The 225259-nt window shown below is 63.1% G+C and carries 232 protein-coding genes, 5 tRNA genes and 1 pseudogene (2 of these 238 only partly in view); 117 read left to right on the top strand and 121 right to left on the bottom strand.

Features of this window, described 5'->3' with window-relative positions:
- Positions 1-696: the 5' portion of a lipoyl synthase gene (lipA, locus tag U3648_RS08710; RefSeq protein WP_420858842.1), read on the bottom strand. 255 nt of this gene lie to the left of the window's left edge; only the first 696 of its 951 coding nucleotides appear in the window; it begins with the start codon at positions 694-696; its stop codon lies beyond the left edge, outside the window.
- A gap of 105 nt (positions 697-801) precedes the next feature.
- Positions 802-1932: a DUF6456 domain-containing protein gene (locus U3648_RS08705; protein ID WP_420858841.1), complete on the bottom strand. Its 1131-nt coding sequence runs from the start codon at positions 1930-1932 to the stop codon at positions 802-804.
- Between the two features lie 226 nt (positions 1933-2158).
- Here U3648_RS08705 and U3648_RS08700 point away from each other — a divergent pair, with 226 nt between their 5' ends.
- Complete coding sequence (locus tag U3648_RS08700; RefSeq protein WP_420858840.1) at positions 2159-2449, top strand: DUF6477 family protein; 291 nt, start codon at positions 2159-2161, stop codon at positions 2447-2449.
- 49 nt (positions 2450-2498) lie between these two features.
- On the opposite strand, the gene U3648_RS08695 is transcribed toward U3648_RS08700, so the two are convergent.
- Positions 2499-4052 carry a trimethylamine methyltransferase family protein gene (locus U3648_RS08695; RefSeq protein ID WP_420858839.1) on the bottom strand — a complete coding sequence of 518 codons (1554 nt, stop codon included), beginning with the start codon at positions 4050-4052 and terminating at the stop codon, positions 2499-2501.
- A gap of 180 nt (positions 4053-4232) precedes the next feature.
- Here U3648_RS08695 and guaA point away from each other — a divergent pair, with 180 nt between their 5' ends.
- The 10 genes from guaA (at position 4233) to U3648_RS08645 (ending at position 13813) form a co-directional block, all read left to right on the top strand.
- A complete protein-coding gene (gene guaA / locus U3648_RS08690; RefSeq protein WP_420858911.1) occupies positions 4233-5786 on the top strand; it encodes a glutamine-hydrolyzing GMP synthase in 1554 nt (517 codons plus the stop codon).
- Positions 5783-6061, top strand: a complete 279-nt coding sequence (locus tag U3648_RS08685; RefSeq protein ID WP_420858838.1) for a putative quinol monooxygenase — start codon at positions 5783-5785, stop codon at positions 6059-6061. The genes guaA and U3648_RS08685 overlap by 4 nt, the downstream gene beginning before the upstream one ends.
- Positions 6062-6063: 2 nt before the next feature.
- Positions 6064-6918 carry a DMT family transporter gene (locus tag U3648_RS08680; protein ID WP_420858837.1) on the top strand — a complete coding sequence of 285 codons (855 nt, stop codon included), beginning with the start codon at positions 6064-6066 and terminating at the stop codon, positions 6916-6918.
- 144 nt (positions 6919-7062) lie between these two features.
- The gene (locus U3648_RS08675) at positions 7063-8088 is read left to right on the top strand and encodes an OmpP1/FadL family transporter (protein WP_420858836.1); all 1026 of its coding nucleotides are present in this window, start codon (positions 7063-7065) and stop codon (positions 8086-8088) included.
- 103 nt (positions 8089-8191) lie between these two features.
- Entirely contained in the window at positions 8192-9055 is an 864-nt protein-coding gene (locus U3648_RS08670) for an ATPase (RefSeq protein WP_420858835.1), read from the top strand.
- A gap of 46 nt (positions 9056-9101) precedes the next feature.
- Positions 9102-10046, top strand: coding sequence for a homoserine O-succinyltransferase (locus U3648_RS08665; RefSeq protein ID WP_420858834.1), 945 nt, complete (start codon positions 9102-9104; stop codon positions 10044-10046).
- A 48-nt stretch (positions 10047-10094) separates the two neighbouring features.
- Positions 10095-11066, top strand: a complete 972-nt coding sequence (locus tag U3648_RS08660; protein ID WP_420858833.1) for an alpha/beta fold hydrolase — start codon at positions 10095-10097, stop codon at positions 11064-11066.
- A gap of 55 nt (positions 11067-11121) precedes the next feature.
- A complete protein-coding gene (ppk2, locus tag U3648_RS08655; protein ID WP_420858832.1) occupies positions 11122-11991 on the top strand; it encodes a polyphosphate kinase 2 in 870 nt (289 codons plus the stop codon).
- Positions 11984-12601, top strand: coding sequence for a TetR/AcrR family transcriptional regulator (locus U3648_RS08650; RefSeq protein ID WP_420858831.1), 618 nt, complete (start codon positions 11984-11986; stop codon positions 12599-12601). Before ppk2 ends, U3648_RS08650 begins: the two co-directional genes overlap by 8 nt.
- Positions 12602-12604: 3 nt before the next feature.
- Entirely contained in the window at positions 12605-13813 is a 1209-nt protein-coding gene (locus U3648_RS08645; protein WP_420858830.1) for an acyltransferase family protein, read from the top strand.
- Positions 13814-13867: 54 nt separating this feature from the next.
- Here U3648_RS08645 and rpsI read toward each other — a convergent pair whose 3' ends face one another.
- From rpsI to U3648_RS08630, 3 genes are all read right to left on the bottom strand, one after another.
- Positions 13868-14350, bottom strand: coding sequence for a 30S ribosomal protein S9 (gene rpsI / locus U3648_RS08640; protein WP_129680969.1), 483 nt, complete (start codon positions 14348-14350; stop codon positions 13868-13870).
- Positions 14351-14353: 3 nt separating this feature from the next.
- Positions 14354-14815: a 50S ribosomal protein L13 gene (rplM, locus tag U3648_RS08635; protein WP_420858829.1), complete on the bottom strand. Its 462-nt coding sequence runs from the start codon at positions 14813-14815 to the stop codon at positions 14354-14356.
- Positions 14816-14962: 147 nt separating this feature from the next.
- Entirely contained in the window at positions 14963-15382 is a 420-nt protein-coding gene (locus tag U3648_RS08630; RefSeq protein WP_420858828.1) for a PaaI family thioesterase, read from the bottom strand.
- A gap of 63 nt (positions 15383-15445) precedes the next feature.
- Here U3648_RS08630 and U3648_RS08625 point away from each other — a divergent pair, with 63 nt between their 5' ends.
- Complete coding sequence (locus U3648_RS08625; protein WP_420858827.1) at positions 15446-16228, top strand: enoyl-CoA hydratase; 783 nt, start codon at positions 15446-15448, stop codon at positions 16226-16228.
- Between the two features lie 107 nt (positions 16229-16335).
- Here the strand turns inward: U3648_RS08625 and U3648_RS08620 are convergent, their stop codons facing one another.
- Entirely contained in the window at positions 16336-17076 is a 741-nt protein-coding gene (locus U3648_RS08620; RefSeq protein ID WP_420858826.1) for an RNA methyltransferase, read from the bottom strand.
- Between the two features lie 204 nt (positions 17077-17280).
- On the opposite strand from U3648_RS08620, the gene U3648_RS08615 reads away from it, so the two are divergent.
- The gene (locus U3648_RS08615; protein ID WP_420858825.1) at positions 17281-17907 is read left to right on the top strand and encodes a thiamine phosphate synthase; all 627 of its coding nucleotides are present in this window, start codon (positions 17281-17283) and stop codon (positions 17905-17907) included.
- Here U3648_RS08615 and U3648_RS08610 read toward each other — a convergent pair.
- Positions 17885-19954, bottom strand: coding sequence for a ComEC/Rec2 family competence protein (locus U3648_RS08610; protein WP_420858824.1), 2070 nt, complete (start codon positions 19952-19954; stop codon positions 17885-17887). The genes U3648_RS08615 and U3648_RS08610 overlap by 23 nt on opposite strands.
- Before the next feature lie 100 nt (positions 19955-20054).
- Between U3648_RS08610 and gltX the strand changes: the two genes are divergently transcribed.
- The 3 genes from gltX (at position 20055) to U3648_RS08595 (ending at position 23618) form a co-directional block, all read left to right on the top strand.
- Positions 20055-21458, top strand: coding sequence for a glutamate--tRNA ligase (gltX, locus tag U3648_RS08605; RefSeq protein ID WP_420858823.1), 1404 nt, complete (start codon positions 20055-20057; stop codon positions 21456-21458).
- A gap of 98 nt (positions 21459-21556) precedes the next feature.
- Positions 21557-22852, top strand: coding sequence for a citrate synthase (locus U3648_RS08600; protein ID WP_420858822.1), 1296 nt, complete (start codon positions 21557-21559; stop codon positions 22850-22852).
- Between the two features lie 241 nt (positions 22853-23093).
- Positions 23094-23618: a DUF2087 domain-containing protein gene (locus U3648_RS08595; RefSeq protein WP_420858821.1), complete on the top strand. Its 525-nt coding sequence runs from the start codon at positions 23094-23096 to the stop codon at positions 23616-23618.
- On the opposite strand, the gene U3648_RS08590 is transcribed toward U3648_RS08595, so the two are convergent.
- The 11 genes from U3648_RS08590 to U3648_RS08540 all read right to left on the bottom strand — a co-directional run bounded on the left by U3648_RS08590 (position 23615) and on the right by U3648_RS08540 (position 35183).
- Positions 23615-24391, bottom strand: a complete 777-nt coding sequence (locus tag U3648_RS08590; RefSeq protein WP_420858820.1) for an enoyl-CoA hydratase-related protein — start codon at positions 24389-24391, stop codon at positions 23615-23617. The genes U3648_RS08595 and U3648_RS08590 overlap by 4 nt on opposite strands.
- A gap of 72 nt (positions 24392-24463) precedes the next feature.
- Complete coding sequence (locus U3648_RS08585; RefSeq protein ID WP_420858819.1) at positions 24464-24907, bottom strand: cytochrome c-type biogenesis protein; 444 nt, start codon at positions 24905-24907, stop codon at positions 24464-24466.
- Positions 24904-26886, bottom strand: coding sequence for a heme lyase CcmF/NrfE family subunit (locus U3648_RS08580; protein ID WP_420858818.1), 1983 nt, complete (start codon positions 26884-26886; stop codon positions 24904-24906). Before U3648_RS08580 ends, U3648_RS08585 begins: the two co-directional genes overlap by 4 nt.
- 72 nt (positions 26887-26958) lie before the next feature.
- Positions 26959-27171: a hemolysin XhlA family protein gene (locus U3648_RS08575; protein WP_129680945.1), complete on the bottom strand. Its 213-nt coding sequence runs from the start codon at positions 27169-27171 to the stop codon at positions 26959-26961.
- Complete coding sequence (locus U3648_RS08570; protein WP_420858817.1) at positions 27161-27739, bottom strand: holin family protein; 579 nt, start codon at positions 27737-27739, stop codon at positions 27161-27163. The genes U3648_RS08575 and U3648_RS08570 overlap by 11 nt, the downstream gene beginning before the upstream one ends.
- Complete coding sequence (locus U3648_RS08565; protein WP_420858816.1) at positions 27730-28341, bottom strand: holin-associated N-acetylmuramidase; 612 nt, start codon at positions 28339-28341, stop codon at positions 27730-27732. The genes U3648_RS08570 and U3648_RS08565 overlap by 10 nt, the downstream gene beginning before the upstream one ends.
- An 83-nt stretch (positions 28342-28424) precedes the next feature.
- Positions 28425-28868, bottom strand: a complete 444-nt coding sequence (gene ccmE / locus U3648_RS08560; protein ID WP_420858910.1) for a cytochrome c maturation protein CcmE — start codon at positions 28866-28868, stop codon at positions 28425-28427.
- Positions 28869-28886: 18 nt separating this feature from the next.
- Positions 28887-29915, bottom strand: coding sequence for an N-acetyl-gamma-glutamyl-phosphate reductase (argC, locus tag U3648_RS08555; protein ID WP_420858815.1), 1029 nt, complete (start codon positions 29913-29915; stop codon positions 28887-28889).
- Positions 29916-29983: 68 nt separating this feature from the next.
- The gene (gene murI, locus U3648_RS08550; RefSeq protein ID WP_420858814.1) at positions 29984-30796 is read right to left on the bottom strand and encodes a glutamate racemase; all 813 of its coding nucleotides are present in this window, start codon (positions 30794-30796) and stop codon (positions 29984-29986) included.
- Positions 30777-31709, bottom strand: a complete 933-nt coding sequence (locus U3648_RS08545; RefSeq protein WP_420858813.1) for a lysophospholipid acyltransferase family protein — start codon at positions 31707-31709, stop codon at positions 30777-30779. Before U3648_RS08545 ends, murI begins: the two co-directional genes overlap by 20 nt.
- Before the next feature lie 54 nt (positions 31710-31763).
- Complete coding sequence (locus tag U3648_RS08540; protein WP_420858812.1) at positions 31764-35183, bottom strand: indolepyruvate ferredoxin oxidoreductase family protein; 3420 nt, start codon at positions 35181-35183, stop codon at positions 31764-31766.
- A gap of 180 nt (positions 35184-35363) precedes the next feature.
- On the opposite strand from U3648_RS08540, the gene U3648_RS08535 reads away from it, so the two are divergent.
- The 5 genes from U3648_RS08535 to grxD all read left to right on the top strand — a co-directional run bounded on the left by U3648_RS08535 (position 35364) and on the right by grxD (position 39750).
- Positions 35364-36272: a LysR family transcriptional regulator gene (locus U3648_RS08535; protein WP_420858811.1), complete on the top strand. Its 909-nt coding sequence runs from the start codon at positions 35364-35366 to the stop codon at positions 36270-36272.
- Between the two features lie 289 nt (positions 36273-36561).
- Complete coding sequence (gene purL / locus U3648_RS08530) at positions 36562-38721, top strand: phosphoribosylformylglycinamidine synthase subunit PurL (protein ID WP_420858810.1); 2160 nt, start codon at positions 36562-36564, stop codon at positions 38719-38721.
- Between the two features lie 74 nt (positions 38722-38795).
- On the top strand, positions 38796-39032 hold the full coding sequence (locus U3648_RS08525) for a BolA family protein (protein WP_420858809.1): 237 nt from the start codon (positions 38796-38798) through the stop codon (positions 39030-39032).
- Complete coding sequence (locus U3648_RS08520) at positions 39029-39388, top strand: hypothetical protein (protein WP_420858808.1); 360 nt, start codon at positions 39029-39031, stop codon at positions 39386-39388. Before U3648_RS08525 ends, U3648_RS08520 begins: the two co-directional genes overlap by 4 nt.
- A 2-nt stretch (positions 39389-39390) precedes the next feature.
- On the top strand, positions 39391-39750 hold the full coding sequence (grxD, locus tag U3648_RS08515; RefSeq protein WP_420858807.1) for a Grx4 family monothiol glutaredoxin: 360 nt from the start codon (positions 39391-39393) through the stop codon (positions 39748-39750).
- Positions 39751-39826: 76 nt separating this feature from the next.
- On the opposite strand, the gene U3648_RS08510 is transcribed toward grxD, so the two are convergent.
- Entirely contained in the window at positions 39827-40210 is a 384-nt protein-coding gene (locus U3648_RS08510; protein ID WP_420858806.1) for a cell division protein ZapA, read from the bottom strand.
- Complete coding sequence (locus U3648_RS08505) at positions 40210-40761, bottom strand: hypothetical protein (RefSeq protein ID WP_420858805.1); 552 nt, start codon at positions 40759-40761, stop codon at positions 40210-40212. Before U3648_RS08505 ends, U3648_RS08510 begins: the two co-directional genes overlap by 1 nt.
- Before the next feature lie 221 nt (positions 40762-40982).
- Between U3648_RS08505 and tkt the strand changes: the two genes are divergently transcribed.
- Entirely contained in the window at positions 40983-43001 is a 2019-nt protein-coding gene (gene tkt / locus U3648_RS08500; RefSeq protein ID WP_420858804.1) for a transketolase, read from the top strand.
- Positions 43002-43022: 21 nt separating this feature from the next.
- Entirely contained in the window at positions 43023-43646 is a 624-nt protein-coding gene (locus tag U3648_RS08495; protein WP_420858803.1) for a DUF4329 domain-containing protein, read from the top strand.
- Positions 43647-43744: 98 nt separating this feature from the next.
- On the opposite strand, the gene U3648_RS08490 is transcribed toward U3648_RS08495, so the two are convergent.
- The gene (locus tag U3648_RS08490; RefSeq protein ID WP_420858802.1) at positions 43745-44719 is read right to left on the bottom strand and encodes a DUF808 domain-containing protein; all 975 of its coding nucleotides are present in this window, start codon (positions 44717-44719) and stop codon (positions 43745-43747) included.
- A 225-nt stretch (positions 44720-44944) separates the two neighbouring features.
- Here U3648_RS08490 and gap (U3648_RS08485) point away from each other — a divergent pair, with 225 nt between their 5' ends.
- The 6 genes from gap (U3648_RS08485) (at position 44945) to gap (U3648_RS08460) (ending at position 48922) form a co-directional block, all read left to right on the top strand.
- Positions 44945-45949, top strand: a complete 1005-nt coding sequence (gap, locus tag U3648_RS08485) for a type I glyceraldehyde-3-phosphate dehydrogenase (RefSeq protein ID WP_420858801.1) — start codon at positions 44945-44947, stop codon at positions 45947-45949.
- Between the two features lie 325 nt (positions 45950-46274).
- Positions 46275-46526: a PepSY domain-containing protein gene (locus U3648_RS08480; protein ID WP_420858800.1), complete on the top strand. Its 252-nt coding sequence runs from the start codon at positions 46275-46277 to the stop codon at positions 46524-46526.
- A gap of 59 nt (positions 46527-46585) precedes the next feature.
- Complete coding sequence (locus U3648_RS08475) at positions 46586-47125, top strand: cytochrome b/b6 domain-containing protein (RefSeq protein WP_420858799.1); 540 nt, start codon at positions 46586-46588, stop codon at positions 47123-47125.
- Complete coding sequence (locus U3648_RS08470; RefSeq protein ID WP_420858798.1) at positions 47122-47664, top strand: helix-turn-helix transcriptional regulator; 543 nt, start codon at positions 47122-47124, stop codon at positions 47662-47664. The genes U3648_RS08475 and U3648_RS08470 overlap by 4 nt, the downstream gene beginning before the upstream one ends.
- 9 nt (positions 47665-47673) lie before the next feature.
- The gene (locus U3648_RS08465; protein ID WP_420858797.1) at positions 47674-47814 is read left to right on the top strand and encodes a hypothetical protein; all 141 of its coding nucleotides are present in this window, start codon (positions 47674-47676) and stop codon (positions 47812-47814) included.
- A 106-nt stretch (positions 47815-47920) separates the two neighbouring features.
- Positions 47921-48922 (top strand): type I glyceraldehyde-3-phosphate dehydrogenase, encoded by a 1002-nt coding sequence (gene gap, locus U3648_RS08460; protein ID WP_420858796.1) that lies wholly within the window; start codon positions 47921-47923, stop codon positions 48920-48922.
- Positions 48923-48991: 69 nt separating this feature from the next.
- Here gap (U3648_RS08460) and coaD read toward each other — a convergent pair whose 3' ends face one another.
- From coaD to U3648_RS08445, 3 genes are all read right to left on the bottom strand, one after another.
- Complete coding sequence (coaD, locus tag U3648_RS08455; RefSeq protein WP_420858795.1) at positions 48992-49483, bottom strand: pantetheine-phosphate adenylyltransferase; 492 nt, start codon at positions 49481-49483, stop codon at positions 48992-48994.
- A 91-nt stretch (positions 49484-49574) separates the two neighbouring features.
- Positions 49575-50009, bottom strand: coding sequence for a CBS domain-containing protein (locus U3648_RS08450; RefSeq protein ID WP_420858794.1), 435 nt, complete (start codon positions 50007-50009; stop codon positions 49575-49577).
- Positions 50010-50066: 57 nt separating this feature from the next.
- Entirely contained in the window at positions 50067-50984 is a 918-nt protein-coding gene (locus U3648_RS08445; RefSeq protein WP_420858793.1) for a LysR family transcriptional regulator, read from the bottom strand.
- Between the two features lie 133 nt (positions 50985-51117).
- Between U3648_RS08445 and U3648_RS08440 the strand changes: the two genes are divergently transcribed.
- From U3648_RS08440 to U3648_RS08405, 8 genes are all read left to right on the top strand, one after another.
- The gene (locus U3648_RS08440) at positions 51118-52617 is read left to right on the top strand and encodes a CoA-acylating methylmalonate-semialdehyde dehydrogenase (RefSeq protein WP_420858792.1); all 1500 of its coding nucleotides are present in this window, start codon (positions 51118-51120) and stop codon (positions 52615-52617) included.
- Positions 52618-52713: 96 nt separating this feature from the next.
- Entirely contained in the window at positions 52714-53133 is a 420-nt protein-coding gene (locus tag U3648_RS08435) for a hypothetical protein (protein WP_420858791.1), read from the top strand.
- Positions 53134-53195: 62 nt separating this feature from the next.
- A complete protein-coding gene (locus U3648_RS08430; RefSeq protein WP_420858790.1) occupies positions 53196-54323 on the top strand; it encodes a carboxylate-amine ligase in 1128 nt (375 codons plus the stop codon).
- A 71-nt stretch (positions 54324-54394) separates the two neighbouring features.
- Positions 54395-54736: a cupredoxin domain-containing protein gene (locus U3648_RS08425; protein WP_420858789.1), complete on the top strand. Its 342-nt coding sequence runs from the start codon at positions 54395-54397 to the stop codon at positions 54734-54736.
- Between the two features lie 77 nt (positions 54737-54813).
- Positions 54814-55953, top strand: coding sequence for an acyl-CoA dehydrogenase family protein (locus U3648_RS08420; RefSeq protein WP_420858788.1), 1140 nt, complete (start codon positions 54814-54816; stop codon positions 55951-55953).
- Positions 55950-57011, top strand: coding sequence for an enoyl-CoA hydratase/isomerase family protein (locus U3648_RS08415; protein WP_420858787.1), 1062 nt, complete (start codon positions 55950-55952; stop codon positions 57009-57011). The genes U3648_RS08420 and U3648_RS08415 overlap by 4 nt, the downstream gene beginning before the upstream one ends.
- Positions 57008-57877, top strand: a complete 870-nt coding sequence (gene mmsB / locus U3648_RS08410; protein ID WP_420858786.1) for a 3-hydroxyisobutyrate dehydrogenase — start codon at positions 57008-57010, stop codon at positions 57875-57877. The genes U3648_RS08415 and mmsB overlap by 4 nt, the downstream gene beginning before the upstream one ends.
- Positions 57878-57954: 77 nt before the next feature.
- The gene (locus U3648_RS08405) at positions 57955-58161 is read left to right on the top strand and encodes a YgaP family membrane protein (protein ID WP_420858785.1); all 207 of its coding nucleotides are present in this window, start codon (positions 57955-57957) and stop codon (positions 58159-58161) included.
- A gap of 160 nt (positions 58162-58321) precedes the next feature.
- Here the strand turns inward: U3648_RS08405 and uvrA are convergent, their stop codons facing one another.
- Positions 58322-61180: an excinuclease ABC subunit UvrA gene (gene uvrA / locus U3648_RS08400; RefSeq protein ID WP_420858784.1), complete on the bottom strand. Its 2859-nt coding sequence runs from the start codon at positions 61178-61180 to the stop codon at positions 58322-58324.
- 192 nt (positions 61181-61372) lie between these two features.
- Here uvrA and U3648_RS08395 point away from each other — a divergent pair, with 192 nt between their 5' ends.
- Together U3648_RS08395 and U3648_RS08390 are read left to right on the top strand one after the other, a co-directional pair.
- Complete coding sequence (locus U3648_RS08395; protein WP_420858783.1) at positions 61373-62161, top strand: hypothetical protein; 789 nt, start codon at positions 61373-61375, stop codon at positions 62159-62161.
- A gap of 83 nt (positions 62162-62244) precedes the next feature.
- The gene (locus U3648_RS08390) at positions 62245-62616 is read left to right on the top strand and encodes a rhodanese-like domain-containing protein (protein WP_420858782.1); all 372 of its coding nucleotides are present in this window, start codon (positions 62245-62247) and stop codon (positions 62614-62616) included.
- Between the two features lie 326 nt (positions 62617-62942).
- On the opposite strand, the gene lpdA is transcribed toward U3648_RS08390, so the two are convergent.
- The 3 genes from lpdA to U3648_RS08375 form a co-directional block, all read right to left on the bottom strand.
- Positions 62943-64340, bottom strand: coding sequence for a dihydrolipoyl dehydrogenase (gene lpdA, locus U3648_RS08385; RefSeq protein ID WP_420858781.1), 1398 nt, complete (start codon positions 64338-64340; stop codon positions 62943-62945).
- Positions 64341-64442: 102 nt separating this feature from the next.
- Positions 64443-65498, bottom strand: a complete 1056-nt coding sequence (gene queA / locus U3648_RS08380; RefSeq protein WP_420858780.1) for a tRNA preQ1(34) S-adenosylmethionine ribosyltransferase-isomerase QueA — start codon at positions 65496-65498, stop codon at positions 64443-64445.
- 10 nt (positions 65499-65508) lie between these two features.
- Positions 65509-68814 carry a DUF3971 domain-containing protein gene (locus U3648_RS08375; RefSeq protein ID WP_420858779.1) on the bottom strand — a complete coding sequence of 1102 codons (3306 nt, stop codon included), beginning with the start codon at positions 68812-68814 and terminating at the stop codon, positions 65509-65511.
- A gap of 128 nt (positions 68815-68942) precedes the next feature.
- On the opposite strand from U3648_RS08375, the gene bcp reads away from it, so the two are divergent.
- The 4 genes from bcp (at position 68943) to U3648_RS08355 (ending at position 72702) form a co-directional block, all read left to right on the top strand.
- Positions 68943-69404 carry a thioredoxin-dependent thiol peroxidase gene (gene bcp, locus U3648_RS08370; protein ID WP_420858909.1) on the top strand — a complete coding sequence of 154 codons (462 nt, stop codon included), beginning with the start codon at positions 68943-68945 and terminating at the stop codon, positions 69402-69404.
- A gap of 499 nt (positions 69405-69903) precedes the next feature.
- Entirely contained in the window at positions 69904-70737 is an 834-nt protein-coding gene (locus U3648_RS08365) for a ferritin-like domain-containing protein (RefSeq protein ID WP_420858778.1), read from the top strand.
- Between the two features lie 161 nt (positions 70738-70898).
- Positions 70899-72218, top strand: a complete 1320-nt coding sequence (locus tag U3648_RS08360; RefSeq protein WP_420858777.1) for a DUF5930 domain-containing protein — start codon at positions 70899-70901, stop codon at positions 72216-72218.
- Complete coding sequence (locus U3648_RS08355) at positions 72208-72702, top strand: bactofilin family protein (protein WP_420858776.1); 495 nt, start codon at positions 72208-72210, stop codon at positions 72700-72702. Before U3648_RS08360 ends, U3648_RS08355 begins: the two co-directional genes overlap by 11 nt.
- 157 nt (positions 72703-72859) lie before the next feature.
- Here the strand turns inward: U3648_RS08355 and U3648_RS08350 are convergent, their stop codons facing one another.
- From U3648_RS08350 to U3648_RS08340, 3 genes are all read right to left on the bottom strand, one after another.
- The gene (locus U3648_RS08350) at positions 72860-73648 is read right to left on the bottom strand and encodes a DUF2189 domain-containing protein (RefSeq protein WP_420858775.1); all 789 of its coding nucleotides are present in this window, start codon (positions 73646-73648) and stop codon (positions 72860-72862) included.
- A 72-nt stretch (positions 73649-73720) separates the two neighbouring features.
- On the bottom strand, positions 73721-74845 hold the full coding sequence (gene prfB, locus U3648_RS08345) for a peptide chain release factor 2 (protein WP_420858774.1): 1125 nt from the start codon (positions 74843-74845) through the stop codon (positions 73721-73723).
- Between the two features lie 66 nt (positions 74846-74911).
- On the bottom strand, positions 74912-77422 hold the full coding sequence (locus U3648_RS08340) for a penicillin-binding protein 1A (RefSeq protein ID WP_420858773.1): 2511 nt from the start codon (positions 77420-77422) through the stop codon (positions 74912-74914).
- A gap of 153 nt (positions 77423-77575) precedes the next feature.
- On the opposite strand from U3648_RS08340, the gene U3648_RS08335 reads away from it, so the two are divergent.
- On the top strand, positions 77576-78190 hold the full coding sequence (locus tag U3648_RS08335; RefSeq protein ID WP_420858772.1) for a class I SAM-dependent methyltransferase: 615 nt from the start codon (positions 77576-77578) through the stop codon (positions 78188-78190).
- On the opposite strand, the gene U3648_RS08330 is transcribed toward U3648_RS08335, so the two are convergent.
- Positions 78177-79400, bottom strand: coding sequence for an N-acetylmuramoyl-L-alanine amidase (locus U3648_RS08330; protein WP_420858771.1), 1224 nt, complete (start codon positions 79398-79400; stop codon positions 78177-78179). The two genes, U3648_RS08335 and U3648_RS08330, sit on opposite strands and share 14 nt — an antisense overlap.
- Positions 79397-80539 (bottom strand): pyridoxal phosphate-dependent aminotransferase, encoded by a 1143-nt coding sequence (locus tag U3648_RS08325; RefSeq protein ID WP_420858770.1) that lies wholly within the window; start codon positions 80537-80539, stop codon positions 79397-79399. Before U3648_RS08325 ends, U3648_RS08330 begins: the two co-directional genes overlap by 4 nt.
- 66 nt (positions 80540-80605) lie before the next feature.
- Between U3648_RS08325 and U3648_RS08320 the strand changes: the two genes are divergently transcribed.
- A complete protein-coding gene (locus U3648_RS08320; RefSeq protein WP_420858769.1) occupies positions 80606-81937 on the top strand; it encodes a M48 family metalloprotease in 1332 nt (443 codons plus the stop codon).
- 1 nt (position 81938) lies between these two features.
- Positions 81939-82694 carry a DsbA family protein gene (locus U3648_RS08315; protein ID WP_420858768.1) on the top strand — a complete coding sequence of 252 codons (756 nt, stop codon included), beginning with the start codon at positions 81939-81941 and terminating at the stop codon, positions 82692-82694.
- 172 nt (positions 82695-82866) lie between these two features.
- On the opposite strand, the gene U3648_RS08310 is transcribed toward U3648_RS08315, so the two are convergent.
- The 4 genes from U3648_RS08310 to hemA form a co-directional block, all read right to left on the bottom strand.
- Entirely contained in the window at positions 82867-83562 is a 696-nt protein-coding gene (locus U3648_RS08310) for a hypothetical protein (RefSeq protein ID WP_420858767.1), read from the bottom strand.
- Complete coding sequence (gene ispG / locus U3648_RS08305; protein ID WP_420858766.1) at positions 83559-84683, bottom strand: flavodoxin-dependent (E)-4-hydroxy-3-methylbut-2-enyl-diphosphate synthase; 1125 nt, start codon at positions 84681-84683, stop codon at positions 83559-83561. Before ispG ends, U3648_RS08310 begins: the two co-directional genes overlap by 4 nt.
- Before the next feature lie 92 nt (positions 84684-84775).
- On the bottom strand, positions 84776-85954 hold the full coding sequence (locus tag U3648_RS08300) for a helix-turn-helix domain-containing protein (RefSeq protein ID WP_420858765.1): 1179 nt from the start codon (positions 85952-85954) through the stop codon (positions 84776-84778).
- A gap of 116 nt (positions 85955-86070) precedes the next feature.
- Positions 86071-87294, bottom strand: coding sequence for a 5-aminolevulinate synthase (hemA, locus tag U3648_RS08295; RefSeq protein WP_420858764.1), 1224 nt, complete (start codon positions 87292-87294; stop codon positions 86071-86073).
- A gap of 192 nt (positions 87295-87486) precedes the next feature.
- On the opposite strand from hemA, the gene U3648_RS08290 reads away from it, so the two are divergent.
- Positions 87487-88863, top strand: coding sequence for a M20/M25/M40 family metallo-hydrolase (locus U3648_RS08290; RefSeq protein WP_420858763.1), 1377 nt, complete (start codon positions 87487-87489; stop codon positions 88861-88863).
- A gap of 169 nt (positions 88864-89032) precedes the next feature.
- Here U3648_RS08290 and U3648_RS08285 read toward each other — a convergent pair whose 3' ends face one another.
- The 3 genes from U3648_RS08285 to U3648_RS08275 all read right to left on the bottom strand — a co-directional run bounded on the left by U3648_RS08285 (position 89033) and on the right by U3648_RS08275 (position 89550).
- The gene (locus U3648_RS08285) at positions 89033-89260 is read right to left on the bottom strand and encodes an RND transporter (RefSeq protein ID WP_129680836.1); all 228 of its coding nucleotides are present in this window, start codon (positions 89258-89260) and stop codon (positions 89033-89035) included.
- 106 nt (positions 89261-89366) lie between these two features.
- Positions 89367-89443, bottom strand: a tRNA-Asp gene (locus tag U3648_RS08280).
- A 30-nt stretch (positions 89444-89473) separates the two neighbouring features.
- Positions 89474-89550 (bottom strand) — tRNA-Asp (locus U3648_RS08275).
- 516 nt (positions 89551-90066) lie between these two features.
- Between U3648_RS08275 and U3648_RS08270 the strand changes: the two genes are divergently transcribed.
- On the top strand, positions 90067-90831 hold the full coding sequence (locus U3648_RS08270) for a LytTR family DNA-binding domain-containing protein (RefSeq protein ID WP_420858762.1): 765 nt from the start codon (positions 90067-90069) through the stop codon (positions 90829-90831).
- Between the two features lie 8 nt (positions 90832-90839).
- Here the strand turns inward: U3648_RS08270 and U3648_RS08265 are convergent.
- The 4 genes from U3648_RS08265 to U3648_RS08250 form a co-directional block, all read right to left on the bottom strand.
- Positions 90840-90915 (bottom strand) — tRNA-Val (locus U3648_RS08265).
- A 49-nt stretch (positions 90916-90964) separates the two neighbouring features.
- Entirely contained in the window at positions 90965-91543 is a 579-nt protein-coding gene (locus U3648_RS08260) for a histidine phosphatase family protein (protein WP_420858761.1), read from the bottom strand.
- Between the two features lie 75 nt (positions 91544-91618).
- Positions 91619-91693 (bottom strand) — tRNA-Val (locus U3648_RS08255).
- A gap of 12 nt (positions 91694-91705) precedes the next feature.
- A complete protein-coding gene (locus tag U3648_RS08250) occupies positions 91706-92056 on the bottom strand; it encodes an HU family DNA-binding protein (protein ID WP_420858760.1) in 351 nt (116 codons plus the stop codon).
- A 221-nt stretch (positions 92057-92277) separates the two neighbouring features.
- Between U3648_RS08250 and U3648_RS08245 the strand changes: the two genes are divergently transcribed.
- The 4 genes from U3648_RS08245 (at position 92278) to U3648_RS08230 (ending at position 93246) form a co-directional block, all read left to right on the top strand.
- Complete coding sequence (locus tag U3648_RS08245) at positions 92278-92493, top strand: hypothetical protein (RefSeq protein WP_420858759.1); 216 nt, start codon at positions 92278-92280, stop codon at positions 92491-92493.
- Between the two features lie 38 nt (positions 92494-92531).
- A complete protein-coding gene (locus U3648_RS08240; RefSeq protein WP_420858758.1) occupies positions 92532-92747 on the top strand; it encodes a hypothetical protein in 216 nt (71 codons plus the stop codon).
- Between the two features lie 103 nt (positions 92748-92850).
- Positions 92851-92997 (top strand): hypothetical protein, encoded by a 147-nt coding sequence (locus tag U3648_RS08235; protein WP_420858757.1) that lies wholly within the window; start codon positions 92851-92853, stop codon positions 92995-92997.
- A gap of 36 nt (positions 92998-93033) precedes the next feature.
- The gene (locus tag U3648_RS08230) at positions 93034-93246 is read left to right on the top strand and encodes a hypothetical protein (RefSeq protein ID WP_420858756.1); all 213 of its coding nucleotides are present in this window, start codon (positions 93034-93036) and stop codon (positions 93244-93246) included.
- 74 nt (positions 93247-93320) lie between these two features.
- On the opposite strand, the gene lon is transcribed toward U3648_RS08230, so the two are convergent.
- Positions 93321-95735, bottom strand: coding sequence for an endopeptidase La (gene lon / locus U3648_RS08225; protein WP_420858755.1), 2415 nt, complete (start codon positions 95733-95735; stop codon positions 93321-93323).
- A 279-nt stretch (positions 95736-96014) separates the two neighbouring features.
- Between lon and U3648_RS08220 the strand changes: the two genes are divergently transcribed.
- Positions 96015-96812: a hypothetical protein gene (locus U3648_RS08220; protein ID WP_420858754.1), complete on the top strand. Its 798-nt coding sequence runs from the start codon at positions 96015-96017 to the stop codon at positions 96810-96812.
- A 39-nt stretch (positions 96813-96851) separates the two neighbouring features.
- Here U3648_RS08220 and tgt read toward each other — a convergent pair whose 3' ends face one another.
- Positions 96852-97979: a tRNA guanosine(34) transglycosylase Tgt gene (tgt, locus tag U3648_RS08215; protein WP_420858753.1), complete on the bottom strand. Its 1128-nt coding sequence runs from the start codon at positions 97977-97979 to the stop codon at positions 96852-96854.
- A 138-nt stretch (positions 97980-98117) separates the two neighbouring features.
- Here tgt and U3648_RS08210 point away from each other — a divergent pair, with 138 nt between their 5' ends.
- From U3648_RS08210 to tpiA, 9 genes are all read left to right on the top strand, one after another.
- Complete coding sequence (locus U3648_RS08210) at positions 98118-99077, top strand: sugar-binding transcriptional regulator (RefSeq protein ID WP_420858752.1); 960 nt, start codon at positions 98118-98120, stop codon at positions 99075-99077.
- A complete protein-coding gene (deoC, locus tag U3648_RS08205) occupies positions 99074-100045 on the top strand; it encodes a deoxyribose-phosphate aldolase (protein WP_420858751.1) in 972 nt (323 codons plus the stop codon). The genes U3648_RS08210 and deoC overlap by 4 nt, the downstream gene beginning before the upstream one ends.
- A 12-nt stretch (positions 100046-100057) precedes the next feature.
- A complete protein-coding gene (locus U3648_RS08200) occupies positions 100058-102421 on the top strand; it encodes an aldehyde dehydrogenase family protein (protein WP_420858750.1) in 2364 nt (787 codons plus the stop codon).
- A gap of 95 nt (positions 102422-102516) precedes the next feature.
- Positions 102517-102879 carry an SUF system Fe-S cluster assembly protein gene (locus U3648_RS08195; protein ID WP_129680810.1) on the top strand — a complete coding sequence of 121 codons (363 nt, stop codon included), beginning with the start codon at positions 102517-102519 and terminating at the stop codon, positions 102877-102879.
- 81 nt (positions 102880-102960) lie between these two features.
- Entirely contained in the window at positions 102961-103602 is a 642-nt protein-coding gene (locus U3648_RS08190; RefSeq protein ID WP_420858749.1) for a hypothetical protein, read from the top strand.
- Positions 103599-104339: a DUF3307 domain-containing protein gene (locus tag U3648_RS08185; RefSeq protein WP_420858748.1), complete on the top strand. Its 741-nt coding sequence runs from the start codon at positions 103599-103601 to the stop codon at positions 104337-104339. Before U3648_RS08190 ends, U3648_RS08185 begins: the two co-directional genes overlap by 4 nt.
- Positions 104340-104361: 22 nt before the next feature.
- Entirely contained in the window at positions 104362-104727 is a 366-nt protein-coding gene (locus U3648_RS08180; RefSeq protein ID WP_420858747.1) for a HesB/IscA family protein, read from the top strand.
- Positions 104724-105047, top strand: coding sequence for a TfoX/Sxy family protein (locus U3648_RS08175; RefSeq protein ID WP_420858746.1), 324 nt, complete (start codon positions 104724-104726; stop codon positions 105045-105047). The genes U3648_RS08180 and U3648_RS08175 overlap by 4 nt, the downstream gene beginning before the upstream one ends.
- A gap of 55 nt (positions 105048-105102) precedes the next feature.
- A complete protein-coding gene (gene tpiA, locus U3648_RS08170; protein ID WP_420858745.1) occupies positions 105103-105843 on the top strand; it encodes a triose-phosphate isomerase in 741 nt (246 codons plus the stop codon).
- 175 nt (positions 105844-106018) lie between these two features.
- On the opposite strand, the gene U3648_RS08165 is transcribed toward tpiA, so the two are convergent.
- From U3648_RS08165 to U3648_RS08155, 3 genes are all read right to left on the bottom strand, one after another.
- Positions 106019-107830 (bottom strand): TRAP transporter large permease, encoded by a 1812-nt coding sequence (locus tag U3648_RS08165; RefSeq protein WP_420858744.1) that lies wholly within the window; start codon positions 107828-107830, stop codon positions 106019-106021.
- Positions 107830-108519: a TRAP transporter small permease gene (locus U3648_RS08160; RefSeq protein WP_420858743.1), complete on the bottom strand. Its 690-nt coding sequence runs from the start codon at positions 108517-108519 to the stop codon at positions 107830-107832. Before U3648_RS08160 ends, U3648_RS08165 begins: the two co-directional genes overlap by 1 nt.
- A 116-nt stretch (positions 108520-108635) precedes the next feature.
- A complete protein-coding gene (locus U3648_RS08155; protein ID WP_420858742.1) occupies positions 108636-109646 on the bottom strand; it encodes a DctP family TRAP transporter solute-binding subunit in 1011 nt (336 codons plus the stop codon).
- Positions 109647-109954: 308 nt separating this feature from the next.
- On the opposite strand from U3648_RS08155, the gene U3648_RS08150 reads away from it, so the two are divergent.
- The gene (locus tag U3648_RS08150; RefSeq protein WP_420858741.1) at positions 109955-110872 is read left to right on the top strand and encodes a DMT family transporter; all 918 of its coding nucleotides are present in this window, start codon (positions 109955-109957) and stop codon (positions 110870-110872) included.
- Here the strand turns inward: U3648_RS08150 and U3648_RS08145 are convergent.
- From U3648_RS08145 to U3648_RS08135, 3 genes are read right to left on the bottom strand one after another with little or no spacing between them, the layout of a single operon-like run.
- Positions 110869-112095 (bottom strand): sigma-54-dependent transcriptional regulator, encoded by a 1227-nt coding sequence (locus U3648_RS08145; protein ID WP_420858740.1) that lies wholly within the window; start codon positions 112093-112095, stop codon positions 110869-110871. The genes U3648_RS08150 and U3648_RS08145 overlap by 4 nt on opposite strands.
- Positions 112092-113894, bottom strand: a complete 1803-nt coding sequence (locus U3648_RS08140) for a sensor histidine kinase (RefSeq protein WP_420858739.1) — start codon at positions 113892-113894, stop codon at positions 112092-112094. Before U3648_RS08140 ends, U3648_RS08145 begins: the two co-directional genes overlap by 4 nt.
- Positions 113895-113941: 47 nt before the next feature.
- On the bottom strand, positions 113942-114403 hold the full coding sequence (locus U3648_RS08135; protein WP_420858738.1) for an Lrp/AsnC family transcriptional regulator: 462 nt from the start codon (positions 114401-114403) through the stop codon (positions 113942-113944).
- Between the two features lie 142 nt (positions 114404-114545).
- On the opposite strand from U3648_RS08135, the gene cysG reads away from it, so the two are divergent.
- From cysG to U3648_RS08105, 6 genes are all read left to right on the top strand, one after another.
- Positions 114546-115946 (top strand): siroheme synthase CysG, encoded by a 1401-nt coding sequence (cysG, locus tag U3648_RS08130; RefSeq protein WP_420858737.1) that lies wholly within the window; start codon positions 114546-114548, stop codon positions 115944-115946.
- Entirely contained in the window at positions 115943-116242 is a 300-nt protein-coding gene (locus U3648_RS08125) for a DUF2849 domain-containing protein (protein WP_420858736.1), read from the top strand. Before cysG ends, U3648_RS08125 begins: the two co-directional genes overlap by 4 nt.
- Position 116243: 1 nt before the next feature.
- Positions 116244-117914 carry a nitrite/sulfite reductase gene (locus U3648_RS08120; RefSeq protein WP_420858735.1) on the top strand — a complete coding sequence of 557 codons (1671 nt, stop codon included), beginning with the start codon at positions 116244-116246 and terminating at the stop codon, positions 117912-117914.
- Positions 117904-118644 carry a phosphoadenylyl-sulfate reductase gene (locus U3648_RS08115; protein ID WP_420858734.1) on the top strand — a complete coding sequence of 247 codons (741 nt, stop codon included), beginning with the start codon at positions 117904-117906 and terminating at the stop codon, positions 118642-118644. The genes U3648_RS08120 and U3648_RS08115 overlap by 11 nt, the downstream gene beginning before the upstream one ends.
- A gap of 12 nt (positions 118645-118656) precedes the next feature.
- Positions 118657-119073, top strand: a complete 417-nt coding sequence (locus tag U3648_RS08110) for a DUF934 domain-containing protein (RefSeq protein ID WP_420858733.1) — start codon at positions 118657-118659, stop codon at positions 119071-119073.
- 68 nt (positions 119074-119141) lie between these two features.
- Complete coding sequence (locus tag U3648_RS08105; RefSeq protein ID WP_420858732.1) at positions 119142-119975, top strand: ferredoxin--NADP reductase; 834 nt, start codon at positions 119142-119144, stop codon at positions 119973-119975.
- A gap of 70 nt (positions 119976-120045) precedes the next feature.
- On the opposite strand, the gene U3648_RS08100 is transcribed toward U3648_RS08105, so the two are convergent.
- On the bottom strand, positions 120046-121095 hold the full coding sequence (locus tag U3648_RS08100; RefSeq protein ID WP_420858731.1) for a hypothetical protein: 1050 nt from the start codon (positions 121093-121095) through the stop codon (positions 120046-120048).
- Between the two features lie 236 nt (positions 121096-121331).
- Here U3648_RS08100 and infC point away from each other — a divergent pair, with 236 nt between their 5' ends.
- The gene (gene infC / locus U3648_RS08095; RefSeq protein ID WP_420858730.1) at positions 121332-121844 is read left to right on the top strand and encodes a translation initiation factor IF-3; all 513 of its coding nucleotides are present in this window, start codon (positions 121332-121334) and stop codon (positions 121842-121844) included.
- Between the two features lie 59 nt (positions 121845-121903).
- Here the strand turns inward: infC and U3648_RS08090 are convergent, their stop codons facing one another.
- Positions 121904-122926 (bottom strand): LacI family DNA-binding transcriptional regulator, encoded by a 1023-nt coding sequence (locus U3648_RS08090; RefSeq protein ID WP_420858729.1) that lies wholly within the window; start codon positions 122924-122926, stop codon positions 121904-121906.
- Between the two features lie 86 nt (positions 122927-123012).
- Here U3648_RS08090 and U3648_RS08085 point away from each other — a divergent pair, with 86 nt between their 5' ends.
- A complete protein-coding gene (locus U3648_RS08085; RefSeq protein ID WP_420858728.1) occupies positions 123013-124185 on the top strand; it encodes a phytanoyl-CoA dioxygenase family protein in 1173 nt (390 codons plus the stop codon).
- A 294-nt stretch (positions 124186-124479) separates the two neighbouring features.
- Here U3648_RS08085 and U3648_RS08080 read toward each other — a convergent pair whose 3' ends face one another.
- The gene (locus U3648_RS08080; RefSeq protein ID WP_420858727.1) at positions 124480-125124 is read right to left on the bottom strand and encodes a DUF2161 domain-containing phosphodiesterase; all 645 of its coding nucleotides are present in this window, start codon (positions 125122-125124) and stop codon (positions 124480-124482) included.
- Between the two features lie 155 nt (positions 125125-125279).
- On the opposite strand from U3648_RS08080, the gene U3648_RS08075 reads away from it, so the two are divergent.
- A complete protein-coding gene (locus U3648_RS08075; RefSeq protein WP_420858726.1) occupies positions 125280-126197 on the top strand; it encodes a manganese-dependent inorganic pyrophosphatase in 918 nt (305 codons plus the stop codon).
- 46 nt (positions 126198-126243) lie between these two features.
- Complete coding sequence (locus U3648_RS08070; RefSeq protein ID WP_420858725.1) at positions 126244-126609, top strand: hypothetical protein; 366 nt, start codon at positions 126244-126246, stop codon at positions 126607-126609.
- 58 nt (positions 126610-126667) lie between these two features.
- On the opposite strand, the gene U3648_RS08065 is transcribed toward U3648_RS08070, so the two are convergent.
- Together U3648_RS08065 and U3648_RS08060 are read right to left on the bottom strand one after the other, a co-directional pair.
- The gene (locus U3648_RS08065) at positions 126668-127183 is read right to left on the bottom strand and encodes an alkylphosphonate utilization protein (RefSeq protein ID WP_420858724.1); all 516 of its coding nucleotides are present in this window, start codon (positions 127181-127183) and stop codon (positions 126668-126670) included.
- 63 nt (positions 127184-127246) lie between these two features.
- Positions 127247-128494: an aminopeptidase gene (locus U3648_RS08060; protein ID WP_420858723.1), complete on the bottom strand. Its 1248-nt coding sequence runs from the start codon at positions 128492-128494 to the stop codon at positions 127247-127249.
- 118 nt (positions 128495-128612) lie between these two features.
- Here U3648_RS08060 and U3648_RS08055 point away from each other — a divergent pair, with 118 nt between their 5' ends.
- The 5 genes from U3648_RS08055 to U3648_RS08035 all read left to right on the top strand — a co-directional run bounded on the left by U3648_RS08055 (position 128613) and on the right by U3648_RS08035 (position 132589).
- Positions 128613-129485 (top strand): TIGR01459 family HAD-type hydrolase, encoded by an 873-nt coding sequence (locus U3648_RS08055; RefSeq protein ID WP_420858722.1) that lies wholly within the window; start codon positions 128613-128615, stop codon positions 129483-129485.
- Between the two features lie 154 nt (positions 129486-129639).
- Positions 129640-130083 (top strand): MaoC family dehydratase, encoded by a 444-nt coding sequence (locus U3648_RS08050; protein ID WP_129680758.1) that lies wholly within the window; start codon positions 129640-129642, stop codon positions 130081-130083.
- Positions 130084-130121: 38 nt separating this feature from the next.
- Entirely contained in the window at positions 130122-131072 is a 951-nt protein-coding gene (locus U3648_RS08045) for a bifunctional riboflavin kinase/FAD synthetase (RefSeq protein WP_420858721.1), read from the top strand.
- The gene (locus U3648_RS08040) at positions 131065-131535 is read left to right on the top strand and encodes a YcgN family cysteine cluster protein (RefSeq protein ID WP_420858720.1); all 471 of its coding nucleotides are present in this window, start codon (positions 131065-131067) and stop codon (positions 131533-131535) included. The genes U3648_RS08045 and U3648_RS08040 overlap by 8 nt, the downstream gene beginning before the upstream one ends.
- A 1-nt stretch (position 131536) precedes the next feature.
- Entirely contained in the window at positions 131537-132589 is a 1053-nt protein-coding gene (locus U3648_RS08035) for a threonine aldolase family protein (protein WP_420858719.1), read from the top strand.
- 30 nt (positions 132590-132619) lie between these two features.
- Here U3648_RS08035 and U3648_RS08030 read toward each other — a convergent pair whose 3' ends face one another.
- Positions 132620-133219 (bottom strand): 2-hydroxychromene-2-carboxylate isomerase, encoded by a 600-nt coding sequence (locus U3648_RS08030; protein ID WP_420858718.1) that lies wholly within the window; start codon positions 133217-133219, stop codon positions 132620-132622.
- Positions 133220-133337: 118 nt separating this feature from the next.
- On the opposite strand from U3648_RS08030, the gene U3648_RS08025 reads away from it, so the two are divergent.
- Positions 133338-134357 (top strand): ribose-phosphate pyrophosphokinase, encoded by a 1020-nt coding sequence (locus tag U3648_RS08025; protein ID WP_129680743.1) that lies wholly within the window; start codon positions 133338-133340, stop codon positions 134355-134357.
- A 53-nt stretch (positions 134358-134410) separates the two neighbouring features.
- On the opposite strand, the gene U3648_RS08020 is transcribed toward U3648_RS08025, so the two are convergent.
- From U3648_RS08020 to U3648_RS07985, 8 genes are all read right to left on the bottom strand, one after another.
- A complete protein-coding gene (locus U3648_RS08020) occupies positions 134411-134761 on the bottom strand; it encodes an H-type lectin domain-containing protein (protein WP_420858717.1) in 351 nt (116 codons plus the stop codon).
- Between the two features lie 150 nt (positions 134762-134911).
- Positions 134912-135310 (bottom strand): F0F1 ATP synthase subunit epsilon, encoded by a 399-nt coding sequence (locus U3648_RS08015; RefSeq protein WP_420858716.1) that lies wholly within the window; start codon positions 135308-135310, stop codon positions 134912-134914.
- Positions 135311-135322: 12 nt separating this feature from the next.
- The gene (gene atpD / locus U3648_RS08010) at positions 135323-136747 is read right to left on the bottom strand and encodes a F0F1 ATP synthase subunit beta (RefSeq protein ID WP_420858715.1); all 1425 of its coding nucleotides are present in this window, start codon (positions 136745-136747) and stop codon (positions 135323-135325) included.
- A gap of 19 nt (positions 136748-136766) precedes the next feature.
- The gene (locus U3648_RS08005; protein WP_420858714.1) at positions 136767-137639 is read right to left on the bottom strand and encodes a F0F1 ATP synthase subunit gamma; all 873 of its coding nucleotides are present in this window, start codon (positions 137637-137639) and stop codon (positions 136767-136769) included.
- A gap of 29 nt (positions 137640-137668) precedes the next feature.
- A complete protein-coding gene (gene atpA, locus U3648_RS08000; protein WP_420858713.1) occupies positions 137669-139207 on the bottom strand; it encodes a F0F1 ATP synthase subunit alpha in 1539 nt (512 codons plus the stop codon).
- Positions 139207-139767 (bottom strand): F0F1 ATP synthase subunit delta, encoded by a 561-nt coding sequence (locus tag U3648_RS07995; protein WP_420858712.1) that lies wholly within the window; start codon positions 139765-139767, stop codon positions 139207-139209. The genes atpA and U3648_RS07995 overlap by 1 nt, the downstream gene beginning before the upstream one ends.
- Positions 139768-140053: 286 nt before the next feature.
- Positions 140054-141043: a molybdopterin-binding protein gene (locus U3648_RS07990; RefSeq protein ID WP_420858711.1), complete on the bottom strand. Its 990-nt coding sequence runs from the start codon at positions 141041-141043 to the stop codon at positions 140054-140056.
- A gap of 4 nt (positions 141044-141047) precedes the next feature.
- On the bottom strand, positions 141048-142025 hold the full coding sequence (locus U3648_RS07985) for an XdhC family protein (RefSeq protein ID WP_420858710.1): 978 nt from the start codon (positions 142023-142025) through the stop codon (positions 141048-141050).
- Between the two features lie 113 nt (positions 142026-142138).
- On the opposite strand from U3648_RS07985, the gene U3648_RS07980 reads away from it, so the two are divergent.
- A complete protein-coding gene (locus tag U3648_RS07980) occupies positions 142139-143002 on the top strand; it encodes a Stf0 family sulfotransferase (RefSeq protein ID WP_420858709.1) in 864 nt (287 codons plus the stop codon).
- 57 nt (positions 143003-143059) lie between these two features.
- Here U3648_RS07980 and U3648_RS07975 read toward each other — a convergent pair whose 3' ends face one another.
- The 3 genes from U3648_RS07975 to U3648_RS07965 form a co-directional block, all read right to left on the bottom strand.
- A complete protein-coding gene (locus tag U3648_RS07975; RefSeq protein WP_420858708.1) occupies positions 143060-145408 on the bottom strand; it encodes a TRAP transporter large permease in 2349 nt (782 codons plus the stop codon).
- A 20-nt stretch (positions 145409-145428) separates the two neighbouring features.
- On the bottom strand, positions 145429-146364 hold the full coding sequence (locus U3648_RS07970; RefSeq protein ID WP_420858707.1) for a TRAP transporter small permease subunit: 936 nt from the start codon (positions 146362-146364) through the stop codon (positions 145429-145431).
- A gap of 111 nt (positions 146365-146475) precedes the next feature.
- Positions 146476-147543 carry a TRAP transporter substrate-binding protein gene (locus U3648_RS07965; RefSeq protein WP_420858706.1) on the bottom strand — a complete coding sequence of 356 codons (1068 nt, stop codon included), beginning with the start codon at positions 147541-147543 and terminating at the stop codon, positions 146476-146478.
- 619 nt (positions 147544-148162) lie between these two features.
- Between U3648_RS07965 and U3648_RS07960 the strand changes: the two genes are divergently transcribed.
- The 7 genes from U3648_RS07960 to U3648_RS07930 all read left to right on the top strand — a co-directional run bounded on the left by U3648_RS07960 (position 148163) and on the right by U3648_RS07930 (position 153864).
- On the top strand, positions 148163-149914 hold the full coding sequence (locus U3648_RS07960) for an acetolactate synthase 3 large subunit (protein ID WP_420858705.1): 1752 nt from the start codon (positions 148163-148165) through the stop codon (positions 149912-149914).
- Complete coding sequence (locus U3648_RS07955; RefSeq protein ID WP_420858704.1) at positions 149914-150213, top strand: hypothetical protein; 300 nt, start codon at positions 149914-149916, stop codon at positions 150211-150213. Before U3648_RS07960 ends, U3648_RS07955 begins: the two co-directional genes overlap by 1 nt.
- Positions 150214-150228: 15 nt before the next feature.
- Positions 150229-150789, top strand: a complete 561-nt coding sequence (ilvN, locus tag U3648_RS07950) for an acetolactate synthase small subunit (RefSeq protein ID WP_129680714.1) — start codon at positions 150229-150231, stop codon at positions 150787-150789.
- A 129-nt stretch (positions 150790-150918) separates the two neighbouring features.
- Positions 150919-152076: an aromatic ring-hydroxylating oxygenase subunit alpha gene (locus U3648_RS07945; RefSeq protein ID WP_420858703.1), complete on the top strand. Its 1158-nt coding sequence runs from the start codon at positions 150919-150921 to the stop codon at positions 152074-152076.
- Entirely contained in the window at positions 152073-152282 is a 210-nt protein-coding gene (locus tag U3648_RS07940) for a hypothetical protein (RefSeq protein WP_420858702.1), read from the top strand. Before U3648_RS07945 ends, U3648_RS07940 begins: the two co-directional genes overlap by 4 nt.
- Before the next feature lie 206 nt (positions 152283-152488).
- Positions 152489-153430, top strand: coding sequence for a nucleoside hydrolase (locus tag U3648_RS07935; RefSeq protein WP_420858701.1), 942 nt, complete (start codon positions 152489-152491; stop codon positions 153428-153430).
- Positions 153427-153864 carry a GNAT family N-acetyltransferase gene (locus tag U3648_RS07930; RefSeq protein ID WP_420858700.1) on the top strand — a complete coding sequence of 146 codons (438 nt, stop codon included), beginning with the start codon at positions 153427-153429 and terminating at the stop codon, positions 153862-153864. Before U3648_RS07935 ends, U3648_RS07930 begins: the two co-directional genes overlap by 4 nt.
- On the opposite strand, the gene U3648_RS07925 is transcribed toward U3648_RS07930, so the two are convergent.
- The 4 genes from U3648_RS07925 to U3648_RS07910 form a co-directional block, all read right to left on the bottom strand.
- A complete protein-coding gene (locus tag U3648_RS07925; protein WP_420858699.1) occupies positions 153839-154747 on the bottom strand; it encodes a DMT family transporter in 909 nt (302 codons plus the stop codon). The two genes, U3648_RS07930 and U3648_RS07925, sit on opposite strands and share 26 nt — an antisense overlap.
- Before the next feature lie 54 nt (positions 154748-154801).
- On the bottom strand, positions 154802-155770 hold the full coding sequence (locus U3648_RS07920; RefSeq protein WP_420858698.1) for a DUF3179 domain-containing protein: 969 nt from the start codon (positions 155768-155770) through the stop codon (positions 154802-154804).
- A gap of 115 nt (positions 155771-155885) precedes the next feature.
- Complete coding sequence (locus U3648_RS07915; protein WP_420858697.1) at positions 155886-156440, bottom strand: peptidylprolyl isomerase; 555 nt, start codon at positions 156438-156440, stop codon at positions 155886-155888.
- On the bottom strand, positions 156433-156939 hold the full coding sequence (locus U3648_RS07910) for a peptidylprolyl isomerase (protein WP_129680697.1): 507 nt from the start codon (positions 156937-156939) through the stop codon (positions 156433-156435). Before U3648_RS07910 ends, U3648_RS07915 begins: the two co-directional genes overlap by 8 nt.
- Before the next feature lie 215 nt (positions 156940-157154).
- On the opposite strand from U3648_RS07910, the gene U3648_RS07905 reads away from it, so the two are divergent.
- The 6 genes from U3648_RS07905 to U3648_RS07880 all read left to right on the top strand — a co-directional run bounded on the left by U3648_RS07905 (position 157155) and on the right by U3648_RS07880 (position 161194).
- Positions 157155-157427: a hypothetical protein gene (locus tag U3648_RS07905; RefSeq protein ID WP_129680695.1), complete on the top strand. Its 273-nt coding sequence runs from the start codon at positions 157155-157157 to the stop codon at positions 157425-157427.
- A 17-nt stretch (positions 157428-157444) separates the two neighbouring features.
- Entirely contained in the window at positions 157445-157828 is a 384-nt protein-coding gene (locus tag U3648_RS07900) for an iron chaperone (RefSeq protein ID WP_420858696.1), read from the top strand.
- Between the two features lie 27 nt (positions 157829-157855).
- Positions 157856-158515, top strand: coding sequence for an SDR family NAD(P)-dependent oxidoreductase (locus tag U3648_RS07895; protein WP_420858695.1), 660 nt, complete (start codon positions 157856-157858; stop codon positions 158513-158515).
- A gap of 72 nt (positions 158516-158587) precedes the next feature.
- Positions 158588-159763, top strand: a complete 1176-nt coding sequence (locus U3648_RS07890; RefSeq protein ID WP_420858694.1) for a phosphoglycerate kinase — start codon at positions 158588-158590, stop codon at positions 159761-159763.
- A gap of 91 nt (positions 159764-159854) precedes the next feature.
- Positions 159855-160745 carry a fructose bisphosphate aldolase gene (locus U3648_RS07885; RefSeq protein ID WP_420858693.1) on the top strand — a complete coding sequence of 297 codons (891 nt, stop codon included), beginning with the start codon at positions 159855-159857 and terminating at the stop codon, positions 160743-160745.
- Positions 160746-160894: 149 nt separating this feature from the next.
- On the top strand, positions 160895-161194 hold the full coding sequence (locus U3648_RS07880) for an FtsB family cell division protein (RefSeq protein ID WP_129680685.1): 300 nt from the start codon (positions 160895-160897) through the stop codon (positions 161192-161194).
- On the opposite strand, the gene U3648_RS07875 is transcribed toward U3648_RS07880, so the two are convergent.
- Positions 161191-161568, bottom strand: a complete 378-nt coding sequence (locus tag U3648_RS07875) for a GFA family protein (RefSeq protein ID WP_420858692.1) — start codon at positions 161566-161568, stop codon at positions 161191-161193. The genes U3648_RS07880 and U3648_RS07875 overlap by 4 nt on opposite strands.
- Before the next feature lie 163 nt (positions 161569-161731).
- Here U3648_RS07875 and pdhA point away from each other — a divergent pair, with 163 nt between their 5' ends.
- The 5 genes from pdhA to U3648_RS07850 all read left to right on the top strand — a co-directional run bounded on the left by pdhA (position 161732) and on the right by U3648_RS07850 (position 166856).
- The gene (gene pdhA, locus U3648_RS07870; protein ID WP_420858691.1) at positions 161732-162733 is read left to right on the top strand and encodes a pyruvate dehydrogenase (acetyl-transferring) E1 component subunit alpha; all 1002 of its coding nucleotides are present in this window, start codon (positions 161732-161734) and stop codon (positions 162731-162733) included.
- Between the two features lie 21 nt (positions 162734-162754).
- Positions 162755-164125 carry a pyruvate dehydrogenase complex E1 component subunit beta gene (locus U3648_RS07865; RefSeq protein WP_420858690.1) on the top strand — a complete coding sequence of 457 codons (1371 nt, stop codon included), beginning with the start codon at positions 162755-162757 and terminating at the stop codon, positions 164123-164125.
- 12 nt (positions 164126-164137) lie between these two features.
- Positions 164138-165457: a pyruvate dehydrogenase complex dihydrolipoamide acetyltransferase gene (locus tag U3648_RS07860; protein ID WP_420858689.1), complete on the top strand. Its 1320-nt coding sequence runs from the start codon at positions 164138-164140 to the stop codon at positions 165455-165457.
- Positions 165458-165796: 339 nt separating this feature from the next.
- Positions 165797-166438, top strand: a complete 642-nt coding sequence (locus U3648_RS07855; RefSeq protein WP_420858688.1) for a hypothetical protein — start codon at positions 165797-165799, stop codon at positions 166436-166438.
- An 85-nt stretch (positions 166439-166523) separates the two neighbouring features.
- On the top strand, positions 166524-166856 hold the full coding sequence (locus tag U3648_RS07850; protein ID WP_420858687.1) for a carboxymuconolactone decarboxylase family protein: 333 nt from the start codon (positions 166524-166526) through the stop codon (positions 166854-166856).
- 53 nt (positions 166857-166909) lie between these two features.
- Here the strand turns inward: U3648_RS07850 and cysE are convergent, their stop codons facing one another.
- A complete protein-coding gene (gene cysE / locus U3648_RS07845) occupies positions 166910-167725 on the bottom strand; it encodes a serine O-acetyltransferase (protein ID WP_420858686.1) in 816 nt (271 codons plus the stop codon).
- A 48-nt stretch (positions 167726-167773) separates the two neighbouring features.
- On the opposite strand from cysE, the gene U3648_RS07840 reads away from it, so the two are divergent.
- Entirely contained in the window at positions 167774-168151 is a 378-nt protein-coding gene (locus U3648_RS07840; RefSeq protein ID WP_420858685.1) for a TraR/DksA family transcriptional regulator, read from the top strand.
- On the opposite strand, the gene U3648_RS07835 is transcribed toward U3648_RS07840, so the two are convergent.
- From U3648_RS07835 to U3648_RS07755, 17 genes are all read right to left on the bottom strand, one after another.
- The gene (locus U3648_RS07835) at positions 168148-168432 is read right to left on the bottom strand and encodes a DUF7742 family protein (RefSeq protein WP_420858684.1); all 285 of its coding nucleotides are present in this window, start codon (positions 168430-168432) and stop codon (positions 168148-168150) included. The two genes, U3648_RS07840 and U3648_RS07835, sit on opposite strands and share 4 nt — an antisense overlap.
- Before the next feature lie 3 nt (positions 168433-168435).
- On the bottom strand, positions 168436-172332 hold the full coding sequence (locus U3648_RS07830; RefSeq protein ID WP_420858683.1) for a baseplate multidomain protein megatron: 3897 nt from the start codon (positions 172330-172332) through the stop codon (positions 168436-168438).
- Positions 172332-172769, bottom strand: a complete 438-nt coding sequence (locus U3648_RS07825) for a C40 family peptidase (RefSeq protein ID WP_420858908.1) — start codon at positions 172767-172769, stop codon at positions 172332-172334. The genes U3648_RS07830 and U3648_RS07825 overlap by 1 nt, the downstream gene beginning before the upstream one ends.
- A complete protein-coding gene (locus U3648_RS07820; protein WP_420858682.1) occupies positions 172769-173647 on the bottom strand; it encodes a DUF2163 domain-containing protein in 879 nt (292 codons plus the stop codon). Before U3648_RS07820 ends, U3648_RS07825 begins: the two co-directional genes overlap by 1 nt.
- Positions 173644-174276, bottom strand: a complete 633-nt coding sequence (locus tag U3648_RS07815) for a phage distal tail protein, Rcc01695 family (RefSeq protein ID WP_420858681.1) — start codon at positions 174274-174276, stop codon at positions 173644-173646. Before U3648_RS07815 ends, U3648_RS07820 begins: the two co-directional genes overlap by 4 nt.
- Before the next feature lie 12 nt (positions 174277-174288).
- Complete coding sequence (locus U3648_RS07810) at positions 174289-174948, bottom strand: phage tail tape measure protein (protein ID WP_420858680.1); 660 nt, start codon at positions 174946-174948, stop codon at positions 174289-174291.
- The gene (locus U3648_RS07805) at positions 174935-175150 is read right to left on the bottom strand and encodes a rcc01693 family protein (RefSeq protein ID WP_420858679.1); all 216 of its coding nucleotides are present in this window, start codon (positions 175148-175150) and stop codon (positions 174935-174937) included. The genes U3648_RS07810 and U3648_RS07805 overlap by 14 nt, the downstream gene beginning before the upstream one ends.
- On the bottom strand, positions 175147-175464 hold the full coding sequence (locus tag U3648_RS07800; protein ID WP_420858678.1) for a gene transfer agent family protein: 318 nt from the start codon (positions 175462-175464) through the stop codon (positions 175147-175149). Before U3648_RS07800 ends, U3648_RS07805 begins: the two co-directional genes overlap by 4 nt.
- On the bottom strand, positions 175464-175880 hold the full coding sequence (locus tag U3648_RS07795; RefSeq protein WP_129681578.1) for a phage major tail protein, TP901-1 family: 417 nt from the start codon (positions 175878-175880) through the stop codon (positions 175464-175466). The genes U3648_RS07800 and U3648_RS07795 overlap by 1 nt, the downstream gene beginning before the upstream one ends.
- Before the next feature lie 49 nt (positions 175881-175929).
- Entirely contained in the window at positions 175930-176340 is a 411-nt protein-coding gene (locus tag U3648_RS07790; protein WP_420858677.1) for a DUF3168 domain-containing protein, read from the bottom strand.
- Positions 176337-176675: a head-tail adaptor protein gene (locus tag U3648_RS07785; protein WP_420858676.1), complete on the bottom strand. Its 339-nt coding sequence runs from the start codon at positions 176673-176675 to the stop codon at positions 176337-176339. Before U3648_RS07785 ends, U3648_RS07790 begins: the two co-directional genes overlap by 4 nt.
- Positions 176672-177271, bottom strand: coding sequence for a head-tail connector protein (locus U3648_RS07780; protein ID WP_420858675.1), 600 nt, complete (start codon positions 177269-177271; stop codon positions 176672-176674). Before U3648_RS07780 ends, U3648_RS07785 begins: the two co-directional genes overlap by 4 nt.
- A 166-nt stretch (positions 177272-177437) precedes the next feature.
- Entirely contained in the window at positions 177438-178619 is a 1182-nt protein-coding gene (locus tag U3648_RS07775; RefSeq protein WP_420858674.1) for a phage major capsid protein, read from the bottom strand.
- 35 nt (positions 178620-178654) lie between these two features.
- Positions 178655-179200, bottom strand: coding sequence for an HK97 family phage prohead protease (locus U3648_RS07770; protein ID WP_129680644.1), 546 nt, complete (start codon positions 179198-179200; stop codon positions 178655-178657).
- A gap of 11 nt (positions 179201-179211) precedes the next feature.
- Positions 179212-179418: a hypothetical protein gene (locus tag U3648_RS07765; protein WP_420858673.1), complete on the bottom strand. Its 207-nt coding sequence runs from the start codon at positions 179416-179418 to the stop codon at positions 179212-179214.
- A complete protein-coding gene (locus U3648_RS07760) occupies positions 179408-180589 on the bottom strand; it encodes a phage portal protein (RefSeq protein ID WP_420858672.1) in 1182 nt (393 codons plus the stop codon). Before U3648_RS07760 ends, U3648_RS07765 begins: the two co-directional genes overlap by 11 nt.
- A 138-nt stretch (positions 180590-180727) precedes the next feature.
- Positions 180728-181378 (bottom strand): GntR family transcriptional regulator, encoded by a 651-nt coding sequence (locus U3648_RS07755; RefSeq protein ID WP_420858671.1) that lies wholly within the window; start codon positions 181376-181378, stop codon positions 180728-180730.
- A gap of 156 nt (positions 181379-181534) precedes the next feature.
- On the opposite strand from U3648_RS07755, the gene U3648_RS07750 reads away from it, so the two are divergent.
- Positions 181535-183019, top strand: coding sequence for an NAD-dependent succinate-semialdehyde dehydrogenase (locus tag U3648_RS07750; RefSeq protein ID WP_420858670.1), 1485 nt, complete (start codon positions 181535-181537; stop codon positions 183017-183019).
- A 136-nt stretch (positions 183020-183155) separates the two neighbouring features.
- Here U3648_RS07750 and U3648_RS07745 read toward each other — a convergent pair whose 3' ends face one another.
- From U3648_RS07745 to U3648_RS07705, 9 genes are all read right to left on the bottom strand, one after another.
- On the bottom strand, positions 183156-184457 hold the full coding sequence (locus U3648_RS07745; RefSeq protein ID WP_420858669.1) for a DNA-packaging protein: 1302 nt from the start codon (positions 184455-184457) through the stop codon (positions 183156-183158).
- Positions 184420-184773 (bottom strand): hypothetical protein, encoded by a 354-nt coding sequence (locus tag U3648_RS07740; RefSeq protein ID WP_420858668.1) that lies wholly within the window; start codon positions 184771-184773, stop codon positions 184420-184422. The genes U3648_RS07745 and U3648_RS07740 overlap by 38 nt, the downstream gene beginning before the upstream one ends.
- 172 nt (positions 184774-184945) lie before the next feature.
- Positions 184946-186112, bottom strand: a complete 1167-nt coding sequence (gene mltG / locus U3648_RS07735) for an endolytic transglycosylase MltG (RefSeq protein WP_420858667.1) — start codon at positions 186110-186112, stop codon at positions 184946-184948.
- Complete coding sequence (gene fabF, locus U3648_RS07730) at positions 186112-187371, bottom strand: beta-ketoacyl-ACP synthase II (RefSeq protein ID WP_420858666.1); 1260 nt, start codon at positions 187369-187371, stop codon at positions 186112-186114. Before fabF ends, mltG begins: the two co-directional genes overlap by 1 nt.
- 82 nt (positions 187372-187453) lie before the next feature.
- Positions 187454-187822, bottom strand: coding sequence for a hypothetical protein (locus tag U3648_RS07725; protein WP_420858665.1), 369 nt, complete (start codon positions 187820-187822; stop codon positions 187454-187456).
- Positions 187823-187966: 144 nt separating this feature from the next.
- Positions 187967-188200, bottom strand: coding sequence for an acyl carrier protein (locus U3648_RS07720; protein WP_129680628.1), 234 nt, complete (start codon positions 188198-188200; stop codon positions 187967-187969).
- 250 nt (positions 188201-188450) lie between these two features.
- Positions 188451-189188 (bottom strand): 3-oxoacyl-[acyl-carrier-protein] reductase, encoded by a 738-nt coding sequence (gene fabG / locus U3648_RS07715; RefSeq protein ID WP_129680626.1) that lies wholly within the window; start codon positions 189186-189188, stop codon positions 188451-188453.
- Between the two features lie 32 nt (positions 189189-189220).
- Positions 189221-190159, bottom strand: a complete 939-nt coding sequence (fabD, locus tag U3648_RS07710; RefSeq protein WP_420858664.1) for an ACP S-malonyltransferase — start codon at positions 190157-190159, stop codon at positions 189221-189223.
- A 116-nt stretch (positions 190160-190275) separates the two neighbouring features.
- Positions 190276-190926, bottom strand: a complete 651-nt coding sequence (locus U3648_RS07705) for a hypothetical protein (RefSeq protein ID WP_420858663.1) — start codon at positions 190924-190926, stop codon at positions 190276-190278.
- 286 nt (positions 190927-191212) lie between these two features.
- Between U3648_RS07705 and rpsF the strand changes: the two genes are divergently transcribed.
- From rpsF to rplI, 3 genes are read left to right on the top strand one after another with little or no spacing between them, the layout of a single operon-like run.
- A complete protein-coding gene (gene rpsF / locus U3648_RS07700) occupies positions 191213-191566 on the top strand; it encodes a 30S ribosomal protein S6 (RefSeq protein ID WP_129680620.1) in 354 nt (117 codons plus the stop codon).
- A 25-nt stretch (positions 191567-191591) separates the two neighbouring features.
- The gene (rpsR, locus tag U3648_RS07695; protein WP_129680618.1) at positions 191592-191819 is read left to right on the top strand and encodes a 30S ribosomal protein S18; all 228 of its coding nucleotides are present in this window, start codon (positions 191592-191594) and stop codon (positions 191817-191819) included.
- Between the two features lie 12 nt (positions 191820-191831).
- On the top strand, positions 191832-192437 hold the full coding sequence (gene rplI, locus U3648_RS07690) for a 50S ribosomal protein L9 (protein WP_420858662.1): 606 nt from the start codon (positions 191832-191834) through the stop codon (positions 192435-192437).
- Between the two features lie 76 nt (positions 192438-192513).
- Here rplI and U3648_RS07685 read toward each other — a convergent pair whose 3' ends face one another.
- From U3648_RS07685 to U3648_RS07675, 3 genes are all read right to left on the bottom strand, one after another.
- Positions 192514-192987 carry a hypothetical protein gene (locus U3648_RS07685; protein ID WP_420858661.1) on the bottom strand — a complete coding sequence of 158 codons (474 nt, stop codon included), beginning with the start codon at positions 192985-192987 and terminating at the stop codon, positions 192514-192516.
- A 210-nt stretch (positions 192988-193197) separates the two neighbouring features.
- A complete protein-coding gene (gene tig, locus U3648_RS07680) occupies positions 193198-194532 on the bottom strand; it encodes a trigger factor (RefSeq protein ID WP_420858660.1) in 1335 nt (444 codons plus the stop codon).
- A 147-nt stretch (positions 194533-194679) separates the two neighbouring features.
- Positions 194680-194764 (bottom strand) — tRNA-Leu (locus U3648_RS07675).
- A gap of 169 nt (positions 194765-194933) precedes the next feature.
- Here U3648_RS07675 and U3648_RS07670 point away from each other — a divergent pair.
- Positions 194934-195407, top strand: a complete 474-nt coding sequence (locus U3648_RS07670) for a Hint domain-containing protein (protein ID WP_420858659.1) — start codon at positions 194934-194936, stop codon at positions 195405-195407.
- A 159-nt stretch (positions 195408-195566) separates the two neighbouring features.
- Here U3648_RS07670 and U3648_RS07665 read toward each other — a convergent pair whose 3' ends face one another.
- Entirely contained in the window at positions 195567-197183 is a 1617-nt protein-coding gene (locus tag U3648_RS07665) for an NAD(P)H-hydrate dehydratase (protein WP_420858658.1), read from the bottom strand.
- Positions 197184-197357: 174 nt separating this feature from the next.
- Between U3648_RS07665 and U3648_RS07660 the strand changes: the two genes are divergently transcribed.
- From U3648_RS07660 to U3648_RS07640, 5 genes are all read left to right on the top strand, one after another.
- Positions 197358-197696 (top strand): P-II family nitrogen regulator, encoded by a 339-nt coding sequence (locus U3648_RS07660; protein ID WP_420858657.1) that lies wholly within the window; start codon positions 197358-197360, stop codon positions 197694-197696.
- A gap of 34 nt (positions 197697-197730) precedes the next feature.
- Positions 197731-199137 (top strand): type I glutamate--ammonia ligase, encoded by a 1407-nt coding sequence (gene glnA, locus U3648_RS07655; protein ID WP_129680603.1) that lies wholly within the window; start codon positions 197731-197733, stop codon positions 199135-199137.
- A gap of 216 nt (positions 199138-199353) precedes the next feature.
- Positions 199354-200235 carry a hypothetical protein gene (locus U3648_RS07650; protein ID WP_420858656.1) on the top strand — a complete coding sequence of 294 codons (882 nt, stop codon included), beginning with the start codon at positions 199354-199356 and terminating at the stop codon, positions 200233-200235.
- Between the two features lie 293 nt (positions 200236-200528).
- Positions 200529-200735 carry a hypothetical protein gene (locus U3648_RS07645; protein ID WP_420858655.1) on the top strand — a complete coding sequence of 69 codons (207 nt, stop codon included), beginning with the start codon at positions 200529-200531 and terminating at the stop codon, positions 200733-200735.
- 2 nt (positions 200736-200737) lie between these two features.
- On the top strand, positions 200738-201091 hold the full coding sequence (locus U3648_RS07640; protein WP_420858654.1) for a hypothetical protein: 354 nt from the start codon (positions 200738-200740) through the stop codon (positions 201089-201091).
- On the opposite strand, the gene U3648_RS07635 is transcribed toward U3648_RS07640, so the two are convergent.
- Positions 201078-201836, bottom strand: coding sequence for a heme-dependent oxidative N-demethylase family protein (locus U3648_RS07635; protein WP_420858653.1), 759 nt, complete (start codon positions 201834-201836; stop codon positions 201078-201080). The two genes, U3648_RS07640 and U3648_RS07635, sit on opposite strands and share 14 nt — an antisense overlap.
- 112 nt (positions 201837-201948) lie before the next feature.
- Between U3648_RS07635 and dddP the strand changes: the two genes are divergently transcribed.
- Together dddP and U3648_RS07625 are read left to right on the top strand one after the other, a co-directional pair.
- Entirely contained in the window at positions 201949-203289 is a 1341-nt protein-coding gene (gene dddP / locus U3648_RS07630; protein ID WP_420858652.1) for a dimethylsulfonioproprionate lyase DddP, read from the top strand.
- 106 nt (positions 203290-203395) lie between these two features.
- Entirely contained in the window at positions 203396-204622 is a 1227-nt protein-coding gene (locus U3648_RS07625) for a bifunctional alpha/beta hydrolase/OsmC family protein (protein ID WP_420858651.1), read from the top strand.
- On the opposite strand, the gene U3648_RS07620 is transcribed toward U3648_RS07625, so the two are convergent.
- A complete protein-coding gene (locus tag U3648_RS07620) occupies positions 204585-205496 on the bottom strand; it encodes an endonuclease/exonuclease/phosphatase family protein (protein WP_420858650.1) in 912 nt (303 codons plus the stop codon). The genes U3648_RS07625 and U3648_RS07620 overlap by 38 nt on opposite strands.
- Before the next feature lie 215 nt (positions 205497-205711).
- On the opposite strand from U3648_RS07620, the gene purB reads away from it, so the two are divergent.
- A complete protein-coding gene (gene purB / locus U3648_RS07615; RefSeq protein WP_420858649.1) occupies positions 205712-207016 on the top strand; it encodes an adenylosuccinate lyase in 1305 nt (434 codons plus the stop codon).
- A 44-nt stretch (positions 207017-207060) separates the two neighbouring features.
- Here the strand turns inward: purB and U3648_RS07610 are convergent, their stop codons facing one another.
- Positions 207061-207732, bottom strand: a complete 672-nt coding sequence (locus U3648_RS07610; protein ID WP_420858648.1) for an acyl-homoserine-lactone synthase — start codon at positions 207730-207732, stop codon at positions 207061-207063.
- 293 nt (positions 207733-208025) lie between these two features.
- Positions 208026-208649, bottom strand: coding sequence for a helix-turn-helix transcriptional regulator (locus U3648_RS07605; RefSeq protein ID WP_420858647.1), 624 nt, complete (start codon positions 208647-208649; stop codon positions 208026-208028).
- Between the two features lie 125 nt (positions 208650-208774).
- On the opposite strand from U3648_RS07605, the gene U3648_RS07600 reads away from it, so the two are divergent.
- Together U3648_RS07600 and U3648_RS07595 are read left to right on the top strand one after the other, a co-directional pair.
- A complete protein-coding gene (locus tag U3648_RS07600; RefSeq protein ID WP_420858646.1) occupies positions 208775-209260 on the top strand; it encodes an autoinducer binding domain-containing protein in 486 nt (161 codons plus the stop codon).
- 203 nt (positions 209261-209463) lie between these two features.
- Entirely contained in the window at positions 209464-210522 is a 1059-nt protein-coding gene (locus tag U3648_RS07595; protein ID WP_420858645.1) for a flagellar motor switch protein FliG, read from the top strand.
- 107 nt (positions 210523-210629) lie between these two features.
- Here the strand turns inward: U3648_RS07595 and U3648_RS07590 are convergent, their stop codons facing one another.
- From U3648_RS07590 to U3648_RS07560, 7 genes are all read right to left on the bottom strand, one after another.
- Positions 210630-211349 (bottom strand): alanyl-tRNA editing protein, encoded by a 720-nt coding sequence (locus U3648_RS07590; protein ID WP_420858644.1) that lies wholly within the window; start codon positions 211347-211349, stop codon positions 210630-210632.
- Positions 211346-213781, bottom strand: coding sequence for a DUF3772 domain-containing protein (locus U3648_RS07585; RefSeq protein ID WP_420858643.1), 2436 nt, complete (start codon positions 213779-213781; stop codon positions 211346-211348). Before U3648_RS07585 ends, U3648_RS07590 begins: the two co-directional genes overlap by 4 nt.
- The gene (locus tag U3648_RS07580; RefSeq protein WP_420858907.1) at positions 213778-214812 is read right to left on the bottom strand and encodes a cysteine synthase A; all 1035 of its coding nucleotides are present in this window, start codon (positions 214810-214812) and stop codon (positions 213778-213780) included. Before U3648_RS07580 ends, U3648_RS07585 begins: the two co-directional genes overlap by 4 nt.
- Positions 214813-214890: 78 nt before the next feature.
- On the bottom strand, positions 214891-216015 hold the full coding sequence (locus U3648_RS07575; RefSeq protein WP_420858642.1) for a gamma-glutamylcyclotransferase: 1125 nt from the start codon (positions 216013-216015) through the stop codon (positions 214891-214893).
- A gap of 2 nt (positions 216016-216017) precedes the next feature.
- Positions 216018-216458 (bottom strand): TrgA family protein, encoded by a 441-nt coding sequence (locus tag U3648_RS07570; protein ID WP_420858641.1) that lies wholly within the window; start codon positions 216456-216458, stop codon positions 216018-216020.
- A gap of 44 nt (positions 216459-216502) precedes the next feature.
- The gene (locus U3648_RS07565; RefSeq protein ID WP_420858640.1) at positions 216503-217711 is read right to left on the bottom strand and encodes a class I SAM-dependent methyltransferase; all 1209 of its coding nucleotides are present in this window, start codon (positions 217709-217711) and stop codon (positions 216503-216505) included.
- A gap of 73 nt (positions 217712-217784) precedes the next feature.
- Complete coding sequence (locus U3648_RS07560) at positions 217785-219221, bottom strand: cryptochrome/photolyase family protein (protein ID WP_420858639.1); 1437 nt, start codon at positions 219219-219221, stop codon at positions 217785-217787.
- Positions 219222-219459: 238 nt separating this feature from the next.
- Between U3648_RS07560 and U3648_RS07555 the strand changes: the two are divergent.
- A pseudogene (locus U3648_RS07555) lies at positions 219460-219705 on the top strand (BCCT family transporter); the annotation flags it as partial.
- A 43-nt stretch (positions 219706-219748) separates the two neighbouring features.
- Positions 219749-221287: a BCCT family transporter gene (locus tag U3648_RS07550; RefSeq protein ID WP_420858638.1), complete on the top strand. Its 1539-nt coding sequence runs from the start codon at positions 219749-219751 to the stop codon at positions 221285-221287.
- A 71-nt stretch (positions 221288-221358) separates the two neighbouring features.
- On the opposite strand, the gene U3648_RS07545 is transcribed toward U3648_RS07550, so the two are convergent.
- The 4 genes from U3648_RS07545 to U3648_RS07530 all read right to left on the bottom strand — a co-directional run bounded on the left by U3648_RS07545 (position 221359) and on the right by U3648_RS07530 (position 225003).
- Positions 221359-222348, bottom strand: coding sequence for an oxidoreductase (locus tag U3648_RS07545; RefSeq protein WP_420858906.1), 990 nt, complete (start codon positions 222346-222348; stop codon positions 221359-221361).
- Positions 222349-222414: 66 nt separating this feature from the next.
- Complete coding sequence (locus tag U3648_RS07540; protein WP_420858637.1) at positions 222415-223503, bottom strand: dimethylsulfoniopropionate demethylase; 1089 nt, start codon at positions 223501-223503, stop codon at positions 222415-222417.
- 21 nt (positions 223504-223524) lie between these two features.
- Positions 223525-224208: a DUF1326 domain-containing protein gene (locus tag U3648_RS07535; RefSeq protein WP_129680563.1), complete on the bottom strand. Its 684-nt coding sequence runs from the start codon at positions 224206-224208 to the stop codon at positions 223525-223527.
- A gap of 15 nt (positions 224209-224223) precedes the next feature.
- A complete protein-coding gene (locus U3648_RS07530) occupies positions 224224-225003 on the bottom strand; it encodes a DUF2182 domain-containing protein (protein ID WP_420858636.1) in 780 nt (259 codons plus the stop codon).
- 111 nt (positions 225004-225114) lie between these two features.
- Here U3648_RS07530 and U3648_RS07525 point away from each other — a divergent pair, with 111 nt between their 5' ends.
- Positions 225115-225259 carry the 5' end (the start) of a FadR/GntR family transcriptional regulator gene (locus tag U3648_RS07525; protein ID WP_420858635.1) on the top strand. Its footprint extends 599 nt past the window's final position, so the window shows 145 of its 744 coding nt (coding positions 1-145); its start codon is at positions 225115-225117; the stop codon falls past the right edge of the window.

The raw sequence follows: 225259 nt of genomic DNA, 5'->3' as shown, positions 1-225259 counted from the left end.
AACGGCCTGCCTGTCTTCGCCCAGCCCCACCATGATCCCCGACTTGGTGAACATGATCGGGTCCAGTTCCTTGACCCGCTGCAACAGGCGCAGCGAATGGAAATAGCGGGCACCGGGGCGCACCTCGGGGTAAAGGCCCGGGACGGTTTCAAGGTTGTGGTTGAACACGTCCGGTTTCGCCGCGACCACGGTTTCCAGAACCGATGGATCGCATTTCAGGAAATCGGGCGTCAGGATTTCGATGGTGGTGTTCGGGCTGCGATGCCGGACCGCGCGGATCGTCTGGGCGAAATGTTCAGCCCCGCCGTCGGCCAGATCGTCCCGGTCGACCGAGGTGATCACCACATGGTTCAGCCCCAGCTTCTGCACCGCATCGGCCACGCGTCCCGGCTCGAACTGGTCCAGTGCGTCGGGGCGGCCCGTGGCGATATTGCAGAAGGTGCAGCCACGGGTGCAGATCTCGCCCATGATCATCATGGTGGCGTGACCCTGGCTCCAGCATTCGCCGGCATTGGGACAGCCCGCCTCTTCGCAGACCGTCACCAGCTTATGCTCGCGCATGATGCGGTGGGTTTCCTTATACCCCTGACTGGTCGGGGCCTTGACCCTGATCCACTCCGGCTTACGCGGTTGCGGATTGTCCGGGCGATGCGCCTTTTCGGGGTGGCGCTGCTCTGGGATTTTCAGGTCACGCATGGGGGCTCCTCCGGCCGGCGTTTCCCCCCACATAATCCCAAGCGCGGCCCATGGCAACGCGGCCCGGTGCAAGGCCGGGCTGCGCTGGGATCAAACCGGGTGCGCCTAGCCGATCTTCGGCCCGTATTTTCCCTGGGTTTCCTCGTAATGGCGACGCAAGCGTTGCAGCGCGATGCGCAACACGATCTTGCCAGATCGCGCCGCCCAGCCAAGTTTCTTCTCGGCCTGTTCCAGCCCTTCAAGAAAGCAGCAACAGCGCAGCACGACATCGCCCAGCCCCGGGCCCAGATCGGCCAGCGCCGCGGCGACGCGCCCATGGGCAGCCTCTGCCCCGCCCTGCCCGCCACCACCGACACCGCGGGACGGTCCGGTCAGAAATCCGGTCCAGTCGGTTGTCACCTTCGGCCCCATGTTCGCCAACTCGAAATCCTCGCGCAGCCGCTCTCCCGCCGCCACCAAATCCCGCGTCAGAAACGGTTGCCCATCCTTGTCGCGGCGGCGGGACAGGCCGATCAACGGGCTTTCCCCAAGGGCATAGCGCATTCCGCGCCCATCAAAACCATCGTCCCCGGCAAGATCCTCGATCTCGGCGGCGCGGCCACGAAATTCGGCGCGCGCCTCAGAAAACCCCTGCACCGCGCGGTTTTCGTCCGCCGCCATCAGTTTCTTCAATTCGGCGCGCCCAGTGTTGGTGATGCGGTATCGGACCACCCGTGCGCCCGGTTCGGCACAGGAAATCCATTCCCGCAGCGCCATGGCCTGCGCCACGTCGCAGCCTACTGTTGCGGTTCGGGTCGTTTCACCGCCCGGCACGTCGCGGACCACAACGGCGGTATCCATGTCGCGGGCTACGGCAAGAACCGCGCCCGCCTCGCACAGGCGGCGCAGAATGCGCAGACCTTCCGCTGCGATCCGGGCCTCCGACGGTTTGTCATCCGCGCCAACCGCTGATCGGCGAATATCAATCGTCATGGGCTGCGCCGCCTCCTCGTCCTGAACTGTGGGTCGTGGAACATGCCGGGACAACCGCCGCAGCGCATCGTCTACCAGCGGATCATCCCGCCGGTTTTCATAGCGCCGCACCTGCCTGAGAATGGTCGAGGCATGGCAATCCGATGCCCGCGCAAGCGCGCGGATCGACATGCCCATTTCCGTATGGACAAGGTAGTTCAGGGCCGCAGGCGGAACCCAGTCGGGCATGCGCACCACGATAGAACGCCGATTCTCGGCAGCCATCCGTTACCCCCTTGGTCGGACCCAGCATCCGGCAGCACCTTTCTGGTACCGATAACAACCTAAAGTTGATTTTCTTACCTAAACCTTAACAGGGCAGCCATGGATCAGCATGGTTTAGAAAGTCTAAACGCCCGTAACGATTGCGTTCGCTGGAATCGTCGATGGCGCAACACACGCCATAGTTGTGTCACTTTTCGAACAAACTCGTTAAGCCAAAGGGGGCACCATGCTTGATATTCTCGGACTCGTCGGCCAGCTGAACCGGCCCAAACTCCTTGTTCAGTCGGCCCGGATCGGGGTGGATGACTATAGCCGGGATCAGCATCTGGGCCGAATCCTGCGCCGCCCGGCACCGCCCCGGCCGGGCGAGGCGATTCTTCATCTTCTCGAGCTTGAGCGCGACCTGGACACAAAACGGCGCGAGGATCGCGCCGATTATTCCATCGCCCGCCATGTCGAGGTGCTGATCGCGATCATGGGCGAGGCCCGCATTCTTCGCGCGGTCACCCGCGCCTGACCCGCAACATGAAAGGGGCGCCCGAAGGCGCCCCGATTGTCAGTCTGGATCACATGAAGGCGTCGGGCATCGACGCTTTCTTTTCCGCCACATAGGCGTTCAGCGCCTCTTCGATGCCTGCGTCCAGCGCCGGCTTCTGGTATTGCTCCAGCAGCTTCTTCACGCGCAGGTTGGCAAGGGTCATCGTGTCGCGCGCGCCCTCTTCGTCCCATTGTTCGAAGGGTTTGTAGTCCAGCAGGTCCGAACGCCAGAAGGAGGTCTTGAAGTTGGCCTGCGTATGGGCGCAGCCAAGGTAGTGGCCGCCGGGGCCCACTTCGCGGATCGCGTCCATCGCCTGCGCATTCTCGTCGAATTTCACACCCTCGGCCATCTTGTGCAGGGTGCCCAGCTGGTCGGCGTCCATCACGAATTTCTCGAAGCTCGAGACCAGCCCGCCTTCGAGCCAGCCGCAAGAGTGCAACATAAAGTTCACACCAGACAGAAGGCCCATATTCAGGCTGTTGGCGGTTTCATAAGCAGCCTGCGCGTCGGGCAGTTTCGACCCGGTGAACGACCCGGCCGACCGGTAAGGCAGCCCAAGGCGGCGCACGATCTGACCCATGCCATAGGTGATCTGGCTGGCTTCCGGGGTGCCGAAGGTCGGCGCGCCAGAGTTCATGTCGATCGAAGTGACGAAGGTTCCGGCAATCACCGGCGCGCCCTTGCGGATCAGCTGGCTATAGGCGACCCCGGCCAGAACCTCGGCCAGCGTCTGGGTCAGGGTGCCAGTCACCGAGACGGGCGCCATCGCGCCGCCGACGATGAACGGCGAAATGATCGACGCCTGATTGTTCGCGGCAAAGACTTCCAGCGCGCCCATCATGATCCCGTCAAAGGTCATGGGAGAGTTGATGTTGATCAGCGAGGTCATCACCGTGTTGTTCTGGACGAAATCCGCCCCGAACAGGATCGACGCCATATCGACCGAATCCTGAGCCCGGCTGGGCTCGGTCACAGACCCCATGAAGGGTTTGTCGGACAGGGTCATGTGCGCCAGCAGCATATCAAGGTGGCGCTTGTTCACTGGCACATCGGTCGGTTCGCACACCGTGCCGCCCGAATGGTGCAGCCACTTGGACATATAGCCCAGTTTCACGAACTTCTGGAAATCCTCGATGGTGGCATATCGGCGGCCACCGTCCATGTCGCGGACGAAGGGCGGGCCATAAACGGGGGCAAGGACAAGGTTCCGGCCGCCAATGACCACGTTCCGCTCCGGGTTGCGGGCGTATTGGGTAAACTCCGACGGGGCGGTCTTGATCAGCTCGCGGGCAAGCCCCTTGGGCAGGCGGACGCGTTCGCCATCCACATCGGCCCCGGCCTCGCGCCAACGCTCCAGCGCGGCGGGGTTTTCGACGAAGTTGACGCCGATCTCTTCCAGAACCTGTTCGGCGTTGGCTTCGATGATCTCGACCGCTTCGGGGTGGAGGATATCAAGGTTGGGAATGTTGCGTTCGATATATTTCGCGGTTTCGACACTGACCGCGGACCGTTCGGCCCGGCGGGCTGCGCCACCGCCACCCCGTGTGCGACGACCACCACCAGCAGCTGCAACATCCGACATCTTGATTCCCTCCGTAAGGTATGTGGGATGCTGATACGCCGCACAGCCAAGCCCCTGTGCTTGAATTGCGTCCTGCTAGGGGCAAAAGCGACATTGGCGTGTCAGACCGCGCCGCGCGGCCCCGTCACGCGAAGGGCTTGCGCAAATCGCGGGTCAAGCCTATCAGGCGGCATGTCCAGCATGTCCCACGAAAAACTGCTTATCATCGACTTCGGCAGCCAGGTCACGCAGCTGATTGCGCGGCGCCTGCGCGAGCTGAACGTCTATTGCGAAATCCACCCCTACCAGAACGTCACCGACGCCTTCCTTGCTGATTTTGCACCAAAGGCTGTGATCTTCTCGGGCGGGCCCGACAGCGTCACCCGCGAGGGGTCGCCCCGGCCACCGGAGACGGTGTTCGACCTTGGGGTTCCGATCCTGGGCATCTGCTATGGCCAGCAGGTCATGATGCAATGCCTTGGCGGCCTTGTGGAATCGGGCCATGGCACCGCCGAATTCGGCCGCGCCTATGTCACCCCCACCGATGCCAAGCTGCCGCTTCTGGACGGATGGTTTGACGGCGGGCGCGAACAGGTCTGGATGAGCCACGGCGACCACGTGTCGAAAATCGCCCCCGGGTTCGAGGTCTTCGGCACCTCGCCCGGCGCGCCCTTTGCCATCACGGCCGACCCCGCACGCAACTTCTTTGCGGTGCAATTCCACCCCGAGGTGCACCACACCCCGAACGGCGCAAAGCTTTATGAAAACTTCGTGCGTCTGGCGGGCTTCTCGGGCGACTGGACCATGGGCGCCTACCGCGAGGAAATGATCGAAACGATCCGCGCACAGGTTGGCGACAAGCAGGTGATCTGTGCCCTGTCCGGTGGCGTCGACAGTTCCGTCACCGGCATCCTGCTGCACGAGGCGATCGGCGATCAGCTGACCTGCGTTTTCGTGGACCACGGCCTGCTGCGCCTGAACGAGGCCGAACAGGTCGTTCAGATGTTCCGTGAAAACTACAACCTGAACCTCATCCACGCCGATGAATCCGACCTGTTCCTGGGTGAACTGGAAGGCGTCAGCGACCCCGAGGTGAAGCGCAAGACCATCGGCAAGCTGTTCATCGACGTGTTCCAGAAATACGCCGATACGATCGAAGGCGCCGAATTCCTCGCGCAGGGGACCCTTTACCCCGATGTCATTGAATCGGTGTCTTTTTCTGGTGGTCCCTCCGTCACGATCAAATCGCACCACAACGTCGGCGGGTTGCCGGAAAAGATGGGTCTGAAACTGGTCGAGCCGCTGCGTGGGCTGTTCAAGGACGAGGTGCGCGCATTAGGCCGCGAACTGGGCCTGCCCGACCATTTCATCGGGCGCCACCCTTTCCCCGGCCCCGGCCTCGCCATCCGCTGCCCCGGCGAGATTACCCGCGAAAAGCTGGACATCCTGCGGCAGGCCGATGCGGTCTATATCGATCAGATCCGCAAGCACGGCCTGTATGACGAGATCTGGCAGGCCTTCGCCGCGATCCTGCCGATGCGGACCGTGGGCGTGATGGGCGATGGGCGGACCTATGACTACGCCATCGGGCTGCGGGCCGTGACCTCGGTCGATGGGATGACCGCCGATTATTACCCGTTCACCCATGATTTCCTTGGCGAAACCTCCACCCGGATCATTAACGAGGTGAAAGGCGTGAACCGTGTGTTCTACGATTGCACCTCGAAACCGCCGGGGACGATCGAACTCGAATGATCCGGCTGGCGGGACATATCGACGTACCGGCAGAGCGGTTGGATGACATCCGTGCCGCCCTGCCCACGCATATCTCCCTGACACGGGCCGAGCCGGGCTGTGTCGAATTCAACGTCGTCGAAAGCGACAGCATCGCTGGCCGGTTCATGGTGTCCGAACTGTTCACCGACCGGGCCGCCTTTGACGCGCATCAGGCCCGCGCCGGGGCCTCCGACTGGGCGAAAGTCAGCGCCGGTATCCCCCGCGACTACCAGATCACCGAAGTCGACGGCTGACCATGGCGCCGCACGTCTGCGCAGCCTTCTGGATGATCGGGGCCATCGTCTCTTTCACTTCAATGGCCGTGGCCGGGCGGGCAGTCTCGTTCGAGCTCGATACCTTCGAGATCATGTTCTACCGGTCCTGCGTCGGGATCGTGATCGTCTTTTCGGTCGCGGGCTATGCGGGTACTCTGGGACAGGTAAGCCGCGCGAAGTTCGGGTTGCATCTTATTAGAAACCTTGCACATTTCTCGGGTCAAAACCTTTGGTTCTATGCCCTGACCGCGATCCCCCTGGCCCAGGTTTTCGCACTGGAATTCACCACGCCAATCTGGGCGATCCTTCTGGCGCCGCTGGTTCTGGGCGAACGGATAACCCGAACCGGCGCCATGGCGGCAGCGCTCGGGTTCATCGGCATCTTGATCGTGGCACGGCCCAGCCCCGACGCGCTGTCCTGGGGATTGGGGGCGGCGGCCCTTTCGGCGGTCGGGTTCGGGCTGACGGCTGTGCTGACGCGCCGCTTGACCCGCACCGAAACCATCACCGGTATCCTTGTTTACCTCACGGTCCTGCAAGCCATTTTCGGCGCCATTGCAGCGGGTTACGATGGAGATTTCATGTTGCCGTCCCCCGCGACTACGCCGTGGTTGTTCCTGATCGGGTGCGCCGGTTTGCTTGCGCATTTCTGCCTGACAACCGCGTTGCGCCTTGCCCCGGCGTCCTTTGTCATGCCCATCGACTTTGCTCGCCTGCCGCTGATCGCGATCATCGGAATGCTGGTCTACGCCGAACCAATCGACGCGCTGGTCTTTGTCGGCGCGGCCGTCATCTTTGCCGCCAACTGGATCAACGTCCGGGCGGCAAAAGGTTAACGCGCGGGACATTTTTGTGACGCTGCGGCGCAAACGATTTGCTGACGTAGCGTAAATAATTGACCGTTTTTTGACCGCTTCCGTATTTTCCTGCGCAGGAAGAGGAACAGCATGGCAAGTCCCATGCGACGGGAGGATAACAAAATGAAGAAGTTTGTCGCAGGTGGCGCTGCCCTGTTGATGTCGACCACTTTGGCACATGCGGGCGGCCTTGACCGGTCCGGCCAGGGGATCGGCGCGATTTTCGAAGACGGCAATTATGCCGAATTCAGCTTTGGCTATGTGATGCCCAGCGTTACCGCCAGCAGCGCGCCCTACGCGGGCGAAGGCTCTGTCGCACAGCCCTATTCGTCGATCGGGTTCGCCATGCGGACCCAGGTGAACGACAATGTGGCTTTTGCCTTGATCGTCGATCAACCGTTCGGCGCTGCCATCGAATACCCCGACATCGGCGGTGGCGCGGTTCCGATGGCATCGGTCGAAACAATGTCGATCACCGCCCTCGGCCAATACCAGATCAACGAACGGGTCTCGGCCCATGCAGGTGTCCGGATGCTGAACGGCAGCGGATCAATCGACCTAGGTGCGTTTGCGAACGACTATAGCTCCGGCAGCGGTGTCGGTTATGTTGTCGGGGGCGCCTATGAAATCCCGGACATCGCCCTGCGCGTGGCCCTGACCTATTCTAGCGCGATCAGCCTCGAACTTGACGGGATCACCGTTCCCACCACCCTGACCGCGGATTTCCCGCAGTCCGTCAATCTGGATTTCCAGACCGGTATCGCGGCCGATACGCTTCTGTTCGGGTCGATCCGCTGGGCGGATTGGTCCGCCGTAACCGTGACCGACAGCGGCCCGGCAGGCGAACTCTACGCCCCCGACAGCGATTCCATCACCTATAACATCGGCGTTGGCCGCCGGTTCTCGGACAGCTTCGCGGGATCGGTCAGCCTTGGCTATGAAAAGGCGCAGGGCGGTCTGGCCTCGGCCCTCGCCCCGACCGATGGCTACTTCAGCATCCAGGTTGGTGGCGCCTACACCATGGACAATGGCGTCGAGATCTCGGGCGGTATTCGCTACATCAACGTCGGCGACGCAACCGCCCCGACCGGCGTGTTCGAGGATAACTCGGCCATCGGCGTCGGCGTGAAGGTCGGCATGAGCTTCTGATCCGCGCGACAGAAACCTGAGATTGGCCCCGCCCCCTTCGGGCGGGGTTTTTCGTTGCACAATCCATCTTCACAGGGCGGGCCCGACCGTCTAGGCAGGGCGCATGATTTACTACACCGCCTCTGAGTGGCTCAACGCCCCGCGCAAGCGCGTCCTTCTGTTCGGTATGTCCGGGCTCGGCAAGACCCATGTGTCCAACGTGCTGCGGGCGCAAGGCGACTGGTTCCACTATTCCGTCGATTACCGGATCGGCACCCGATACATGGGTGAATTCATCGCCGACAACGCCAAGCGCGAGGCGATGAAAGTGCCGTTCCTGCGCGATCTCTTGATGTCGGATTCGATCTACATCGGGTCCAACATCACCTTCAACAACCTGACCCCGGTGTCGACCTATCTGGGCAAACCGGGCAACCCGGCGCAGGGTGGCACCCCGATTGCCGAATACCGCCGCAGGCAGGACCAGTTTCGCCGCGCCGAGATCAACGCGCTGATGGACACCGGTTACTTCATCGACCGGGCCGAGGGGCTGTATGGCTACCCGCATTTCGTCTGCGATACGGGCGGGTCGATCTGCGAATGGGTGGACCCCGACAATCCCGACGATCCGATCATGGCGGAGCTGTCGGCCCAGACCCTGATGGTCTGGATCGAAGGGTCCGACGCCCATACCGCCGAACTGGTCCGCCGGTTCGACCGCGCGCCGAAACCCATGGCCTATCAGCCTGAATTCCTGACCCAATGCTGGGCGGACTACCTGGCTGAGCAGGGCTGCGCCGAAGACGCGGTGGACCCCGACGCCTTTATCCGCTGGACCTATGCCCGTGCGCTGGCCCACCGCCAGCCCCGCTACCGCGCCATGGCAGACCGCTGGGGCCTGACCGTCTGCGCCGAAAAGATGGGCGCGGTCCAGACCGCCGCCGACTTTGAAAAGGTGATCGCAGACGCCCTTGAGATGCGGGGCTGAACCGCCTATCTACCTGACCTTCCAGAGATTCAACCGGAGCTGACTGATGCCGATCAAGCTGCCATCCACCCTGCCCGCCCATGCCGTGCTCAAGCGCGAAGGCGTGATGGTGATGGACGTGGACGCGGCCGACCATCAGGACATCCGGCCCATTCGGATCGGGCTTTTGAACCTGATGCCGAAGAAGATCCAGACCGAGAACCAGTTCGCCCGGCTGATCGGCGCCACGCCGCTTCAGATCGAGTTCGTCCTGATCCGCATGTCCGAACATCAGACCAAGACCACAGCCGCCGAACATATGGAGGAATTCTATCGCCCGTTTTCGGAAATCGAAGCTTCGGGCGAGAAACTGGACGGGCTGATCATCACCGGTGCCCCCATCGAACACCTGCCGTTTGAAGAGGTGACCTATTGGGAGGAGCTGACCCGCGTATTCGAATGGACGCGGACCCATGTGCATTCCACCTTTGGTGTCTGCTGGGGTGGGATGGCGATGATCAACCATTTCCACGGGGTCCAGAAACACATGCTGGACCACAAGGCCTTTGGCTGCATCCGGCACCGCAACTGCGTGCCGTCCTCGCCCTACCTGCGCGGGTTCTCGGACGACATGGTCATGCCGGTCAGCCGCTGGACCGAGATGAAGCGCGACGAGATCCTGTCGAAACCCGGGTTGAACATCCTGATCGACAGCGAGGAGACGGGACCGGCGCTGGTCGAAGATCCGGCCCATCGCGCACTCTATATCTTCAACCACCTCGAATATGATAGCGATACGCTGAAGCAGGAATACGACCGCGACATTGCCAACGGCACGCCGATCAACGTCCCCGCCAACTACTACCCGGACGATGATCCGTCGCAGGCACCGCAGAACCGCTGGCGCAGCCACGCCCATCTTCTGTATGGCAACTGGATTTCCGAAGTCTATCTGACCACGCCCTATGACATGGCGGAGATTGGCAGCAAATCCACCGACTGGCGCAGCTGACGCCGGGTCGGTCTGGCATTTCCGGCGTCGCGACCTAGGCTCTGGCCCATGCGTATTGTTGTTATCGTCCTTGTTCTGTCCCTAATCTTCGTCGCGCTGGTGCACTGGCGTGCGGCGCGGCACGAACGGCTTGCCCGGGCCGAGTTTCCACCGACCGGCCAGCTGGTGGATGTGAACGGCCGCACCGTCCACGCCGTCGTCATGGGATCGGGGCCGGACCTCGTGCTGATCCACGGGGCCAGCGGCAGCACGCGGGACATGACATTTTCCTTCGCCCCGATACTGGCGGACCGCTACCGGGTGATCGTCTTTGACCGGCCCGGCCTTGGTTATTCCGACCGGGTCAATGACAGGTTCAGCGCGGCCTTCGCCCCGCGCGGCGAAAGCCCGGCGGAACAGGCGGAACTGTTGCAGGCGGCCGCGGCAAAGCTGGGGGCGGATCGTCCGCTGGTGCTGGGCCATTCCTATGGCGGGGCGGTGGCGCTGGCCTGGGCGTTGAACCACCCCGACAATATCGCGGGGCTGGTCAGCGTGGGCGGGGTCGCCCTGCCTTGGCCCGGCGATTTGGGCCCTCTTTATCGCTATGTAGGCACGCCCTTCGGCGGCGCGGTTCTGGCCCCGCTGCTGACAGCCTTCGTGCCGGACAGCTATGTCGAAAACACGATCTCGGAAATCTTCGCTCCGGCCCCGGCGCCCGAAGGTTATGGCCACTACGTTGCCCCCGCCCTGACCCTGCGGCGCGACACGATCCGCGCCAATGCCCGTCAGGTGAACCACCTGAGGCCCTTCGTCGTCGCGATGTCGGCGCAATACCCGGATTTGAACCTACCTGTTGAACTCGTGCACGGGGACGCCGACACCATCGTGCCAATCGACATCCACGCGCGGCCCGTGTCGCGGATCATCCCCGGCGCGACCCTGACCGAGATCCCCGCCGCGGGGCACATGCCGCACCATACCCACCCCGAGGTGGTCATCGCGGCCATTGACCGCGCCGCCGACCGGGCCGGATTGCGTTAACCCGCCCCCCGGCCCATAGTGGCGCAAAGCAGTAAGAGACAAGGCGACGACGGGCATGGAACTTCCTTTCGACGGCGCAATCAGCGCCTTCGCGCGTGACGAGGCCCCGGAACAGGTCCGCGCGGCGATCAGGGACGGTGGCAAGAAGGATATCCTTGATCCCGGCTACCCCTATGACAGGCTGTGGAACAAGGGCGCCTACGAAGAGGCGCTGGAGGCGCTTCAGGTCGAGCTGGTCCGAATGCAGCGTTGGGTCAAAGACACCGGCCAGCGGATCGCCGTGGTCTTCGAAGGCCGCGATGCGGCCGGCAAGGGTGGCACGATCAAGCGGTTCCGCGAAAACCTGAACCCGCGCGGCGCCCGCGTGGTGGCCCTGTCGAAACCCACCGAAACCGAAGCCGCCCAATGGTATTTCCAGCGCTACATCGCGCATCTGCCCGCCGCCGGGGAAATCACGTTCTTCGACCGAAGCTGGTACAATCGGGGCGTGGTGGAACATGTCTTTGGCTTTTGCACCCCCGAACAGCGCGAAGCCTGGTTCGCGCAGGTGCCCGACTTTGAAAAGATGCTGGTCGACGACGGGATCAGGCTGTTCAAGATCTGGCTGAACGTGGGCCGGGCGGAACAGCTGCGCCGTTTTCTCGACCGGGAACAGGACCCGCTCAAACAATGGAAACTGTCGTCGATTGACGTTAAGGGCTTGTCGCGCTGGGACGCCTATACCGACGCCATCGGCGAAACACTGACACGCACCCATACCGACCATGCGCCCTGGACTGTGGTCCGGTCGGACGACAAGCGCCGCGCGCGGGTCAACGCGATCCGGTCGGTACTGTGCCAGCTGGACTACGCCCGCAAGGACAGCGCCGCCCTTGGCACGGTCGATCCGAAGATCGCCGGCGGCCCGGACATCTGGCATGGCTAAGCGCGGGTATCATCACGGCAACCTGCGCGAAGCGCTGATCGCCGGTTGCCTGCGCCTGATCGAAGAGAAGGGCCCGACCGGGTTTACCCTGTCCGAGGCCGCGCGCGAGGCGGGCGTCACCCCGGCGGCGGTCTATCGCCATTTCGAAGGGCGCGAGGACATGATCGCCGAAGCCGCCCGGCAGGGATACGAGATTTTCGCCGACCTGATGGAACACGCCTACGACAACGGCAAACCCACCCCGCTGTCCGCGTTCGAGGCGACAGGACGCGCCTATCTTGCCTTTGCCCGCCGGTTTCCGGGGCATTACGTGGCGATGTTCGAAAGCGGCATTTCGATCCAGCGCACACCAGAACTGCACGCCGTCGCGACCCGCGCCATGGGGGTGCTGGAAAAGGCCGCCGTGGAACTGTCCATGCAGATCCCGCCGGAAAAACGGCCGCCGCCACAAATGTTTTCCGCCCATATCTGGGCGCTGAGCCACGGGGTGGTCGAACTGTTCGCACGCGGCAGCCCCGGCACCAAATCGCCCTTCCCGCCCGAAGACCTGCTGGAATCCGGCATCGGCGTCTATCTGCGCGGGCTGGGCCTGATCCCACCGGACAGATAAGCCATGACACCCATTCTTGATGACAAGGCCGCCCGCAACTGGATCGACCTGTTCCGCGCCGTGGCGATTCTGCAGGTGGTGCTGTTCCACGTGCTGTTCGGCATCATCCGATTTGCCCCGCCCGAGGACCTGCCCGGCGTGGTCGCCCGCCTGCCCGGCGTCCTGGATTTCGCGTGGCAGGCCTTTGGCGTGGACCTTGTGTTTTTGGTCTCGGCTTTCCTCTTGGGGGTCGGTCTGATTTCCGAACGGCACGCGGCGGGCCGGATCGACCTGCGCAACTACTACGTCCGCAGGGTTAGCCGCATCCTGCCGCTCTACTGGTTCGCGGTTCTGTTCTTCGGGCTGGCCGGGGGGGCGACAGCATTGCAAATCCTGCAATCGGCGGCCTTCGTGGGCTATATCGTCGATGACATGAACGTGGTCCCCGTCGGCTGGACCATGGAAGTGATGATGATCGTCTATATCCTCCTGCCCTTCGCTGTGGCCGGGTTGTTTCGGACCAAGCGACCGCTGTTCTGGATCGGTGTTGCCTTTGTCGCCAGCGCATTGGCCCGGCTTGGGTTCATCTGGGCCAGCGACAATCCCTTCGCATGGATGCTGCACGACCTCTACGCCACCCGACAACCCACCGATGCGGGGTTCGAACTGTATTTCCGGCTCTGGTTCCGGCTGCCGCCCTTCATCGCGGGGCTGGGACTGGCCTGGGGTCTCGTGCGGCATCGGGAATGGGCAATGACCTTCGCCGATCGCAACGCCCTGCTGCTGGGTCTGGTCGGCGCCGTTCTGTGCTGGGTCACGGCAGGCATCCCGGCGCATGATCCAACCTCGTGGCTCGGGGTGGTAATGCCGGATGCGGAAACCCCGTGGAGGCTCTATTTCGGGCTGGCGATCCCTGTGTTTTCCATCGGCGCGGCGCTGCTGCTGTGGGTTGGGCTGGCGCGGGGTTGGGGTGCGTCCGACCGGCTTGCGCGGATCGCGCGGCCGTTTTCGGTGAATATCTTCGGGATCTACCTGTTTCACATGCCGCTTCTGGCGGTGGGCGCGATCCTTGTGTTCCGGGGGACGGATCACGAGCTTTTGGGACAGGCGACCACGGGCCATGTGATGGCCACTTGGATCGTCACCGCAATTATCAGCCTTGGGGTCGCCGCCCTTCTGATGCGATTGATCGAACGGCCCGCCCTGCGGTTGATCCGCCGCAAGTTCGGATAACGAAAAAGGCCCGCGCATCGCACGGGCCTTTTCCAATTTATATCCTGTGAAGGATCAGCGCTTGGAGAACTGGAAGGACCGGCGGGCTTTGCGCTTGCCGTACTTCTTACGTTCAACGACGCGGCTGTCGCGGGTCAGGAAGCCAGCGGCCTTCAGGGCACCGCGCAGCGACGGATCGTACAGCTGCAGCGCCTTGGAGATGCCGTGCTTGACCGCACCGGCCTGACCGGAGAGGCCGCCGCCCTTGACGGTAGCGTAGACGTCGAACTGTCCGTCGACGCCGGCAACCTGGAACGGCTGGCGCAGGATCATCTGCAGCACGGGACGGGCGAAGTATTCCTTCTGCTCCTTGCCGTTGACGGTGACCTTGCCGGAACCCGGCTTGATCCAGACGCGGGCAACCGCGTCTTTCCGCTTGCCAGTGGCATAGGACCGGCCCAGTTCGTCACGAACCGGCTCGCGGGGGGCGGAAACTTCAACCACGGCTTCACCAGTGGCGGCGCCCAGCTCTTCGAGCGAATTGATCTGATCAGCCATGTCTTAGACCCTCGTGTTCTTCTTGTTCATGGACTTGACGTCCAGAACTTCGGGCTTCTGAGCTTCCATGCCGTGCTCGGCACCGGCGAAGACGCGCAGGTTGGTCATCTGCTTGCGGCTCAGGCGGTTGCCCGGCAGCATGCGCTTGACAGCCAGCGTGACCAGACGCTCGGGGTGTTCCCCTTCGAGGATCTGACCGGCCGAACGGTTCTTGATGCCGCCCGGGTGCCCGGTGTGCCAGTAATGGATCTTGTCCGACCGCTTGTTGCCGGTCAGCTGAACCTTGTCGGCGTTGATGACGATAACGTTGTCACCCATGTCCATGTGGGGGGTGAAGGACGGCTTGTGCTTGCCGCGCAGCCGCATGGCGACGATCGAGGCAAGACGGCCCAGAACAACGCCTTCAGCGTCGATCAGGATCCATTTCTTGTCGATGTCTGCCGGAGTAGCAGAAAAGGTTTTCATTGTTCACCAGATGCGTTGTGGGGGCAGAAACCTGCCCGTCATTGGGATGGGCGGGTTATATAGGGCCCGATTGCGCAGTCAAGCGGGAGTTATCCGAATAAATCAAGCAATTACAATGGCTTGCAAAATAGGTATTATTTTACCCCATCATTTCGGAGGGATCGAATAGGTCATCGAGGCCCGCGCAACAGGCTCCCCTTCCCCGTTCGACCGCATCAGGACATCCCCGACCGCCAGGACCCGACCCAGCTTGAGCAGGCGCACATCGGCCACAAGGTCGGCGCCAGCCACCGGTTTGCGCATGAAATCAATGGAACAATTCGTTGTCACCGCAAGTGCCTTTGGCCCGATCCGGCTGAGGATGGCAAGGTAGACCCCCACATCGGCCAGCGCGAACATCGACGGGCCGGAAATGGTGCCACCGGGACGCAGGTGTTTGTCATCGGTTAGCAACCGGACCCGGATACCCTCCTCGGTCACGGCGTCGATCGCAAACTCCGGCCCGACCTGCGGGAAATGTTCAATCAGGAACGCCTCCAGCGACCCTTTGTCCATCACGATCTGCATCGGCTTCCCCTGCCCCATTGACTGGCCTAAGGTTGCCCGGAAACCGGCAGGAGGAACAAGGCCATGACCCATATCGAACGCAACGTCAGCGGCGGCGTGGCCCATTTGCACATGGCGATGCCCGACCGGCTGAACGCCCTGTCCGACGGGATGCTTGCCGCGCTGCAGGAGGAACTCGACGACATCGGCGCGTCGCCCGACATCCGCGCGGTGATCCTGTCCGGCGCGGGCAAGGCCTTCTGCGCCGGGCACGACCTGAAGGAAATGCAGGCCGGGCGGCAGGCTGAAGACGCCGGTGCCGCCTATTTCGCCGATCTGTTCGCGCGCTGTTCAAAGGTCATGCAGACGATCCAGACGATCCCGCAGCCGGTCATCGCGCAGGTGCATGGGGTCGCGGTCGCCGCGGGCTGCCAGCTTGTCGCCACCTGTGACATGGCGGTGGCGGCCGAGGGCACGCGGTTTGGGGTCAACGGGGTCAACATCGGGTTGTTCTGTTCAACGCCCATGGTGGCGCTGACCCGCAACGTGCCACGCAAGGCCGCGTTCGAAATGCTGACAACGGGGCGGCTGATCGACACGGACGAGGCCAGGGAGATCGGCCTGATCAACAAGGCGGTCCCGGCGGAGCAACTGGCCGCCGCCACACGCGATCTGGCTGAAACCGTGGCCACGAAACTGGCCAGCGCGGTGCGCGTGGGCAAACGGGCCTTCTACGAACAGTCCACACTGACCACCGCCGAGGCCTATGCCTATTCCGGCGCGGTGATGGTGGAAAACATGCTGAACCGGGACACCGACGAAGGGATCACGGCCTTTCTGGAAAAACGGAAACCGGACTGGGCGTAGGAACGGGTTGGGAAGGCCCCCGTCTGAGTGATCTGGATCCACGCCCGCCCCGTTGGAGCGGTTCGGGCGCCAAACCGCCGGACATGGGCCTCAAGTCCTGGGGTTGTTTACCCTCGCTCCTTCCACCGCACCATCTGCCGCATCACACCGTGCAACATCTGCACGTCATGCCGGGTCAGCGGCATCCGGGACCAAAGGTTGCGCAGGTTCAGCTTCATCGAGGGCGCCTTGTGCTCGGGGTAGAAGAACCCGGCCTCGTCCAGCCGCTCCTCGTAATGTTCCGCCAGCTTTTCGACCTCGTGCTGCTCGGCCCATTCGCCAGCCATTTCCATGCGCGACGCCACGACCTCGGTGCTGGCACGCCGCCATTCGTAGCCACAGAGCAGGACACATTGCGCAAGGTTGAGCGAGGAGAACTCGGGGTTCACCGGCACGTTGATGATCGCATTTGCCAGCGCGATGTCATCGTTTTCCATCCCAGCCCGTTCCGGCCCGAACATCACCGCAACCTTCTGGCCCTCGCGGGTCCGGGCGGCGGCATCGCGCAACGCTTCTTCGGGGCTGAGAACCGGTTTGGTCAGCCCGCGGGGGCGCGCGGTGGTAGCGTAGACATAGGTGCAATCGGCCACCGCCTCGGCCGTGGTATCGAACAGCTGTGCCTCGTCCAGAAGCCGCCCCGCGCCCGAGGCCATGGCCACCGCCCGCGAATTGGGCCAACCGTCGCGCGGGCTGGTGATCCGCATCCGGTCCAGCCCGAAATTCCACATGCCCCGGGCGGCCGCGCCTATGTTTTCGCCCATCTGCGGTCGGATCAGGACAAAGGCGGGTTGCGGGGTCGGGCTGGTCATGGCGGGCTCCTTGCACGTCGTGCCGCCTGATAGGCCGGGGCGGCGCGGCTGACAAGGGACAGGCAGGCATAGGTAGGTCAAGACCCACCTTACGAAATCGGCGCCACCTGTAAGGTGGGTCCTGACCCACCATCCCCCTTCCGCCCTCACGTTCCTTGGGCTATAGCGGCGCGGAACCGGACAAAGGCCAAAGGGGGCAAGGACATGAGCGACGACACCGACCTGCCACAGATCTACCTCATCACCCCGCCCGAGTTTGACCTGTCGGGCTATCCCGACCGTCTGGCCGCCTGCCTTGACGCGACCGAGGTCGCCTGTGTCCGGCTCGCCCTTGCCACCCGTGACGAAGACCGCCTGTCACGCGCCGCCGACGCCCTGCGCGAAGTGACCCATGCCCGCGACGTGGCACTGGTGATCGACAGCCATGTGCTGATGGTCGAACGGCTGGGCCTTGACGGGGTCCACCTGACCGATGGGTCGCGCTCGGTCCGCAAGACCCGCAAGGATCTGGGCGCGGATGCTATCGTCGGCACCTTCTGCGGCAATTCCCGCCACGACGGGATGACCGCCGGGGAACTGGGCGCGGATTATGTGTCTTTCGGACCGGTCGGCAACAGCCCGCTTGGCACCGGCACCCGGGCCGAGGTTGAACTCTTCGAATGGTGGAGCCAGATGATCGAAGTTCCGGTCGTGGCCGAGGGCGCGCTGGACGAGGATCTGATCCGCGCCATCGCCCCGCATACGGATTTCTTTGGCATCGGCGATGAAATCTGGGGCACCGACGATCCGGCTGCAACGCTGCTGCGGTTCAGGGCCGCCATGGCAGGCTAAGGGGCGCGGCCCCGCCGTTCCACAGACGCTCGCCCACCACCTCGTGGGCGGTGGCGATCTCCAGCCCCTCCGCGCCCTCTCGGATCGACAGCGCGCCGGTCGCCCGCAATCGGTTTGCGTCATAGGTGATACAGGGACGATCGCCCGCCAGCCGCTGATCGGTGATCAACACCTCGGCCCCGCCACACCCCACCAGCGCCTCCAGCGCGGTCTTGCCACGCACCAGTAAAACGGTTCCCGCCCCCAGCCGGACCCGCCATTCCCGCCCCGACGCCTCGATCCCGGGCCGTGCCGCCGCGACCTCCTGCGCAACGGGCGCCCCATCATTTTCCAGCCAGGCCGTCGCCGCGAACCCGTCACCCGTGGGCCGAGACAGCGCCCGCCCCTCCGCCGTCATCAGCCCCATCAACCCGCCCGTGTCCGTGACCAGCAGTTCAGGCCTGTCTACCCCAGACCAGAGCCAGAACCCCCAGCCAATCACCAGCGGCCCAGCCCAACGCCAGCGCCCCTGCCAGAGGATCAGCCACAGCCCCCCCAGCGCGATCAGCGGCAGCACCCAGCCGCCCGGGCTGGGCACATGGCCAAGCGCCCCGTCCCAATCGGCTATCCGGTGCGAAACCCCCAGAATCCAGCGCAGGCCCAGATCCATCAGCCATAGCCCGACGCCTTCCAATCCGATCAGCGACAGGCAGGCGGTCAGCACGGCGGCAGGCATCACCAGCACCCCCATCAGCGGCACGGACAGCAGGTTCGCGATCAGGCCAAAATGGGAAATCTGGTTGAAATGCGCCGCCGAAATGGGCGCAGTCGCCAGCCCCGCCACGGCGGACGACACGACCACCGCAAACACCGGGCGCAGCCAGCGCGGCAGCCAGTCGGTCCGCCCCCGCAGCGCCCCGAACACCGCCACCAGCGCCGTGGTTGCGGCGAATGACATCTGGAACCCCGGGCCGGTCAATTCCTCTGGATGCAGCGCAAGCACGATCAGCGCGGCAATCGCCACCGCCCGCAGGGTCAGGGCCCGCCGGTCGAGCAGAACCGCGACGAACATCACCCCCACCATGACAAAGGCCCGCATGGTCGCCACGTTCCCGCCCGAGAGGGCCAGATAGAAGGCGCCGGCCAGCAACCCGGCCACTGCGGCGTATTTCTTGACCGGCCTGCGCAGGGCCAACCCCGGCACCAGAACCAGCCCCAGCCGGACCGCGCCAAAGACAAATCCGGTCAGCAACCCCATATGCAGCCCAGAGATGGCCAGAAGATGCGCAAGGTTCGTGGCGCGCAGATCGTCCAGCGTGTCGCGCCCCATGCCGGATCGGTCGCCGGTCAGGATCGCCGCCGCGAAGGCTCCGGTTTCCCCCGGCAACCGCGCCTGAACCCCGGCAGAGATGGACATGCGCAACCGGTAGAGCCACAGCTCTGCCCCGCCTTCCGGTGGCGCAAGCGCCAGAACCGGCGTGCGGGTGTATCCCACAGCGCCTAGTCGGTCGAACCAGGCCATGCGCTGGAAATCAAATCCCCCCGGCTCGACCGGGCCGGAAGGGGGCGACAGATGCCCGGTCATCATCACCCGCATCCCCGGCACCGGGTCGATGAACCCCTGTTGCCCGTGCAGCGACACCCGCACCCGGTCTGGCCGCCGGTCCGGATCCATCCGGTCCAGAACCACACGGTCCAGCGTCAGGCGCACCGCGTCCGATTGCGACCTGTCCACGACGACGATCCGCCCTTCGATCGTGCCATAATACCGAAAGCCCAAGACCGGGGCCGCGACCGACTGCGCCCGAATTCCCGCCCAGACCAGCCCGAAGCACAACAGAAGGACCGCCACCGCCAAGGGCCGCGCCAGAAAGGGCAGCCAGCGCGACAGGCCGAGTGCTACAGCGATCACGCCGCCAAGGATGATGTAGAGTGGCAGGGACGGCTCGACCGGAAGTGTGAAATAGGCCCCGATTCCGATCGACAAGACCACCGGTGCCCAGCCGAAGAGCGACCCGCGCTGCCTGATCCAGATCTCGGCCATCCGCTGTCCCGGCGCGATGCCCACGGGTAATCCCCTTCCAACTGCGGACAGACTTGCCCTTGCCCCCCGGCCTTAGTATCCCGCAAGCCTAAATCCGCCTTGGTTAGCGAAAGGTTAATACCCCATGTCCGAACAGCAGGTCGTCACCCGCATCGCCCCGTCGCCCACGGGATACATGCACATCGGCACGGCCCGCACCGCGCTGTTCAACTGGCTTTACGCGCGCGGCCGCGGCGGCAAGTTCCTGTTGCGGATCGAAGACACGGACCGGGAACGGTCCACCCCCGAGGCGACCGAGGCGATCCTGCGGGGCATGGAGTGGCTTGGGCTGGACTACGATGGTGAGGCGGTCAGCCAGTTCGCCCGTGTCGACCGGCACGCCGAAGTGGCACATGCGTTGCTGGCGGCAGGCAAGGCCTACAAATGCTTTGCCTCGCAGGACGAGATTCAGGCCTTCCGCGAGGCCGCGCGGGCCGAGGGCAAATCGACGCTCTATCGCAGCCCCTGGCGCGACGCCGACCCCGCCAGCCACCCCGATGCGCCCTATGTTGTGCGGATCAAGGCGCCCCTGGACGGGGAAACCGTGATCCGCGATCAAGTGCAGGGCGATGTGACGATCCGCAACTCCGAACTGGACGACATGATCCTGCTGCGGTCGGATGGCACGCCGACCTATATGCTGGCCGTGGTGGTCGACGACCACGACATGGGCGTGACCCACGTGATCCGGGGCGACGACCACCTGAACAACGCTGCCCGGCAGATGCTGATCTATGCGGGCATGGGCTGGCCCCTGCCCGTCTATGCCCATATCCCACTGATTTTCGGGCCCGACGGCAAGAAACTGTCAAAGCGGCACGGGGCGACCGGTGTCGCCGAATACCAGCAGATGGGCTACCCGGCGGCGGGCATGCGCAATTACCTCGCCCGGCTGGGATGGAGCCACGGCGACGACGAATTCTTTACCGATGCACAGGCGATGGAGTGGTTCGACCTGCCGGGAATCGGGCGCTCGCCCGCGCGGTTCGACTTCAAGAAACTGGAAAATCTCTGTGGCCAGCACATCGCCGCGGGTGACGATGCTGCACTGCTGCACGAATTAGAGGCATTTATTGCAGCCACCGGTGAAAATGCACTGACCGGAGAGCAGCGTGACGGCATGTCGCGCGGAATGTACTGCCTGAAGGAACGGGCCAAGACATTCCCGGAACTCCTTGAAAAGGCGCACTTTATCCTGACGAAACGGCCCATTGACCGGGACGAAAAGGCCGACAAGGCGCTCGACTCTGTATCCCGTGGTATACTGAGTGAATTGACGCCGCAGTTGCAAAATGCTAGCTGGGATCGCGAAAGCCTAGAAGGGCTTGTGGCTGCCGTCGCAGAGGCGCATGACACGAAGCTCGGAAAGCTTGCAGGCCCCTTGCGGGCCGCACTCGCCGGGCGGGCTGTTTCGCCCAGCGTCTTTGACATGATGCTGGTCCTCGGGCGGGACGAAACGATCGCCCGGTTGACCGATATCGGCGCCTAAGACTTTCGTCACACTTTGACGATAATGCTTCGGGCGGCGACCAAGAAACCGCCCGGACGCAATCCTTGCGTGCCGGTTCCTGAGACGAGGGGATATACATGGCCGACACGACCAAAACCGCCACGCTGACGATTGACGGGCAAGCCTTCGAATTGCCGATCCATTCGCCAACCGCGGGGCCGGACGTCATTGATATCCGCAAGCTTTATGGTCAAGCCGGGGTGTTCACCTATGACCCGGGCTTTACCTCGACCGCATCCTGCGACTCGACCATCACCTTTATCGACGGGGACAAGGGCGAACTGCTGCACCGGGGCTACCCGATCGACCAGCTGGCCTCGAAATCCCACTATCTTGAGGTCTGTTTCCTGCTGCTCTACGGCTATCTGCCTGCGGCGGACGAGCTGGAGAAGTTCGAGAACCTCGTGACCCGCCACACGATGATCCACGAGCAGATGCATTACTTCTTCCGTGGGTTCCGGCGTGACGCGCACCCGATGGCCACCATGGTCGGCGTGGTCGGCGCGATGTCGGCTTTCTATCACGACTCCACCGACATCAACGACGAACACCAGCGCGAGGTCGCCTCGATCCGGCTGATCGCCAAGATGCCGACCATCGCGGCGATGGCCTATAAATACCACATCGGCCAGCCCTTCGTGTATCCGCGCAACGATCTCGACTATGCGTCGAACTTCCTGCACATGTGCTTTGCGGTCCCGGCCGAGGAATATCAGGTCAACCCGATCCTTGCCCGCGCGATGGACCGGATCTTTACCCTGCACGCCGACCACGAGCAGAACGCCTCGACCTCGACGGTGCGTCTGGCTTCCTCCTCGGGCGCGAACCCCTTTGCCTGTATCGCCGCTGGCATCGCCTGCCTGTGGGGCCCCGCCCACGGCGGCGCCAACCAGGCCTGTCTTGAGATGCTGCGCGAGATTGGGACGGTCGACCGCATCCCCGAATACATCGCCCGCGCCAAGGACAAGAACGACCCCTTCCGCCTGATGGGCTTTGGCCACCGGGTCTACAAGAACTTCGACCCGCGTGCGAAGGTGATGAAGGAAAGCGCCGACGAGGTGCTGGCGCTTCTGGGGATCGAAAACAACCCGACGCTTCAGGTCGCCAAGGAGCTGGAGCGGATCGCGCTGGAAGACCCCTATTTCGTCGAGAAGAAGCTCTATCCCAACGTGGATTTCTACTCCGGCATTATCCTAGACGCGATGGGCTTCCCCACCTCGATGTTCACCCCGATCTTCGCACTGGCGCGGACCGTGGGCTGGATTTCGCAGTGGAAAGAGCAGCTTGCCGATCCGCAGCTCAAGATTGGCCGCCCCCGGCAGCTGTATCTGGGCGAAGCGAGCCGCGACTACGTCGACATCGAAAAGCGCTGAACCAGACGCTGAACCAGACAAGGCCGCCCCACCCGGGCGGCCTTCTTCTTGTAATCTGCAGCGGTATTTCCTATTTGGGCGTCAGGGTCCGCAGTTCACCCAGGCGCCGCCATCCGTCACAGGACACGCTAAACCTGCTACAACCAACCGATCGCACCCCTTCTTCGGTGCCATCGACAAGGGCGGCCATCGACCCTGGACCCTGTCCGGGCGGCACTGACCAACGCAGGAGTGCTCTCTCATGTCGCAGACCGCGATACCCGTCGTCATTGACGACCTTTCGACCTTTGCAAAGATGCTGCGAAGGGAACTTGCCCTACCGCCGGACGCCACCCCCGGACACAGCGCCATGCTGGGCGCGATTGCCCGCGCAGCCGGGTTCCGCAACCATCAGCACCTGCGCGCCCATGCCCGCGACACCGGCGTGCAAAGCGACCCGGCCCTGCGGGGCCGCGCGATGGAACGCGCGCTGCGGTGTTTTGACGACGGCGGGGTTCTTGTCCGCTGGCCCAAGCAGGCCTCGGCCCGGACCCTTGCCCTTTGGGCGCTATGGGCCACCCTGCCCGCCCGGCACCCCATGACCGAGCGCGAGGTAAACGAGGTCATCAAGGCCCGTAGCGACATTGGCGACCATGTCATGCTGCGCCGCACCTTGATCGACCTCGGGCTTGCGACGCGGACCGCCGATGGGTCCGTCTATCGGCGGGTCGAAACGACCCCGCCCGCCGAGGCCGAGGCCATCATCCGCAGCCTGCGGCGGCGCTAGCGCCCTTCGTAGTGCGGTGGCCGTTTTTCCAGGAAGGCCAAAACGCCCTCCTGGAAATCGCGGGTCTTGCCACAGCGGCCCTGCAACTTCGCCTCGACCGACAACTGCTGCTCCAGTGTGTGTTCGAAAGTATCGGCCAAGGCCTTTTTCAACTGTCGATAGGCCACAGTCGGCCCCATGGCCAACTGCGTGGCGCGCGCCTGCCAATGGGCCTCGAACGCATCCGGGGCGATGGCTTCGTAGATCATGCCCCAATCCCGCGCCTGCGTGGCCGGGATCCGGTCAGCAAACAGCATCGCCCCCATCGCACGGGCAAGTCCAACCTGACGCGGCATATACCATGTTCCGCCGGCATCGGGGATCAGCCCGATCTTGGTAAAGGCCTGCTGGAAAAACGCATCTTCCGACGCGATGACCACATCCGCCGCCAGCGCAAGGTTCGCCCCGGCCCCGGCCGCCGCCCCATTGACCGCCGCAATCGTCGGCACGCGGCAATTGTAGATCGCGTTCAGCATCGGCACGTATTCGTCGCGCAGCACCCGCTCCAAATCCATATTCGCGGCGTTGGTATTGTCGCCCAGATCCTGCCCCGAACAAAAGGCCCGGCCCTCGCCGGTGATCACAACGACACGTGCGGACTTTTCGGCCTCGCGGACCGCATGGGTGATCTCGGCCCGCATCTGGGTATTCAGCGCGTTCATCACCTCGGGCCGGTTCAGCGTGATGGTAGCGATATCGTCCTTCAGGACAGAGCGGATGGCCTGATATTCCATTGGAATCCCTTTGCGGTCTTGTCTGCCGCCTAACCTAGTGAACTTGTCGGTTCAGAAAAGCCAAACCCGGCGTCACGACCGCAGGATTTCGTCCAGCCGGGCCTTTTCATCCTCGGTCAGGGCCTCGGCCTCTTTGCCGCCGCGCCGCCGGATCGTCGCCCAGCCGATCCCAAGCGCGATAATCAGCATCGCGGGTGCCGCATACCACAGGATCAGGTTGGCCCCGTCCCGCGTGGGGTTCAGCAGCACGAACTCGCCATAGCGGGTGACGATGAAATCTACCGCCTCGGCGTCGCTGTCCCCTGCCACCAGACGTTCACGCAACAGGATGCGCAATTCCCGGCTAAGTGCCGCATTGGATTCGTCGATGCTTTCATTCTGGCAGACCGGGCACCGCAATCCCTTGGAAATCTCCCGCGCACGGCTTTCAAGCGCCGGATCGTCTAGGATCTCGTCGGGCTGGACCGCCCAAAGCGGCGAGGCCAGAAGCGTGAGGATCAGGATCAGGCGTTTCATTCGGCCGGCACCCCGCCACTGGCAACCCGCGTCTTGGCCGCCCCCGCCGCAACCCGCAACCGCCGGTCGGTGAGGGACACCATGCCGCCAAGCGCCATGAGGATCGCGCCGCCCCAGATCCAATTGGCGAAGGGCTTGATATAGGTGCGCACCGCATAGCCGCCGCCATCCTGCGGATCGCCGATCACAAGGTAGATGTCGCGCAGGATACCGTTGCGGATCGCCGCCTCGGTCGTGGGCATTCCGGCCACCGGGTAGAAGCGTTTTTCGGGGTGAAGCGTGGCCACCTCGGCCCCGTCGCGCCAGACGACCATTTCTGCCATGGTCGAGATATAGTTCGGCCCCTCGACCCGTTCGCGCACCTCGCGCAATTCAATATCCCATTGGCCGACAGTAAAGGTTTGGCCCACCTGCGCGGTACGGATATCTTCCTGTTCCCAGGCCATCAGGGTGGCAATCCCGAAGATGGTGATGCCAAGGCCCGCATGGGCCAAGAGCTTGCCCCAATCCGCGCGCGGCAGGCGGGTCAGACGACCCAGCCGGTCGGCCAGCGCCCCGCGTCCGGTCCGCATCCAGATGTCCGCGATGGCCCCGAGCACAACCCATGCCCCCAGTGCCACCCCTACTGGACCAAGCGCCGTGCGCCCGGTCTGCATCGCAAAGACCAGCCCGCCAAGGGCCACGGCCAGCACAACCACGGGCCATAGCGGCCGCATCGCCTTGGCCAACGACCCGCGCTTCCACGCAAGGATGCCGCCAATCGGCAGGATCGCCGCAAGCGCCACCATGAAGGGGGTGAAGGCCGCGTTGAAGAACGGCGGCCCGACCGACAGGGTGCGGCCGAGGACGACCTCGGCCACCAGCGGCCAGAGCGTGCCGATGAAGACGACAAAGGTCGCGACAGCCAGAAGGATGTTGTTGGCCACCAGCGCGCTTTCGCGGCTGACCACCGAGAAGACGCCCTTCGCCTCCATCGACGCGGCCCGCGCGGCGTAAAGGGTCAGCGCGCCGCCGGTGAACACCGCAAGGATGATCAGGATAAAGACGCCCCGCTCGGGATCATTGGCGAAGGCATGGACCGACGTGATGACGCCGGAGCGGACGATGAATGTCCCCAAAAGCGAGAACCCGAAGGCAAGGATCGCCAAAAGGATCGTCCAGCTTTTCAAGCTTTCACGTTTCTCCACCACGATGGCCGAATGCAGCAGTGCGGCGGCGATCAGCCAGGGCATGAACGATGCGTTTTCCACCGGGTCCCAGAACCAGAAGCCGCCCCAGCCCAATTCGTAATAGGCCCACCAGGACCCCAGCGCGATCCCCACGGTCAGGAACAACCACGCTGCCAGCGTCCAGGGCCGCACCCAGCGCGCCCAGGCCGCATCGACCCGGCCCTCGATCAGGGCGGCAACGGCAAAGGAGAACGACATCGAAAGCCCGACATAGCCGAGGTAGAGGAACGGCGGATGGAAGGCGAGCCCGGGGTCCTGCAGCAACGGGTTCAGGTCGCGCCCGTCGAAGGGCACCACCGACAACCGGGTAAACGGGTTCGAGGTGAACAGGATGAAAGCGTAGAAGGCCACCCCGATCGACGCCTGAACCGACAATACCCGCGCCTTCAGCGTGGCCGGCAGATTGCCGCCAAACCAGCTGGCACAGGCCCCGAACAGGGTAAGGATCAGAAGCCATAGCAGCATCGACCCTTCGTGGTTCCCCCAGACGCCCGACACCTTGTACAGCATCGGCTTCAGTGAATTGGAGTTCTGGAACACGAGGTTCAGCGAGAAATCCGAGATCACGAAACTATAGGTCAGCGCCGCAAAGGATGTGCCGACCAGCAGAAACTGGGTCGAGGCGGCGGGGTCCCCGAAGGCCATCCAGCCGCGCCAGCCCTTGCTGGCCCCGACCATGGGGACGATCATTTGGGCTACCCCCACAAGGGCCGCCAGAATCAGGGTGAAATGTCCAAGCTCTGCTATCATGCCCCCGTTCTAGCGCAGGGGCGGGGAAAGCCCAATCAAATCGGGGCGAGACATTTTGTCTGAGGCATATAGTCAGCCCCCCAGCGACAGCCCGCCCCGCAGTACATAGGCCAGCGCGCCCATGATGATCGCCCCCATCACCAGCCGGACCAGCCATTTCAACGTGTCCTCGATCGCCGACAGACGGGTTTCCACGTTGATCCGGTGCACCTCGTCCACCGCATTGCGGGTTTCAAGCGAAGCAAGCCGCCGTTCGATGGTCCGGCCCCAGTCTTCATTTGTCATCGCGGGCGGTCCTCCAATCTGTCAGCGCGGGATTGGGCGCGATTGCCATCGCCTCTTCGGCCTGATCCTCGGGGCTGCCCGGCGCGGTCAGGGCGGCGCCGGCCCCCAAGGCTTCGATCGCGCGGACCCGGCGACTGACCTCGCCCGCCTGCGCGGCGGTGATCGCGACGGATTGCTGGAATTCCTGCGCCTTGGCCTGATGCCGCGCCCCGAAATAGAAGCTGACAATCGCCCCCATCAGCCACCACAGCGGTTCGGGCACCAGCGCGATCCCCTGCATCCGGCTGGCAAACCAGATCGGGTCAACCATCGCCATCACAAACAGGCCCAGCGTTCCGAAGGCCAGCAGGGGACGCGGCAGGCGGTTCAGCCCGTCGATGAACCGGTCGAAGATGCCTTTTCGCGGATGGGCAAATTCCGCCGCGAATTGCGACAGGCTTTCGGATTTAGCGCGGGCATCCCGCGCGGCCCCGGCCTCGGCGTTTTCGCGGAAGGCGCCCATGGTTTCAACGACCACATTGCGCCCGTCCCCGAACAGGAAACCCAGGATGTTCGACATCAGCCCCATGCCGCCACCCGCGCCCGGTGTTCGGCGTCCGTCAGGTGATACTTGGGCGAGATGAATTCCTCGGCCCGCAGGATCCAGCCGCCCTTGCCCCCGTCGCGGCGACGGGCGTATTTGCGGCTGGCCGGGCGGGCATCGGCCAAGGCGTAGTAATAGTTGCGCCGCGCGATCCCATAGGCATCGGCGAAATGGCCCGGCGCGGCGGCTTCGGCGGCAAAGGCCGCCTGCACGGTCTGCGGCCCGATCACCCCATCAACCGCAATCTCGATCCGCATGTCCCGGATCAACCGTTGCAGGATTTTCACCGCATGGCTGCCCGCATTGACATACATGTCAAAGACCGAGGCCTGAATCGCTTGCGGCAGACGGTCGATCCCCGGCGCGCGGTAATAGTGGTCGATAAAGATGCGAGTCGCCTCTTCCCGGCCAAGGGCCTGAACATCGCGGGCGTCGATCAAACCGTCATGGGTCAGATCGCGGCCCAGACGGCGCATCGTATGAATGGTCACCCCGTATTTCGTGGCCCCGCCGGGATCGTCGGGATCGTTCACATAGCCGCCCTCGCGGGCGACGATGGCCTCTGCTATCTGCCGGACTGTCTGCATTTCCGCGCCTCGCCTGTTGATCGGGCACAGGCTGCGGAAAATCGGTTAAATCCGGGCTTGGGGACCGCGCGTTGCGCGCCCCGTCAGCTCTCGGGTTCGACGTAGGTGCCCTGTTCCTTCAGCGCGTCGATGACTTCCTTGGGCATGTAGGTTTCATCGTGGCGGGCCAGAATCTCGACCGCCTCGAAGGTGCCGTTCACATAGCGGCCCTGCCCGACCATCCCCTGCCCTTCGTTGAACAGGTCCGGCAGAATCCCGGTATAGCTGACAGGGATCGACGCGCCGCCATCCGTGACGTTGAAGGTCACGGTTTCGCCCTGCCCACGGATCAGGCTGCCTTCCTCGACCAGCCCGCCGATACGGAACACCTCTGTCTCGGACGGGGGTTCCGCGATCACTTCAGATGGGGAGCGGAAGAAATTGATCCCGTCCTTGAACCCATAGCCGATCAGAACGGCCGAGATTGCCAGCGCCACGAAGGCCAGCGCGATCACCTGCACCCGCCGCCGTTTCTTGAGGTTCTTCAATCCCGCCATCTGTCGCCCCTATGGGAATACCGGGGCCAACATCAGCCCGGATGTTTCGTCAAAGCCCAGCATCAGGTTCGCGTTCTGCACCGCCTGTCCCGACGACCCTTTGCACAGGTTATCAAGGGTCGACACCACCAGCGCCCGGCCCGGTTTCCGGTCACCCACCACGCCGATATGGCAGAAGTTCGACCCGGCCACATGGCCCATCTGCGGCGCCTGCCCGAAAGGCAGAACCACGACAAAGGGTTCATCCGCGTAGCGCGCCGCAAGGGCCGCATGGATCGCCTGCGGGTCCCCCTTGACGTAGCAGGACGCGTGAATGCCCCGGTTGATCGGCACAAGGTTCGGGGTGAACTGAATCTCGACCTTCTGGCCCGCGATCATGGTAAATTCCTGATCGAACTCGCCCAGATGCCGGTGCTTGCCGCCCTGACTATAGCCCGCCACATCGGTGGACCGTTCGGCAAACAGCATGTTTTCCTTCAGGCTGCGGCCCGCGCCGGAAATGCCGTTCTTCAGATCGCAGATGATGTCATCCAGATCAATCAGCGCCCCTTCGATCAGCGGTCGCAGGGCAAACTGCACCGTGGCCGCGTTGCAGCCCGTGCCCGCGACCAGCCGCGCGCCCTTGATCTCATCCCGGTAGAACTCGGTCAGGCCATAGACCGCCTCGGGCTGAAGCTCGGGCGCGTCATGGGGTTTACCATACCATTTTTCGTAGTCCGCCGGATCGCGCAGCCGGAAATCGGCGCCCAGATCGACGATCTTGACGCTGCGCGGCAGGTCCTTGACCAGCGCCTGCGACAACCCGTGGGGCAGCGCCGCAAAGGCAAGGTCAATCCCGGACCAGTCGATCTGGTCGATGGTCACAAGGGTCGGCAGGTCCAAATGGCGCAGATGCGGGAACACATCCGCCATCTTCATCCCGGCCTTGCGGTCGGCCGAAAGGGCCCCGATCCGCAGCGAGGGGTGGGTTGCGATGATCCGCACGAGTTCGGCGCCGGTATATCCCGAGGCGCCCAGAATGGCGACGGTCTTGGTCATGTCATGCTCCGTTACAGGAGGGTATTTAGGGGCTGTGATGGCTTTGGGCAATGTGCGCCCGCGCCGCATCAGGCGGCGGTGAATGTCACCTGTCGTCGCAGGAACTGGGTTGCCCGGTCCGACACCTTGCGCGGATCGCCCGTGGTCAGGAAGCCGCCTTCGGTCCCCGGCCCGATCATCGCCGGGTGCCGCCCAAGGTAATCGGCAAGGCTTTCGGCCACCAGATTGGCCTGGCTGTACACCCTTACCCCCTGCCCCAGCGCGTCCTGAAACGTTTCTTCCATCAGCGGATAATGGGTGCAGCCAAGGATCGCGGCATCGGGCTCCGGCATCTTGCGCAAGAGCGCGTCCACGTGCGACCGCACCAGCGCCTCTGCCAAGATCGTGTCGCCCTCTTCAATCGCGTCGACCACACCGCCACAGGCCTGCGCCTCGACATCGACGCCGATCGCGCGGAAGGCCAGTTCACGCTGAAACGCGCGGCTGCGCACGGTGGCGGGCGTGGCAAACAGGGCCACATGCTTGACCGCAACCTCGCGCGGCGGGGAATTGTCACCCCAGTTCCGTTCGGTCAGCGCCTCGATCAGTGGCACGAAGACGCCCAGAACCCGCTTGTCACGCGGAATGAAATTTTCCTGCATCCGGCGCAGGGCGGCGGCGCTTGCGGTGTTGCAGGCGAGGATCACCAGATCACAGCCCGCGTCCCACAGCCGCTGCACGGCAGCGGTCGTCAGCTCGTAGATGTCGTCGGCATCCCGCACCCCATAGGGCGCATGGGCGCTGTCGGCGAAGTAGACAAACGGCACATCCGGCAAGCGCTTTTGCACCGCGTCCAGAACCGTCAGCCCGCCCAAACCACTGTCAAAGACTCCGACCGCCATTGCTGCGCCCTTTGTATTTCGCCTCGAATTCATAGCCGACGCGGTTGGGATCAACCGGATCAGGACTCAGCTCATACGTCGCTTTGCGCAGGAAATCCATGCAGGCTTTTGAATCGCCTTTGAATTCGGCCAGCCGTTCGGCGGGGATCGGCGCACCGATCACCACCCGGACAGGGGTGCCGACACGGGCACGGAATTCGCGGATCAGCATCCCCAAACGCAGGGTGCTGTGTAGGCGACTGGCCAATTGGAACAACCGGCTGTTGCGGCCTTCGAAGAAAATCGGGACGACGACGGCCCCTGACCGCTGCACCATCTTGGCGGTGAAATTGCGCCAGCTTGGGTCCATCGGTGGCGCGAACATCCGCGCAGCGGTGGATACCGTGCCACCGGGAAACACGCCGACCGCCCCGCCCGCCGCCAGATAGCGCTGCGCCTCTGCCCGGGTTTCAAGATTGGTCTTTGCTGCCTCTTTCGTTTCATCGAACGAAATCGGCAGGATCACCCGCTCCAGATCGGGCGACCGACAAAAGACGCTGTTTGCGAGGATCTTGAAATCGCCCCCGCGGCGTTCGGACAGGATGCGCCCCATCGTCAGCCCGTCCAAGATGCCATAGGGGTGGTTCGCCACCACCACCAGAGGTCCGGTTTCGGGGATGTGATCAAGGCTGCCGCCCACGATCTCAAGGCTCAGCCCATAGCGATCGAACAGCACCGACCAGAAATCCCGACCCCGCGCCACCTCCTCCTGATAGCCCCGCGCCTTGCGGATCAGGCGCAACCGGCCCGTGGCGTTTTCCATGACCCGGACAACGGCCCGTGCCGGACGTGTCCGGACCGCACTTGCATAGCTGATGTCACGGGCAATCTGGCGGTCGTTCATCGGGCAACCCAAGGCTGAATCGTCGCGCATGTTCTAGTGCGGTTGACGCTGGGTTAGCTAGCCAAAGTTTCAGCCCTGTGACAGCTACTCCGCCGCGAGTTTTTCCGGGCCGGATTCCAGCGCGGCCAGCAAACTGTCGCGCTGTTTCGCGGCCTTTTCGACGTTTGCGGCCTTGACCGGACCAAATCCACGGATCGTCTGCGGAAGCGCGGCAAGCGCCAGCGCGGCATCGGCATTCGCCCGATCGCCAAGCGCCAAAACCCGATCCATATCCGCCTCGAACTCGGCAATCAGGGCGCGTTCCATCCGCCGCTCCGCCGTATAGCCGAAGATGTCCAATGGCGTGCCGCGCAGCCCCTTCATCCGGGCCAGCAGTTTGAACAGCATCCGCGTGGACGGGCCGAATTGCCGCTTCTTCGGGCGTCCGTCTGCCCCCGTCCCGCCAAGGATCGGCGGGGCAAGGTGATAGGACAGGCGCAGGTCGCCATCAAAGGCCTCTCGCGCCTTCGCTTCGGTGTCCAGATGCATCCGGGCGACCTCGTATTCATCCTTGTAGGCCAACAACTTGTGATAGGATTTGGCCACGGCCTCTTTCATCGCGGGGCTGTCGAACCGGGCTACGAAATCACGATACTTGCGGGCCAGTGCCGGACCTTGGTAGGCCGTCAGCGCCTCTGCCCTGAAGTCGATTCTTTCCTGCAATGTCAACGGTTTCTCGACAGGTCCTTCACCAATCAGTCTGGCCGCATCTTCGGGATGAAGAAGCGCCCAACGCCCCATCTCGAAGGCGCGGATATTGGCCTCCACGCCGGCCCCGTTCAACTCGATCGCCCGGTGGATCGAATTGCGTGACAGCGGGATCGCCCCCGATTGCCAAGCGGCGCCAAAGACCATCATGTTGGAATAGATTGAATCCCCCAACAGGGCGGCGGCAAGGGCCGAGGCATCGAACAGCGCCAACCGGTCCTGAAGCCGGGCCTGCAAGGACAGGGTCAGGTCTTCGGTCGGGATGCGGAAATCCGGATTGCGGGTGAACTCCCCGGTGGTGATGTCATGGCTGTTGACCACGGCGCGGGCGGTGCCCGGACGCAGCAGGCCCAGCGTCTTGGCCCCCGCGCTGACCACCAGATCGCCGCCGATCAGGGCATCGCATTCCCCCGTTGCAACCCGGATTGCACTGATATCGCTTGGATTTTCCGCCAAACGGCAATGAATGTGAACCGCGCCGCCCTTTTGCGCCAGCCCGGCCATTTCCATCATGCCCGCGCCTTTGCCATCCACATGGGCGGCCATCGCAAGGATCGCGCCAATGGTGACAACGCCGGTGCCGCCGACCCCGGTGATGACCACGTTATGGGTACCGTTGATCGGCCCGAAATCCGCCTCGGGCATATCCGGCAGGTCAAGCTGGGCGGTGGCTGCCTTTTTCGGCTTTGCCCCTTCGATCGTCACGAAAGAGGGGCAGAACCCCTTGAGACAACTAAGATCCTTGTTGCAGGCGGATTGGTCCACCGCGCGCTTGCGGCCCAGTTCGGTTTCGACCGGAACGATGGCCACGCAGTTCGACTGCACGCCGCAGTCGCCACAGCCTTCACAGATATCGGTGTTGATGAACACTCGCTTGTCCGGATCGGGAAACTTGCCCCGCTTGCGGCGGCGGCGTTTTTCGGCGGCACAGGTCTGCACGTAAACAATGGCCGATACACCTTTGATATTGCGCAACTTCTCCATGACAGCGGGCAACTCATCGCGTTCATGGATCATCAGCCCCGATGGGAAAGTCGAAAGGTCAATTTCCTCTTTCGGATCATGCACAAGTGCGACGTTCTTTACGCCCATCGCCTGAAGCTCGCGGCAGATCTGGTCGGCGCTCAGGTCACCTTCGTTCTGCTGCCCGCCGGTCATGGCGACCGCATCGTTATACAGGATCTTGTATGTGATATTCGTGCCCGCCGCGACGGCAAAGCGGATCGCCATCAGACCCGAGTGGTTGTAGGTGCCATCGCCAAGGTTCTGGAACACGTGGTCACGGGTGGAAAACGGCGCCTCGCCCACCCAATTGGCCCCTTCGCCGCCCATATGGGTATAGCCGCTGGTTTCGCGGTCCATCCAAAGCGCCATGATATGACAGCCGATCCCGGCATAGGCCCGCGACCCATCCGGCAGCCGCGTCGAGGTGTTATGCGGACAGCCGGCACAGAAATACGGCGTCCGGCTGGCGATCTCGGGGGCGTTGTCGGCTGTTTTGGCGGTCTGTAGCGCCTCCAGCGCGGATTTCACCCCATCGGTGCCGCGCCCTTCCTCGATCAGGATATCCCCGATCCGTTCGGCAATAAGCACCGGGTCCAGCGACATGCGGGTCGGGAACAGTTCCACCTGCCGCCCGTGTTCCCAGGTGTCGCCCTTGTGCCAGCCATAGACACGCCGCCCGCGCCGGTCGTCAAAGATCGCTTCCTTGACCTGCACCTCGATCAGCTTGCGTTTTTCTTCGACCACCACGATCAGGTCCAGCCCTTCGGCCCATTCGTGGAAGCTGGTCATATCCAGCGGGAAGGTTTGCCCGACTTTATAGGTGGTGATCCCCAGCCGCTCGGCCTCGGCCTCATCCAGACCCAGCATTTGCAGCGCATGCACAAGATCAAGCCAGTTCTTGCCTGCCGCGACAAACCCGATTTTCGCCCCCGGCTTGCCCCAAACACGTCGGTCAATTTTATTTGCGCGAGCAAAGGCTTCGGCGGCAAACCTCTTGTGGTCGATCATCCGGGCCTCTTGCGCGATCCAGTGATCGCCAAGGCGGATGTTCAACCCGTCCGCAGGCATCGGGAAATCGTCCGGCGTCACAAAGGACAGGCGATGCGGGTCGCCAGCCACGACCGAGGTCACCTCGACCGTGTCTTTCATCGTCTTCAGCCCGACCCATACCCCGGAATAGCGCGACAAGGCATAGCCATAGAGGCCGTAATCAAGGATTTCCTGAACCCCGGCGGGGGACAGAACCGGCATATAGGCATCGACCATGGCCCAATCGGACTGATGGCAGACGGTCGAGCTTTCGCCGGTGTGGTCGTCCCCCATCGCCATGATGACCCCGCCCAACGGCGAGGTGCCCGCCATATTGGCGTGTTTCATCACGTCGCCCGACCGGTCAACGCCCGGCCCCTTGCCATACCACAGGCCGAACACGCCGTCGTATTTGCCCTCGCCCCGCAATTCCGCCTGCTGCGTCCCCCAGAGCGCGGTTGCGGCAAGGTCTTCGTTCAAACCCGGCTGAAAGGTGATCTGAGCGGCATCGAGATCGGCCTTCGCCTTGGCCATCTGCAAATCCACCGCCCCAAGGGGCGAGCCGCGATAGCCCGTCACATAGCCCGCCGTATTCGCCCCGGCCCGCGCATCCCGCGCCTTCTGCATCAGCATCAGCCGGACCAGCGCCTGCGTCCCGTTCAGCAGCACCTGCCGCTTTTCCAGATCGTATTTGTCGTGAAGACTGATTTCAGCCCGGGTCATGGCGTCCTCCCTGACGGTCTGTGGTCCTGCCCCATTATAGGTCAAAATTGCTGACCTACCAAGGGGATTTTCCGCCCTCTTTTCCCGATAAACACCTGACACATATAGTTGCATGAGGCATGTTAGCCAAAGTAACAGATGAAACTTCGCGAGCGGTAACGGCGACAACAGGGAAACGTCATGGACTGGGACAAGCTAAGAATATTTCACGCGGTGGCCGATGCGGGCAGTCTGACCCATGCGGGCGATACGCTGCACCTGAGCCAATCCGCCGTGTCCCGTCAAATCCGCGCGTTGGAAGAGTCGCTGAACACCACTCTGTTTCACCGCCATGCGCGGGGCCTGATTCTGACGGAACAGGGCGAACTTCTGTTCGACGCGACGAAATCCATGCTGAAACGGCTGGACGCCGCAGCGGCCCGCATCCGCGACAGCGAAGAAGAAGTTTTCGGCGAATTGAAGGTTACCACGACGACGGGCTTCGGCACGCTCTGGCTCGCCCCGCGTCTGCACAAGCTGTATGAAATGTATCCCGACCTGAAGATCGACCTGATGCTGGAAGAACGGGTGCTGGATCTGCCCATGCGCGAGGCGGACGTGGCAATCCGTATGAAAGAGCCCAGCCAGGCCGACCTGATCCGCAAAAAACTGATGAGCGTTCGGATGCGCCTTTACGCGTCGCAGGACTATCTCGATACCCACAAACCCATTGAGTCCCTGTCGGACATGCCGAACCACCGGCTGATTTGCCAGTCACCCAATTCGTTCCAGGTGTCTGCCGGGTCGACCTTGGTCCAGCACCTTCTGACCTTCGAACCGCAAAGCCTGCTGACCGTGAACAACTACTTCGGCGCGCTACAGGCCATTCTGGCGAATGTCGGTGTCGGCGTGCTGCCCGATTACCTGACCGAGGATTTCCCGAACCTGATCCGGGTCCTGCCTGACGTGGAATCCGGCGAGGTCCCCGTGTTTCTTGCCTACCCCGAAGAGCTGCGCCAGTCGAAGCGGGTCTCGGCCTTCCGCGACTTCGTGCAGGATGAAATTTTCGCCCATCGCCGCCGGATGCGGGTCCTGGCCGAAGAGACCTGACGCCGAGCTATGCAATCGGTGCATATCGGGCATGTCGTTTTGTGGCCGTTTTTTCCTTGATTGCCTACCGAAGCGACCCTATCTGCAATCTCGAAGCCGATGATGCTGAAACGCTCATCAACTTCATACCTCCCTGTTGGACTTGCCGGGCCTTGTGCCCGGCAATTTTTTTTGTGCCAAAGCCTTGTGCACGGTGAAAAAACGCGCTGGTGCGGCGCCACGGCTCTTCCCCCCTTGGCCCGCTTGCCCTATTAGGGCGCCAATTCCAGCACAGCCCCGGGGGACCATCATGCAGGAACCGCAGATCACCGCTGATCTTATCGCCGCACACGGGCTCAAGCCCGACGAATACGACGAGATCCTGCGCATCCTGAACCGGGAACCGACCTTTACCGAGCTTGGCATCTTTTCGGCGATGTGGAACGAACATTGTTCCTACAAGTCATCCAAGAAATGGTTGCGCACCCTGCCCACCGAAGGCCCGCAGGTCATCTGCGGCCCCGGCGAAAACGCGGGCGTCGTGGATATCGGTGACGGGCAGGCCGTGGTCTTCAAGATGGAAAGCCACAACCACCCCTCCTACATCGAACCCTATCAGGGCGCGGCGACGGGCGTTGGCGGTATCCTACGCGACGTGTTCACCATGGGCGCGCGGCCGATTGCGGCGATGAACTCTCTCTCGTTCGGGGAAAAGGACCACCCCAAGACCCGCCAGTTGGTGCATGGCGTCGTCGAAGGCGTGGGCGGCTATGGCAACTGCTTTGGCGTCCCGACCATCGGGGGCGAGGTCCGGTTCCACCCGGCCTATAACGGCAACTGCCTTGTGAACGCCTTTGCCGCCGGTCTGGCCGACGCCGACAAGATCTTCTACTCCGCCGCCTCTGGCGTGGGGATGCCCGTGGTCTACCTTGGCGCCAAGACCGGGCGCGACGGGGTTGGCGGCGCAACCATGGCCAGCGCCGAATTTGACGACACAATCGAAGAAAAGCGCCCCACCGTTCAGGTCGGCGACCCCTTCACCGAAAAGCGCCTGATGGAGGCGACGCTGGAACTGATGCAGACCGGTGCCGTGATCTCGATTCAGGACATGGGCGCGGCGGGGCTGACCTGCTCTGCCGTTGAAATGGGCGACAAGGGGGGCTTGGGCATCCGGCTCGACCTCGACAACGTGCCGCAGCGCGAAGAGGGCATGACCGCCTATGAAATGATGCTTTCGGAATCCCAAGAACGGATGCTGATGGTGCTGCGCCCGGAAAAAGAGGCCGAGGCGCGCGCGGTGTTCGAAAAATGGGACCTCGATTTTGCCATCGTCGGCGAAACCATCCCCGAAGACCGGTTCCTTATCATTCACAAGGGTGAATGCATGGCCGACCTGCCGCTGGCCCGTCTGGCCGGCTCAGCCCCGGAATACGACCGGCCGTGGAACGAACCCGTGGTCAACGCCGACATGGACGACGTGCCGGGTGTCGACCCGATCGACGGGCTGAAGGCGCTGATCGCCTCGCCCAACTATGCGTCGAAGCAGTGGGTCTATGAACAATACGACAGCCGCGTGATGGGTGACACCACGCAGGCGCCGGGCCTTGGCGCGGGCGTCGTGCGGGTGCACGGCACCCAGAAATCGCTCGCCTTCACGTCGGACGTGACCCCGCGCTATGTCAAGGCAAACCCGGTCGAGGGCGGGAAACAGGCCGTGGCCGAAGCCTTCCGCAACCTTTGCGCGGTCGGGGCCAAACCCTTGGCCACCACCGACAACCTGAACTTCGGCAACCCCGAAAAGCCCGAGATCATGGGCCAGTTCGTCGGCGCGCTGCGCGGCATTGGCGAGGCCTGCCTTGCGCTGGACACCCCGATCGTGTCGGGCAACGTGTCGCTGTACAACGAAACCGACGGGCAAGGCATCCTGCCGACCCCGACGATTTGTGCCGTCGGCCTGATCTCCTCCCCCGAGGAACTGATCGCCGGGACCGCGCGGGACGGGCATGTTCTGTTGATGATCGGTGAAACCAAGGGTCACCTTGGCCAATCCGCCCTTCTGGCAGAGGTCTTCAACCGCGAAGACGGTGACGCGCCCCATGTGGACCTGAACGCCGAACGCAAGCATGGGGATTTCATCCGCGCCAACCACGCGCTGATCGACGCCTGTTCCGATATCGCCGACGGCGGGCTGGCGCTGGCCGCCTTCGAAATGGCAGAGGCCGCAGGTGTCGGCGTGACGGTGGACGCCGATGACACCCCGACCCTGTTTGGCGAGGATCAGGCCCGCTACCTGATCGCCTGTTCCTTCGACAAGGCCGAAGCCCTGATGACCGAGGCCGGCGCCGCGGGCGTGACAATTGCCACGGTTGGCAGCTTTGGCGGCGATAGGGTGCGTTTCGGCAGCAGCGAGGCCACGTTGGACGAGTTGTCCGCCATCTTCCGCGGCAGTTTTGAAGCCGCCTTCGGCTAGGCAACCGGGGCCGCCCCCTTGCGGCCCCTCCTGCCCCGCTCTACATCTGGGAAGAAGACGAGGAGAGCACCACGATGGCCATTACCGCCGAAGAGATCGAACACCTGATCCGCGAAAGTTTCCCCGATGCACAGATCACCGTGCAGGGCGACGACGGGGCGCATTTCGCGGCACTTGTGGTCGACGAGGGCTTTCGCGGGATGAACCGGGTGCAGCAGCAACGCGCGGTCTATGCCGCGCTCAAGGGCAAGATGGACGGGTCCAACGGCGAATTGCACGCGCTGGCCTTGACCACCAAAGCCCCCGAATGACATCAATCTCGCCTCTCTTGCCGGTGGCATTTGTCGGTATTGCTATCATTGTCATCCTCGTGCTGAAAACAGGCTTGGGGCCGTTTGCTTTGTTGAGCCGCGTCCTGAACGGTTCGCCTATTCACGATGAAGAAATCAAGAAAGAGCTGGGCATGGAAGCCACTGATCTTCAGAGCGTCAATCAGGAATTGAGACATGCCAGAAGGCTGGAAGAGCTCAATGGGGCGCGCCGTTCAGATATGGGCAAGAATGCCACAAGACATAACAGCTCTGCATTCACCCCGAAACGCCATCCGTCTTGGTCGGACTCCGTTCTGGATCGAGTAAATGGCCAAACTCGAAAGTCACAGGAATAGTCATGAGCGCTGAAGACCAGATCAAGGAAACCGTGACCGGCAACGATGTTGTGCTGTTCATGAAGGGCACCGCCTCCATGCCGCAATGCGGGTTCTCGTCCCGCGTGGCGGGCGTGCTGAATTTCATGGGGGTCGAATATAAGGACGTGAACGTTCTGGCCGACGAAGGCATCCGTCAGGGGATCAAGGATTATTCCGACTGGCCGACGATCCCGCAGCTTTACGTAAAGGGCGAATTCGTCGGCGGCTGCGATATTGTCACCGAAATGACCCTCTCGGGCGAGCTAGACCAACTGTTCGAACAGAACGGCGTCGCCTTCGACAAGGAAAAGGCCGACCAGATCCGCGCGGCCAACCAGTAAATCAAGCGCTGAAACGGTAAGTTATTCGGGGGGCTTTGGCCCCCCGTTTTCGTTTATGGACAGTCGATCCGGGCCCTCAGCCTTCGACCCGTTCCTCGATCTCGTCCGCAAGGGATTCCGCCCGCGCGGCCAGTTCGGCCAGCGTTTCGGTTAGAGACGCGGGCACCACTGGCACCTCGACCTTCTGCGGATTGTCACGGAGCCGGGTCGCCTCGGCCATGGCCTCCGCCGCGCGGGCCTCTGCCTCGCGCAGTTTGTCTTCCAACCCGGCGGTCTTGTCGGCCAGCATCAGCCCCGCCATCAGCAGCATCCGCGATTCCGGCATCCGCCCAATTTGCGAAGACAGGGCGGCGGCCTCGGTGTCCAGCATGGCGGCGGCGGCGTGCAGGAATTGCTCTTCGCCCTCTTGGCAGGCCACCTCGAAACTGCGGCCCCCGATCCTGATTTCCACGTGCGGCATCAGCTTGCCCCCTCTATCAGCGGCCGAAGTTCATCCAGCACGGCGTCCACTTCGGTGGCGTCTGCCTGCCGAAGCGCGCGCAGCGCCTCCAGTTCGGCGGCCATGGCGCGGTTGATCAACTCCGGCTCGGTGATCCCGTCCTCCAGCGCCTCGCGCAGGCGGCCATTGTTGGCGCGCAACTCTGCGTTCACCTCGCGCAGGCGGTTGATGTCCTTTTCGAACCGGGCCAGCTTGGCAAGGTTGCCTTCGGCCGCGGCCTCAAGTTCGGCCACCCGCCCGTCCTGCCGCGCTTTCAGGGCCTGAACCCGTTCTTCCAGCTGCGCATTGGCAAGCCTCTCTTCCTCCAGCTTCTTCTCAAGCTCGGCCACGCGTGGGTCCGGCCCGGCCGCGACGGGCGCGGCGACGGGGTCCGCGTCTTGCGGGTCTTGGGGCCAGTGATCGGCGGGCTCCGCATGCTCCGTCTGGACTGGCCGCGTCAGCCGCTCTGCACTGTATCGGATCCGGTCAAGCGCCGCGGCAATCCTGCTTTCGAAATCTGAAATCTCGCTCATCTGCCTGTCCTTGATGCCCGTTTATCGTCGGCCCACATCGCCCAGCGTCGACAGGGCCGAATCGAACCGCTTTTGAAAAGCCTATGCGATCCCCCCCAGCCCCGCAAATATCCCGGCATATTCGCCCATTGCGGCATCAGGGCAGCCCTCTGCGGCTTGATCTTGCGCCCTTGCCTGCTATGACGCTTTCGACATTTTGCGATCCAGCAGAGGAACAGCCCGTGGATATTGCCACCCTGCGCACCGCGCACCCCGATCATTGGATGAAAGCCGCCGCCATCCGGACGCTCACGCTTGATGCCGTGGCCGCCGCAAACTCTGGCCACTCCGGCATGCCGATGGGCATGGCCGATGTGGCGACGGTTCTGTTCGAAAAGCACCTGCGCTTTGATCCCAAGGCCCCGAACTGGCCGGATCGTGACCGGTTCATCCTGTCCGCCGGCCACGGGTCCATGCTGCTCTATTCGCTGCTCTATCTGACCGGCTACGAAGACATCACGCTCGACGAGATCAAGAACTTCCGCCAGTGGGGCGCCAAGACGGCCGGCCATCCGGAATACGGCCACGCCCGCGGCATCGAAACCACCACCGGCCCGCTGGGTCAGGGCATCGCCAATTCGGTCGGTTTCGCCATCGCCGAGGCCAACCAGCGCGCCCGCTACGGCAAGAAGATCGTCGATCACTACACCTATGTCATGGCCGGGGACGGCTGTCTGATGGAAGGCGTGAGCCAGGAAGCCATCGGCCTTGCCGGGATGCAGGAACTCGACCACCTGATCGTCTTCTGGGACAACAACAACATTACCATCGACGGCACCGTCGACATTTCCGACAAGACCGATCAGGTCGCCCGCTTCAAGGCGTCCGGCTGGCATGTTCAGGAAATCGACGGCCACGACCCCGAAGATATTGACGCCGCGATCACCGCCGCCAAGGCCGATCCGCGTCCGTCGATGATTGCCTGCAAGACCCACATCGCCCTTGGCCACGCCGCTCAGGACACATCCAAGGGGCACGGCGCCCTGACCGATGCGGCCCAGCTGAAGGCCGCGAAAGAGGCCTATGGCTGGCCCTACGGCCCGTTCGAGATCCCGGCAGAGGTCAAGGCCGGCTGGGAAGCCATGGGTGCCCGTGGCGCCGGTGCCCGCGCCGCATGGGAAGCGGAATTCCAGACCCTGTCGCTTAGCCGTCAGGCAGAATTCAACCGCGCCTACGCCGCTGAGGCCCCGAAGAAGCTGGCCTCGGTCGTGCGCAGCCTGAAAAAACAGGTCGCCGAGGAGCAGCCCAAGGTCGCGACCCGCAAGTCGTCGGAAATGGCGCTGGCGGTGATCAACCCGGTGATGAAGGAAACCATTGGCGGGTCGGCGGACCTGACCGGGTCCAACAACACCAAGACCGCGGATATGGGCGTCTTCCACCCGACCGACCGCAAGGGCCGCTATGTCTATTACGGCATCCGCGAACACGGGATGGCCGCGGCGATGAACGGCATGGCGCTGCACGGCGGCACCCGTCCCTACGGCGGGACGTTCATGTGCTTCACCGACTACGCCCGTGGCTCGATGCGCCTGTCGGCCCTGATGGGGGTTCCTGTCACCTATGTCATGACCCATGACAGCATCGGCCTTGGTGAAGACGGCCCGACCCACCAGCCGGTGGAACATCTGGCCATGCTGCGCGCCACGCCGAACACGCTGGTGATCCGGCCCGCCGATACGGCTGAGACCGCCGAAGCCTGGGAAATCGCGATGACCCAGACCTCGACCCCGACGGTTCTGGCCCTGTCGCGGCAAAACCTGCCGACCGTGCGGACCGAATACAAGTCGCAGAACCTCGTGTCGCGCGGTGCCTATGTTCTGGCCGAAGCCACCGGCAAGCGTCAGGTGATCCTGATGGCCACCGGCTCCGAGGTCAGCATCGCGCTCAAGGCACGCGAGGCGCTCGAGGCCCATGGCATCGGCACCCGTGTTGTCTCTGTCCCCTGCATGGAACTCTTCGCCGCGCAGGACGAAGCATATCGCCGCAAGGTGCTGCCCGCCGGGCCGGTCCGCGTCGCCATCGAGGCGGGCGTGCGTCAGGGCTGGGATGCGCTCTTGCTCGGGGAACGCGGGCGCGAGGCCAAGGCCGGTTTCATCGGGATGGAGGGCTTTGGCGCCTCTGCCCCCGATACCGTTCTTTATGAAAAGTTCGGCATCACCGCCGATGCGACCGTCAACAAGGCCAAGGCCCTGCTGGGCTGAACCTGAACAAAGGAAAGCGCGATGATCCGGACCTTAGCCCTAACCGCGCTTTCCGCCTTTGCCCTTGCGGCATGCGATGCCAACACAGTTGGCGGACCAGCACCGATTTCCCCGAAAGGCGAAATCGTTGAGAACCGCCCGACCGGCGGACAGTTTCAGCCACAACGCCGTATCCCCGTTCCGAACCCGCCCGAAGCGGCCGCCGCCGCCTTTGCCCGGTCGTTTCTTGACGAATTGCAGTGGGTGTCGATCCGCGACCAGCGGGAATATTGCGGCTACTTCATCGTGAACCCCGACGGCAGCTTTGCCGCGTCCCCGCCGGTGCGCGGCACCTTCGCCAGCTGCGACTATTCCATCCCGGACGATCCGCGCATCTTTGCCAGCTACCACACACATGGGTCATTCTCGATCGCCTATGATAATGAAGTTCCGTCTGTCGCGGACCTTGAAAGCGATTTCGATTTCGGGATGGATGGCTATATCTCGACCCCCGGCGGGCGGATCTGGCACGTCGACTATGCCACAAGGACAGCCCGGCAGGTCTGCGGGCTGGGCTGCGTCTACCGCGACCCGATCTGGCGCCCCGTGGAAGAGGGCAATGTCGCGCAGGTCTATACCGTCAATTCGTTGATGGCGCGGAACTAGGACGTCCTAGGAAAACCTGAATCACCTAGATCTGCCTGAAATGATAGATTTCATTGCGTTGCATCATGCCTGTTCCATCAGGTCCTTCGTCACGCGCTCTAATGCGCGGCGGGTTTCCCGCTGAACCGCGCCATGACGGGCCCGATCACACGGGTCACCACCGGGATCAGCAAAAGGCCTAGCGCCAATCCGATCACCCCGTCGCTGAAGGCTGTCACCGCCCATGAGGCGAACCCCTGCCAGGATGCGGACACGCCATGCGCCGCCACCTCGGCCCAATGGTGGATCGTTTCATAGGGCCACGCCCAGAGGTGGGTCACTTCCAGCCCATGCACGATGATCGACCCACCGACCCACAGCATCGCCACCGTGCCGACGATGGACAGGACCTTCATCAGGCGCGGCATCGCCTTGACCAGCCCCCGGCCAAGGTTCTGGCCGAACCGGGTGCGGGCGGTCGCGGCGGTATAAAGGCCGATGTCGTCCATCTTCACGATCAGCGCGACCGACCCGTAAACGACCAACGTGATCGCCACGGCCACGACAGCCAGCGTCGCCGCCTCCATCCAGAAGCCATCCGCCTCGATTGCCGACAGGGTGATGGTCATGATCTCGGCCGAGAGGATGAAATCGGTCTTGATCGCGCCCTTTACCCGTTCTTCTTCCAGATGGGCCGGGTCCTTGACGTCAAGGTCCGCCTCAACATGGGCGTCGCCATGGGGGAACAGCCAATGAAACACCTTCTCGGCGCCTTCGAAACACAGGTAGGCCCCGCCCAACATCAACAGCGGCATCACCATCCAAGGCGCGAAGGCGTTCAGGATCAGAGCCAGCGGCAACAGAATCACCAGTTTGTTGAACAGCGACCCCTTGGTGATGCGCCAGATGATCGGCAGTTCACGCTTGGCATCGAAGCCGTGGACATATTTCGGGGTCACGGCAGCATCATCAATGACGACACCAGCCACCTTGGACCCCGCCTTGGCCGCCATTCCGGCCACGTCATCCACGCTCGCCGCCGCAACCTTTGCAATTGCCGCCACATCGTCCAGAAGCGCCAGAAGTCCGCTCATGTCCTGCCCCTCATACCTCTACCGTCACCTTTCCTAACGCGACTCACCCCTGACGCAAGCCCAAACTCTTTGTGCGCATGTTCGCGCTAACCGTTAGCGCACACCTGTGACCGATTGGACCTGTTACCGTTAACATATTGGCAGGATTGAATTTTATTCTTTGCACATGCGGCATGACCGACTAACGAGGCCCCAACCTAAGGCATGCTCGAAAGGACGCCCCCAATGACCGTCACCGTCGGCATCAATGGCTTCGGCCGCATCGGACGCTGCACCCTCGCCCATATTGCGGAAAGCGCCCGCAATGATGTGCAAGTGGTCAAGATCAACGCCACCGGCCCGATCGAGACCAACGCCCACCTGCTGCGCTACGACAGCGTGCACGGCCGGTTCGGCGGCGATGTCCGGGTCAACGGCAACACGATGGACCTTGGCCGCGGCCCGATCGAGGTGATGTCCACCTACAACCCCGAGGAACTGGACTGGTCCGGGGTCGACGTGGTTCTGGAATGCACCGGCAAATTCAACGACGGTAACAAATCGAAGGTCCACCTGGATCGCGGCGCGAAAAAGGTGCTGATCTCGGCCCCGGCCAAGAACGTGGGCCGCACCGTCGTCTACGGCGTCAACCACCGTGATCTCCTGCCCGAAGACGGGATGGTGTCGAACGGGTCCTGCACCACCAACTGCCTTGCCCCGCTGGCGAAGGTGCTGAACGACGCCATCGGCATCGAAAGCGGGCTGATGACCACCATTCACAGCTACACCGGCGACCAGCCGACGCTGGACCGCCGCCACAGCGACCTGTACCGCGCCCGCGCCGCCGCCATGGCGATGATCCCCACCTCCACCGGGGCCGCAAAGGCCCTGGGCGAGGTTCTGCCGGAACTTGCGGGCAAACTGGACGGCACCGCCATGCGCGTCCCCACCCCGAACGTCAGCGCCGTGGACCTGACCTTTGTCGCGGGCAAGGACGTGACCGTGAATGACGTGAACGAAATCGTGCGCGAGGCCGCATCGGGCTACATGGGCATGGTCATGGCCTATGACCCGGAGCCGAAAGTGTCGATCGACTTCAACCACACCACCCAATCTTCCATCTTCGCCCCCGACCAGACCAAAGTCTCGGGCAAGCGGCTGGTCCGGGTGCTGGCATGGTACGATAACGAATGGGGCTTCTCGGCCCGGATGGCCGACGTCGCCGCCCATATGGGACGTCTTGGCGCGTAATATCTCGCGACTTTCGCCTAAACCTATGCAATAGGCTCCTGCCCCGGTTCCCCGCGGCAGGAGTTTTCATTTTGACGGCGTCACACTGTGCGGCGCTGCCAGCGGCACAATGCCGCCGAAACAACGCACGCCGAGCCGAGCCATACCAGAAGGTCAGCTGCTTCGGCGGTTTTTCTCTGAACCTGGGTTTGAGGCCCCTAAACCGTCGTGATGCCCCGCCCGGCCTAAACCTTGGACGAATGGTCTGTCGGTGTGACGACGCAAATCCTTGGTCCCGACGGTGCACCAATCCGGTGCCCGCACATCGTGAAAAAGGACCAACGCAATGAAGAAACTTATCCTCGCCCTCGCCCTGATCGTGCCTGCCAACTTTGCCCTTGCCTCGGGCGCTGAGCCGGTTCTGACCGACGAAATCCGCACCCAGATCACCGAACTGATGGTCGCCGACGGCTATGAAGTCCGCCAGATCAAGACCGAAGATGGTTACTTCGAGGTCTATGCCCTCAAGGATGGTGAACAGTTCGAACTGTTCCTCGATGCCGACTTCAACATCGTCGACCGCGCGGACAACGATTGATCGGGGAAACCGGGTCGGGCCCGCCCCGGCCCGGCCTGCCATCTGAAAGGACAGAAGTCATGACCAAATACCGCATCTGGGATCCGTTCGTCCGGGTCTTTCACTGGACCGTTGTCGTGTGTTTCGCGGCCAACGCCCTGTTCACGAATCCCGAAAAGGACCTTCACGAAACCCTTGGATACATCGTCGTGGGGCTGGTCGGCGCCCGGATCCTGTGGGGATTGGTCGGACCTCGCTTTGCCCGCTTCTCGAGCTTCTGGCCAACCCGCGCCGGGGTTGTCGGGCAAATGGGGGACATGGCGACAGGGCGCACCCGGGTTCACCTTGGGCATACGCCCCTTGGTGCGTTGATGATCCTGAACCTTCTGGCTGCCATGCTGGTGATCGGAGCGACCGGCTATATGATGACCACCAACGCGTATTTCGGGATCGAATGGGTCGAAGAAACCCACGAGGTCTTTGTCACCTGGGCCGAAATCTCGGTCGTGGCGCATGTCGTCGCCGTCATCTGGGAAAGCCGCCGCACCGGTGTCAATTTGCCTCAGGCGATGATAACAGGTGTCAAGTCCGTTCCGGCCAATGCTACGATTGCGGAATGAAAACCCCGATTTTCGACAGGCCCCTGTTTGTTTCGCTCCTGATCGTGGCGCAGGCCCTTTGCGCCGCTTTCTTCCTGTTCGACGTGGTCGCGGATGGGTTTGAAATGGGGCTGGCTGGGTTCTTCACCAGCCACTTCGGCATCGAATTCATCGCAGTGGTTGCCCTGATCGCAGGCATCCTGTTCGAAATTCGGGTTCTGTCAGGGATGCTGCAACGCACGGCCCATCTTGAACGGCAGGTGTCGCAGGCCTCCAAGGCGCTGCACGAGGTGATCGAGGCGCATCTTGACCGCTGGGGGCTGACGCCGTCGGAACGGGATGTGGCCCATTTCACGATCAAGGGCCTGTCGATTGCCGATATCGCCCGTCTGCGCGGATCGGCCGAGGGCACGATCAAATCGCACCTCAATGCGATCTATCGCAAGGCCGGGGCCAGCAATCGCGGCGAACTGCTGGCGCTGTTGCTGGACGATCTGATGGACTATCGCTCTGACCCCGACCCAACTGTAGGGCTATCGGCGCAGACATCACCGCGCTAGAACCGACGCATGACCACTCGTCTTGCCCTGATCCTTTTCGTCTTGCTGATTGTGGCGATCTTTATCGACCACCGCAGCGGGGCCGAAATCGGCCTGCAATTTGCCCGTTGGGGCGTTTCCCTGATCGAATATCTGAAATTCTGGCGCTGATCCCCGCCGATCTGGCCCGTATGCCCGATAAAGGCGGTTGACCTTTCCGCTTAAATCGCAATGTTAGCGCCAACATCCGACATCACCTCCCGGAAAGGAGACCGACATGGCCGTCAAGGTTGCCATCAATGGATTTGGACGCATCGGGCGGAACGTGCTGCGCGCTATCATTGAATCGGGCCGCACCGATATCGAAGTGGTCGCGATCAACGATCTGGGTCCGGTCGAGACCAACGCCCACCTGCTGCGCTACGACAGCGTGCACGGGAAATTTCCGGCGAAGGTCACGACAACTGAAACCACCATCGACGTGGGCCGTGGTCCGATCGCGGTGACGGCCATCCGCAACCCCGCCGACCTGCCCTGGGCCCATGTCGACATCGTCATGGAATGCACCGGAATCTTTACCTCCAAGGAAGCCTGTCAGGCGCACCTTGAAAACGGCGCCAGCCGGGTTCTGATCTCTGCCCCCGGCAAGGACGCGGACAAGACCATCGTCTACGGCGTGAACCACGACACGCTGACGAGCGACGATGTCGTCGTGTCGAACGCCTCCTGCACCACCAACTGCCTGTCGCCGGTGGCCAAGGTGCTGAACGATGCCATCGGCATCACCAAGGGCTTCATGACCACGATCCACAGCTACACCGGCGACCAGCCGACGCTGGACACGATGCACAAGGATCTGTACCGCGCCCGCGCCGCCGCCCTGTCGATGATCCCGACCTCGACCGGTGCGGCCAAGGCCGTGGGTCTGGTGCTGCCGGAACTTAACGGCAAACTGGACGGCGTGGCGATCCGCGTCCCCACCCCGAACGTGTCGGTCGTCGACCTGACGTTCGAAGCCGCCCGCGCCACAACCGTGGAAGAGGTGAACGCCGCGATCATCGCCGCCGCCGACGGCCCGCTGAAGGGCATTCTTGGCTATACCGATGAACCGCTGGTCAGCTCGGATTTCAACCACGACCCGCATTCCTCGGTCTTCCATCTGGATCAAACCAAGGTTCTGGACGGCAACATGGTCCGCATCCTGACGTGGTATGACAACGAATGGGGCTTCTCCAACCGGATGAGCGACACCGCCGTCGCCATGGGAAAGCTGATCTGACCTGATCACGAAACATGAAGAAAGGCCGCCAAGCGATTGGTGGCCTTCTTTCTTTTCAAGATCCCACTTTCACCGAAGGCGGGAAATCAACGCCTCGCGCACGGCCGGGGTGACGAATTTCGACACGTCCCCGCCAAGCCGGGCGATCTCCTTGACCAGTTTCGAGGCAATCGCCTGATGCCGGGCTTCGGCCATCAGGAACACGGTTTCGATGGATGAATCGAGCGCCCGGTTCATGCCAACCATCTGATATTCATATTCGAAATCGGCCACGGCCCGCAGACCGCGGATAATGACCGACGCACCAACATCATTGGCGCAGTCAATCAGCAGGTTTTCGAAAGGGTGCACGACGATCTCGCATCCAACTTCGGCCCCGATGGGCACGACCTCTTGCTCGATGAAGGCCACCCTTTCTTCCAGATTGAACAACGGCCCCTTGTCGCGGTTGATCGCCACGCCGATCACCAGCCGATCCACCAGCGAACAGGCCCGCCGGACGATGTCGATATGGCCCAGCGTGATCGGGTCGAATGTGCCGGGGTACAGGCCAATACGCATGATCTTCCTTTCAGCGACGCGGTGCTGATGCGCACGCAACATTATTGCGCGCTCTTTTGCAAGTGCGGCATTGGCCTGCGCTGACGCGCGGTCAGTGACCCATGATCATTCCTTCAAGGGCATTGCGCTCCATCGCCAGCTCTTCCAGCCGTCCCTTGACCACGTCACCGATGGAAATCAGGCCGACCATTTCGCCGTCGCGCATCACCGGCATATGGCGGAACCGCTTCTCGGTCATGACCCGCAGAATCGCCAGCGCGGTCTGGTCTTCCGTCGCGGTGATGATCTTGGCGGTCATGATACCGCTGACAGGCTCCTCCAGAACCGGGGCGCCGCGCTTGCCCACCTCGCGCACCACGTCACGTTCCGACAGGATGCCATCAAGGCTCTTGCCGTCCTTGGACACCACCACGGTCCCGACCCGGTTGTCCGACATCACCTTCAGCGCGTCCTGCACCGAACTGTCGGGGGTGACAGACAAAATTCCGGCATTGGCTTTCGCTTTCAGGATTTGCTGAACAAGCATGATGGGGCTCCTTGACCTTCGTTATGGGTCCAGCGTCCCCCCGTCCGGCCCATCCTGTCAAGCATTCAAATGATCACGGCCCTCTGGGTCGAAGGCGTGGGCCTCCAGCCGGGCGACCTCGGCCCGGACGCCGGTGGCCAGTGCGGTCGCGAACCGGTTCAGCCGGTCGTTGCGCCGGTCGGCGGCATGCCGGACAAGGTAGAAGGACCGCGTCAGGGCAACATCCTCCGTCAGGACAAAGCGCAATTCCGTCGCCACCGGCATGATGAAATCATGGATGAACCCGACACCGCCGCCTGCCCGCAACATCATCGCCTGCACCGCAACCGAATTCGATGCCATCTGCACGCCCCCTGCCCCAAGGTCGCCCAGATAGTCGAGTTCCCGGTCAAAAATCATGTCGGGGATATAGCCGACCGTCGGCACGCCCTTCAGGTCCGCCATGGTCCGGATATTGACGGCAATATCGGCGTGGGCGGCCAGATGCAGGTGATAGTCGGTCAGTTTCTGCACGGTCAGCCGCCCGGCCTCGGGCGGGCTGACGGTGATGGCCATGTCCGCCTCGCGCCGGGACAGGTTGATGACGCGCGGCAGGGCAAGGATCTGGATTTCCAGCCCCGGATTGTCTTTCTGGATCGCGGCGCAGACCTGCGGCAGGATGTAATTCGCGCTGCCATCCGGGGCGCCGATGCGGATCTGGCCGGTCAGGCCCTCGGTCGTCTTCTGACCTTCATCGAAGGCCAGTTTCATGGTTTCCTCGGCCTCGGCCGCGCGGTCCCGCATCCGTTCGCCCAAATCGGTCAATGCGTAGCCCTGCGGCGATTTCAGGAACAGCGCCGCGCCAAGGTCATCCTCCAGCCGGGCGATCCGGCGGCTGACCGTGGCCGGGTCCATCTTCAGAACCGGCGCTGCCGACGACAGGCTTTCGGCCCGCGCAACCGCAAGAAACACCTTCAGATCGTCCCAATTCGGCATGCACCCTCATTTTGCAATAACGCAAGACCGTTTTGAAAACCTAGCGCTTCTACCGGGAAATTTGCAAGGCTATAAAGAGCGCAGTTTTCATCGCCCGCCATCCCGCGCGGGCGCACCCAATGGGAGGATACCGATGCGTGAGATCGGACATTTCATCGACGGTAAGGTCGTCAGCGGCACCTCGGGCCGGACGGCGGACGTCTTCAACCCGGCCACGGGCGAAGTGCAGGCGCAATGCGCCATGGCCAGCGCCGCCGAAACCAATGACATCATCGCCCGCGCGGCGGCGGCTCAGGTCGCCTGGGGCGCGACCAACCCGCAGAAACGCGCCCGCGTGATGATGAAGATGGTCGCGCTGATGAACCGCGACATGGACAAGCTGGCCGAAGTTCTGTCCAGCGAACATGGCAAGACCATCCCCGACGCCAAGGGCGACCTTCAGCGCGGGCTGGAAGTGATCGAATATTGCATCGGCGCGCCGCAGATGCTGAAAGGCGAGTTCACCGACAGCGCCGGCCCCGGCATCGACATGTATTCCATGCGCCAGCCGCTGGGCGTGGTCGGGTCGATCATGCCCTTCAACTTCCCGGCCATGATGCCGCTGTGGCACGTCGGCCCGGCGCTGGCCTGCGGCAATGCCGTGGTCCTGAAACCGTCCGAGCGTGACCCTTCGGTCCCGATGATGCTGGCCGAACTGTTTGTCGAGGCCGGGCTGCCCGAAGGCTGCTTCCAGGTCGTCAACGGCGACAAGGAAGCGGTGGACACCATCCTTGACAGCGACATCATTCAGGGAGTGTCCTTCGTCGGCTCCACCCCGATCGCACAATATATCTACAGCCGCGCAACCGCGACCGGCAAACGCGCCCAGTGCTTTGGCGGCGCCAAGAACCACATGATCGTCATGCCCGACGCGGACATGGATCAGGCCGCCGACGCGCTGATCGGCGCGGGCTATGGCGCGGCGGGCGAACGCTGCATGGCCATTTCGGTCGCTGTGCCCGTGGGCGATGAAACCGCTGACCGGCTGATCGAAAAACTGGTGCCCCGGATCGAGGCGCTGAAGGTCGGCCCCTATACCGCAGGAAACGATGTGGACATGGGTCCGGTCGTGACCGCCGCGTCGAAGGAACGTATCCTTGGACTGATCAATTCGGGCGTGGAACAGGGTGCAACCCTTGTTGTCGACAATCGCGACTTCAAACTTCAGGGCTACGAAGACGGGTTCTTTGTCGGGCCGCACCTGTTCGACCATGTCACCACCGACATGGACATCTACAAACAGGAAATCTTTGGGCCGGTCCTGTCGACCGTCCGCGCCAAGACCTATGAAGACGCGCTGAAGATGGCGATGGACCACGAATACGGCAACGGCACCGCGATCTTTACCCGCGATGGCGACACCGCCCGCGATTTCGCGTCCCGCGTCAACATCGGCATGGTCGGGATCAACGTTCCGATCCCGGTCCCGCTGGCCTATCACACCTTCGGCGGCTGGAAGAAATCCATGTTCGGCGACCTGAACCAGCATGGGCCAGACAGCTTCAAATTCTACACCCGGACCAAGACGGTCACCTCGCGCTGGCCGTCGGGGATCAAGGAAGGCGGAGAGTTCAACTTCAAAGCCATGGACTGATCTTCCATCGCAAAACGTGGAGCGGCCGCAACCTTACGTTGCGGCCGCTTTCGCTTTTAGGTTGATTATGGCGGCAAATACTGGAACCCCTAGGGTATGGCTGTCACCTATAAGATTCACCCCGATCTACATCTGGTTTGCGTCACCTACAGTGGAGAGGTGACGCCGGATCAATACCTTGCGTCCTTCGATGCCTACCTGAAGGACCCGGATTTTGCGCCCGATCTGCGCATCCTGATGAACATGACCGCCGCTACCGGTTTCGACATAGATTTCAAATCAATGTTCAACCTTGTGCTGCACCAGATCCCCTATTACGCGGATCGCCCCCAAGGCACCCGTGCCGCCATTATCGCCCCCGACGATCTGTCTTTTGGCATCGGGCGGATGTATCAAAGCGTCTCGGACGGACAATTGCCGTCCGACCTTGCCGTGTTCCGCACCACGCAGGAGGCGTTTGATTTCCTTGGGCTGGCCCCGGATGAATCCCTGTTGCAGCCTTCGACAGTCGACTGACCTTGCTTGCCCGATCCGGGCGCATCTGCTCAACTGTCTGAAAGCCACGACAGGAGCGCCCCATGCAGGAACCGGATTTCACCCTTGGGATCGAAGAGGAATACCTGCTGGTGGACCTCGACAGCCTGCAACTGGCCCAGGCGCCCGAAGGTCTGATGGAGGCCTGCGTGGCCGAGTTGGAAGGACAGGTCAGCCCCGAATTCCTGCAATGCCAGATCGAGATCGGAACCCGGGTTTGCGGCACCATCGGGGATGCCCGCGAAGACCTGCGGCGGCTTCGGTCGACTGTGGCGCGGGTGGCGAAGACCTACAACCTTGCCCCCATCGCCGTGTCCTGCCACCCCTCTGCCGATTGGAAGGACCAGCACCATACCCGCAAGGACCGCTATGACAGCCTGCAACGCGATCTTGGCGGGGTCGTGCGGCGGATGCTGATCTGCGGGATGCATGTGCATGTGGGGTTGGGGGACAATGACCTGCGGGCCGACCTGATGCGGCAATTGTCTTATTTCCTGCCGCACCTTCTGGCCCTGTCCACCTCCTCCCCCTATTGGCAGGGGCGCGATACCGGGCTGGCCAGCTACCGGATTTCGGTCTTCGACAACCTGCCCCGCACCGGCCTGCCGCCGCAGTTCGAAAGCTGGGGGGAATATGACCGGTCGGTTTCGGCCCTTGTCGATCTGGGCATCATCGAAGACAGCTCCAAGATCTGGTGGGACCTGCGCCCCTCGGCACGCTTCCCCACGCTGGAGGCGCGGATTTGCGATGTTCAGCCCCGTTTGGAACATACCCTGTCCCTTGCCGCCGTGATCCAGTCGCTGACCCGGATGCTGTGGCGCCTGCGGATGAAGAACCAGCGCTGGCGCATCTATGACCGATTCCTGATCGGCGAAAACCGCTGGCGGGCGCAACGCTATGGCGTGACCGAGGGGTTGATCGACTTTGGCCGCGCTGAGATCGTCCCTTTCCGCGAATTGATGTCCGAGCTGATCGAACTGGTGGCCGAAGACGCAGGCGTCCTGCGCTGCGCGACCGAGTTGGAACAGGTCATGGGCATCGTCGAAGGCGGCACCAGCGCCGAGCGCCAGCGGGCCGTCTGCGCGGCTGCAGAGGCACGGGGCGCGGATCATGACGGGCAGATGCGATCGGTGGTGTCCCACCTGATCAAGGAATTCCACGCCGACCTGTGACCCTCACGAAAAGGTTCCGGTGCGCGCGATACGATCTGTGCTAGGCTGGCAGGATCAACAGGAGGATCATCATGCCACGCCTGACCAGACGCACTACACTTGCCCTTTTGTCCGCCGCCCCGATTGCCGCCCTGTCCGGCACCGCCCGCGCTGCATCGCACGCCATGACCCACGAGGTGATGATCGAGGGCTTTGCCTTTGCCCCCGACGACCTGACCATCGGCCTCGGCGATACGGTCGTCTTCACCAATCGTGATGGCGCCCCACATACCGCGACCGCCAGTGATGGCAGTTTCGACACCGGCCGCCTGAATCGCGGCGACAGCGTCAGCCTCACCTTCGAGGCCGAGGGAACATTCGACTACATCTGCCAGTTCCACCGTTCGATGAAGGGCAAGATCACAGTCAGTTAGCGCTGCCACCCCCTTGCAAGGATGGCGGGCCTCCGGCATAAATTGAACAAGCGTTCATTTGCTGACGGGAGGCCGCAATGGATTTCGCCCTGACCGAGGAACAGGAAGCCATCGTTGACATGGCCCGCGCGTTCGGTGCTGACCGGATCGCGCCAAACGCGCGAGACTGGGAGGCCGAGGGCACGATCCCGAAAGAGCTTTGGCCCGAAATCGGGGAACTGGGCTTTGGCGGACTTTACGTCTCCGAAACGTCCGGCGGCTCTGGCCTGTCGCGGCTGGACGCCACGCTGGTGTTCGAGGCCCTGTCGATGTCCTGCGCCAGCGTCGCGGCCTTTCTGTCGATCCACAACATGTGCGCCAAGATGCTCGACGATTTCGGCTCGGACGAGATCAAGGCGCGGTTCCTGCCCAAGGCCCTGACGATGGAGAACGTGTTTTCCTACTGCCTGACCGAACCGGGCAGCGGGTCAGATGCCGCTGCACTGCGCAGCCGCGCCGAAAAGGACGATCAGGGCTACCGCCTGACCGGAACCAAGGCCTTCATCTCGGGCGGGGGCTATTCCGACGCCTATATCGTCATGGCCCGTACCGGTGCGGACGGCCCCAAGGGCATCAGCGCGCTGGTCATCGAAGACGGCACGCCGGGCCTGTCCTTTGGCGGGCTGGAACAAAAGATGGGCTGGAAATCGCAACCCACCCGACAGGTCCAGATGGATGACTGCCCCGTCCCCGCAGGCAACCTGCTGGGCGAAGAGGGCAAGGGCTTTGCCTATGCCATGAAGGGGCTGGACGGCGGCCGCCTGAACATCTCGGCCTGCAGCCTTGGGGCGGCACAGGCGGCGCTGGACGCCACGCTGGCCTATATGGCCGAGCGCAAGGCCTTTGGCCAAAGCATCGACCAGTTTCAGGCCCTGCAGTTCCGGCTGGCCGATATGGAGATCGAGCTTCAGGCCGCCCGCACCTTCCTGCGGCAGGCCGCATGGAAACTTGACATGGGCGCGCCGGATGCGACGAAATTCTGTGCCATGGCCAAGAAATTCGTGACCGAGGCCGGAAGCCGCATCGCAGACCAATGCCTTCAGCTGCACGGCGGCTATGGCTATCTTGCTGACTATGGCATTGAAAAGATCGTCCGCGACCTGCGGGTCCACCAGATCCTGGAAGGCACGAATGAAATCATGCGGATGATCGTCGCCCGCCAAATGGTGGCCAGATGAGTGAAGACATCCTGATCCGAAAAGACGGGCGCGCGGGCCGGATCACCCTGAACCGACCCAAGGCGCTGAACGCGCTGACCTATGACATGTGCATGGCCATCGACGCCGCGCTGAAGGACTGGGCGTCGGACGACGATGTCGCGCTTCTGGTGATTGACGGGGCCGGGGACAAGGCGTTCTGCGCGGGCGGTGACATTGCCGAAATGTATGCCACCGGCACGGCGGGCGACTATTCCTACGGGCGACAGTTCTGGCGCGATGAATACCGGATGAACGCGCAGCTGTTCGAATTCCCGAAGCCCGTGGTCAGCTTTCTGCAAGGGTTCACGATGGGCGGCGGCGTCGGCGTCGGCTGCCACGGATCGCACCGGATCGTCGGGGAAACATCCAAGATTGCCATGCCCGAATGCGGCATTGGCCTGTTGCCGGACGTGGGCGGCACGCTTCTTCTGGCCCGCGCACCGGGACGGATCGGCGAATACCTTGGCACCACCGGCGACCGGATGGATGCGGGCGACGCGATCTTTGCCGGCTTTGCGGATTACTTCATCCCCGAGGTGGACTGGGACGCCCTCAAGACCGACCTCTGCCAAACCGGCGACTGGGAGGCGGTGGACCGTGCCGCGCGCCCTGCCCCCGCCGCGCGGCTGGCCGAGTGGCAACCGCTGATCGACGACTATTTCGGCGGCGAAACGCTGGGCGATATCTGGCGCGGGCTGCCCGCCGAAGACGACTGGCCCGAACCCATCCGGCACGCGATGAAACTGATGGACCGCAACGCGCCCTTGGCCATGGCCGCGGCGGTCGAATGCGTCCATCGGGCCCGGATCAGGGACGACATGCGCACGGCACTGCGGCAGGAATACCGTTTCACCCACCGGTCGATGGCACAGGGCGACTTCCTTGAAGGGATCCGCGCCGCCATCATCGACAAGGACCGCAGCCCCAAATGGGCCCACGCAGATTGGCGGGCCGTGCCCGGTGGGGACGTACACGCCATGACCGGCCCGTTGGGACCGGACGAATTGACGTTTGACGATGAAAGGAACGGCGCATGAAAATCGGCTTCATCGGACTTGGAAACATGGGCGCGCCGATGGCGCAAAATCTGATTGCCGCTGGTCACGAGGTGACGGGGTTTGACCTGGCAGCCCGCCCCGAAGGGATGCCCATGGCCGCCCGTGCGGCAGAGGCCGCCAAGGGGGCCGATGTTGTCATCACCATGTTGCCCAATGGCGCGATCCTGCAATCTGTCGCCGCCGAAATCCATCCGGAGATGGCGGCAGGCGCCGTGCACCTTGATTGTTCAACCGTGGATGTGGACAGCGCTCGTGCTGTGGCCCGCGCCGCCGAAACGGCCGGGTTGATGGCGGTCGACGCGCCGGTCTCGGGCGGGGTCGGCGGCGCTGCGGCGGGCACACTGACCTTCATGGCAGGCGGCCCGGCCGCTGCCTTCGACAAGGTCAAGCCGCTGTTCGACATCATGGGGCAAAAGGCCGTGCATTGCGGCGATGCCGGCGCCGGTCAGGCTGCAAAGATCTGCAACAACATGATCCTCGGCGTCACCATGATCGCCACCTGCGAGGCCTTCGCGCTGGCTGACAAGCTGGGCCTCGACCGGCAAAAGATGTTCGATGTGGTCTCGACCTCCTCGGGCTACAGCTGGACCATGAACGCCTATTGCCCGGCCCCGGGCGTCGGCCCCACCTCGCCCGCCGACAACGGTTACAAACCGGGCTTCGCGGCAGAGCTGATGCTGAAGGACCTCGGGCTATCGCAAATGGCCGCCGAGGCGGTGGACGCAGACACGCCAATGGGGGCCGCTGCGCTGACGCTCTACCGGCAATTCGTCGAAGACGAAGACGGGCGCGGCATGGATTTCTCAGCCATGCTGCCCCGGTTCGAAAAACGCGGTCGCGGTTAGGTTTGGTGACCTAGTCACTGACAGGCACACAGCAAAGATTTAGGATGTATCCATAATCTGAACTGGAGGATGGGCACATGCTCAAGAAGAACGAAGGCAACATCGACCGCATTCTGCGGGTCGTCCTTGGGGCGGCACTGATCGCGGGCTATTTCATGAATTCCGACGGGGCCTACAGCTGGCTCTATCTGCTTGGGATCATTCCGCTGGTGACCGGGCTGATCGGGTCCTGCCCGCTCTACACGGTCCTCGGGATCTCCACCTGCCCGATGAAGAAGGGCTGATAACCTCTTCTTTGGGTTGATAAATATCCTCGGGGGTGAGTTGGCCCCACGGGCCAAGAGGGGGCAGACAGCCCCCTCTTTTCATGTGGCGTATTGGATGGGTCAGCGTGACGCCTCGCCGATTTCGGAAAAGGAATGCGGCGGCAGCCGCGCCTTTGGATTACTCCGCCGCCACCCGCCCCGGCTTCAGCATCGGTCCAAGATAGCGGCCAGTATGGCTTTCAGTGACCTTGGCCACGTCCTCCGGCGTTCCAAGGGCTACGATCCGGCCCCCGCCATCACCGCCTTCCGGGCCGATGTCGATCAGCCAGTCGGCGGTCTTGATCACATCCAGATTGTGCTCAATCACCACCACCGTATTGCCCTGATCCACCAATTCATGCAGCACTTCCAACAGCTTGCGCACGTCTTCGAAGTGCAGCCCCGTGGTCGGCTCGTCCAGAATATAGAGGGTCCGGCCCGTTGACCGCTTCGCCAGTTCCTTGGACAGCTTGACCCGCTGCGCCTCACCCCCTGACAGGGTCGTCGCCTGCTGGCCGACCTTGATATAACCAAGGCCCACCCGCATCAGCGCATCCATCTTCTCGCGGATGCTCGGCACCGCCTTGAAGAACTCCTGCGCCTCTTCAACAGTCATATCAAGAACGTCAGCTATGCTCTTGCCTTTGAAGTGAATTTCCAAAGTTTCGCGATTGTATCTCTTGCCCTTGCAGGTCTCGCATTCGACATAGACGTCGGGCAGGAAATGCATCTCGATCTTGATGACACCGTCGCCTTGACAGGCCTCACAACGCCCGCCCTTGACGTTGAACGAAAACCGACCGGGCTTGTAGCCCCGCGCCTTCGCCTCGGGCAGGCCCGCAAACCAGTCGCGGATCGGCGTGAAGGCCCCGGTATAGGTCGCCGGGTTCGACCGCGGCGTGCGTCCGATGGGCCTCTGGTCGATGTCGATCACCTTGTCCAGATGCTCCAGCCCCTTGATCGTCTCGCAGGGCGCAGGCGTCTGCCGTGCGCCGTTCAGCTTCATGCTGGCGGTCTTGAACAGGGTTTCAATCGTCAGGGTGGATTTGCCCCCGCCCGAGACCCCGGTCACACAGACGAATTTGCCCAGCGGAAACTCTGCGGTCACCTCTTGCAGGTTGTTTCCCGTCGCCTTGACCACAGTGACGGATTTGCCGTTTCCGTCCCGCCGCAGCTTCGGCACCTCGATGGCGCGCCGTCCGGCAAGGTAGTCGCCGGTGACGCTCGCGTCATTCGCGATAATCTCGGCTGGCGTGCCGCAGGCTACTACCTGCCCCCCATGAACCCCGGCCCCCGGGCCGATGTCAAAGACGTAGTCCGCTTCGCGGATCGCTTCTTCGTCATGTTCGACAACGATGACGGTATTGCCCTGATCGCGCAGGTTCTTCAGCGTGGTCAGCAGACGGTCATTGTCGCGCTGGTGCAGACCGATCGAGGGTTCGTCCAGCACATAAAGTACCCCGGTCAACCCCGACCCGATCTGCGACGCCAGCCGGATCCTCTGCGATTCCCCGCCTGACAGCGTGCCCGCATTCCGCGACAGCGTCAGGTAATCAAGGCCGACGTTGTTCAGAAACCCGAGCCGTTCGCGGATTTCCTTCAGGATCGCCTTGGCGATCTCGTTCTTCTGTGCAGTCAGGCTCTCCGGGGCCGCCTCGACCCAGGCCAGCGCCTCCTTGATCGACATCTGCACCACCTGCCCCACGTGCAGGCCGCCGATCTTCACGGCCAGCGCCTCGGGCCGCAGGCGAAAGCCGCCGCAAGAGCCGCAGGGGCGGTTATTCTGGTATTGCTCAAACTCTTCGCGGATCCAGTTGCTATCGGTCTCGCGATAGCGGCGTTCCATGTTGGGGATCACCCCTTCGAACGCGCGGGTCACCTGGTAGACGCGGCCGCCTTCGTCATAGCGGAACGGGATTTCCTCTTTGCCGGACCCGCGCAGGAACACCTCCTGCACATTCTCGGGCAGGTCCTTCCAGCGGGCGTTCTTGTCGAACCCGTAGTGTTTCGCAATCGCCTCGATCGTTTGCAGGAAATAGGGCGATTTCCCTTTGCGCCACGGCGCCAGTGCCCCGTCGGCGATCCGCAGGGTCACGTCCGGCACCACCAGCCGTTCGTCAAAGAACAGTTCGACCCCCAACCCGTCGCAGGACGGGCAGGCCCCGAAAGGCGCGTTGAAGGAAAACAGGCGCGGTTCGATTTCGGGGATGGTGAATCCGCTCACCGGACAGGCGAAATTTTCACTGAAGGTGATCCGCTCCGGTTCGCCCTCGCTTGGGGCGGTTTCCAGAATGGCGATCCCGTCGGCAAGGTCCAGCGCGGTGCGGAAACTGTCGGCCAGCCGGGTTTCCAACCCTGCGCGCACGACGATCCGGTCCACCACCACGTCGATGTCATGGCGGAATTTCTTGTCCAGCGTGGGCGGTTCATCCAATTCGTAGAACTGCCCATCCACCTTGACCCGCTGGAACCCCTGCTTGCGCAGTTCAAGGAATTCCTTGCGGTATTCGCCCTTGCGGTCCCGCACGATGGGGGCGAGCAGGTAGCCGCGCGTGCCTTCCTCCATCCCCATGACCCGGTCGACCATGTCCTGCACCTGCTGCGCCTCGATCGGCAGGCCGGTTGCTGGGCTGTAGGGGGTGCCGACGCGGGCGAACAGAAGCCGCATATAGTCGTAGATTTCCGTGACGGTGCCGACCGTCGACCGGGGGTTCTTCGACGTGGTCTTTTGTTCGATGGAAATCGCGGGGCTGAGCCCGCTGATATGGTCCACATCCGGCTTTTCCATCATGTCAAGGAACTGCCGCGCATAGGCCGACAGGCTTTCGACATAACGGCGCTGCCCCTCGGCATAGATCGTGTCGAAGGCAAGCGATGACTTGCCCGACCCGGACAGCCCGGTGATCACCACAAGCTGGTCGCGCGGGATGTCCACGTCGATGTTCTTGAGGTTATGTTCGCGCGCACCGCGCACCTCGATATGCTTCAGTTCCGGCATCTAATCCCCCGGGGCCACTCAGCGTTAACAGATAGTAGACCGGGCGCGAGTCTCCAACCAAAAAAGCAGAACATTGCGCGAACAATTGGGTGATTGGGACGGATTCGGTCAGGTTCTCCGGACCTGCGGCACGAGGCAGTCGGCGCTAACCTCGGGTCATTCTCTCTCATTTCATCGCGAAAGGATAAATTCATGGCACTCCATTTCGAAGTCACCAACACCGGGCCATTTCCCTATCTTGGCAATGACAATGCGGTTGCGCTGACCGTTGCGTTGGTCAGTGGCGACCCGATGGTCCTTTACCTGAACCAGACATCGTATGAAGACCCGATCACCTATCTGTCTCTTGCCCTTGATCATACCTACAAGGAACATGACAGCCCGGCTGGGTGGGAGGTCATCTCGGGCTTTGCCTATGATCCGATCCGACGCATCGTCGGCTGTTCGAACATGACCTCGAACATGCACCAGGTGATGGCCTTCGACCCCATCACGGAACAGGCGGTCGCCGACCTTGATCTTACCATCGACGATGACATCCCGCCCTATGCCGAAGGGATCGGAACAAATGGTCTGTTCTTCATCCGCGGCGGTGGCAGCAGGGTCGAGCTACGGACCATGACCGGGGTAAAGCTCGGCCAGAAGGACTATCCGGGGCGCAACATCTCGGGCGCATCCGCGGCGGGGATCGGCTGGCTTCTGGCGGACAAGAGCGCGGATGAGATCGTCATCCTCGACCCCTTCGGCAACGAACGGGGGACGGTCCCTGCCCCCGGCGCGCCCGGAGGGTTGGATGCCGTGGCCTTCGACTATGTGGTCAATCACGAATACATGCCGCAGGTCATCCCGCCCTCCGACGGGTCAGCCCCCGGTGACGCGTCAATCCCGTGGAACCCGGCACCGTGGATTCAGCGGCACCGGATCTATGTCGCCAACTCGGTCGATCACACGATCTATGCCGGATACATCTACGAAACCTGAGCGATGTGTATCGGAGGGTCTTTACATTTCATTTTTCTAATGTATATACCTTCCGTAACACAGCCACACCAAGGATGCCCAAAATGTTTCGCATGTTTTCGTCTCAGCCCGCGACGCCGGGCATGACCGCCGCAGAGGCGATCCAGAAATCCGCCGCGGGCGAAATTGTCGTTCTCGACATTCGCGACGGGGGCGAGGTCGCCATGTCCGGCAAGGCCAAGGGGGCGCTGCACGTGCCACTGGCCGCGCTGCGGATGAAGGCGGACCCGTCCAGCCCTGAATGCCTTGCCGAACTCAAAAGCGGCAAGCCCATCGCGGTTTACTGTGCTTCTGGCGCACGGTCGTCGATGGCCGCGCAGGCGCTGGGGCAGATGGGCCACAAGGATGTGCACAACATCGGCGGACTGGCACATTGGGCGCAGGCGGGCGGCGAGATCATTCGGTCAGAACAATAGTCCCGCCAGCTTCTTCAGGTTGGAATCTTAGAAAGGTGCCCCGTCCAGAAAACGGGGCACCCCAGATCCAAACGGCAAAAACAAAGAACACAGCAGCCCAGAACGACAGGCCGCGATGTGTTGCAGGCCGCAAAACCCCAAGCGCGGCGTTTGCCTGAGAAGCGCGAACCACGATTCGCGCCCCTCCCATCGCCGTTGCCCAATGCGGTGCTACATCTAACGTGAATTGATCCCAGATACGGTGATCAATACCCTCAGCCCCGAGCGCAGCACGACAAAGCGCAACGTCTACACCACCATAAAGCCACCCAACCGTGACCCATGGATCAGAAGTGGATCGCGCGACCGTAGGCATCCAGAACCGCCTCGTGCATCATTTCCGACAGGGTCGGGTGCGGGAAGACGGTTTGCATCAGGTCTTCTTCGGTCGTCTCCAACTGGCGGCCCACCACATAGCCCTGGATCAGCTCGGTCACTTCCGCGCCAACCATATGCGCGCCCAGAAGTTCGCCGGTTTTGGCGTCGAACACGGTCTTGATCATGCCCTCGGGTTCGCCAAGAGCGATGGCCTTGCCGTTGCCGATGAATGGGAAACGGCCAACCTTGATCTCGAACCCCTGCTCTTTGGCCTTCGCCTCGGTCAGGCCGACGCTGGCCACCTGCGGGTGGCAATAGGTGCAGCCTGCGATCGAATTCGGCTTGATCGCATGGGGTTTCTGGCCCGCGATCAGTTCGGCCACCATGACACCTTCGTGGCTAGCCTTATGCGCCAACCAGGGCGCGCCGGCGATATCGCCGATGGCGTAAACGCCCTCGACCCCGGTGCGGCAATATTCATCGGTCACCACATGGGTACGGTCGATTTTCACACCGGCTTCTTCAAGGCCCAGACCTTCGACATTGCCGACGATGCCCACGGCGGAAATGACGGTGTCAAACTCCATCTTCTCGATCTTGCCGGCGACCTCGACATGGGCGACGACGCCTTTGCCGGGGGTGCGATCCAGTTGCTTGACCATGGCTTTTTCCATGATCTTCATGCCCTGCTTGACGAATTGCTTCTTGGCGAAGGCGCTGATCTCGGCATCTTCCACGGGCAGGACCCGGTCCATCACCTCGACCACGGTCGTATCGGCGCCAAGGGTGTTGTAGAAGCTGGCGAATTCGATGCCGATTGCGCCGGACCCGATCACCAGCAGCTTCTTCGGCATCCGGGGCGGGGTCAGCGCGTGTTTGTAGGTCCAGACCAGATCGCCATCGGCCTCTAGCCCCGGAAGTTCGCGGGCGCGGGCGCCGGTGGCGACGATGATCGACTTCGCGGTCAGGTCCTCGGTGCCCTTGTCGGTCTTGACCGAAACCTTGCCCTTCCCGGCCAGTTTCGCCTCGCCCATGACCACGGTCACCTTGTTCTTCTTGAACAGATGGCCAATGCCGCCCGACAGCTGCTTAGCCACGCCGCGCGACCGCTGCACGACGGCGTTCAGGTCATAGCCGATCCCATCGGCCTTCAGGCCGAATTCCTTGGCCCGGTGCATCAGGTGGAACACCTCAGACGACCGCAGCATCGCCTTGGTCGGGATACAGCCCCAGTTCAGGCAGATACCGCCAAGGTGTTCCCGCTCGACGCAGGCAACCTTCAGCCCAAGCTGCGCGCCCCGGATCGCGGCCACATAGCCGCCGGGACCAGCGCCGATCACGATAAGGTCGAATTCTTTCGCGGCCATCAGAGCCTCCTCCATCTGAAATTAGTTTGACGTTAAACTATTTTCGCATCCAGCTAAAGGGGGCTGGTGGCATGGCAGGTATTTGCTGAGCGCAAATCGACCCTATTGCCCGCCCGGCAAAAGTAGCGAGGCATCCCCATAGCTGAAGAACCGGTATTTCGCGGCCACGGCATGGTCGTAGATCCGGCGAATCCGGTCCACCCCCATGAAGGCGGACACAAGCATCATCAGGGTCGATTTGGGCAGGTGGAAGTTGGTCATCAACCCGTCCGCCACGTTGAAGGTGAACCCCGGCGTGATGAAAATATCCGTCTCGCCCCGCCACGGGGTCAGCGTGCCGCCCACCGCCGCACTTTCGATCAGGCGCAGCGCCGTGGTGCCCACCGGGATCACCCGGCCGCCCGCCGCCTTGGTCGCGGCAATCTCGGCCACTGCGGCCTCGGTCACCTCGCCCCATTCGGCGTGCATCTTGTGGTCGCGGATGTCATCGACCTTGACCGGCAGAAAGGTCCCTGCCCCCACATGCAGGGTAACATGGGTCACATCCACCCCTCGCGCGGCCAGCGCCGCCATCAGCGGTTCATCGAAATGCAGCGACGCGGTAGGCGCGGCCACCGCTCCGGAGTTCCTTGCCCAGACAGTCTGGTAATCCTGCTTGTCCTGTTCATCGGGCGCCCGCAACGCCGCGATATAGGGCGGCAATGGCATTGCCCCTGCCTCGGCCAGGGCCGCATCGAAATCCTCGCCGGTCAGGTTGAACCGCAGATGCCCCTGCCCCTCGGCCCGGCCTTCTGCGGTTGCGGACAGGTCCGGAGAAAACACGATCACCTCCCCGTCACGGACCTTTTTCAGGGGCTTGAGCAGCGCGCCCCATGTGCCATCGGCGCGGGGCTCAAGCAGTGTCGCCTCGATCCGGGCCTCGGTTTCACCTTCGGGGCCGCTACGCCGCCGGACCCCGGACAGACGGGCTGGGATCACCTTGGTATCGTTCAGCACCAACCGGTCGCCGGGCCGCAGGATATCGGGCAGGTCGAACACATGCCGGTCTTCGATCCCGTCACCAGCGGCCAGCAGCAGCCGGGCCGACGACCGGGGCCGCGCGGGCCGGGTCGCGATCAGGGTCTCGGGCAGGTCAAAGTCAAAATCGCTCAGCTTCACGGCGTTGGTCCTATTGGTTCGCGTCAGGTGGCGGACGGCGGAATATTTCCCGGAACATGCCGGGGGTCAGGGCCGACAACGGATCGACCGACACCCGCAGGTTCCCGACCACCCCATCCAGCCGATAGGTGAACCCGAAAAGCCCCTCTCCCGGCCGGGTCAGTACAGATCCGATTCCGTTCAGAAGATAGATGGGCGAAATGACCCCCTGAAATTCCATCCGCTTCGTGCCCAGCATGTAGATCCCATCCATCGAGATGCCAAGGCCGGGCCCGACAGCAGAACCTTCAGTGACGGTGATCCGGTCAGGGGTAATCCGGAAACTTGCATCAACATTGGTGAACGACAGCCCCTGCCCGTCCAATTGCCCCAAGAGCCCCACAACGCTGATCGCATCCAGAAGCGCGGCCAGCGCCGGGGCATCGCGCACCCGAAGGTCCGTGGCGGCCATTGTTCCGTCATAGGTGCCCTCGGCCCCGGTGGGCAGAAGGACCATTTCAAAGGCCCCGTCCTGCGCATTCTCCAGCAGCCCCGCCGACCGGAACACACCGCCCGCATCGTCGCTGAGAATGCGCACGGCCGACCGGCCCTGATAAGGAACGATTGACCCACGCAGCGGCGTCCCGCCATTCAGACGCGCGGTGAACTGCCCCGAAAACCCGCCGCCGCTGTCGAACTCTCCGGCAAATCCCGTCAGGGCGATGCCATCGGAGATTTGCAACCGGTCCAGTTGGATCGCCATCGGCCCGCCCTGCCCCGCGCTGTCGCCGAACTGCGCGCGCCGCAGATCAAAAGTACCGCCCGATATTTCGACCCCGACCGGCGCGCCGGGCCCACGCCCACGCAGGACAACTGGCCCGTCCAGCCAGCCGCCTGCAATGACCCGGTCAAACCGCGCGACGTCCAGCCCGCCACCGTCACGCAAGGCAACGTCGCCTGTCGCCCGCAGCCCCCCCGCATCAAGGGTCAGCCGGTCAATACTGGGCACCGGTCCCAGCGTGCCTGTCACCTCCAGTACGCCTGGTTCGCTATCGGGTTTGGACCATCCGATTGCCGGCAGTCCAAGACGAAGCCCGACAAGGTCCGACCGCAAGACAAACTCTGGTGCTGCATTCGGGCGCAATTCCAGGTCAAGCATCCCGGTCCCCGAACCGCCAACGCTTCCATCGGGCAATCCAATGTTGAATTCGGACAGAAAAGCAGGGTCGAGTGTTACTGACGCCGACACCCGGCTTAGCCCGCCGTTGTCCGGGTTAAAGGCCCGCGTCCAGTCCCCAACCAACTGGGCCTGCCCAACGCGGAGTGCTCCTCCGATCGACAGCATTGCATCGTCCGCCGTCACGCCTAGCCTGCTTGCAGCCAGCGTCCTGCCGGGAACCAACCTGTCCGTGCGGACGTCGCGCAGATCACCGGACAAGTTGAACGCGACGTCACCCGGCTTGATCCCGGGCCGCAGCGGCAGAGATATAGTCCCGCCCCCGGAAAACCGGCCATCGGCAAGGTCGACCGGCAGTCCGGCCTTTGTCAGGAATTCGAAGGGCGGCAGATCAAGGATCGACAAGGCGGCGGTAATCGTGCTGTCCAGCGTCAGATCCACCTCGGACTGTGCGCCGGGCCGGGTGATGTCCGCGATGGAAAAGACCGATCCGGCAAGGTCGATTGTCCCGCCTTGCGGGGCCATGACGTACCCCTCTTCCACCGAGGCGACAAATCGGCTGCCATCGATCGTCAGAAATCCAGCGCCCGCTTCCAGAACTGGCAGGGTTTTCATGTAGCGCAAAGTTGTATCCGCGAAATTCGCGCTTCCTGCCATGCGGGCGGCCTCGTTCGGGGTGAACCGGAACCCAAGCGACAGATCGCTTATCGTGGCCGCGATCAGGTTTTCGGCAAACCATGTGCGGGCCCGCGGTTTGACCACCTCCGGCCAGAACGACATGACCGCCTCGGGCCGCAGCACATCCGCCCGCAGGTCGGCGGCCACGTGCCAGCCTTCGTCAGTTGCCCGAACGCGCCCGGCGCCGACGATTTCCTGCCCTTCCGCCGCGATCAGGAACTGCCCGACCTCGATTAGGAACGGATCCAGCCGAAGCCGGAAGTCCAGCGCCGCGCGGTCGATCTGCCGGGCCTCGGGGTAGACCCCGTCGGGGTTGAGCCAGACATCCCCAAGGTCGAACTGTGCGATCAGCGCACCGGGCAGCCCATCCTGCAAGTCCCGGAGATAGCTGACACCTTCGGCCGCGAACCCTCCCCAGTCGGACTGCACTTCCAGCCGGTCGAACCGAACCTCGGCCTCCGCTGGATCGAAGGTCAGATAGGCCTTTGCCGTCTCAAACGGGATTGGCCGGGTCGCGGCTGTGGGTTGCACCGCACCGGGGCCAATTTCCAGCGTGGCGCTGACCGGGCCAAGCGCGCCCGCGCTGTCAAGTTCCGCCCTCAGGTTGCCCGTCAATGGCGCGTCCAGCGCCCCAAGCCACCCCAACGCAGGCACCTGGCTGCCCAGATCCGCCGCCGCGCCATCGGTGATCGACAGGCCCATCCGGGCGGCACGGCTGCCCCGCGGGCTGGCATAGCTGATGGTGATGCCCGTCGCGAACGACCGCCCCGACAAGAGCGACAGGTCCGCCCGCAGGGCGTTTTCCCCGCCCCGAAGGTCAAGGTCGATCTGCCCCCCGTCCAGCGTCCAGCTGCGCCCCGCCCGCGCATCGGCAAAGTTCACGATGACACCATCGGCCGTGACCTGTTCCAGCGCCTCCAGTGTCGGACCTTCCAGGGCACGGTCCACCTCGTCCATCAGGGCAAGAAGGCCGGGTGCTTCACGCAATGGGCCAGCGCCGGGACCAAAGGACAGGGCCACAGACCCGTCAGCGGCGCGGCGCAGCGAGATCTCGGCGCCGCTGACCCGCACTTCCTGAACCAGAACTTCCTGCCGCAGGATCAGGCCGCGCGGCGACACAAGGGTTTCGATCCGGGGCACCCGCGCCAGCGGCGCGCCCTCCGCATCCCGCAGGCTGACCTGCTCCAGGACCACGGTCGGATGCAGATCGCGCCCGACAGTCACGGTCATCCGGTCGAAGTCCACGCTGCCGCCGCCCAGAACCGCGCTGGCCTCGGCCTCGATTCGCGACACGACCCAGCTGGGCGCGTCCACCTCGCGCCCGATGATCAGGAAAAGGGCGACAATCGCGAACAGAACCGGCGCCAGAATTGCGACCAGGATGCCCGCGCGAATGTAGAACCATGGCCCGTGATGGGGCGGACGGGGGGCGGGCCGGACCGGCCCCTCCGTCGTCTTCTCCACCTCTGGGTCTTCGCTCATCGACATTGCGCTCCGACGGCGCGCGTTGCGCCCTTTATCTTTTCTTTCTCCGCTCTAAAACAAAACGGGACCGAAAACAGCCCCGCCCGACTACGGGTCGGGCAAATGCGAAGGAACCTGCCATGACGATGCCCGCCGTTGGCGCTGCCGCCCCCGATTTCACCCTGCCCCGCGACGGTGGCGGCACCGTCGCGCTATCGGACCTCAAGGGCAAACCGGTTGTGCTGTATTTCTACCCCAAGGACGACACCCCCGGCTGCACGAAAGAGGCGATTGCCTTCACCGATCACGCCTCCGCGTTCGAGGCCGCAGGCGCGGTGGTGATCGGGGTCTCCAAGGACAGCGTCAAGAAACACGACAAGTTCCGCGACAAACACGGGCTGTCGGTGATCCTTGCCTCGGACGAGGACAGCGACACCTGCGAACGCTATGGCACATGGGTCGAAAAGAACATGTACGGCAAGACCTATATGGGCATCCAGCGGGCCACCTTTTTGATCGGCGCGGATGGGCAAATCGTCCGGGTCTGGCCCAAGGTCAAAGTCCCCGGCCACGCCGAGGAGGTGCTGGAGGCGGTGCAAGCGCTATAGCGAGCACCGCTCCACACACCGAGCCCGATCCGACATGCGCACAGCAGGTCTGGGCGAAACAGTCAGATGGCTGCATTGAGCCCAAGTCCGTCGTTTGGCTGGTGGCCCATCGGCAGACCGCGGGATGGCGATCAACGGCTTTGCTGTGCGCTTTATCTTGGCCACATCCGCGCTCCATAGGGGCGATGCACACAGTCCCGCCAAATCGCCAGCCCCGTGGGCGGTCTGGCGATGGGCCGGCACCTGCGGTGCTATTCGGCCCGGGCCTGGGAATGACCGTTAGGTCCCGCAAACCTGCCATCCGCAGTCGATCTGCAGTTGAGGCCGAACCCGATGAAGGGGTTGTGACCTTTATCGGATACTGGCCCTTTCGCCGTCTTGCAGGGTGGGTTGAAACCCACCTTACGGGGCCACGGTTCTGCTGGCCTATGTCGGAACGAGGCAATGCCCATAAGGTGGGCCTTGACCCGCCGCCCCCCGACTGGGCAGAAGGCGGGTCATGACCCAGACCCTTGCCCAGATGGCCGAAGAGGTGCTGCGCACCGCCGATGGCCGCGAAAAGACCGCCCTGTCGCGCCGCCATGCCGACCGCTGGTTTGCGGCGCGCGATGCGGGCACCCCGATTCCGGTGGGCACGGCGACCCCGCCCGACCAACCGGCCCGTCCCGACCGGCCAGAATTGCTGCCGCCCCGCGATGTGCCCAGACGCCGCCCCGGCAGCCCGCAGGGCCGGATCGCCCTGTTGCACGCCGTCGCCCATATCGAACTGAACGCGGTGGACCTGCATTGGGACATCATCGCGCGGTTTTCGCAGACGCCCCTGCCGATTGGGTTCTATGATGATTGGGTCAAGGCTGCGGACGAGGAATCCAAACATTTCAACCTGATCTGCGATTGTCTTGACCGGTTGGACAGCCACTATGGCGCCTTGCCCGCCCATGCGGGTATGTGGCGTGCGGCCGAGGACACGGCAACCGACCTCATGGGCCGTCTGGCCGTCGTCCCCATGGTGCTCGAGGCCCGGGGCCTTGATGTCACCCCCGGCATGATCGACATATTCCGCAAGGCGGGTGACGCGGCGGCGGTCGAGGCGCTTGAAATCATCTATGCCGAAGAGGTGCACCACGTCGCCTATGGGTCGAAGTGGTTCCACTTCCTGTGCGGCCGTCACGACCTTGACCCCAAGGTGGCGTTCCATGATCTGGTCCGCACCTATTTCCACTCGACGCTCAAGCCACCGTTCAACGAAGAAAAGCGGGCCGAGGCCGGGCTGCCGCCTGATTTCTACTGGCCACTGTCCGAGGAAACACCGCCGCGGACGGAAAACCCATAAGAGGTTCGGCATAAATTCGCCCAAGCCCCGGTGCGACACCGCGTATCTGTGCAAATTTGCTCAAAATTCTTGCAGGGCGGCATGGTGGAGGCTAACACCCTTCCGGACGGGCCCGGCGGGATGGTCGGCGCGTCGCTACGGGGATGGACGGGACCAGACAGTTGAAGTCACGACTGATCAAGAAAATTCATGACGCGCTGGAACGCCGGTTCCCTGAAAAGCGCCTGTTCTTGCGGTCTGACTCCGAAACCCGGTTCATTCGGCTGAAGCCTGAAACCCAGCTTGTGATCTGGACCGGGGGCACCCTGCTGGTCGCCTGGACCATCATCGCCACAGCGATCCTTTTGATGGATTCGATTGGCGCGGGGAATTTCCGGGCGCAGGCGCAACGCGATCAGATGGTGTATGAGGACCGGCTGAACGCGCTGAGCGAGGAACGCGACATGCGCGCCGAAGAAGCGGCCGCCGCACAGGCCCGGTTCAGTTCGGCCCTTGAACAGATTTCGGCGATGCAGTCGGAACTTCTGGCCTCGGAAGACCGGCGGCGCGAGTTGGAGACCGGGATCGAGGTGATTCAGGCGACCCTGCGGCGCACGATGCAGGACCGGCAGGCGCTTGAATCCGAGCTGGAAGAAATCACGCTGGCAATCGAAAGCGGCGAAGGTGCGGTGCCCGGCGTCGTGGGCGACAGCGAACTGACCTCGACCGTCGATATCCTTGCCGACGCGCTGTCCAAAACCGCCGCCGAACGCGACCAGATCGAAGCCGACGCGCAGGAAGCCCTGCAAACCGCCGCCGACATGCAGCTTGAATTGCGCCTGCTTCAGGACCGCAACGACGAGATTTTCCGGCAGCTGGAAGAGGCGATGCTGGTCTCGGTCGAACCGCTGGACAACATGTTCCGTGCCGCCGGGATGGACCCGGAGCGGCTGATCGACCAGGTCCGTCGCGGCTATTCGGGTCAGGGTGGCCCGTTGATGCCGATCCAGTTCTCGACCCGGGGCGAAGAACCGGATGCCGATACGCTGCGCGCCAATCAGATCCTTGGGGCGATGGACCGGATCAACCTCTACCGGATTGCCGCCGAACAGCTTCCTTTCGATATCCCGGTGCGGTCCAACTATCGCTTTACCTCTGGCTTCGGCCAGCGTTGGGGCCGCCTGCATGCAGGCACCGATATGGCCGGTCCGGTGGGCACACCCGTCTATGCCACAGCCGATGGCGTGGTGGTCCATGCGGGGTGGTCGTCGGGCTATGGCCGCCTGATCAAGATCCGCCACGAATTCGGCATCGAAACCCGCTATGCGCATCTTAACGCCATTCGGGTCGAGGAAGGCCAAAGGGTCTCGCGCGGGGACCGGATCGGTGATATGGGGAATTCCGGACGTTCGACCGGGCCTCATCTACATTACGAAGTTCGCGTCGATGGTGAACCTGTCAATCCCATGATCTATATAAGAGCTGGACGAGATGTTTTCTAAGAGCAAAATCAACGAGCCGGGGCCGAAGGCATCCGAAACCGAAACCCCTGCCGCTCCGGTGACGTCTTCCGCGACGATCCCGCCGGCAGACTTCAAATCCTCTGCGCCGAAGTCGAAGCCGGCGCCGTCGATCTTGTCGTCGGACCTGACGATCAAGGGCAACCTGAAGACCACCGGCGACATCCAGATCGAAGGTCAGGTCGAAGGCGACATTCGCGCCCACCTGCTGACCGTCGGTGAAACCGCCACCGTCAAGGGCGAGGTGATGGCCGATGACGTCGTCGTCAACGGCCGCATCGTGGGCCGCGTGCGTGGGCTGAAGGTGCGCCTGACCTCGACCGCGCGGGTCGAAGGCGACATCATCCACAAGACCATCGCGATCGAAAGCGGCGCACATTTCGAAGGTTCCGTGCAGCGGCAGGACAACCCACTGGACGTGAACGGCGGCAAGTCCAAAGCAGCGGCGGCCGACAAGGCCGACTGATCCGATCAGGATCGCGAAATGTTTCGGGCGCCCATCGGGCGCCCGTTTTCGTTTTCAAAGCGTCTGACGAAATACCCAAAGCATCACGCATCACCCAACGCGTTGAAATCTTGGATTTCAGGCAGCGTTAGGTGATGCAGGTTTTTCGCATGACGCTTTATTCCGGGTGTTCCAGCGCCCGACGATACAGGTGCCATGTGGCATGTCCCAGGATCGGCAGAACGATCATCAACCCCAGAAACCACGGCACCAGCGCGACCAGAGACAAAACCGCGATGATGACCGCCCAGACCAGCATGACCGGCAGGTTTTCGGATACTACCCGGATCGAAAGCAGCATGGCCGAGATGAAATCGACCTCTTTTTCCAAGAGCAGCGGCAGGCTGGTCAGAGTCATGGCGAACAGAAGGAAGGCCAGCACCGCGCCGACCCCGAGTTCAACCGCGATCATGGTCAGCCCGTTCGGCGTCAGGAACACCTCATAGCTTGACGAGATATTGGTCATCGTAGACAGCCCCATGAAGACCGCGAACAGCATGTGGGCAAGGAACGTCCAGAACAGGAAGTAGATCACGATGATCGCCCCCATCCAGGGGATTTGCCGCGTGCGTTCCTGCCAGACCACGCCCAGAACTGCCGACCAACTCAGCGGCAACCCCGCCTCTAGTCTGCGCGACACCTCGTAAAGACCCACGGCGGCAAAGGGCGCGGCCAGTGGGAAGCCGAGCGAGGTGGCCAGAACCCACGTCACGTGGCCAGCCGACAGCCACAGCATCCCGAACCCACCCAGAACATAGACGGCCGAAAAGAACAGCCCGAACTGCGGTGCGGTTCGGAAATCGCGCCATCCGGCCTTCAGGCAGTCAAGGATATCCTTCAGCCAGACCTTGCGGGTCGCAGGCAAGGGGCTTGGCGGTGGTGCGCCTTCGGTCAGGGTGTCGGTCATGTATTCCTCCGTTGGAATATATGACCACCTGTCAGGGGGTGTCTGTCAAGACTGACGGGCCATTGAGCCGGATCAATCCTCGGCCGTGGCCTCGGCCCGGCTTTTGCCCGACACACCATGCGCCAGCGTGGCGGCCATGAACGGGTCCAGCGCCCCATCCAGCACGCCTTGGGTGTCGCTGGTTTCATGCCCGGTGCGCAGGTCTTTGACCATCTGATAGGGCTGCAACACATAGGACCGGATCTGGTTGCCCCAACCGGCCGACCCCTTGGCTTCGTGCGCGGCGTTGATATCCGCGGTCCGCCGATCCAGTTCCATCTGGTACAGGCGCGATTTCAGGGCCTTCATCGCGATGTCGCGGTTCTGGTGCTGCGACTTTTCTGAACTGGTCACGACGATCCCGGTGGGTAGGTGGGTGATCCGCACCGCGGAATCGGTGGTGTTGACGTGCTGCCCGCCCGCGCCTGACGACCGGTAGGTGTCGATGCGGATGTCGGACGGGTTCACTTCGATCTCGATATTGTCGTCCACGACCGGATAGACCCAGACCGACGCGAAAGAGGTTTCGCGCGTGCCCTTGCCGAACGGCGAAATGCGCACCAGACGGTGCACGCCGCTTTCGGATTTCAGCCAGCCATAAGCATTGGGCCCCGAAATCTTGTAGGCGCAGGATTTGATCCCGGCCTCGGCGCCCGCTTCTTCGGACTGAAGTTCCACCTTGTAGCCGCGCTTTTCGGCCCAACGAACATACATCCGCTGCAACATCTGCGCCCAGTCGCAGGCCTCGGTCCCACCTGCGCCAGCGTTGATTTCAAGGAAGGTGTCGTTGCCGTCCGCCTCGCCGTCCAGAAGCGCCTCCAGCTCCTTTTCGGCGGCCTTGGCCTGAAGCGCTTTCAGCGCGGCCTCGGCTTCTGACACAACCTCTGCATCGTCTTCCATCTCGCCCAGTTCGATCAGGTCGATATTGTCCTGAAGCTCTTGCTTGATGGATTTGTAGCCGGTGATGGAATCGACCAGCATCTGCCGGTCCCGCATCAGCTTTTGCGCGGCGTCCGGATCGTTCCACAGGTTCGGGTCCTCGACGCGGGCGTTGAATTCTTCCAGCCGGTATTCTGCCGTTTCCCAATCCATCCGCTGGGCCAGCAGGTTAAGCGACTTTTCAATGGCCGTGACGATATTCTGGGTTTCAGCGCGCATGGGTCTTCCGGGTGTTGGTTCGAAGGGGGTGATAGCCCGCCCCGCCCGGACGGGCAAGCGGCGGCGTCAGTAAAGCCCGCCCGACGACAGCGTGCCAAAGCTGGCCTTCGGCCCCACGGTCGCGGTGCCGCCGTCCGAAGTGGTGACCTGACGGCCAGCCTGCGGCACCTCGTCGAACAGCGGCAGGTCGGCGGCCATGGCAAAGCCCCCGTCGAACATGATGCCGAACACCGGTTCCTCGCCCGCGCGGAAACATTCGCTGACGACATTCGGGCCACCAGCATCGTTGGGCAGGCGCGCGCCGGTGTAGCGGTCGATCTTGATGAACTGGCAATCCTCGGGAACGTTGAACGGGCCACCGCCGAACCGGGCCACCGCCTCGGTCATGAAGTCCTGGAATACCGGGCCGCACATGCCGCCGCCCGAGGCACCGGGCATCCGCCGGGGCGTGTCATAGCCGATGTAGCAGCCCGCCACGATGTTCGACGTGAAACCGACGAACCAGACGTCCTTGGAATCGTTGGTGGTCCCGGTCTTGCCCGCCGTCGGCACCGGCAGGTTTACCGACCCGCTTGCCGTGCCGCGCTGCACCACCCCCTGCATCATCGAGGTCAGCTGATAGGCGGTCACCGCGTTCATGATCCTGTCGCGGTTCGACACGACCGCCGGGGCCTGACCTTCGGGCAGGTTCAACAGGGAACAGTCCGGGCAGTCGCGCTGGTCATGCCGATAGACCGTGTTGCCCAGACGGTCTTGCACCCGGTCAACCAGTGTCGGCTCGACCCGCTCGCCGCCGTTGGCAAACATCGCATAGGCCGCGACCATCTTGAACAAGGTGGTCTCCTCGGACCCGAGAGAGGCCGAGAGGAACGCATTCATGTTGTCGTAGACGCCGAACCGTTCGGCATATTCCGCAACGACATCCATCCCCACCTCTTGCGCCAGACGCACGGTCATCAGGTTTCGCGACTGTTCGATCCCGGTCCGCAGCGGGGTCGGCCCATAGAACTGGTTCGATGCGTTGGTCGGCCGCCAGATGCCCGCGCCGGTCTGAATTTCGATCGGGGCATCTACCACGATCGTCGCGGGGGAATAGCCGCTGTCCAGCGCGGCGGCATAGACGAAGGGCTTGAAGCTGGACCCGGGCTGCCGCTGCGCCTGCGTGGCGCGGTTGAACACCGAATGCTGATAGGAGAAGCCCCCCTGCATCGCCAGAACCCGGCCCGTGTTCACGTCCATCGCCATGAACCCGCCCTGCACCTCGGGCACCTGCCGCAGGGTCCAGTGGTCGAAGGCCCCGCCCGATGTTGCCTCGCTCACGTGGATCACGTCGCCGACGCTGAAATTGTCGAACAGATTTCCCGAGAACCAGCCGGTATCAGAACGGGGCACGGTGTTTCCGCGCGGATCGTCCAGCGCGATATCCTCGATCCCGATGACAAGCTGTTGGTCCTGCACCTCCAGCACCACCGCCGGATGCCACTGGCCGTCCAGCGTCACGTCACGGGGCACTTGCGTGGAGGCAAGCGCGGCGCGCCAGCCTTCTTCGGTCGCAAGGGCCTCGGCCTCGATCGACTTGCCGGTGCCGGTCCAGCGCCCCTGCCCCCGGTCGAACCGTTCCAGCGCCCGTTGCAGCGCGTGGGCGGCTGTCACCTGAAGATCGGGGTCAATGGTGGCACGGATCGACAGGCCACCGGTAAAGAACTCTTCTTCGCCGAAGTTGCGGCTTAGCTGGCGGCGGATTTCGTCGGTGAAATAGTCGCGCGGCGGCAGGGCCGACCGGAAACTTTCGATATCGCCCGACTGCACGGTCAGAAGCGGCAGGGCCTGCTGTTCGGCAGCGACCGCCTCGGTGATATAGCCATCTTCCGCCAGACGCCGCAGAACGTAATTCCGGCGCGACACCGCATCGTCATACTGGCGCACGGGGTGCAGGTTGCCGGGCCGCTGCGCAAGGGCGGCAAGATAGGCCGCCTCTGCCGGGATCAGCTCTGACAGCGGTTTGTTGAAATAGGTCTGCGCGGCGGCGGCGACCCCATAGGAATTCTGGCCGAGGAAGATTTCGTTGAGGTAAAGTTCAAGGATCTGATCCTTGTCCATCGCCCGTTCGATCCGCACTGCAAGAATCAATTCCTTGATCTTGCGTTCCACGGTCCGGTCCGCCGACAGAAGGAAGTTCTTCATCACCTGCTGGGTAATCGTAGACGCGCCGCGCAGGTCTTCGCCCCGGCTTTGCACCGCTTCGACAAAGGCCGCCGCGATGCCGCGAATGTCATAGCCCGGGTGGCTGTAGAAATTCTGATCTTCCGCCGAGACGAAGGCGAATTTCACGATATCGGGAATCTCTTCCGCCGGGGTGAACAGGCGGCGTTCGACGGCGAATTCGTCGATAATCTGGCCCTCGCCGGAATAAATCCGGCTGATGGTCTTGGGGGTGTATTGCGACAGCACTTCGTGGCTGGGCAAGTCCCGGCCATACATATAGAAAATGGCGCCCAGCGTCAGGGCGGCCATGCCAAGGCCAAGGGTTGCCATCGAAAAGATGGCCCCGAAGAAGGACAGGATGAAACGCAGCACCGATATCGCCTTGCTCTGATCTGGTCCGCTTATATGGGGACCGGCGGGCAAGGTCAAAAGGCGATGGGCCCGGATCGGCTGGTTTGCGCCAGTTTTCGCACGGCCCCGTCACACCCCATTGCACCCATCCCCGGCGCCGGTGCAGATGCCCGCATGAGCACCCCCGACCTGATCCTACCGACCTACGAATCTCACGGCCCCGATTGGGCGAAAAGCCGGGATCGCAGTCTTGTGGAAAAGCGCTGGCTGGATCGGATGATTGCCCATACGCCGCTGCATTCCTCGCGGCGGCGGGTGCTGGACCTGGGCTGCGGGTCGGGCCGACCGATCGCGCAATACCTGTCGGAACGCGGGTTGACCGTCACCGGGGTCGATGGGGCCGCGGCCATGATTGCGCTGTTCCGTCAGGCGCTGCCGCGGGCGCGGGCGATTCATGCGGATATGCGCGGGCTTGCCCTTGGCGAACCTTTCGATGCGATCCTTGCATGGGACAGCTTTTTCCACCTGTCCGCGCGGGACCAGCGGGCGATGTTTTCCACCTTTGCCAGCCACGCCGCCCCCCGGGCCGCGTTGATGTTCACCTCTGGCCCCGATGCGGGCGAAGAGATTGGCAGCATCGCGGGCGAACCGGTCTATCACGCCTCGCTGTCGCCCGATGACTACCGGACGCTTTTGGCAAAGGCCGGGTTTGAAGTGATTGATTTCAAACCTGAAGACCCCGATTGCGGCGGCCGCAGCGTCTGGCTGGCGCGCTTTATTGACGAATAAGGGCCGCGCGCGCCTGTTCTTCTGCCGCCCAGCTTTGCAGGGCCGCCACAATCCCCGACACGATCCTGGCCCGGCCTTCGGGCAGGGTCAGCGCCGCGCGGTCATCAACGTTCGACAGGAACCCCGCCTCGATCAGGACCGATGGGAAATCCGCCGCCGTCAGCACCGCCAGCATTGCCTCGCGCCGGGGACGGCTGTTCAGCGTCGCGCCGGATTGGCGCAGGCCGGACACCAGCGCCGTGGCCAGCCTGTCGGTCCGCGGCGCGGTTTCCAACCGGGCAAGGTCCATCAGCACCGTGGCAACCGTGTCATCCTGCCCTGACAGGTCCAGACCGGCCAGAAGATCGCCCCGGTCATGCCGCTCCGCCATCCGGGCCGAGGCACGGTCCAGCGCCTCTTCGGTCAGGGTATAGACAGAGGCCCCCTGCGCCGCATCGGTTTCCAGCGCATCCGCATGCAGCGAGATCAGAACATCCGCCCGCGCCTGACGGGCCACGGTCATCCGCGCTTCAAGCGGGACAAAGCTGTCATCCGTCCGGGTCAGGATCGCCCGCATCGTGCCAGACCGGTTGATCGCCTCGGCCAAATCCAGACCAAGGCGCAGCATCAGGTCCGCCTCTTGCAGACCGTCGCGTTCGGCGCCTGGGTCAATGCCGCCATGGCCGGGGTCCACCACCACGGTCAGAATGCCGGGTTCGGCGGGGTCTGGGGCTGGAAGGGTCGGGTCCGCAAGGGTCAGCGCCGCCCACTCCGGCCCTTCGGGCGGGGCACCGCTGGCCGCTGCGAATTCTGCGTCGTTGACCCGCTGCAGGGCCACGGTCAGATGGGCGGTTCCGTCCACCTCGGACACGCGCATCCCGGCGGTGTCGATGGCATAGGGGCCGGTCAGGTCCAGCACCAGCCGCGACCAGCCGGGGCGCAGGGTGCCAAACCTCAGATCACTGGCCCCTGCCCTGCCCTGAAGCAAGGTCTCTGCCGATGCCCCCCGCCAATCGACCTCGCGGAAATCAAGGACCAGCCGGGCCGGATCGGTCAGGGTAAAGGCCCGCCACGGAACCGGCTGCGACAGGAACAGGTCCACCTCGGGGCCAGACCGGGTGTCGCGCACCGCGCTTTGACCCACGTCCAGACGCGCCAGCGCCGTCAGGTCCTGCGCCTGACCGACGCCGGGCAACGCCAGTGCAAGCATCAGGGCCAGTGCGCGGATCATGTCCGCCCTTTCATGAAGGCCTGCAACCGGTCCAGACCTTCGACGATATCCGCCGTGGCCCGCGCATAGGAGAACCGCAGCCAGCGGTGGCCCCGGTGCGGATCGAAATCCAGCCCTGGCGTGACCGCGACCCCGGCCTCGTCAAGGATCTCCGTGGCAAACCCCAACGCGTCGTCGGTATAGTCGGACACATCCGCATAGACATAGAACGCCCCATCCGGCGGCGCGATCCGGGTGAACCCGGCATTCGGCAATCCGTCCAGCATCAACCGGCGGTTTTCGCGGTAGACGGCGGCATTGGCCTCCAGCTCTGCCGTGCAATCCATCGCGTGCAGCGCCAACCGCTGCGCCGCGTGCGAGGGGCAGATAAACAGGTTTTGCGCCAGCCGTTCGATGGTGCGGACATGCGCCTCGGGGACCACCATCCAGCCGACCCGCCAACCGGTCATCGAGAAGTACTTGGAAAAGGAGTTGATGACATAAACGTCGTCGGTGACTTCCAGCGCGGTCACCGGGCTGGCCTCTCCGACGCCGTGATAGATCTCGTCCGAGATGAAGGCGGTCCCATGCGCCGAACAGGCCGCCGCCAGCGCGGCAAGGTCATCGCGGCCCAGCATGGTGCCCGTGGGATTGGCCGGCGAGGCGACGATCAGCCCATCCAGATCATGGGTTGCCACATCCGCCGGGACCGGCTGAAACCGCGTGTCCATATGGGTCGGGATGCCGACGGGCAGCATATCCATGGATTTCAGGATCTGCCGGTAGGAGGGGTAGCAGGGTTCGCCCAGACCCACCCGCGCGCCGGTGTCGAACAGCGCGGTGAAGGCAAGGATGAACGCGCCCGAGGCCCCGGCGGTGATGACCACCCGCTCCGGGTTCAGGTCCACACCATACCAGTCGCGATAATGGCGGGCGATGCGGGCGCGCAGCTCTGGCAGGCCAAGGGCCACGGTATATCCCAGCGGCCCGTGGGCCATGTCGGCGGAAAGCCGCTGTAACGCTTCGGACGGGGCGCCGGTGCCCGGCTGGCCCACTTCCATATGGATAATATGGCGTCCTGCGGCCTCGGCCTGCCGCGCCTGTTCCATCACATCCATGACGATGAAGGGATCGACCTCGCCGCGCCTTGAGTTCCGCACCTGACCGCCTCATTCTGGTTTCTTGTAACTTACCCCTGTCTTGCCCGTAGGAGGCTTGGCCCGTCAATGCACCTTTCCCCCTTCAAGCTGATCCTTGCCGCGTTTTTCTGGGCGGTGACGGTGGCGCAGCCTGTCCGCGCCGCCTCGCTTCTGCGCGACCCCGATATCGAACACGCGCTGTCTGAACTCGCCCGGCCGATCCTTCTGGCCGCCGGGCTGTCACCTTCGAACACGCGGATACTTGTCGTTGACGACCGGTCCCTGAACGCCTTTGTCGTGGATGGCCGGGCAATTTTCATCCACTCGGGCCTGATCCTGAAACTGGAAACCGCTGGCCAATTGCAGTCCGTGATCGCGCATGAGGCCGCCCATATCGCCAACGGGCATATCGCGCGGCGCGGGGCCAATATTCGAAACGCGCAGACGGCCGCCGGTCTGGGCGTCGCGCTGGCCATCGCCGCCGCGGCATCTGGCAATTCCGAAGCGGCCGCGGGGATCGCTGCGGGCACCGCCGGGTCCGCGCAGCGGGTCCTGTTTTCGCACACAAGGGCGGAAGAGGCCGCAGCCGACCAGTCCGGCCTTCGGTTCCTGCTGTCGGCGGGCGTGGACGGCAGCGCCGCGATCGAAGTGCTGGAGATTTTTCGGGGCCAAGAGGCGCTTTCGGTCGGGCGGCAAGACCCCTATGTGCGGACCCACCCGCTGACCGCGGACCGGATGCGTCAGCTACGCGGGTTGGTGGCCGCGAACGAAGGCCGTGCCGCCGACAGTGCCACCGCCGATTACTGGTTTGCGCGGGCACAGGGCAAGCTGTCGGCCTTCACGCATAATTCGAACTGGACCCTGCGCCGGGTGCGCGGCAATACCGATCAGATCAGCCTGATGCGGGCCGCCATCGCGCTGCATCGCAAGCCCGACCGGGACGGCGCGATCCGGGCGATCAACCAGCTTGCGGCCGCCTATCCAAATGATCCGTACTTCGCGGAATTGCAGGGGCAGATCCTGCTCGAAAACCGGCAGTTCGCGGCGGCGGTCAATGCCTACGGGCGGGGGGTGAACCTTGCGCCTGACAATGCGCTGATCCTTGGCGGCTACGGGCGGGCGCTGCTGACGCTGGACACCGCCGATGGGAACGCGCGCGCCCTCCAAGCCCTGCAACGGGCGCGCGACCGGGATGGGCAGGACGCGCGGGTGCTGCGGGATCTGGCGCAGGCCCATGCCCGCGCCGGTCAACCGGGGCTGGCCTCGCTGGCCATCGCCGAACGCTATGCGCTCATGGGCCGGATGTCCGATGCGGCACTCCACGCGGGACGTGCGGCGGATCAGCTTCCTCGCGGAAGTGTGGGTTGGCAGCGGGCGCAGGATGTGCTTGTTGCTGCGGAACAATTGACACGGAGATGACATGCTGAAACGCCTTTTCGCCCCCGCTGCCCTTGCCCTTGGTCTTCTGGCCGGGTCGGCCAGTGCCTTTGACATGGCCACGATGACCGACGAGGAACGCGCAGCCTTCCGCGACGAGGTCCGGGCCTATCTTCTGGAAAACCCCGAGGTGTTGATGGAAGCGATCGCAGTTCTCGAAGATCGTCAGGCCGTGGCCGAGGCGCAGGCCGATCAGGACCTTGCGCGCACCAATGCGGATGCGCTGTTCAACGACGGGTTCTCCTGGGTCGGCGGCAACCCCGAGGGCGACATCACCCTAGTCGAATTCATGGATTACCGCTGTGGCTATTGCAAACGCGCCTTTGAAGAGGTCGAGGCGCTGGTCGCGCAGGATGGCAACATCCGCTTCATCCTGAAGGAATTCCCGATCCTTGGCGAACAGTCGGTCCTGTCGTCGCGGTTCGCGGTCGCGGTGCACCAGCTGCATGGCGATGATGTCTACAAGGACGTGCACGATGCGCTGATGCAGGTGCGGGGCGATATCACCGCCGAAAGCCTCGTGCGGCTGGCCGAAGCGTTTGGGCTGGACGCCGACCCGATCCTGGACCGGATGACCAGTGAGGAAGTCACGCGGGTGCTGGAAGAAAACCGGCTGCTGGCGCAGCGGCTGAATATCACCGGCACGCCGACCTTCGTGATGGAAGACCAGATGCTGCGCGGCTACGTGCCGCTGAACGTGATGCAGCAATACGCCGCCTCGTTGCGGGCCGATGGCTGACCATCCGATGCCCTGAAACGCAGAAAGGCGGGCCTCGGCCCGCCCTTTTTGTCTTTAAGTGACCGATCAGTAGTTGAACTGGAATTGCGCCCCGTCGCCGATTTCTAGGACGCCCTTCGGTTTGACCGTTCTGGGGAAGAAGGTTAGGCACAAATGTCCAACAGCTGCGGCGCTATGCCCTGAGGTCAAAACCCGATGCCGCCAACAGGTCTTGGCCGGAAACTGGGTCCAGCCTCGGTCGGCGCTCGCCGCGTTCATAGGCCGGCCTATCGAAATCCGCCTTCCCATCCCGATCCAACGCCCAAAAGTCGCAATGGCGGTTGAACTGCGTGACCAGATCCGCGAATTCCGCCTTGTCGATCCGGCTCGATCCGTCTTCCGCGAAGCTCCAGACACCCGCATTCAGGGCCGCGATGTAGGTTTCGATCATTGAGCCAAGAGTATCGAATGCTGGATAGCGAACATCGCTACTTGGAGAATGATTTACATTCAAAACATAGCCACCATCCAAGATAGTGATGTCCAAGAACGGCAGGCCCACTTTGCGAGTAAATGGAATTTCTCTTGTCATCGGGAACGGTGATCTTGTGCGGCAAAAGTCGGTTTTTTGCACGACAGCCTCTGCTGACGGCCAAAAGAACGGACCAAAGAAATTACCCAGTCCCTGCCACATGGTCTGGGGCGGTTCGGCACCATCATACCGTTCGTAGAGCAAGAAAAGGTCCTCCGGCACCCAATCCGCAAGGGACTCGATCATCGCCCTCCGGCGTGGGTCGGGGCGCTTTCGCTTGGCATATTTCGCGATCGGGCGTCCCCGTTCCCGGTGCATCGCGATGAGGGTTTCAAGCTGATCGATCAAACCACTCATTTCGCCTCGGAACTCGCGGCGGCCTCCAGCTCGGCGGCCTTCTTTTCGACCTCTTCGACGATGTGGTCGATCATCCGGTCGTTGGACATCTTGTGGCTTTGCTTGCCCGCCAGATAGACCATGCCCGACCCTGCCCCGCCACCGGTAAAGCCCACGTCGGTCATCAGTGCCTCTCCGGGCCCATTCACGACGCAGCCGATGATCGACAGGCTCATCGGGGTCTTGATATGGGCCAGCCGGTCTTCCAGCGCCTCGACCGTCTTGATCACGTCGAACCCCTGACGGGCACAAGAGGGGCAGGAAATGATATTCACCCCCCGGTGCCGCAGACCCAGCGATTTCAGTATCTCATAGCCGACCTTCACCTCTTCGACCGGATCGGCGGAGAGGCTGACGCGGATCGTGTCACCGATCCCCATCCACAACAGGTTGCCCAGACCGATGGCCGACTTGATGGTGCCTGTCATCAGCCCCCCGGCCTCGGTAATCCCAAGGTGGATGGGGGCGTCCGTCGCCTCGGCCAGTTCCTGATAGGCGGCGGCGGCAAGGAAGACGTCAGACGCCTTCACACTGATCTTGAATTCGTGAAAATCGTTGTCCTGCAGGATCCTGATGTGGTCCAGCCCGCTTTCGACCATGGCCGCTGGACAGGGTTCGCCGTATTTGTCCAGAAGGTGCTTTTCCAGACTGCCTGCGTTCACCCCGATCCGGATCGAACAGTTGTGGTCGCGGGCGGCCTTGATCACCTCGCGCACGCGGTCCGGGCTGCCAATATTGCCGGGGTTGATCCGCAGGCAGGCCGCGCCCGCCTCTGCCGCCTCGATCCCCCGGCGATAATGGAAATGGATATCCGCCACGATCGGCACCGGGCTTTCCGCGACGATCTCTTTCAATGCCTTGGACGATGCTTCGTCAGGAACCGAAACACGCACGATATCCGCCCCGGCCTCGGCCGCCGCCTGCACCTGCGCGATGGTCGCCTTTACATCCGTGGTCAGCGTGTTGGTCATCGTCTGCACGGAAATCGGCGCATCCCCCCCGACCGGCACGTTGCCGACCATGATCTGGCGGCTTTTGCGGCGGTCGATGTTGCGCCAGGGGCGGACGGGGTTATGGGTCATCGGGGCGTCCTGAATGGTGGCCGAAACTGTCCGCGCATAGGTAAGCCGCCCCGTGGCCAAGGGCAACAGGCGCGGGCGCGGATTGTCAGGGATCAGTCGGTAGTGACTTCGGCCACATTGACCACGGCGGCAAGGTCGGCGTCGCCGCTCAGGTCCGCCACCTGGTAGGACGTGGTCAGATTGTCGACCGACAGCGCCAGGTTCGAGGTGATCGTGCCAGTGTCCCCGGCGGGGCCGTAGTGGACCCCGTTGACCGCGAAATAGATCGCCCCGGATTCGCCGACGCGCAGGGTCGCGGGTTCCTCGGTCTGGGCAAGATCATAGGTGGCGCCGGCCTCCATGATCCCTTCGTAGATCACGGTGCCATCGGCGGACCGGACCCGGACCCAGGCCGGGCGGACGGCGACGATCTGCACCTCGGGGACCGGCCCGTCGGTCACGCGCACCGGGCTGCCTTCGGTCACATCCGCGGGCGCGGCGGCCAGATCGGTAGCGAACTCGGCCGCCTCGGGGGCGAAACTGCCGATCGAGGCCGGATCTAGGGTCGAGATCGGACCATCGCGGCTGACCAGAACCGGCACGTCCAGCGCCTGCGGACGGTACAGCCGATCCAGCGCCTCGGTCGAGGGCGGGGTAAAGACGGCGACCGCGTCGCCAGCCCCCGCGCCACCGGCCAGCGGGTCCACATCGGCCACCACCACGGGGGCCTGTTCCACCGGGGCGAACTGAACCTTCTGCACTTCCTGCAACACGGTCCAGGCGCCGAAGCCCAGCCCGCCGATCAGCAGGACCAGCACGAGAACGGACCCGACTGCGCCGGGTTCCACATGGGACAGAAAGGCGTCCTTGCCGGGGGCAAAGGGCGTGGCGGGGGTCGCGAAAATATCCGCGTCACCGCGGTTTCCCAGCCGTTCTTCGCGCGTCGGCCGAACCGACGAGGCCGCCGCCGACATGCCATGCGCGGTGGAAAATCCGCTTTCCTTGCAGAAGGTCGCAAAGGCCTGATCCGGATCCATGCCCAGATAGCGGGCGTAAGACCGCACATAACCCGCGATGAACCCGGGGGTATCAAAGGCCGACGGGTCGGCGTTTTCGATCGCTGCGATGTAGGCGGCCTTGATCTTCAGCTCGCGTTGAACGTCCAGAAGGCTTTTGCCCATCGTGGCCCGTTCACCGCGCATCAGGTCCCCAAGACGCAGCTCGTAGGCATCGAACCCTTTGGGTTCAACTTCCTCGACGGCTTGCTTGCGCTTGAAGCCCTTCAAAATCATCCGGCTGTCCCAAACTGCCCAATTTGCCCCCGCGTCATGGGAATCGATTCGAGTTCTCCCAAGCGCTTTAATTGCGCCTAGCATACACCAAAACCGGGCGCACCCGTGGAAAAATCTCAGCCCGCCATTTCGGCGCGATTCAGCGCACAATGGGACCAAAGGGCGTCCATGGCCTTGACCAGCTTGTCGATCTCGCCCGGCCCGTGGACCGGCGAGGGGGTGAAGCGCAGCCGCTCTGTCCCGCGCGGGACGGTCGGGAAATTGATCGGCTGAACGTAGATGCCGAACTGATCCAGCAGCATGTCGGACAGCTTCTTGGTGTGCACTGGATCGCCGACGATCACCGGAACGATATGGCTGCCGTGGTCGATGATCGGCAGGCCAAGGCCCTTCAACCGCAGCTTCAGAACCGCTGCCGCCTCTTGGTGCCGGTCCCGGATGGACTGGTCTTCCTTCAGAACCCGGATCGACGCCGCCGCCCCCGCCGCCACAACCGGCGGAAGCGAGGTTGTGAAGATGAAGCCCGGCGCGTAAGACCGCACCGCGTCACACATTTTCGCGCTCGCCGCGATATAGCCGCCGTGCACACCAAAGGCCTTGCCCAGCGTGCCGTTGATGATGTCGATCCGGTCCAGAAGACCATCGCGTTCGGCAACGCCACCGCCGCGCGGGCCATACATGCCGACCGCGTGCACCTCGTCCAGATAGGTCAGCGCGCCGAATTCGTCGGCCAGATCGCACAGCGCCTCGATCGGGCCGAAATCGCCATCCATCGAATAGACGCTTTCAAAGGCGATCAGCTTGGGCGCGGCCGGATCGTCGGCTTCCAGCTTGGCGCGGAGGTCGGCCAAATCGTTATGCTTGAAGATGCGCTTGGCCCCGCCATTGCGGCGGATGCCTTCGATCATCGAGGCGTGGTTCAGTTCATCGGAATAGATGATCAGCCCCGGAAACAGCTTGGGAAGGGTGCTCAGCGTCGCGTCATTGGCGATATAGGCCGAGGTGAACAGCAGCGCCGCTTCCTTCTGGTGAAGGTCGGCAAGCTCTGCCTCAAGCCGCTTGTGATAGACGGTGGTGCCGGAGATATTCCGGGTGCCGCCCGACCCGGCGCCGGTTGCGTCCAGCGCCTCTGCCATGGCCGACAGGACCGCCGGGTGCTGGCCCATGCCAAGGTAATCGTTGCCACACCAGACGGTGATATCCTGCTTGGACCCGTCAGGTTTGTTCCAGACCGCATGGGGGAAATGCCCGCGTTTCCGCTCGATATCAATGAACGTGCGATAGCGGCCTTCCGAATGCAGCCGGTCCAGCGCGGCGTCAAGCTGGGCGTTGTAGTCCATGGGTCGTCCTTGCAGCAGCCTCTTTGGCGCGAGGGGCCAAAGGTATTTCAAGGGTCATATAACCCCATGCCCCCTGTCGCAATACGCTACAATTTGCCGCCCCTTCCGCATATTCGCACAGGGTTTGCCATGGACAGTGGCCACAAGGGGCGTAACCTGCGCCCAAATTCAAACAAACACGGAGCCCCTGACATGAGCCTCGATCAGGTATTGTCGCGTATCGACACCGATCTGGACGCCGCCATCGACCGGTTGATGACCCTTCTGCGGATCGAATCCATTTCAACCGACCCCGCCTTTAAGGCAGAGTGCGACAAGGCCGCCGATTGGTTGGTGGCCGACCTGCAATCCATGGGCGTCGATGCGCAAAAGCGTGCCACGCCCGGCCACCCGATGGTGGTGGGCCACGTCCGGGGCGACGGGCCACATCTTCTGTTCTACGGCCATTATGACGTGCAGCCGGTGGACCCGCTGAACCTGTGGAAGACCCCGCCCTTCGATCCCCGGATCGAGGACACCCCGAACGGCAAGGTCATCCGGGGGCGCGGATCGTCCGATGACAAGGGCCAGTTGATGACCTTCGTCGAAGCCTGCCGCGCCTGGACCGCCGTGAATGGCACCCTGCCCTGCTCCATCACCTTCTTCTTTGAAGGCGAGGAAGAATCGGGCTCGCCCTCGCTCATCCCCTTCATGAAGGACAACGCTGCAGAGCTGACCAGTGATATCGCCCTGATCTGCGACACTTCCATGGTCTCGCCCGGCGTGCCCTCCATCGCCTCGCAACTGCGGGGGATGCTGAAGGACGAATTCACAATCCACGGCCCCCGGATCGACCTGCATTCGGGCCATTACGGCGGCCCCGGCCTGAACCCGCTGAAGGAAATCGCCCGGATCGTCGCGTCCTTCCACGATGACACCGGCCGGGTTGCGGTCGACGGGTTCTATGACGGCGTTCACGAGGTCCCGGCCGAGATCCTGCGCCAGTGGGAAAATTCGGGCTTTGACGAAGCAACCTATCTCAGCTCAGTCGGCTACAGCCGCCCCCATGGCGAGGCGGGCTACTCAACGCTGGAACAGCAATGGTCGCGCCCCACGCTCGAGGTGAACGGGCTCTGGGGCGGCTATCAGGGGGCCGGGTCGAAGACCGTGATCCCGGCAGAGGCCCATTGCAAAATCACCTGCCGCCTTGTGGGCGACATGGACCCCGACGACCTGCGGATCAAGGTCCGCAAACATGTCGAGGACCGGCTATCGCCTGATGCCCGCGTGACCTGGGACAACGATCTGGAAGGGGCGCCCGCCTCGGTCATGAACACCGACCGGCCCGAGTTTGAACTGGCCCGGCAGGCCCTGTCGGACGAATGGAACCGCGAGGCGGTGCTGGTCGGCATGGGCGGCTCGATCCCGATCGCCGGCTACTTCAAGACGATCCTCGGAATGGACGCGATGCTGATCGGCTTCGCCAATGACGACGACGCCATCCACAGCCCGAACGAAAAATACGATGTGCAGAGTTTCCACAAAGGCATACGCAGCTGGGCTCGGGTCCTCGACGCGCTGTCGCGCTAAGCAGAAATCGCCCGACGGTGGAAACTCTGTCGGGCTCCGCCCGTGACCCGCTGAAACGCTCCACCGGAGCGTTTCCGGGACGTGGGTCACTCCACAAGGGTATCCGCAGCTGGGCGCGAGTGCTGGACGCCCTGTCGCGCTAATCGTCACCGGCAAATGAACTGCGCGGTCAGGCCCCCTGACCGCGCAACACTTCTCGCAGCCCCTTGGCAATCAACAAAAGCCACGGTGCGCCATGCATCAGCAGGTCAAAGATATCGACCGGGCGCGACAACGTTCCGGCCACCAGCATCTTCAGCTTCTCCCAGATATGCGGTTCCGGAAAGAACGGCGCCAGCCCAAGCGTCAGGGCGGCGATGATGACGATATTCCACGGGATTTGATCAAGAAACTGCACGGGACCCTCCTATCGGCAGTCCCTACATATGTCATTTTGCAAATATAACAAGCCCGAGACCAAGCAGAGGTGTTCTGGTCTTTCATCGTCCAGCAAGAGGGGAAAGTGGCGCGGTTGACGGGGCTCGAACCCGCGACCCCCGGCGTGACAGGCCGGTACTCTAACCAACTGAGCTACAACCGCGCATACGTCTGCGTCGGGCAAGAAAGACAGTGGCGCGGTTGACGGGGCTCGAACCCGCGACCCCCGGCGTGACAGGCCGGTACTCTAACCAACTGAGCTACAACCGCGTATCTGTCTTTCGGCCATTCGACCGAACGTGAGGCGCCTTCTACGGGCAGGCCCGCCCCCCGTCAAGCGCCGTTCGGCGCAATTTTCGGATTTTCGACACGACGCGGATTTCATCTCCGACGGACCCGAACAGAACGATCCAAATCCTGCGAAAAAACCGTCCCGCAAAGCGATGCGATTGTTGAACCGAACCGGTCGTCCGGCTAGCGTGGCGGGAAGGATTTGATCAGACGCACCAAGCAAGCGGCACAGGGGCGCGGTCGTCCGTTCCGCGACCGCGCCAAGGGGCGTACTCTTCAACCTCGATGCACTGGAAAACGGTTACAGACTACTCGATGAACGAAAACGGACCCCAGCCCATGCTCAGGAACCGATCTGATCAAAATCGGGGCTTTTCTCCATTGTTTTGTCATGAAATGCGTTTGGTTGACATGTTTGGCAGGGCGCACCGGCTGTCCTTCGTTCAGATTTGGACCCTGCTTTCCAACTGGCGCGCAATCGGTTTGGTCTGTCTCGTGGCCGTCGCGATCTTTGGCACCAACCCGCACGGCTACAGGGGTCACATGCCCCTTCTGTACGAAGTGCTAATCTGGCAATTCGGTGCAGGCCTGCTGATCCTTCTCAAACTCCTGGCGTTTGCCTGCCTGTCGATGCTCACCTTCAAACGTCCTACTCGACGGATATACCTGCCCCTCCTGTCGTCGGCCGAATTCACAATTGTCTTTCTGGCCATGCTCTGGGTGCAGGGCCGACTGGTCGATGACACCTATCAATTCGATCATCTTGCCGCCTTCCCTTTTCTTCTGGTCACGCTCCTGATCGTCGAAGTGCTGTTCATGCGGTTTCTTTTGTCGACCTACGGGATTGCCGGCCTGCAGGAAGAGACGGACGCGGCAAACGGCCAACAGGCCCCCGCCCCCCTCTCCAACCCGCCCACCGGGCCCCGGTTGATCGAGATTGGCGATCGCCGCATCCGGGTCGACAACCTGCGCTACATCGCGTCCGAGGAGCATTACCTGCGTGTCGTGACGAAACAGGAAACCATCGTCCAACGCGCCAAACTGGGCGATGTGATCGACCAGCTGCACGACAGCGATGGCGTCCGCCCGCACCGGTCCTGGTGGGTGTGCCGCCACGCCTGTCCCCGGCTGACTCGCGACGGCGCACGTGGGACCATTCACCTGCCCGATTTCGACCTGTCCGACCTGCCGACGATTCCCGTCGCCCGCAGCCGCCTTCAACAGGTTCAGGACTGGTTCGATTTCCACATGGACTGGTAGCTGGGAAATGGTGGGTGGTGAGGGACTCGAACCCCCGACATCTTCGGTGTAAACGAAGCGCTCTACCAACTGAGCTAACCACCCGACCCGCGCCGTTTAGCCGCTTCGGCCCGGCCCCGCAAGGGCCTGCGTGTCAGGGCCAAAGAACGTCGTGATGTTGGCCCTGAATGCGGAACAGGCACCCCTGCCCGCCCGGCAGCTCCATCAGATCGGCAAGCGTCCAACCCAGCGCGCGGGTTCGCAGGAATCGCGACGTGATCCCATGGGTGAAAATGACGGTCGGCCCGGTCAGCCCGGCCAGTACCATTCCCACGCGATGCCAAAGCGCATCGAAGGATTCGCCGCCGGGTGCGCGGGAATATCGTTCGATGAACGGCTCATCTTCTGCGCCCGGCCATCCGTCTTCGATCTCCTCGGTCGTCAGACCGGCCCAGTCGCCGACCCCGATTTCGCGCAGCGCATCATCGGCGCGAGCTTCAGCCCCAATGAACGCAAGGGCAATCCGGGCGGTTTCCACCGATCGTCCTTGCGGGCTGGTCAGGAAGGACCAGTTGCCGGGCCCGACCCCTTCCCGAAGCAATATCTGCCCCAGCCCACAGGCCTGATCCCGGCCCTTGTCGGTCAGGGGCGAATCGAGTTGCCCCTGCCAGCGGCCCGCGCGGTTCCATTCGGTTTGTCCGTGGCGGGCGATGATGATCTCGGGCAGGCTCATGCGCTTGGGATAGCCCGCCCGCCTGACCCCCGAAAGCAAAAACGCGCCAGGTTGGGACGCGTTTCAAAGGAAGAATGGTGGGTGATAAGAGATTCGAACTCCTGACATCTTCGATGTGAACGAAGCGCTCTACCACTGAGCTAATCACCCGTTGGCGGGTCTTTAGCCTTCCTCGCCCATCTCTGCAAGGGGGTCTGATCCGGCTTTTTTGACGCCCTGTTCCGGGATGCGAACCCGGACCGTCGCGACCTTTGCGCCGCCAATGTCCTTGGACTTCACATGCTTGATCTTGCCCAGCGGCGGCAGGTTCATTTCCTGCCCGTCGCGGAGCGCCGCAGCCAATGCAGACAGCACCGCATCGACGGCAACGCGGGCATCCTTGGGTTTCAGCCCGCTGTCAGAGCTGACCCGCGCGATAAACTCCTTGCGCCCGATTGTCTGAACCACCTCCGGCGTCGTTTCGGCCTCCGGTGCCTTGACGTCCAACACCACTGGTTTTGTCTTTCTCGCCATATCGACGCCCTGCCTTTCCGCTTCAACACCATAACCCGACTTGCGCGATGCTGATCGCTCGACCCGGCAAATGCCAGCGGAAACAACGCAAAACCATGCATTTTCGGCGGAAAAGGCATGGAAACCCATGCTTGACCCAACGTCCCCGACAGGCCAGAGTTGGAGGACATGGGGAACCGGCGTGCTGCCAGATGCGCCAAATGAAACAAATGAGGTCTGCTATGAAGAACATCATTCTATCAAGCTGTGCGCTTGCCCTGTCGGCAGGGGCCGCTCTTGCTGGGGGTATGGCCGAGCCTGTCATGGAAATGGCCCCCGTCATCGTCGAAGAACAGGCCGGGTCGTCGTCCTCCGCCGGGTTGATCATCCCGCTGATCCTGATTGCGCTGATCGCGGCGGCAATGTCGTCCTCGTCGGGATCGTCTGAAATCAACTGACCCGTCTGAACCCCTTTATTGAAACGTAGGAGTATTTCATGAAGAAAATCCTCGCATCCGCCGCCGCCCTTCTGGGCACCGCCGGCGCCGCCCTTGCCGGTGGCATGGCTGAACCCGTGATGGAGATGGCCCCCGTCATCGTGGAAGAGCAGGCTGGCTCCTCCTCTTCCGCCGGGTTGATCATCCCTCTGATCCTGATCGCTCTGATCGCGGCGGCGATGTCGTCCAGCACTTCCGAAGTCAATCCGGACTAATCGGCGCGACGCGCCCTTTTCAAGGTTGGGAGACCCAATGAAAACCACCCTAGCAACTGCCACCGCTTTCTTGGCTTCCGCCGGTGCTGCCCTTGCTGGCGGCATGGCCGAACCCGTAATGGAAATGGCCCCGGTGATCGTCGAAGAGCAGGCCGGTTCGTCCTCTTCCGCCGGCCTGATCATCCCGCTGATCCTGATCGCACTGATCGCGGCGGCGATGTCCAGTTCGACCGGGTCCGAAGACCTCTGATCCGCGAAACAACATCTGAACGACCAGGAGACCAAGATGAAGAAAATCCTCGCATCCGCCACCGCCCTTCTGGGCACCGCCGGTGCCGCCCTTGCCGGTGGCATGGCTGAACCGGTCATGGAAATGGCCCCGGTGATCGTCGAAGAGCAGGCCGGTTCGTCCTCTTCCGCCGGCCTGATCATCCCGCTGATCCTGATCGCACTGATCGCGGCGGCGATGTCCAGCTCGACAGGTGTGGAAGAATCCTGATAGGGACATCGCATTGACCTGAACGACAAAAGGCGCGGTTTTCACCGCGCCTTTTGCTTTCGCTCCAAGGGTCCCTAGTGGGTGGTGGCCGTCGCGCTATCCTCTGGCGATCCGGACAAGGCCCGTTCCGCCGCTGCGGCTTCCTCGGCCTCCTCGTCCCAGTCGATCGGCTCCGGCTTGCGCACAAGCGCATGTTCCAGAACCTCGGACACATGGCTGACCGGGATAATTTCCAGCCCTTCCTTCACGTTATCCGGGATTTCCGGCAGGTCCTTTTCGTTCTCGGTCGGGATCAGCACGGTTTTCACTCCGGCGCGCAGGGCCGCCAGCAGCTTTTCCTTCAACCCGCCAATGGCGCTGGCATTGCCGCGCAGCGTCACCTCGCCGGTCATGGCAATGTCCTTGCGGACCGGGATCTGGGTCAGCACCGACACGATGGCCGTCACCATCGCCAGACCTGCCGACGGCCCGTCCTTGGGCGTCGCCCCATCCGGCACGTGGACGTGGATGTCCAAGCGGTCGAACTTGGGCGGCTTCACCCCGATCTGCGGCGCGATGGACCGAACATAGGAACTGGCCGCGTCGATAGATTCCTTCATCACATCGCCCAGTTTCCCGGTGGTCTTCATCCGGCCCTTGCCCGGCAGGCGCAGCGCCTCGATCGACAGGATCTCGCCCCCGACAGAGGTATAGGCCAGCCCGGTGACCACGCCGATCTGATCTTCCTTTTCGGCCAGACCGTAACGGTACTTCGGCACCCCGAGAAAATCGTCGATATTGGCGTCGGTGACTTCCACCAGCTTGGTTTCGCCCTTGACGATCCGGGTTACCGCCTTGCGGGCGACCTTGGCCACTTCGCGCTCAAGGTTCCGCACCCCGGCTTCGCGCGTATAGGTGCGGATCATCGCTGTCAGGGCGCTGTCATCCAGCGTGAACTCCTTGGGTTTAAGCCCATGGTTTTTCATCACTTTCGGAAGCAGGTGCTGACGTGCGATCTCGCGCTTTTCATCCTCAGTGTAGCCGGCCAGCGAAATGATCTCCATCCGGTCCAGAAGCGGGCCGGGCATGTTGTAGGAGTTCGCCGTGGTCAGGAACATGACGTTCGACAGGTCGTATTCCACTTCCATGTAGTGGTCCACGAAGGTCGAGTTCTGTTCCGGGTCCAGCACTTCCAACATGGCGCTCGCCGGGTCGCCCCGGAAATCCTGCCCCATCTTGTCGATCTCATCGAGAAGGATCAGCGGGTTGGTGGTCTTCGCCTTCTTCAGCGCCTGGATGATCTTGCCGGGCATCGACCCGATATAGGTCCGGCGGTGGCCGCGAATCTCGCTTTCATCACGCACCCCGCCCAGCGAAATACGGATGAATTCGCGTCCCGTGGCCTTGGCCACGGATTTGCCAAGGCTGGTCTTGCCGACGCCCGGAGGGCCGACAAGGCACATGATCGGCCCCTTCAGCTTCTTCGACCGCTGCTGCACCGCAAGGTATTCGACGATGCGTTCCTTAACCTTTTCAAGACCATAGTGGTCGGCGTTAAGAACCTTTTCGGCATGGCCAAGGTCTTTCTTGGTGCGCGATTTCACGCCCCACGGGATGGACAACATCCAGTCAAGGTAGTTGCGAACGACAGTCGCCTCGGCCGACATCGGCGACATCGACTTGAGCTTTTTCAGCTCCGCCTCGGCCTTGTCGCGGGCTTCCTTGGATAGCTTGGTTTCGGCGATCCGGGATTCCAGCTCGGCGATCTCGTTCGCGCCTTCCTCGCCGTCGCCCAGTTCCTTCTGAATGGCCTTCATCTGCTCATTCAGATAGTACTCGCGCTGGGTGCGCTCCATCTGGCTCTTGACGCGGGTCTTGATCTTCTTCTCGACCTGCAGGACCGACATTTCGCCCTGCATCAGGCCATAGACCTTTTCCAGCCGCTCACTGATCGACAGGGTTTCCAGAAGCTCCTGCTTCTGGTCGACCTCGATCCCAAGGTGGCCAGCCACAAGATCGGCCAGCCGCGCCGGTTCAGAGGTTTCAGAAACCGCTGCAAGTGCTTCTTCTGGAATGTTTTTCTTGATTTTCGAGTAGCGTTCGAATTCTTCAGAAACCGACCGGACAAGGGCGATCAGCTCGCTTTCCTCGCCGGGAAATTCCGTCAGATATTCGGCGCTTGCCTCGAAGAACCGGTCGTTCTCGTGGAATTCGGTGATCCGCACCCGCGCCTTGCCTTCGACCAGCACTTTCACGGTGCCATCGGGCAGCTTCAGCAGTTGCAGGACATTGGCCAGCACGCCGGCCTTGTAAATCCCGTCCTGATCGGGGTCGTCCTGACCCGGGTCGATCTGGCTGGACAGCAGGATCTGCTTGTCATCGGCCATGACCTCTTCCAGCGCCCGCACCGATTTCTCGCGGCCGACAAACAGCGGCACGATCATGTGCGGGAACACCACGATGTCGCGCAGCGGCAGCACCGGGTAGGACGTGGCGAGGGGTTCTTGCATGCTCGTTTCCTTGTTCTGGCAAGACGCGACCGGGCCCCGTTTGGTGGCAGCCACCGGCGTCTCCTCTTCTCGGTTTTAACAAATGGGGCCGGTGTGCCGCCAAATCAACCGTGTCTGGGTCGGCGCAGAATGCCTTTGGCATCGACCCGCTGCAAGGGACCATCGTCGGGAAATCTGTTCGATTGGCAGGGTTCGCGCGAAAATGACCCGCTCTGTGCCGCTGTCTTGCCAGATTTCGCGGTCAGGGTGGCGCGAAACAAGACCGTCAGGATCGTGCCTATGCTCACCTATCTCCTTCGCCAGAAGCGTCGGATCATCTTTGCCGGGGTCGCAGGAATGCTTGCCCACGCCCTGCTGTTCGGGCCGGGACTGGGGGCGATCGGAACTGGCGTCCTAATGGCCGTCATCGGGCTCTTCATCATCGCGCTAGCGCCAAACTATCGTGGCATGGCCGAAAGCCTGTCGCTGGGTCTTGTGATTGCGGCGCTTCTTCCCCTGCCCGCCCAAATTTTTCCCGGCACCGCGATTGTCTGTATCCTTGCCGCCCATGCCGCGCTGCACGGGTCATGGACCGATCGGTTGCCGCTGCGCCTCGGTCTTGTCAGCACCCGCAAGTCGCTGGTCAATCTGCCCGCCGTTCAGGTCTGGAACGCGGTAATCCCCGGCGAGTCCCACCCCGAAGATCACTGGACCGGCCGTCTTGTCGATTTCGACAAGGATGCCGACGATGCCGAAACCATCTATCTGCGTTTCGCTCGCCCCGATGACACGCCCGAGGAAATGACCCTGACCTTCCTTGAACGGGTGCCGCACAAGCGGGCGCGCTACCTTCTGGAACGGGTGGACCCAACCGGCGCCGACGACGTGATGATGACCATCTGCCTGAACGAACCCGAACTTGGCCGCTGCGAGGTCGACACCCGGCTGGAACAGGAAGCCATGCCGATTCGGCTGGCCTTTGAGCATTGGTTCGACGATTGTTTCGGGGATGAGCTGCACAATTTCGCCACGCAATTGCAGCGCAACCACCGCTGGACCGTGGTCCCCACGCAGGCCCTGACAGGCAAACCTGCCTGACTGTTGGGGTCTAGCGCCAGTCCCCCCGGTCCGCGGCTATCAGACCGGCTCGATATCGCCCTCGGCCCGCTGAGCGTGAAACGCCGCTTCCCAAGCGGCAAACCGCCCTTCGGCAATCGCCTCGCGCATGCCCTGCATAATCTCCTGAAAATAATGCAGATTATGCCAGGTCAGCAGCATTCCCGAAATCATTTCCTGCGACCGGAACACATGGTGCAGGTAGGCCCGCGAATAATTGGTGCAGGCCGGACAGGTGCAATGTTCGTCCAATGGCCGCGGGTCGTCCGCGTGCCGCGCGTTCTTGATGTTGACCTGCCCGCGCCGGGTCCAGGCTTGCCCGGTGCGGCCTGACCGGCTGGGCAGCACGCAATCCATCATGTCGACACCGCGCTTTACCGCGCCGACGATATCATCGGGCTTGCCCACCCCCATCAGATAGCGGGGCTTGTCCACGGGCAGTTGGTCGGGCGCATAGTCCAGCGCCGCGAACATCGCGTCCTGCCCCTCGCCCACCGCCAGCCCGCCAATGGCATAGCCGTCGAACCCGATCCGCGTCAGGGCCTCGGCGCTTTCGGCGCGAAAATCCTCTTCCAGCCCGCCCTGCTGAATACCGAACAGCGCATGACCGGGCCGGTCGCCAAAGGCATCGCGGGACCGCTGTGCCCACCGCATCGACAGACGCATGCTGGACGCGATCCTGTCGCGGTCGGCAGGCAGCGCCGGGCATTCGTCAAAGGCCATGACGATGTCGGACCCCAGCAGCTTCTGGATTTCCATCGACCGTTCCGGGGTGATCTCGTGCCGCGATCCGTCGATATGGCTGCGGAAGGTCACGCCCTTCTCGGTCAGCTTGCGCAACTCCGCGAGGCTCATCACCTGAAACCCGCCGCTGTCGGTCAGGATCGGCTTGTTCCAGTTCATGAACTTGTGCAGCCCGCCCAGCCGGTCGATCCGTTCCGCCGTCGGACGCAACATCAGGTGATAGGTATTGCCCAGCAGGATGTCGGCCCCGGTCGCCGCCACGCTTTCCGGCATCATCGCCTTGACCGTGGCCGCGGTGCCCACGGGCATGAAGGCAGGGGTGCGGATATCCCCGCGCGGCGTGTGGATCACGCCGGTCCGGGCCTTCCCGTCGGTGGTTTTCAGGGCAAAGGAGAACTTGGTCATGGGTTCGGTCCGCATTTGGGTCGGGCGGGTGATAGCCGAAATCGTGCCGAAAGAAAGCCCCTGCCGACCGTCCAATCACAAATGTTGAACTTCATCACAGTTGTGATATACTGACCGTGCTGCACCAAAGGATTCCCCATGTCTGCCGAAGCTCAACGCCTGCCCCAAGACGACACCCGCACCCATCTGATGGTGCAGGTCGCGCGCATGGCCTGGGCCGAGGACCGCACCCAGACCGAGATCGCCTCGGAAACCGGATTGAACCGCTGGCAAGTGGCCCGCCTTTTGCAAGAGGCCCGTGATCAGGGTATTGTCCGGATCGAGATCCTCCCCCCAGACCTGCGCCAACCCGCGTTGGAGGCCGCGCTGGTCGCCCGGTTTGGGCTGCGCGATGCCGTGGTCATCGGGACCGAGGCCGGGCCCGAGGCGGTGACACAGGCCGCCGGCCGCTATCTGGCCGCCCTGCGCCCCTCGCCCGAGTTGATCGGGGTCAGCTGGGGCCGGACCATGGCACAGGTGGCCCATTGGTTGCCGATGGGCTGGGCCGATGGAGTCCGTGTTGTGCAGATCAACGGCACCGTCGCCCCGAAACCGCAGGCCAGCGGCCATGACGACGTGGCCGCCACTTTCGCCCGCAAGGGTCAGGGCCGGTTCACCCCCCTGCCCGTCCCCGCCATTCTTGGCCGGGCCGAAACCGCCCGCGTGCTGGAGGATGACAAGATCGTCGCGGATGTCCTGTCGCTTGCCCGCTCCGCCCCGGTCCTGTGCTTTTCCATGGGCGCGATGACCGACGACAGCGCCCACCTGCACTCCGGCAACCTGACGGGCGAGGAGATTGCACGCCTGCGCGTCGCGGGCGCGGTGGGCGACATCCTTGGCCGCTTTGTCACCGCCGATGGCCAGATTGCATCCGCCGGGATCGACGCCCGCACCATCGGGCTGAAACTGGACCAGCTGGACAGTCACGACCGCCGGATCGGCGTTGTCACCGGCACCGACAAACATGCCATCGCCCGCGCCGCCCTGCGCGCGGGTTTCGTCAATACACTCATCACCGACGCGGCCACCGCCGCCCATGCATTGGAGACTTCCCAATGACCGACACCCCTACCCACGGGGCCAACCACGCCCGCAACCCCGGCATGGCGCTGGATACAGCCATGTTCGAAGGCCACGGCGTGAACCGCACCGCCGCCGAACGCCGCGCTGCCCAACTGACCACCCGCCGCACCGTCAAGAAGACGTATCAGGCGGCCTGGCTGGTGAACGCGATCCGCTGCATCGACCTGACCACATTGGCGGGCGACGATACCGAAGGCCGGGTCCGGCGCCTCTGCGCCAAGGCCCGCCAGCCGCTTGCCCCGCATATCATGGCGGGCCTCGGGCTGGACCGGCTGCACACCGGCGCGGTCTGCGTTTACCCGACCATGGTCGGCCACGCGGTCCGGGCGCTGAAAGGTACCGGCATCCCCGTCGCCTCGGTCGCGACCGGGTTTCCAGCGGGGCTGATGCCGCTGAACCTGCGGCTGGCCGAAATCCGCTATGCGGTCGAGGAAGGCGCGGAAGAAATCGACATCGTCATCACCCGCGAACATGTGCTGAACCGGGACTGGTCCGCGCTCTATGACGAGGTCGCCGCCATGCGCGAGGCCTGCGGCGACGCCCATCTGAAGGCCATTCTTGCCACGGGTGACCTGCAAACCCTGCGCAACGTCTATGCCGCCTCGATGGTGGCGATGCAGGCCGGGTCGGACTTCATCAAGACCTCCACCGGCAAGGAAGGGGTCAACGCCACCCTGCCCGTGTCGCTGACCATGGTGCGTGCCCTGCGCGATTACCGGGACGCCACCGGGCACGACGTTGGGTTCAAGCCCGCGGGCGGCATGAAATCCGCCAAGGACGCCATCGCCTGGCAGATCCTGATGAAAGAGGAAATGGGCAACCGCTGGCTGCAACCGGACCTGTTCCGGCTCGGCGCCTCTTCCATGCTGGGCGACATCGAACGCCAGCTTGAACACCATGTTACGGGCCGCTACGCCGCCGCCCACCGCCACGCGATCGCGTAAAGGAGCCACCCCATGCCCACCCTGACAGAGATCCTTGAGACCATGGACTACGGCCCGGCCCCCGAAGACGCCAAGATCGCGCAAAGCTGGCTGGACAAGCATTCCGGCGGCTTCGGCCATTTCATCAACGGCCAGTTCACCAAACCCGGCCAGTGCTTTGCCGTGTCGAACCCCGCCACCGGGGCCGAGATCGCGCAAGTGACCCAAGGCACGGCCGAGGATGTGGAGATGGCCGTCAAGGCCGCCCGCGCCGCCCAGCCGAAATGGGCCGCCCTGCCCGGCCATGCCCGCGCCAAGCACCTTTATGCGCTGGCCCGTCATGTGCAGCAGCACGCCCGCTTTCTTGCGGTGCTGGAAACCATCGACAACGGCAAGCCGATCCGCGAAACCCGCGACATCGACGTGCCGCTGGTGGCCCGCCATTTCTATCACCACGCGGGCTGGGCCGAGATCATGGCCGATGAATTCCCCGGCGCCACGCCGCAGGGTGTCTGCGGTCAGGTGATCCCGTGGAACTTCCCCCTGCTGATGCTGGCGTGGAAGGTGGCCCCGGCGCTGGCCGCGGGCAACACCGTTGTCCTGAAACCCGCTGAATATACCCCCCTGACCGCGCTGGCGCTGGCCGAGATCGCCGCCGAGGCTGGTCTGCCCAAGGGCGTGCTGAACATCGTCACCGGCGACGGGGCCACGGGGGCCGCAATCGTCGGCCACGGAGACATCGACAAACTCGCCTTTACCGGCTCGACCGATGTGGGTCGGATCATCCGTCGCCAGACCGCCGGATCGGGCAAGGGGCTGACGCTGGAACTGGGCGGAAAATCCCCCTTCATCGTCTTTGCAGATGCCGATATCGACGCCGCCGTCGAAGGCGTGGTCGATGCGATCTGGTTCAATCAAGGGCAGGTCTGCTGCGCCGGGTCGCGAATCCTTGTCGCCGAAAGCATCGCGCCCCGCTTCACCCAACTGCTGAAACAGCGGATGACGAAACTGCGCGTCGGCGACCCGCTGGACAAAAGCATCGACATGGGGGCGATCGTGCATCCGGTGCAGCTTGACCGGATTGCAAGCCTTGTGGATCAGGGCAAGGCATCCGGCGCGGCGATCACGCAAGGCACCGCGCCGCAGGGCTGTTTCTACCCGCCGACATTGGCCGAGAACGTGGAACCGGCCAATATCCTCGCCACCGAAGAAATCTTTGGCCCCGTGGTCACCCTGACCACCTTCCGCACCCCCGAAGACGCGCTGGCGCTGGCCAATGCGACCAACTACGGGCTGGCAGCCTCGGTCTGGTCGGAAAACGTGAACCTTGCGCTGGACGTGGCGGCCAAGGTTAAGGCGGGCGTGGTCTGGATCAACGCCACCAACCTGTTCGACGCCGCCGCCGGGTTCGGCGGCTACCGCGAAAGCGGATTTGGCCGTGAAGGTGGGCGCGAAGGGATGATGGCCTATCTGCGCCCGGCCCGCCCCGGCAAACCGGGCAAGCCCGAAGCCAGCCCCGCCACGCCCGACCCGCTGCCCGCACTGTCCGGCCCGGCGCAGCCGATCGACCGCACCGCCAAGATGTATATCGGCGGCAAGCAGGCCCGGCCCGACAGCGGCTATGTCTATCAGGTGACCGGGCCGAAGGGGCCTGTCGGCATGGCCGGTCTTGGCAACCGCAAAGACATCCGCAACGCGGTCGAGGCCGCGCATAAGGCCGCGGGCTGGGGCAAGGCGACCGGTCACAACCGGGCGCAGGTCCTATACTACCTCGCCGAGAACCTGTCGGCCCGAGCAGGCGAATTCGCCGACCGGCTGCACAGCTTTGGCCAGTCGAAAAAGTCCGCAGAGGCTGAGGTGGACGCCACGTTGCGCCGGGCCTTCTGGTATGCCGCGCAGGCGGATAAATTCGACGGGGCGGTGCATTCCACGTCGAACCCCTATGTCACGCTGGCGATGAATGAACCCCTTGGCGTGGTGGGCGTGGCCTGCCCGGACAGCCTGCCGCTCCTGGGGTTGATGTCGCTGGTCCTGCCCGCCATCGCGATGGGTAATGCCGTCGTGGCCCTGCCCAGCCAGTCGCACCCGCTGGCCGCGACTGACCTCTATCAGGTCTTCGACACTTCGGACCTTCCGGGCGGTGTGGTGAACCTTGTCACCGGCCCGCGCGATGAACTGGCCAAAACGCTGGCCGACCACGACGACGTCGCCGCCATGTGGTATTTCGGCAGCGCCGAAGGGTGCGCGATGGTCGAAACCGCCTCGGCCGGGAACCTGAAACAGACCTGGACCGAGGTGGCGGGCACCCGTGATTTCACCGGCCCCGCCGGGCAGGGGCGCGAATTTCTGCACCGGGCCACGCAGGTGAAAAACATCTGGGTGCCCTACGGCGAATGATCCAAGGGGCGCGAAGGATATTGGCTTCTTTCGCGCCCTTTACGCCCCCGGCCCAAAACCCTATATGAACGGTCAGGAATTATGGGACCTGCATCATGACCGAAGCCACCGGCCACCTCGAAGGCGCACCGCTGATCCAGCCGTCATCGACGGATCATCCGCTTTACGATAGCATCGTAGAGGCCTGCCGCACGGTCTATGACCCTGAAATCCCGGTCAATATTTACGACCTTGGCCTTGTTTACACCATTGATATCAATGATGAAAACGAGGTGAAGATCATCATGACCCTAACCGCCCCCGGCTGCCCCGTGGCCGGTGAAATGCCCGGCTGGATTTCCGACGCCATCGGCCCGGTTGCCGGGGTCAAGGATGTCGAGGTTGAACTGACCTGGGAACCGCAATGGGGCATGGACATGATGTCCGACGAAGCGCGGCTTGAACTGGGATTTATGTAAAGCGCACCCTTTTTTGGGTGCACACCGAGAAACGCACCCAAAATGGGTTGCATTTCGCCATATGCACCCTATTTTGGATGCATGACTGAGACCAAGCATCAAATCGCTGTCCTGACCGGTGATCTCGTGAATTCTACCGAGTTGCCGCCGGAAAGCATTGACCGGGCGATGGCGGCCCTTGCGGACGCATCCGAAAGACTCGGCGCACTTCAAGAGAGGTCCTTGCGGTTCACCCGACACAGAGGTGACGGCTGGCAAGTCGTACTGTCCGAACCGGGACTCTACCTCCGCGCGGCGCTGGGCTTTCGCGCGGCAGTCAAGACGTTGGGACAAAACTTTGACACCTACATCGGAATCGCTGATGGGCAGGTGGACGGTGAGCTTCCCAGCAACCTGAATTCAGCCACGCAGGACGTTTTCGTAAATTCTGGGCTTGCACTAGAAACTTTGAAAGCCTCGCGCCGACTTGGCTGGCGGTTCCTGCACGACGATTTCAAAGACAAGGCTGCCACCTTAACCCTTGCAGACCAAATCTCTCAAGGCTGGACCGCTGCACAATCCGCCGCTGTGAAACAAGTAATATTCAACTATGAGTCGCGAACGATGACGGATGTCGCCGAGGCACTCGGCATTTCCCGGCAGGCGGCAACAAAATCTTTGGACGCTGCGGGCTACAACTTCCTTCAACAAGCACTGTATTTCGCTGAAAAGGTCGACCCATGATCGAAACCGTTCTCGCCCTGCTTCTGGCCCATGCTGTCGCGGATTTCGTGCTGCAAAACCGCTGGATCGTTCAGAACAAGGGGCGGGCCGGGGCTTTGCTGTTGCATGGGGCGCTGGTGCTTCTGACCGCGCAGGTCGCGACCGGGCAGTGGGCCGCGCCTGCCCTTCTGGTCCTTGCCGCCGTCCATGTGCTGATCGACCTTGCCAAGGCGCGGCTGACACGCGGTGGCATCGGCCCCTTCCTTGCCGATCAGGCCGCCCATATGGCCACCATCGGCGCGGTGGCGGTCTTCGCGCCGGACCTTTGGGCGACCGGTCTTTGGCCGGGCCTGATCGCCCCAGACCAGCTCGACCTTGTCCTGCATGGCATCCTTGTCGTCATCACCCTCATCTTCGCCCTGCGCGGCGGCGAATTTGCGGTGGGTCTTCTCATGCGCCGCTATGCCGCCCGCATGGGCAACAGCGGGCTGCCGCAGGCGGGGCGCACTATCGGCTGGCTGGAACGGGGCCTTGTCTGCCTGTTCATCGGCACCGGCATTCCGGCGGGCATCGGGTTTCTGGTCGCGGCCAAATCCATCCTGCGCTTTGGCACGGCGTCAAAGGATCAGAAACATTCGGAATATGTGATCATTGGCACGCTGGCCTCTTTCGGCTGGGCGCTCACGATTGCGTTGATCGCCGATTGGACCGGCGCAAACCTTCTGCCCCCGCTTGAGATCGGACCCGCACGGCCCTAGATTGGGATCAAAGGAGACCCCCATGTTCGGCATTCCCGGCAAATCGCCTGTCACCATCACCCCGCGCGCCGCGGCCCAGATCGCCAAGCTGATGCAAAAGGGCGACCATGCGGGCCTGCGCATCGGCGTGAAGAAAGGCGGCTGTGCGGGCATGGAATACACCATGGATTACGTCGATGCCGTCGAAGCCCATGATGAGGTAGTCGAACAGGACGGCGCCAAGGTGATCATCGCGCCCATGGCCCAGATGTTCCTGTTCGGGACCGAGATCGACTATGAGACCTCGCTTCTCGAATCCGGGTTCAAGTTCAAGAACCCCAATGTGGTGGATGCTTGCGGCTGCGGCGAGTCGATCAAGTTCGACGAGTCGCTGGGCGCCGGGCGGTGAGCGTTTCCGCCGCCGATATAGGTTTTGCACTGGAACTGTTTGACGGGCTTGGCCCGCTGACCCATCGCAAGATGATGGGGGGCCTGTGCCTTTATTCCGATGGAACCATCTTTGCGATCCTGCATTCGGACGCTTCCCTATGGCTCAAGGGCGCAGGCGACTGGGCCGATCACATGACCGCGGAAGGCTGGGAACGCTGGACCTATTCCCGCGATGGCCAGAAGACCACGGCGATGCCCTATTGGCGGCTGCCTGACGCCGCGCTGGACGACCCCGACGAGGCCTGCCGACTGGCCCGCGCCGCGCTCGCCTGCCTCTAGAACTCCGCCCGTCTGCTTGCTACAGACGCTGTGAGCGATAACAGGAGGGTCCCCCATGCGCCGCAAGCTTGCCGCCGGAAACTGGAAAATGAACGGCACCGCCGCCGATCTGGCAGAGGTCGCCGCATTGGCCGCCGCCCACCCTGCCCCCGGTGTTGACTTGCTGCTCTGCCCCCCTGCCACGCTGATCCACCGAATGGCGCAGGTCGCCGGGCCCGTCGCGGTTGGCGGGCAGGATTGCCACGCCGCCGCCAAGGGCGCGCATACCGGCGATATCTCGACCGCGATGCTGCGGGACGCGGGCGCGACCCATGTGATCCTTGGCCATTCCGAACGGCGCACCGACCACGGCGAGACCGATGCGCAGGTCCGTGCCAAGGCCGAGGCCGCGCTGGCTGACGGGCTGGTCGCGGTGATCTGCATTGGCGAGACGCTGGAGGAACGCGAGGGCGGCCAGACGCTGGGCGTTGTGGGCACACAGCTTGCCGGGTCCACCCCCGATGCGGCCACCGCCGCCAACACCGTGATCGCCTATGAACCGGTCTGGGCCATCGGCACCGGCAAGGTCCCCACCCTCGACCAGATCGCAGAGGTGCATGGGTTCATCCGCGCCGAACTGGTGAAGCGGTTTGGCGAGGACGGAAACGGGTTCCGCATCCTTTATGGCGGGTCAGTGAAACCCTCGAACGCGGCCGAGATCTTTGCGGTGTCCGATGTGGACGGGGCGCTGGTGGGCGGTGCGAGCCTGAAGGCCGCTGATTTCAGCCCGATCATCGAAGCACTCGAGGCGAGCTGAACCCAGGGACGCGCCCGTCCCGGGGTGGGCGCTTGGGCCGCTGGCCGTTTTGTCGATTTATCGTCCAACACCATGCCGACGGCTGAGCCATTTGTGTCGGTAGAATGCGCCCGCCCATGGGTCGGGACGGGCGCGGCCCGGGCTGGTCGCCCGGGCCAGTAGGCACAAGTGCCCTCTATCTCACGATGATCTCGGGGCCCATCAGGCTGGTCGGCAGGAAAGTCGACAGCCATGGGATGTAGGTCACCATGATCAGGAAGACGAAGAGGACCATCAGGAACGGCAGCGCCGCCCGGACCACCCGCATGATCGGCATCCCCGCCACGCCCGAGGTAACGAAAAGGTTCAGACCGACCGGCGGGGTAATCATCCCGATCTCCATGTTGACCACCATGATGATGCCCAGGTGGATCGGGTCGATCCCCAGTTCCAGCGCAATCGGGAACACCAGCGGCGCCACGATCACGATCAGCCCCGAGGGTTCCATGAACTGACCCCCGATCAACAGGATCACGTTCACCACGATCAGGAAGGTGATCGGACCAAGACCCGCGGCCAGCATCGCCTCGGTGATGTGTTGGGGCACCTGTTCGTCGGTCAACACGTGCTTCAGGATCAGCGCGTTGGCGATGATGAACATCAGCATGATGGTCAGCTTGCCTGCCTCCAGCAGCGTATGCTTGGTGTCCTTGTGCACCAGCGCGGGCACGAACATGGCAAGGTTCTGAAGGTTGGCGCGGACAAGATGGCCGACACCGGTCATCAGGCTGTCTTCATAGCTGGCACCAGAGGCCACCAGCCGTTCCGCCGACCGCAGCAGCGCGAAGGCAAAGACAGCAGGCGGCAGAACCAGGACAATCACCGAAAGAACGGTCAGGATGATGTCCATCGCGACCGAATTCTCGCTGCCCCAGATGCCGCGCAGGACGAACAGAAGCGGCAGCACACCGAAGATCACCACCACGGCGGCCGAGAGTTTCTGCCCCCAGCCCGCGGCAACCGCCTTGTGCATGGTTCCACCAAGGATCACTGCGACGACGAGGAAGGCCAGACCGCCCCAGACCCCGTTCATGATCGGTGCGCCCAGCATGAAGGCGGCCACGACGTAGATGATGGTCGAGACAAGGGTAAAGCCCCAGACCCGCAGCCCCAGAAGCGCCCGGTCCTTGTCCTCTTCGGGAATCCACGGCTTGCCCTTCAGCGGCCCCATGTCCCGATAGACGAAGACCGCGACAAGGAAGGCATAGACAGAGGCAATCGCCGCGGCCTCGGTCGGGGTAAAGACCCCGCCATAGATCCCGCCGAGGATCACCACCATCAGGAACAGGCCCCAGGAGGCATCAAGGATGGTCGAGAAGACCTCGGGCCAGCCCAGCCATTCGCCCTTGGGCAGGTTCTTGACCCGGGCGATGACATAGATTGCGGCCATCAGCATAAAGCCCGCCAGAAGGCCCGGAATAACGCCCGCGAGGAACATCCGCCCGACCGATACATCGGTGGCCGAAGCATAGACGACCATCACAATTGAGGGCGGGATCAGGATGCCCAGTGTCCCGGCGTTGCAGATCACCCCGGCGGCGAAGTCCTTGGAGTACCCAACCTTCTGCATCCCGGCGATGACGATCGACCCAACCGCGACCACCGTCGCCGGCGACGACCCGGACAGCGCCGCGAACAGCATGCAGGCCAGAACCCCGGCAATCGCCAGACCACCCCGCACATGGCCGATCACCGCGATGGCAAAGCTGATGATCCGCTGCGCCACACCGCCCGTCGACATGAAGCTCGACGCAAGGATGAAGAAGGGAATGGCGAGAAGCGTATAGTGCCCCGCCATCGCCTGATACAGCGACTGGGCGATAGACCCCAGAGAGCTGTCCGAGAACATCAGCAGGAAGACGGTGGACGACAGGCCAAGCGCCACAGCAATCGGAACCCCGACCGCTAGAAGGGCGATGACCATTGCAAAAAGGATGACGACGTCCATCAGCGGGCTTCCTTATTCAATTCGCGACCGGCTTCTTCCACCGCGTCTTCGGCCTCATGGCTGACGATCAGGCAGTCGATATCGCCCCGGATCAGCCGCACGGTTGCCTGCGCGATGCGGAACAGCATCAGCGCCATGCCGAATGGCAGGATCACGTAGGGGATGAAACGGGGCATCTTTTCGTATTCTTCGCCAAGGTTGAAATTCGCCTCGAGCCAGTCCTTGGCAAAGGGGATCGGAACCTGTTCGGTCTCATACCAGGCCTGATCGCGGGAGTTTTCAAAGCCCGTCGGGAACCAGCGGCCCGATGTGGCGTCAAGCCCCGCAAAGGGCGCCCAATAGTCCCACGCCCCCTTCAGCAGCAGGAACGCGTAGGCAAGGCAGGCAACCGCCGCGATAATCCCCATGGCCTTGCGGACTGGTTTGGGCACGATGTTGATCAGCGCATCCACCCCAAGGTGCGACACCACTTTGAACCCATAGCTGATCCCGAACAGGACCAGCCATGCAAACAGGATCAGCGTGACCTCAAGCCCCCAGATCAGCTGGCTGTTGAACCCGTAGCGCATGACCACGTTGACGAAGGTCACCACGGTCATCAACCCCAGTAGCAGGGCGATCATGCTTTCTTCCAACTCGTGGACGATGCGGCCGACCGGGCCGCGCGGTGTTGTGCCTGACGATGACATGGATATCCCCACCCTGTGCAAGTCGGGGGCGGCGGCAGAACCGGCGCCCCCGTTTTCGGTGTCGGAAGTGGCCCGGCGCCGTCCCGTTCGGGCGCGCCGGGCCGGGGGTTCAGCCCTTAGAGAGAGGCGTTGATCGCCTGGGCGGCGTCGATGTTTTCCTGGCCGACATCATCCAGGAACTGATCCCAGACCGGCTTCATCACGTCGACCCATTCCTGACGCTGTTCGGCGCTCAGTTCGCGGATCACGCCACCGGCGTCCAGAACCGACTGACGGGCGGCCGCGTCCACGGCGCCGACGGCAGCATTCCGTTCAATGGTCACCTCGTTGAGGATGGTCAGGAACTGGTCACGGGTCGCCGGTTCAAGGCTGTCCAGCCAGTCGACCGAGGCCACGACCAGATAGTCGATCACGCCGTGGTTGGTTTCGGTGATCCCGTCCTGCACCTCAAAGAACTTCTGACCATAGATGTTCGACCAGGTGTTTTCCTGCCCGTCCACAACGCCGGTTTGCAGCGCGCCGTAAACTTCCGAGAAGGCCATTGGCTGCGGGCTGGCGCCAAGGGCTTCCATCTGGGCAACCAGCACGTCCGAGGTCTGCACCCGGAACTTCAGCCCTTCGGCATCAGACGGCGAGATCAGCGGCACGTTGGCCGAGAACTGCTTCATCCCGTTGTGCCAGAATTCAAGGCCCTGAAGACCGCGGCGCTGCATGCTGTCCTTCATTGCCTGACCGGTTTCTGAATTCTGGAAAGCGTCGACCGCGTCAATGTTGGTGAACATGAAGGGAAGGTCGAAGATCCGGAACTGCTTGGTGAACTGTTCGAACTTCGACAGCGAGGGCGCGGCAAGCTGCACATCACCCTGAAGCATGGCTTCAAGCACCTGGTCATCGTTATACAGCGTGGAGTTCGGGAAGACCTCCATGCACATCACGCCGTCCATCTCGGCGTTGATACGTTCCATCAACAGGGTGGCGGCGATGCCCTTGGGGTGGCGGTCGGTGTTGGTGACGTGGCTGAACTTGGCAACGATTTCACCATCGTCACAGCCCATCGGGTCGGCCTGTGCCAGACCGGCGGTCAGGGCGATAGCGGCGACAGAGGTAGCGAGTTTCGCGAATTTCATGTGGTCTCCTCCCATGAGACATGTGTGTTCCCCGTCGTTGACGGGCGCGTGATCAGACTGTGCACCGACACCCCGATCCCGTGTAAGAAATGATGCATTTCTTCGCAGCAGGATGATTTTTCGTTCGATTTCAAATCGGTAAGCCTTCGACCTTCCCCGGAACCGACACCTGTAGCCTGCGAAATGGCGGAAACCCGCACAGGCGTTATCGGTAACTGTGCGGATTTCCGCACAGTGCTTGCGGCGACTCACCCTTCTTGCCTCTGACCCAGCGGCTGGCCAAGGTTCGGCCGAAAGGAACCGCCAAGATGCCCGCAGACCGCCCCCTGTTCGGGATCGCGCTTGTCACGATCTCGGTTCTGTTTTTCGCCGTCGCGGACGTGCAGACCAAACACCTTGCCATGGCGCACCCGGTGCCCGTGGTCGTCGCGGTGCGCTATCTGGCCAGTCTCGCACTGCTTCTGGTCCTTGCCGGGCCGCGGATCGGCGCGCGGCTGTGGCGGACTGATCGGACCGGGCTTGTCCTGCCGCGTGGCGGGGTTCTGACGCTGGCCTCGCTGACCATAGGCTATGCGCTGAAACTGATGCCGGTCGGGGAAACGATTTCGATCATGTATCTGTCGCCGATCGCAGTGATGCTGCTGGCGATACCAATCCTAGGGGAACGTGTCAGCGCGGCGGGCTGGGCACTTGCCATGCTTGGGTTCATCGGGGTTCTTCTGATCTTGCGGCCGGGGGCCGGGCTGAACCCGGCGGGGGGTGCCTTTGCGCTGACCAATGCGGCCTGCGCAACGGTCTACCACCTGATGACCCGAATGCTGAGCCGGACGGAAACCGCCATGGCCATGCTGTTCCAAGTGACCCTGACCGGGGCGGTCTTCTTCAGCCTTGCCGCGATCCCCAGCCTGTCGGGTCCCTTGCCCGGCCTAGGCGACCTGTCGCTGATGGCGCTACTCGGGGTGCTGGCAACGGCCGGGCATTTCCTGTTCACCCTCGCCTATCGGCAGGCGCCCGCTTCGTTGATTGCACCAGTCAACTACATGCACCTTGTCTGGGCCGGGCTGTTGGGCTGGCTGGTCTTCGATCACCTTCCCGACGGAATCAGCCTGATCGGCATGGGCCTAGTCCTGATCTCCGGCGTGGCGATCGCGCTGCGCAGCCATATGGACGGGCGGCGCAAACGGGCGGCCCGCGCCGACGCTTTGCCGGACACGCCGGGGGCCTAGGCCCGGTAGTCCTCGGCCCGGATGTCGTGCCGGGCCAGCTTGTCGTAGAAGGTTTTGCGCGGCAGTTTCAGGGCGCGAGCGGCTTCGGTTGCATTGCCCTGCACCCGGCGCAGCGCAGCGATCAGCAGGGATTTCTCGACCCGAGCCATTTGTTCGGCCAGTCCCAATCCTTCGGCCTCTTCGACCTCTCCCAACCCCATGGCAAAGCGCATGGCGGCGTTCATCAGGGCCCGCGCGTTGCCCGGCCAGTCCTGCGCCATCAGACGGGCCAGAACATCCGGCTGGATTGCGGGCACCGGCAAGTTCGCCTGCTCGCAGGCTTGGGCGACATAGTGGCGGAACAGCACCGGGATATCCTCCGTCCGCTCTCGGATCGCTGGAATGCGGACCCGCATCAGGTCCAGCCGATAGAACAGGTCGGCGTTAAACCGCCCTGCCCCGACATCGCGGGCCAGATCGCCCGTGGTGCCCGCGATGACACGGCATTGCACCCCGTTCTCCAACCGGTCGAGCAGGTCGAACTGCACCGCAGGTGGCAGCGCCCCGACTTCGTCGATATAAAGCGATCCGGCCTGCGCGGCCTCGATCGCCTGCGCCAGTCCTTCGACACTCAGCCCGGCCCCGGCCCGTTTGACAAAGGGATGGCGGGCGGCGGCGGACAGAAGGTGGATTACCTCGGCCACCTTGGGGGTGCCGCTGCCCGGCTCTCCGGTTACCAGCACCTCGGCGCTGGCGCGGGCCACTGCACGAACCCGCCCCCGCAGATCGCGGGCAAGGTCGGAGGTGCCGAACAGCATCCGCGACGCCGCATCGCCGCTTTCCATTTCCAGCTTGTGGCGACGGTCCTCCAGCACCGCGCGCCGCTGGTCGAGCGCCTTTTCGACGACAGCGATCAGGTCGGACGGGGCGCAGGGTTTTTCCAGAAACGAATGGGCGCCCGCATCCATCGCGCGCACCGCCATTGGAATGTCGCCTTCGCCGGTCAGCAGGATCACCGGCAGGTCCGGGTCCTGCTTGCGCGCGTGATCCAGAAGGTGAAACCCGTCGCGGCCCGGCATCCGGATATCGGTGACGATCACCCCGTCAAACCCCGGTTCGATCCGGTCCTTCGCCTCGACAAAGCTGCCGGCAAGGATCGGGTCCAGATCCGCCAGTTCCAGCGTCTGGCCAAGCGCCTCGCGCACCGCGCGGTCGTCGTCCACCAAAAGAACCCTGCGGATCATGTCGCCCCCTTTCCGGCCACCCCTGCCAGTTCCACGGTAAAGGCCGCACCGCCGTCCGGGTGGTTGCGGCCCCGGATATTGCCGCCGAAACTTTGCACCAACCCGTAGGAGATCGACAGGCCAAGCCCCATGCCGTCACCGCTGCCAACCGTCTTCGTCGAATAGAACGGATCAAATATCTTTTCCGGCTCGTCAATGCCTGGCCCTGTGTCCCGCACGGTCAGGAATACCTTTGGCCATTCGGCAGAGAGCCCGATCTCCAGCCGCTTTTCATCTGCCCCCTCCATCGCGTCGACCGCATTGGTGACAAGGTTCAGGATCACCTGTTGCAGGCGCACCTCTCCACCGCGAACCATGACCGGGCCGGACGGGCGATCCCAGATCACGGTGACGGTCGATTGGGTCAACCTTGCGCTGGCCATTTCAAGGACCACATCGACGACGGCGATGATATCCACGTCCGACAGGGCCTCGCTTTCCTGCCGTGCGAAGGCGCGCAGGTTGCGGATGATCCGGCCCATGCGCCGGGCAAGGTCGGAGATCCGCGTCAGGTTCTGGGCAGCAACATCCTGTTTTCCCTTGGCAAGAAAGGCTTCGGCGTTTTCAGCGAAAGACCGGATCGCCATTAGCGGCTGGTTGAGTTCATGGCTGATCCCGGCCGACATCTGTCCCAAGGCCGACAGCTTGCCCGCCTGCACAAGATCGGCCTGCGCCTTCTTCAGCCGCGCCTCGGCGGCGGTCCGTTCCGCCACCTCGCGCCGCAGGTCGGTGTTCAGGTCCGACAGTTCCGCCGTCCGCTGCGCCACCCGTGCCTCAAGCCGCTGGTTCGCTTCCGCCAAGGTACGGCGCCGTTCGGTCGCCAGAAACAACAGCGCGCCGAAAGCAAGGCACAGCGCCGCCGTGACCGTTGCCTGCAGCAGGGCCAGTTGCCGCGCCGGGGCCACGTCCAAAAGCGCCTCTCCCACAAGACCGATCACCGGAAGGTCCAGTTCCAGATGCAGCGCGCGTTCCGGCACATAGCGGCCCGCATCGACCCGCCACAGGTCCATCCCCTGCCACAGACGAGATTCGTAATGGACAAAGGGCATGATCCGCCCTGTTGGGTATTCCGCGCTTTGCCCTGCCGCGCGCATGTCCCCGCTGCGCGACCGGAACACCAGTTCGGACCGGTTCGAGACGAAGATCACGCCCAGTTCATCGGTGAAGAAAACCGTAGGCCGATCGCCCCGCCAGACGGCCTCGACCTCTTCGACATCGGCCACGACCATGACGGCCCCGACCGGCGGTCCGGTCTCGGAAAAGACCGGGGCCGCGAACAGGAAGGTGCGCCTGCCGTAGGGGTCCGACACCCGACGCCCATAGCGGTCCGTCAACTGGTGATAGACGCCAAGCGCCCCATCCATCGCCCGTTCGTAATAGGGTCGCCCGGCGTGGGGATCGGGCGGCGTGCCACTGGCTGCCGCCAGTTCAACCCCCCGGTTGTCCACGACGATCACGTCCAGCGATCCGGTCTTGTCCGCGACCTCCAGCAGCAGGGCCCGGGACGCCGACGGGTCGACCCCGCCCGCAAGCACCCCCGTCACCGTCGGATGATCCGCCATCAAGACCGCAAGCGACCGGAATTGCTGTAATTCTCCGGTCAACCGGTCACCCGCAAGGGCAAGGTCCGACTGTCCGCGGCTGTGCAACTGCCGCAGCGCCTCGGCATAGCCATAGGCCCAGACCCCGCCAGCAACGGCGGCCACGGCGGCAAGAAAGGACAGGATCACCGCAATGCGGCGCAGACGGGGTGCGAACATGGGTCAACCCTAGAAACCGGCACAGACCTTGACCAGAGCCAAGCGGATCAGAGCGGCAGGGAAACCGTCGATTTCAGCTCTTCCATCGACAGAAGCGCGGTGACGTTGTGGATCTTCACCTCGGAAATCAGCGCCTGGTAGAAGACGTCATAGGCGCGTGCATTCTTGACCCGCACCTTGAGGATATAGTCGATGTCGCCCGCCAGCCGGTGCGCCTCCTGCACCTCGGGCCGGTCGCGCAGGGCGGCGAGGAACTTGTTCTGCCAATCCGCCTCATGCTCGGACGTGCGGATCAGGACAAAGAAGGTCGCCTCGAATCCCAGCGCCTCGGCATCCAGCAAAACCGTCTGCTGGCCGATGATCCCGGCCTCTTTCATCTTGCGAATCCGGTTCCAGACCGGGGTCTTGGACGACCCGACATTCTTGGCGATTTCATCCAGGGATTGCCCGGCGTCGCGCTGCAATTCCCCAAGGATTTTCCGATCCATATCGTCAATTCGAAACGCCATTCCGGTTTTCCCTTCGGTTTGGAACAGTGGTTATCGCCCGGCGACAGTTGCGAACATACGTCCTTATTTCTGCGGTGCAATAGCCAAATACAGGGACAATTTCCTATATTGGGGTCAGATTTCGACCATAGGACATGACCCGATGCAGCACTTCCCGATTTTCCTGGACGTCAAGAACGCCCGGATCGTCCTTGCCGGTGGCGGCGAGGCCGCGTTGGCCAAGTTGCGTCTGCTGACCAAAACCGAGGCCAAGGTCGAAGTTTATGCCGATGCGCCCCACCCCGATCTTCTGCGCCTTGCGCACGACGGCAGGATTACACTGATCCCCCGTGCCCTGACCACGGGCGACGTTCGCGGTGCCGCCCTTGTCTATGGCGCGGCCGAAGATAAGGCGGAAGACGCCCGCGTGGCCGGGATTGCCCGGGCCGAGGGCGCATTGGTGAACATCGTCGACAACCTGCATGGGTCCGACTTCATCACCCCCGCGATTGTCGACCGGGACCCCGTCACCGTCGCCATCGGCACCGAAGGCGCGGCCCCGGTGCTCGCGCGCGCGATCAAGGCCGATCTGGAAGAACGGCTGCCTGTCTCGCTGGGGTTGCTGGCGCGGATCGGCAAGGCCTTCCGCCATGCCGCCGATGTGCTGCCGATGGGGCGCAAGCGGCGCGACTTCTGGGCCGACTATTACTTCCGCGACGGCCCCCGCGCCTTGGATCAGGGCGGCGAACCTGCGGTCGACCGGGCCCTGTCCGACCTGCTGGACACCCATGTCATGCAGGCCCGCCGCGACGGCCACGTCGCCCTTGTCGGCGCGGGCCCCGGTGACCCGGACCTGCTGACCCTCAAGGCCCGCAAGGCGCTGGATACCGCGGATGTGGTCATCTACGACCGGCTTGTCTCGCCCGAGATCCTTGAACTTGCCCGCCGCGAGGCGCTGATGATCGACGTCGGCAAAGAGGGTTTTGGCACCTCGACCAGCCAGTCGGACATCAATGCGCTGATCGTGGAACACGCGGCCGGTGGCGCGCAGGTTGTGCGGCTCAAGGCCGGGGATCCCACCGTCTTTGGCCGTCTGGACGAAGAGATCGACGCGCTGGATGCCGCCGGGATCGACTGGCACATCGTGCCGGGGATCACCGCGGCCTCCGCCGCAGTGGCCCAGATCGGCCAAAGCCTGACAAAGCGGCACCGCAATTCTTCGGTCCGGTTTCTGACCGGCCATGACACCAAGGGGTTCTGCGACCACGACTGGCGCGCACTGGCCCGGCCCGGAGAGGTCGCCGCGATCTATATGGGCAAGAAATCCGCCCGTTTCATTCAGGGTCGCCTGCTGATGCACGGCGCGAACCCGGCCACGCCAGTCACCGTGATCGAAAACGCCAGCCGCCCTGACAGCCGGGTCCTGTCCACCACGCTGTCCAACCTGGAACCGGACCTGACCCGCGCCGACCTGTCCGGCCCCGCCCTGACCTTCCTTGGCCTTGCGCCCCGCGCCGCACTGGCCGCCCTGACCACACCCGAGCTGAAAGAGGCCACCCAATGAGCCGCGCCTTCACCCCCAAGGTTGTCACCGCAAATGCCCTTATGGACGGCGATGCCATCTGGCTGACCGAGGACGACCGTTGGACCCGCGACATGGCTGAAGCCGAGTTGATCGAGGACGAGGCCCATGCCGATATCCGGCTGCTGTTCGCCCTGTCCCAACCCGACCACGTCGTCGGCCCCTACCTGGCTGATGCCAAACCCGGCCAGACCGGCCCCGAACCCATCCACTTCCGCGAGGCATTCCGGACCCGCGGTCCGTCGAATTATGTCCACGGCAAGCAGGCAGAGGTGTAAGATGTATCACTACAACGACTTTGACGCCGCATTCGTCCGCGAACGCGTGGCCCAGTTCCGGGCACAGGTGAACCGCCGGATCGACGGATCGCTGACCGAGGATGAATTCCGCCCCCTGCGCCTGATGAACGGGCTGTATCTGCAATTGCACGCCTACATGCTTCGCGTGGCCGTGCCCTATGGCACGCTGAACCCCGCCCAGATGCGCCAGCTGGCCTATATCGCCGATCGCTGGGACAAGGGCTATGGCCATTTCACCACGCGTCAGAACATCCAATACAACTGGCCCAAACTGGCCGATGTGCCGAATATCCTCGACGCACTGGCCGATGTGGGGATGCATGCGATCCAGACCAGCGGCAACACCATCCGCAACGTGACCGCCGATCATTTCGCGGGTGCCGCCGCCGATGAAATCGCCGATCCGCGCCCCGTGGCGGAATTGCTGCGCCAATGGTCCACCGACCATCCGGAGTTCCAGTTCCTGCCGCGCAAGTTCAAGATCGCCATCACCGGCAGCCCGAACGACCGCGCCGTGACCCGCGCCCATGATATCGGGCTGCGCATGGTCCTGAACGACGCGGGCGAACCGGGATTCGAGGTGATCGTCGGCGGCGGCCTTGGCCGCACCCCGATGATCGGCAAAGTGATCCGCGATTTCCTGCCACAGGCCGATCTTTTACCTTACGTCGAGGCGGTCGTCTCGGTCTGGAACTTGTTGGGCCGGCGCGACAACAAGTACAAGGCCCGCATTAAGATCACCGTGCACGAGCATGGAATCGAAGAGATTTCCCGGCTGGTCGAGGACCGGTTCGCGGAACTGCGCCCGGCCTTCTCCGGCGTCGATCAGGATCTTCTGGCCGAGATCGAACAGCACTTCCAGCCGCCCGCCTTCACGATCAAACCGGTGGACGGATACGAGGCCGCCCGCGCCGCGAACCCGGCCTTCCGCAGCTGGACCGATACCAACTTGGCCCAGCACAAGGCGCCGGGCTATGCCATCGTCTCGGTCTCGATCAAGGCGCATGGGCAGACGCCGGGCGACGCCACATCGGAGCAGATGCGCATGCTTGCCGATCTGGCCGAGGTCTTTGGCCACGGCGAATTGCGGATCAGCCACGAACAGAACGTGATCCTGCCGCATGTCCATAAATCCGACCTGCCCGAGGTCTATGCCCGCCTGCGCGACGCGGGTCTGGCCACCGCGAATATCGGGCTGGCCTCGGACATCATCGCCTGCCCCGGCATGGACTACTGCGCCCTTGCCACCGCCCGGTCGATCCCGATCGCGCAAGAGATCGCGACCCGCTTTGACGAACTCAAGCTGGAACACGAGGTCGGTCCGCTGAAGATCAAGATCTCGGGCTGCATCAACGCCTGCGGTCATCACCATGTCGGCCATATCGGCATTCTGGGGCTGGATCGCGCAGGGGTGGAAAACTACCAGATCACCCTTGGCGGCGATGGCACCGAAGACGCCGCCATCGGCACCAAGACCGGCCCCGGTTTCTCTGCCGATGAAATTGTCCCCGCGATCGAACGGATCGTCCGCGCCTATGTTGCCCTGCGCGAAAGCCCCGAAGAGACCTTTCTTCAGGCCTTCCGCCGGGTGGGCATGACTCCGTTCAAATCCGCGCTCTATGAAGCGGAGGAAAAGGCCGATGCCGCTTGACCTGACCCATAAAGTTGCCGGGCTGAATGACCGCTACCGCCACCACGGTGCCACCGCCGTGCTGGAACGCGCCTTGGGCGACACCGAGATCGGCAAGATCGCCCTGGTGTCGTCCTTCGGCGCGGAATCGGTTGTTCTGCTGCATCTTGTTTCGGTGATCGACCGGAAAACCCCGGTCCTGTTCATCGACACCGAAATGCTGTTCGCCGAGACGCTGGTCTATCAGCAGGAACTGGCGGAACGGCTGCGGCTGGAGGACGTGTGGATTATCCGCCCGACGCGCGAAGCCGTGTTCAGGGACGACAACGAGGGGCTGTTGCACCTGCACGACCCCGATGCCTGCTGCACCCTGCGCAAGACGGTGCCACTGCAACAGGCCCTGTCCGGGTTCGACGCTTGGATCACCGGGCGCAAACGGTATCAGGGCGGCAAGCGTGAGGCCCTGCAATTCTTCGAGGCCGAGGACGGCACCGGGCGGATCAAGATCAACCCGCTGGCCCATTGGGGCACCGAGGATGTGAAGGATTACATCGCCGAAAACCGCCTGCCCCGGCACCCGCTGGTGTCCAAGGGCTACCCGTCCATCGGCTGTGCGCCATGCACCACCCGCGTGAACGACGGGGAAGACCCGCGCGCGGGTCGCTGGCGCGGCAGCGACAAGACCGAATGCGGCATCCATTTCGTGGATGGCAAGATCGTGCGCGGCCCGGTCACCACCGATGCCGCCTGAGAGGACAAGACAATGAACGTGATCGTAACCGACGCGGGCTTTGGCCCTGATGACTGGACCGGCGATATCGTGACGCCCGATGCCCTGCCCGCCAATGATGGTGGCGCCATCGGGCTGGACCTTGCCCCGGATGCCGACCTTGCGGGGCTGGACTTGTCCGGTGGGCGGATCGGCCTGATCCGGATTGGCTTTCCGGCCTTTTCAGACGGGCGGGGGTTTACCCTTGCCCGGCTCTTGCGCGCCCGTGGCTATGCCGGGCGGTTGCGCGCCTGTGGCCATGTGATCGCCGACCAATATGCCATGGCCCGCCGCGCCGGGTTTGACGAGGTCGAGATCAGCGCCGAACTGGCCGCCCGCCAGCCCGAGGACCAATGGCTGGCCCGCGCCAACTGGCAATCCCATGACTACCAGCGCCGCCTGCGCGGGTAAGTCCCTTTAACTGACCCAGATCAAAGACTAGAAGGGGACGTGGCATCAATACATGCCGCGAGCGAAATATGACAGAGTTGATGCCCGTGACCGAAACCACCGCCGTGAAAGCCACCCCCACCCTGCCCGACGCGCAGACCGTGACCGAGGTGCAGCACTATACCGACCGCCTGTTTTCCTTTCGGGTGTCGCGGCCGCAGTCCCTGCGGTTCCGCTCGGGCGAATTCGTGATGATCGGCCTGATGGGCGACAACGGCAAACCGCTTCTGCGGGCTTATTCCATTGCCTCGCCCGCATGGGACGAAGAGCTGGAGTTCTATTCGATCAAGGTTCCCGATGGGCCGCTGACGTCGAAGCTGCAACACATCCAGCCCGGCGATCAGGTGATCCTGCGCCCGAAACCCGTGGGCACGCTGGTGCATGACGCCCTTCTGCCGGGCAAGCGGATCTGGTTCTTCGCGACCGGCACCGGCTTTGCGCCCTTTGCCTCGCTCCTGCGGGAACCGCAGACCTACGAGGATTACGACGAGGTTATCATCACCCACACCTGCCGCGAGGTGGGCGAACTGACCTATGGCCGCAAGATCATCGACAGCCTGAAAAACGACGAACTGTTGAACGAGGTGATCGGCGAAGGGTTCTGGAAGAAGATCAAATACTACCCCACCACCACCCGCGAAGAGAGTGCCAAGATGGGCCGGATCACCGACCTGATGCGCTCGGGCGAGGCCTTTGAGGACCTTGGCGTGCCGCCCCTGTCGCCCGAGACCGACCGGGCGATGATCTGCGGTAACCTTGCCTTCAACCTCGAACTCAAGGAGATGCTGGAAGGCTACGGGCTTGTCGAAGGGGCGAATTCCAATCCGCAACACTATGTTGTGGAAAAGGCGTTCCTGGACTGAGGTCAACAGTCACCGGACATGAAAAGGGCCGCCCAATCGGGCGGCCCTTCGTATTTGGATAAGGCGGGGATTACATTCCCAGCGCTTCTTTCACCTGGGTGATCACGCCTTCGACCAGATCGGGATTGTCGGCGGCCTGGTTCACGGCGGTGGTCAGCGCGGTTTTCTGAAGCGCGCCAAGGTCAGAGGCTTCGATCGCTTCCACGATCTTGGCCGCATCAAAACCGTCGGCGGTCAGCAGCGACGACAGATCCGTGCCATCGGCAGCAGTGTCGGCCATGTCGGCAGCGGCTTCCTCGGTCGACGCGGCGGCCTCTTCGGTCGCAGCAGCAGCATCGTCGGCCATGTCAGCAGCGGCGCTGGTGGCTTCTTCCGTGGCAGCAGCGGCATCCTCTACAACTTCCTCGGTCGCGGCAGCGGCGTCATCGGCCATGTCGGCGGCGGCGTCGGCAGCTTCCTCGGTGGCAGCAGCGGCATCGTCCACGGCTTCTTCGGTCGCGGCGGCGGCGTCATCAGCCATATCAGCGGCGGCGTCAGCAGCTTCCTCGGTGGCGGCGGCAACATCGTCCACGGCTTCTTCGGTCGCGGCAGCAGCATCGTCAGCCATATCAGCGGCGGCGTCGGCAGCTTCCTCGGTGGCAGCGGCAGCATCGTCCACGGCGTCTTCGGTCGCGGCGGCGGCGTCATCGGCAGCGCGCTCGGCAGTCTCGGCAGCACCTTCGGCGGCGTCGGCAGTCTCTTCAACGGCCTCTGCGGCGGCATCGGTTGCTTCATCGGCAGCGCCGGTGATGTCGTCGACAACACCTTCAACGGCTTCGGTCACCGCATCGGTGGCCTCTTCGACCACCTCTTCCACTGCTTCTTCAACCGCGGTGGTTGCTTCCTCGACGGCTTCTTCAACCGCCTCGGTCACCTGATCGGCCACATCGCTGGCTTCCTCGGCGGCCTCGGCAGCCTCTTCAGCGGCGTCGGTCGCCATGTCCTCGGTCGCCTCGGCGGCTTCCTCGGCCTGACCGGTCAGCGCCTTGACGGCCTCCACCGGGCCACGGCCGTTTGCAGCATACTGGTAGCCGAAAAATCCAAGCACGGCGGCGATGACAATAATGATTGTCGCTCTCATCTCACGATCCCTTTCAAAACGGAATTCCCCCCAAGGGAGATTCGACCTACTCTATGTCAGATGCAGCAAAGATACGGAAGCGGGAACGAAAGCGCCATTCTCCCCCCGCAATTATTGGCCGAGAGGCCGTTTTTTGCGGGTTGCGGTCCCGCGGTCCGGGGTCTAGTTTGCAGGCCGAATTCGCCAATGTTCGAAAGGGAAAAACCATAGCTCGCAGACCTCATAACGCACCCCCGGTGCGTGACACCGGCCCCCGCGTCAACGATCGCATTCGGGCCCCTGAAATCCGCCTCATCGGTGCCGAAGGTGAAAACCTTGGCGTCGTTCATCCCGCGAAGGCAATGGACCTGGCTGAAGAGGCCGGCCTTGACCTCGTGGAAATCTCGCCCAATGCCAATCCGCCGGTCTGCAAGATCATGGACTACGGCAAGTTCAAGTACGAGACCCAGAAGAAAGAGGCCGAGGCCCGCAAGAAGCAGAAGATCATCGAAATCAAGGAAGTGAAGTTCCGTCCCGGGACCGATACCCATGATTACGACGTGAAGATGCGCAATGTGTACAAGTTCCTTGAAAACGGCGACAAGGTGAAGGTGACCCTGCGGTTCCGTGGCCGCGAGATGGCGCACCAGGATCTTGGCCGCGAGCTGTTGCAGCGCATTGCCGAGGACGTAAAAGAACACGGCAAGATCGAGAACATGCCGAAGATGGAAGGCCGCCAGATGGTCATGATGATCGGCCCGCTGAAGTAGCGCTCGATCCCATCCAAGAAAAGGACCGCCCCGTCGCAGACGCGGGCGGTCTTTTCATGTCAGGCGCCGGGCAGGTTCGCGGGGGTGATGACCCGGATGTCCGACTGGCCGGCCCGATCCGGCCCCGGCCCGATCCGATGCGCGGCCAGCAGATGCCGGAACGCGGTTTCCATGTCTGCCCGCAAGTCGTGTTCCAGAACGACGGTCAGCCGGCCCTGCCGCAAAAGCGCGCGGTTCTCGCGGTCCAGATCGTGGGCGATATAGACCTGCGGCGCGATCCCGACCTTGTCCAACTGCGCAAGGATGGTGCGGTTGCCGCCCCCCATGGAATAGACCCCGCGAATGTCGGGCAAATCGGCCAGCGCCTGCCCGACTTTCTCTGCTGTGCCATCGGACAGCCCGCCGCCGCCGCTGGCGTCGCGGATCACAAGTGCCGGGGCCAGCCGGGCAAGATCGGCGGCAAACCCGGCGAACCGGGCCTCCTCGCCGGCGAAGGCGCTGTCAGACATGGTGGTCAGAACCACACCGGACCGCCCGCCCAGCATCTGTGCCATCAGGAAGGCCGCCGTGCGCCCGGCGGCGGCATTGTCCAGCCCGGCATAGGCCAGACGATCGGGCGCTTCCACATCGGTCAGCAGCGTGACCACTGGGATGCCCCGCGCGGCCAGCCGGCCAATGGCGGCACGGATCGGCCCGGTATCCCGCGCCTTGAGAACCACGCCCTGACTGCCCCGCCCGGCGATCCGGTCAAGGATCGCCACGGTCTGCGCCTCATCCATCCGTTCGTGAAAATCGAACCGGGGGCGCAGGACCGCCCCGCCCAGACGGGGCAGGACCGCCTCGGTCGCGGTGCGGATCTCGGCCGAAAACCGGCGCGGGGCTTCGACAACCAGATCCACGAACAGCCTGCGGCCACGGGCGGCCAACTGGGCCTCTTGACCCTCCAACTCGCGCAGGGCCGCGGCCACGCGCGCCCGCGTTTGCGGGCTGACGTGGGGGCGGCCATTGATCACCCGGTCCACGGTCGCGGTGGACAGGCCCGCCTGCGCAGCGATCTCCTTGATGGGAAAGCGATGGGTCATTGATGGATTATTGATGGAATTTTCCGCAGACGGCAATCCCGCGCCGGGCGTAACCTGACCCCGACATGCGAACGGGAGGAACCGCAATGAAAGACCTGAGCCAATCCACGCCCGCGTACTTCCGGGCAGAAGACTGCGACCTGAATGACCTGAAGGCGCTATGCGAACAAACCCTGTCGATCCGCGATGTGCCCCATGCGGCGTCGGTAGAAAAGAACGTGGCCATCTACGAAGCCCGTGCCCTGCGCCCGGCCCTGTCCGACCCGGCGGCCCGGCCCCATCTTCTGGCGGAATGGGCGCATCTGCTGCGCTGGTCGGCAGGGGTCTTCGTGATCAAAGGGGCGTATGCCGATACCGCCCCCATCGACCGGGCGACCGAGATCTACATGCAGATCATCGCAGACGAAAAGGACGGCCATACCGCAGCCGACCATTTCGCCGCCGCCGGGTCGAACGATCGGGTCTGGAACAGCCTGCAAAAACTGTGCGAGGCCGACCCCGAGGTCTTTGCCCGCTATTTCGGCAATGTGAACATCGATGCCGCCTGCGAGGCCTGGCTGGGTCCGAACTATCAGATGACGGCGCAGGTGAACCTTGTGCATCCGGGCGGCGCGGCGCAGCAGGCGCACCGGGATTATCACCTTGGGTTCCAGACGGCGGATGTTTCGGCCCGGTATCCCGCCCATGTGCACGACCTGTCGCCGGTGATGACCCTTCAGGGTGGGATCGCACATTGTGACATGCCCATCGAAAGCGGCCCGACCAAGCTCTTGCCGTTCAGCCAGGCCTACCGCGCCGGATACGCCGCCTATCGGCTGGCCGAGTTCCGCGATTATTTCGAGGAGAACTTCGTGCAGCTTCCGCTGGAAAAGGGCGACGCGATCTTCTTTAACCCCGCACTATTCCATGCCGCCGGGGCCAACCGGACCACCGATCAGGAAAGGTTCGTGAACCTTGTGCAGGTGTCCTCGGCCTTTGGCCGGTCGCTGGAAGCGATCAACCGCGACCGGATGTGCCGCCTGCTATATCCGGTGCTGCACAAGGGGATTTCGGGCATGTCGGCAGAGGAGGTGGACGCCGCCATTTCCGCCACGGCAGAGGGCTATCCCTTCCCGACCAACCTTGACCGCGATCCGCCGGTGGGCGGGCTGGCCCCGGAATCGCAGGCCGCCCTGTTCCGTCGAGGGCTGGCCGAAGGCATGTCGCCCGCCGCCTTCAACGCGGCACTGGACGCCAAGGCGCTGAAACAGACGGTGTAGGCTCAGCAGAGGTATGCGCCCGACCGGGTGGGCGCAGAATGCGCCCGCCGTGGGGCGGGCGGGCGCATGCCGGTCCGCTTCGCGCACCGGCAAAGACAAGTGCGCCAATCGCCCCTAACCGGATAAGCCCGCGCATTGCCTGCCCGTGGGGTGGCGATGCGCGGCGAATTCTATGTCCCTTTATGCCTGCCGCTTCGGAAATGTGGAAAGCGGCGAGCGACGGCACACAAATCGCCAGCCCGCCGGGACGGGCAGGCGATGCGCGGGCGGCCTGCGGCCTTGTCCCCGCGCGGCCTAACCCTCGCCCCAGTCCGCCAGCCCGCGCTGGCCTTCCTTGGTCAGCCCATAGACACCCCGCGCGACCCGTTCGAACCAGCCATAATGGTTGTCGGCCATGATCCGGGTCGCCTGCGGCACCTCGGCCCAGTCCGCCACCTTGGCCCCGCGCGACGGTCCATGCACCGCAAGGAACCGGGCGCAGGCCAGCGCATCCTGCCGGTAGCCGGTGACGATCCCGTGTCGGGTCGCGCCGCCATCGTTCGGATCGCCGCGCAACCGGTCAAATTCGCGCAAAAGCCGGGCCGATTTCTTTGCCGACTTTCGGGGGCGATAGGGGCCGGGGTCGCATTGCACCTCGACGAACCCATCGCGGGGCCGGACAAAGATCACCCCCAACCCCAGCATCCGGGCCAGTTTCACGTTGTCGCGGGCCGCCTTTTTCGGGGTAGGAACACAGATATAGACCCGGTCACTGATGGCCTGTCGGGCAATGGCCTGATGAAACAGCGCCAGCGAAAAACCCAGCTTCAATTCGACGATCAGCGGTTCTTCCGCCCCGCGCCGCGCCACCACGTCGGCCGCGCCGACCTCGCCCTTTACGGTATAACCCTGCGCCTCAAGGTGGGCCTTCAGAGGCGGGTAGAGATCACGTTCCTTCATGGGCGCATCCGACGCGAAACACGGCCCCGGCGCAAGACCCATGAGCTGCCCGCATGGCGGGGCTGATCCATGCGGCGAACCGTCCCCCGTGACAAGCCCCCTGCCCCTGCCTATAAGGCGCGCGAAGCACATCTGAACGTCAGGACGATTATCCCATGACCACCCTCGTTTTCGGGCACAAGGCCCCCGACACCGATTCCACCGGCGCCCCGCTGATCTGGGCCTGGTACCTGTCGCACAAGGGCCAGCCGGCCGAAGCCCGGCTTCTGGGCCAGCCCAACACCGAAGCGGCCTTTGTCGCGCAGCGCTGGGGCTTTGACCTGCCCGAAATCATCGCGGATGTGGCCGACGATCAGCCTTGCGTGATCGTGGACACCAACAACCCCGCCGAGCTGCCCGCCAACATCAACAACGCCGACGTTCAGGCGATCATCGACCACCACAAGCTGGTCGGCGGTCTGGAAACCAAAGGGCCGATCGACATCACCATCCGCCCGCTGGCCTGCACCGTGACCGTCATGCACGACCTGATGGGCGACGATGCCGCCGCCATGCCCGAGGCGATCAAGGGGCTGATGCTGTCCTGCATCCTGTCCGACACGCTGGAATTCCGCTCGCCCACCACCACGCCGACCGACAAGGCGCTGGCCGAAGCGCTGGCCGCCGATCTGGGCATCTCGATCCCTGACTACGCCGCCGAAATGTTCGCCGCTAAATCAGATGTCTCGGCCTTCTCGGATGCCGAACTGCTGCGGATGGATTCCAAGGAATACGAAGTTGGCGGCAAACAGTTCCGGGTTTCGGTTCTGGAAACCACCGCACCGCAAATGGTGCTGGACCGCAAGGACAGCCTGATGGCGTCGATGGTCGATGTGGCCGCCGAAGACGGTGCCGATCAGGTGCTTCTGTTCGTCGTCGACATCCTGAACGAAGAAGCCACCCTGCTGGTCCCTAACGACCTTGTGAAAACCGTGGCCGAGAAAAGCTTTGGTGCGACGGTCAGCGGCGACACGGTGGTCCTGCCCGGCATCATGAGCCGGAAAAAGCAGATCATTCCGAACCTAAAAGTCTGATATGGAAGGGGCCGCGTTTCGCGGCCCTTTTCATTTGGAGACCCTGATGAGTTTTCGTGCGCTTGCCCTTGCCACCACCGTCCTTTGCGCGGCACTTGCGGTTGGCCTGATGGTGGCCCCCGGTTTCTTCGCCGCCACCTTCGGGTTGGACCCGGTGACAGAGGCGGCGGTCATGGCGCGACGGGCGTCCGTCCTGTTCGTGGGACTTGGTGGCATGGTCTATGCCACCCGCGACCTGCCCGAAGGACGGATGCGGCGTGGCGTTGCCTTGTCGGTCTTTGCGATGATGGCGGGGCTTGTGGCGCTGGGACTGGCCGAACTTGCCGCCGGGCGGGTCGGGACGGGGATCTTTGTCGCCGTGATCCCCGAATTCCTGTTCGCCTTGGGCTATGCCCGGCACCTGCGCGGGTAGAGCATGACGCGTTCAAGTGAATGCTTGAATCCGGTTGAGCGGGACACGCTATAGACGATCAGCTTTTCTTCACGAATTGGGTCAGGATGACGATCCGCTGGCCCTCGACCCGGCCTTCGATATGGCCCGCGTTGTCCGGCACCAGTGAAATGCCCCGCACTGCCGTGCCACGCTTGGCCGTAAATCCCGCGCCCTTGACCGGCAGGTCCTTGATCAGGACGACCGTGTCCCCCTGCGCAAGGACCGCGCCGTTGCTGTCGCGGTGAATGATGTCGGGCACCGCGGATATCCCGGCCTCGGCCAGCGCCAGCACCTCGGGCTCCAGATATGCGATGTCCAGAAGATCGCGGGCCCAGGGGGCTTCGGGCAGGGATTTCAGCAACCGAAACGCCAGAACCTGCGCCGCCGGTTCGGTGGACCAGATCGCCTCGTTCAGGCACTGCCAATGGGGCGCGTCCTGTGGCCCCTCTTCCACCCCGGTCAAGCAAGCGGCGCAAAGGGGCGCGGACAGATCCGTCGCGGCAATATCATGGGCAGTGGCGCCATCGGCGCCGCACAGGAGGCAAGTTGTCATTGATCTTTCCTTTCGGGATTGCCCCGCTCTAGCAGCACAGGTCTGGTTGTCCAGTCAAAGCCCCTACTGCGCCCATTCGCCCTTGCGGAACACTGGCACACGGGTGCCATCGGGCATGATTCCGTCGATGTCGGTCTCGGGCCCGCCAATCATCCAGTCGACGTGAATAAGGCTGGTGTTTCCGCCCCCCGCTGTCACCGCCTCGGGGTTGCTGGCGATCTCGTCCTTGAAGCAATCGGAATAGCATTGGCCCTGCGCGATGTGGCAGGCGGCGTTTTCGTCATAGAGCGTGTTGAAGAACAGCAGGCCCGATTGCGATATGGGCGAGGAATGGGGCACCAGCGCCACCTCTCCCAGACGCGCCGCGCCTTCGTCGGTTTCGATCAGCTTGCGGAACACAGCCTTGCCCTCGCTCGCCGTGGCCTCGACGATACGGCCGCCCTCAAAGCGGACCGAGATATCGGAAATCAGCGTGCCCTGATGCACCAGCGGCTTCGATGCCTTGGCGACCCCATCGACCCGCTGCGCATGGGGGGTCGAAAACACCTCTTCAGTGGGGATGTTCGGGTTGCAAGTGATGCCGTTCTTGGCCTTCGACGCGCCACCTTTCCACGCGTGGCCGTCGGCCATGCCCACGGTCAGGTCTGTGCCTCCGCCGGTGAAATGCAAGGCCGAGAACGCCTGATCATTCAGCCATTCGGTGCGGGCCTTCAGGCGGGCGTTATGCGCCTCCCATTCGGCGATGGGATCGTCGCGGTCCACGCGGCTGGCCGCGAACAGGGCCTTGGCCAGTGCCGCCACGGCCTCGGTTTCCGGCAGGTCGGGGAAGACCTGTTTCGCCCAGGCCTTGCCGGGATAGGACACAATGTTCCAGTTGATGTCGAAATTGGCGATTTTCTGAAGCGCCGGGCGATAGGCCATCGAATTGGCCTTGCCCGCGCGGGCCACTTTCTCGGGGTCCTGCCCTTTCAGCAGCATCGGGTTGTCCGCAGAAATCGCTAGTCGCGCGGCGTTATTGGCGAATGCCTCTGCCATCCCGGCATAAAGCCAATCCGGCGCACGGTCGAAAGCCTCGTCGCTTGCGTTGTTGAACTTGGCCAGCGTCACGCCCTCATCCGATAGGATCGGCGTCACAACGCCCGCGCCCGCCCGATAGGCCGCCGCCGCGATCCGGCGCACCAACGGCAGCGCCTCGACCGGGGCGGTCATCAGCAGATCCTGACCGGGCTGCAATTGCAGGCCGACCTTCACGGCAACCTCGGCCAGTCTGTCCAGACAGGTTACGTCAAAGGGAAGGGAGTCGTCGGTCATATACAGCCTCACTGGTTCAGGTTCCGGCGGATACTACGCGCCCAGCGGGCGGCGTCCAGCCCCTCGCCCCGGTTGACGTGACGTGCTAGGAACGGGGCAAACGATCAAGGACAGGCCCATGACCCGCATTATCCAGACCTTCGCCGAGATTTCGGACCAATACGACGTGGCTTTCGTGGATCTTTGGGGCTGTATGCACAACGGGCTGCGCGCCTTTCCCGACGCCGTCGCGGCGATGCAGGGGTTCCGCGCCCGAGGCGGCAAGGTGGTTCTGGTGACCAATGCCCCCCGCGCCCGCGGTCCGGTGGCTGCCCAGATCGACCGTCTGGGGATTCCCGACGACGCCTGGGACAGTATCGCCACCAGCGGCGACAGCGCCCGCGCGGCCATGTTCCGGGGGGCGGTCGGTGAAAAGGTCTGGTTCATGGGCGAGGCGCATGACGAAAGCTTTTTCGAGCCGCTGGCGATCATCGACAACCCGGTCCCGGTGCGTAAGGTTCCATTGGACGAGGCCGACGGCATCGTCTGTTGCGGCCCCTTCGACCCGCACGCCGACCCGGAGGTGAACCGGCCCGAGTTCCTCTATGCCAAGACCAAGGGCATGAAACTTCTCTGCGCCAATCCCGATATCGTCGTGGACCGGGGCGAATCCCGTGAATGGTGCGCCGGGGCATTGGCGCGCCTCTATACGGAAATGGGGGGCGAGAGCCTGTATTTTGGCAAACCGCACCCGCCGATTTATGACCTCGCCCGCCGCCGCTATGCCGCGTTGGACGGCGCGGTTTCTGACCCAAGGATCATCGCCATCGGCGATGGTATCCGCACCGATATCCTTGGCGCGCAGGGCGAAGACATCGACAGCCTGTTCATCACCGGCGGACTTGCGGCGGCAGAGACCAAGACAACGGACCAGCCCGACCCGGCCGCGCTGGACGATCTGGTCGTGGCGGAACAAGTGACCCCGACCTACGCCATCGGCTTCCTGCGCTGATATTCCCGATATCGCCGCCGTCATCCGCCCCCATTAGGGGGGGATCAATTCCGGCTGTCTGAACCGAATCCCCTTGATTTTGCTGCAACTGCAAAGTAATTAAGTTTCAAAATCGGATACGAACTGGACAATTTGTTACCTGATGGAGCGCGACATGCTGGACAATGCCCCCCGTGGGACGATCTGCATCGAAGACATTGAAATCGGCATGGTGCGGTCGCTGCGCAAGGTCGTGACAGACCGCGATATCGAGTTGTTCGCCGAAGTATCGACCGACCGGAACCCGGTGCATCTGGACGACGATTACGCGCAGGACACCATCTTTGAAGGGCGGATCGCCCATGGGATGCTGACCGCCGGGCTGGTATCTGCGGTGATCGGGGAACAGCTTCCGGGGCATGGCACGGTCTATCTGGGCCAAAGCCTGAAGTTCCTTGGCCCCGTCCGTCCCGGCGATATGGTTCTGGCCGAGGTCGAAGTGACCGGCATCGACCATTCCAAGCGGCGGGTGACGATGGATACCCGCTGTCTGGTGAACGGCAAGAAGGTCCTGATTGGCGAAGCGACCGTGCTGGCCCCCAGCCGCAAGTTCGACTGATCTTGCACCGGCTGCCCCTTGGGGCTACCCAAGCGGTCATGCGCATTCTACGTGACACCCTCTTCATTGATCCCGCCGACCGGGGCGCGGTTGCGGCCATCGGCAACTTTGACGGGGTCCATCTTGGCCACCGGGCGGTGATCGACGCGACCCGCGCCGTGGCCAACGATCTGGGCGCGCCGCTGGGCGTTATGACTTTTGAACCGCACCCGCGCGAATATTTCGCCAGCGTCAAAGGCATCGACATGCCGCCCTTCCGCCTGATGAGCGCCGAGGCAAAGGCGCACCGGATGGCGAAGATCGGCATCGACCTTCTGTTCGAGATTACTTTCAACGACACGCTTGCCTCGCTGACGCCCGAGGACTTTGCACGGACGATCCTGTCCGACCGGCTGGGCCTGCGTCATGTCGTCGTGGGCGAGGATTTCTTCTTTGGCAAGAACCGCGCCGGGGATGCTGGGATGCTGCGGGCCTTCGGGGCCGAGATGGGCTTTGGCGTCACCGTCCTGCCGCTGGTCGAGGTCGGCACCGGAGAGGTCTCCTCGACCGCGATCCGGCAGGCGCTTGGCGATGGCCGCCCGCGCGATGCGGCGGCGATGCTGGGCCATTGGCACCGGATCGACGGGGCGGTGATCCGCGGTGACCAGCGGGGTCGCGACCTAGGCTACCCGACCGCAAACATGTCCATTGCCGGGCTTCACCCGCCCCGCTTTGGCGTCTACGCGGTCAAGGTCGATGTGCTGACCGGCCCCCATGCGGGCAGCTATGACGGGGCGGCGTCGATTGGGGTGCGCCCGACCTTTGGCGAAAACCACCCCAACTGCGAAACCTTCCTGTTCGATTTCAAGGGCGACCTTTACGGCGAAGACCTGTCTGTCGCCCTGATCGACTACCTGCGTCCCGAGGAAAAGTTCGACAGCCTAGAGGCGCTGATCACCCAGATGGACGCCGATTGCGCCCGCGCCCGAGAGATCCTGGCCGATGTCTGACGGCCCTGCGCGCGACGGGCTGCGCCCCCGGTTCTGGGCCAACGTCCCCATGTCCAAGATGACCAAGGACGAATGGGAGGCGCTGTGCGACGGCTGCGGTAAATGCTGCCTGAACAAGCTGGAGGATGAAGAAACGGGCGAGGTCGTGCTGACCCGCGTCGCCTGCCGCCTGCTGGACGATGACAGCTGCCTGTGCAGCCAATACGACATCCGGCATCAGTTCGTGCCGGAATGCATCGTCCTGACCCCAAAGACCATCATCGACAACCTGTATTGGTTGCCCCAGACCTGCGCCTACCGGCTGGTCCACGAAGGCCGCGACCTGTTTCACTGGCACCCGCTGATTTCCGGCGACCCGGCCACCGTCCACGCGGCGGGCGTGTCGGTGCAGGGCATCACCGTGCCCGAATACGAGGTGGCCGAGGAAGACTGGGAAGACCACCTGATCGAGGAGCCTTTGTGACATGGAATTTGCATCCGACAATGCGGGCCCGGCCCATCCGAAGGTGCTTGAGGCGCTGATCGCCGCCAATACGGGCTATGCCGGGGGCTACGGCGCCGACAGCGTGACAGAGGCCGTGCAGGCCCGCATCCGTGACATATTCGAAGCGCCCGAGGCTGCGGTCTATCTTGTCGGCACCGGCACGGCCGCGAACTCCCTGATCCTCGCCACGTTAGCCAACCCTTGGGACACGGTGTTCTGCACCTCCATGGCCCATATCAACGAAGACGAATGCAACGCGCCGGAGTTTTTCACCGGCGGCACCAAGCTGACGCTAGTGAAAGATGCAGACGCCCGGATGGATCCCGAGGCCCTGCGCGCCGCCATCGCCGCAGAGGAAAGCCGGGGCGTTCATGGCCCACAGCGCGGCCCGGTTTCGATCACGCAGGTGACGGAACGCGGCACCGTCTATTCGCTAGACCATATCCGCGCGATCACCGGCGTTGCCCGCGATTTCGGCCTGAAAACCCATCTGGACGGGGCGCGGTTTGCCAATGCGCTGGTGGCCCTTGGCTGCACCCCCGCCGAGATGACGTGGAAGGCCGGCATCGACGCGGTCAGCTTTGGTGGCACCAAGAATGGCTGTCTTGGGGTCGAGGCCTGTATCTTCTTTGAGCCGGCCAAGGCGTGGGAATTCGAATTGCGCCGCAAGCGGGGCGCACATCTGTTTTCCAAGCACCGCTACCTCGCCGCGCAAATGCAGGCCTATTTGCGGGACGATCTGTGGCTGGACAACGCCCGCGCCGCCAATACCGCCGCCGCGCGGCTGGCGGCGGGGTTCGCTGCCCATCCGCAGGTAACGCTGGCCCATCCTGCCGAGGCGAACATCGTCTTCGCCCGATTCCCGCGCCACCTGCACGCCAAGATGCAGCGTGCCGGGGCGCATTACTATGTCTGGGATGGCGACCCATTCAGCGGCGACCCGGAAGAGCAGCTTATGGGCCGGTTCGTCTGCGACTGGAGCGCGGACCCGGCGGAAACCGACAGGTTTCTGGAGTTGCTCGCGCAGGGTTGACAGCCAAGCCTCGGGCGCGGGCGCAGCCCGCTACAGCTGGCCCGCCAGATGATCGTTGAGATGGTCGAGCCGATCATGCCCCCAGAACCGTTCATCCCTGTCGGTGATGTAGAACGGCGCGCCGAAGACGCCCCGGTTGACCGCCTCTTCCAGATTGGCGGCATAGGTTTCCGCGCCCATCAAAAGCCCGCTGTCGGCAAGCCCCGGGTCGAACCCGGCCCCGGACAGGCAGGCCCGGATCACTTCGTCCTGGCTGATGTCTTTCTCTTCGGCCCAGACTGCCCGCAGGAAGGCGCGGACCAGCGCCCCCACATCGCCCCCGCCCGCCGCCTGCGCGGCGATGATGGCATAGGAGGACGGCGCGGCATTGGTCGGAAAGAACATCGGTTGCAGGTTCAGCGGCATCCCGGCTTTGGCCGCGCTCCGGCGCAGATCCTGCAGGCGATAGGCCTGACGGTTCGGATGCCGGTCCTTGGGCAGTTGGCCACCAGTGCGGGCATACAGCCCCACGATATCCATCGGCTTGTAGGTGATCTGCGCCCCGTGGGCGGCCGCGATCTGTTCCAGCCGGTCACCCGCAAGGTAGGTATAGGGCGAGATCGTCGTGAAAAAGTAGTCAATCTGCGGCATTTGCCCCCTCCCCCCTCAGGTTTTCTTTGCCTGACCGTATCCCTGTGCTAGGCGGTGTCAACGTCACGATTCCGTCACCAAACCGGGACGGAAGGCAGAACCTGGGGACCCTAACGACATGCCGACCATGACCGAACCGAAACTGATTTCCGGAAACGCCAACCTGCCCTTGGCCAAGGCGATGGCGCGGCGCATGTCGATGCACCGGGGCATGAACGTGGGACTGGTGGACGCGCGGGTCGAACGGTTCAACGACCAGGAGATCTTTGTCGAGGTCTACGAGAACGTGCGTGGCGAAGACATGTTCATCATCCAGCCCACGTCGAACCCCGCCAACGACAACCTGATGGAGCTGCTGATTATCGCCGACACCATGCGCCGGTCTTCGGCGGACCGGATCACCGCCGTGATCCCCTATTTCGGTTACGCCCGGCAAGACCGTCGCGCCAAGGCCCGCACCCCGATTTCGGCCAAGCTTGTCGCCAACATGATGGTCACCTCCGGGATCGAACGGGTTCTGACGATGGACCTCCACGCAGCGCAGATTCAGGGCTTCTTCGATATCCCCGTCGATAACCTTTATGCCTCGCCGATCTTCGCGCTGGACATCATGCACCACTTCAAGGGGCAGCTTCAGGACGTGATGGTGGTTTCGCCCGACGTGGGCGGCGTGGCCCGCGCCCGCGAATTGGCCAAGCGGATCGGCGCCCCCCTGTCGATCGTCGACAAGCGCCGCGAAAAGCCGGGCGAAGTGGCCGAGATGACCGTGATCGGCAATGTGTCCGGCAAGAAATGCATCATCGTCGATGACATCTGCGACACCGCCGGCACCCTGTGCAAAGCCGCCGAGGTTCTGATGGAACATGGCGCGACCGAGGTGCACAGCTATATCACCCACGGCGTCCTGTCCGGCCCCGCGGTGGAGCGGATCACCAAGTCGGTGATGAAATCGCTGGTCATCACGGATTCCATTGAACCGACCGAGCCGGTGAAGAACTGCCCTAACATCCGCATCGTGCCGACCGCACCGATGTTCGCACAAGCGATCCTGAACATCTGGAACGGCACATCTGTGTCGTCCCTGTTCGAACACGAAACGCTCGTGCCGATCTACGAAGGCATGTATCAGGCGGGCTAGTCCGACCTGACAGGCCGACAGACTTCGGGGCGCCACTGGCGCCCCTTTTCATGTTAGTCGATGTTCCAATCGTCGTCGTGCGGCAATTCACCGATGGCCTGCCACGATACCCGCACACGGGCGACCTTGGTGTCGCCCCAGGTCCGGAACACCAGTGCGGCGCTTCGGTCTGTCACGTCTTCGGCCTGAATATCCATCCGGGCGATGGTTTCATTGGACACGTCCCACATCGTCAGCCAGCACGTCACGACCGGCGGGGACTTGAAGGCTTCGGCAAACATGACAACGGCACGGGTCTGGCGCGGTCCCTGCCCCGTCCACATGACCCCGTCATGTTCAAAGTCGGAAAACAGGACCACCTCTCCGTGGTCGACGCCGACAAGATAGTTGCGCAAACGTTTCATTGTGCAATCGGTATCGCGGACTAATGGTTAATTTTCGAAAAAACTATGGCGATCAAGAACAGCGTCAATGTTTCACCGTCCGGTTGAAAAAGTATAGGCCCCGTGGTTTCCCGCGGGGCCTAGTGTATCGTTCAGGTCGCAGTCGGCGTATCAGCCAGCCATCAGGCCCAACTGGGCTGCGACGGCCTGAAGGTCCGACAGGACCTTTGCGCTGTCGTCCGACTTGGCGATCTCATGCGCTTCGCGGGCGCCTTCCAGCATCCCGTTGAAGGCATCCTGGCTGACCTCGTCCTTCGGCAGGGCCTGTTCGGCCAGAACCGAGACGCCTTCCGGCGTGATCTCGGCAAAGCCGCCGGACACGACGTATTCGTCGGCCCCGGACCCATGCACAACCCGAAGGATGCCGGGGCGCAGGGTGGTGATCGTCGGGGCATGTTCGGCCATGGCCGTCATGTCCCCGTCAGCACCGGGAATCTGGACCTCGCGGGCCTGAACGGAAGCAAGCTTTCGTTCGGGCGACACGAGATCGAATTGCAGCATCTCTGCCATTGATCAGCCTCCTTAGGCGGCGGCCGCCGCCATGCGTTCGGCTTTGGCGATCACTTCCTCGATGTCGCCAACCATGTAGAAGGCACCTTCGGGGAGGTGGTCGTATTCACCGTTCACCACGGCCTTGAAGGACGCGATGGTCTTTTCAAGCGGCACCTGCACACCGTCGGAACCGGTGAACACCTTCGCCACGTCGAACGGCTGGGACAGGAAACGCTGGATCTTCCGGGCGCGGGCCACGGTCAGCTTGTCCTCTTCCGACAGTTCGTCCATGCCGAGAATGGCGATGATGTCCTGCAGCGACTTGTAGCGCTGAAGGATACCCTGAACCGAACGGGCGACTTCGTAGTGCTCTTCGCCCACGATCGCCGGGTCCATCAGACGCGAGGTGGAGTCGAGCGGGTCCACAGCGGGGTAGATGCCGAGTTCCGAAATCGCACGCGACAAAACGGTGGTGGCGTCGAGGTGAGCAAACGAGGTTGCCGGCGCCGGGTCGGTAAGGTCGTCCGCGGGAACGTAGATGGCCTGAACCGAGGTGATCGAGCCAGCCTTGGTCGAGGTGATGCGTTCCTGCAGGGCGCCCATGTCGGTGGCCAGCGTCGGCTGGTAACCCACGGCCGAGGGGATACGGCCCAGAAGTGCGGACACCTCGGAACCGGCCTGCGTGAAGCGGAAGATGTTGTCGACGAAGAACAGAACGTCGGTGCCGGACTGGTCGCGGAACTGTTCCGCAAGGGTCAGACCGGACAGGGCGACGCGCATACGGGCCCCCGGCGGTTCGTTCATCTGGCCGTAAACAAGGGCCACTTTGGATTCTTCCAGGTTATCGGGAACGATAACGCCGGATTCGATCATTTCGTGATAAAGGTCATTGCCTTCACGGGTCCGTTCACCAACACCGGCGAACACGGAGAAGCCCGAGTGCACCTTTGCGATGTTGTTGATCAGTTCCATGATGAGAACGGTCTTGCCCACGCCGGCGCCGCCGAACAGGCCGATCTTACCGCCCTTGGCGTAGGGGGCCAGAAGGTCCACGACCTTGATCCCGGTGACCAGGATTTCGGATTCGGTCGACTGGGCTTCGAATTCCGGGGCGGGCTGGTGGATAGCGCGGGTTTCCTTCGCCTTCACCGGGCCTTTTTCGTCCACGGGTTCGCCCACGACGTTCAGGATGCGGCCCAGGGTCGCGTCGCCGACCGGCACCGAGATCGGCGCGCCGGTGTCGGTCACGTCCTGACCACGGACCAGACCTTCGGTCGCGTCCATGGCGATGGTGCGGACGGTGTTTTCGCCAAGGTGCTGGGCCACTTCGAGAACCAGCGTCTTGCCATTGTTGTCAGTGTTCAGCGCGTTGAGGATCGCCGGCAGGTGATCGTCGAACTGCACGTCCACAACGGCGCCAATCACCTGCGTGATTTTGCCTTTTGCGTTTGCCATATTCGTTTTCTCCGGTTCTCTAGAGCGCCTCGGCGCCCGAAATGATTTCAATCAGCTCGTTGGTGATCACAGCCTGACGCGAGCGGTTGAACTCGATAGTCAGCTTGTCGATCATTTCGCCAGCGTTGCGGGTGGCGTTGTCCATGGCGGACATCCGGGCACCCTGTTCCGAGGCGGCGTTTTCCAGCAGGGCAGCAAAGATCTGCGTCGCCACACCACGCGGCAGCAGGTCGGCCAGAATGGCCTCTTCGCTGGGCTCGTAGTCGTAAAGCGTGCTTGCCCCGTCGTCTTCGGCGTCGAAGGCGGCCGGGATGATCTGCTGCGCGGTCGGGATCTGGCTGATCACCGACTGGAACTGCGAGAAGAAGATCGTCGCCACGTCGAACTCACCGCCTTCGAAGCGGCCGAGAATGTCGCGGGCGACGTCCTGGGCATTCGCATAGCCGATGCGCTTGACCTCGGACAGATCCACGTGGGCGACGAAAAGATTTCCGAAGTCCCGACGCAGCTGTTCGCGGCCTTTCTTGCCGACGGTCATGATCTTCACGGTCTTGCCTTTGGCAGTCAGCTCTTCAGCTTTCTGCTTGGCCAGTTTGACGATCGAAGAGTTGAAGCCGCCGCAGAGGCCCCGCTCAGCGGTCATCACCACCAGAAGGTGGATCTGATCGCTGCCGGTCCCCGACAGAAGCTTCGGTGCGGAATCCGACCCGCCCACCGAGGCCGCAAGCCCCGACACCACAGCATTGAAACGCTCGGTATAGGGACGGGCCTGTTCGGCCGCATCCTGTGCCCGCCGCAGTTTCGCGGCGGCCACCATCTGCATGGCCTTGGTGATCTTGCGGGTCGATTTGACCGACTCGATCCTGTTTTTCAGGTCCTTAAGACTTGGCACTGCCTTGTCTCCTTATCCAAAGCCGGGGTTTAGGCGAAATCGGCGGCGAATTCGTCCAGAGCGGCTTTGATCTTGTCCTCGGCCTCGCCCTTGATCTTCGGGTCTTCCTTGGTGAGGTAGGCCAGAAGGTCGGCGTGCTTGCCGCGCAGGTGACGCAGCAGGTCGGCTTCGAACCGGCCAACGTCCTTGACCGCGATCTTGTCCAGATAGCCCTTGGTGCCGGCGTAGATGACGCAGACGATTTCCGCGTTGGTCAGCGGCGAATACTGCGGCTGCTTCATCAGCTCGGTCAGGCGGGCACCACGGTTCAGCAGCTGCTGGGTGGCGGCATCAAGGTCGGAACCGAACTGCGCAAAGGCGGCCATTTCGCGGTACTGGGCAAGCTCCAGCTTCACCGGACCGGCGACCGACTTCATCGCGTTGGTCTGCGCCGAGGAGCCCACGCGGGACACGGACAGACCGGTGTTCACGGCAGGACGGATGCCCTGGTAGAACAGTTCGGTTTCAAGGAAGATCTGACCGTCGGTGATCGAGATCACGTTGGTCGGAATAAAGGCCGACACGTCGCCGCCCTGGGTTTCGATGACCGGCAGAGCGGTCAGCGAACCGGCGCCGAAGTCTTCGTTCAGCTTGGCCGAACGCTCCAGCAGGCGGGAGTGGAGGTAGAACACGTCGCCCGGGTAGGCTTCGCGGCCCGGCGGACGACGCAGAAGCAGCGACATCTGACGGTAAGCAACGGCCTGCTTGGACAGGTCATCATAGATGATCAGGGCGTGGCGGCCGTTGTCACGGAAGTGTTCGGCCATCGCGGTTGCCGCATAGGGGGCAAGGAACTGCATCGGCGCCGGGTCGGACGCGGTAGCGGCCACGACGATCGAGTATTCCAGCGCGCCGTTTTCTTCCAGCTTCTTCACCAGCTGGGCCACGGTGGACCGCTTCTGACCAACGGCCACGTAGACGCAGTAGAGCTTCTTGCTCTCGTCGTCGCCAGCGGCTTCGTTGTAGGACTTCTGGTTCAGAATGGTGTCGAGCGCGATCGCGGTCTTGCCGGTCTGACGGTCACCAATGATAAGTTCCCGCTGGCCACGGCCGATCGGGATCATCGCGTCAACGGACTTGAGGCCGGTCGCCATCGGTTCGTGAACCGATTTACGGGGGATGATGCCCGGGGCCTTCACGTCGGCAACGCCGCGCTTCTTCGATTTGATCGGGCCCTTGCCGTCCAGCGGGTTGCCCAGACCGTCCACAACGCGGCCCAGCAGCTCGTCGCCAACCGGCACGTCCACGATGGCCTTGGTGCGCTTGACGGTGTCGCCTTCCTTGATGTCCCGGTCAGAACCGAAGATCACGACGCCGACGTTGTCGGCTTCGAGGTTCAGCGCCATCCCGCGGATACCACCGGGGAATTCGACCATTTCACCGGCCTGAATGTTGTCGAGGCCGTACACGCGGGCGATCCCGTCGCCAACCGACAGCACCCGGCCCACTTCGGCCACTTCGGCCTCTTGGCCAAAGTTCTTGATCTGGTCCTTAAGGATCGCAGAAATTTCTGCAGCTTGGATCGCCATTATCCGACCTCTTTCATGGTGTTCTGGAGAGCGTTGAGCTTGGAGCGGATCGAGGTGTCGATCATCTTCGAGCCAACTTTAACGACAAGACCGCCAATGAGGCTTTCATCGACGGTCGCATTGATCTTCACGGTCTTTCCGACCTGTGCGGCAAGCGTCTTGGACAGCTTGTCCGACTGGGTCTTGGTCAGGGCCTTGGCCGAAATCACTTCGGCGGTGACTTCGCCCTTTTCCTCGGCCAGCTTGTCGCGCAGCGCGGCAAGCAGCTGGGGCAGCACGAACAGGCGACGCTTGGATGCGAGAAGCGCAAGCGTGTTGCCGGTCGTGCCGGAAAGTTTCATTTTCTTGGCAAGGGCCGCCATCGCACCGGCCTGTTCGTCGCGGCTGTAAAGCGGCGAGGAAATCAGCGCCCGCAGGTCGTCAGAGCCGTCAAGCGCGGCCGACAGTGCGTCGATGTCGGATTCGAGGCCCTTCAGCCCCTTGCTGTCTTTGGCGAGGTCGAACACCGCGGACGCATAGCGCTGCGCGATGCCGGAGGAGATCGAAGCTGGTTCGGACACGTCCACCCTTCCGATGTTAGTTTGCCCTGCCCGCTGGGCCGGTTCCGGTCAGCGGGAGGGCAGGTTCGATGGCCCGGCCTTGTGGCTGGGCGGCAAAATCAGGGGGGATGTAGCAGAGCCTTAATAACGGGGCAACCGCCTTGACGCCGAAAGATGGGTCTTCGGCTTGCCAGTTTTCAAGGGTTTGGGCAGGGGTGCGACCATCTGCGCAGTATGCGACGGCATACCAACCCGCAGCCAAGGTCCAATTTCCGGCATTTGGGCCGAATCTACCGACACCCGCCCGTCAATCGGTCGGGATCCGCCGTGGACTCGGGCGGGTCGGGATTTCCTTCAGCAACCCTCCGACCCCCATGCCCGCAATATCCGCGCCGTTGACCGCCACGCCACACAGAACCCGTTCCAGCACCCAATCGGCACCGTTCAGGGCCGGGCTGCGGGCGCAACCGGGCAGACCGATGACCGGCTTTGACCCCATCACGCCGATAAACAGCAGGTTGCCGGGATCGACCGGCATCCCGAACCGGTCCACCCGACCCCCGGCCAGCGCCACGGCGGACGGGGCCACATCGTGAATGTCCGACGTGGCAGAGGCGGTCAGGATCATCACCACATCCCCAGCCGCTGAAATCAAAGCGTCGGCAATAGCGTCGGACCGGTGCGGAACAACAACCCGGTCGGTCAGGGCAACGCCGAACCGATCCAGCCGCCCGCGCATGGCCTCGCGGCCCTTGGGGTTGGGGTCCGTGTCAGTCGTTGTCGTTTCAATCAGGGTCACCGTCTGAACAACGGGCGGCACAAGCGACAATGCCCCTGCCCCCGCCTCCGCCGCGCGCTCGACCGCATCCGCCGCGACACCGTAGGCAATGATCTTGACCGTTCCGACCATTCCGTCCGGATCGGCGCGGTGCCATTCCGGCACGGTGGCCAGCGTAATCATAGGATCGACGGCATTCAGCGCGTTCACCGCCGACCGGTCAACCCGGACAATCCCCGGCCCCGTCGCGTGAAGGTTCACCCGCCCCGTCGCCGCCTGCGTCACCCGCAGCCCCTGCCCCGCCACCGCCGCTGCGATGCGCGTCGCCGCCGCGTCTTCGTGCAGGTCGCCCGGTGACAGCCGCGCCGCGATGACCGTGGCCACCCCGTCGGCCCGCAACAGGGCCTGATCCTCGCAAGTCAGAACCCGGCCCTTGCGCAGCCGCCCCGACGTCAGGTCCAGCGAATGGGCAAGGATCGCGCCGCGCGCGGCCGCCACAGGGATCGGGCCGAATTCCACCGCCCTACCCTTTCCGCAGACGTTCGGTGATCTGGGCCATGACCGACACGGCAATCTCTGCCGGGGACCGCGCACCGATGTTCAGCCCGACGGGGGCATGGATTCGGGCGATGTCATCAGGGCCGAACCCCGCTTCGGTCAGCCGGTCCACCCGCTTGGCATGGGTGCGGGTCGATCCAAGGCAGCCAAGATAAAACACGTCGGACCCAAGTGCGGCCCGGATCGCCGGATCGTCCAGCTTTGGGTCATGGGTCAGGGTCACAACGGCGGTGCGGGGATCAAGACCGACCTCGGCCATCGCCTCGTCCGGCCAACCATCCAGAATGGTCTCGCCGGGAAAGCGGTCTTCGGAGCCGAAGACCGGGCGCGGGTCGATCAGCACCGGGTCATAGCCACAGGCCCGCGCCATTGGCGCAAGATGCTGGGCGATATGAACTGCGCCGACAATGATCATCCGCAGGGGCGGATTGTGAATGGCCACGAAGGTGCGGGTGTCTTCTTCGACCCCCGACCGGTCCATGCGAAACCTGTCCGGGTAATCCCCGGCCCCGGCAAGGCGACGCGCGGGCCCGTCCAGATCCGCCACATAGGCCACCTGCCTGCGCTCGGCCCGAGCCGCGACAAGATCCTCAAGAACCGGCAGCGGCAGGGCCGTGCCCACCGGTTCGACCAGCACCTTGATCCGACCGCCACAGGCCAGACCAACCGCAAAAGCCTGATCGTCGGACACGCCGAATTCCATCAGTCGGGGCTTGCCATCGCCCTCAACGGCCTCGATCGCTTCAGTGATCACCGCGCCCTCGACACAGCCGCCCGAAACCGACCCTTCCATCGCACCGTCCCGGTCCACGACCAGCTGGCTGCCCACCGGGCGCGGAGCGGACCCCCAGGTTTCGACCACCGTTGCAACGGCCACTCCGCGCCCCGCGCGATGCCAGTCCAGCGCGGTTTCGGGTATCTGTTCCAGCCGGGTCAGGGCCATTGGTGTGCTCCTCCACGATACGGGTGCAGGATTTGCCAGCCGGGCGCACTTGTCCACCTGTCAAATGGTGGCATAGGGTGCGCGGACAGTCGTTTCCCGAAGCCGAGCGTGTTATGCCCCCCAATCCCTTTGACAATATCACGCCCGACCCGGAAAAACTGCGGCAAGTGCTGGCACTGCCCGCGCCGACAACCACCTACGCCATTCACTTCACGCCCCGGTCGGGCAGTTCGTGGCTGACCGACATATGTGCGAACACAGGGCGGCTGGGCCGACCCGGTGAGATGTTCAGCCCCCGGTTCGTGCCCTCCATCGCGGCACGGATGGGGATCGACAACGTCGATGACTACGCCCGTGCCATTTCACGGGACCGCGCGGTGGCCGGGGTCTTCGGGTTCGAGATCACGTTCTTTCAACTGCGTCGGACCTTTGGCGGGCCGAAACGGTTCCTGACCCATTTCCGCGAGGCGGCCCATTTCTGGCTGATCCGAGAAGATATCGTGGCCCAAGCGGTGTCCCTGTCGAAAAAGGCGCAAAGCCGGATCGGTCACGCGGTGCAAGGGGATGCCGATGCGCTGGCGCGAGCCGACCAGGCGTTTGCCTATGACAAGGACGACATCGCCAAATGGGTCGGCCATGTGCGCAAGATGGAAGTTCAGGCCGAAAAGTTCTTTGCCAACCACCGGGTGGCCCCGATCCGATTGAGCTATGAACGGATGACGGCGAAGCCCGCACAAACCGTCGTCAACGACATCGCGCGGACCATCGGGATCGGGCCCGTCGCGGACGATGCCGCGCCGATCACGACAGGCCACGCCAAGATCGGAACCGACAAGAACGCCGATTTTGCCGACCGGTTCCGCAAGGACCACGCCGGGCTGGTCGCCAACCTTGGGATCGAACGGGCGGGCCTTCTTTCCGCGCTGGACGGGAACGAACCCGGACCACGACGCGGATGGTGGCCATTCGGGCGGTAGAACGCAAAAACGCTGGGGTCCAGCCCCGGCGTTTTCGGTTGGTCCATGTCCCGCCTGTCAGTTCAGCAGATTGGGGATGATCGTCACCACCGCCGGGAACATGGCAAGTAGCAGCAGCCCGAACACCTGGATCAGCACGAAGGGTGCGACCCCGCGGTAGATATGGCCTGTCGTCACCTCTTTCGGGGCCACGCCGCGCAGGTAGAACAGTGCAAACCCGAAGGGCGGCGTCAGGAACGAGGTCTGAAGGTTCACTGCAACCATGATCGTGACCCACTTCGGATCGAACGACCCGCCGTAGATCACCGGGCCGACAATCGGGATCACGATGTAGATGATCTCCAGGAAGTCGAGCACGAAGCCGAGGATGAACAAGACCAGCATCACGATCAGGAAGGCCGTCCATTCATTCGAGAACGACCGCAGGAAGTCCTGAATGTAATGTTCCCCGCCAAAGGAGATCAGCACGAGGTTCAGAACCTGCGACCCGATCAGGATGGTGAAAACCATCGAGGTCACCTTGGCCGTTTCCCGGACCACCGGCCCCAGCACGTTTTCCCGCACCAGATGCACACAGGCCCAGCCAAGTCCGAACATCGCATAAAGGAAGGCCGCGAAGGTTACGAGGAAGGCCAGCATGTTCTCGAACGAGGTGTTCTGGTTCAGCCGCATGTCGAAATTGGTGCCCAGCAGGATCATCACCATCATCGCCAGCGCGGTGCGGATGATGATTGTTGGCTTGATACCCGCTTCGGTCAGCTTCCGGGCCGAGGCCAGAAGGATCGCCCCACCGGCCCCCAGCGCCGCTGCTGGCGTCGGGTTGGTGATCCCGCCAAGGATCGACCCAAGCACCGCAACAATCAGCACCAGCGGCGGGAAGACGACGCGGAACAGATCGTTCTGGAACAGGCGGCCAAGCGCCTCCCAGCTGCCATAGGCGGCCAGCGCCAGCGGCACAGCGATCAGCACCAGCGTCATGCCCGGGCTGGTCAGCGGCGTCAGGAAGGCCACGTCGACCAGAAGGATGCCAAGCGCACCGACCGCCCCCGCCAACAATGGTGTGGCAGACAAGGTGGGGTTGATCCCGCGCCCCAGGGCAATCAACAGCCCCAGAAGCAGCGCCATGACCGACAGACCGGTGCCAAGCGCCGGGGCGTTGTCCAGCAGCTCGACCAGCAGCTCTGCGCGCTCTTCCTCGGTCAGTTCGCGCGATTCCTGTGCGCCGCCAGCCGCGTCGATGGCGGCCTGTTCGGCAACCGCCCTGTCCCAGGCTTCCTGCCCGTGCAGGTCGATCATCGCGGCCTGGCATTCCGGGCCGACGTTGGTGCGCAGCGATGCCGCCTCGCCTGTGTCGGAATAGGTGTCGACGATCGTGCTCTGGCCGCCCAGAACGCCAACCTGCATCAGGATAGCAAAGGCAGCGATCATGCCTACCGGCGCATAGAGGAACCAGGTCAGCTTGTCATTGCGGGTTGCGGGAATGCCCTCTTCATCCTCGAACATGACCGCGGGAGCCTTCGACGGATTGAGAAGCGCAAAGCCAAAGGCATAGGCGGCATACAGGAAGGCGAGCAGGATGCCCGGCAAAAGCGCCGCTTGGAACAGGGTTCCGACGGACACGACCGCAGGTTCACCCAGATAGGTCAGCGCGTCATTACACCCGGCCAGCTGCGCACGGTCTTCCTGCGCCGCCGAATAAAGATCGCCCGTCAGCGTGCCCAGAAGCACCAGCACGATCGAGGGCGGAATGATCTGCCCCAGCGTCCCAGAGGCAGCGATAACCCCGGTCGCCAGTTCGGGCGAGTAATTGTTGCGCAGCATGGTTGGCAGGGCAAGAAGGCCCATGGTGACCACGGTCGCGCCCACGATCCCGGTCGAGGCGGCAAGGAAGGCCCCCACCACTACGATCGACACGGCCAGACCGCCCGGTAGCGGGCCAAAGACCTTGGCCATCTTGGTCAGAAGTTCATCCGCGATCCGCGACCGTTCCAGAACGATCCCCATCATGACGAACATCAGCACTGCCAGCAGGGTTTCGATGGACTGGCCCGCGAAGACGCGTTCGTTCATCCGGTTGACGATGAAAGACACATTGCGGTCCATCGCCACTTCCCAGCCTGCGGGGAACACCGGTTCGGCGATCCTTGGAAGCTCTGGGTAACTGAATATGGATATCGCGCCGGGTTTTATCCCTTCGGCCACTAGGGCCGCGTATTCCGCCGATCCTTTATCGATCGCCTGGTGGATCAGAAGGCCGGCGCTGTCCAGCGCGGCAATGATCCCAAAGGAAATCATCCCCGCCCCGCCGATGGCGAAGGCCACCGGGAAGCCAGACAGGATCGCGGCAAAAAGCGTCAGGAAAACGATGATCAGGCCGATCTCGACGCCATCAAGTCCGAAAAGCATGGGTTTCGTTCCTTTACGCTTTAGTGGATTTCGGCGACGCGTTCGGCGGTCGGATCGCCCAGAACGTCACGGTCAAGGTATTTGCCTTCCGATGCTTCGCCTTCGCGCCATTCAAGGAACGATCGGTAGAAGAAGCTGACGGCGTGGATCAGGATCATGCCGGTGTAGGCAAGGATCAGCACCTTGAAGAGGAAGTAGGCGTTGAAGCCATTCGGACTGAAGCCCGTGGTTTCGATATTCCAGCGCAGCGCGACGGATTTGGCCACCAGCCGGTCCAGCGCGTCCGAGGCCGAGGCGTTCGGCACGATCATATGCCGCCAGAAGAAGAACCAGGAATACATCCAGATCACGACACCCGCCGGGATCATGAAGAACAGGCTGCCGAACATGTCGATGATCTTCTTGGTGCGGAACGAAACCGCCGAATAGACCAGATCGACGCGCACATGCCCGCCCTGAACGAAGGTGTAGGTCGCACAAAGAGCGACCACCATCGCATTGTAAAACTTGAGACTTTCGGACCACCAACTGACGTCGAAGGACACCGCGATGCCGAAACCGAGCGTGATCTGCGCCACCGCGAAGATCCGCTGCGTAAAGATGATCAGGATCTGGATCAGAACCATGGCCAGACCGGCCCAGGCAAAGGTGCGCCCAACCGTATTGGCGAATTTTTCAAGGCCCCTCACAGTGGCCCACATCAGCGGCCGGTGCCAGATAGCGACGGCCGTGTAGACGATCAGCAGCATTAGAAGGACAAAGAACAGCTCGACCGAGGCACCGTAGTAGACCAACCGCATCAGCGATTGCTTGTCTTCCGTCGTGTTGTTCCAGGTAACCCAATCCAGCCAGAGGCCGGGATTGGTCAGCGCGTAAAACAGGTTGTAGACGGATTCGATCAGGTTGGCGACGATCCACCCGAGGAGATTACCCCCCCACGCTTCGACCAGTCCCATGGGCTGTCCCCCTTCCATCGGATGCAGGTTGGCAAAAGGTGGCTCCTCCGCCCCTTTTGCAAGAACCGGGCCATTTCTGGCCCGGTTCCTTTGATGTACGATCCGTCAGGATCAGCTGTTGTTGACGCGGTTCCGCTGGTTGGCGAAGACGCTGTCGGACACGCTCATCCAGTCATAGGTTCCCTGCACCGAGGCTTCAAAGCTGGCGCGGGTCCGGGCGAAAAGGTCGTCGCCCATGAACTCGTCCAGGGCCTGCTTCGACGCAGCGCCGAAGGCATCCCAGATGTCGTCCGAGAACTGCAGAACCTTCACGCCAGACGCCTTCAGGCGTTCCAAAGCGGCTGCGTTATTCGCGTTCGACTGGGCCAGCGACCAGCTGTGAGTCGCGGCGGCTGCGGTTTCGACGATCGACTGGTGCGCCGGCGTCAGCGAATCCCATACATCGCGGTTCATCGCGGCCGAGAGGGCCGAACCCGGCTCGTGGAAGCCCGAGGTGTAGTAGTATTCACAGACTTCTTGAAGACCGAGACGTTCGTCCGCGAAGGGGCCGATCCATTCGGCCGCTTCAATCGCACCCGACGACAGGGCCTGATAGATTTCACCACCCGGAATGTTCTGGACAGAGGCACCGGTCAGGCCAAGCGCCTTGCCGCCAAAGCCCGGCATCCGGAACCGCAGACCCTGAAGGTCAGCCGCCGAGTTGATTTCCTTGTTGAACCAACCGCCCGGTTGGTGGCCGGTGTTGCCGGCAAGGAACGACTTGAGGCCGAAGATCTGACCCAGTTCGTCGTGCAGCTCTTTGCCGCCGCCGTGCTGATACCAGCTCATCATTTCCGGGCCGGTCGCGCCGAAGGGCACGGCGGTGAAATAGGCGTAGGCCGGATGCTGGTTCATGAAGTAGTAGTCGGCCGAGTGATACATGTCGGCCTGCCCGGCGCTGACCGCGTCGAACACTTCCAGCGCACCCACGAGCGAACCCGCCGGCTTCTTGTCGACGGTCAGCGCGCCATCGGTCATGGCGGTGACGAGATCGGCAAAGTGCTGGGCCGCGTCATCGAAAACCGCAAAGCCTTCGGGCACGGACGTGACCATGGTCAGGGTCCGGGTGCCCTGCGCAACAGCCGGAGCCGCCAGCGTGGATGCGGCTGCAGCGGTCCCGCCAAGGGCCGAGGTTTTCAAGAAAGAGCGACGATCCCTAGTTTTCCTCCCTTATGGTTCGTATCGGAGCCTAGCGCCTTTCCAGACAATCGCCAGCCTCTCGTTCATGTAGGGCCCACAATTTCGCAAACCCTGCCGTGTGGTAAGGTTTACTTACCAATTTCATGAATTCAAGAAAATTCAGTGCGACAATTGCGACTTGTCGCGGGTGAAAACCGATTTTGTATGGGTGTTAGCGCGAACAGCCGACTGCGTCCCCCGAATTTGAGCCAGCCGCACCGCCAAAGACCCTCTGACAGTCCCCTGATTGCGACGATAGAATCAAGTATTCCGGTGGACGGGACAGCCGTTCACCCGGAAACCTTGGAAAGAAAGTTGCGAATTGCAGGCGCGCGGTGAAATTTTCCCCACAAAGACGGTTGACCATCTTTTCCGCAGATGCATAAGGTCCCGCCAGCACGAAACCCCGCACGGGAACGGAAACCAGAGATGACGGAACTACTCGTAATCGTAGGTGATTGGCGCATGGAGGCCTGAGGCCAGCCATACCGGTTCCCCATGCGCCCTCGGATCAAATCCCGGGGGCTTTTTTGTGCCGCAAGACAAGTGAAACGACGACGTCGAAGATAGGAAGAGACAGATGACACGTCAGATGACCGGAGCGAAAATGGTGGTTCAGGCCCTGAAGGATCAGGGTGTGGACACGGTATTCGGATACCCGGGTGGGGCTGTCCTACCGATTTATGATGAAATCTTCCTTCAAAACGACATCAAGCATGTCCTCGTCCGTCACGAACAGGGCGCGATCCACGCCGCCGAAGGCTATGCCCGGTCCACCGGCAAGCCAGGCGTTGCGCTGGTTACCTCGGGGCCCGGTGCGACCAACGCGGTCACCGGCCTGACCGATGCGCTGATGGATTCGATCCCGATCGTGGTCTTCACCGGGCAGGTTCCGACCTTCATGATCGGCTCGGACGCCTTTCAGGAGGCCGACACCGTCGGCATTACCCGCCCCTGCACCAAGCATAACTGGCTGGTCAAGGAGACGGACAAGCTGGCCTCGACCATCCACGAGGCGTTCCACGTCGCCACCTCGGGCCGTCCCGGCCCGGTGTTGATCGACATCCCCAAGGACGTGCAGTTCGCCACCGGCACCTATACCGAAAAGAAGGTGCTGAAATCGCGCTATCAGCCGCAGGTGAAGGGCGATCTTGCCGCCATCACCGAACTGGCCGAGGCGATGGAAAAGGCCAAACGCCCGGTGTTCTACACCGGCGGCGGCGTGATCAACTCCGGCACGGCGGCCAGCCAGCTGTTGCGCGAACTGGTCGAAGCGACCGGGTTCCCGATCACCTCGACCCTGATGGGGCTGGGCGCCTACCCGGCCTCGGGCGACAAATGGATCGGGATGTTGGGGATGCACGGCCTGTACGAGGCCAACATGGCGATGCATGACTGCGACCTGATGATCAACATCGGTGCCCGCTTCGACGACCGGATCACCGGCCTTGTGTCCAAATTCTCGCCCGGATCGAAAAAGGCGCATATCGATATCGACGCCTCGTCGATCAACAAGGTGATCCATGTCGACATCCCGATCCTGGGCGACGTGGCCCATGTGCTGGAAGACCTGCTGAAGGTCTGGAAATCGCGCGGCCGCAAGACCAACACCGAGGCGCTGGCCAAGTGGTGGACCCAGATCAACGAATGGCGGGCGGTGAAATGCCTGACCTACACCGGGTCGGAAACCACCATCAAACCGCAATACGCGCTGGAACGGCTTGAGGCACTGACCAAGGGGATGGACCGCTACGTCTGCACCGAGGTCGGCCAACACCAGATGTGGGCGGCGCAATTCCTTGGGTTTGACGATCCGAACCGCTGGATGACCTCCGGTGGACTTGGGACCATGGGCTACGGCTTCCCGGCGTCCATCGGCGTGCAACTGGCGCATCCCGACGCGCTGGTCATCAACGTCGCGGGCGAGGCATCCTGGCTGATGAACATGCAGGAACTGGGTACCGCGATGCAGTATCGCCTGCCGGTGAAGCAGTTCATCCTGAACAACGAACGGCTTGGCATGGTGCGCCAGTGGCAGCAGTTGCTGCATGGCGAACGCTATTCCAGCAGTTGGTCGGAGTCGCTGCCTGACTTTGTGAAACTGGCCGAGGCCTTCGGGGCCAAGGGCATTCAGGTGTCCGACCCCAAGGATCTGGACGACGCAATCATGGAGATGCTGAACCACGACGGGCCGGTCCTGTTCGACTGTCTGGTGGAAAAGCACGAAAACTGCTTCCCCATGATCCCGTCGGGCAAGCCGCACAACGAAATGCTTCTGGGCGACGCCTCGACCGAAGGGGCGATCCAGTCCGGCGGCGCGGTTCTGGTCTGATGCGCGGCGCCCCTGCCCTTCTGCTGGCGCTCGCAGCCTGCACCGGCGGCGGGCTGCCGCTGGACGAAAGTGGGGCCGCGACGCGGGTCGAGGCCGGGGGCGATGTGTTCTTTATCAAGGTTCAGGGCGACAGCGCCCTGATCCGCAATTACGCAACCGGGCTGCACAATCAGGCACGGCTGGCGGGCAATGCCCGCGCCGCCGCCGAACAGCTCACCGGCTGCACCGTGACAACGCTCACCCAGCAATTGGGTGTGAATTCCTATATCGCCGGGCTCGATTGCCCGGCCACGACCTGACGGACGGAGTGACCCATGTCTGCACTACGCATCAAGAAAGGCTCCACCAGCCATTCCGCCTATAACCTGCGGCCCGATTTTTCGGACGTGGAAGAACGGCACACGCTGGCGATCCTCGTGGAAAACGAACCGGGCGTGCTGGCCCGCGTCATCGGCCTGTTTTCCGGCCGGGGCTACAACATCGAAAGCCTGACCGTAGCCGAAGTGGACCATGCCGGCCACCTGAGCCGGATCACCGTGGTCACCACCGGCACCCCGCAGGTCATCGAACAGATCAAGGCGCAGCTGGGCCGGATCGTCACCGTGCACGACGTGCACGACCTCACGGTCGAAGGCCGCCCGGTCGAACGTGAACTGGGCCTTCTGAAAGTCGCCGGCAAGGGCGACGACCGGGTCGAGGCGCTGCGGATCGCCGACATCTTCCGCGCCAATGTGGTGGATTCGACTCTGGAAAGCTTTGTGTTCGAAATCACCGGCACCTCGGACAAGATCGACGCCTTCGCCGACCTGATGCGCCCGCTGGGACTGGTCGAAATCGCCCGGACCGGGGTTGCGGCGCTGGCCCGCGGGGCCTGATCGCCCGAAAGACCGCGCCGGGCACGGGTCCGGCGCATGTCGCCTTGAAACAGGCCTATGTCGCCTTGCTGCAACCGGTTCCTCGGATTCGGAGTAGGATCACCACGATTCTGAGCAAGGAGCGCCGTCATGGCCAAGGATTCCCCGATTTCCGATATCTCTGCTGTCCGCCGCCCGGTTGAAACCGCGCGCGGCCTGCCCAACGCCCATTATGTCGACCCGGCGCTGTGGGAAGAGGAAAAGAAGGCGGTCCTGTTCTCCACCTGGGCCGGTCTGGCCGTCGAAGGCGAAGTGCCCGAACCTGGCGACGCCAAGCCGATGACCTTCCTTGGCGTGCCGCTTCTGCTGATCCGCGACCGGCAGGGCCATGTCCGGGTGTTCGAAAACATCTGCCGCCACCGGGGCATGATCCTTGTCGAAGAGGCCCGCAAGATCGAAGGCGCGATCCGCTGCCCCTACCATTCCTGGTGTTACGGAACCGACGGGCGGCTGGTGTCCACCCCGCATGTCGGCGGCCCCGGCCATAACAAGCACGACGCCATCGTGCGCGAAGACCTTGGGTTGAACGAGGTCCGCAGCCACATCTGGTTCGGCACCGTCTTCATCAACATCGACGGTCAGGCCGCCCCGTTCGAGGAAATTCACGCCGACCTGATCGAGCGTTGGAAAGAATTCGACCAGCCGATGGTGCACGGTGGCGCCGACAGCATGTTCACGCTCGAGGTCGACACCAATTGGAAGCTTGCCGTCGAAAACTACTGCGAAAGCTACCACCTGCCTTGGGTGCATCCGGGCCTGAACAGCTATTCCCGGCTGGAAGATCACTACAACATCGCCGAAATGGGCCTCTATTCTGGGCAGGGCTCGCTGCTCTATCGCCAGATCAAGGGCGACGACGGTGCGGTCTTCCCCGACTTCCCCAACCTGTCGGACAAATGGGATACGGGCGCGGAATACATGGCCGTCTATCCCAACGTCCTTCTGGGCGCGCAGCGGGACCATTGCTTCTCGATCGTGCTGGAGCCGGTCACCCAGACCAAGACCCGCGAACACATCCACCTGTTCTACTCGACCAAGGACACCGATGACGCGCTGCGCGAAAAGAACGCTGCGCAATGGAAGACCGTCTTTGTCGAAGATATCTTCGTGGTCGAAGGGATGCAGAAGGGCCGGATGGCGCCGCAATTCGATGGCGGCAAGTTCAGCCCGGCGATGGACGGGCCGACCCACTGCTTCCACGACTGGGTTGCGGGCCGGATCGAAGCGCACCGCAACGCCAGCGAATGAGCGAGCTGGACGACCGTCTGCTGGCGGCCCATGCGCGGGACGACCGTCCCGCGCTTGTGGATCTTTACGCAGAGGCGGCGGATAAGGCGAACACAGTTGATGCCGCCTGTTTTTTCCTAACCCACGCATATATTTACGGGCTGGAGTTAAACCACCCTCGGGTGCCGGAACTGCGCGACAGGTTGGCCGCTGAAGACCGGGTTTAACGGGATGGTGGGTCAAGACCCACCTTGCGAAATCGGATCGGTCCGAACGTCCATTCTTCTTTGGGTTCCAAATATCCTCTGGAGGTCATGAATTTTCGGGTGGGGGGCGAAGCGCCCCCGGGTAAGGTGGGTCTTGACCCACCACCCCCTTGCGCCGCCATCAACAACAGGACAGTCTGCCGCTTCAGGCAAGACCGGAGGCGGACATGGCACCACGCAAGATCATCATCGACACCGATCCCGGACAGGACGACGCCGTTGCGATCCTGCTGGCGCTTGCCAGCCCCGAGGATGTGGAGGTTCTGGGGATCACCGCCGTCGCGGGCAACGTGCCGCTGCCCCTGACCCAGAAGAACGCCCGTATCGTCTGCGAACTGGCGGGCAAGCCAGAGACCCGCGTCTTCGCGGGCTGTGAGGCCCCGATCCGCCGCAAGCTGGTCACCGCCGAACACGTCCACGGCAAGACCGGCCTTGACGGTCCAAAGATGGACGACCCGACCATGCCACTGCAAGACCAGCACGGCGTCGATTTCATCATCGACACGCTGCGGGCGGAACCTTCGGGCACGGTCACCCTTTGCCCGCTTGGGCCCCTGACCAATATTGCCACCGCCTTTTCCCGCGCCCCGGATATCGTCGATCGGGTGCAGGAGATCGTCCTGATGGGCGGCGCCTATTTCGAGGTGGGCAACATCACCCCGGCGGCCGAGTTTAACATTTACGTCGACCCGGAAGCGGCTGATATCGTGTTCAAATCCGGTGTTCCGCTTGTGTTGATGCCGCTGGATGTCACCCACAAGGCCCTGACAACCAAACCCCGGATCGATGCCTTCCGCGCCATGGGCACCCGCGTCGGCACGATGGTCGCGGCCTGGACCGATTTCTTTGAACGGTTCGACATGGAGAAATACGGGTCCGAAGGCGCGCCGCTGCACGATCCCTGCGTCATCGCCTATCTGATCGACCCGTATCTGTTCAAAGGGCGCCACATAAACGTCGAGATCGAAACCACTTCGGAGCTGACCCTGGGGATGACCGTCGCGGATTGGTGGCGCGTGACCGACCGCAAACCCAACGCGCTGTTCATCGGCGACCTACATGCTGACGGGTTTTACCAAATGCTGACAGACAGGCTGGCCCGGCTGTGACGACCGCCATCCACCTTTGCGACCCCGACGATGCCGACCGCCTGCTCGCGCTGGTGGAACGCTGCCATGGCGAGGCCGGGATCGCGTCGGACCCGGAAGGCCGCGCGGCGGGCATCCGTCCCTTGCTGGATAGATCGCCCTTTGGGGCGGCCTATGTGTTTGGCCCGTCCCGCGCGCCGTCGGGCTATGTGATCATCACCTTTGGCTGGTCGACCGAAATGGGCGGCCTGTCCGCCTGCGTCAACGAAATCTGGGTTCGCCCCTCGATCCGGGGGCATGGCATCGCGACCGAGGTGCTGAACGCGTTGGCCCCCGAACTACGTGACGCCGGGGTTCGGATCATCACGCTGCAGGCCGACCGGACCGGCGGGTTATTCGCCCGCACCGGTTTTGCCCCATTGACGGGTGTTATGCAGTTGGCGCGGGTGCTTTGACCCGGCGGGGCGGCCGGTTGATCAGAACAATCCCCGCCGCCACCAGTATCAAGGCCCCCCAGATGCCGGGCGTGATCGTTTCGCCCAGCAGCCACCACCCCAGAAACACGCTGAACACCGGCGACAGGAAACTGAACGATGCAACGCCAGAGGCCGGGTAGATCGACAAGAGCCAAAGCCAGAAGATGAACCCGGCGCTGACCACGACGACGATCTGGAACGCCAGCCCCCAGATGTGGATCGGCTGCAAATCCCGCACTAGATCCCCGAACAGCGGCGCCACCAGCATAAGGATCGGCCCCGAAACGGCGACCTGGATCCAAAGTTGCACCTCGGGCCGGGCCTGTCGGAGCGGCGAGGCCTTGGCCATCATCGCCGTCGCGGCCCAACCGATCGCCGCGCCCAGCGCCGCAAGGTCCCCCCAGATCGACGCCTGCCCGCCCTGCCGATCCGCAAAGGCCAGCGCCACCCCGCCCAGCGCCAGCGCAAGCCCGAGGAGCTTGATCGGGCTGACCCGGTCATCGGGCGTGGCGAAATGGGCAATGACCGCCATCCACAGCGGCATGGAATAGAAAATGATCCCCGACCGCGCCACGGTGGTCAGATCCAGCGCCACGAAAAGGCACAGAAATTCCCCGGCGAACAGCACCCCCGTCAGCAACCCTGCGGCCAGCGCGCCGGGCGGGAAATGCAGCGGGATCTTCCGGTAGCGCAGCCAAAGCCACACGCACAGCACCGCCCCAAGCGACCGCAACCCTGCAAAGAACACCGGTTGAAGCCCGCCGTTGGTGACCTTGATCACCACCTGATTGAAGGCAAGAAGCAGCGCAAAGCCCGTCAGGGCAACCGCGCCGAATGTGTCGATACCGGGTTTGCGTTCCATGCGGCCACAAAAGGGCCGGCGCAGGGCAAAGTCAACGCCCGCGCAGCGGCAGCACTACTGCCCCAGCATCCATACCCCCTCGGGCCAGAAGGCATGGAAAGCAAAGGCGAACATCACGTCATGCACCACGTCTTCCCCTGCCCCGTTCCGAACCCTGACATTGCCAACGTCGCGGCTGCCGCCGATGTCCCGCGCATCAAGGGCTGATGCCTGCCCGGCAACCCATGTCAGGGTTACGCCCCGTTCGGTGATCGTCCCCTCTACGGCTAACCGGGAAAGGGGCCATGCGGCATCCCCCACCCGCACCACGCGCACCAGTGGCGGGATGTCATGCGGCGGCATCTCGCCATTGAACAGGAAGGGGCGGAACGAACTGTCGTAGCGCACATAGGGATTTTCCCCGTAGTTGCGCCGGAACCCCTCTGGTTGGGACATGACCAGCGCGTCGGGGTTGCGGGCAGCAAAGACCTCCCACGCTTCCATCCAACTGGGCAGGCTTTGCAGCTCTGCCCCTGTCATCTCACCCACGATGCCCCGGCCCACCGCCTGCTGCCACCAGCTTTCGGTTTGGCGGTCATACATGATCATATCCGAATTGCGCAGCTTGCCGGAAACGCCAAAGGACAGTTCCTGACCGCCAACCCGCCGATCAAAGGTCAGCCCGGAATTGCACAGCGGGCAGAAAGTGATGGCCACGGGGGTGTCGCCAATCCGGTCATTCACGATCTCATGCCACATCAGGTAGCGGATCGGATAGGCGCGGGGCACCTCGCCGGGCAATTCAACGGCGATCACCGGTTCGCGCGGGGCTAGGACGGTCTCCTCTGCCACGGGATGGAACGACGGGTCATCAATCGCCGGGATGCCATCCTTCGGCGGACCACCCGACAGGACCTCGGTCCAGCTTTCGACCGTGGTGGTGGTAAAATCTGTGTTCGGCCATTCGTGACGCCAGAACTGCGGCTCGGCCGTGGTCAGACCTGCGGCGAATGTCAGGACAAGGGTCAGAAGGGGCAGTCGCATCGGCATCTCCGTTTCCGGGATCATGCCTTGGCCGGGCCTGCCCTGCCTATCCCCCCTCACCCAAGGGTGATCAGGGGTGAGACCGCCCGGAGCGCACCCCGGGCGGCCCAAAGGATCAGTCGGTCACGGTGACGGTCGTCATCCGGTCCGGTTCACCGATCACGGCGCCGTTCGGGCCAAGGCCCCGCTTGATCGTATCGACGATCTCCATCCCTTCGGTCACTTCACCGATGACGGTGTATTGACCGTTCAGGAAGTAGCCCGGTTCGAACATGATGAAGAACTGCGAATTGGCGCTGTTGGGGTCCTGCGCCCGGGCCATGCCGACAATCCCGCGCTCATAGGACCGGTCCGAGAATTCCGCTGGCAGGTTGCCCCGGTCAGAGCCCCCCATCCCCGCGCGGCGCATATCGAACCCTTCGGCGGTGGAATCACCGAACTGCACATCGCCGGTCTGGGCCATGAACCCGTCGATCACCCGGTGAAATACAACTCCGTCATAGGCGCCTTCCGCGGCCAGCGCGGTGATCTGTTCCACATGCTGCGGCGCAAGGTCTTCGAACAGGTCGATATGGATGGTGCCATTCGCTTCGCCTTCGATGGTGATGTCCAGACCGCTGGCCAGCGCCGGACTGGCGGCAAGGGTCAGGATCGCGGCCAGCTTATACATCTGCGGCGACCTTCATGCTGATCATCCGGTCGGGGTTCATCGGCGGTTCGCCGCGCTGGATCGCATCCACATGCTCCATCCCCGAGATCACGCGACCATAGACGGTGTATTGGCCGTTCAGGAAATGGTTGTCCTTGAAGTTGATGAAGAACTGCGAATTGGCGGAATTCGGGTTCATCGACCGGGCCGCGCCAAGGGTGCCACGATCATGCGGCAGCTTGGAAAACTCGGCCGGAACATCGGGCAGATCCGACCCGCCGGTCCCGGCGCGGCCAAGGTTGAAATCCTTTTCCATATTGCCGTGGGCCACGTCGCCGGTCTGGGCCATGAACCCGTCGATCACCCGGTGAAAGCAGACGTTGTCATAGGCGCCCGCGCGGGCCAGTTCCTTGATCCGGGCGCAGTGCTGCGGGGCGACATCGGGCAGAAGCTCGATGGTGACGGGGCCACCCTTCAGTTCAACGATGATGGTGTTTTCGGGGTCCTTGATCTCGGCCACGGGCCTCTCCTTTGGTTTGAAATGCGTTGGCACTGACATATTCGGCGCGACGGGCCTTGCCAAGGGAATGCGTGGGCTGTGCCCCGCCCATCCCGATGGCAGGTTTCCGCCGCAGCGCAGCATTCCGCCGGTGCCAGCACTTTTCTTTCATCCATGGCTCTGTCATGGGCGCGCCTTCCCCCCATTATCGGGGCAACAGATATAAAGGCACCGACATGTCCTCATCCGAGGTTCAGACAACCACACCGCAGACCGAGGCCGCCGCGACCGCGCCGCAGGCCCTGCCCCTGAATGAGACCGCGCTGATCGGAATCAGCGTCGATGATGCCGGCCCCCGCGCCTTTCTGCGCAGCCGCGCGGGGCGGATCGTTGTGGCGATGCCGGGCGAACGCACCGCGCTTGGCGACCTGATGGCGATCGGCGAGAACTATGTCGTCCTGCGGGCCTGGGGCCGGGACGAACGGCTGGAATTGCCCGCCGCTGCCTGACGCGGTATCGCTGTTGCATGACAGAAAAACCGGCAACGATTGACGACTACCTGTCCGGGATTGCCCCCGACGCGCGGACCCTGCTGGACGGGTTCCGCCGCCGGATCGAGGCGATGCTGCCGGGTGCACACCCCTGCATTTCCTATGGGATGCCCGCCTACCGGGTCGGGGGCAAGGTCGTTGCCGGGTTTGCCGCGTGGAAGGCCCATGGTTCGTTCTATCCCCATTCCGGTGGGATCGTCCCGGCCTTTGCCACGGACCTTTCCGCACTAGGCCTGACCCACACGAAGTCTGCGGTTCACTTCACGGCCCAATCCCCGCTGCCCGACGACCTATTGCACCGGATGATTGCCGCCCGCTGTGCCGAGGCAGGCGTCGACCTGCCGCCGCCCCTTGCCTAGACGCGCGGCCCGTGCCAAAGCGTGCCCATGACTGATCATTCCGAACGCCCCGTCGCCCTTGTCACCGGAGCTTCCCGCGGTCTTGGCGCCGCGATTGCCGAAGCCTTGGCCCCCACCCATCATGTCGTGGCCGTGGCCAAGACCGTTGGCGCGCTGGAGGAACTGGACGACCGGATCAAGGCGGCCGGCGGTCAGGCGACTCTTGCACCGATGGACATCACCGTCGAGGCGGCAATGCAGCAACTGTGCCGGTCGATCTTTGATCGCTGGGGCAAGCTGGACCTGTGGGTCCATGCCGCCGTCCACGCCGGGCCTTTGGCCCCGGCCGGCCAGTTGGCGCCGAAAGACCTGACCAAATCCATCGCCACCAATATCGAGGCGACCGCCCGGCTGATGGGCTATATTGCCCCGCTCTTGGGGACCGAAGGGCGCGCGGTGTTCTTCGACGACCCGCGCGGGGGCGAGAAATTCTTTGGCCACTACGGCGCCACCAAGGCCGCGCAGATCGCGCTGGCCCGCAGTTGGCAGGCGGAAACGGTCAAGACCGGCCCGCAGGTTGCGATCCTGTCGCCCGCACCCATGCCCACCGCCACCCGTGCCCGGTTCTACCCCGGCGAGGACCGCAGCGGTCTGGCCGATATCCGGGCCGAGGCGGCGCGGCTTCTGCCCGAGGTGCTGGGGCAGTAGCCCCGCCAGAATGCTTGACCTTTCGCCCCCAGCGCGTAGGTGAATGGCCAACCATTTCTAGCGGAGGCGATCATGGCCTGGAAAACCCTTGACGACATGGACCTGAGCGGCAAGCGGGTGCTGACCCGTGTCGATATCAACGTGCCGGTCGAAGACGGGCGCGTCACCGACGCCACCCGCATCACTCGGATCGTCCCCACCGTTCAGGACATTCTGGCCAAGGGCGGCACCCCGATCCTTCTGGCCCACTTCGGCCGGCCCAAGGGCAAATACGTCCCGGAAATGAGCCTGCGCGTGACCCTGCCCGCGCTGGAAGAGGCACTTGGCCGCCCCGTCACCTTCATCGAGAAACCGTCGCGCGATCAGATCGACGCCCTGCCGATGGAGACGGTTGTCCTGATCGAGAACACCCGTTTCACCGAAATGGAAGAAAAGAACGATCCGATGATGGCAAATTTCCTTGCCAGCCTCGGGGATGTCTATTGCAACGACGCGTTTTCCGCCGCGCACCGGGCCCATGCCTCGACCGAAGGGGTGGCGCATCTGCTGCCCTCCTGCGTCGGGCGCCTGATGGCCGAAGAACTGTCGGCGCTGGACGCGGCCCTTGGCAACCCGGTCCGGCCCGTGGTGGCCGTGGTGGGCGGGGCCAAGGTTTCGACCAAACTGGACCTTCTGGGCAACCTTGTCGGCAAGGTGGATCACCTTGTGATCGGCGGCGGCATGGCCAACACCTTCCTCGCGGCGCAAGGCGTGGATGTGGGCAAATCGCTGTGCGAACACGATCTGGCCGACACCGCCCGCGAGATCCTGTCCAAAGCCGAGGCCGCAGGCTGTGAGATCATCCTGCCCCGAGACATCGTGGTCGCCCGCGAATTCAAGGCCGACGCAGACAGCGAAACCCTGTCCCCCGATGCCTGCCCGGCCGATGCCATGATCCTTGATGCCGGTCCCGCGACCGTCGCCTATATCGAGGAGGTGCTGAAAGCCGCCAAGACCCTGATCTGGAACGGGCCGCTTGGCGCCTTCGAGATCGAGCCCTTCGATGCGGCCACCAATGCCGCCGCCCGCGCCGCCGCCGCGTTGACCAAAGCGGGCAGCCTGACCTCGGTCGCCGGGGGCGGCGATACCGTCGCCGCGCTGAATCAGGCCGGGGTGGCCGGGGATTTCACCTATATCTCCACCGCCGGGGGCGCCTTCCTTGAATGGATGGAGGGCAAGACCCTGCCGGGCGTCGCCGCGCTGGGATAGTGTCGCAGCGGGCGTGAGCGCTACCGCGATTGCGCCCCCTGCCCCCGTGTCCTAGAACACCGTCAACCATCTGCTGTCAGGGAAACACCTCATGTCGAAGACCGAACAGGCCGAAACGATCCGCAACGGTCAGGGCTTTATCGCCGCGCTGGACCAATCCGGCGGGTCCACCCCCAAGGCGCTGCGCCTGTATGGAATCGAAGAAGACGCCTATGGGTCCGAGGCCGAGATGTTCGACCTGATCCACGCCATGCGGTCGCGGATCGTCGAAAGCCCCGCCTTCACCGGCGACCGGGTGGTCGGCGCGATCCTGTTCGAAATGACCATGGACCGCGACATCGGCGGCGTGCCCTCGGCACAGGCGCTGTGGAACAAGGGCGTCGTCCCCTTCCTCAAGATCGACAAGGGGCTTGAGGCCGAAGCAAACGGCGTGCAGCTGATGAAGGACATGCCGGGGCTGGACGATCTTCTGTCCCGTGCCGCCGCCAAGGGCATCTTCGGCACCAAGGAACGGTCGGTCATCAACGCCGCCAACCCCGAAGGCATCCGCGCTATCGTCGACCAACAGTTCGCCATTGGCGCGCAGGTCGCCGCCCACGGGCTGATGCCGATCCTTGAACCCGAGGTGACCATCACCATCGCCGATAAGGCCGAGGCCGAGGCGATCCTGCGGGACGAGATCCTGCGCTGTCTGGATGCGCTGCCCGAAGGTCAGCAAGTCATGCTGAAACTGTCGCTGCCGACCGAAGCGAATTTCTACAAGCCGCTGGTGGATCACCCCAAGGTGCTGAAGGTCGTGGCCCTGTCCGGCGGCTACAGCCGGGACGAGGCGAATGCCCTTTTGTCCCAGAACACCGGCATGATCGCCAGCTTCAGCCGAGCCCTGACCGAGGGCCTGTCGGCGCAACAATCGGATGCCGAGTTTGACGCGAAACTGGGCGACGCGATCCAGTCGATCTACGAGGCGTCGATCGCGGGCTGATCGCCTGCCCCGCTTGAAATCCACCCCGGTCGCCCAGTGCGGCCGGGGTTTTCTTTTGTCTGGACGCCACTTGGGGGATTCACAAACCGAATCGAATATGCGATTCTGGTTGAAACCGCCCGATCAACGAGGCGGGACCGAGGCAGACCATGACCAGACGCAGCCGCCCAAGCCTGGGCACGCTTCTATACTTTGTCACGCTCCTGATGCTGGGCGTCTATTTCACCTTTGCCGCGGTGCAGGGGGATTATGGCGTCTTCAAACGGGCCGAGGTCGAGGCCGAGGGTCGCGCCCTTCAGGCGGAACTGGACCGGCTTGAGATCGAGGTTGCGCGGATGGAAAACCTGACCCGCCGCCTGTCGGACCAATATCTGGACCTTGATCTTCTGGACGAACAGGCCCGCGACGTTCTGGGCATGATCCGCGCCGATGAAATCGTGATCCGCTAGCCGTCGTCCCGGTTTCCTACGAACTGCCCTGCCCCAGCCAAAGGTGGCAACCAGTCCTCGCGGCGATCCGCCCAGCATTCATAGTCAGGTTTGAAGACGCTTGAGTGATCCAACGCGCCAAGATGCACCTCGATCTCGTCCCCCGAGACCGCAAAGACGGATGATCCGCAGGTTGGGCAGAAATGCCGCCCGGCATAGCTGCTGGATGGTCCGGTAATCGTGACCGCAAGACTGGGAAAGATCGCGGCGGCATAGAACGGGGCGCCATGATGTTTGCGACAGTCGCGGCAATGGCAGATTCCGACCCGCAGCGGCGCACCGCGCGCGGCAACACGCAACGCGCCACACAGGCATCCGCCGTCCACCTGCTTCATTCGATCCTCCTTCATTGCAGCCTTTGGCGATGATGCGCCCACCCTTGCGCCTCGCGCAAGGCACCTATTCGCCGGGCTTTCTCATTGACGCTCGCTTTTCGTCACGTCATGCTTTATAGATAGTTTAAAGCTAAACTATCTCGCTAGCCAGGACGGAGGACTCATGGTCGCGAAGAAGAAAACGGCGGACGCCGCCGCAAAGCCGAACGTATCGGCCGATGAACTGCTTCACTATTACCGCGAAATGCTGCTGATCCGCCGCTTCGAGGAGAAAGCGGGCCAGTTGTATGGCATGGGTCTGATCGGCGGCTTCTGCCACCTTTATATCGGACAAGAGGCCGTTGTGGTCGGCCTTGAAGCGACTGCCAAGGACGGCGACAAGCGCATCACCTCGTACCGCGACCACGGCCATATGCTGGCCTGTGGCATGGACCCCAAGGGCGTCATGGCCGAGCTGACCGGCCGCGAAGGCGGCTATTCCAAGGGCAAGGGCGGCTCCATGCACATGTTCTCGAAAGAGAAGCATTTCTACGGCGGCCACGGGATCGTCGGCGCGCAGGTTCCGCTGGGTGCGGGCCTTGCCTTTAGCGACAAATACAAAGGCAACGACAACGTCACCTTCGCCTATTTCGGTGATGGCGCGGCCAACCAGGGTCAGGTCTACGAGACCTACAACATGGCCGAGCTGTGGGATCTTCCGGTCATCTTCGTGATCGAGAACAACCAATACGCCATGGGCACCAGCGTGAAGCGGTCGACCAAGTCAACCTCGCTTTTCGGTCGCGGTGCCGCCTATGGCATCGAGGGCGAAGAGGTTGACGGGATGTCGGTTCTGGCCGTGAAAGAGGCCGGCGAACGCGCCGTCGCCCACTGCCGCGCAGGCAAGGGCCCCTACATCCTCGAGGTGAAGACCTATCGCTATCGCGGCCATTCGATGTCCGACCCGGCGAAATACCGCACCCGCGAAGAGGTCCAGAAGATGCGCGAAGAACGCGACCCCATCGAACAGGTGCGCGGCATCCTTCTGACCGGAAAGCACGCGAGCGAAGACGACCTCAAGAAGATCGACAAAGAGATCAAAGAGATCGTCAACGAGGCCGCAGAGTTTTCGAAAGAAAGCCCCGAGCCCGCGCTGGCGGAGCTTTGGACCGACATTTACGCCTGAGTTCCGGGAGGAGATTAACCAATGGCAACCGAACTGCTTATGCCCGCCCTCTCCCCCACGATGGAGGAAGGCACGCTGGCCAAATGGCTGGTCAAGGAAGGCGACACCGTCAAATCCGGTGACATCATCGCCGAAATTGAAACCGACAAGGCCACGATGGAATTCGAAGCCGTCGACGAAGGCATCGTCGGCAAGATCCTCGTCGCCGAAGGGACCGAGGCCGTGAAGGTCAACACGCCCATCGCGGTACTCGTCGAAGAGGGCGAAAGCGCCGATGACGTGGCAAGCGCCGCGCCGACAGCCGAGGCCGCCCCCGCCGCGTCCGAGGCCCCGGCCAGCGTTCCGGCTCAGGCCGCCGCCCCCGCCGCCCCGGCCCCCGACACCAGCCCCGACTGGCCCGAAGGCACCGAGATGAAGACCCAGACGGTCCGCGAAGCCCTGCGCGACGCCATGGCCGAGGAAATGCGCCGCGACGAAGACGTGTTCCTAATGGGGGAAGAGGTCGGCGAGTATCAGGGCGCCTACAAGATTTCCCAAGGCCTTCTGGACGAATTCGGCGCCAAGCGCGTGATCGACACCCCGATCACCGAACACGGCTTTGCCGGGATCGCCACCGGTGCCGCCTTTGGCGGGCTGAAGCCGATTGTCGAATTCATGACTTTCAACTTTGCCATGCAGGCGATCGACCACCTGATCAACTCTGCCGCCAAGACGCTCTATATGTCCGGCGGCCAGATGGGCGCGCCCATGGTCTTCCGTGGCCCCAACGGTGCGGCCGCCCGCGTCGGCGCCCAACACAGCCAGGACTATGCTGCGTGGTATGCGATGGTTCCGGGCCTCAAGGTCGTCATGCCCTACACGGCCGCCGACTATAAGGGCCTGATGAAGACCGCCATCCGTGACCCGAACCCGGTCATCTTCCTTGAAAATGAAATCCTCTACGGCAAGACCTTCGACGTGCCGGTGATGGATGATTTCACCGTGCCCTTCGGCAAGGCCCGCGTGGCCCGCGTGGGCGAGGATGTGACCATCGTGTCCTTCGGGATCGGCATGACCTACGCGATGGAAGCCGCCGAAAAGCTGGCCGGAGAAGGCATCAGCGCCGAAGTGATCGACCTGCGCACCCTGCGCCCGCTGGACTATGACACCGTGATTGCCTCGGTCATGAAGACCAACCGCTGCGTCACCGTCGAAGAAGGCTGGCCCGTCGGTTCCATCGGCAACCACCTGTCGGCCTATATCATGACCAACGCATTCGATTACCTCGACGCGCCGGTCCTGAACTGCACCGGCAAGGACGTGCCCATGCCCTATGCCGCCAACCTTGAAAAACACGCGCTCGTAACCACCGCCGAGGTGATCGACGCCGTGAAACAAGTCACCTACCGGTAAGGAGATCGAGATATGCCCACCGAAATCCTGATGCCCGCCCTCTCCCCCACGATGGAGGAAGGGACCCTTGCCAAGTGGCTCGTGAAGGAAGGCGATACCGTTTCGTCCGGCGACATCATCGCCGAGATCGAAACCGACAAGGCAACGATGGAGTTTGAGGCCGTAGACGAAGGCACCATTGGCAAGATCCTGATCGGTGAAGGCTCTGAGGCGGTCAAGGTCAACACCCCCATCGCGGTCCTGCTGGACGAGGGTGAAAGCGCCGATGACATCGGTTCTGGCGCCTCCGCTCCGGCCCCGGCCCCGGCGGCGCAGCCCGCCGCGGACGCCAAGGCGGCCCCCGAAGGGGGCTCCGAGGCGGCCGCAACCCCTGCCCCCGCAGCCCCCAAGGCTGCCGATGGCGGGCGCATTTTCGCTTCACCCCTCGCCCGCCGTATCGCTGCGCAGAAGGGTGTCAATCTGGCGGAGGTCAAGGGCTCCGGTCCGCATGGCCGTGTCGTGAAGGCGGATGTCGAAAACGCCCAGCCCGGCGCTGCTGCGGCCCCGGCATCGGCCCCTGCTGCCGCGCCTGCTGTGGCCGCCCCCGCCGCCATGGCCTCTGGCCCGGCGACCGATGTGGTCCTCAAGACCTATGAAGGTCGCCCCTTCGAAGAGGTCAAACTGGACGGGATGCGCAAGACCATCGCCGCCCGCCTGACCGAAGCCAAGCAGTCCGTGCCGCATTTCTACCTGCGCCGGGATATCCAGCTGGATGCGCTTCTGAAGTTCCGCAGCCAGTTGAACGCCCAGCTTGAAGGGCGTGGTGTGAAGCTGTCGGTCAACGACTTCATCATCAAGGCCTGCGCCCTTGCCCTGCAACAGGTGCCGGATGCGAATGCGGTCTGGGCCGGGGACCGGGTGCTGAAGTTCGAGAAATCGGACGTGGCGGTGGCCGTCGCCATCGAAGGCGGGTTGTTCACCCCGGTTCTTCAGGACGCAGATACCAAATCGCTCTCGGCCCTGTCCTCGCAGATGAAGGATCTGGCCGCCCGTGCCCGCGACCGCAAACTGGCCCCGCATGAATATCAGGGCGGCTCTTTCGCGATCTCCAACCTTGGCATGTTCGGGATCGACAATTTCGACGCGATCATCAACCCGCCCCATGCCGCGATCCTCGCGGTCGGTGCCGGGGTGAAGAAACCGATCGTCGGCAAGGATGGCGAACTGGCCGTCGGCACAGTGATGTCGGTGACCCTGTCCGTCGATCACCGGGTGATCGATGGGGCGCTTGGGGCGAACCTGCTTCAGGCGATCAAGGACAACCTTGAAAACCCGATGGTCATGCTGGCCTGAGCGCCAACCGAATAGCTATGCCTGTGTCAGCGAATCTGGTTTGACACAGGCCCACCACTTTGATCTTCCTTGAACACTGGGAGATTGATGTGGGTGCCTTGAATGAGTTTCTATTTTGAAGTTGAAACGGATGTTGTGGTCCCAACTTCCGAAATCCTTGAACGTCTTGGCCACAAGGGCGTCGTCGAATACACGCCCGACCCCGCGACGATCGTTTTCTGCATTCCGGGCCAATCTCTTCGGGGATGTTGCCTTTACCGAAATGAAAACGGCTATAGTATCGGGGTGAACGCCTTTACACCCAGCGTCGATGCCCGTCTGGCCCGCGATATCGCCGCCGTGATCGGGGCGATCGCGGATGCGCCTGTCCTTCCCGAAGACCGCGAAGATGCCCTGCCCGCCGCCGAGATTGCCAACTATGGCGGTGAAGGCTGGGTCAAGGACCGGTTTCACGAGGCCCGATCTATTGCCTTGCTCGACAAAGACCCCGACGCGCCGATGACCATCTTCGGCTACAAGCGTGCATTCGCCGTGTCGCGCACGATGATCACTGTCGACGGGAAACCCGATGAAAAGGCCATTCGCAGAACGATGCAGATCGGGGCCGAACTGCAATGCATTGACGATCATGAAGACATTCATGCCGCCAGCCTGATATCTCTTTCTGCCGCACCAAGAAAAGCGGGCCTTTTCAGACGGCTTCTGGGATTTGGTTCAAAGTCGGCACAGTCTGCGGCTACCGCATATGCAGCGTTTGCGATAGGTCCCGAAATTCGAACCCTTACGCCCTGGAACTCTACCCAGGACCCACTCTTTGCCCTTCTCAGGGATGCAAAGGGCCGATATCGACGACTGCCCGCCGAAACGCTCTTTCGCTTCGCGGAAGAAAAAGGGGCGCGGTCATACGGCATTGGTGTCTATGACCTGACGGTTGAAGGTTCCGACTACAGTGAACTTTGCATTCTGGCAGAACCCATGTGAAGCTGGTCTCACAGTTTGATCCATCGCAAGGCCGTGGCCTGAGGGGCGGCCTATCACGGGCCGAAATCAACAAACGGAGCCGCAGATGGACTGGCAAACCGCCCTGAACGAGACCACAGACCTGACCAAGGATTTTCGCAAGGCCCACCCCGAGGCGGCCAAGGCCTTTACCCAGATGCACCATGCCGCTCTGTCGGACGGGGCCTTGTCCACCAAGGACAAGGAACTGCAATGCGTGGCCATTGGCATCGCCACCCGCTGCGTCGATTGTATCGGCTTTCACGTGCACGGCGCGGCCAAGGCCGGGGCCACCCGGGACGAGATCGTCGAAACCATCGCCACCTGTATCATGATGGGCGGCGGTCCGTCCTACATGTACGGGGTCAAGGCGCTGGAAGCCTTCGATCAACTGGCCTGAAACGACAAAGGGCCGCATCCGGCGCGGCCCTTGTCATTGACGTCTATCGGGGATTAATCGTCCCGGCCAATGTGATGGGTCTGGTCCATCTCGACCGAGGGCTGGTCGCATCCCGCTTCGCCTACGATCTTGGCGGGAACCCCCGCCACCGTCACCGACGACGGGATATCCTTCAGCACCACCGACCCGGCGGCGATCCGCGAACAGCAGCCGACCGTGATATTGCCCAGAACCTTGGCCCCGGCCCCGATCAGCACGCCATTGCCGATCTTCGGATGCCGGTCTTCCTCTTCCTTGCCGGTCCCGCCCAGCGTGACGGAGTGCAGCATCGACACATTGTCGCCCACCACGGCGGTTTCGCCGATCACGATGGAATGGGCATGGTCGATCATCAGCCCCTTGCCGATCCGCGCGGCAGGGTGAATGTCCACGCCGAACACCTCGGACACCCGCATCTGGATGAAATAGGCAAGATCCTTGCGCCCCTGCTGCCACAGCCAATGGCCCAGCCGGTAGCTTTGCACCGCCTGATAGCCCTTGAAATACAAAAGCGGCTGCATGTAGCGGTGGCAGGCCGGATCACGTTCGAACACGGCCACAAGGTCGGCACGGCAGGCGGCGACCAGATCGGGCGACGAAGCAAAGGCATGATCCGCGATTTCACGCAGGATCTGTTCTGACATCTCCTCGGACGCCAGTTTCATCGAAATCCGGAAGGCCAGCGCCCGGTCAAAGGACGCATGGTGTAGAATGCCCTGATGCAGCAGGCTGCCCATAAGCGGTTCGGCCGCAATCGCCTCTTCGGCTTCGCGGCAGATGCGGTCCCAGACGGGATCGATATTGGCAAGCTGTGGTCTTGTGCGGGCCATGGGGCACCTCTTTGTCTTTCACTGGCGTTCTACCCCAGATAGGGTTCCTTGGCCAAGAACAAAGCCGTGATGGAAGGGATCACGCGAATGAATGATGAAATGCTTGAATTCTATCGCGAAAAACTGCGCGCCCTTCTCTCCGGGCTGGAGGATGAGGACGCCCGCGGTGCCGACGCGCAGAAGGTGGTTGAACTGGACCAGCAGGCCGTTGGCCGTCTGTCCCGCATGGACGCCCTGCAAAATCAGGCGATGGCGCAGGCACAGGCCGGGCGCAGACAGGCGCAGCGGCAGCGGATCATCGCGGCTCTGGCCCGGATCGACGAGGGAGAGTTCGGCTATTGCACGGACTGCGGCGAAGACCTGCCCGCTGCCCGGCTGGAGGCCGACCCGACCGTCCCGCGCTGCCTGTCCTGCATGCGCGGCTAGGCCGATTTTCGGGCCAAGACCGCCTCGATCAGCACGGCAAGGGCCGCGCAATAGCTGTCATTGCAATAGTCTGGCAGGTTTTCGCGCCGATGTCTGCGCGCCGCCTCGTACAGGCTTCCATCCCCAAAGGCGGGATGCGCCCGCCCAAGGCGGCGGCAGGTCTTGTCGGCGATATGCGCCTCGTCCAGCAGTTGCCGGGCCAGAACGGGCCGGGCCGGTTCGGGCACCGCCATCAGCGCCCGAACCGCCATATCCATATCCCCGGGAAGCAGCGGCCGCATGGATCAGGCCACCAGGTCAAGGCCAACCACTGGCCCCGGTCCGAACTGGGCCGATACCTGCGCCACCTCGATCCGGTAGAGGCCCGGATTACCATCCGCCGCCTGCATCGCGGCGGTGTAAGTGAAGCCGGGCGCGGTCACGATCTCTTCGCGCAGGACCGTGCCGCCTTCGATCACCTGAACCCGGTAAAGCTCGGAATCCTCGCCCAGCGGGATCTCGAACCCTTCCCAGCCGTCGCCGTCGACTCGGCTGCGCCTGACCCAGGACAGGACAGGTTCCGGCCCGCCGTCGGCCCGCAGATGCCCCACCCGATAGGGCCGCAACCCGTTGCCCGAAAAGGCATATTCGGCGTGACGGAAACTGGCGTGGTCGATCGGCCGCGAGGCCGGACCCCAGCGGAAATGCCGGGTGACGCCCCGGGCCGAGGCCGCAAGCGCGATCTGCTGCGGCGTTGCGTTCATCAGAACCACAAGGCTGCCAACCGGCCACCCTGTCAGGGCGATCCCGTCCGACCCTGCCTGCCCCCGCAGGCGCATTCGCAACTCATAAGTGTCTTCCGCGACCAAAACCGCCTCGGCGAATTGGATCACCTCCCAATTGTCGGGGGTGCCGTCACCGATCACCGCCACATTGGCCCCGGCGATCACATCCTCTGCCGAAACAGACCCAAGCGACCCCGTGACCAGCCGCACCCGCAGGGCCGGACCACGGTCAAACAGCCCGGGTTGAGCTGGGACCATCGCGGTTTCCGTGATCCCCACGACAGAAGCGGAAGGCGAAACCGTGTTCAGCGCATAGTCATGGTCCGCAGGCGCGGAATACAGCGCAACGCTGCCCGGCCACGGATCGCTGAAGGCAGCAAAATGGGGGGCATGTGGCACCTCATCCCCGCGCAGCAGCGGCAGGTCCATGAACAAGCCTTCGACAGGAACAGGCACCGCAAAAGTGGTCAGCCCGAATGCATCCGCCCCCGACAAGCGACGATCATAGAGCGCTGGTTCGATCCGCACCGCGTCCAGCATCTGATGTTCCGACAGTTCGGCCCGGTCCACGCGATAGTCCGCCCCGTCCAGCCGGATCACATCCCCCGCCCCGATATCCGACAATGAAGGCGGCAAGGCCAGCTGCACCCGGTCTCGGGCCACGCGCGCCTCTGACAACCAACGCTCGGTGATGGCCCGCGCCTCTGACCCGATCAGGGCCATTGGCAATTCGGATTGCGAGACAGCGAATGTCGCCTCGTCCGGGAAGATCGCCTCGGTTGCGCGCGCGGCGTAGTCGCTGTCGGGGTCGACGTGCAGCAGGCGCACCCGCCCCGCCAGTTCGGCGGCAGGCGCGCGGCTTCGGTCGACCGTTGGCTGGTCGGGGCCTACCAGAACGGCCTGCCCGGCATCCACCTCAACCGGGCCTTCCAACCCACGGGAAACGAACGACAAAACGCCATCGCGTTCGATCACGTCGAACCCATGCGCCAGCATCAGCGGTTGCAGGGCCGCGCGGGCAGTATCTACATCCGTTACCGCATAGCCCCGCACGATCCCATGCAGTCGCGACACATCCGCCCCGGTCACACCTGACCGGGCGCAGATTTCATCCACGACGCTGGCAAGCGTCCGGATCGACGCCCGCCCGCTGATCCAATGCCCCCGTGGCCAGTTTTCGCCGTCCGACCACAGTTCGGATTTGCCCGGAAAGGCCGGATAGGGCCGCGCGTCCCAGGCCCAGACGTGGGTCCGGGTCATGTCGATCATCTGCACCCCGGTTCCCACATGGGTCGGGTTGTTGGCCTGGTCGGTGTAGTGTCCGATCAACGCCCGAAGATACTGGTTCTGGATCAACTCGTCGCGCTGGCCGTTTGAATAGCGCGGCAAGGTGGATTCCGACGACTTGGGGTCAAGGAACTTGTTGGGTTGGTTCGTCCCCTTGTCCACGGCGGAACAGCCAATCTCCGTGAACCAGATCGGTTTCGACCCCGGAACCCAATCGGTCGGCAGGTTTGCACGCACGCCACCCACCCGGTCGTGGTGATGGTTTTCCCACCAGCCGCGAATATCCTTGGGCCGCCAGACCCAGGGTTCCCCGTCGCCATCGGTGATCGGTGTGCGGATCTGCGCCGCGCGGGCTTCCTCGGACTGATAGTACCAATCGTAAAGCTCTCCGCCTTCGACATTGGCCCGCAGATAGTCGAGGTTATAGATCGACTCCCACCCCGCATCCGCGTGGTCCTGCCCATCGCGCCAGTCCGACAGCGGCATATAGTTGTCGATGCCGATGAAATCGATCTCCGGATCGGCCCAAAGCGGATCAAGGTGGAAAAGCTTGTCGCCCGTGCCCGCTGGCTGATAGCCGTGGTATTCCGACCAATCCGCCGCATAGCCGATCTTGACCCCCGGCCCAAGGATCGCGCGCACATCCGCCGCAAGCTGACGCAGGGCAGCCACCGCCGGAAAGCTGCCGCCCGCCCCCCGGATCTGGGTCAGGCTGCGCATTTCAGACCCGATGCAAAAGGCGTCGACCCCGCCCGCCGCCGCGCAAAGATGGGCGTAATGCAGGATGAACCGCCGATACGACGCCTCGGCCGGTCCGGTATAGCTGACAGAGGTGCCGGTCACGGTGAAATCGCCGGGGGCGGCCGTGCCGAAAAAGGTCGCAACCTCCGCTTCCGCCGCTGAAGTTTCGTCCGGGCTGCCCGCCACGCCGGGCGCGAGGGATGTGGTGATCCGACCGCGCCACGGCAAATTTGGCTGGTCCGTTGCTCCGGTCCAAGGGTCGGGCAACGTGTTGCCCTGCATCTGGTCCATCAGCAGGAACGGATAGAACACGACAGATTTGCCGCGCGCACTCAAATCACCGATGGCCTGAACAACCGACGCATCCGCAGGGGTGCCGCCATAGACTGGCCGGTCGTGGCCGTCGCGAGGCACCAGCCCTGCCGCCGCCCGCGTGATCCCCGACACGATCCAGGGCATCTCCGCCGGGTCACTTCCCGCTTGTTCAACCTTTGGCGCGATGGCGCAGTCGCCACAACGCAGGTCGTCGCCAAACCAGCTGACCACCATGCTCACCGACCCACAGGCAGGCAATTCGCCCTCCAACGCGTCCATCGAGGCAACGAAATCCGGCTGGCCGCTGGCCGAATTCACGTTGATCGGCGCGGTTTCCCCTACGCCTGCGCGGGCATAGACCGGCTCGGTCGCCAATGCGTATTCCCCGGTGCCGGGAACCAGCGCCACGCCGGGAACAAGCCGGGCGATATCGGTCACCTCCGGCGCCGCATCGGGTTGCGACGGGCGGGATACCTCAAAGGAGAACTGCGGCACGCGGTTGCCAAAGCGGGACAGGTCCAGATCTTCGAAAACCACATAGGCGATGCCGCGATAGGCCGGCACATTGCCTGCGCCTTCGACCGCCTCCATCTTCGGGTCGGGCAGTTGGTCCTCGGCCCCGATATAGACGCGCATGTTCAGATCATCGGGCGATATTTCCTGCCCGTCAGCCCAGATGCGGCCCACATGGGTGATCTCCCCCTCGCACAGGGCCACGGCAAGGCTGATGGTGTAGGAATAGCTGATCGTGGTGGGGCGCGGGCTCCCTTTGCCCCCGCCCGATGTGGTGCGATCCTCAAGGAATTCGGTCGCCCAGATCACCTGTCCGCCGACCCGCATCCGGCCATAGACCTGTGCAACCGGCGCCCCGTCCGAGGCGCCCATCAGACGGAACCGGTCGATCCTTCCGGTTTCGACCGGCTCCGACCCCGCCCCCATCAGGCGGTTGTCGATCACCCGGCCAAGGGTCGCGCCGACCGCCCGGCCAATCACCGCCGTCGACAGCCCAAGCACCGAGCCGCCCAGAGACCCGCCAAGGGCCATCCCCGCCGCAGAAAGAACAATCGTCGCCATCACGCGCCCCTTTCAGGAAAATGAAACCGCGCCACGATGCGGCGCGCCCAGGGCCGGGTCAGCGGATTTTCCACGACCCCATGCCCGGAATAGGAATGAATGAAGGTCGGATGCGCGCCGACCTCCCCTTGAAACGCCAGATGCTTGGCCACCGCCCCTGCCCGCATCCGAAACAGCAGCACATCGCCCGGCTCCGCCGCGGTCAGCGGGCGGGGCACCAGATGGCGCAGCGCCGCCTGCAACAGCACCTCTTGCCGCTGCGGTTCGGCCCAGTCGGGGCTGTAGGCGGGAACCGGTTCTGGAAGATTGCCCAGAAGGACGGCCCAGACCCCGCGCACCAGGCCAAGGCAATCACAACCCGCGCCACGGGTTGCCGCCTGATGGCGGTAGGGCGTGCCGATCCAGCGGCGTGCCTCTGCAACCACCTCGGGCCCAATCACCGCAGGCTGCCCCCGGTGTTCTGGCCGCTTTGGGTTGGAACCGACACCAGCCAGTCATCGCCGGGAATATCCGGGAACCCTCTGAAGTTGACGACATTGGCGAACTTCTGGCGGCAGGTGACAAAGGACTTGTCGCAGCCCGCCTCGACCCGAACCAGATCGCCGGGCAGCACGTCCGCCCGGATCTCTTGCCACAGTTCGATCTCGCGGCGGCCATCCGGCAGAATGCGATCCGCCTTGATCACCCCGTGCAGGGCCTCGGCCGCGCCAGACAGGATGCGAAACTGTCCCTTCTCGAACCAACCTTCGGCAAACCCGGTCAACCCGGCAAAGCGGAACAGGCGACCATCTTCCACCTCCTCGGCAGGCAGTTCCGCCGACAGGCCGGGCGCGTCTAGATCGACCCGGCAGGCCGCATCGCCCAGGACCGCCGCACAAGGCCGCTGGTAGATGCGGCCCTGCGGCTGGTTCAGCGCCTCGGTCAGCCCGCGCAGTTCCGCGTCAAACGCCCCCGCCCCGCGCCGGATTTCCCCGATGGTGCCGCGAAAGCGCAGCGCCCGTTCGGTCACATCACGCCAATTGACCAGCCAGGACCGGACCTCGGCTCCGTCATAGCGACCCGCGTCGATATCCGCCTCGCGGATCGCCGCGTCCGACAACACGCCCATTGCTTCGGAATTGTTCACCGACAACCCGGTCGAGATCTCAAGCGCGCGGGCGGTCATGCCGGTATCGGCGCGAAAGGTGATCCCGTCAAAGACCAGCGGCTGGTCGTGGTCAGTAAAGCCCATCGTGACCCCATCTCGCCGGGTCAGTGCCCAGCAACGGCACAGGGTCGTGGCCCCCGTGGCCAGTGTCTCCATCAGCCCAGTCATGTTCGGATCTCCAACACCGGGACATCCGGGACTTCCCCTGCCTGAAACGACGCCAGCGACGTGCGGATCATGTCCGTGTCGAACCGCACTGGCACGTCGAATTCGTAGCCCGCGAAGACCTGCGAGCGTTCATCCGGCGGGTGGGTAAAGGTGATGACCCCCGTGGTAACGTCGATCGTGTAGTCTGTCCCTTCCAGCTGCGGCACGCCACTCAGCTCGACCCGGACCGACCCGGCCACCGGCTTGCGGATCGGACGGACATAGGTGTGCACGCCCGACTCGTAGGTCTTCACCAGTTGAAACTCGGTCGTAACCTGATCGCCTTCGCCCAAAAGCTGATCGGCGCTGTCGATGTCCTGCGACGGGCGGCAAGATTTGTAATCCGCCCAGTCCTTCCAGCGAAACCCGTGCAACTGGCCGCTGCGGGCCTCGAAGAACGCAATGAGGGTTTCGACATCATCCATCGACCGCAGGCCCATGCCCGCGTCGTAGCGGCGGCGCGAATGCGCCCAAGGGGTGTTGCGTTCCTCGTGCCCGTTGGCAAGGGTCACCACCTCGGTGCGCCGCTCGGGGCCGCCCGTCGACCCAAAGCTGAGCGAGGTCGGAAACCGAATTTCGTGAAAGGCCATCTGTTTGCTCCCCTACCTGTTGCGGCTGCCCTGCCCCAGCGCCCGCGCCATCTGGGCGGCGATCTGGGACCGGCTGCGCTGAAACCCCTGCACATCCGGGGTGGTGATGTTCATGTTGACGGTGATGTTGCCCCCGCCCTGCGCCTGAACGCCAAGCCGGCCATCGGCGCCGCGGGTCAGCGGCATGATCGCCTCGGGTCCCGCTTCGCCCATCAGCCCGGTCGCGCCCCGCATCGGAAAGGCCGTGGCCTGCGCCACCACGCCCCCCTTGGCAAAGGGCATCACCCGGCCCTGAGAGAACGCCCCGCCGTCGGCATAGGGCATCATCCCCGACACGATCGAATTCAGCCCATTGGCCAGCATCCCGCCGAAATGATCGGTCACCGGACGCAGGGCCGCGTTATAGACAGTCTGGACCATCGAATTGGCCAGAACGCCAAGCGCGTCCGACAGGCGCAACCCATCGAAGACAAGCCCGTCAAACGCCTTGCGCAACCCGCCCGAGAACCCGCGTTCCAGAGTGCCAAGATCGCGGACGGCGGCGCCCATGCTGACCTGCACATCGCGCAGCTGGGCATCGAAGGCGCGGGTCATGGCGCTGGCATCGCCCAGGGTGCGCTCCAGCGCGCTCACCTCGGCCTCCAGATCGTCCAGCCGGTCAATCTCGTTCATTTTCGCTTCCTTTCACATCGTCCGGGAAGGCCCGGATCAGATCGTCCAGCCGGTCCCGAACCATCGGGGCCTGCCCGCCACCATCAAGACCCAGCATCAGCATCAGTTCCGCCGGGGTGAGCGCCCAAAACTCGGCCGGGCGCAACCGCAGCCCGCACAGCCCCGCCCGGATCAACCCGGGCCAGTCCAGCCCGCCGCTCATGATCCCGGGGGCAGGAAGGCGCGGGCCAGAAGTTCCGCCGCCGCCTGCGCCGCGCCCACGGGGCCGCCCGCGATCTCGGCCGACAGAAGATCGGCGGCCGTGCCGCGCCATCCCCCGCCCCGCAGGCCCGCCACGATCAACGCCATGACATCGCGGCTGGAACAGGCGCCGCCCTCGAACCGGCGAACCAGATCGACGATGGTATCCTCGCCCATCTGCGCCTCCAGTTCGGCCAGCGCGCCAAGGGTCAGCTTCAGGCTGTGAGGCTGGCCATCAATGACCAGCGCCACCTCGCCCGCGTGCGGATTGGCCATCAGACAAAGGCCGTAAAGCTCAGCGCCCCGGCCGAGGCGATGGACAGCTCATAGGTCGCCTCGCCATTGTGGCTGCCCGCATATTCGATCGAACTGATCTGGAACGGGCCTTCGATGATGCCGAAATCCGGCACGATCACCTGGAAATCGGGGGTTTCCCCATCAAAGAAGATCTGCCGCGCCCGTTCGTCGGTGCCCGCGTCCTTGAACACGCCCGACCCCGAGATCGACGCGGACCGGACCCCGGCCCCGCCCAACAGCTCGCGCCAGCCACCCGTGCTTTCGATGCTGGTCACATCCACCGTTTCAGCATTCAGGGAAAACCGCGTGGCGCGCAGCCCCGCGATGGTTTCGAACGTGCCACTGCCGTTCATGTCGACCTTGATAAGAAGATCCTTGCCGTTCTGGGCTACCATAGCCATCACTCCGCTTGGTTGATCGTTTCAGTTTGGGTGCCCGAACGGGCTAGACGTCGTCGACGCGGGCGCGGAACACCAGATTGATCTGGCGGGTGTCGCCCGTTTCGACCCGGGCCGCGACGGCCCGGTAAAAGTTCAGCGACACCAGCACGCCGCGCGACAGGATCAGGTCGGCATCGACCAGCGCGTCGGAAATGGCAGCCGCCACATCCTTGGCACTGGCAAAGCCCGCGCTGTCGGTCACAACGGTGACGGTGAATTCATGCTCTGCCCCACCCCCGGTCTTGTCCGACCGGTCCCGCGCGGTTTCCGGGCCAAGGGCCACGTACAACCCGGGCAGGCTCCCGGTAGGCAGGGCGTCATAGATTGCGGTCCCGACCAGCGCGGTCACAGCCGGATCGGTCGACAGATGCTGATAGACGGCAGCCTGAAGCGCCGCAGCAACGCCATAACTCATGTGACCACCTCCTCATTGGCGTGACAGACAAGGAACCGCGCATCCGCGTCCCATTCGGTGACGGCATTGATCTGGAACACCCGCGTCCCATCCCGCAGCCGTTGTTCCGGCAACGGGCGGCGCGGCGATCCCACCGGCGCGGCCCGCAACACGATGCGATAGGCCGCCTTGGACAGGGGCGTGGCGATGCCCGCCGCTTCGCGCCCGGTGCGGGCATCAAGATCGGCCCATAGGGTGCCCAGCGCCGTCCAGGTCACGGAATATCCACCCGCGCCGTCCGGCACGCGCACCGGCGCCTCCAGCACCAGCTTTCGGTTCAATCGGGGGCGTTTCATCCGCGTCCCCCCGCGAACAGGCGGACCGTGCGGTAGCGGTCGATCAGGGCGGCCACGCCCTGCGGCATGGCCCCGCCCGTGCCCCGCATGTCATGGCGGAATTCATAGTAGTGGGCGGCCAGCATCAACACCGCCTGCGCCAGATCGGCGGGCAGATCCCCCCAGTCCGGACCATAGCCCGCCATGAACAGCACACGGGCCGACCCGCCCGGCGGGATCGTCGGCAACGCGCCACCTGTCGCTGCGATGCGCGGGCGCTGGCTGTCGGGGATCAGCTGGTAAGCCTGCCCGTTCACGCTCGTTTCGATCCCGTCGCGCCCGGCGATCAGCAGATCGGCAATCGCGTTGACCGGAGCCACCGGCAGGGCCTGTTCGGCATGGTCGCGCCACGCGCTCAGGGTCCAGCTGAAGTCCCGCTCGATCAGGATCTTTCCGGTCCGGGCCTCTACCGCGGCCAGCGCGGCGCGCAGGTAGGTCTCCAACACCGAATCCTGCAGACCATCATCGGCAAAGCCAGAGCCAAGGTGCAGGTGCTCTTTGAATACGGCCACGGGAAGGGCCGCCTGGGGCACCGTGGTCTCTTCGACTAACATCATGGAATTACTCCGATCTCCGGTCCACATTGGCGATTGGACCGGACGCACGCCGCGCACCCCCGTATTGCTCGGACGGATGGGAGCAGCTGGACAACACGAGGCTGTTTCACCCCGGCGCGCGCCCGGCGGGACCGCCCAGACGGGCGGCCCCTTCGGTCATCTGCCTTTAGGCGATGCCGAACTTCAGCAGCTTGATCGCAGCAAAGTCGGACACCGCACCGCCGACGCGCTTGGTCGCATAGAACAGCACATGCGGCTTGGCCGAGAACGGGTCGCGCAGCACGCGCAGGTCCGGACGTTCGGCAACGGTGTAGCCCGCGCCGAAGTCGCCAAAGGCGATCGAGGCGCTGTCGGCGGCCACATCGGGCATGTCCTCGGCGATCAGCACCGGATAGCCCATCAGGCGGGCCGGTTCACCCGCGGCCAGACCATCCGACCACAGGAAGCGGCCATCGGCATCCTTCAGCTTGCGGATCAGGCCAGCGGTCTTGGAGTTCATGACAAAGCTGGCCCCGGCCCGGTATTCAGCGCCCAGCGCATAGACAAGGTCGATGATCGGGTCCCCATCGGTGATGTCCCCGGCAACACCGGTAGTGACATAACCAATGTTGCCCCAAACCCAAGCGCCGTTGTCGACCTGAGCGTAGTCCAGGAAGCCGCGCGGCTTGTCGATGCCATCACCGTTGATAAAGGCCGCGGCCTCGGACCGGGCAAACTTGTTGGCGATACGCTCGGCCAGCCAGCCTTCGATGTCAAAGGCGCTGTCGTCCAGCAGACGCTGCGATGCCTTCGGCAGGGCGGACAGTTCGTGCAGCGGGATGGTGATGCGGTCGATGGTCGGGGTGCCGGTTTCGGTGGTCGGATCGACCTCGGTCGCCCAGCCCGCGCCCATTTCGGTGTGGTCGATCAGCACGTCGAACGACGTGGCATCGACGTTGACGACATTGGCAATGGCCCGGATCGACGCGGTGGACGACAGGGTGGACTTGATGGTTTCGGCGGTCTGCGGATCCACCAGATAGCCGCCATCAGCGGCCACAGCGGTGGACATCGCCTTGCCTTCAAGGGTCAGCCCGCGCAGGGCGTCATCGTCGCCCGACCGCAAATAGGCGGCAAAGGCCTTCTGGTGGGGGGCTTCAACCTCGGCGCCCGAGGCAAGGACAGGCCGCGCGGCCATCAGGGATTTGCGATCCAGCTTGTTCATACGTTCTTCCTGTTTCTGAAGCTTGGCATCAATGCCGTTGGAAAAGTCTTTGAATTCGGTGACGAAATCGGCGATCGCCGACTTCAGCTCCTCAGCCGGAGACGAAAGCTCCCCGGCCCGAGCCTTGGTCTCGGGTTTGCTCATCAATCAGTCCTTCTTGATGTGAAACGCCGGCTCGGTCAGTCGTCCGGGGCCAGCAGGCTGCGGGCATCGCGAAACGCCGCCGCCATCTCACGCAGGATCGCCGCATCCGGGGTGTCCCCCTTGGCGCCGACCCGCGCATCGGGAAGCATGGGGAACGTGACCAAAGACACCTCCCACAGCTCCAGCTCGGACAAGAGCCGCTGACCCTTGTCATTCTTCGTGGCCCGGATCGTGCGATAGCCGATCGACAGACCGTCGATTGCCCCCGCCGCCACAAGGGCCGCCGCTTCGCGCCCCTTGGCCACGTCGGTCAGGATCCGGCCCTTGACCCACAGGCCCTTGCCGTCTTCCCGCACCTCGTCCCAGATCCCGATGGGCTGGGTCGGGTCGTGCTGCCACAGCATCCGCACCTTTCCGCCCTTCGCGCCCAGCCGGGCCAGCGACGCCGCATAGGCACCCGGCTGCACCACATCGCCGCCCTGATCGGTCTTGCCAAAAAAAGAGGCGTAACCTTCGATCAAATGACCATCGGTGACCTGCACCTCCTGGCCCAGGGCGCAAAACTTGTGTTCCAGTTCCATATCCTGTCCCTTCAATTGCCGCCGACCAGTGCCGCGACGACCTCGATCCCCACCAGCGCAAAGGCGGCGCAGACGATCAGCCAGACCTGTTTTTCCAGACGGCCAACCACGAATTCGATCTTGCCCAGCCGCACATCCATCTGCGCGAACCAGAAATCCGACACCGGGGCCGGGTCGCGGCGGGGGCGGCCCTCCATGTCCACCACCTCACCCTTCATCGCCGACCTCCAGCGCGGGCAGACCCAAAAGGGCGCGCTTTTCCGCGTCGGTCAGGAAACTCACCTCGCCCACGCGACGCCATTGCGCTTCGCGCTCGGCGGCAAGGGCGGGGATTTGGTCAAGGTCCGGGCGGATATCCAGCCGTTCATCGGTGAAATCCGACAGCCAGTCCGCCAGCGTTGCATAGACACGGGTCGCCAGCGGCAGAACGGTCAGGCGATAGAACGCCCGGTTCGCCTCCTGGTAATTTGCATAGGTCGCGTCGCCCGGAATGCCCAACATCATCGGCGGGATACCAAAGGCGATGGAAATCTCCCGCGCGGCGGCCTCCTTGGTCTTCTGGAATTCCATGTCCGAGGGCGAAAAGCCCATCGGCTTCCAGTCCAGCCCCCCTTCCAGCAGCATCGGTCGGCCCGCGTTGCGCGCGCCCTGATGCTGGGTCTCCATCTCGGTCAACAGGCGATCATATTGATCCGACGACAGGCTGCCCTGCCCATCCGCGCCCTTATAGACAATGGCCCCTGACGGGCGGGCGGCATTGTCCAACAGCCCCTTGGACCAGCGGCTTGCGGCATTGTGCACGTCAATCGCGGTGGCGGCCGCCTGCAAGGGCGAAAACCCATAATGATCATCCTGCGGATGGAACGACTTGATATGGCATATCGGGCTGGCGTCCGAACCCACGGCGAACCGGTGCTTGCGGCCATTGAGCGTGTAGTCATAGGCGACGGGCCAGCCATCGGCGCCCGGGACAAGGCTCATCCTGTCGGACCGCAGCACATGCATCTCGACCGGCAGGGCCTCGCCCGCGACAGCCTCCACATAGGCGTTCCCGGTCAGCAGCAGCTGGGCAAAGACTGCCTCCATCAGCTCCGCACGTCCCTGAAGCGCATTGGGGCGCGACAGCAGCGCCTGCACCGGGTGCGTGTCATAGCGGCGTTCCCGGTCCTGCAGAACCAACGGCAGGGCCGCGGCGGCCTCGGCAATCATCTTGACCGCGCGAAACCCCACCGGATTCCCTGCAAAACCGTTCTTGGTCAGCGACACAACATCGCGCGGGCTCCACGCCACGCGGCCAGAGGCCAGCGCGACAACCTTACCCGTGGCCGAGGCCTTCGCCTCCATGTTGGCGGGGCCGGTCGCCTCGGGCCGCTTCAGAAAGTCAAACATCCAATTCTCCTCGATCCTGCGTGCCGCCGGAAACGCGGGCTGCGGTGCGTGAGGGGAACAATCGGATGAAATGCTGAAGAACGAGCTGACCCACCGCGCGGTGGGCCACGCAACGGGTCAAAGGCTATTCGTTAGGGTTCAGGAGGACAGAGAGGCGCGAATCTGGTCGAACCCCTGCGCGATATCCGCGTGTATCGCATCACGTACGCGCGCCGCATCCCCGTCCCGCAGGGCTGACAGCGCGTCTTCATGCATGTCCGGCAGGTTGGAGGTGCCGAACCGGCCACACATGACCCGCAGCGACGGCCCCATCCGCAACCACAGCGTATCGGCAATGGAAATCATGATCGTCGCGCCGGATGCCGCATACAGCTCGGCATGAAACTGGTGGTTCTTCGTCAGATAGGCTTTCACGTCGCCCCGCGCGATGGCGCGGTTCACTTCGTTGTCGATCTCGGTCAACCGGGCGATCTGCTCGGGCGAAACCTTCTCTGCCCCCCAAAAGGCCAGCTGCGGTTCAAGCGCCAACCGGGCAAAGGCCAACTCATCCAGTTGCGGCAAGGTTAGGACCGGGACAGAGACCCGGCGGTTACCCTGAAACTCCAACGCACCTTCCGAGGTCAACCGGCGGATCGCCTCGCGCACGGGGGTCATGCCCGCGCCCAGCGTCCCGATCAGCCCCTGGATGGTCACCGCCTGCCCCGGTTCCAATTCACCACAGAGGATCATCTCGCGCAGGCGCTGATAGACGATCTGGTGCTCCGGCAGCTTTGCGGGGGTGGCTGGCACGTCTGGGGTTCCCTTCATCGGGCATGAACATTGGCCACATAATGCAGCGCCGGACGAGTATGATCAAATCCAATCGGAAATCCGGTCAAAAAGGGTTTTCTTCCCCACGAGAAAATGACCAGATGCCGCCAAACCGCCGACCATAGGACCACGCCGATGTCGATCTCTCCTGCCCTGCTCGACCGCCTTTCCGATCCGACCCTGATTCCTGCCGCAGGGATCATCGCCGGACGACAGGTCCATTCGGCCCCGGATGGGCGCACCTTCGACGTGACCGATCCGGCCACCGGCGAAATGGTCGCAACCCTGCCCGACCTCGGCCCGGAGGCAGTCAACGACGCCATCGACGCCGCGGCACCGGTGCAAAAGAGCTGGGCCGCCCGCACCGCCAAGGACCGCGCCAATACGATGCGGCGCCTGCATGACCTGATCCACGACAATGCCGACGATCTGGCCACGATCCTGACCGCCGAAATGGGCAAACCCCATTTTGATGCCAAGCGCGAAGTGCTCTACGGCGCCTCATACATCGAATGGTTCGCGGAAGAGGCCAAGCGGGTCTACGGCGAAACCATTCCCTCGATGGCCGAGGATCGGCGGCTCATGGTCATCCGGCAGCCGGTCGGGGTCGTGGGCGCGATCACGCCCTGGAACTTCCCTTCCGCCATGCTGGCGCGGAAGATGGCCCCGGCGCTGGCCGTCGGCTGCGCCATGGTCGCAAAACCGGCCGAGGCGACGCCGCTATCCTCTATCGCACTCGCCGTTTTGGCCGAAAGGGCGGGCCTGCCTGCAGGGCTCTTGTCGGTCGTTCCGGGGCTGGACGCCGCCGGGATGGGACAGGCCATGTGCCGCCACGACAAGCTGCGCAAACTCAGCTTCACCGGCTCGACCGAGGTCGGACGCATCCTCATGCGGCAGGGCGCGGACAAGATCCTGCGGCTCTCGCTGGAACTCGGCGGCAACGCGCCCTTCATCGTCTTCGATGACGCCGACCTTGACGCCGCAGTCGACGGCGCGATGGCCTCCAAATACCGCAACAACGGCCAGACCTGCGTCTGCGCTAACCGCATCTACGTTCAATCGGGGATCTATGATGCCTTCGCCGCGCGCATGGCCGAGGCCGCAAAGGGTCTGACCCTGGGCAATGGGTTTGACCCCGCCACCACGACCGGCCCGCTGATCGACGCGGCCGCCCTTGCCAAGGTCGAACACCATGTCGCCGATGCCATTGCCAAGGGTGCCAGGGTCGAAACCGGCGGCAAACGCTCGGATATCGGCGCGCTGTTCTACGAACCAACCGTGCTGACCGGCGTGACAGCCGACATGCAGGTGGCAAAGGAAGAAACCTTTGGCCCCGTCGCCCCCCTCTTTCGCTTCGAGACAGAGGAGGAGGTGCTCGCCGCCGCCAATGCCACGGACTACGGGCTTTCGGCTTATTTCTTCACCCGCGACATGCGGCGCGTCTGGCGCGTGGCCGAGGCGCTGGAATACGGGATCGTCGGGATCAACACCGGGCTGACCACGTCCGAGGCCGCGCCGTTTGGCGGGATCAAGCAATCGGGCCAGGGGCGCGAAGGGTCGCGGCACGGGCTCGATGACTATCTAGAAATGAAATACCTCTGCCTCGGCGGCATTGGTTAGGGCGTCTGACGAAATATCCAAGGCATCAGTCATCACCTAACGCGTTGAAATCCATGATTTCAGGCAGCGTTAGGTGATTCAGATTTTTCTCATGACGCTTTAGGGCGCCCACCACGCGGGGCGGGCACCCGAAAAATCACAACAACCGCAGCCGCGGGCGGCGATATTGGGCCGCGGGCGCGACCATCAGGTCGTGCAGTGCCCAGACCAGCGCATCCACGCGGTCCGGCGACCCGCGCCCAGTAAAGCCCCGGGTGGTCATCTCGCACATCTGGTCCTCTAGCTCGGACAGCCCGCGCAAATGCGACACCCGGCCCTGTTCATAAAGCGCGGCAACCGGTTCCGCCCGGGCGGCCTTGCCCTTGCCCGCACGGACCGCACGATAGGGCACCAGCGGATCGATCTGGCGAATGACCTCCTCCACCAGATCGCCGCCCTGGTTGACCTCCGCCACCAGACGGTCGGCCCCGTGCCGCTCCATCGCCGCAAGGGCCGCCCGCGCCCATTCGTTGGGCGAGGCCGCGCCGACGCTGGCATCCTCCAGAACATAGGCCCGCCAGTTCTGCGGCGGGCCATCGGTGACCACCCCGGCCACGACGATCCCGCAAAGGTCAGACCCCTTGTGGCCCGTCACCGGCGGATCGACCGCGACGACGATCCGGGTCAGTTCGGGCGCCTTGTCGACCGCGCAGGCGGCGATCAGGTCGTTGGTCCACAACGCGCCCTCGATATCGCCCAAAAGAACGCCATCCAACTCCTGCCGGCCAAGACGGGTGCCCGCATAGCGGCGCTGCACCTCCTCAAGGAACCCAGCCGCCAGATTGGCCGCGTTCGCCGTGGTTGGCGCATGGGTCATCACCGTGCTCTCCCGGTCCAACAAGTCGCGCAGAACCGGGGCATTGCGCGGGGTCGTCGTGATACAAGCGCGCGGGTCATCGCCCAGCCGCAGCCCAAGTTGCAGCATGTCCCAACTGTCCTGCCCACGCTTCCACTTGGCCAGTTCATCCGCCCAAAGGGCGTCAAACTGCCACCCGCGCAGGGATTCCGGATCATGCGCCGACAGAACATGCGCCGTGGCGCCATTCGGCCAGACCAGCATCTTGCGGCCCGCAATCCACTGAGGGCGTCGATCCGGAGGCGAACAGGCCATGATGCCGCTTTCGCCAAAGACCATCACCTCACGAGCCTGATCGGCGGTCTCCCCGACCAGCCCGATGCGACGGGCACGGCCCCGGTCGCGCGGGCGTGATCCTTCGGCCATCGACCGAACCCATTCCGCCCCGGCGCGGGTCTTGCCCGCACCGCGCCCGCCCAGGATCACCCAGTTGCGCCACTCTCCCTCCGGCGGCAACTGGTGCTCCAACGCCCAGAACTCGAACAGATAGGGCAGCGCGCGCAGATCATCCTTGGTCAGGCTCTCCAGAAACCTCTCCTGCACTTCGCGCGCGGCGGAGGCTATCCAGACGGCCCCCGATCTGGGCCCGGACGGCGTCAAAGTCGATGTCTCCGGCGCGTAGGCCGCTTCCGTATTTTTCATGGAACTTCTCCTCGGCAGCGCGAAAGTTCAGATACAGCTCATGCAGCGATCGCAGCGCCTGCCGAACCTCGGTTGTCTTGGTTGCTTCTGTTTGCTCGATTGCGGTGATCTGCGCCGCCAGCACCGATTGGGCGCTGGTCAGCACATCAAGGATTTCGCCCAGCTTCCGCTCGGCTTCGGCCACCTCACCATTCCGGCCCCGTTCTTGTGTTGTCATATGGGTCTTGTGCCTTGCTAGGGGATCGTCCGTTGAAACGAAAAACGGCCCGAAGGGTCGCCCCCGGGCCGCGTCACACGTCTTCCAGCATGTCACAACTTATACGTGAAAGCGGGCGGTCGGTCAACGCGTTGCGCAACTAACCGCCCGGTATCATTTAGGTTTTCGAAACCTATTGGTTCGCCGCCGCCTCGGCCTCCAGCGCGCGATAGGCCGCGACGTTGCGGTTGTGGTCATCAAGGTTGGCCGCAAAATTATGCCCGTCCCGCGGATCAAGCGTCTTGGCCACGAAGAAAATATAGTCGGTTTCTTCCGGGTTCATCACCGCCTCGATCGACAGCCGGCCGGGGTTCGCGATCGGCGTCGGCGGCAGGCCCTCAATGACATAGGTGTTATAGGGGGTTTCGGCCCGCAGCTCGCTTTGCCGCAGACCACGGCCCAGAACACCGACGCCGTTGGTGATGCCATAGATCACTGTCGGGTCCGTTTGCAGACGCATCCCACGATTCAACCGGTTCTCGAATACGCTGGCCACCGTGCGGACCTCGTCATAGCCACCGGTTTCCTTTTCGACGATCGAGGCCAGGATCAGCGCCTCTTCCGGCGATGCCAGCGGCAGCCCATCGGCCCTGCCCGCCCAGGCCTCAGCCAGGATCGCGGACTGGCGTTCGGTCATTCGGTCAACGATCGCGGCGACGGGCGTGCCCGGCGTAAACTCATAGCTGTCGGGGGCTAATGACCCTTCCGGCGGCACCCCGTCAAAATCAGCGCCCAGCGTATCAATGGCGTTCAGCGTATCGACCACCTGCCAACTGGTCACGCCCTCCGCCATCGCCACGCGGTAGCGGGTGTCGGATTTCTCCTGCACCTCAAGATAGGCGGCCGGGATCTCCTCGGCACCGCGCTCGAACTCTGCCACCTCGACATAGCGATTGTCGGCCGGGTCCAGTTCGCGCACCTGAATGACCGACCGGGTCACCCCGATCCGATAGACCACCTCGGTGCCGCAGGTGCTGGCACCGCCACGGGTGATGATGTCGGTGATCTCTTCCATCGTGGCGCGGGCAGGGATCAGGAAACTCCCGGCCTTCAACTGGCCCGATTTGTCCGAATAATCGGCGCCGATCCGAAAGATCGACCCCGAACTGATCGCCCCCTGCGATTCCAGATCGCGCGACACGGCCCGCATGTTGGTGCCGCTTTCGACCCGTAGACAGATGGCCTGCGTCAAGGGTCCCGGCTCTGAATACTGGCGTGCGCCAAGCATCACCACCCCGGCCAGAAGGAACAGGGCAATGATGAAGAATGTCAGCGCGTTAGAGGCGATATGCCGCCACATCAGGAGGGTTTCCCGAACAGCACGCTCGCATTGGTGCCGCCAAAGCCAAAGGAGTTCGACAGGGCCACGTTGATTTCGCGCTCACGTTTGGCGTTGGGGGCCAGATCGACCTTGGTTTCCACCGCGACGTTCTCAAGGTTGATGGTCGGCGGGGCCACCTGGTCACGGATCGCAAGGATCGAGAAGATCGCCTCGATCGCACCAGCCGCCCCCAGAAGGTGGCCGGTCATCGACTTGGTCGACGACATGGTGACCTTGGAGGCTGCATCGCCCATCATCCGCTCGACCGCGCCCAGTTCGATCACATCCGCCATGGTCGACGTGCCATGCGCGTTGATATAGTCGATATCCGCCGGCTGAAGCCCTGCATCGGCCAGCGCCGCCCGCATGGACCGCTCGCCGCCCTCACCGTCCTCGGACGGGGCGGTGATGTGATAGGCGTCGCCGGACAGGCCATAGCCCAGAACCTCGGCATAGATCTTTGCGCCACGGGCCTTGGCGTGCTCATATTCCTCCAGCACGACAATGCCTGCGCCCTCGCCCATGACAAACCCGTCACGATCCGCGTCGTAGGGGCGGCTGGCGGCCTTGGGGTCGTCGGCGCGTTTGGTCGACAGGGCCTTGCAGGCGTTGAACCCGGCGATCCCGATCTCACAGATCGCGGCCTCTGCCCCACCGGCAACCATCACGTCGGCATTGCCGTATTTGATCAGGCGGGCGGCGTCACCAATCGCGTGTGCACCGGTCGAACAGGCCGTAACAACCGCGTGGTTCGGCCCCTTGAAGCCATAGCGAATGCTGACCTGCCCGGAAATCAGGTTGATCAGCGCGCCGGGGATAAAGAACGGCGACACCCGGCGCGGGCCGCGTTCCTTGATCATGACGGCGGTATCCGCGATGGACTTCAGCCCACCAATCCCCGAGCCGATCAGAACACCGGTGCGGTTCTTCTGCTCATCGGTTTCAGCAACCCAGCCGGAATCCTCAACTGCCTGCTGCGCTGCCGCGATCCCGAACAGGATGAAGTCATCGACCTTCCGCTGTTCCTTGGGTTCCATGTATTTATCGGCGTTAAACGTGCCATCGGTGCCATCGCCGCGCTTCACTTCGCAGGCGTAATTCGTGGTCAGATGGCTGGCATCGAACTGGGCAATGGTGCCCGCGCCGGACTGCCCGTCCAGAATGCGGCTCCAGCTTTCTTCGACACCATCTGCAAGAGGGGTCACAAGCCCCAGCCCAGTTACGACGACACGGCGCATATTCTGCCCTCACCTCTGTCAGGTTTCCTTCGGCCCCTGATAGCGCAGGCGGCATTCTGGGGGCAAGGGAAAGAGGGCGCGTTCAGGGTTTTGAGCGGCGGGCCAGCACCGCGACGGTCCAGAACACCCCGGCGCACAACGTAATCCAGCCAAAGAACCAGAACCGGCCCGCCAGCGCATTCTCGGCATAACTTGCGACGAAAGCCGCCTTGCCAAACCGCGCGGCCATTGCCCCAAGTCCGACAAGCAGAACAGACGGAACCAAGGCCGCAACGGCAAACCGTGCCCCGACCCACCATAGAAGGGCCCCAAGGGCCGAGCCCCATACCACAACATTCGTCGCCCACCACCGATGCGCCCCCAGCCATTCAGGCAGGCCCAAGACGGCAAAAGACACCATGACAAGCAGGGCAATGCCGGGTGCGATAGGATCGGAAAGCAGGTTTTTCATGCCACCACGCATACCGCGCCGCGACAGCCGGTCAATCAGCATTCACGGCTATCACCGGGATGTCAGCCCGCGTGAAGACCGCCCCGACAAAAGGAAAACGGCGCCCCGAAGGACGCCGCTTCCAATTCGAATATCGTCGAAAGCTTACTGAGCTTCCGAGATGAACTTCACGGCGTCGCCGAAAGTCTGGATGGTTTCGGCCGCATCATCCGGGATCTCGATGCCGAATTCTTCTTCGAAAGCCATCACCAGTTCGACGGTGTCAAGGCTGTCGGCGCCCAGATCGTCGATGAACGAAGCGTTCTCGGCAACCTTGTCTTCTTCCACACCCAGGTGCTCTACAACGATTTTCCGCACGCGGTCAGCGACGTCGCTCATGTCTGTTCCTCACGTTCCATTTGGGCACTTTGCCCGTTCTTGCTTGCCCCGCGGGGCGGCTATGGGTCCCCAGTTGGGGATGAAACCGCCAGCGCACAAGGGCGCGCCGCGGCAAAACTGCGTGGCCTATAGCAGAGAAATCGGCCAAGGCAAACGCTTTCGGGACATGTGACACCGGCTATGCGATCAGGTCAACGGTCCTGCGATGGCAGGGCGCGAACCGGCCGGACGGTGCCACGTTGCCCTAACGTCAGATCATCGCCATGCCACCATTGACGTGCAAAGTGGCACCTGTGACATAGCCTGCTTCGTTTGATGCAAGGTACAGAACCGCCGCCGCGATTTCTTCGGGCGTGCCCATCCGCGCGGCCGGAATCTGGCCGTTGATCTTGGCCTTTTGATCGTCGTTCAGCTTGTCGGTCATGGCCGTGGCGATGAACCCCGGGGCGACACAGTTCACGGTGATTCCCCGGCTGGCAACCTCATAGGCGATAGATTTCGACATCCCCACCATGCCCGCCTTGGACGCGGCATAGTTGGCCTGCCCCGGATTGCCGGTGGCCCCAACGATGGACGAAATATTCACGATCCGGCCCCAGCGCGATTTCATCATCCCGCGAATGGCGCCCTTGCACAGGCGCATAGTCGAGGTCAGGTTGACCTCCAGCACGCTCGCCCATTCCTCGTCCGACATCCGCATGAAGATGTTGTCACGGGTAATCCCGGCGTTGTTCACCAGAATATCCAGCGATCCCATCGCCTCGACCGCCCGGCCCGGCAGCGCGGTAACCGCCTCGGCATCGGACAGGTTACAGGGCAGCACATGCACCCGGTCACCCAGTTCGGCGGCCAGCTCCTGCAACGGCGCCTCACGGGTGCCCGACAGGGCGACGGTCGCGCCCGCCGCGTGAAGGGCCTTGGCAATCTCGCCGCCGATGCCGCCGGAGGCACCGGTCACGAGGGCATTTTTCCCAGTCAGATCAAACATCTGGATTCCTTTTCTGAAGTAACTTCTGAAGTTCAGCCGCGCAGGCTCTCGGCGGCGGCGGCAACATCTTCGGGGGTGCCGATGGCGCGGGTTCCCATCTCGCGGGAAATCCGCTTGATCATCCCCGACAGGGCCTTGCCCGCCCCGATTTCCCAGGCTTCGGTCACGCCCTGTTCGGCCATCCACGCCACGGATTCGCGCCAGCGGACAGACCCGGTGACCTGCTCAACCAGCAGCGACCGGATGGTCGCCGGGTCGGAAACCGCGCGGGCCTCGACATTGGCAACGACCGGCACTTTGGGTTCGCTGATGTCAACCGCGTTCAGCGCATCTTCCATCACGCGGGCGGCAGGCTCCATCAGTTCGCAATGGAACGGGGCGGACACCGGCAGCAAAAGTGCGCGCTTGGCCCCCTTCGCCTTGGCGATCTCGACAGCACGTTCCACGGCCTCTTTGTGGCCTGACACAACCACCTGACCGGGATCATTGTCGTTGGCGGCCTGACAGACCTGACCCTGCGCGGCCTCCTTCGCCACCGCAGTTGCCCCAGCGAAATCCAACCCAAGAAGCGCGGCCATCGCGCCGACGCCGACCGGAACGGCCTCTTGCATTGCCGTGCCGCGAATGCGCAGCAGGCGGGCCGTATCGGCAACCGTCAACGCGCCCGCAGCGGCCAACGCCGAATATTCGCCAAGACTGTGGCCAGCCACGAAAGATGCGGCTTCGATCGTGACCCCTTCCGCCTCAAGCGCGCGCATCGCCGCCAGCGAGGTCGCCATCAGCGCCGGTTGCGCATTGCGGGTCAGGGTCAACTGTTCAATCTCGCCCTCCCAGATCAGCGCCGAAAGGCTTTCGCCAAGGGCGTCGTCGACTTCGTCAAAAACCGCTTTGGCGGCAGGATAGGCATCGGCCAGCGCCTTACCCATCCCGATGGCTTGGGCGCCCTGCCCCGGAAAAACGAATGCCCGCATGTTCTTGTCCCTTCCCGCGTTCTAGGTTCGTGTTTTCCCTGCCATAGCGCGGGCGCGAGCACAGAACAAGAAAAGGCGACCCAATGGCCGCCTTTCGAACCCGGATTCCTGCCAGTTCAGGCGGGAATGAACTTGCGATAACCTTCCGGTGAAAAATCGGGCCGAGGCTCCGTCGGCGTCCGCGCGGTCACGCCATTGACAAAACGCCCACCGACCAGAAGATCACGGCCAAGACGGTCCCGGACCGGCACAAGATCGGCCTCTCTCCCCGAGATCAGCTCGATCGTGCGATGGGTATTGCCCAACCGCAGCTTCAGAACACACTGGCCTGCACGGCTCCGGTCGATAAGAACGCCACCGATCGCATCGATTCCGATCCGGCCAACGACAACGGGCCGTCCGACCCGTGATTGCACTACGAACCGGATCTCGCCGCGGGTCGTGTCCACTTCTACCACCTGTTCGCCAGACTTGCCCGACCAATTGAGCAATAGCCCACCGATCCCACCGAGGACGACAGACGCGCCCATCTTCATGCCCAACACGCTGCCGGAAAACACCGCCCCCGGCATCAGCCACATCCCGGCTGCCGCGACCATGAATCCAATTCCGACCAACCAGGCGATGCTGGCAGCAACATTGGCGAGCTTCAGTTCCGCTTTCTGGCCGTGAAGAACATATCCCCAATAGGTCTGATCGACCCGGACCCCGGCATTCGTATCGCTGGCAACCCCTGTCTTCGGCAATCCCCGGACTTCTTCGGACATCCTTTGCATGACGCCTCTCCCTCATTCCATCCAAATTGGACTCAAATGCAGGACTGTGGCCAAAGTCTGGCAGGGCTGCGGCGCCGGTTGGAAGATTAACTCTTGATTAACGCACTGCGGCAGCCCGCAATTTGGGTTGTTTTCACCTTGCCTGTCGCCGCCCGACCTGTATAAGGCCGCATCCTTCCGCGGTAATCTTATGAACCGCGCAGACTCTCGTGGGTGGGGTGCGGAAGGCATCGACCCCCTGCCCTATGAAATGCGCCGCGATAGAAATGGAGCCCGCATGCCGCTTTACGAGCATGTCTTCATTGCGCGTCAGGACCTGTCCAACGCGCAAGCCGAAAGCCTCATCGAACATTTCTCGACCGTGCTTGCCGACAACGGCGGCAAGGTTGTTGAAAATGAATACTGGGGCGTCAAGACGATGGCCTACAAGATCAACAAGAACCGCAAAGGGCACTATGCCTTCCTGCGTTCGGACGCGCCCTCGGCCGCCGTTCAGGAAATGGAACGCCTGATGCGTCTGCATGACGACGTCATGCGCGTGATGACCATCAAGGTCGACGCGCACGAGGAAGGCCCCTCGGTCCAGATGCAGAAGCGTGACGACCGTGGCGAACGCCGCGAACGTCGCTAACTTGATCCCGAAAGGACTGTAAGTCATGGCTACCAAACCGTTTTTCCGCCGCCGCAAAAGCGATCCCTTCGAAGGCGAGAACGCCCCGAAGATCGACTACAAGGACACCAAGACCCTGCAGCGCTACATCTCTGAGCGCGGCAAGATCGTCCCGGCCCGCATCACCGCCGTCGGCGCCAAGAACCAGCGCAAGCTCGCCCAGGCGATCAAGCGCGCCCGGTTCCTGGCCCTTCTGCCCTACGCCGTAAAGTAAGGAGCTGACATCATGGAAGTGATCCTTCTCGAACGCGTGGCCAAGCTTGGCCAGATGGGCGAAGTGGTCTCCGTCAAGGATGGCTACGCCCGCAACTTCCTGCTGCCGCAAGGCAAGGCCCTTCGTGCAAACGACGCCAACATGGCCCGCTTTGAGACCGAAAAGGCCCAGCTGGAAGCCCGCAACCTCGAAACCCGCAAAGAGGCCGAAGCTCTCGGCGAAAAGCTGGATGGCCAGCAGTTCGTCGTGATTCGCTCCGCTGCCGACTCCGGCGCGCTCTACGGCTCTGTCACCCCGCGTGACATCGCCGAAACCGCGACCGCCGAAGGGTTCTCTGTCGATCGCAAGCAGGTCGTTCTGACCGGCCCGATCAAGGAACTTGGCCTGCACAGCGTTGACGTCGTGCTGCACCCGGAAGTGACCATTTCGGTTGAGGTGAACGTTGCACGTTCCGCCGAAGAAGCCGAACTGCAGGCTTCCGGCAAGTCGATCCAGGAACTGGCCGCCGAAGAAGAGGCCGCTGCCGAGTTTGAAATCCAGGAACTGTTCGACGATATCGGCGGCGCCCAGATGGATGACGATGGCGACGCCCCGGCCGCCGAGGATGACGACGCCTAAGGCGTCCGGACATCCCGACCTAATGACGAAGGGCCGCGCGAATTGCGCGGCCCTTTTTACGTCGGAACTGCCAAAATCAGCGGCGGAAAGTTTCCAGCGACAAGATCGCGTCGCAATATTCCCCGTCGTAGGTGCCAACCCACACATCCAGATAGCCATTCGCCGGACGGGTCAGAACGATCCGGGGGTCGAGGTTCCCGTTGTCGTCGTCATCATAGTACCAATTGGCCGATGCGGTGTTGACAAGCAGCGCAGCATCGCAGCGGCTGACAACACTAATGACCAGCTGATAGCCGCCCATGCCCGACAGATCGAAAGTGAAATCAGGTGCGGTCGTGAAATACCCCGCCCCCCGGTCCGTTCCCGGCCGGACGTTCGGGCAGTTCCAGATATAGTTCGATCCCCCCGCAACAACGTTGAACCGGCGTTCCTGGAACAACTGTTGCCCGGTCGCGCGATAGCTTTCCCCCCACTGATTGAAATCGGGGCAGGCCTGCGCAGTGGCCGCAAAGCCCACCAACATAGCAATCGCAACTAGAATACGTTTCATGTCATGTCCCTTCGCTTAAGAATTATTGATAGCAGTCTGCCCCCTTTGCCCCCGGTTATCAAAGAAAAACCGGTTGTCTTTTTGGTCAGGATTTCCCCACCTTCACGCTGCCACTATTGAAACCGGCCCCAAGCGTCACCGCTTTGACCTCTGTCAAACAAAAAGGGCGCCGCAAGGGCGCCCTTTCAAACCGGTGCGACTGCGTCGGTCCTATTCTTCTTCAAGCGCCTCGACGGCCTTTTCCAGATCGGCCTTCGACACGTCCTTTTCAGTCACCTTGGCGGCTTCAAGGATGTGATCAACAACCTTGTCTTCGAAGATCGGCGCCTGCAGCTGCTGCCGGAAGGCGGCGTTCTGCTGGACGAATTCAAAGAACTGGCGCTCCTGACCCGGGTACTGACGGGCCTGGTTCATCACGGCCTGGGTCAGTTCGGCGTCAGAGACCTTGATCTCGGCCTTCTGACCGATCTCGGCCAGCAGCAGGCCCAGCTTCACGCGGCGCTTGGCCAGCTTCAGGTGCTCATCGGTCGGTTCGATCTCGCCATGGTCATGGCCGTGGTGATCGGGGTTGTCCTCGTGCCACAGCTGGTGGGCGATCTGCTTGGCCTCGGCGTCGACCAGCGTGGTCGGCAGGTCAAAGTCAACCAGACCATCCAGCGCGTCCAGCAGGCCACGCTTGGCCACTGCGCGGGACGCACCGGCATACTCGGCTTCAAGACGCTCGGTGATCTGAGTCTTCAGCGACTCCAGATCCTCGGCACCGAACTGCTTGGCCAGATCGTCGTTGATCTCGGCAGCCTTCGGTTCCTTCACGGCTTTGATGGTGCAGGAAAAGACAGCGGCCTTGCCGGCCAGATGCTCTGCGCCGTATTCCTCTGGGAAGGTGACTTCCACATCCTTCTCGTCCCCGGCTTTCACGCCAACGAGGCCCTCTTCAAAGCCCGGAATAAAGGAGTTGGAGCCCAGAACCAGCGGATAGTCCTCGGCGGACCCGCCTTCAAAGGCTTCGCCGTCGACCTTGCCCACGAAGTCGATCACAACCTGATCGCCGTCCTTGGCCTTCGAGCCCTTCTTGCGGTCTTCGAAGTTCTGGGCAGTCTTGGCGAGGTTTTCCAACGCCTCGGTCACGGCAGCGTCATCAGCCTTCACGACCATCCGCTCCAGCTTGATCTTGGAAAAATCGGTGTCCGGAATCTCGGGGAGCATTTCATAGCTCACCTCGACATTGACGTCGTCGCCTTCTTTCCAGCTTTCGCCGTCGGTCATCTTCATTTCCGGCTGGGCAGCCGGACGATGGCCCGAGGTTTCAAGATGGTTGTTCAGCGCGCCGTCGATGCCTTCCTGCATGGCTTCGCCCAGAACGCGGGGGCCGAACTGCTTTTTCAGCAGCGACATGGGCACCTTGCCCTTGCGGAAGCCTTTCATGGCGACCTCGGGGCGGGCTTCTTCCAGCTTTTCGTTGACCTTGGCTTCAAGCTCGGCCGCCGTCAGGGTGATGGAATAGGCGCGCTTGAGGCCTTCGTTGAGGGTCTCGGTGACCTGCATCTTCTGTCCTTCTACGTCAATAGAGGCCGCGAAGGGCGCGGCCGATCCCAAATCAGGGGCCCTTCTATTGTCGGACGCCCGCCTGCGCAAGGCGTTTAAGGCCCAAAACAGCGCCAATGGCGCTCTTTGCCGTCTATGTCCGGGGGATGGTGCGGGTGGAGGGACTTGAACCCCCACGCCTTGCGGCGCCAGAACCTAAATCTGGTGCGTCTACCAATTTCGCCACACCCGCGTCCGGGGGCTCTCTAGCAAAGCAAAACGGCAGAGGCGAGAGGCTTTTTCGAAAATTTCTTGCCCCGAAATTGTCAGATCAAATCCCAAAAAGAGCATGACATGAACCATTTTTTGACACATTCTGCCGCAAAAGATTGAGGCAGACATCAGCAAGAGCGGGAACCGCCATGCACCAAGGGATCAAGACCGCTTCTGCGGCCACGGCAGATGCCGTTGTAACCAAAACCTCCGCCGGGCTTCTGGCCGGTGCCATCGTCATGACGATGGAAGGGGAACTTCCGATCGAACATATCGCCCCCGGCGACCGCATCATCACCCGCGACACTGGCGTTGCGGTGTTGAAGGAAATGCGCATCCGCGAAGAGGACGTGGCCTGCATCCGCATCAAGGCCGGCAGCCTTGGCCACACCCGCCCGGACCGGGATATGGTGGTGGCGCCTGACACGCTGATCCACCTGCGTGATTGGCGGGCAGAAGCGCTGTTTGGGGCCAAGCAGGTTCTGGTCAAGGCCTCCCGTCTCGCTGACGGCGAATTCGTCGCCGAACAGTCCAAAATGCGCGTGAAGATCTATGAAATGGTCTTCGACAAGCAGCACATCATCTACGCCGACGGCGTCGAAATGGCCTCCGCTTCGGTCTGAGCCGGACATCACCCGATTTGAAGCAGCCCCGCGCCTCCGGCCGGGGCTGCATTCGTTTCGGGGGCCCATGGGTCAAGACCCATGGTGACATCAGGGGGCGCTGCCCCCTCGGCCCATGCGGGCCTCACCCCCGAGATATTTATTGACCCAAAGAAGAGGTCATAGACCGAGGGATCGGAACACTTTCGGCAATTCCTTGGGCAGGTCTTCGGCAATCAACCCCGGCCCGAACGAAAGCGCGCATTCGACATGCAGCCAAGCGGCGGTCTCGGCCGCCTCTTGCGGGCTGAACCCGCGGGCCAGAAGCCCCGTGATGAACCCGGCCAACACATCGCCAGACCCCGCCGTTGCCAGCCAGGGCGCGGCGCGGTCATAGTGGGCGGAATTGATCGCACAGCTTCCATCTGGCGAGGCAATCACCGTGTCCGGCCCCTTGAACAGGATCGTGCACCCCGCCCGCGCCGCCGCATCGCGCGTGGCATCCACCTTGGAATAGGCCGGGCCGGTAGTGGCGGGTGCGGCAAGCTGTTCCGCAATGTCAGGAAACAGGCGGGCAAATTCGCCCGCGTGCGGGGTCATAACGCATGCGGCATGCAGCAGACGGAACAGATCATCCGGGCGGTCGGCGAAAGCGGTCAACGCATCGGCATCCAAGACCGTCCGCCGCCCCGCCGACAAGGCCACCGGGACCAACTCGCGTGCGCGGTCCAGCCCAAGACCGGGACCAAGACAGAGCGCATTGATCCGCTGATCCTCCAGCACGCGGCCAAGGGCATCCCCATCCGCGATCTGCGCCAGAATTACCGCATCCAGCCTTGCCGCGTTTTCGACGACCGCCTCCGGCGGGCAGCCCACCGTCACCAACCCGGCCCCGATCCGCAACGCGCCGCGCGCAGACAGCCGGGCCGCCCCGCCCTTGCCGGACCCGCCAGAGAGGATCAGGGCGTGGCCGTGGGTGTATTTGTGCGTGTGTGCGGTTTTCTTGCCCGCGCGCTGAAACAGCGGCAAGAAGCCCTCGCCTTTGGGATCGGTAGCGAACCGAAGCAGGCCCTCAGAGTTGGGATCTGTTTGCCGGAAACCCTCCAGTCCGATTGAGGTCACACGAAGTCGTCCACATCCTTGCGGTCCAGACGCCAAGTGATGCCCACGCTTCGCAGCGTGGAACGTCACCGTCAGGTTAGCCATGATCAAGCAATCGTAGGGGATTATCCCTTCCGCGTCGAGGTAGCGGCCGGTGTCGGAACATATTCCGCTTGGGATATCGACCGAAACGACCCTTGGAGCAGTTCCTTGTGGGGACGCGGCTTGCCAGTAGTTCAATGTATCCTGAACATTGCCGAGATCATTGAACGGACGGGTCAATCCCGTTCCGAATAATGCGTCCACTGCAAGAACCGTGTCCGGATGATCCTCTTCATAGCCGTCTATCGTCTCGGCAGTCAGTGGCTCGACCGCACCTAGCCCGCACCACCGTTCGCAGTTCACCCGCGCATCAGGGGGCAGCTTGTCAGGGTCGCCGTAGAGGAACACCTCCACCTCCCAGCCCCAGTCTTTCAGCAGCCGCGCCACCACAAACCCGTCACCGCCATTATTGCCCGGTCCGCAGAGGACCACCGCCCGGTGCGGGGATTGGGCCAATTCCGGCCATTCCTCGAACACCGCCTCGACCACGCCGCGCCCGGCCCGTTCCATCAGCTCCAGCCCCGTCACCCGGCCAGAGTCGAAGGCGGCCTGTTCGATGGCGCGCATTTGGGCGGCGGTGAGGAGTTCGGTCATGGATTGAGCCCGGAAAGTTTTCAAACTGCCCGCCCGATGGGCGATTTGCACAAAATTTAGGCACTCCACCCGAAATGCCCCCTGCGGATACCGCTATCACAGCCTATCCAATTGTCCCCGCGAATGGGAAGTGGTCAGACGCCCTAGAACACCATGCACGGGGGAGTCGCGCCCATGAAAAAGATCGAAGCCATCATCAAGCCGTTCAAGCTCGACGAGGTGAAGGAGGCCCTGCAAGAGGCGGGCGTCCAGGGCCTGTCCGTGGTCGAGGTCAAGGGCTTTGGCCGACAGAAGGGCCATACCGAGTTGTATCGGGGCGCCGAATATGTCGTCGACTTCCTTCCCAAAGTGAAGATCGAGGTGGTTCTGGCCGACGATCAGGTCGACAGCGCCATCGAGGCAATCATCGGCGCCGCCAAGACCGACAAGATCGGTGACGGAAAGATTTTCGTCTCGCCCGTCGAACAAGCCATTCGCATCCGGACCGGTGAAACCGGCGACGACGCGCTGTAATTCCAACACTGCTACTCCAAAAGAGGTATCAAACATGAGCGCAGCTGACGTTCTCAAGCTGATCCGCGACGAAGACGTGGACTACGTCGATATCCGGTTCACCGACCCCAAGGGCAAACTCCAGCACGTGACCATCGTGTCCGATCTGGTCGATGAAGACTTCCTCGAAGAAGGCTTCATGTTCGACGGGTCGTCCATCGCTGGCTGGAAGTCCATCGACCAGTCCGACATGAAACTGATCGCCGACACCGAAAGCGTCTATGTCGATCCGTTCTACGCGGAAAAGACCATCTGCCTGCACTGCAACGTGGTCGAACCCGACACCGGCGAAGCCTATGACCGCGACCCGCGCGGCACCGCTCTCAAGGCCGAAGCCTACCTGAAGTCCTCGGGCGTGGGCGACACCGCCTACTTCGGCCCCGAAGCCGAATTCTTCATCTTCGACGATGTCCGCTTCTCGGTCTCGATGAACAAGGTTTCCTATGAAGTCGACGCCATCGACGGCGCCTGGAACACCGACACCGAATACGAAATGGGCAACACCGGCCACCGTCCCGGCATCAAGGGCGGCTACTTCCCGGTCAACCCGATCGACGACGCGCAGGACATGCGCTCGGAAATGCTCTCGACCATGAAGCGCATGGGCATGAAGGTCGACAAGCACCACCACGAAGTGGCCTCGTGCCAGCACGAACTGGGCTTGATCTTCGGCACGCTGACCAAGCAGGCCGACGAGATCCAGAAGTACAAGTACGTCATCCACAACGTGGCTCAGGCCTATGGCAAGTCGGCGACCTTCATGCCGAAGCCGATCTCGGGCGACAACGGCACCGGGATGCACGTGAACATGTCGATCTGGAAAGACGGCAAGCCGCTGTTCGCTGGCGACAAATACGCCGACCTCAGCCAGGAAGCCCTGTATTTCATCGGCGGCATCCTGAAGCACGCCAAGGCGCTGAACGCCATCACCAACCCGGCGACCAACTCGTACAAGCGTCTGATCCCCGGCTTCGAGGCCCCCGTTCTGCGTGCTTACTCGGCCCGCAACCGGTCCGGCTGCGTCCGTATTCCGTGGTCGGAATCGCCGAAAGCCAAGCGCGTTGAGGCCCGTTTCCCCGATCCGGCCGCGAACCCCTACCTGGCGTTTGCCGCCCTGCTGATGGCCGGCATCGACGGCATCAAGAACAAGATCGACCCGGGCGCAGCCTCGGACAAGGACCTCTACGATCTTCCGCCGGAAGAACTGGCCGAGATCCCGACCGTCTGCGGCTCGCTGCGCGAAGCGCTGGAAGCCCTGGAAGCCGATCACGAGTTCCTGCTGGCCGGTGACGTGTTCACCAAGGGGCAGCTTGAAGGCTACATGGCGCTGAAGTGGGAAGAGGTCTACGCCTACGAACACACCCCGCACCCGGTGGAATACAAGATGTACTACAGCTGCTGATCCAGCTGGACCATCAGATCAGGAAGGGCGTCCCGACCGGGGCGCCCTTTCTTTTTGCCCGGTCAAAACCCGGCAACAATCGCCCGCCCCGGGCCTGACCGTTTCACATTTTGGCACCAAGCCTGACATGATTGTCGCCAAAATGCTCACAGTCACTCCAAATTCTCCACACAATTTCGGTGTTAACCATATCGAAACAACGCTGGAGGATTGACCATGAGCAGTGGGTCCAACAGTACGATTTCGGCATTGTGCTATGCCAAACCTTCATATCTGGACTTCCGGGAACTCACCCGGGAGCTGGAAGAGTCTCTGTGCAACCACTCGGAGCTGGATGCGCATCTGTCGTCGCAATCCGACGATTTTGTCATATTTGACATGGTCGGGCTGCGAATATGCGTCGCCTACTGCGATTTCAGGCGGGACTTCCCGGATATCGACTGTTTCCGCGATTTCGCAGAATGCCTTGTGTTCTCTGTCGGAACCGGGCCGGACGGAAACGGCCATGGGCAGCTTTTCGAACACAGATCGGATGTCTGCCTTGGGCTGGCGGACCGGGTCCAGTCCCGGCATCCCGCCGACGAACTTCTGATGATGGAAGTGGATGAAACCGTCGCGTCAGACATTTGTGGGACGATCATCGATTGTATTGTGCCAATCGTGCAGAAGGAACTTGAACGGCAACGACGCGCCACCGCAGGCAAGGCGGGCGTCACGGCAGGTTCCATCGTCCCGACACATCCGGCGGCAAATGCGGACAGCCGCGCAGTGGTCAGGCGACCGCGCCCGAAAATCGACGACGCCAATGCGCAAAAGGACTGCTTCGACCGAGAAAGGGTCAGGATCGCGCTCTACCCGAGCGAAGATGAACTGCCTGTTCCGCGGCTGGCCAAACCGCTGGCGCACAGGGCCGCGATCAATGCCCTGAACGCGTCAGTTATCGCGTTTTCGCTGCCAATGGGCGCCGTCGTGCTGACCTGTTCCATCCTCGGACGCGAAAGCCTGAACCTCAGCGCCCGTGCGATGGGGCTTGCCGGGGCGTCGCTTGGCGTCTCGCAAGCCGAAGCAGGGACACAGATATTGGCGTTTCTGACATGAACAGGACCATGAGACCCCCGACACGGGGCCTGACAAGAACAGGAGATCGAGCAATGTCCACGATACCGAGACGGGCAACTCCAGTCGGCTATCCTCAGCCACGAACCTGTATGACCAGCCATAGGCACGGCGCCCGGCCCGAAGACGTTCTTCCGTCATTGGCCGCGCGCTATGACGCCGAATTGGCCGAGCGGGAAGCAATCCGTGCCGTCCTTTCCGGAGACAAGCGCAAGCCCCGATGGGGTGCACTGCGGCGGTTGGTACCATCAAATGGTCTTGCGACACCGGACGGTATGCCCATTGAACGACACCTGTCCACAAATGCGTTGAACGCCGCGGTCCTTGCCTTTGCGCTTCCCGTGGGCGTGGCATTGTTCATCCTTGCCGCTCTCGGGCGGGAAAGCCTGTCTCTGACCGCGCGCACGATGGCCTTGACTGGCACCGCGATGGGCACGTCCCAGCTTGATGTCGGGCAGGAGATACTCAAGGTCTTTTTCTGAAGATGGCGCAGCAAGGCAGGACGACAGGCGCAAGCATCAAGGTCAGCGATTTCCTGCGCGAAGCACAGGGCCGCCAGCCCGATATCGGCAAGCGCACGGTCTCAAGGCCGCGCCGGGTCCGGGCCGCCGGTACCTGGTCGGCCCTTTTCGGAACCTTGCGCACCCTGCTTCGGGCTGCCAACTACGGTCCCTTGGGCAAGGTCGTTCAATTCGGCCTCGCCATCCTGCTCTACTTCGGGCTGATGCACCTTGACCTGTCCACCGGGCTGTCAACGCGCCTGTTTGGAATGGAACAATCGGGTGGGGTCGTCACCCTGTCGGCCCCAAAGGGCGACACGCTCGCTACCCCTGACTGATCGCACCGCGGCACACAACGCGCGTGTGGATCGAAAACACGACCGCCCCGGTGCCCGGCAACCGCAAGACCGTCTGACGTTCAGACCGTTCAAAGGCGCTGTCGGGGCGCCCGACCGGGCGCTGATCGGCTTCGGCCCGAGGTTGGAACAGAGCCGGGTCTTCATAGCGCAACAGGTTGGCCCGCCAGACCGGCCGCCCCGGCTGTACCCCGTCAAACAACCGCTGAACCCGCGCCGCGATCCCGTCGTCATAGTGGGCAACGGGAACATGGATTACCGTCAATGGCCGCCCGATCTTTTCCGCCAACGTCCAACTGGCAGGAAAGCACAGAAGCGCCGCCGTCAGAACATGCTCGTCGCCCTGTTTTTGCAGGATGCACAGGTCTTCCTGCACCAACTGCGACAGGGTCAACAGCGGGTCCTTCGGGTCAGGTGACACCACCACCCCATCCGGCCGCCTGATCCCATGCCCCAGCATCGCGAAATCGGGCCGCATGGCGATCTCTGCCAGAACCACCGTCAGAAGTTCCGCCGCTGCATCCCGCGCCTCGGGCAGGCAGGCCATCACCCGGTCCCGATGGGCGGCAATCAACCGCGCCTTTTCCGCCAACTGCCCGGCATAGGCGTCATCCACCTGCAACCACTCCCCCGGGGCGACTGGCACCATCGACGGAAGCCGCGCGGCGGCCCGGTCGCGTTGAATCTGCGGGATCTGGCTTTGCAGGATTGGATCGGATTGCGTCATGCCGAATTCTTGGCAGGACTGGTGCGGAGATTCCATACCCGAAAATGTCGAAAACAGACCGGATTTTTCCCGCCCCCCGGCGCAGCATTCGCAGGCAGGCAGGGAGGCCCAGATGAACGACCATTACCGCGACCGACGCAAGATCGACCCAACCCGTGGTGATCGACTGGGCGACGGCAGCCCCAATGACAACGACCGGATCGAAATCGGGCCGACCCAACTGGCATTCTCGGAATGGGCGGCTGCGGGGCTGGAGCTTCCCGATCTGGAGGCCATGCGCGGCTACCGTCTGAACCGTCTGACACAGGCCATCGTGGACCGGGGCTACGGCGGCTTGTTGATGTTCGACCCGCTGAACATCCGCTATGCGACTGACTCGACCAACATGCAGCTGTGGAACACGCACAACCCGTTCCGCGCATGCCTTGTCCTGCCCGACGGTTACATGGTGCTGTGGGACTACAAGAATTCGCCCTTCCTTGCCGAATTCAATCCGCTGGTCCGCGAAATCCGGTCGGGGGCCGACCTGTTCTACTTCGATCGGGGTGACAAGGTGGATGTGGCCGCCGATGTCTTTGCCAACGAAGTGCGCAAACTGGTCGCGGACCACGCCGGGGGCAACCGGCGGCTTGCCGTTGACAAGGTCATGCTGCACGGACTTCGCGCGCTAGAGGCGCAGGGGTTCGAGATCATGCCCGGCGAAGAAGTGACCGAGAAATCCCGCGCCATCAAGGGCCCCGACGAGATCAAGGCGATGCGCTGCGCCAGCCATGCCTGCGAAACCGCCGTGAAGGCGATGGAGGATTTCGCCCGCGCCGCCGTGCCCCAAGGCAAGACATCCGAGGATGATATCTGGGCTGTGCTACACGCCGAGAACATCCGTCGTGGCGGCGAATGGATCGAAACCCGGCTTCTGGCTTCCGGCCCGCGCACAAACCCGTGGTTTCAGGAGTGCGGCCCCCGTATCGTGCAGAACAACGAAATCGTGGCCTTCGACACCGATCTGATCGGCAGCTACGGCATCTGCATCGACATCAGCCGGACATGGTGGGTTGGCGACAGGAAACCGCGCGAGGACATGATCTATGCCATGCGCCATGCCCATGAACACATCATGACCAACATGCAGATGATCAAGCCCGGCGTGTCGATCCCGGAGCTGACCGCGAATTGCCACCGTTTGGACGATCAGTTTCAGGCGCAGAAATACGGCTGCATGATGCATGGGGTGGGCCTCTGCGATGAATGGCCTCTGGTCGCCTATCCCGACAACGCGGTTCCCGGCAGTTTTGACTATGAACTGCAACCGGGGATGGTCCTGTGTGTCGAGGCGGCAGTGGGCGCGGTTGGCGGTGACTTTTCGATCAAGCTGGAAGATCAGGTGCTTGTGACGGAAGACGGGTTTGAGAACTTGACCAAATACCCCTTCGATCCGGCGCTGATGGGCGAATAAAAGTGGGCCGGTCACCGGCCCTCACCTTCCCGAGAGACAGCTGAAACATGGGTTGAGCGGCGGCCCCCTGCCGACCACTTTGGTCCGATCCAAAGGAGGTCCGCCGATGCCCACCGAACGTTTCACTTTTCCCGGCCACAGCGGCGACAAACTCGCGGCGCGACTTGACCTGCCCGACGGGCCACATCTGGCGACAGCGGTCTTTGCCCATTGCTTCACCTGCGGCAAGGACATCACCGCTGCCCGGCGGATCGCAGCACGGCTGTCGGGCATGGGGATCGCGGTGCTTCGGTTCGATTTCACCGGGCTGGGCCATTCGGGCGGCGAATTCGAAAACACGACGTTCTCGTCCAATATCGCCGATCTGGAAGCGGCGGCAGAGGCATTGTCCCAACGCGGCATGGCGCCAAGCCTGCTGATCGGCCATTCGCTGGGCGGGGCCGCCGTTCTGAGCGCAGGCCATCGGATCGAGGGCATCCGGGCCATTGCAACCATCGGCGCCCCGTTTCACCCCGGCCATGTCACCGCGAACTTCCGCAGCGACATCGACCGGATTCAGACGGATGGCGTCGCAGAGGTCAATCTGGGCGGGCGGCCGTTCCGGATTGGTCGGGATTTCGTGCAGGATGTCGAAACCCACGACCTTGAGGACGGGATTGCCGCGCTGCGTACAGCGCTTCTGGTGCTACACGGGCCGCTTGACGCCATCGTGGGGATCGACAACGCGGCGCAGATCTTTGCCGCGGCCCGTCATCCGAAAAGTTTTGTCACCCTTGACGATGCGGACCATCTGCTCAGCCGGGCCGAAGATGCCGAATATGTGGCCGAGGTCATCGCCGCCTGGGCAGGTCGATACCTTGACCTGCGCCCTCCTGCCCCGCCCCCCGGCGTGCCCGAGGGGATCGTCCGCGTGACCGAGGCCGATGCATCCGGGTTCCTTCAGGACATTCAGGGCGGGCCGTATCATCACATTCTGGCGGACGAGCCGATCACCTATGGCGGCACCAATCGCGGGCTATCCCCCTACGGGCTGTTGTCGGCGGGGCTGGGCGCCTGCACGTCCATGACGATCCGGATGTACGCACGGCGCAAGGGCTGGCCGCTGGACGGGGTGAGTGTCGAGGTGGCGCATAACAAATCCCACGCGCAGGATGCGGCAACCGGATCACAGGAACGGGTCGACCGGTTCACACGGACGGTTCACCTGACCGGGGCGCTGTCAGACGATCAACGACAGCGGCTCTTGGAAATCGCGGATAAATGCCCGGTGCACCGAACGATGGAAAACGCCTCGGTCATTGAGACGACGCTTGCCCCGGCAGATCCAGCCTGACCAGCACCCCAAGATGATCTGACCCAAACCGGGGCCGCAGCTCTGCCAACGCGGCGGACCCGTCTGGCACCAACACATGGTCGATGGCCAGCGGCGCGAACCAGCCGAACCCCGGAAAGGTCGACCCATAGCCGCCGACACGGTCGGCCCGCGCCGCCCGCCCGATCTGGCGCACGGCGCTGCCCCAGGGAACCATGTTGAAATCCCCGCCGATCAGAACCGGTTCGTCCAGCGCAGCGAGGCCCCGGATCACGCCGGGCACCTGCCGCGCCTGATCATAGGGGAAGGGCCAGTTCAGATGCACCGATCCGATCCAAAGGCTGTCGCCGCCCGGCAGGTCGGCGCGGGCAAGGATGATCCCCTCTCCGGCGCGGCACCCGTCCTGCCCGTCCTGCAACGGATGGCGGGACAGGATAGCGATGCCGCCGTTGCCCGCGCTCTGGCAGATCTGGCGATGGGGGTAGAGGTCGGCCAGCCCCTCGACGATCGCGGCGTTTTCCCGGCTGACCTCTTGCAGGGTCACGAAATCCGCGTCCGACGCGCGGATATCCTGCAACAGGGCCTCGCGGTCCGTGCCGTTCCACAAAAGGTTCTTTTGATAGATCGACAGCGCGCCCGGCCCCGTCAGACGATCCGCCGAACCGTGCCAATCGGAATAGGTGAACCAGGCCGATGCCGAGACCGCAGCAAGGGCGACAAGCGCAACGCGCCCCAGCCGGGCCAGAAGCAGTCCAAGAACGACAGGCGCACCCAGCAGGATCACATGCGGCCGCAGAACCGCCAGTGCGTCCCCCAACGGCACCACAGCGCCAAGGTGCGTCAGGGCAAGGACGATCAGGCCAATGGCGGCCAGAAGCCCCCAAAGGGCCCGCATCAGGCTTCCTCTCCGCATCGTTGTTCCCATCCATCCGATCGCGATGGCGGGACTATCGCCAGCGACACCTCAAGGCGCAAGTGGGCCGGGCGGGACAGGCGGCAAACTGCTGGCCCGTTCCGTCAATTTGCCGGGTCGATGGGTTGTGACCGGGACCGATCCGCCGTAAGACCCACCCCATCCCGTTTCCCCAAGGAATAAAGGCTGCCACACCGATGATCCCCCGCTATTCCCGCCCCCAGATGACCGAAATTTGGGAACCCGCCACCAAGTTCCGGATCTGGTACGAGATCGAAGCCCATGCCTGCGACGCGCAAGCCGCGCTTGGGGTGATCCCTAAGGAAAACGCCGAGGCCGTGTGGAAGGCCAAGGATGTGGAATTCGACGTCGCCCGGATCGACGAGATCGAAGCGGTGACCAAGCACGACGTGATCGCTTTCCTCACCCACCTTGCGGAACATGTGGGCAGCGAAGAGGCCCGTTTTGTGCATCAGGGGATGACCTCGTCTGACGTTCTCGACACCTGCCTGAACGTTCAGTTGGTCCGCGCGGCCGATATTCTGCTTGAGGGCATGGACCGGGTGCTGGCCGCGCTCAAGACCCGCGCCTACGAACACAAGGACACCGTGCGCGTCGGGCGCAGCCACGGCATTCACGCCGAACCGACCACCATGGGCCTGACCTTTGCCCGGTTCTACGCCGAAATGGACCGCAACAAGACCCGCCTGCAAAACGCGCGGGCCGAGGTGGCAACTGGCGCGATTTCCGGCGCGGTCGGCACCTTCGCCAACATCGACCCGGCGGTCGAGGCGCATGTTTGCGAAAAACTGGGCCTGATCCCGGAACCGATTTCGACCCAGGTGATCCCCCGCGACCGCCACGCCATGTTCTTTGCCACGCTGGGCGTCATCGCCAGCAGCATCGAAAACGTCGCGATCGAGATCCGCCACATGCAGCGCACCGAAGTTCTGGAAGGCGCGGAATTCTTCTCTATGGGGCAAAAAGGCTCCTCGGCGATGCCGCACAAAAAGAACCCGGTCCTGACCGAGAACCTGACCGGCCTTGCCCGCCTTGTACGGATGACCGTGATCCCGGCAATGGAAAACGTGGCTCTGTGGCACGAACGGGACATTTCCCATTCCTCTGTCGAACGCGGTATCGGCCCGGATGCGACAATCACGCTGGACTTTGCGCTGCATCGTCTGGCCGGGGTCGTGGAAAAAATGCTGATCTTCCCGGACAACATGCTCGACAACATGAACAAGTTCCCGGGGCTTGTGATGAGCCAGCGCGTGCTCCTGGCCCTCACCCAGGCCGGCGTCAGCCGCGAGGACGCCTATGCTATGGTACAGCGCAACGCCCTGAAGGTCTGGGAAGAGCGGGTCGATTTCCGTGAGCTTCTTCTACAGGACGCAGAGGTCGTGGCCGCCCTCGGAGAGGACGGAATCAAAGCGAAGTTCGACATGGGCTACCACACCAAACACGTCGACACGATTTTCGCCCGCGTCTTCGGCGAATAGAACGTCGTGGCGGTGGCCGGCCCGGTCACCGCCACATTCGGCCCCTAGCCAAAGGACGGCGCATGAACCATGCCCGGTTGTGGCAGGTGCGTCGGAACAGCAGCAGCGGCAGGGATACGAACGTATTCCGGCAACGCGGGGACCGGCATCGCCATGACCGCGTATTTGTGTCCATCATCGGCATTCACGTAGGGATCACACCACAGATCGGTCGGATGCCCCAGCTTGTTCAACGCGCGATGCAGCCAGAGGTTCGACAGCGACATCAGGATCTTGCCGCCACGCGGGCGGGCAATATCGACAAGCCCGTCCACGATCAGGCCAAGGACGGAAATCCGCTCTCGCATGGATCTTACCTTGTCCGATACAACCAAACGGGTGCATTCCCAAACCGTATCCGTAACCATGTCCGGTTCGATCAGCGCCGGGATCTCGGCCAGATTGCCCAACGCCGCATCCCGCAACATATAGCTGTGGCTTCCCCAGTTTGCCGAGCAGGGCAAGGTACGCGCCCCGGCGATGACATCCCCGTCATCGTCCAGAACAAGGGAATAGAACGCCAGCGGATTGTCGTATTGGTCCATCTCCACCCTGGCATTGTGTGGAATTCCCCAGTTCAACGTATCCACGAAGAATGCTTTCCTCAGCGCCAGGTAGTCCTCGAAAGCAGCCCCATGGCGGTGCATTCCCAGCAGGTCGAAAGTGATATTGTGCACGCCAACTCTCCTTTTAGTTGTATTGTAATTGCCACAAGATCGTGTAGATTGCATCGCAATTATCTCAAGTTGTAGCAAAGCGATCATCACTCTCCTATTGTTAACGCTAGATTAAGCATTAACCGTCATTGGCCCATTTTGGCCGGGAATGAGGTGAAAACCGTTGCATTCCAGATGCTTGAGAGTTGGCGAATTCGCGCCTACCGCAAGACTGCGACATGATGCGGCGACACGGTCCCGGCAACGCAGCCGCCAGTGGGCGCGCATCTGGGCGAATCAATCCGCAAGAATTGTCAGATCAGGCCGAATCCGCTGGCCAATGTGACGGCTTGTGGCGCGGTTTGCGCCCCCAGCTTCGTCTTCGCATTACGCAGGCGCTGTTTCACGGCGCCTTCGCTGACACCCAACTCATGGGCGATCTGCTTGAGCCTTAGGCCCTGCTTGACCATCACCAGCGCCTCGATCTCGGCCTGGGTCAGGTTGGTCGGCGGGGCCTTCTGGAAGTGCAGAGCATGCAGATGCCCCGACAACCGTGATATCTCGGCAGTTGTGAATTCCCGGTCCGGGCGGGCAAATGACCCAAACGACCTTTGGCCTTCGGCGGTATCATCGGCACAACAAATCGCAAGCCCGAACCTAAGGCCGTAATTATACGCCCTTTCAAAGACCCTTTGCGGATCAGGAAGATCGATGGCGCTCCAGCGGATGGCCCCGGTATTGACGTAGACCCAGCGGATGACCGGATCATGCAGCATGAACCGGTTTGCCGTGTAATGTTCGACCCACTGCTGGGGCAGCGCGTTGATCTCCTCAAGGGGAAAGGCAAACCCAAGCCGAAGCGCAAGGTAGTACCCCGACGGTGAAAGCTGCTCCAGCTCCTCTGGGGCAAGCGTTTCGAATTTCCGGCTGTCACTCACGCTGATGATCTTCCCCGGGATCAGTCTTTGATTGTTGCACCGCCACTTTTGTGACAGGCTCCGTTCCAGTGTTACCTAATGTTATCAATGTTTGTCAGGCAACCTAAAAGGGGAAAAGCGACGCCATGGATACAACCGCAGAGATTCGCCGGATACTAACGACGATGCAGGACATCGCTCCGGCTGGTTTTGCGATTGCCTTCCATATCCAGTTCACGACCCCCGCATTCCTGTTCCAGACCTATCCCAAGGACTGGATCAACATGTATAACAAACGTGGCATGGTCATGCAGGACCCGATCGTTGGCTACGGGTTCGAAAACAACGCGACCACGCGGTGGTCCAACCTTGCAGACAACGATCCGGCGGGCGTGCTGCCAGAGGCCAGTAAATATGGGCTCGTTTACGGAATGGCCTGCGGTATCGAAGAAGGTGGCAGCCGGTCCGTGGCCGGTTTTTCGCGCAGTGACCGGGAACTGACAGACGCTGAGATCGACCAGCTCTACAGTCTGGTAAAAGAGCTTCATTCGATGACTGCCGAGGCAAAATCGGTGTCACCGGAAGTCCGGGACGAGCTGCGCAACATGTCGATCTCTTTCACCCATCCCTAGACAGCGGTCAAACAGGACGGGCCCCCCCGAGCAAAGTGACCTTACGTCAACTATCAACAAGCCTGCCTGTCCGGGCCGATTGTTCGTCGCATCCTTGTAGGTGATTCGGCATTTGCCCTTTGCGCAGGGCGCATTTCGTAACCGGTTCTTTACCGAACACATGGTTTCCTTGCCGGGCCTTCCCATCCGTATGGAACCGCGCGATGTCCATGATGCAGTCGATCGACACTCCAACTCCGCCCTCGCCCTCCGTGCGGGTCAGCCGCCGACGCAAGGCTGCGATGGTCGTTCAACTGCTCTTGAAGGAAGGGGCACCCCTGGGGCTGTCACAGCTTCCCGAAGACCTGCAGTTGCAGCTGACACGGGAACTTGGTGGGCTCAAGGTGATCGATCACGCGACGCTAAACGCGGTCATTGCCGAATTTTCCAACGAATTGGAACAGGTCGCCCTGACCGCCCCCGACGGGGTAGAAGCCGCCCTTGCCGCCCTGAATGACACACTCAGCCCGCGCGCTGCCGCTCGGCTGCGTGAAGAAACCGCGCGCGCGAATGGCGGCGACCCGTGGCAACAAGTGCTTGCGCTTGACGTTCCGGACCTTGTGGCCCTGATGCAGACCGAAGGGACAGAGGTATGCGCCGTCACCCTGTCGAAACTGCCAGTAGCCACCGCCGCAGAGGTCCTGGGAAAACTGCCTGGGGAACGGGCACGCAGGATCACCTACGCGGTGTCCCAGACCGCCGCGGTCACGCCCGACGCTGTGGCCCGCATCGGGGCATCACTGGCGGCCGACTACTCGAACCGCCCTGTCCCCGCCTTCGCCACGCAACCGTCGCAACGGATCGGCGCGATCCTGAATTCCAGCGGTGCGGATACACGTGATGCCCTTCTTGAAGCCCTGGGAACGGACGACCCCGCCTTTGCCGACGAAGTCCGCAAGGCGATCTTCACCTTCCCCGACATTCCCGGTCGCGTGCAACCTAACGACATCCCCAAGGTCATTCGCGAAGTGGAAGGCGCGGCGCTTGTCACCGCACTGGCCTATTCGGTCTCCGTCGGCGGGGAAACGGCGGCTGCAGTCGATTTCGTCCTGTCCAACATGTCCCAGCGGATGGCCGACCAGCTGCGTGAAGAAATGGGGGAACGCGGCAAGATCAAGAAGGCGGACGGCGAAGCGGCCCAGGCCCAACTTATCGGCGCAATCCGAGCCAAGGCGGATGCCGGCGACATCACTCTCATCGAAACGGAAGACGACGAAGACTAGAGCGTCATGCGAAAAACCGGAACGACCTAGCCCTACCTGAAATCATAGATTTCAGGGCGTTAGATGATGCCTGATGCTTCAAGTATTTCGTGAGGCGTTCTAGCCATCTACCCGTCCAAATGCAGATAGACGCGGCGATTCTGCTTGCCCTTCTTTTCGATCTTGCCCAGCCGGACCCGCCCGATCTCTCCCGTGCGGGCCACGTGAGTTCCACCACAGGGCTGAAGGTCGACGGTATCCTCGCCCGCGCCGATCCGGACCAATCTGATCCGTCCAGCGCCACGCGGCGGTTGCACTGACATCGTTTTGACCAGACCGGGGTTGGCATCCAGTTCGGCCTCTGTGATCCATTCATCGGTCACCGGCAAATCGCGGCCGATCAGACCATTCAGCGCCGCCTCCAGCGCCTCTTTGTCTTCGGGGGCGTCGGGCATGTCGAAATCCAGCCGCCCCTTGTCCACCGATATCGATCCGCCCGTGACCGGAAGCGGGATCACAACCGACAAAAGATGCAGTGCCGTGTGAACACGCATGTGATGGTGGCGGCGTTCCCAATCCATTTCCTGCGCCACCTGCCGACCGACCTGCGGAAGGGCCGCCGGCTCTGCCGGGACCAGGATAATCGTTTCTCCTTCGCCCTTTACGGTCGTCGCAATGTCGATGCCGCCCCCGTCCCAAACCACGCGCCCGCTGTCGCCGGGCTGCCCCCCGGCCGTCGGGTAGAAGATCGACCGGTCCAGAACGATCCCGCCCTCTTCGGTGATCGCAACGACCGTCGCTGGCGCATCACGAAGATAGGCGTCATCCCGAAAAAGCGGCTCTGTCATGTCTCGTCCCCTGTCGGATCGCCCGCGCCCGGCCGAAGTGCTTCGGGATTGCGTAGCCATATATCCCGTTGCGCAAAGGGAATTTCGATCCCTTCCTCGGCAAACCGCTTGGCGATGGCGTGGTTCATCTCTGATTTTACGTTCATCACGAAATTCACATCCCGCAGGATCGCGCGAATTTCGAAATCAAGGCTGTCCGCGCCAAATCCGACGAACAGCACGTTCGGCGGCGGCGCCATGACAACCATCGGGTTGGATTCAGCAATTTCGCGCAGGATCGCCGCAACGCGAACCGTATCCGTGCCATAGGCGACCCCGACCGGCACAATGACACGGCCAACAGAATTGCCCCGGGTCCAGTTCGTGACCTGACCACTGACCAAATCGGCGTTCGGCACGATCACATCGGTCCGGTCGAAGGTTTCGATCCGGGTGGACCGGACGGAAATATCGCGGACATAGCCCATCTGGCCGCCCACCTCGATCCAGTCGCCTTCGGCGATGGGCCGTTCGATCAGCAGGATGATCCCCGACACGAAATTTGACACGATGTTCTGAAGGCCGAAACCGATCCCGACCGACAGGGCACCGGCGACGATGGCCAGCCCCGACAGGTCAATCCCGGCGGCGGTAATCGCGGCAAGGGCCGCAAGGAAGATCCCGACATATCCCAGACCCGCCACAACGGCGTTCTGCCCGCCAAGGTCCAACCGTGTCTTCGGCAGGACCGAATTGCGCAAGGTGCCCTGTACCAGTCGCGTCAGTGTGTAACCCACGGAAAAGACGATCACGAAGGTAATGAAATTCGTCGGCGATATCCGAGTTTCGCCGATAGCGATACCGTCGCTGAACCGGGTCCAGATCTCGGTCAGGTCGGTCACGCGCGCGCCCCAGATCAGCGCGAAGGCGGGTAGCGACACCAGAACCAGCGCAAACCCCATCAAAACAGGGGCAAGCGCGTCTTCCCGCGATTGGCGCCCCGGCAAGACCAGCGCGTAGACATCAAAGATCAGCCGTTGCAACAGCACAAGCGCCCCGATCAGGGCCAGCGATTCAACTGCCGGATACAGGGCCGCCTCGGCCGCGGCCCGGAACCCAACCATCGCGCCAAGGGGCGCCAGCACCGCAATCACCAGCGCCACCCGTCCGATCATGCGGAATATCCGCGTCCGGTAGGTCTGGTCCCGCGCCGTTTCAACCACGACGGAATCTCCGCCTTCGGTGCCAACCTTCTGGGCATCTGCCCCGGCGCCCCCGCGGACAAGAACCTGACCGAACCGATAAAGAAGGATCGCCGTCAGCACGTGTACCGAGAACAACAGCGCCGCCGTCCCCCCCGCACCGACCCGCGACACAGAGGCCACGGCAGAGACAAGGATGAACAGGCCAAGCGACCAGCCAAGCAGGCCCGTCAGCCGCGCGGCAGTCCCCCGTCCCTCTGCCCCCACGTGAAGCGCATTTTGCAGCCCTTCGTGGAACAGCCGCCGCGCCAGCCATTTGGCCGTGATCACCATTGCCCCCGCTTCCGGCAAGGTATTTAGCAGGCTGCGCCCGCGCGGCCCCATCAGGCGCAGGATATCCACCGCCTCGACCAACAACACGACCCCGAAGATCGGAAGCAGCAGTTCCCCCAGCGAGAGGACGAAATCACGCACCCCCTGCGCCCTTCCCCCGCCCATCGGCAGCAGGTCGCGCGCGCGTTCCATCCACCGCCGCCCACGCGCGATCAGGACGATACCGACGAGAAGAAACAGGATGGATTGAGGCAATCGGTCCTGCGCATTGGCCCGTCGTTCGTCGATCGAAAGGACGGTCCTTGCCTCGGCCAGAACGGATGAAACCGTTCCGCTGACCGCCGCCCATGCATCAGGCCAATACGCCGGGTTCAAAGGGGTCGGGTCCCGACGTGTTAGTTCAGTTGTTTGCAGATCTCGAAGTTGGCGGTCGATCTCTCCGATCATGCCGTTTGCCCGGCTACGGGCTTCTGCCGCCAAAAGCCCCGGAGCGCGAAGAACCGCCAGTTGCTGGTCAAGGCTATCCCGCCGAGCAGAGACGCGGGCGTCTTCCGTGCCGGTTTCTGGCGCAGGGCCCAACGCCGCAATCTGATCCCGGATCGTCGCGACCCGCTGCGCGTTCTGATTTTGAACAGTATCGAACCTGTCCCGCCAGACGACTAGGTTCGCCCGTGTTTCTTCCAGCAGAAATGCCGGTTCGTCCCCGTCAAGTATGACCCCCTCTGCCTGCTCGGCAAGCGCTTCCCACTCGGCATAGTCCAGCCCGGTTTCTGGAACCGCAATCTCGACCGGGGCCGCGCCTTCGTCTACCGGGGCGGTCGTCGTTTCGACAGGTGTCGCATTCTGGGCAGTCGCCGCCCCGGCCAGCCCGAACAGGGCCAGCCCCAGGCACAGCCAAAGTGCCCCAAGCCGTGTCATACGTCCTCGAACACGCCGGGAATAGACTGTGGGCCGCGGTCAAGCCAACCGGGCACCGGCAAGCCCTTTTCCTTAAGGAAATCCGGGTTGAACAGCTTGGACTGGTAGCGCGTGCCATAGTCGCAAAGAACCGTGACAATCGTCTGCCCCGGCCCCATTTCGCGGGCCATGCGGATGGCTCCGGCCACGTTGATCCCCGACGATCCACCAAGGCACAGGCCCTCATGTTCCAGAAGGTCAAAGGCGATCGGAAGGGCCTCGGCATCGGGGATGTTGAAGGCCATGTCCGGCGTAAACCCTTCAAGGTTGGCGGTGATCCTCCCTTGCCCGATCCCTTCGGTGATCGACCCGCCCTCGGCCTTGTGTTCGCCGGTGGTGTAATAGTTGAACAGCGTCGCGCCATCCGGATCGGCCAGACCGATCTTCACGCCCTTGGGCTGAAGCGCCATACCCACCCCGGCCAGCGTCCCGCCAGAGCCAACCGCGCAGATGAACCCATCGACCTTGCCGCCGGTCTGATCCCAGATTTCAGGTCCGGTGGTTTCGATATGGGCCTGACGGTTGGCGACGTTGTCGAACTGGTTGGCCCAGATCACGCCCTCGTTCGTCGTCTTCGCCAGTTCCTCGGCCAGACGCCCGGAATAGCGGACATAGTTGTTGGGGTTGCGGTAGGGCGCGGCGGGCACCTGAACCAGTTCAGCCCCGGCCAGCCGCAGCATGTCCTTCTTTTCCTGGCTTTGGGTTTCGGGGATGACGATGACCGTCTTGAACCCCATCGACGCACCCACCAGCGCCAGCCCGATCCCGGTGTTCCCGGCCGTGCCCTCCACGATCGTCCCGCCCGGCTTCAGCAGGCCCTTTTCCACCGCGTCCTTGATGATGAACAGCGCCGCCCGATCCTTGACCGACTGGCCCGGGTTCATGAATTCGGCCTTGCCCAGAATGGTGCAGCCCGTGGCCTCGGACGCGGCGCGCAGCTTGATCAGGGGCGTATTGCCGATACTGGCGGCGAGGTCGGGCTTGATCTGCATCTTCGGGCCTTTCATTCAGCGTGACACGGCCCGTCGAACCGGGCGTTGATCCATGTGTATGGGCGGGGACGCGGGAACTCAAGCAGGGGCGGCGGTCAACCGGTCTTTGTTCCGGTCCAGCCAATACAGCATCGAGATCAGCGGCCCGGCGTTCACCTCGCCCGTGTCGATCATGGCCAGCGCTGCGGCCAGCGGCAGGATATGCAGGCGCAGGTCTTCCGCTTCCTCTTCCAAGCCGCCGGAATACTGCTGCGCCCCGCCCAGATCGGCCACCCCGGCATAGCAATAGAAATAATCCGTCGATCCCCCCGGAGAGGCGTAATAGTCGAACATATGATGCAGGGTGATCTGGCCCAGCGCGGCCTCTTCCTCTGCCTCGCGGCGGGCAGCGGCGGCGGGGGTTTCACCGGCGTCCACGATCCCTGCGACGGGTTCAAGGACCCAAGGATTCGCGTCGCCCCGCATGAAAGGGCCAACCCGGAACTGTTCAACCAGCAACACAAGGCCGCGTGCCGGGTCATAGGGGAGCACCAGCGCCGCATCGACCGCATGGAACACCTCGCGCGGCAGGGGGCCGCTGTCGGACCCGTCGAACCGGTCGTGGGACAGGGTCGCCTGACGAAATTTGTAGAACCCGCCGGCTGGCGGCGTGGCGGACAACACGCGCGCATCGTCGGGGCTGGAGGTCCGTCGGTGGGTGGCAGGGGCCGCATTGGCCGCCGCGCGGGCGCGGGCATGGGCCCGCATCCGGATCATGCCCCATTGCCGCGCCAGATCTTCTCCGGACAGCGGGGGGTCATGGGCGGCGATCTCCTCGGCGGCGTAAAGCGTTACTTCGCCATCCTCCGCAAACCAGTCATCAATCGACCACGGATCGCCGCTGGCAGCCTGCGCCACCGGCGGCAAATAGACCTCGGCAGGCAGATCCCCCGCTGATGTCCGAACCGTCACCGGCGACCGGACGTAACCAAAGGGGAGTTCGTAGGCATCCAGCCGATCCAGCTGTTCCGCCGACAGACCGCGTAATAGCAGGCCCTCGGCCTCGGCCCCGTCGCGCTGTACGATCATCGGCAACGGGCTGTCCCGATCCCGGTCCACGGCATAGCCCGGCAAGCTGGCCGGTTCCGCCACCGCAGGCCCCGGCCCGCCAATCAGGTCAAGCAACCGGGGATGGCGCAGCGTGCCGTAGAGGAACAAGTTCATTCTCAGGACGCTCGCTTGCCCACGAATTCGACGATGAGCGCGGCAATGATCGCCCCGATGAACAGGGCGCCCAGAACCTCGACAGTGGCCAGCATCTGCCCGGTTTCGACCCCGATTTCAAAGATGCTGACGACAGCCTCGACCGGGCCGTCATAGCGTTTGTCCAGCGACCGTTCGACCATCTCGACGGCGGAATTTCCGAACAGCGCCCAGAAGATGATCGCCACGGCCGTGGTGACGCCATAGCTGATCGCCGCGTTCAGGCCCATCCCGGCCCGCTTGCCCGCCACGACCCAGCCCATCAGGATGCCAAAGCCCGTGTTGATCCCGATCCAATAGGTCGGCATCGTTCCTTCGGGGAAAATCGGAACGCATAACTGCGAAACATGCCAGGCCAATGCCCCGAAAAGCACGGCGGCGACAAGTTTGCCCATGGTCGGCATGGACTGCCCTCCTCTGCTGCCGGTCGCCGCCTTCTGTTCTGGCCCTAGGCCGGGCGGCTGACCGTAATCTGCGTCACGTCGCAGTTTCCGCTATGGAAGGTTCCCGCGCAAGAGGTGAGGTAGAAGTTCCACATCCGGCGAAACCGGTCGTCAAAGCCCAGCGCCGCGACCTGATCCCATTTGTCGTTGAAGACCTCGTGCCAGCGGCGCAGGGTCTGGCTGTAGCTTTCGCCGAATTCGACCGACCGGGCCACCGAAAGCCCCGCCTTTTCCACCTCGGCCCGAAGCACCTTGGGCGAGGGCAGCATTCCGCCGGGGAAGATGTATTTCTGGATGAAATCGACACCGCGCCGATAGACCTCCCACCGCTTGTCCTGAACGGTGATGATTTGAAGCGTGGCGTTCTTTCCGGGCTTCAGGCACTGGCGCACCTTTTCGAAATAGACCGGCCAGTATTTCTCGCCAACCGCCTCGAACATCTCGATGCTGGCGATGCCATCGTATTGGCCCACCTCGTCCCGATAGTCCTGCAACTTGAACGTTACACGGTCAGAAAGCCCTGCCTTTTCAATGCGGTCCACGGCATACTTGAACTGTTCCTTGGAAATCGTCAGGCAGGTGACCTTCATGCCGCGCTTGGCCGCCGCATATTCGGCAAAACCACCCCAGCCACAGCCGATTTCAAGGATGTGGTCGCCCTCCTGCGCGCCCATCTGGTCCAGCATCGAGGCGTATTTCTGCTCCTGCGCCTTCTCAAGACTTTCCTGCCCCGTTTCGAACTTGGCGCTGGAATAGGTCATGCTTTCGTCCAGCCACAGGCTGTAGAAGTCGTTCCCAAGGTCATAGTGGTAAGAGATGTTCTTTTTCGCTTGCGACTTGGTGTTGGACTGCATCCAGAACCGAAGCTTCTCATAGGCTCGCACCAGAAACTGACCGGGGAACCCGTCATAAATTTCCTCGGCCTCGTCATGAACAAGGTCCATGAAGGTCATCAGGTCTGGCGTGGACCACCAGCCATCCAGATAGGCCTCGCAGAACCCCAGATCGCCCTCCCGGATCAGGCGCGCAAAGCAATCGGGGTTGTGGATACGCAATTCCGCGACATAGCCCGGCGCGGCACCCTCCGCCCGGAACACCCGCCCGTCGGGCAAGACCATATCCAGCCGACCCCGTTTCATGGTTTTCACCTTGTCGAAAACGGCTGCAAAGTATCGTGGCAGATCGCTCTGCCCTTTGGTGGTTGTCAGGATCATCCCCACTCCTGTCCTTGTCGCCGATGTGTCCCGGCGGTTGGGTGAAAGTTTAATACGACCACGAAAAAAGTCACTACCGCCCTGATGTGCCGCTGTCCTTCCAGCCTTCATAGGCGGCCAGGGCCCGCCTGCGCCCGGCGTCCGGCGTTACCATCGGTGACGGATAGGCGGCATCCGCGCGCAGCCCCCAGGATCGGGGGACTGCATCGAGATAGGCCATTGCGGCGTCTGGCGGTTTCCCCTGCCCTTCGGCGATCCAGCGTCGGATATAGGTTTGATCGGGGTCGAATTTTTCCTGTTGGCCAACCGGATTGAACACCCGGAAATAGGGGGCCGCATCCGGCCCGCAGCCCGCAACCCACTGCCATCCCATCGCATTGGCGGCCCAGTCCCAATCGGTCAGGCAATCGGCGAACCAGCGCATCCCGATCCGCCAATCCGCCATCAGGTGCTTGGTCAGGTAAGAGGCGACGATCATCCGGGCACGGTTATGCATCCGGCCCGTCACATACATTTCCCGAAGCCCTGCATCGACGGCCGGGATCCCGGTGCGCGCCTGTTCCCACGCCACCACCTCAGGCCGGTCTTCATCCGTTTCCCACGGAAAGCCGGCCCATTCCGGGCGCCAGTTTTCCGTGGCCAGCCCCGGGCAATGGTGCGCCAGATGCCAGGCGAATTCGCGCCAGACGAGCTCCTTGAGGAAATGTTCGGCCCCCGCGGCGCCCTCTTCCATCGCCCGGCGCCCTGCGTGCCAGATGGTGCGCGGCGATATTTCCCCATAGGTCAGCCCCTCGGACAGACCGGATGTTGCATCCTCGGCAAGGAAATCGCGCCGCGCCTTGTAGCCTTCAACCCGCCGCTCCAGAAACTCGCCCAGCATGTCCGCTGCCGCGTCTTCGCCCGGCGATTGCCAGCGCCGGACAATCCCGGCGCCCCGGCGCATCGGCGCGTCCATCCGCCAATCAGAAAGACTGTCCGAGGCGGGCCAGACCTCTGGCGCGATGATCCGGGCCGGGCGTGGTAGGGGCAGACCGGGGTCGCGGTCCTTCACCGCCCGCCAATAGGGCGAATAGACCTTGTAATATCCGCCCTGCCCCGTTTCGACGGTCCAGGGTTCGAACAGGACCGCGCCACTGAAGGATCGCGCGTCAATCCCTTCGGCCTTCAGGGCGGCCTTGACCTCTGTATCGCGGGCCTTGCTGTCCGGGTCATAGGCACGGGTCCACCAGACCGCCCGGGCGCCGGTCTCAGCGATCAGTGCCCGCAGCGCCTCCAGCGCCCGGCCCCGACGCAGGATCAGGTGGCTGCCATGCCGGCCCAGCGCATCGCCAAAGGCCTCGACCGCCAGCCCAAGGCGGAACCGGGGCGCGGCGCCAAGGGTCGTTGTGACCTCGTCATCAAGAAAGACGGGAATGACCGGACGGCCCGTTTCCGCCGCCTCGTGTAAGGCCGGATGATCCGACAGCCGCAGATCGCGACGAAACCACAGAATGATTGGGGATGATGACACGCGTAAACCCTGCCCGTTTTTCTTACTTACGTCCGCCAGCCCCCATCGGATTGCAAAAAACCGGCAAGCCCGTTTGCGCAACCATAGGGCTATATGTCCGACAATTGCGCCAAACTGTCGCATTGGAACCTTCAAGGGGCGTTCGTGAACCATCGCACCGCGGCCACAAGACCCACCTTGCCTGAAATCTTCAAGACCCCGGTCAACGGCGGCGTGATTCATCCAAGGAGGGAACAAAATGGCGATCAAGCCACCATTTACCGAATTGCATATCCCGAAGGCGCCTTCGGGGTTTTACGAAGGGCACAGCCTGCCCATCGCGCTTATCTCCAAGATTTCCATGTCGCTGCTGGTGATCTGGGCACTTGTCTGGCCCGCCAACGCGGGCAGCACGCTGGGAAGCCTCAACTGGCGGCTTCTGGAGATGTTCAACAGCTTCTACATCGTAATTGTTGGCTTGTTCGCCTTCTTCCTTTTGGCCGTGGCAATCCTGCCCTCGGGCAAACCTGCCCTCGGGCAAAAAGGTCATGGGCCGCGAGGGCGAAAAGCCAGAGTTTTCCAACTTCTCGTGGTTCTCGATGATGTTCGGCGCCGGTCTGGGCGTGGGCCTGATGGTCTTTGCCACCGCCGAACCGCTGGGCCTGTGGAATTCGAACCCCGTTGTCATCTCCGGCGCGGTCGCGGGCGGCACAGAAGAGGCGCTGCAATCAGGATATCGCTATACCTTCCTGCATTACGGGTTCCACGCTTGGGTGATCTATGTCGTAACCGGCCTCTCGCTGGCCTATTACGCCTATACCCGTGACATGCCGCTGACGATCCGGTCGGCGCTGACGCCGCTGTTCGGCAAATACGTCAACGGCTTCTTCGGTCACATCGTCGACGTTCTGGGCATTGTCGCCACCATTCTGGGTGTGTCCGTCACCATCGGGTTCGGCGTCAGCCAGTTCATCGACGGGGTCTATGCGGTCACTGGCATGGAATGGGTCATGAACATGGGCGGCGACGTGCCGACCCCGTCGAAGGTCGGGCTGATCTCGGGCCTTGTGGTCATCATGGGCCTGTCGATCATCTCGGCGGTCTCCGGTGTCGGGCGCGGGGTGAAATACCTGTCCAACCTGAACCTTGTGATGTCGATCATCCTGCTGCTGACCTTCGTGGTCTTCGGGTCCTTCCTGTTCGCGATGACGACCTACGGAACCGCGCTGGTGGATTACATCCTACACTTCGTTCAGCTGTCCTTCGGCGCTTGGGGGCCGCAGTCGGCCGCCGACTTCGCCGCCGCCCTTCCGGCAGAGGCACAGCCCTTCGCAGAGGCGCTGTCGGGCGCCCAAAACGCCTGGGGCACCTACGACAGCTTCGTCGCCGGTCTTGAAGGCGACGCCGCGGCCCTTCCTGCCGAAACCCTTGCAGCCGTCTACGAGGCAGGCAATGCCGGGCGCCAGTTCGGTTGGCAGGCAGGCTGGACCACCTTCTACTGGGCCTGGTGGATTGCGTTCTCGCCCTTTGTCGGCCTGTTCCTTGCCCGCATTTCCAAGGGCCGGTCGGTGCGCGAATTCATCATCGGCTGTGTCATCGCTCCGGCACTGGTCTGCTTTGCCTGGATGACCATCCTTGGCGCGACCGCGATCGACCTTGAACTGTCGGGCGTGGCAGAGGGCGCGATCACGGGTGCGTCGAACACCAACAAGCTGTTCGCGACGCTTCAGATCATGTTGGGCGACGGGGCCTTCCTCAGCGGGATCACCGTCATGTGCGTGGTTCTGGTAATGACCTTCCTTGTCACCTCGGCCGACTCGGGCATTCTTGTGATGAACACGATCATGTCCGGCGGCGAACAGGAAACCGGGATCAAGCACCGGATCATCTGGGGCATCCTGCTGACCCTCGTGATCGGCGCGCTGCTTCTGGCCGCGGGCGAGGAAAACCCAATGAACGCGCTGCAATCGGCGATGATCATCGGCGCCCTGCCCTTTACCATGGTCATGGGGCTGATGTGCGTGGCACTGGCCAAGGCACTGTATCGCGACAACCTGCGGGACAAGCACGGGGTTGCGGGCGAATAGCCCCACCCTCATCGGAAACGGAAACGGCGCCGGTTACCCGGCGCCGTTTTCTTTTTCTGGATGGGATAGGATCAGGCGTTCACATCCACCACGACCCGGCCCTTGACCTGTCCTTTCAGGATATCGCGGCCCAGACCGGGAAGGTCGGACAAGGTGGCGGGTTGCACCATCGACTCAAGCTTGTCCATCGGCAGATCGCTGGCGATCCGCTGCCATGCGCGGACGCGGTTGTCATAGGGCTGCATCACGCTGTCGATCCCCAATAGGTTCACGCCCCGCAGGATGAAGGGGGTGATCAGCGCGCCGTCAATCGCCGCCCCACCGGCAAGGCCGATGGCAGCCACCGACGACCCATATTGCATCTGCTTCAGCACCCGGCCCAGCATGGCCCCGGCAACCGCATCGACGCAGCCGCCCCAGCGTTCAGCCTCCAGCGGTTTACGGGTGACCTCAGTCAACTCGTCACGGGCGATGATCTCGCTCGCGCCAAGACCGGTCAGATAGTCGGCCTGCTCTGGCCGCCCGGTGACGGCGGCCACCTGATGGCCCAGCTTGGCGAGGATCGCGGTCGCGACCGACCCGACCCCGCCAGCCGCACCGGTCACCAGCACCGGACCATCCTTGATCCCCTGATCTTCCAGCGCCATGACGGCCAGCATCGCCGTCAGCCCGGCGGTGCCCACGGCCATTGCCTGCCGCGTGGTCAGCCCCCCGGGCAGCGGCACCAGCATATCGGCCTTGACCCGCGCCTTCTGCGCATAGCCACCCCAGCGGTTTTCACCGACACGCCAGCCGGTCAGAACCACCTTGTCACCGGGCTTGTAGCGGGCGTCATCCGATGCCTCGACCGTGCCGGCAAAGTCGATCCCCGGCACATGCGGGTAATTGCGGACAAGCCCGCCGCCCGGCCCGATGCACAGCCCGTCCTTGTAGTTCACGGTCGAATAGTCGACCGCGACCAGAACTTCGCCCTCGGGCAGCTGATCGACCGAGACCTCCTCGACCTGGGCCGAGGTCTTGCCGCTTTCTTCGTCTTTCCGCACCACAAGCGCGTTGAACATATCAATCTCCTTCTTGTGCAGGCTGTCCTGCATTGGTCTGGACCCGCGGACGCGTGACTGCGCCCGTCAGATCCAGAATTTATCCTTCACGACCGCCTTGCGCGGCCCGGCGATGGTTTCCACCTCCAACACGGTGCCCGCCTCCCAATAGGCGCGGTCCACCATCCCGATGGCGACATTCGTCTTGAAATCGGGGGACCAGGTTGCCGTCGTGACCTGGCCAACCTCTTTGCCACCCGCGCGCAGCGGCCAGGCAAAGTTGATCGGGGGAATCTCGCCCATGATCTCGATCGGGCGGATTTGCTGGGTGGGTTCCGACCGGGCCAAAAGCCCCGCCTTGCCGATGTAGTCGCGCGGCGAGTTGACGAATTTGCCCAACCCGCATTCAAACGGCGTGTTGTCGCGGGTCATGTCATTGCCATAGCTGAGCAACCCCGCTTCGACCCGTTCCATGGTCGAAGGGCAACCGGCCCGCACGTTCAGGTCTGCACCCGCCGCGAACAACGCGTCCCACAGGGGCATACCGATGTCCGACCCATCCACGTAAATCTCGAACCCGCCCTGTTTCGAATAGCCCGACCGGGCCACGACCAGTTCGCGCCCCATGAACGGCAGACGCTTGTAGCGGAAGAACCGGATGTCACGCGCGATTTCGCCAAAGACGCGGGCCATCAGGTCATCCGATTTCGGGCCCTGCACCGCCAGCGGGCTGACGTCGGGTTCGAACACCTGCGCATCCAGCCCCAGCGCGTCGCGCACCCCAACCACATATTGCAGATAGTCGCTGTCAGCGACGGAAATCCAGAACCGGTCCTCTGCCAGTTTGACCAGCACCGGATCGTTCAGCATCCCACCGTCCCGGTCAATCGCGGGCATGTAGTAGCATTGATCCATCGCCATCTTGTCCAGATCGCGCGGGCTGATCAGGTCCAGAAGGCGGCGGGCATCCGGCCCTGCCACCTCGACCTGACGTTCACAGGCCACGTCCCAGACCTGCACATGGGTCTTGAGGTGGCGATAGTCTTCTTCCTGCCCGGCAAAGACCGACGGCAGGATCATCCGGTTGTAAACCGTGCAGACAGACATGCCCGCGGCTGTCACCCCCGGCGTAAAGGGGGTGGACCGAACGCGGCGGGACGGAAAGATGGATGCCATTTTACACCTGTGTTGAAAGAATTAGCGCGGGCCGTGCCAGTCGATCTGGCAGATCTCGGCCGACCGTCCGTCAAAATCCCAGACCCGGCCAAAGGCGCGAACCTTGCCCAGATCGGCCTTGGCGACGGTGATGTCGGGGCCCATCCAGTATTCGGTATTGTGCACGACGATATCCTCGCCGCCCTTGCCCGGAACCGGGGTGATCGACCCCTGGATTTTCTTGCCGACCATCAGGCGGCGGGTCTTGCCTTCGGTCTCGAATACAACGGGTGCGCGTTCGGCGCCAAGGAACTCGCTGACCAGAACCTTGAACAGCCCTGTGGTGCCGCGTGCCTTGCCCGAGAAGATGCGCAGGAGCCCCTCGTAGGCGTCATAGCTGGCCCGTTCGTCGATGTAGGCCGCGGCCTTCCAGTTGCCGCGCCCCATCTTGCCCGGAATTTCCAGCAGCAGGCCGACGTTCAGCCCCGACAGATCTTCGTCGCCATAATGGCCGCTGTCGATCCGGATCCCGGCCCAGCCCATGCAATAGCCTTCGGTCGGCGGATGTTCCCCAAGGCTGATCACGCAGGGACAAAAGACCGTGCAGTTGCAGTTCAGGATCAATTCGCCCTTGATCGCCCAGGGCGTCTGGCTTTGGTCCACCGGGCCCGCCGCCGGATGACGGTTCGAGATTTTTGCGGGGGCTTTGATCTTGTCAGAGGCCATGGGGCATCCTTTCGGTTAGACAACAAAGGGAAGCGGGGCCGCGCAAATCAGCACGATCCCGGCAGGGCGGGTCAGGAAGCGGCCAAGGCCGGGCAACTTCTCGAAGGTCATGAAAAGGGTGGCAAGGCCCATCCACCACAGGGCCATCGTGCCGCCGACAAAGGCCAAGAGCATCAGCGCCCAGCAGCAGCCAAAACAGACAATCCCAAGGTCAACGCCCATGCGCAGGGCGGCGCGGGCACCGGGGGCCCAGCGTTCCATGAAAAAGGTCATCGGCATCCGGCATTTGGACAGGCAGGCATCCTTGAAGCGGGTGAATTGATAGCCGCCCGCCACGATCAACAGGCCCGAGGTCAGCCAGGGCGACAGGCTTTGACCCAGCGGCGACAAAAGACCCGCGCGGGACAGCGCCCATTGCGCCACGGCCCCTGCCCCGGCCCCGATCAGCCAGACCAGACCATAGCCCGTGACCAGCGCCACGAACCCGGCCGTGGTTCCGGCCCCGGCCTGCCGCAGGTCGTCATAGGTCCGAAAGGCGGGCACGGCGGTGGGCAACATCATCGCCAGCACCATCAGCGCCCACATCAGGAACAGGGCGCCCGGATCGGCCTCTGCCGCCGCAGCGCACAGGCTTTCCCAAATTTCCGCCGGAAGGTCCGCACCGGGCAACCCGCGCGACATGATCACCACGCCCGCCCAGCCCAAAAGGATCGCCGCGTAGATACCCAGCCACACGAAACCGGCCCCGCCAATGCGGGGCAAACGCCGTTTCAGGGTGGCGCTGCTATCGGACATGAACCCTCCCAAGGTGCGGAATCAGCTTGTCGGGCTGCCGCCTTGAAACTAGGCTCTGCCCATATGGCAGAAATGTCAAACAATTAATGTCTGACAATTGAAGGGGACCGGATGGCGCCGATCTACAAACTGGGCAAGGAAGAAGGCGAGCTGCCGATCCGCATTGCCGCGGCCATCCGCGATGCCATTGTCGAGGGGCGGCTGATCGTCGATCAGCGACTGCCATCGGAATCCGAACTGGCCGATGAATTCGGCG

It is taken from the genome of Marivivens marinus, assembly GCF_035969385.1.
GTDB lineage: Bacteria > Pseudomonadota > Alphaproteobacteria > Rhodobacterales > Rhodobacteraceae > SELP01.
The sequence above is the reverse complement of the archived record's forward strand: the minus strand, read 5'-3'. Positions and strand labels throughout refer to the sequence as shown.

Coding starts and splice junctions, on each gene's coding strand:
- U3648_RS07860 (WP_420858689.1), top strand. CDS start 164,138: ATGCCCACCGAAATCCTGATGCCCGCCCTCTCCCCCACGATGGAGGAA.
- U3648_RS08465 (WP_420858797.1), top strand. CDS start 47,674: ATGACCACTCGTCTTGCCCTGATCCTTTTCGTCTTGCTGATTGTGGCG.
- U3648_RS07565 (WP_420858640.1), bottom strand. CDS start 217,711: ATGATCCTGACAACCACCAAAGGGCAGAGCGATCTGCCACGATACTTT.
- atpA (WP_420858713.1), bottom strand. CDS start 139,207: ATGGCGATCCAAGCTGCAGAAATTTCTGCGATCCTTAAGGACCAGATC.
- U3648_RS08235 (WP_420858757.1), top strand. CDS start 92,851: ATGGCCGAACCCGTAATGGAAATGGCCCCGGTGATCGTCGAAGAGCAG.
- U3648_RS08570 (WP_420858817.1), bottom strand. CDS start 27,739: ATGGGGCTGATGTCGAACATCCTGGGTTTCCTGTTCGGGGACGGGCGC.
- U3648_RS08015 (WP_420858716.1), bottom strand. CDS start 135,310: ATGGCAGAGATGCTGCAATTCGATCTCGTGTCGCCCGAACGAAAGCTT.
- rplM (WP_420858829.1), bottom strand. CDS start 14,815: ATGAAAACCTTTTCTGCTACTCCGGCAGACATCGACAAGAAATGGATC.
- U3648_RS08045 (WP_420858721.1), top strand. CDS start 130,122: ATGCGCATTCTACGTGACACCCTCTTCATTGATCCCGCCGACCGGGGC.
- U3648_RS08510 (WP_420858806.1), bottom strand. CDS start 40,210: ATGCCGCACGTGGAAATCAGGATCGGGGGCCGCAGTTTCGAGGTGGCC.
- U3648_RS08125 (WP_420858736.1), top strand. CDS start 115,943: ATGAGCCGCGCCTTCACCCCCAAGGTTGTCACCGCAAATGCCCTTATG.
- U3648_RS08675 (WP_420858836.1), top strand. CDS start 7,063: ATGAAGAAGTTTGTCGCAGGTGGCGCTGCCCTGTTGATGTCGACCACT.
- U3648_RS07955 (WP_420858704.1), top strand. CDS start 149,914: ATGCGCGGCGCCCCTGCCCTTCTGCTGGCGCTCGCAGCCTGCACCGGC.
- cysG (WP_420858737.1), top strand. CDS start 114,546: ATGCAGCACTTCCCGATTTTCCTGGACGTCAAGAACGCCCGGATCGTC.
- ppk2 (WP_420858832.1), top strand. CDS start 11,122: ATGGAACTTCCTTTCGACGGCGCAATCAGCGCCTTCGCGCGTGACGAG.
- U3648_RS08245 (WP_420858759.1), top strand. CDS start 92,278: ATGAAGAACATCATTCTATCAAGCTGTGCGCTTGCCCTGTCGGCAGGG.
- rplI (WP_420858662.1), top strand. CDS start 191,832: ATGGAAGTGATCCTTCTCGAACGCGTGGCCAAGCTTGGCCAGATGGGC.
- rpsR (WP_129680618.1), top strand. CDS start 191,592: ATGGCTACCAAACCGTTTTTCCGCCGCCGCAAAAGCGATCCCTTCGAA.
- U3648_RS07925 (WP_420858699.1), bottom strand. CDS start 154,747: ATGGAACGCAAACCCGGTATCGACACATTCGGCGCGGTTGCCCTGACG.
- U3648_RS08050 (WP_129680758.1), top strand. CDS start 129,640: ATGCTGGACAATGCCCCCCGTGGGACGATCTGCATCGAAGACATTGAA.
- lon (WP_420858755.1), bottom strand. CDS start 95,735: ATGCAAGAACCCCTCGCCACGTCCTACCCGGTGCTGCCGCTGCGCGAC.
- fabF (WP_420858666.1), bottom strand. CDS start 187,371: ATGCGCCGTGTCGTCGTAACTGGGCTGGGGCTTGTGACCCCTCTTGCA.
- purL (WP_420858810.1), top strand. CDS start 36,562: ATGCAGGAACCGCAGATCACCGCTGATCTTATCGCCGCACACGGGCTC.
- U3648_RS07535 (WP_129680563.1), bottom strand. CDS start 224,208: ATGGCCTCTGACAAGATCAAAGCCCCCGCAAAAATCTCGAACCGTCAT.
- U3648_RS08695 (WP_420858839.1), bottom strand. CDS start 4,052: ATGTCGGATGTTGCAGCTGCTGGTGGTGGTCGTCGCACACGGGGTGGC.
- U3648_RS08425 (WP_420858789.1), top strand. CDS start 54,395: ATGCCACGCCTGACCAGACGCACTACACTTGCCCTTTTGTCCGCCGCC.
- U3648_RS08335 (WP_420858772.1), top strand. CDS start 77,576: ATGAGCACCCCCGACCTGATCCTACCGACCTACGAATCTCACGGCCCC.
- U3648_RS07665 (WP_420858658.1), bottom strand. CDS start 197,183: ATGACCGAACTCCTCACCGCCGCCCAAATGCGCGCCATCGAACAGGCC.
- U3648_RS07670 (WP_420858659.1), top strand. CDS start 194,934: ATGCACCAAGGGATCAAGACCGCTTCTGCGGCCACGGCAGATGCCGTT.
- U3648_RS08600 (WP_420858822.1), top strand. CDS start 21,557: ATGGCCGACACGACCAAAACCGCCACGCTGACGATTGACGGGCAAGCC.
- uvrA (WP_420858784.1), bottom strand. CDS start 61,180: ATGCCGGAACTGAAGCATATCGAGGTGCGCGGTGCGCGCGAACATAAC.
- U3648_RS07875 (WP_420858692.1), bottom strand. CDS start 161,568: ATGAAGCAGGTGGACGGCGGATGCCTGTGTGGCGCGTTGCGTGTTGCC.
- U3648_RS08155 (WP_420858742.1), bottom strand. CDS start 109,646: ATGAAATTCGCGAAACTCGCTACCTCTGTCGCCGCTATCGCCCTGACC.
- grxD (WP_420858807.1), top strand. CDS start 39,391: ATGAGCGCTGAAGACCAGATCAAGGAAACCGTGACCGGCAACGATGTT.
- U3648_RS08185 (WP_420858748.1), top strand. CDS start 103,599: ATGATCGAAACCGTTCTCGCCCTGCTTCTGGCCCATGCTGTCGCGGAT.
- U3648_RS08260 (WP_420858761.1), bottom strand. CDS start 91,543: ATGAGCCTGCCCGAGATCATCATCGCCCGCCACGGACAAACCGAATGG.
- U3648_RS08055 (WP_420858722.1), top strand. CDS start 128,613: ATGACCCGCATTATCCAGACCTTCGCCGAGATTTCGGACCAATACGAC.
- U3648_RS08165 (WP_420858744.1), bottom strand. CDS start 107,830: ATGGACGTCGTCATCCTTTTTGCAATGGTCATCGCCCTTCTAGCGGTC.
- U3648_RS07725 (WP_420858665.1), bottom strand. CDS start 187,822: ATGAAAAACCTGCTTTCCGATCCTATCGCACCCGGCATTGCCCTGCTT.
- U3648_RS08615 (WP_420858825.1), top strand. CDS start 17,281: ATGAGCGACGACACCGACCTGCCACAGATCTACCTCATCACCCCGCCC.
- U3648_RS08320 (WP_420858769.1), top strand. CDS start 80,606: ATGCACCTTTCCCCCTTCAAGCTGATCCTTGCCGCGTTTTTCTGGGCG.
- U3648_RS07895 (WP_420858695.1), top strand. CDS start 157,856: ATGACTGATCATTCCGAACGCCCCGTCGCCCTTGTCACCGGAGCTTCC.
- U3648_RS08110 (WP_420858733.1), top strand. CDS start 118,657: ATGAACGTGATCGTAACCGACGCGGGCTTTGGCCCTGATGACTGGACC.
- U3648_RS08355 (WP_420858776.1), top strand. CDS start 72,208: ATGTTTTCTAAGAGCAAAATCAACGAGCCGGGGCCGAAGGCATCCGAA.
- U3648_RS08475 (WP_420858799.1), top strand. CDS start 46,586: ATGACCAAATACCGCATCTGGGATCCGTTCGTCCGGGTCTTTCACTGG.
- U3648_RS08590 (WP_420858820.1), bottom strand. CDS start 24,391: ATGGAATATCAGGCCATCCGCTCTGTCCTGAAGGACGATATCGCTACC.
- U3648_RS07935 (WP_420858701.1), top strand. CDS start 152,489: ATGGCACCACGCAAGATCATCATCGACACCGATCCCGGACAGGACGAC.
- U3648_RS08545 (WP_420858813.1), bottom strand. CDS start 31,709: ATGCGCGACGATTCAGCCTTGGGTTGCCCGATGAACGACCGCCAGATT.
- U3648_RS08645 (WP_420858830.1), top strand. CDS start 12,605: ATGACACCCATTCTTGATGACAAGGCCGCCCGCAACTGGATCGACCTG.
- U3648_RS07785 (WP_420858676.1), bottom strand. CDS start 176,675: ATGAAACGCCCCCGATTGAACCGAAAGCTGGTGCTGGAGGCGCCGGTG.
- U3648_RS08705 (WP_420858841.1), bottom strand. CDS start 1,932: ATGGCTGCCGAGAATCGGCGTTCTATCGTGGTGCGCATGCCCGACTGG.
- U3648_RS08595 (WP_420858821.1), top strand. CDS start 23,094: ATGTCGCAGACCGCGATACCCGTCGTCATTGACGACCTTTCGACCTTT.
- U3648_RS07795 (WP_129681578.1), bottom strand. CDS start 175,880: ATGGTAGCCCAGAACGGCAAGGATCTTCTTATCAAGGTCGACATGAAC.
- fabD (WP_420858664.1), bottom strand. CDS start 190,159: ATGCGGGCATTCGTTTTTCCGGGGCAGGGCGCCCAAGCCATCGGGATG.
- U3648_RS08405 (WP_420858785.1), top strand. CDS start 57,955: ATGCTCAAGAAGAACGAAGGCAACATCGACCGCATTCTGCGGGTCGTC.
- U3648_RS08075 (WP_420858726.1), top strand. CDS start 125,280: ATGACCACCCTCGTTTTCGGGCACAAGGCCCCCGACACCGATTCCACC.
- gltX (WP_420858823.1), top strand. CDS start 20,055: ATGTCCGAACAGCAGGTCGTCACCCGCATCGCCCCGTCGCCCACGGGA.
- U3648_RS08415 (WP_420858787.1), top strand. CDS start 55,950: ATGAGTGAAGACATCCTGATCCGAAAAGACGGGCGCGCGGGCCGGATC.
- U3648_RS07570 (WP_420858641.1), bottom strand. CDS start 216,458: ATGCCGACCATGGGCAAACTTGTCGCCGCCGTGCTTTTCGGGGCATTG.
- U3648_RS07830 (WP_420858683.1), bottom strand. CDS start 172,332: ATGGCGACGATTGTTCTTTCTGCGGCGGGGATGGCCCTTGGCGGGTCT.
- U3648_RS08120 (WP_420858735.1), top strand. CDS start 116,244: ATGTATCACTACAACGACTTTGACGCCGCATTCGTCCGCGAACGCGTG.
- U3648_RS08535 (WP_420858811.1), top strand. CDS start 35,364: ATGGACTGGGACAAGCTAAGAATATTTCACGCGGTGGCCGATGCGGGC.
- U3648_RS08575 (WP_129680945.1), bottom strand. CDS start 27,171: ATGACAAATGAAGACTGGGGCCGGACCATCGAACGGCGGCTTGCTTCG.
- U3648_RS08230 (WP_420858756.1), top strand. CDS start 93,034: ATGAAGAAAATCCTCGCATCCGCCACCGCCCTTCTGGGCACCGCCGGT.
- U3648_RS07545 (WP_420858906.1), bottom strand. CDS start 222,348: ATGTTCAACGCGCTTGTGGTGCGGAAAGACGAAGAAAGCGGCAAGACC.
- rpsF (WP_129680620.1), top strand. CDS start 191,213: ATGCCGCTTTACGAGCATGTCTTCATTGCGCGTCAGGACCTGTCCAAC.
- U3648_RS08375 (WP_420858779.1), bottom strand. CDS start 68,814: ATGAGCGAAGACCCAGAGGTGGAGAAGACGACGGAGGGGCCGGTCCGG.
- U3648_RS07800 (WP_420858678.1), bottom strand. CDS start 175,464: ATGGCCAATCCGCACGCGGGCGAGGTGGCGCTGGTCATTGATGGCCAG.
- U3648_RS08250 (WP_420858760.1), bottom strand. CDS start 92,056: ATGGCGAGAAAGACAAAACCAGTGGTGTTGGACGTCAAGGCACCGGAG.
- bcp (WP_420858909.1), top strand. CDS start 68,943: ATGCCCGCCGTTGGCGCTGCCGCCCCCGATTTCACCCTGCCCCGCGAC.
- deoC (WP_420858751.1), top strand. CDS start 99,074: ATGACCGACACCCCTACCCACGGGGCCAACCACGCCCGCAACCCCGGC.
- U3648_RS08650 (WP_420858831.1), top strand. CDS start 11,984: ATGGCTAAGCGCGGGTATCATCACGGCAACCTGCGCGAAGCGCTGATC.
- cysE (WP_420858686.1), bottom strand. CDS start 167,725: ATGGCCCGCACAAGACCACAGCTTGCCAATATCGATCCCGTCTGGGAC.
- U3648_RS07720 (WP_129680628.1), bottom strand. CDS start 188,200: ATGAGCGACGTCGCTGACCGCGTGCGGAAAATCGTTGTAGAGCACCTG.
- fabG (WP_129680626.1), bottom strand. CDS start 189,188: ATGTTTGATCTGACTGGGAAAAATGCCCTCGTGACCGGTGCCTCCGGC.
- U3648_RS08470 (WP_420858798.1), top strand. CDS start 47,122: ATGAAAACCCCGATTTTCGACAGGCCCCTGTTTGTTTCGCTCCTGATC.
- U3648_RS08520 (WP_420858808.1), top strand. CDS start 39,029: ATGACATCAATCTCGCCTCTCTTGCCGGTGGCATTTGTCGGTATTGCT.
- U3648_RS08540 (WP_420858812.1), bottom strand. CDS start 35,183: ATGACCCGGGCTGAAATCAGTCTTCACGACAAATACGATCTGGAAAAG.
- U3648_RS08180 (WP_420858747.1), top strand. CDS start 104,362: ATGTTCGGCATTCCCGGCAAATCGCCTGTCACCATCACCCCGCGCGCC.
- U3648_RS07915 (WP_420858697.1), bottom strand. CDS start 156,440: ATGTATAAGCTGGCCGCGATCCTGACCCTTGCCGCCAGTCCGGCGCTG.
- U3648_RS08680 (WP_420858837.1), top strand. CDS start 6,064: ATGGCGCCGCACGTCTGCGCAGCCTTCTGGATGATCGGGGCCATCGTC.
- U3648_RS07985 (WP_420858710.1), bottom strand. CDS start 142,025: ATGGCCCTGACCCGGCTGGAACAGATACCCGAAACCGCGCTGGACTGG.
- U3648_RS07530 (WP_420858636.1), bottom strand. CDS start 225,003: ATGTCCGATAGCAGCGCCACCCTGAAACGGCGTTTGCCCCGCATTGGC.
- U3648_RS08435 (WP_420858791.1), top strand. CDS start 52,714: ATGGCTGTCACCTATAAGATTCACCCCGATCTACATCTGGTTTGCGTC.
- U3648_RS08190 (WP_420858749.1), top strand. CDS start 102,961: ATGACTGAGACCAAGCATCAAATCGCTGTCCTGACCGGTGATCTCGTG.
- U3648_RS08020 (WP_420858717.1), bottom strand. CDS start 134,761: ATGAAACGTTTGCGCAACTATCTTGTCGGCGTCGACCACGGAGAGGTG.
- U3648_RS08070 (WP_420858725.1), top strand. CDS start 126,244: ATGAGTTTTCGTGCGCTTGCCCTTGCCACCACCGTCCTTTGCGCGGCA.
- tgt (WP_420858753.1), bottom strand. CDS start 97,979: ATGACCAAGTTCTCCTTTGCCCTGAAAACCACCGACGGGAAGGCCCGG.
- U3648_RS08490 (WP_420858802.1), bottom strand. CDS start 44,719: ATGAGCGGACTTCTGGCGCTTCTGGACGATGTGGCGGCAATTGCAAAG.
- U3648_RS08065 (WP_420858724.1), bottom strand. CDS start 127,183: ATGACAACTTGCCTCCTGTGCGGCGCCGATGGCGCCACTGCCCATGAT.
- U3648_RS08310 (WP_420858767.1), bottom strand. CDS start 83,562: ATGAGTGGTTTGATCGATCAGCTTGAAACCCTCATCGCGATGCACCGG.
- U3648_RS07900 (WP_420858696.1), top strand. CDS start 157,445: ATGACAGAAAAACCGGCAACGATTGACGACTACCTGTCCGGGATTGCC.
- U3648_RS08665 (WP_420858834.1), top strand. CDS start 9,102: ATGCCGATCAAGCTGCCATCCACCCTGCCCGCCCATGCCGTGCTCAAG.
- U3648_RS07790 (WP_420858677.1), bottom strand. CDS start 176,340: ATGAGTTATGGCGTTGCTGCGGCGCTTCAGGCTGCCGTCTATCAGCAT.
- mmsB (WP_420858786.1), top strand. CDS start 57,008: ATGAAAATCGGCTTCATCGGACTTGGAAACATGGGCGCGCCGATGGCG.
- lpdA (WP_420858781.1), bottom strand. CDS start 64,340: ATGGCCGCGAAAGAATTCGACCTTATCGTGATCGGCGCTGGTCCCGGC.
- prfB (WP_420858774.1), bottom strand. CDS start 74,845: ATGCGCGCTGAAACCCAGAATATCGTCACGGCCATTGAAAAGTCGCTT.
- coaD (WP_420858795.1), bottom strand. CDS start 49,483: ATGCGTATTGGCCTGTACCCCGGCACATTCGACCCGATCACGCTGGGC.
- U3648_RS07885 (WP_420858693.1), top strand. CDS start 159,855: ATGTCGAAGACCGAACAGGCCGAAACGATCCGCAACGGTCAGGGCTTT.
- atpD (WP_420858715.1), bottom strand. CDS start 136,747: ATGGCAAACGCAAAAGGCAAAATCACGCAGGTGATTGGCGCCGTTGTG.
- U3648_RS08240 (WP_420858758.1), top strand. CDS start 92,532: ATGAAGAAAATCCTCGCATCCGCCGCCGCCCTTCTGGGCACCGCCGGC.
- U3648_RS08420 (WP_420858788.1), top strand. CDS start 54,814: ATGGATTTCGCCCTGACCGAGGAACAGGAAGCCATCGTTGACATGGCC.
- U3648_RS07645 (WP_420858655.1), top strand. CDS start 200,529: ATGCCCATTGAACGACACCTGTCCACAAATGCGTTGAACGCCGCGGTC.
- murI (WP_420858814.1), bottom strand. CDS start 30,796: ATGGCGGTCGGAGTCTTTGACAGTGGTTTGGGCGGGCTGACGGTTCTG.
- U3648_RS08315 (WP_420858768.1), top strand. CDS start 81,939: ATGCTGAAACGCCTTTTCGCCCCCGCTGCCCTTGCCCTTGGTCTTCTG.
- U3648_RS08565 (WP_420858816.1), bottom strand. CDS start 28,341: ATGCAGACAGTCCGGCAGATAGCAGAGGCCATCGTCGCCCGCGAGGGC.
- U3648_RS07890 (WP_420858694.1), top strand. CDS start 158,588: ATGGCCTGGAAAACCCTTGACGACATGGACCTGAGCGGCAAGCGGGTG.
- U3648_RS07750 (WP_420858670.1), top strand. CDS start 181,535: ATGTCGATCTCTCCTGCCCTGCTCGACCGCCTTTCCGATCCGACCCTG.
- U3648_RS08480 (WP_420858800.1), top strand. CDS start 46,275: ATGAAGAAACTTATCCTCGCCCTCGCCCTGATCGTGCCTGCCAACTTT.
- U3648_RS08220 (WP_420858754.1), top strand. CDS start 96,015: ATGCTCACCTATCTCCTTCGCCAGAAGCGTCGGATCATCTTTGCCGGG.
- U3648_RS07805 (WP_420858679.1), bottom strand. CDS start 175,150: ATGAGCGGCGGGCTGGACTGGCCCGGGTTGATCCGGGCGGGGCTGTGC.
- U3648_RS07770 (WP_129680644.1), bottom strand. CDS start 179,200: ATGGAACTGGAACACAAGTTTTGCGCCCTGGGCCAGGAGGTGCAGGTC.
- mltG (WP_420858667.1), bottom strand. CDS start 186,112: ATGTGGCGGCATATCGCCTCTAACGCGCTGACATTCTTCATCATTGCC.
- U3648_RS07880 (WP_129680685.1), top strand. CDS start 160,895: ATGACCAGACGCAGCCGCCCAAGCCTGGGCACGCTTCTATACTTTGTC.
- U3648_RS08495 (WP_420858803.1), top strand. CDS start 43,023: ATGATCCGGACCTTAGCCCTAACCGCGCTTTCCGCCTTTGCCCTTGCG.
- U3648_RS07685 (WP_420858661.1), bottom strand. CDS start 192,987: ATGAAACGTATTCTAGTTGCGATTGCTATGTTGGTGGGCTTTGCGGCC.
- hemA (WP_420858764.1), bottom strand. CDS start 87,294: ATGGACTACAACGCCCAGCTTGACGCCGCGCTGGACCGGCTGCATTCG.
- guaA (WP_420858911.1), top strand. CDS start 4,233: ATGTCCCACGAAAAACTGCTTATCATCGACTTCGGCAGCCAGGTCACG.
- U3648_RS08150 (WP_420858741.1), top strand. CDS start 109,955: ATGCCCGCAGACCGCCCCCTGTTCGGGATCGCGCTTGTCACGATCTCG.
- U3648_RS07905 (WP_129680695.1), top strand. CDS start 157,155: ATGTCCTCATCCGAGGTTCAGACAACCACACCGCAGACCGAGGCCGCC.
- U3648_RS07960 (WP_420858705.1), top strand. CDS start 148,163: ATGACACGTCAGATGACCGGAGCGAAAATGGTGGTTCAGGCCCTGAAG.
- U3648_RS07920 (WP_420858698.1), bottom strand. CDS start 155,770: ATGCGACTGCCCCTTCTGACCCTTGTCCTGACATTCGCCGCAGGTCTG.
- U3648_RS07835 (WP_420858684.1), bottom strand. CDS start 168,432: ATGCGGCCGCTGCTTCCCGGGGATATGGATATGGCGGTTCGGGCGCTG.
- U3648_RS07650 (WP_420858656.1), top strand. CDS start 199,354: ATGAGCAGTGGGTCCAACAGTACGATTTCGGCATTGTGCTATGCCAAA.
- U3648_RS08660 (WP_420858833.1), top strand. CDS start 10,095: ATGCGTATTGTTGTTATCGTCCTTGTTCTGTCCCTAATCTTCGTCGCG.
- U3648_RS08685 (WP_420858838.1), top strand. CDS start 5,783: ATGATCCGGCTGGCGGGACATATCGACGTACCGGCAGAGCGGTTGGAT.
- U3648_RS08195 (WP_129680810.1), top strand. CDS start 102,517: ATGACCGAAGCCACCGGCCACCTCGAAGGCGCACCGCTGATCCAGCCG.
- U3648_RS08090 (WP_420858729.1), bottom strand. CDS start 122,926: ATGACCCATCGCTTTCCCATCAAGGAGATCGCTGCGCAGGCGGGCCTG.
- U3648_RS07970 (WP_420858707.1), bottom strand. CDS start 146,364: ATGGGACTGGTCGAAGCGTGGGGGGGTAATCTCCTCGGGTGGATCGTC.
- U3648_RS07940 (WP_420858702.1), top strand. CDS start 152,073: ATGAGCGAGCTGGACGACCGTCTGCTGGCGGCCCATGCGCGGGACGAC.
- U3648_RS07780 (WP_420858675.1), bottom strand. CDS start 177,271: ATGATGTTAGTCGAAGAGACCACGGTGCCCCAGGCGGCCCTTCCCGTG.
- purB (WP_420858649.1), top strand. CDS start 205,712: ATGATCCCCCGCTATTCCCGCCCCCAGATGACCGAAATTTGGGAACCC.
- U3648_RS07585 (WP_420858643.1), bottom strand. CDS start 213,781: ATGACACGGCTTGGGGCACTTTGGCTGTGCCTGGGGCTGGCCCTGTTC.
- U3648_RS07945 (WP_420858703.1), top strand. CDS start 150,919: ATGGCCAAGGATTCCCCGATTTCCGATATCTCTGCTGTCCGCCGCCCG.
- U3648_RS08100 (WP_420858731.1), bottom strand. CDS start 121,095: ATGAGAGCGACAATCATTATTGTCATCGCCGCCGTGCTTGGATTTTTC.
- gap (WP_420858796.1), top strand. CDS start 47,921: ATGGCCGTCAAGGTTGCCATCAATGGATTTGGACGCATCGGGCGGAAC.
- gap (WP_420858801.1), top strand. CDS start 44,945: ATGACCGTCACCGTCGGCATCAATGGCTTCGGCCGCATCGGACGCTGC.
- U3648_RS07705 (WP_420858663.1), bottom strand. CDS start 190,926: ATGTCCGAAGAAGTCCGGGGATTGCCGAAGACAGGGGTTGCCAGCGAT.
- U3648_RS08135 (WP_420858738.1), bottom strand. CDS start 114,403: ATGGCGTTTCGAATTGACGATATGGATCGGAAAATCCTTGGGGAATTG.
- ispG (WP_420858766.1), bottom strand. CDS start 84,683: ATGACCCATAACCCCGTCCGCCCCTGGCGCAACATCGACCGCCGCAAA.
- U3648_RS07590 (WP_420858644.1), bottom strand. CDS start 211,349: ATGACAGAGCCGCTTTTTCGGGATGACGCCTATCTTCGTGATGCGCCA.
- U3648_RS08350 (WP_420858775.1), bottom strand. CDS start 73,648: ATGACCGACACCCTGACCGAAGGCGCACCACCGCCAAGCCCCTTGCCT.
- U3648_RS08390 (WP_420858782.1), top strand. CDS start 62,245: ATGTTTCGCATGTTTTCGTCTCAGCCCGCGACGCCGGGCATGACCGCC.
- U3648_RS07580 (WP_420858907.1), bottom strand. CDS start 214,812: ATGCAGATCAAGCCCGACCTCGCCGCCAGTATCGGCAATACGCCCCTG.
- U3648_RS08440 (WP_420858792.1), top strand. CDS start 51,118: ATGCGTGAGATCGGACATTTCATCGACGGTAAGGTCGTCAGCGGCACC.
- U3648_RS08105 (WP_420858732.1), top strand. CDS start 119,142: ATGACAGAGTTGATGCCCGTGACCGAAACCACCGCCGTGAAAGCCACC.
- tpiA (WP_420858745.1), top strand. CDS start 105,103: ATGCGCCGCAAGCTTGCCGCCGGAAACTGGAAAATGAACGGCACCGCC.
- U3648_RS07660 (WP_420858657.1), top strand. CDS start 197,358: ATGAAAAAGATCGAAGCCATCATCAAGCCGTTCAAGCTCGACGAGGTG.
- U3648_RS08670 (WP_420858835.1), top strand. CDS start 8,192: ATGATTTACTACACCGCCTCTGAGTGGCTCAACGCCCCGCGCAAGCGC.
- U3648_RS08585 (WP_420858819.1), bottom strand. CDS start 24,907: ATGAAACGCCTGATCCTGATCCTCACGCTTCTGGCCTCGCCGCTTTGG.
- U3648_RS08085 (WP_420858728.1), top strand. CDS start 123,013: ATGAAAGACCTGAGCCAATCCACGCCCGCGTACTTCCGGGCAGAAGAC.
- U3648_RS07765 (WP_420858673.1), bottom strand. CDS start 179,418: ATGAAGGGTGAGGTGGTGGACATGGAGGGCCGCCCCCGCCGCGACCCG.
- U3648_RS08445 (WP_420858793.1), bottom strand. CDS start 50,984: ATGCCGAATTGGGACGATCTGAAGGTGTTTCTTGCGGTTGCGCGGGCC.
- U3648_RS08210 (WP_420858752.1), top strand. CDS start 98,118: ATGTCTGCCGAAGCTCAACGCCTGCCCCAAGACGACACCCGCACCCAT.
- U3648_RS08145 (WP_420858740.1), bottom strand. CDS start 112,095: ATGATCCGCAGGGTTCTTTTGGTGGACGACGACCGCGCGGTGCGCGAG.
- U3648_RS08700 (WP_420858840.1), top strand. CDS start 2,159: ATGCTTGATATTCTCGGACTCGTCGGCCAGCTGAACCGGCCCAAACTC.
- glnA (WP_129680603.1), top strand. CDS start 197,731: ATGAGCGCAGCTGACGTTCTCAAGCTGATCCGCGACGAAGACGTGGAC.
- U3648_RS08630 (WP_420858828.1), bottom strand. CDS start 15,382: ATGCAGATCGTGATGGACAAAGGGTCGCTGGAGGCGTTCCTGATTGAA.
- U3648_RS08365 (WP_420858778.1), top strand. CDS start 69,904: ATGACCCAGACCCTTGCCCAGATGGCCGAAGAGGTGCTGCGCACCGCC.
- U3648_RS08080 (WP_420858727.1), bottom strand. CDS start 125,124: ATGAAGGAACGTGATCTCTACCCGCCTCTGAAGGCCCACCTTGAGGCG.
- U3648_RS08620 (WP_420858826.1), bottom strand. CDS start 17,076: ATGACCAGCCCGACCCCGCAACCCGCCTTTGTCCTGATCCGACCGCAG.
- U3648_RS08060 (WP_420858723.1), bottom strand. CDS start 128,494: ATGACCGACGACTCCCTTCCCTTTGACGTAACCTGTCTGGACAGACTG.
- argC (WP_420858815.1), bottom strand. CDS start 29,915: ATGACCAAGACCGTCGCCATTCTGGGCGCCTCGGGATATACCGGCGCC.
- U3648_RS07810 (WP_420858680.1), bottom strand. CDS start 174,948: ATGAACGAGATTGACCGGCTGGACGATCTGGAGGCCGAGGTGAGCGCG.
- U3648_RS08525 (WP_420858809.1), top strand. CDS start 38,796: ATGGCCATTACCGCCGAAGAGATCGAACACCTGATCCGCGAAAGTTTC.
- U3648_RS08200 (WP_420858750.1), top strand. CDS start 100,058: ATGCCCACCCTGACAGAGATCCTTGAGACCATGGACTACGGCCCGGCC.
- U3648_RS07850 (WP_420858687.1), top strand. CDS start 166,524: ATGGACTGGCAAACCGCCCTGAACGAGACCACAGACCTGACCAAGGAT.
- U3648_RS08330 (WP_420858771.1), bottom strand. CDS start 79,400: ATGATCCGCGCACTGGCCCTGATGCTTGCACTGGCGTTGCCCGGCGTC.
- U3648_RS07595 (WP_420858645.1), top strand. CDS start 209,464: ATGTCCATGATGCAGTCGATCGACACTCCAACTCCGCCCTCGCCCTCC.
- U3648_RS07815 (WP_420858681.1), bottom strand. CDS start 174,276: ATGGCCTTTCACGAAATTCGGTTTCCGACCTCGCTCAGCTTTGGGTCG.
- U3648_RS08030 (WP_420858718.1), bottom strand. CDS start 133,219: ATGCCGCAGATTGACTACTTTTTCACGACGATCTCGCCCTATACCTAC.
- dddP (WP_420858652.1), top strand. CDS start 201,949: ATGAACGACCATTACCGCGACCGACGCAAGATCGACCCAACCCGTGGT.
- U3648_RS08580 (WP_420858818.1), bottom strand. CDS start 26,886: ATGATAGCAGAGCTTGGACATTTCACCCTGATTCTGGCGGCCCTTGTG.
- pdhA (WP_420858691.1), top strand. CDS start 161,732: ATGGTCGCGAAGAAGAAAACGGCGGACGCCGCCGCAAAGCCGAACGTA.
- U3648_RS08035 (WP_420858719.1), top strand. CDS start 131,537: ATGGAATTTGCATCCGACAATGCGGGCCCGGCCCATCCGAAGGTGCTT.
- U3648_RS07575 (WP_420858642.1), bottom strand. CDS start 216,015: ATGAACTTGTTCCTCTACGGCACGCTGCGCCATCCCCGGTTGCTTGAC.
- U3648_RS08140 (WP_420858739.1), bottom strand. CDS start 113,894: ATGTTCGCACCCCGTCTGCGCCGCATTGCGGTGATCCTGTCCTTTCTT.
- U3648_RS07740 (WP_420858668.1), bottom strand. CDS start 184,773: ATGACAACACAAGAACGGGGCCGGAATGGTGAGGTGGCCGAAGCCGAG.
- U3648_RS07760 (WP_420858672.1), bottom strand. CDS start 180,589: ATGTTTGACTTTCTGAAGCGGCCCGAGGCGACCGGCCCCGCCAACATG.
- U3648_RS08450 (WP_420858794.1), bottom strand. CDS start 50,009: ATGCTTGTTCAGCAAATCCTGAAAGCGAAAGCCAATGCCGGAATTTTG.
- U3648_RS07635 (WP_420858653.1), bottom strand. CDS start 201,836: ATGACGCAATCCGATCCAATCCTGCAAAGCCAGATCCCGCAGATTCAA.
- U3648_RS07775 (WP_420858674.1), bottom strand. CDS start 178,619: ATGAGCAAACCCGAGACCAAGGCTCGGGCCGGGGAGCTTTCGTCTCCG.
- U3648_RS07620 (WP_420858650.1), bottom strand. CDS start 205,496: ATGCGGGCCCTTTGGGGGCTTCTGGCCGCCATTGGCCTGATCGTCCTT.
- U3648_RS08160 (WP_420858743.1), bottom strand. CDS start 108,519: ATGTCATCGTCAGGCACAACACCGCGCGGCCCGGTCGGCCGCATCGTC.
- U3648_RS07550 (WP_420858638.1), top strand. CDS start 219,749: ATGGGCCGCGAGGGCGAAAAGCCAGAGTTTTCCAACTTCTCGTGGTTC.
- U3648_RS07975 (WP_420858708.1), bottom strand. CDS start 145,408: ATGCTTTTCGGACTTGATGGCGTCGAGATCGGCCTGATCATCGTTTTC.
- U3648_RS08395 (WP_420858783.1), top strand. CDS start 61,373: ATGGCACTCCATTTCGAAGTCACCAACACCGGGCCATTTCCCTATCTT.
- U3648_RS07980 (WP_420858709.1), top strand. CDS start 142,139: ATGCCCCCCAATCCCTTTGACAATATCACGCCCGACCCGGAAAAACTG.
- U3648_RS08025 (WP_129680743.1), top strand. CDS start 133,338: ATGCCGACCATGACCGAACCGAAACTGATTTCCGGAAACGCCAACCTG.
- U3648_RS08040 (WP_420858720.1), top strand. CDS start 131,065: ATGTCTGACGGCCCTGCGCGCGACGGGCTGCGCCCCCGGTTCTGGGCC.
- U3648_RS08300 (WP_420858765.1), bottom strand. CDS start 85,954: ATGATTTTGAAGGGCTTCAAGCGCAAGCAAGCCGTCGAGGAAGTTGAA.
- rpsI (WP_129680969.1), bottom strand. CDS start 14,350: ATGGCTGATCAGATCAATTCGCTCGAAGAGCTGGGCGCCGCCACTGGT.
- U3648_RS07820 (WP_420858682.1), bottom strand. CDS start 173,647: ATGACTGGGCTGATGGAGACACTGGCCACGGGGGCCACGACCCTGTGC.
- U3648_RS07600 (WP_420858646.1), top strand. CDS start 208,775: ATGGATACAACCGCAGAGATTCGCCGGATACTAACGACGATGCAGGAC.
- U3648_RS08625 (WP_420858827.1), top strand. CDS start 15,446: ATGACCCATATCGAACGCAACGTCAGCGGCGGCGTGGCCCATTTGCAC.
- U3648_RS07540 (WP_420858637.1), bottom strand. CDS start 223,503: ATGGCATCCATCTTTCCGTCCCGCCGCGTTCGGTCCACCCCCTTTACG.
- tig (WP_420858660.1), bottom strand. CDS start 194,532: ATGCAGGTCACCGAGACCCTCAACGAAGGCCTCAAGCGCGCCTATTCC.
- ilvN (WP_129680714.1), top strand. CDS start 150,229: ATGTCTGCACTACGCATCAAGAAAGGCTCCACCAGCCATTCCGCCTAT.
- U3648_RS07640 (WP_420858654.1), top strand. CDS start 200,738: ATGGCGCAGCAAGGCAGGACGACAGGCGCAAGCATCAAGGTCAGCGAT.
- U3648_RS08115 (WP_420858734.1), top strand. CDS start 117,904: ATGCCGCTTGACCTGACCCATAAAGTTGCCGGGCTGAATGACCGCTAC.
- U3648_RS08290 (WP_420858763.1), top strand. CDS start 87,487: ATGAGCCTCGATCAGGTATTGTCGCGTATCGACACCGATCTGGACGCC.
- U3648_RS07865 (WP_420858690.1), top strand. CDS start 162,755: ATGGCAACCGAACTGCTTATGCCCGCCCTCTCCCCCACGATGGAGGAA.
- U3648_RS08430 (WP_420858790.1), top strand. CDS start 53,196: ATGCAGGAACCGGATTTCACCCTTGGGATCGAAGAGGAATACCTGCTG.
- U3648_RS07625 (WP_420858651.1), top strand. CDS start 203,396: ATGCCCACCGAACGTTTCACTTTTCCCGGCCACAGCGGCGACAAACTC.
- U3648_RS08505 (WP_420858805.1), bottom strand. CDS start 40,761: ATGAGCGAGATTTCAGATTTCGAAAGCAGGATTGCCGCGGCGCTTGAC.